At 71.9% G+C, this 227,748-nt stretch carries 205 protein-coding genes (1 of these 205 only partly in view); 108 read left to right on the top strand and 97 right to left on the bottom strand.

What is annotated here, in order from left to right; translation table 11 throughout:
* Positions 1–110 carry the beginning of an amylo-alpha-1,6-glucosidase gene (locus tag ACFYUV_RS27630; protein ID WP_387672653.1) on the bottom strand. It extends 1,165 nt beyond the left edge of the window, so only the first 110 of its 1,275 coding nucleotides appear in the window; it begins with the start codon at positions 108–110; its stop codon lies off the left edge, out of view.
* Positions 111–142: 32 nt separating this feature from the next.
* Positions 143–301 (bottom strand): hypothetical protein, encoded by a 159-nt coding sequence (locus tag ACFYUV_RS27625; protein WP_352318900.1) that lies wholly within the window; start codon positions 299–301, stop codon positions 143–145.
* 176 nt (positions 302–477) lie between these two features.
* On the opposite strand from ACFYUV_RS27625, the gene ACFYUV_RS27620 reads away from it, so the two are divergent.
* Genes ACFYUV_RS27620 through ACFYUV_RS27590 form a run of 7 tightly spaced genes read left to right on the top strand, consistent with a single transcriptional unit; the run spans position 478 to position 8,776 of the window.
* The gene (locus ACFYUV_RS27620) at positions 478–1,644 is read left to right on the top strand and encodes a hypothetical protein (RefSeq protein ID WP_387672650.1); all 1,167 of its coding nucleotides are present in this window, start codon (positions 478–480) and stop codon (positions 1,642–1,644) included.
* Complete coding sequence (locus ACFYUV_RS27615) at positions 1,641–3,836, top strand: tetratricopeptide repeat protein (RefSeq protein ID WP_387672647.1); 2,196 nt, start codon at positions 1,641–1,643, stop codon at positions 3,834–3,836. The genes ACFYUV_RS27620 and ACFYUV_RS27615 overlap by 4 nt, the downstream gene beginning before the upstream one ends.
* Complete coding sequence (locus ACFYUV_RS27610; RefSeq protein WP_387672644.1) at positions 3,833–4,666, top strand: PP2C family serine/threonine-protein phosphatase; 834 nt, start codon at positions 3,833–3,835, stop codon at positions 4,664–4,666. The genes ACFYUV_RS27615 and ACFYUV_RS27610 overlap by 4 nt, the downstream gene beginning before the upstream one ends.
* 9 nt (positions 4,667–4,675) lie before the next feature.
* Positions 4,676–5,962 (top strand): VWA domain-containing protein, encoded by a 1,287-nt coding sequence (locus ACFYUV_RS27605; protein WP_387672641.1) that lies wholly within the window; start codon positions 4,676–4,678, stop codon positions 5,960–5,962.
* Positions 5,962–6,597, top strand: coding sequence for an FHA domain-containing protein (locus ACFYUV_RS27600; RefSeq protein ID WP_387672638.1), 636 nt, complete (start codon positions 5,962–5,964; stop codon positions 6,595–6,597). The genes ACFYUV_RS27605 and ACFYUV_RS27600 overlap by 1 nt, the downstream gene beginning before the upstream one ends.
* The gene (locus ACFYUV_RS27595; protein WP_387672635.1) at positions 6,594–7,973 is read left to right on the top strand and encodes a hypothetical protein; all 1,380 of its coding nucleotides are present in this window, start codon (positions 6,594–6,596) and stop codon (positions 7,971–7,973) included. Before ACFYUV_RS27600 ends, ACFYUV_RS27595 begins: the two co-directional genes overlap by 4 nt.
* Complete coding sequence (locus ACFYUV_RS27590) at positions 7,970–8,776, top strand: transporter substrate-binding domain-containing protein (RefSeq protein WP_387672631.1); 807 nt, start codon at positions 7,970–7,972, stop codon at positions 8,774–8,776. The genes ACFYUV_RS27595 and ACFYUV_RS27590 overlap by 4 nt, the downstream gene beginning before the upstream one ends.
* 100 nt (positions 8,777–8,876) lie before the next feature.
* On the opposite strand, the gene rpoD is transcribed toward ACFYUV_RS27590, so the two are convergent.
* On the bottom strand, positions 8,877–9,980 hold the full coding sequence (gene rpoD, locus ACFYUV_RS27585; protein WP_241563834.1) for an RNA polymerase sigma factor RpoD: 1,104 nt from the start codon (positions 9,978–9,980) through the stop codon (positions 8,877–8,879).
* A gap of 355 nt (positions 9,981–10,335) precedes the next feature.
* Positions 10,336–12,177, bottom strand: coding sequence for a DNA primase (gene dnaG, locus ACFYUV_RS27580; protein ID WP_387672628.1), 1,842 nt, complete (start codon positions 12,175–12,177; stop codon positions 10,336–10,338).
* A gap of 209 nt (positions 12,178–12,386) precedes the next feature.
* Between dnaG and ACFYUV_RS27575 the strand changes: the two genes are divergently transcribed.
* The gene (locus ACFYUV_RS27575; protein WP_387672625.1) at positions 12,387–13,292 is read left to right on the top strand and encodes a M23 family metallopeptidase; all 906 of its coding nucleotides are present in this window, start codon (positions 12,387–12,389) and stop codon (positions 13,290–13,292) included.
* Here ACFYUV_RS27575 and ACFYUV_RS27570 read toward each other — a convergent pair.
* Both ACFYUV_RS27570 and ACFYUV_RS27565 read right to left on the bottom strand, forming a co-directional pair.
* Positions 13,255–14,418, bottom strand: a complete 1,164-nt coding sequence (locus tag ACFYUV_RS27570; RefSeq protein ID WP_387672622.1) for an NAD(P)/FAD-dependent oxidoreductase — start codon at positions 14,416–14,418, stop codon at positions 13,255–13,257. The genes ACFYUV_RS27575 and ACFYUV_RS27570 overlap by 38 nt on opposite strands.
* A 77-nt stretch (positions 14,419–14,495) precedes the next feature.
* The gene (locus ACFYUV_RS27565; protein WP_387672619.1) at positions 14,496–15,716 is read right to left on the bottom strand and encodes a deoxyguanosinetriphosphate triphosphohydrolase; all 1,221 of its coding nucleotides are present in this window, start codon (positions 15,714–15,716) and stop codon (positions 14,496–14,498) included.
* Between the two features lie 80 nt (positions 15,717–15,796).
* On the opposite strand from ACFYUV_RS27565, the gene ACFYUV_RS27560 reads away from it, so the two are divergent.
* Entirely contained in the window at positions 15,797–17,287 is a 1,491-nt protein-coding gene (locus tag ACFYUV_RS27560; protein WP_387672616.1) for a M48 family metalloprotease, read from the top strand.
* Here the strand turns inward: ACFYUV_RS27560 and ACFYUV_RS27555 are convergent.
* Complete coding sequence (locus ACFYUV_RS27555; RefSeq protein ID WP_387672613.1) at positions 17,284–17,754, bottom strand: GNAT family N-acetyltransferase; 471 nt, start codon at positions 17,752–17,754, stop codon at positions 17,284–17,286. The two genes, ACFYUV_RS27560 and ACFYUV_RS27555, sit on opposite strands and share 4 nt — an antisense overlap.
* Positions 17,755–18,040: 286 nt before the next feature.
* Positions 18,041–20,677: a pyruvate, phosphate dikinase gene (ppdK, locus tag ACFYUV_RS27550; RefSeq protein ID WP_387672611.1), complete on the bottom strand. Its 2,637-nt coding sequence runs from the start codon at positions 20,675–20,677 to the stop codon at positions 18,041–18,043.
* 420 nt (positions 20,678–21,097) lie between these two features.
* On the opposite strand from ppdK, the gene ACFYUV_RS27545 reads away from it, so the two are divergent.
* On the top strand, positions 21,098–21,541 hold the full coding sequence (locus tag ACFYUV_RS27545; protein ID WP_387672609.1) for a hypothetical protein: 444 nt from the start codon (positions 21,098–21,100) through the stop codon (positions 21,539–21,541).
* Between the two features lie 115 nt (positions 21,542–21,656).
* Here the strand turns inward: ACFYUV_RS27545 and ACFYUV_RS27540 are convergent, their stop codons facing one another.
* Both ACFYUV_RS27540 and ACFYUV_RS27535 read right to left on the bottom strand, forming a co-directional pair.
* The gene (locus ACFYUV_RS27540; protein ID WP_387672606.1) at positions 21,657–22,829 is read right to left on the bottom strand and encodes an ATP-binding protein; all 1,173 of its coding nucleotides are present in this window, start codon (positions 22,827–22,829) and stop codon (positions 21,657–21,659) included.
* Positions 22,826–23,488: a response regulator transcription factor gene (locus ACFYUV_RS27535; protein ID WP_352323395.1), complete on the bottom strand. Its 663-nt coding sequence runs from the start codon at positions 23,486–23,488 to the stop codon at positions 22,826–22,828. Before ACFYUV_RS27535 ends, ACFYUV_RS27540 begins: the two co-directional genes overlap by 4 nt.
* A 150-nt stretch (positions 23,489–23,638) precedes the next feature.
* On the opposite strand from ACFYUV_RS27535, the gene ACFYUV_RS27530 reads away from it, so the two are divergent.
* Entirely contained in the window at positions 23,639–24,550 is a 912-nt protein-coding gene (locus ACFYUV_RS27530; RefSeq protein WP_387672603.1) for a dienelactone hydrolase family protein, read from the top strand.
* Between the two features lie 90 nt (positions 24,551–24,640).
* Here ACFYUV_RS27530 and ACFYUV_RS27525 read toward each other — a convergent pair whose 3' ends face one another.
* Together ACFYUV_RS27525 and ACFYUV_RS27520 are read right to left on the bottom strand one after the other, a co-directional pair.
* A complete protein-coding gene (locus tag ACFYUV_RS27525; RefSeq protein ID WP_387672600.1) occupies positions 24,641–26,026 on the bottom strand; it encodes a glycine--tRNA ligase in 1,386 nt (461 codons plus the stop codon).
* A 94-nt stretch (positions 26,027–26,120) separates the two neighbouring features.
* Positions 26,121–26,408: an antibiotic biosynthesis monooxygenase gene (locus tag ACFYUV_RS27520; protein WP_352352524.1), complete on the bottom strand. Its 288-nt coding sequence runs from the start codon at positions 26,406–26,408 to the stop codon at positions 26,121–26,123.
* Positions 26,409–26,465: 57 nt separating this feature from the next.
* Between ACFYUV_RS27520 and ACFYUV_RS27515 the strand changes: the two genes are divergently transcribed.
* From ACFYUV_RS27515 to ACFYUV_RS27495, 5 genes are all read left to right on the top strand, one after another.
* Positions 26,466–26,810, top strand: coding sequence for a DUF6703 family protein (locus ACFYUV_RS27515; protein ID WP_387672597.1), 345 nt, complete (start codon positions 26,466–26,468; stop codon positions 26,808–26,810).
* Positions 26,811–26,903: 93 nt separating this feature from the next.
* On the top strand, positions 26,904–27,809 hold the full coding sequence (locus tag ACFYUV_RS27510) for a metal ABC transporter substrate-binding protein (RefSeq protein WP_387672594.1): 906 nt from the start codon (positions 26,904–26,906) through the stop codon (positions 27,807–27,809).
* Positions 27,806–28,585, top strand: coding sequence for a metal ABC transporter ATP-binding protein (locus ACFYUV_RS27505; protein WP_387672591.1), 780 nt, complete (start codon positions 27,806–27,808; stop codon positions 28,583–28,585). The genes ACFYUV_RS27510 and ACFYUV_RS27505 overlap by 4 nt, the downstream gene beginning before the upstream one ends.
* A complete protein-coding gene (locus ACFYUV_RS27500) occupies positions 28,582–29,454 on the top strand; it encodes a metal ABC transporter permease (RefSeq protein WP_352323402.1) in 873 nt (290 codons plus the stop codon). The genes ACFYUV_RS27505 and ACFYUV_RS27500 overlap by 4 nt, the downstream gene beginning before the upstream one ends.
* Positions 29,451–29,840, top strand: a complete 390-nt coding sequence (locus tag ACFYUV_RS27495) for a transcriptional repressor (RefSeq protein ID WP_352323403.1) — start codon at positions 29,451–29,453, stop codon at positions 29,838–29,840. Before ACFYUV_RS27500 ends, ACFYUV_RS27495 begins: the two co-directional genes overlap by 4 nt.
* On the opposite strand, the gene ACFYUV_RS27490 is transcribed toward ACFYUV_RS27495, so the two are convergent.
* The gene (locus ACFYUV_RS27490; protein WP_387672588.1) at positions 29,780–30,697 is read right to left on the bottom strand and encodes a DMT family transporter; all 918 of its coding nucleotides are present in this window, start codon (positions 30,695–30,697) and stop codon (positions 29,780–29,782) included. The genes ACFYUV_RS27495 and ACFYUV_RS27490 overlap by 61 nt on opposite strands.
* A 91-nt stretch (positions 30,698–30,788) precedes the next feature.
* On the opposite strand from ACFYUV_RS27490, the gene ACFYUV_RS27485 reads away from it, so the two are divergent.
* Positions 30,789–31,316: a CGNR zinc finger domain-containing protein gene (locus ACFYUV_RS27485; protein ID WP_352323427.1), complete on the top strand. Its 528-nt coding sequence runs from the start codon at positions 30,789–30,791 to the stop codon at positions 31,314–31,316.
* 258 nt (positions 31,317–31,574) lie between these two features.
* On the opposite strand, the gene ACFYUV_RS27480 is transcribed toward ACFYUV_RS27485, so the two are convergent.
* The 4 genes from ACFYUV_RS27480 to recO form a co-directional block, all read right to left on the bottom strand.
* Entirely contained in the window at positions 31,575–33,164 is a 1,590-nt protein-coding gene (locus ACFYUV_RS27480) for an ABC transporter permease (RefSeq protein WP_387672585.1), read from the bottom strand.
* On the bottom strand, positions 33,161–34,069 hold the full coding sequence (locus tag ACFYUV_RS27475) for an ATP-binding cassette domain-containing protein (protein WP_387672582.1): 909 nt from the start codon (positions 34,067–34,069) through the stop codon (positions 33,161–33,163). Before ACFYUV_RS27475 ends, ACFYUV_RS27480 begins: the two co-directional genes overlap by 4 nt.
* A 120-nt stretch (positions 34,070–34,189) precedes the next feature.
* Complete coding sequence (locus tag ACFYUV_RS27470) at positions 34,190–34,972, bottom strand: isoprenyl transferase (RefSeq protein WP_358292126.1); 783 nt, start codon at positions 34,970–34,972, stop codon at positions 34,190–34,192.
* A complete protein-coding gene (gene recO / locus ACFYUV_RS27465; protein WP_352352515.1) occupies positions 34,969–35,703 on the bottom strand; it encodes a DNA repair protein RecO in 735 nt (244 codons plus the stop codon). The genes ACFYUV_RS27470 and recO overlap by 4 nt, the downstream gene beginning before the upstream one ends.
* A gap of 140 nt (positions 35,704–35,843) precedes the next feature.
* On the opposite strand from recO, the gene ACFYUV_RS27460 reads away from it, so the two are divergent.
* The 5 genes from ACFYUV_RS27460 to ACFYUV_RS27440 all read left to right on the top strand — a co-directional run bounded on the left by ACFYUV_RS27460 (position 35,844) and on the right by ACFYUV_RS27440 (position 41,556).
* Positions 35,844–37,352 carry a CDP-alcohol phosphatidyltransferase family protein gene (locus tag ACFYUV_RS27460; protein ID WP_358292123.1) on the top strand — a complete coding sequence of 503 codons (1,509 nt, stop codon included), beginning with the start codon at positions 35,844–35,846 and terminating at the stop codon, positions 37,350–37,352.
* A complete protein-coding gene (locus ACFYUV_RS27455) occupies positions 37,349–38,068 on the top strand; it encodes a DUF5941 domain-containing protein (RefSeq protein WP_352323408.1) in 720 nt (239 codons plus the stop codon). The genes ACFYUV_RS27460 and ACFYUV_RS27455 overlap by 4 nt, the downstream gene beginning before the upstream one ends.
* Before the next feature lie 177 nt (positions 38,069–38,245).
* A complete protein-coding gene (locus tag ACFYUV_RS27450; protein ID WP_387672577.1) occupies positions 38,246–39,034 on the top strand; it encodes a hypothetical protein in 789 nt (262 codons plus the stop codon).
* A gap of 96 nt (positions 39,035–39,130) precedes the next feature.
* A complete protein-coding gene (locus ACFYUV_RS27445) occupies positions 39,131–40,528 on the top strand; it encodes a glycoside hydrolase family 16 protein (RefSeq protein WP_387672574.1) in 1,398 nt (465 codons plus the stop codon).
* Positions 40,529–40,608: 80 nt separating this feature from the next.
* Positions 40,609–41,556 (top strand): isopenicillin N synthase family dioxygenase, encoded by a 948-nt coding sequence (locus ACFYUV_RS27440; protein WP_387672571.1) that lies wholly within the window; start codon positions 40,609–40,611, stop codon positions 41,554–41,556.
* On the opposite strand, the gene ACFYUV_RS27435 is transcribed toward ACFYUV_RS27440, so the two are convergent.
* Entirely contained in the window at positions 41,553–43,901 is a 2,349-nt protein-coding gene (locus ACFYUV_RS27435; RefSeq protein ID WP_387672568.1) for a GH1 family beta-glucosidase, read from the bottom strand. The genes ACFYUV_RS27440 and ACFYUV_RS27435 overlap by 4 nt on opposite strands.
* A gap of 91 nt (positions 43,902–43,992) precedes the next feature.
* Between ACFYUV_RS27435 and ACFYUV_RS27430 the strand changes: the two genes are divergently transcribed.
* The 3 genes from ACFYUV_RS27430 to rocD all read left to right on the top strand — a co-directional run bounded on the left by ACFYUV_RS27430 (position 43,993) and on the right by rocD (position 46,610).
* Positions 43,993–44,481, top strand: a complete 489-nt coding sequence (locus tag ACFYUV_RS27430; protein WP_387672565.1) for an Lrp/AsnC family transcriptional regulator — start codon at positions 43,993–43,995, stop codon at positions 44,479–44,481.
* A gap of 124 nt (positions 44,482–44,605) precedes the next feature.
* Positions 44,606–45,403: a dimethylargininase gene (gene ddaH, locus ACFYUV_RS27425; RefSeq protein ID WP_352323414.1), complete on the top strand. Its 798-nt coding sequence runs from the start codon at positions 44,606–44,608 to the stop codon at positions 45,401–45,403.
* A 1-nt stretch (position 45,404) separates the two neighbouring features.
* Positions 45,405–46,610: an ornithine--oxo-acid transaminase gene (gene rocD / locus ACFYUV_RS27420; protein WP_387672562.1), complete on the top strand. Its 1,206-nt coding sequence runs from the start codon at positions 45,405–45,407 to the stop codon at positions 46,608–46,610.
* A gap of 124 nt (positions 46,611–46,734) precedes the next feature.
* Here the strand turns inward: rocD and ACFYUV_RS27415 are convergent, their stop codons facing one another.
* From ACFYUV_RS27415 to ACFYUV_RS27400, 4 genes are all read right to left on the bottom strand, one after another.
* Positions 46,735–47,928, bottom strand: coding sequence for a CU044_5270 family protein (locus ACFYUV_RS27415; RefSeq protein ID WP_387672559.1), 1,194 nt, complete (start codon positions 47,926–47,928; stop codon positions 46,735–46,737).
* Entirely contained in the window at positions 47,921–48,511 is a 591-nt protein-coding gene (locus ACFYUV_RS27410) for an RNA polymerase sigma factor (RefSeq protein WP_352352506.1), read from the bottom strand. Before ACFYUV_RS27410 ends, ACFYUV_RS27415 begins: the two co-directional genes overlap by 8 nt.
* Positions 48,512–48,584: 73 nt before the next feature.
* A complete protein-coding gene (locus ACFYUV_RS27405) occupies positions 48,585–49,310 on the bottom strand; it encodes a class I SAM-dependent methyltransferase (RefSeq protein WP_387672556.1) in 726 nt (241 codons plus the stop codon).
* Positions 49,311–49,319: 9 nt separating this feature from the next.
* Complete coding sequence (locus ACFYUV_RS27400; protein ID WP_387672554.1) at positions 49,320–50,849, bottom strand: alkaline phosphatase D family protein; 1,530 nt, start codon at positions 50,847–50,849, stop codon at positions 49,320–49,322.
* A gap of 240 nt (positions 50,850–51,089) precedes the next feature.
* Here ACFYUV_RS27400 and ACFYUV_RS27395 point away from each other — a divergent pair, with 240 nt between their 5' ends.
* The 3 genes from ACFYUV_RS27395 to ACFYUV_RS27385 all read left to right on the top strand — a co-directional run bounded on the left by ACFYUV_RS27395 (position 51,090) and on the right by ACFYUV_RS27385 (position 53,145).
* Positions 51,090–52,367, top strand: a complete 1,278-nt coding sequence (locus ACFYUV_RS27395) for a Glu/Leu/Phe/Val dehydrogenase (RefSeq protein ID WP_358292094.1) — start codon at positions 51,090–51,092, stop codon at positions 52,365–52,367.
* Between the two features lie 72 nt (positions 52,368–52,439).
* The gene (locus ACFYUV_RS27390; RefSeq protein ID WP_352323421.1) at positions 52,440–52,634 is read left to right on the top strand and encodes a hypothetical protein; all 195 of its coding nucleotides are present in this window, start codon (positions 52,440–52,442) and stop codon (positions 52,632–52,634) included.
* A gap of 28 nt (positions 52,635–52,662) precedes the next feature.
* On the top strand, positions 52,663–53,145 hold the full coding sequence (locus tag ACFYUV_RS27385; protein WP_358292092.1) for a cupin domain-containing protein: 483 nt from the start codon (positions 52,663–52,665) through the stop codon (positions 53,143–53,145).
* Here ACFYUV_RS27385 and ACFYUV_RS27380 read toward each other — a convergent pair.
* Positions 53,114–53,593, bottom strand: a complete 480-nt coding sequence (locus tag ACFYUV_RS27380; RefSeq protein WP_387672549.1) for a MarR family winged helix-turn-helix transcriptional regulator — start codon at positions 53,591–53,593, stop codon at positions 53,114–53,116. The genes ACFYUV_RS27385 and ACFYUV_RS27380 overlap by 32 nt on opposite strands.
* Positions 53,594–53,644: 51 nt before the next feature.
* On the opposite strand from ACFYUV_RS27380, the gene ACFYUV_RS27375 reads away from it, so the two are divergent.
* From ACFYUV_RS27375 to ACFYUV_RS27360, 4 genes are all read left to right on the top strand, one after another.
* Positions 53,645–54,724, top strand: coding sequence for a substrate-binding domain-containing protein (locus ACFYUV_RS27375; protein WP_387672546.1), 1,080 nt, complete (start codon positions 53,645–53,647; stop codon positions 54,722–54,724).
* A gap of 57 nt (positions 54,725–54,781) precedes the next feature.
* A complete protein-coding gene (locus tag ACFYUV_RS27370; RefSeq protein ID WP_387672543.1) occupies positions 54,782–56,152 on the top strand; it encodes an APC family permease in 1,371 nt (456 codons plus the stop codon).
* The gene (locus ACFYUV_RS27365) at positions 56,149–57,153 is read left to right on the top strand and encodes an acetamidase/formamidase family protein (protein WP_387672540.1); all 1,005 of its coding nucleotides are present in this window, start codon (positions 56,149–56,151) and stop codon (positions 57,151–57,153) included. Before ACFYUV_RS27370 ends, ACFYUV_RS27365 begins: the two co-directional genes overlap by 4 nt.
* 71 nt (positions 57,154–57,224) lie before the next feature.
* Positions 57,225–58,049 (top strand): hypothetical protein, encoded by an 825-nt coding sequence (locus tag ACFYUV_RS27360; protein WP_364339585.1) that lies wholly within the window; start codon positions 57,225–57,227, stop codon positions 58,047–58,049.
* Here ACFYUV_RS27360 and ACFYUV_RS27355 read toward each other — a convergent pair.
* From ACFYUV_RS27355 to ACFYUV_RS27345, 3 genes are read right to left on the bottom strand one after another with little or no spacing between them, the layout of a single operon-like run.
* Positions 58,033–58,917, bottom strand: coding sequence for a Gfo/Idh/MocA family oxidoreductase (locus ACFYUV_RS27355; protein WP_358292079.1), 885 nt, complete (start codon positions 58,915–58,917; stop codon positions 58,033–58,035). The two genes, ACFYUV_RS27360 and ACFYUV_RS27355, sit on opposite strands and share 17 nt — an antisense overlap.
* Complete coding sequence (locus ACFYUV_RS27350) at positions 58,914–59,825, bottom strand: NAD-dependent epimerase/dehydratase family protein (protein WP_387672536.1); 912 nt, start codon at positions 59,823–59,825, stop codon at positions 58,914–58,916. Before ACFYUV_RS27350 ends, ACFYUV_RS27355 begins: the two co-directional genes overlap by 4 nt.
* Positions 59,826–59,827: 2 nt before the next feature.
* A complete protein-coding gene (locus ACFYUV_RS27345; protein WP_352327992.1) occupies positions 59,828–60,181 on the bottom strand; it encodes a YrdB family protein in 354 nt (117 codons plus the stop codon).
* A gap of 119 nt (positions 60,182–60,300) precedes the next feature.
* On the opposite strand from ACFYUV_RS27345, the gene ACFYUV_RS27340 reads away from it, so the two are divergent.
* Positions 60,301–60,996, top strand: a complete 696-nt coding sequence (locus ACFYUV_RS27340; protein WP_358292074.1) for a TetR/AcrR family transcriptional regulator — start codon at positions 60,301–60,303, stop codon at positions 60,994–60,996.
* A 67-nt stretch (positions 60,997–61,063) separates the two neighbouring features.
* Here ACFYUV_RS27340 and leuA read toward each other — a convergent pair whose 3' ends face one another.
* Together leuA and ddaH (ACFYUV_RS27330) are read right to left on the bottom strand one after the other, a co-directional pair.
* On the bottom strand, positions 61,064–62,770 hold the full coding sequence (gene leuA, locus ACFYUV_RS27335; RefSeq protein ID WP_387672531.1) for a 2-isopropylmalate synthase: 1,707 nt from the start codon (positions 62,768–62,770) through the stop codon (positions 61,064–61,066).
* Positions 62,771–63,062: 292 nt separating this feature from the next.
* Positions 63,063–63,821: a dimethylargininase gene (gene ddaH / locus ACFYUV_RS27330; RefSeq protein ID WP_387672528.1), complete on the bottom strand. Its 759-nt coding sequence runs from the start codon at positions 63,819–63,821 to the stop codon at positions 63,063–63,065.
* Positions 63,822–63,859: 38 nt separating this feature from the next.
* Here ddaH (ACFYUV_RS27330) and ACFYUV_RS27325 point away from each other — a divergent pair, with 38 nt between their 5' ends.
* The 6 genes from ACFYUV_RS27325 (at position 63,860) to ACFYUV_RS27300 (ending at position 70,720) form a co-directional block, all read left to right on the top strand.
* Positions 63,860–64,105 carry a DUF2630 family protein gene (locus ACFYUV_RS27325; RefSeq protein WP_387672525.1) on the top strand — a complete coding sequence of 82 codons (246 nt, stop codon included), beginning with the start codon at positions 63,860–63,862 and terminating at the stop codon, positions 64,103–64,105.
* A 58-nt stretch (positions 64,106–64,163) separates the two neighbouring features.
* Positions 64,164–65,138: a GNAT family N-acetyltransferase gene (locus ACFYUV_RS27320; protein WP_387672519.1), complete on the top strand. Its 975-nt coding sequence runs from the start codon at positions 64,164–64,166 to the stop codon at positions 65,136–65,138.
* Between the two features lie 26 nt (positions 65,139–65,164).
* Positions 65,165–67,303 (top strand): glycoside hydrolase family 6 protein, encoded by a 2,139-nt coding sequence (locus tag ACFYUV_RS27315; RefSeq protein ID WP_387672516.1) that lies wholly within the window; start codon positions 65,165–65,167, stop codon positions 67,301–67,303.
* Positions 67,304–67,412: 109 nt separating this feature from the next.
* Positions 67,413–68,723, top strand: coding sequence for an MFS transporter (locus tag ACFYUV_RS27310; protein WP_387672514.1), 1,311 nt, complete (start codon positions 67,413–67,415; stop codon positions 68,721–68,723).
* Positions 68,724–68,732: 9 nt separating this feature from the next.
* Entirely contained in the window at positions 68,733–69,398 is a 666-nt protein-coding gene (locus ACFYUV_RS27305; protein ID WP_387672511.1) for a response regulator transcription factor, read from the top strand.
* Positions 69,395–70,720, top strand: a complete 1,326-nt coding sequence (locus ACFYUV_RS27300) for an ATP-binding protein (RefSeq protein ID WP_387672508.1) — start codon at positions 69,395–69,397, stop codon at positions 70,718–70,720. Before ACFYUV_RS27305 ends, ACFYUV_RS27300 begins: the two co-directional genes overlap by 4 nt.
* Here ACFYUV_RS27300 and ACFYUV_RS27295 read toward each other — a convergent pair.
* Entirely contained in the window at positions 70,711–71,610 is a 900-nt protein-coding gene (locus tag ACFYUV_RS27295) for a TAXI family TRAP transporter solute-binding subunit (protein WP_387672505.1), read from the bottom strand. The two genes, ACFYUV_RS27300 and ACFYUV_RS27295, sit on opposite strands and share 10 nt — an antisense overlap.
* A gap of 26 nt (positions 71,611–71,636) precedes the next feature.
* Here ACFYUV_RS27295 and ACFYUV_RS27290 point away from each other — a divergent pair, with 26 nt between their 5' ends.
* Complete coding sequence (locus tag ACFYUV_RS27290; protein ID WP_387672502.1) at positions 71,637–72,368, top strand: Mut7-C RNAse domain-containing protein; 732 nt, start codon at positions 71,637–71,639, stop codon at positions 72,366–72,368.
* 325 nt (positions 72,369–72,693) lie between these two features.
* Entirely contained in the window at positions 72,694–73,173 is a 480-nt protein-coding gene (locus ACFYUV_RS27285) for a hypothetical protein (protein ID WP_358292051.1), read from the top strand.
* 20 nt (positions 73,174–73,193) lie between these two features.
* On the opposite strand, the gene ACFYUV_RS27280 is transcribed toward ACFYUV_RS27285, so the two are convergent.
* Together ACFYUV_RS27280 and ACFYUV_RS27275 are read right to left on the bottom strand one after the other, a co-directional pair.
* On the bottom strand, positions 73,194–73,433 hold the full coding sequence (locus ACFYUV_RS27280; RefSeq protein WP_352352481.1) for a DUF397 domain-containing protein: 240 nt from the start codon (positions 73,431–73,433) through the stop codon (positions 73,194–73,196).
* A complete protein-coding gene (locus ACFYUV_RS27275; RefSeq protein WP_387672498.1) occupies positions 73,424–74,155 on the bottom strand; it encodes a helix-turn-helix domain-containing protein in 732 nt (243 codons plus the stop codon). The genes ACFYUV_RS27280 and ACFYUV_RS27275 overlap by 10 nt, the downstream gene beginning before the upstream one ends.
* Before the next feature lie 149 nt (positions 74,156–74,304).
* Here ACFYUV_RS27275 and ACFYUV_RS27270 point away from each other — a divergent pair, with 149 nt between their 5' ends.
* Positions 74,305–74,745, top strand: coding sequence for an ATP-binding protein (locus ACFYUV_RS27270; protein WP_387672495.1), 441 nt, complete (start codon positions 74,305–74,307; stop codon positions 74,743–74,745).
* Here ACFYUV_RS27270 and ACFYUV_RS27265 read toward each other — a convergent pair.
* The gene (locus ACFYUV_RS27265; protein WP_387672492.1) at positions 74,742–78,158 is read right to left on the bottom strand and encodes a protein kinase; all 3,417 of its coding nucleotides are present in this window, start codon (positions 78,156–78,158) and stop codon (positions 74,742–74,744) included. The two genes, ACFYUV_RS27270 and ACFYUV_RS27265, sit on opposite strands and share 4 nt — an antisense overlap.
* 79 nt (positions 78,159–78,237) lie before the next feature.
* On the opposite strand from ACFYUV_RS27265, the gene ACFYUV_RS27260 reads away from it, so the two are divergent.
* Both ACFYUV_RS27260 and ACFYUV_RS27255 read left to right on the top strand, forming a co-directional pair.
* Positions 78,238–80,805, top strand: coding sequence for a BTAD domain-containing putative transcriptional regulator (locus ACFYUV_RS27260; RefSeq protein ID WP_387672489.1), 2,568 nt, complete (start codon positions 78,238–78,240; stop codon positions 80,803–80,805).
* Positions 80,806–80,895: 90 nt separating this feature from the next.
* Complete coding sequence (locus ACFYUV_RS27255) at positions 80,896–81,369, top strand: hypothetical protein (protein WP_387672486.1); 474 nt, start codon at positions 80,896–80,898, stop codon at positions 81,367–81,369.
* 56 nt (positions 81,370–81,425) lie between these two features.
* Here ACFYUV_RS27255 and era read toward each other — a convergent pair whose 3' ends face one another.
* From era to ACFYUV_RS27215, 8 genes are all read right to left on the bottom strand, one after another.
* Positions 81,426–82,334: a GTPase Era gene (gene era, locus ACFYUV_RS27250; RefSeq protein ID WP_387672483.1), complete on the bottom strand. Its 909-nt coding sequence runs from the start codon at positions 82,332–82,334 to the stop codon at positions 81,426–81,428.
* A gap of 18 nt (positions 82,335–82,352) precedes the next feature.
* A complete protein-coding gene (locus ACFYUV_RS27245) occupies positions 82,353–82,823 on the bottom strand; it encodes an NUDIX domain-containing protein (protein WP_387673233.1) in 471 nt (156 codons plus the stop codon).
* Between the two features lie 7 nt (positions 82,824–82,830).
* Positions 82,831–83,148 (bottom strand): cytidine deaminase, encoded by a 318-nt coding sequence (locus ACFYUV_RS27240; RefSeq protein ID WP_387672480.1) that lies wholly within the window; start codon positions 83,146–83,148, stop codon positions 82,831–82,833.
* A 10-nt stretch (positions 83,149–83,158) separates the two neighbouring features.
* Positions 83,159–83,812, bottom strand: a complete 654-nt coding sequence (locus tag ACFYUV_RS27235; protein ID WP_387672478.1) for a hypothetical protein — start codon at positions 83,810–83,812, stop codon at positions 83,159–83,161.
* A gap of 307 nt (positions 83,813–84,119) precedes the next feature.
* Complete coding sequence (locus tag ACFYUV_RS27230) at positions 84,120–85,415, bottom strand: hemolysin family protein (RefSeq protein WP_387672476.1); 1,296 nt, start codon at positions 85,413–85,415, stop codon at positions 84,120–84,122.
* On the bottom strand, positions 85,412–85,888 hold the full coding sequence (gene ybeY / locus ACFYUV_RS27225; protein ID WP_352329052.1) for an rRNA maturation RNase YbeY: 477 nt from the start codon (positions 85,886–85,888) through the stop codon (positions 85,412–85,414). Before ybeY ends, ACFYUV_RS27230 begins: the two co-directional genes overlap by 4 nt.
* Positions 85,885–86,922 carry a PhoH family protein gene (locus tag ACFYUV_RS27220; protein WP_352352470.1) on the bottom strand — a complete coding sequence of 346 codons (1,038 nt, stop codon included), beginning with the start codon at positions 86,920–86,922 and terminating at the stop codon, positions 85,885–85,887. Before ACFYUV_RS27220 ends, ybeY begins: the two co-directional genes overlap by 4 nt.
* Before the next feature lie 90 nt (positions 86,923–87,012).
* Positions 87,013–87,357 (bottom strand): histidine triad nucleotide-binding protein, encoded by a 345-nt coding sequence (locus ACFYUV_RS27215; protein WP_358292033.1) that lies wholly within the window; start codon positions 87,355–87,357, stop codon positions 87,013–87,015.
* A gap of 279 nt (positions 87,358–87,636) precedes the next feature.
* Between ACFYUV_RS27215 and ACFYUV_RS27210 the strand changes: the two genes are divergently transcribed.
* A complete protein-coding gene (locus ACFYUV_RS27210; RefSeq protein WP_049573205.1) occupies positions 87,637–88,149 on the top strand; it encodes a SigE family RNA polymerase sigma factor in 513 nt (170 codons plus the stop codon).
* A complete protein-coding gene (locus ACFYUV_RS27205; protein WP_387672473.1) occupies positions 88,146–88,772 on the top strand; it encodes a hypothetical protein in 627 nt (208 codons plus the stop codon). Before ACFYUV_RS27210 ends, ACFYUV_RS27205 begins: the two co-directional genes overlap by 4 nt.
* Before the next feature lie 7 nt (positions 88,773–88,779).
* Here ACFYUV_RS27205 and ACFYUV_RS27200 read toward each other — a convergent pair whose 3' ends face one another.
* The 3 genes from ACFYUV_RS27200 to hrcA are packed head-to-tail and all read right to left on the bottom strand — an operon-like array spanning position 88,780 to position 91,682.
* A complete protein-coding gene (locus ACFYUV_RS27200) occupies positions 88,780–89,505 on the bottom strand; it encodes a 16S rRNA (uracil(1498)-N(3))-methyltransferase (RefSeq protein ID WP_387672470.1) in 726 nt (241 codons plus the stop codon).
* A 9-nt stretch (positions 89,506–89,514) separates the two neighbouring features.
* Positions 89,515–90,657: a molecular chaperone DnaJ gene (dnaJ, locus tag ACFYUV_RS27195; protein ID WP_352324081.1), complete on the bottom strand. Its 1,143-nt coding sequence runs from the start codon at positions 90,655–90,657 to the stop codon at positions 89,515–89,517.
* An 11-nt stretch (positions 90,658–90,668) separates the two neighbouring features.
* A complete protein-coding gene (gene hrcA / locus ACFYUV_RS27190) occupies positions 90,669–91,682 on the bottom strand; it encodes a heat-inducible transcriptional repressor HrcA (RefSeq protein ID WP_387672467.1) in 1,014 nt (337 codons plus the stop codon).
* A 156-nt stretch (positions 91,683–91,838) separates the two neighbouring features.
* Here hrcA and ACFYUV_RS27185 point away from each other — a divergent pair, with 156 nt between their 5' ends.
* The 3 genes from ACFYUV_RS27185 to ACFYUV_RS27175 are packed head-to-tail and all read left to right on the top strand — an operon-like array spanning position 91,839 to position 94,179.
* The gene (locus tag ACFYUV_RS27185) at positions 91,839–92,666 is read left to right on the top strand and encodes a hypothetical protein (protein WP_387672464.1); all 828 of its coding nucleotides are present in this window, start codon (positions 91,839–91,841) and stop codon (positions 92,664–92,666) included.
* Positions 92,667–92,683: 17 nt separating this feature from the next.
* Entirely contained in the window at positions 92,684–93,493 is an 810-nt protein-coding gene (locus tag ACFYUV_RS27180; protein ID WP_387672461.1) for a DUF3097 domain-containing protein, read from the top strand.
* Positions 93,490–94,179: a DUF4870 domain-containing protein gene (locus ACFYUV_RS27175; RefSeq protein ID WP_387672458.1), complete on the top strand. Its 690-nt coding sequence runs from the start codon at positions 93,490–93,492 to the stop codon at positions 94,177–94,179. Before ACFYUV_RS27180 ends, ACFYUV_RS27175 begins: the two co-directional genes overlap by 4 nt.
* On the opposite strand, the gene hemW is transcribed toward ACFYUV_RS27175, so the two are convergent.
* Positions 94,172–95,389 carry a radical SAM family heme chaperone HemW gene (gene hemW / locus ACFYUV_RS27170; protein ID WP_387672455.1) on the bottom strand — a complete coding sequence of 406 codons (1,218 nt, stop codon included), beginning with the start codon at positions 95,387–95,389 and terminating at the stop codon, positions 94,172–94,174. The genes ACFYUV_RS27175 and hemW overlap by 8 nt on opposite strands.
* A 55-nt stretch (positions 95,390–95,444) precedes the next feature.
* Between hemW and ACFYUV_RS27165 the strand changes: the two genes are divergently transcribed.
* Both ACFYUV_RS27165 and ACFYUV_RS27160 read left to right on the top strand, forming a co-directional pair.
* A complete protein-coding gene (locus ACFYUV_RS27165) occupies positions 95,445–96,650 on the top strand; it encodes a styrene monooxygenase/indole monooxygenase family protein (protein WP_387672452.1) in 1,206 nt (401 codons plus the stop codon).
* Positions 96,651–96,713: 63 nt separating this feature from the next.
* Complete coding sequence (locus ACFYUV_RS27160) at positions 96,714–97,958, top strand: glycoside hydrolase family 18 protein (RefSeq protein ID WP_387672449.1); 1,245 nt, start codon at positions 96,714–96,716, stop codon at positions 97,956–97,958.
* Positions 97,959–98,048: 90 nt separating this feature from the next.
* Here ACFYUV_RS27160 and ACFYUV_RS27155 read toward each other — a convergent pair whose 3' ends face one another.
* Together ACFYUV_RS27155 and ACFYUV_RS27150 are read right to left on the bottom strand one after the other, a co-directional pair.
* On the bottom strand, positions 98,049–98,681 hold the full coding sequence (locus ACFYUV_RS27155) for an MOSC domain-containing protein (protein ID WP_387672446.1): 633 nt from the start codon (positions 98,679–98,681) through the stop codon (positions 98,049–98,051).
* 111 nt (positions 98,682–98,792) lie between these two features.
* Entirely contained in the window at positions 98,793–99,077 is a 285-nt protein-coding gene (locus ACFYUV_RS27150; protein ID WP_387672443.1) for a hypothetical protein, read from the bottom strand.
* Positions 99,078–99,288: 211 nt separating this feature from the next.
* On the opposite strand from ACFYUV_RS27150, the gene ccmA reads away from it, so the two are divergent.
* Together ccmA and ACFYUV_RS27140 are read left to right on the top strand one after the other, a co-directional pair.
* A complete protein-coding gene (ccmA, locus tag ACFYUV_RS27145) occupies positions 99,289–99,912 on the top strand; it encodes a heme ABC exporter ATP-binding protein CcmA (RefSeq protein ID WP_387672440.1) in 624 nt (207 codons plus the stop codon).
* A 55-nt stretch (positions 99,913–99,967) separates the two neighbouring features.
* On the top strand, positions 99,968–101,467 hold the full coding sequence (locus ACFYUV_RS27140) for a DUF6297 family protein (protein WP_387672437.1): 1,500 nt from the start codon (positions 99,968–99,970) through the stop codon (positions 101,465–101,467).
* 27 nt (positions 101,468–101,494) lie between these two features.
* Here ACFYUV_RS27140 and ACFYUV_RS27135 read toward each other — a convergent pair whose 3' ends face one another.
* Complete coding sequence (locus tag ACFYUV_RS27135; protein WP_387672434.1) at positions 101,495–101,977, bottom strand: GNAT family N-acetyltransferase; 483 nt, start codon at positions 101,975–101,977, stop codon at positions 101,495–101,497.
* Positions 101,978–102,053: 76 nt separating this feature from the next.
* Here ACFYUV_RS27135 and ACFYUV_RS27130 point away from each other — a divergent pair, with 76 nt between their 5' ends.
* Both ACFYUV_RS27130 and ACFYUV_RS27125 read left to right on the top strand, forming a co-directional pair.
* Positions 102,054–102,347 carry a hypothetical protein gene (locus ACFYUV_RS27130; RefSeq protein WP_364343244.1) on the top strand — a complete coding sequence of 98 codons (294 nt, stop codon included), beginning with the start codon at positions 102,054–102,056 and terminating at the stop codon, positions 102,345–102,347.
* Positions 102,344–102,760 (top strand): acyl-CoA thioesterase, encoded by a 417-nt coding sequence (locus ACFYUV_RS27125; RefSeq protein WP_387672431.1) that lies wholly within the window; start codon positions 102,344–102,346, stop codon positions 102,758–102,760. The genes ACFYUV_RS27130 and ACFYUV_RS27125 overlap by 4 nt, the downstream gene beginning before the upstream one ends.
* 3 nt (positions 102,761–102,763) lie before the next feature.
* Here ACFYUV_RS27125 and lepA read toward each other — a convergent pair whose 3' ends face one another.
* Entirely contained in the window at positions 102,764–104,599 is a 1,836-nt protein-coding gene (gene lepA, locus ACFYUV_RS27120; RefSeq protein ID WP_387672428.1) for a translation elongation factor 4, read from the bottom strand.
* Between the two features lie 55 nt (positions 104,600–104,654).
* Between lepA and ACFYUV_RS27115 the strand changes: the two genes are divergently transcribed.
* From ACFYUV_RS27115 to ACFYUV_RS27090, 6 genes are all read left to right on the top strand, one after another.
* A complete protein-coding gene (locus ACFYUV_RS27115; protein ID WP_387672425.1) occupies positions 104,655–105,644 on the top strand; it encodes a hypothetical protein in 990 nt (329 codons plus the stop codon).
* 131 nt (positions 105,645–105,775) lie between these two features.
* Positions 105,776–106,045: a 30S ribosomal protein S20 gene (gene rpsT / locus ACFYUV_RS27110; protein WP_106235424.1), complete on the top strand. Its 270-nt coding sequence runs from the start codon at positions 105,776–105,778 to the stop codon at positions 106,043–106,045.
* A 207-nt stretch (positions 106,046–106,252) separates the two neighbouring features.
* Positions 106,253–109,312, top strand: a complete 3,060-nt coding sequence (locus ACFYUV_RS27105) for an ABC transporter permease (protein ID WP_387672422.1) — start codon at positions 106,253–106,255, stop codon at positions 109,310–109,312.
* The gene (locus ACFYUV_RS27100) at positions 109,309–111,900 is read left to right on the top strand and encodes an FtsX-like permease family protein (RefSeq protein ID WP_387672419.1); all 2,592 of its coding nucleotides are present in this window, start codon (positions 109,309–109,311) and stop codon (positions 111,898–111,900) included. Before ACFYUV_RS27105 ends, ACFYUV_RS27100 begins: the two co-directional genes overlap by 4 nt.
* The gene (locus ACFYUV_RS27095; protein WP_352352447.1) at positions 111,897–112,826 is read left to right on the top strand and encodes an ABC transporter ATP-binding protein; all 930 of its coding nucleotides are present in this window, start codon (positions 111,897–111,899) and stop codon (positions 112,824–112,826) included. Before ACFYUV_RS27100 ends, ACFYUV_RS27095 begins: the two co-directional genes overlap by 4 nt.
* A complete protein-coding gene (locus tag ACFYUV_RS27090) occupies positions 112,816–113,508 on the top strand; it encodes an ABC transporter ATP-binding protein (protein ID WP_358291996.1) in 693 nt (230 codons plus the stop codon). Before ACFYUV_RS27095 ends, ACFYUV_RS27090 begins: the two co-directional genes overlap by 11 nt.
* Here ACFYUV_RS27090 and ACFYUV_RS27085 read toward each other — a convergent pair.
* A complete protein-coding gene (locus ACFYUV_RS27085; protein ID WP_387672415.1) occupies positions 113,501–114,805 on the bottom strand; it encodes an MFS transporter in 1,305 nt (434 codons plus the stop codon). The genes ACFYUV_RS27090 and ACFYUV_RS27085 overlap by 8 nt on opposite strands.
* A gap of 68 nt (positions 114,806–114,873) precedes the next feature.
* On the opposite strand from ACFYUV_RS27085, the gene ACFYUV_RS27080 reads away from it, so the two are divergent.
* A complete protein-coding gene (locus ACFYUV_RS27080; protein ID WP_387672412.1) occupies positions 114,874–115,371 on the top strand; it encodes a MarR family winged helix-turn-helix transcriptional regulator in 498 nt (165 codons plus the stop codon).
* 59 nt (positions 115,372–115,430) lie between these two features.
* A complete protein-coding gene (locus ACFYUV_RS27075) occupies positions 115,431–116,570 on the top strand; it encodes an epoxide hydrolase family protein (protein WP_387672410.1) in 1,140 nt (379 codons plus the stop codon).
* Between the two features lie 27 nt (positions 116,571–116,597).
* Here ACFYUV_RS27075 and holA read toward each other — a convergent pair whose 3' ends face one another.
* A complete protein-coding gene (holA, locus tag ACFYUV_RS27070) occupies positions 116,598–117,569 on the bottom strand; it encodes a DNA polymerase III subunit delta (protein WP_387672407.1) in 972 nt (323 codons plus the stop codon).
* A gap of 552 nt (positions 117,570–118,121) precedes the next feature.
* Here holA and ACFYUV_RS27065 point away from each other — a divergent pair.
* Positions 118,122–119,027 (top strand): LLM class flavin-dependent oxidoreductase, encoded by a 906-nt coding sequence (locus ACFYUV_RS27065; RefSeq protein WP_387672404.1) that lies wholly within the window; start codon positions 118,122–118,124, stop codon positions 119,025–119,027.
* Between the two features lie 32 nt (positions 119,028–119,059).
* Here the strand turns inward: ACFYUV_RS27065 and ACFYUV_RS27060 are convergent, their stop codons facing one another.
* The 8 genes from ACFYUV_RS27060 to ACFYUV_RS27025 form a co-directional block, all read right to left on the bottom strand.
* Positions 119,060–119,218 (bottom strand): hypothetical protein, encoded by a 159-nt coding sequence (locus ACFYUV_RS27060; RefSeq protein ID WP_387672402.1) that lies wholly within the window; start codon positions 119,216–119,218, stop codon positions 119,060–119,062.
* A gap of 191 nt (positions 119,219–119,409) precedes the next feature.
* The gene (locus tag ACFYUV_RS27055; RefSeq protein WP_387672399.1) at positions 119,410–119,955 is read right to left on the bottom strand and encodes an isochorismatase family protein; all 546 of its coding nucleotides are present in this window, start codon (positions 119,953–119,955) and stop codon (positions 119,410–119,412) included.
* Between the two features lie 931 nt (positions 119,956–120,886).
* Complete coding sequence (locus ACFYUV_RS27050) at positions 120,887–123,814, bottom strand: ComEC/Rec2 family competence protein (protein WP_387672397.1); 2,928 nt, start codon at positions 123,812–123,814, stop codon at positions 120,887–120,889.
* A gap of 1 nt (position 123,815) precedes the next feature.
* Positions 123,816–124,457, bottom strand: coding sequence for a helix-hairpin-helix domain-containing protein (locus ACFYUV_RS27045; RefSeq protein ID WP_387672394.1), 642 nt, complete (start codon positions 124,455–124,457; stop codon positions 123,816–123,818).
* Between the two features lie 755 nt (positions 124,458–125,212).
* Positions 125,213–126,028 carry a DegV family protein gene (locus ACFYUV_RS27040; protein WP_387672391.1) on the bottom strand — a complete coding sequence of 272 codons (816 nt, stop codon included), beginning with the start codon at positions 126,026–126,028 and terminating at the stop codon, positions 125,213–125,215.
* A 35-nt stretch (positions 126,029–126,063) separates the two neighbouring features.
* The gene (gene hutI / locus ACFYUV_RS27035; protein WP_125633626.1) at positions 126,064–127,272 is read right to left on the bottom strand and encodes an imidazolonepropionase; all 1,209 of its coding nucleotides are present in this window, start codon (positions 127,270–127,272) and stop codon (positions 126,064–126,066) included.
* 427 nt (positions 127,273–127,699) lie between these two features.
* Positions 127,700–129,112 carry a GTPase HflX gene (gene hflX / locus ACFYUV_RS27030; protein WP_352352434.1) on the bottom strand — a complete coding sequence of 471 codons (1,413 nt, stop codon included), beginning with the start codon at positions 129,110–129,112 and terminating at the stop codon, positions 127,700–127,702.
* Positions 129,113–129,196: 84 nt separating this feature from the next.
* Positions 129,197–129,889 carry a DUF4097 family beta strand repeat-containing protein gene (locus ACFYUV_RS27025; RefSeq protein WP_387672388.1) on the bottom strand — a complete coding sequence of 231 codons (693 nt, stop codon included), beginning with the start codon at positions 129,887–129,889 and terminating at the stop codon, positions 129,197–129,199.
* 157 nt (positions 129,890–130,046) lie between these two features.
* On the opposite strand from ACFYUV_RS27025, the gene aceB reads away from it, so the two are divergent.
* From aceB to ACFYUV_RS26990, 7 genes are read left to right on the top strand one after another with little or no spacing between them, the layout of a single operon-like run.
* Positions 130,047–131,624, top strand: a complete 1,578-nt coding sequence (aceB, locus tag ACFYUV_RS27020; protein WP_387672385.1) for a malate synthase A — start codon at positions 130,047–130,049, stop codon at positions 131,622–131,624.
* A 19-nt stretch (positions 131,625–131,643) separates the two neighbouring features.
* Positions 131,644–133,083 carry an FAD-linked oxidase C-terminal domain-containing protein gene (locus ACFYUV_RS27015; RefSeq protein ID WP_387672382.1) on the top strand — a complete coding sequence of 480 codons (1,440 nt, stop codon included), beginning with the start codon at positions 131,644–131,646 and terminating at the stop codon, positions 133,081–133,083.
* Positions 133,083–134,276, top strand: coding sequence for an FAD-binding oxidoreductase (locus ACFYUV_RS27010; RefSeq protein WP_387672379.1), 1,194 nt, complete (start codon positions 133,083–133,085; stop codon positions 134,274–134,276). The genes ACFYUV_RS27015 and ACFYUV_RS27010 overlap by 1 nt, the downstream gene beginning before the upstream one ends.
* A gap of 2 nt (positions 134,277–134,278) precedes the next feature.
* Positions 134,279–135,481, top strand: coding sequence for a (Fe-S)-binding protein (locus ACFYUV_RS27005; RefSeq protein ID WP_387673229.1), 1,203 nt, complete (start codon positions 134,279–134,281; stop codon positions 135,479–135,481).
* 2 nt (positions 135,482–135,483) lie between these two features.
* Positions 135,484–136,227, top strand: coding sequence for an IclR family transcriptional regulator (locus tag ACFYUV_RS27000; RefSeq protein WP_387673226.1), 744 nt, complete (start codon positions 135,484–135,486; stop codon positions 136,225–136,227).
* Positions 136,228–136,265: 38 nt separating this feature from the next.
* Positions 136,266–137,006 carry an IclR family transcriptional regulator gene (locus tag ACFYUV_RS26995; RefSeq protein ID WP_358291960.1) on the top strand — a complete coding sequence of 247 codons (741 nt, stop codon included), beginning with the start codon at positions 136,266–136,268 and terminating at the stop codon, positions 137,004–137,006.
* Between the two features lie 4 nt (positions 137,007–137,010).
* Positions 137,011–137,223: a DUF2277 domain-containing protein gene (locus ACFYUV_RS26990; RefSeq protein ID WP_352322770.1), complete on the top strand. Its 213-nt coding sequence runs from the start codon at positions 137,011–137,013 to the stop codon at positions 137,221–137,223.
* Between the two features lie 24 nt (positions 137,224–137,247).
* Here the strand turns inward: ACFYUV_RS26990 and ACFYUV_RS26985 are convergent, their stop codons facing one another.
* Positions 137,248–137,658, bottom strand: a complete 411-nt coding sequence (locus ACFYUV_RS26985) for a hypothetical protein (protein ID WP_387672376.1) — start codon at positions 137,656–137,658, stop codon at positions 137,248–137,250.
* A 93-nt stretch (positions 137,659–137,751) separates the two neighbouring features.
* Between ACFYUV_RS26985 and ACFYUV_RS26980 the strand changes: the two genes are divergently transcribed.
* Both ACFYUV_RS26980 and ACFYUV_RS26975 read left to right on the top strand, forming a co-directional pair.
* A complete protein-coding gene (locus tag ACFYUV_RS26980) occupies positions 137,752–138,429 on the top strand; it encodes a response regulator transcription factor (protein ID WP_352322768.1) in 678 nt (225 codons plus the stop codon).
* Positions 138,426–139,685: a sensor histidine kinase gene (locus ACFYUV_RS26975; protein WP_387672373.1), complete on the top strand. Its 1,260-nt coding sequence runs from the start codon at positions 138,426–138,428 to the stop codon at positions 139,683–139,685. Before ACFYUV_RS26980 ends, ACFYUV_RS26975 begins: the two co-directional genes overlap by 4 nt.
* Here ACFYUV_RS26975 and ACFYUV_RS26970 read toward each other — a convergent pair.
* The 12 genes from ACFYUV_RS26970 to ACFYUV_RS26915 form a co-directional block, all read right to left on the bottom strand.
* Positions 139,672–140,340: an HNH endonuclease family protein gene (locus tag ACFYUV_RS26970; RefSeq protein ID WP_387672370.1), complete on the bottom strand. Its 669-nt coding sequence runs from the start codon at positions 140,338–140,340 to the stop codon at positions 139,672–139,674. The two genes, ACFYUV_RS26975 and ACFYUV_RS26970, sit on opposite strands and share 14 nt — an antisense overlap.
* Positions 140,341–140,400: 60 nt before the next feature.
* Positions 140,401–143,502, bottom strand: a complete 3,102-nt coding sequence (locus tag ACFYUV_RS26965; protein WP_387672367.1) for a 2Fe-2S iron-sulfur cluster-binding protein — start codon at positions 143,500–143,502, stop codon at positions 140,401–140,403.
* Positions 143,499–143,747: a sarcosine oxidase subunit delta gene (locus ACFYUV_RS26960; protein ID WP_358291951.1), complete on the bottom strand. Its 249-nt coding sequence runs from the start codon at positions 143,745–143,747 to the stop codon at positions 143,499–143,501. Before ACFYUV_RS26960 ends, ACFYUV_RS26965 begins: the two co-directional genes overlap by 4 nt.
* The gene (locus ACFYUV_RS26955) at positions 143,747–144,949 is read right to left on the bottom strand and encodes a sarcosine oxidase subunit beta family protein (RefSeq protein WP_364343325.1); all 1,203 of its coding nucleotides are present in this window, start codon (positions 144,947–144,949) and stop codon (positions 143,747–143,749) included. The genes ACFYUV_RS26960 and ACFYUV_RS26955 overlap by 1 nt, the downstream gene beginning before the upstream one ends.
* Positions 144,946–147,339, bottom strand: coding sequence for an FAD-dependent oxidoreductase (locus ACFYUV_RS26950; protein ID WP_387672363.1), 2,394 nt, complete (start codon positions 147,337–147,339; stop codon positions 144,946–144,948). The genes ACFYUV_RS26955 and ACFYUV_RS26950 overlap by 4 nt, the downstream gene beginning before the upstream one ends.
* 82 nt (positions 147,340–147,421) lie before the next feature.
* Positions 147,422–148,045 (bottom strand): GNAT family N-acetyltransferase, encoded by a 624-nt coding sequence (locus ACFYUV_RS26945; protein ID WP_387672360.1) that lies wholly within the window; start codon positions 148,043–148,045, stop codon positions 147,422–147,424.
* Between the two features lie 26 nt (positions 148,046–148,071).
* Positions 148,072–148,830, bottom strand: a complete 759-nt coding sequence (locus tag ACFYUV_RS26940) for an SDR family NAD(P)-dependent oxidoreductase (protein ID WP_387672357.1) — start codon at positions 148,828–148,830, stop codon at positions 148,072–148,074.
* 1 nt (position 148,831) lies between these two features.
* On the bottom strand, positions 148,832–151,111 hold the full coding sequence (locus ACFYUV_RS26935) for a tetratricopeptide repeat protein (protein WP_387672355.1): 2,280 nt from the start codon (positions 151,109–151,111) through the stop codon (positions 148,832–148,834).
* A gap of 19 nt (positions 151,112–151,130) precedes the next feature.
* Positions 151,131–151,886 carry a hypothetical protein gene (locus ACFYUV_RS26930; RefSeq protein ID WP_387672352.1) on the bottom strand — a complete coding sequence of 252 codons (756 nt, stop codon included), beginning with the start codon at positions 151,884–151,886 and terminating at the stop codon, positions 151,131–151,133.
* 52 nt (positions 151,887–151,938) lie between these two features.
* Positions 151,939–152,751 carry a diaminopimelate epimerase gene (gene dapF, locus ACFYUV_RS26925; protein ID WP_387672349.1) on the bottom strand — a complete coding sequence of 271 codons (813 nt, stop codon included), beginning with the start codon at positions 152,749–152,751 and terminating at the stop codon, positions 151,939–151,941.
* 9 nt (positions 152,752–152,760) lie between these two features.
* The gene (miaA, locus tag ACFYUV_RS26920) at positions 152,761–153,666 is read right to left on the bottom strand and encodes a tRNA (adenosine(37)-N6)-dimethylallyltransferase MiaA (protein ID WP_387672346.1); all 906 of its coding nucleotides are present in this window, start codon (positions 153,664–153,666) and stop codon (positions 152,761–152,763) included.
* A gap of 40 nt (positions 153,667–153,706) precedes the next feature.
* Complete coding sequence (locus ACFYUV_RS26915; protein ID WP_358291934.1) at positions 153,707–154,237, bottom strand: methylated-DNA--[protein]-cysteine S-methyltransferase; 531 nt, start codon at positions 154,235–154,237, stop codon at positions 153,707–153,709.
* Here ACFYUV_RS26915 and ACFYUV_RS26910 point away from each other — a divergent pair.
* A complete protein-coding gene (locus ACFYUV_RS26910; protein WP_387672343.1) occupies positions 154,236–155,138 on the top strand; it encodes a ribonuclease Z in 903 nt (300 codons plus the stop codon). The genes ACFYUV_RS26915 and ACFYUV_RS26910 overlap by 2 nt on opposite strands.
* Positions 155,139–155,160: 22 nt before the next feature.
* On the opposite strand, the gene ACFYUV_RS26905 is transcribed toward ACFYUV_RS26910, so the two are convergent.
* The 3 genes from ACFYUV_RS26905 to ACFYUV_RS26895 form a co-directional block, all read right to left on the bottom strand.
* Positions 155,161–155,832 carry a hypothetical protein gene (locus tag ACFYUV_RS26905; RefSeq protein WP_387672340.1) on the bottom strand — a complete coding sequence of 224 codons (672 nt, stop codon included), beginning with the start codon at positions 155,830–155,832 and terminating at the stop codon, positions 155,161–155,163.
* A gap of 38 nt (positions 155,833–155,870) precedes the next feature.
* Positions 155,871–156,617 carry an isocitrate lyase/phosphoenolpyruvate mutase family protein gene (locus ACFYUV_RS26900; protein WP_387672337.1) on the bottom strand — a complete coding sequence of 249 codons (747 nt, stop codon included), beginning with the start codon at positions 156,615–156,617 and terminating at the stop codon, positions 155,871–155,873.
* Between the two features lie 81 nt (positions 156,618–156,698).
* Positions 156,699–157,229, bottom strand: coding sequence for a hypothetical protein (locus ACFYUV_RS26895; protein WP_387672334.1), 531 nt, complete (start codon positions 157,227–157,229; stop codon positions 156,699–156,701).
* Positions 157,230–157,554: 325 nt separating this feature from the next.
* On the opposite strand from ACFYUV_RS26895, the gene ACFYUV_RS26890 reads away from it, so the two are divergent.
* Positions 157,555–158,001 (top strand): hypothetical protein, encoded by a 447-nt coding sequence (locus ACFYUV_RS26890; RefSeq protein ID WP_387672331.1) that lies wholly within the window; start codon positions 157,555–157,557, stop codon positions 157,999–158,001.
* Between the two features lie 57 nt (positions 158,002–158,058).
* Here ACFYUV_RS26890 and miaB read toward each other — a convergent pair whose 3' ends face one another.
* Complete coding sequence (miaB, locus tag ACFYUV_RS26885) at positions 158,059–159,552, bottom strand: tRNA (N6-isopentenyl adenosine(37)-C2)-methylthiotransferase MiaB (protein WP_387672328.1); 1,494 nt, start codon at positions 159,550–159,552, stop codon at positions 158,059–158,061.
* Positions 159,553–159,689: 137 nt separating this feature from the next.
* On the opposite strand from miaB, the gene ACFYUV_RS26880 reads away from it, so the two are divergent.
* From ACFYUV_RS26880 to ACFYUV_RS26830, 11 genes are all read left to right on the top strand, one after another.
* Positions 159,690–160,445, top strand: coding sequence for an amino acid ABC transporter ATP-binding protein (locus ACFYUV_RS26880; RefSeq protein ID WP_352327726.1), 756 nt, complete (start codon positions 159,690–159,692; stop codon positions 160,443–160,445).
* A gap of 25 nt (positions 160,446–160,470) precedes the next feature.
* Positions 160,471–161,322 (top strand): glutamate ABC transporter substrate-binding protein, encoded by an 852-nt coding sequence (locus ACFYUV_RS26875; protein WP_358291919.1) that lies wholly within the window; start codon positions 160,471–160,473, stop codon positions 161,320–161,322.
* A gap of 58 nt (positions 161,323–161,380) precedes the next feature.
* Positions 161,381–162,049, top strand: a complete 669-nt coding sequence (locus ACFYUV_RS26870) for an amino acid ABC transporter permease (RefSeq protein WP_387672324.1) — start codon at positions 161,381–161,383, stop codon at positions 162,047–162,049.
* The gene (locus ACFYUV_RS26865) at positions 162,046–162,963 is read left to right on the top strand and encodes an amino acid ABC transporter permease (protein WP_387672321.1); all 918 of its coding nucleotides are present in this window, start codon (positions 162,046–162,048) and stop codon (positions 162,961–162,963) included. The genes ACFYUV_RS26870 and ACFYUV_RS26865 overlap by 4 nt, the downstream gene beginning before the upstream one ends.
* Before the next feature lie 126 nt (positions 162,964–163,089).
* A complete protein-coding gene (locus ACFYUV_RS26860; RefSeq protein WP_387672318.1) occupies positions 163,090–163,947 on the top strand; it encodes a glutamate ABC transporter substrate-binding protein in 858 nt (285 codons plus the stop codon).
* A 40-nt stretch (positions 163,948–163,987) separates the two neighbouring features.
* Complete coding sequence (locus ACFYUV_RS26855; protein WP_387672315.1) at positions 163,988–165,793, top strand: S9 family peptidase; 1,806 nt, start codon at positions 163,988–163,990, stop codon at positions 165,791–165,793.
* A 203-nt stretch (positions 165,794–165,996) separates the two neighbouring features.
* Positions 165,997–167,823, top strand: coding sequence for an ABC transporter substrate-binding protein (locus tag ACFYUV_RS26850; RefSeq protein WP_387672312.1), 1,827 nt, complete (start codon positions 165,997–165,999; stop codon positions 167,821–167,823).
* Between the two features lie 61 nt (positions 167,824–167,884).
* Positions 167,885–168,922 carry an ABC transporter ATP-binding protein gene (locus tag ACFYUV_RS26845; RefSeq protein WP_352352400.1) on the top strand — a complete coding sequence of 346 codons (1,038 nt, stop codon included), beginning with the start codon at positions 167,885–167,887 and terminating at the stop codon, positions 168,920–168,922.
* Positions 168,922–169,920, top strand: a complete 999-nt coding sequence (locus ACFYUV_RS26840) for an ABC transporter ATP-binding protein (RefSeq protein WP_387672309.1) — start codon at positions 168,922–168,924, stop codon at positions 169,918–169,920. The genes ACFYUV_RS26845 and ACFYUV_RS26840 overlap by 1 nt, the downstream gene beginning before the upstream one ends.
* A complete protein-coding gene (locus ACFYUV_RS26835; RefSeq protein WP_387672306.1) occupies positions 169,917–170,960 on the top strand; it encodes an ABC transporter permease in 1,044 nt (347 codons plus the stop codon). The genes ACFYUV_RS26840 and ACFYUV_RS26835 overlap by 4 nt, the downstream gene beginning before the upstream one ends.
* Positions 170,961–171,002: 42 nt before the next feature.
* The gene (locus ACFYUV_RS26830; RefSeq protein ID WP_352327360.1) at positions 171,003–171,965 is read left to right on the top strand and encodes an ABC transporter permease; all 963 of its coding nucleotides are present in this window, start codon (positions 171,003–171,005) and stop codon (positions 171,963–171,965) included.
* A gap of 241 nt (positions 171,966–172,206) precedes the next feature.
* Here the strand turns inward: ACFYUV_RS26830 and rny are convergent, their stop codons facing one another.
* Entirely contained in the window at positions 172,207–173,823 is a 1,617-nt protein-coding gene (gene rny / locus ACFYUV_RS26825) for a ribonuclease Y (RefSeq protein ID WP_358291906.1), read from the bottom strand.
* Between the two features lie 529 nt (positions 173,824–174,352).
* Between rny and ACFYUV_RS26820 the strand changes: the two genes are divergently transcribed.
* Positions 174,353–174,754, top strand: coding sequence for an NUDIX domain-containing protein (locus ACFYUV_RS26820; RefSeq protein ID WP_387672302.1), 402 nt, complete (start codon positions 174,353–174,355; stop codon positions 174,752–174,754).
* Between the two features lie 221 nt (positions 174,755–174,975).
* Here ACFYUV_RS26820 and recX read toward each other — a convergent pair whose 3' ends face one another.
* Both recX and recA read right to left on the bottom strand, forming a co-directional pair.
* Positions 174,976–176,526: a recombination regulator RecX gene (gene recX / locus ACFYUV_RS26815; protein WP_387673223.1), complete on the bottom strand. Its 1,551-nt coding sequence runs from the start codon at positions 176,524–176,526 to the stop codon at positions 174,976–174,978.
* Between the two features lie 1,016 nt (positions 176,527–177,542).
* The gene (gene recA, locus ACFYUV_RS26810) at positions 177,543–178,637 is read right to left on the bottom strand and encodes a recombinase RecA (protein ID WP_352323144.1); all 1,095 of its coding nucleotides are present in this window, start codon (positions 178,635–178,637) and stop codon (positions 177,543–177,545) included.
* Between the two features lie 784 nt (positions 178,638–179,421).
* On the opposite strand from recA, the gene ACFYUV_RS26805 reads away from it, so the two are divergent.
* Complete coding sequence (locus ACFYUV_RS26805; protein ID WP_387672299.1) at positions 179,422–179,688, top strand: hypothetical protein; 267 nt, start codon at positions 179,422–179,424, stop codon at positions 179,686–179,688.
* Positions 179,689–179,717: 29 nt separating this feature from the next.
* On the opposite strand, the gene ACFYUV_RS26800 is transcribed toward ACFYUV_RS26805, so the two are convergent.
* Entirely contained in the window at positions 179,718–179,912 is a 195-nt protein-coding gene (locus ACFYUV_RS26800; RefSeq protein ID WP_352352391.1) for a DUF3046 domain-containing protein, read from the bottom strand.
* A gap of 252 nt (positions 179,913–180,164) precedes the next feature.
* Entirely contained in the window at positions 180,165–180,653 is a 489-nt protein-coding gene (locus tag ACFYUV_RS26795) for a VOC family protein (RefSeq protein WP_387672296.1), read from the bottom strand.
* Between the two features lie 83 nt (positions 180,654–180,736).
* Between ACFYUV_RS26795 and ACFYUV_RS26790 the strand changes: the two genes are divergently transcribed.
* The 4 genes from ACFYUV_RS26790 (at position 180,737) to ACFYUV_RS26775 (ending at position 189,018) form a co-directional block, all read left to right on the top strand.
* Positions 180,737–185,512: an ATP-dependent helicase gene (locus ACFYUV_RS26790; RefSeq protein WP_387672293.1), complete on the top strand. Its 4,776-nt coding sequence runs from the start codon at positions 180,737–180,739 to the stop codon at positions 185,510–185,512.
* A gap of 57 nt (positions 185,513–185,569) precedes the next feature.
* Positions 185,570–186,295 carry a GntR family transcriptional regulator gene (locus ACFYUV_RS26785; RefSeq protein ID WP_387672290.1) on the top strand — a complete coding sequence of 242 codons (726 nt, stop codon included), beginning with the start codon at positions 185,570–185,572 and terminating at the stop codon, positions 186,293–186,295.
* A 91-nt stretch (positions 186,296–186,386) separates the two neighbouring features.
* Positions 186,387–188,201 carry a gamma-glutamyltransferase gene (locus ACFYUV_RS26780; RefSeq protein WP_387673220.1) on the top strand — a complete coding sequence of 605 codons (1,815 nt, stop codon included), beginning with the start codon at positions 186,387–186,389 and terminating at the stop codon, positions 188,199–188,201.
* Positions 188,202–188,271: 70 nt separating this feature from the next.
* Entirely contained in the window at positions 188,272–189,018 is a 747-nt protein-coding gene (locus ACFYUV_RS26775; protein WP_387672288.1) for a sulfite exporter TauE/SafE family protein, read from the top strand.
* Between the two features lie 20 nt (positions 189,019–189,038).
* Here the strand turns inward: ACFYUV_RS26775 and ACFYUV_RS26770 are convergent, their stop codons facing one another.
* The 3 genes from ACFYUV_RS26770 to ACFYUV_RS26760 form a co-directional block, all read right to left on the bottom strand.
* On the bottom strand, positions 189,039–190,124 hold the full coding sequence (locus ACFYUV_RS26770) for a glutamate--cysteine ligase (protein WP_358291891.1): 1,086 nt from the start codon (positions 190,122–190,124) through the stop codon (positions 189,039–189,041).
* Between the two features lie 74 nt (positions 190,125–190,198).
* Positions 190,199–190,855, bottom strand: a complete 657-nt coding sequence (locus ACFYUV_RS26765) for a M15 family metallopeptidase (RefSeq protein WP_387672285.1) — start codon at positions 190,853–190,855, stop codon at positions 190,199–190,201.
* A gap of 12 nt (positions 190,856–190,867) precedes the next feature.
* The gene (locus ACFYUV_RS26760) at positions 190,868–192,016 is read right to left on the bottom strand and encodes an ROK family transcriptional regulator (RefSeq protein WP_358291887.1); all 1,149 of its coding nucleotides are present in this window, start codon (positions 192,014–192,016) and stop codon (positions 190,868–190,870) included.
* A 137-nt stretch (positions 192,017–192,153) separates the two neighbouring features.
* On the opposite strand from ACFYUV_RS26760, the gene ACFYUV_RS26755 reads away from it, so the two are divergent.
* The 4 genes from ACFYUV_RS26755 (at position 192,154) to ACFYUV_RS26740 (ending at position 196,852) form a co-directional block, all read left to right on the top strand.
* On the top strand, positions 192,154–193,473 hold the full coding sequence (locus tag ACFYUV_RS26755) for an extracellular solute-binding protein (protein ID WP_352323154.1): 1,320 nt from the start codon (positions 192,154–192,156) through the stop codon (positions 193,471–193,473).
* Between the two features lie 2 nt (positions 193,474–193,475).
* Positions 193,476–194,489 carry a sugar ABC transporter permease gene (locus tag ACFYUV_RS26750; protein WP_357985677.1) on the top strand — a complete coding sequence of 338 codons (1,014 nt, stop codon included), beginning with the start codon at positions 193,476–193,478 and terminating at the stop codon, positions 194,487–194,489.
* A complete protein-coding gene (locus ACFYUV_RS26745) occupies positions 194,486–195,337 on the top strand; it encodes a carbohydrate ABC transporter permease (protein ID WP_352352381.1) in 852 nt (283 codons plus the stop codon). The genes ACFYUV_RS26750 and ACFYUV_RS26745 overlap by 4 nt, the downstream gene beginning before the upstream one ends.
* A gap of 75 nt (positions 195,338–195,412) precedes the next feature.
* Positions 195,413–196,852, top strand: a complete 1,440-nt coding sequence (locus tag ACFYUV_RS26740) for a glycoside hydrolase family 3 protein (protein WP_387672281.1) — start codon at positions 195,413–195,415, stop codon at positions 196,850–196,852.
* A gap of 24 nt (positions 196,853–196,876) precedes the next feature.
* Here the strand turns inward: ACFYUV_RS26740 and ACFYUV_RS26735 are convergent, their stop codons facing one another.
* On the bottom strand, positions 196,877–198,058 hold the full coding sequence (locus ACFYUV_RS26735) for an ROK family protein (RefSeq protein ID WP_387673218.1): 1,182 nt from the start codon (positions 198,056–198,058) through the stop codon (positions 196,877–196,879).
* An 89-nt stretch (positions 198,059–198,147) separates the two neighbouring features.
* Between ACFYUV_RS26735 and ACFYUV_RS26730 the strand changes: the two genes are divergently transcribed.
* The 3 genes from ACFYUV_RS26730 to ACFYUV_RS26720 all read left to right on the top strand — a co-directional run bounded on the left by ACFYUV_RS26730 (position 198,148) and on the right by ACFYUV_RS26720 (position 201,345).
* Positions 198,148–200,022 (top strand): endonuclease/exonuclease/phosphatase family protein, encoded by a 1,875-nt coding sequence (locus ACFYUV_RS26730; RefSeq protein ID WP_387672278.1) that lies wholly within the window; start codon positions 198,148–198,150, stop codon positions 200,020–200,022.
* An 8-nt stretch (positions 200,023–200,030) separates the two neighbouring features.
* Positions 200,031–200,480 (top strand): Rrf2 family transcriptional regulator, encoded by a 450-nt coding sequence (locus ACFYUV_RS26725; RefSeq protein WP_352323159.1) that lies wholly within the window; start codon positions 200,031–200,033, stop codon positions 200,478–200,480.
* An 85-nt stretch (positions 200,481–200,565) separates the two neighbouring features.
* Positions 200,566–201,345, top strand: coding sequence for a DNA-formamidopyrimidine glycosylase family protein (locus tag ACFYUV_RS26720; protein ID WP_387672275.1), 780 nt, complete (start codon positions 200,566–200,568; stop codon positions 201,343–201,345).
* On the opposite strand, the gene ACFYUV_RS26715 is transcribed toward ACFYUV_RS26720, so the two are convergent.
* The 7 genes from ACFYUV_RS26715 to ACFYUV_RS26685 all read right to left on the bottom strand — a co-directional run bounded on the left by ACFYUV_RS26715 (position 201,342) and on the right by ACFYUV_RS26685 (position 208,818).
* Positions 201,342–201,698 (bottom strand): helix-turn-helix transcriptional regulator, encoded by a 357-nt coding sequence (locus tag ACFYUV_RS26715; RefSeq protein WP_352323171.1) that lies wholly within the window; start codon positions 201,696–201,698, stop codon positions 201,342–201,344. The genes ACFYUV_RS26720 and ACFYUV_RS26715 overlap by 4 nt on opposite strands.
* Positions 201,699–201,984: 286 nt before the next feature.
* Positions 201,985–202,476: a CinA family protein gene (locus ACFYUV_RS26710; RefSeq protein ID WP_387672272.1), complete on the bottom strand. Its 492-nt coding sequence runs from the start codon at positions 202,474–202,476 to the stop codon at positions 201,985–201,987.
* A gap of 8 nt (positions 202,477–202,484) precedes the next feature.
* Positions 202,485–203,057, bottom strand: a complete 573-nt coding sequence (pgsA, locus tag ACFYUV_RS26705) for a CDP-diacylglycerol--glycerol-3-phosphate 3-phosphatidyltransferase (RefSeq protein WP_357985696.1) — start codon at positions 203,055–203,057, stop codon at positions 202,485–202,487.
* Positions 203,054–204,463 (bottom strand): 30S ribosomal protein S12 methylthiotransferase RimO, encoded by a 1,410-nt coding sequence (gene rimO, locus ACFYUV_RS26700; protein WP_352323163.1) that lies wholly within the window; start codon positions 204,461–204,463, stop codon positions 203,054–203,056. The genes pgsA and rimO overlap by 4 nt, the downstream gene beginning before the upstream one ends.
* A gap of 58 nt (positions 204,464–204,521) precedes the next feature.
* Entirely contained in the window at positions 204,522–205,286 is a 765-nt protein-coding gene (locus tag ACFYUV_RS26695) for a helix-turn-helix domain-containing protein (protein WP_358291873.1), read from the bottom strand.
* 77 nt (positions 205,287–205,363) lie between these two features.
* Positions 205,364–207,874 (bottom strand): DNA translocase FtsK, encoded by a 2,511-nt coding sequence (locus tag ACFYUV_RS26690; RefSeq protein WP_387672268.1) that lies wholly within the window; start codon positions 207,872–207,874, stop codon positions 205,364–205,366.
* Positions 207,875–208,110: 236 nt separating this feature from the next.
* Complete coding sequence (locus ACFYUV_RS26685) at positions 208,111–208,818, bottom strand: GntR family transcriptional regulator (RefSeq protein ID WP_387672265.1); 708 nt, start codon at positions 208,816–208,818, stop codon at positions 208,111–208,113.
* Between the two features lie 238 nt (positions 208,819–209,056).
* Between ACFYUV_RS26685 and ACFYUV_RS26680 the strand changes: the two genes are divergently transcribed.
* The gene (locus tag ACFYUV_RS26680) at positions 209,057–211,519 is read left to right on the top strand and encodes a SpoIIE family protein phosphatase (RefSeq protein ID WP_387672262.1); all 2,463 of its coding nucleotides are present in this window, start codon (positions 209,057–209,059) and stop codon (positions 211,517–211,519) included.
* Here the strand turns inward: ACFYUV_RS26680 and ACFYUV_RS26675 are convergent.
* The 3 genes from ACFYUV_RS26675 to ACFYUV_RS26665 all read right to left on the bottom strand — a co-directional run bounded on the left by ACFYUV_RS26675 (position 211,509) and on the right by ACFYUV_RS26665 (position 214,280).
* Positions 211,509–212,444, bottom strand: a complete 936-nt coding sequence (locus tag ACFYUV_RS26675) for an aldose epimerase family protein (protein WP_387672259.1) — start codon at positions 212,442–212,444, stop codon at positions 211,509–211,511. The two genes, ACFYUV_RS26680 and ACFYUV_RS26675, sit on opposite strands and share 11 nt — an antisense overlap.
* Positions 212,441–213,403: a LacI family DNA-binding transcriptional regulator gene (locus ACFYUV_RS26670; protein WP_387672256.1), complete on the bottom strand. Its 963-nt coding sequence runs from the start codon at positions 213,401–213,403 to the stop codon at positions 212,441–212,443. The genes ACFYUV_RS26675 and ACFYUV_RS26670 overlap by 4 nt, the downstream gene beginning before the upstream one ends.
* Before the next feature lie 82 nt (positions 213,404–213,485).
* Positions 213,486–214,280, bottom strand: a complete 795-nt coding sequence (locus ACFYUV_RS26665; RefSeq protein ID WP_387672254.1) for an NAD-dependent epimerase/dehydratase family protein — start codon at positions 214,278–214,280, stop codon at positions 213,486–213,488.
* 135 nt (positions 214,281–214,415) lie between these two features.
* Here ACFYUV_RS26665 and ACFYUV_RS26660 point away from each other — a divergent pair, with 135 nt between their 5' ends.
* The 5 genes from ACFYUV_RS26660 to ACFYUV_RS26640 all read left to right on the top strand — a co-directional run bounded on the left by ACFYUV_RS26660 (position 214,416) and on the right by ACFYUV_RS26640 (position 219,265).
* Positions 214,416–215,723, top strand: coding sequence for an extracellular solute-binding protein (locus ACFYUV_RS26660; RefSeq protein ID WP_387672251.1), 1,308 nt, complete (start codon positions 214,416–214,418; stop codon positions 215,721–215,723).
* The gene (locus ACFYUV_RS26655; protein ID WP_387672248.1) at positions 215,720–216,646 is read left to right on the top strand and encodes a carbohydrate ABC transporter permease; all 927 of its coding nucleotides are present in this window, start codon (positions 215,720–215,722) and stop codon (positions 216,644–216,646) included. Before ACFYUV_RS26660 ends, ACFYUV_RS26655 begins: the two co-directional genes overlap by 4 nt.
* The gene (locus ACFYUV_RS26650; protein ID WP_387672245.1) at positions 216,643–217,503 is read left to right on the top strand and encodes a carbohydrate ABC transporter permease; all 861 of its coding nucleotides are present in this window, start codon (positions 216,643–216,645) and stop codon (positions 217,501–217,503) included. Before ACFYUV_RS26655 ends, ACFYUV_RS26650 begins: the two co-directional genes overlap by 4 nt.
* Before the next feature lie 66 nt (positions 217,504–217,569).
* Positions 217,570–218,331: an IclR family transcriptional regulator gene (locus tag ACFYUV_RS26645; RefSeq protein WP_387672242.1), complete on the top strand. Its 762-nt coding sequence runs from the start codon at positions 217,570–217,572 to the stop codon at positions 218,329–218,331.
* Positions 218,332–218,356: 25 nt separating this feature from the next.
* Positions 218,357–219,265, top strand: coding sequence for a 5-dehydro-4-deoxyglucarate dehydratase (locus tag ACFYUV_RS26640; RefSeq protein WP_387672239.1), 909 nt, complete (start codon positions 218,357–218,359; stop codon positions 219,263–219,265).
* A gap of 60 nt (positions 219,266–219,325) precedes the next feature.
* Here the strand turns inward: ACFYUV_RS26640 and ACFYUV_RS26635 are convergent, their stop codons facing one another.
* Positions 219,326–220,798 (bottom strand): aldehyde dehydrogenase (NADP(+)), encoded by a 1,473-nt coding sequence (locus tag ACFYUV_RS26635; RefSeq protein ID WP_387672236.1) that lies wholly within the window; start codon positions 220,796–220,798, stop codon positions 219,326–219,328.
* Positions 220,799–220,905: 107 nt separating this feature from the next.
* Here ACFYUV_RS26635 and ACFYUV_RS26630 point away from each other — a divergent pair, with 107 nt between their 5' ends.
* Entirely contained in the window at positions 220,906–222,162 is a 1,257-nt protein-coding gene (locus ACFYUV_RS26630; RefSeq protein ID WP_387672233.1) for a glucarate dehydratase family protein, read from the top strand.
* A 592-nt stretch (positions 222,163–222,754) separates the two neighbouring features.
* On the opposite strand, the gene ACFYUV_RS26625 is transcribed toward ACFYUV_RS26630, so the two are convergent.
* On the bottom strand, positions 222,755–223,279 hold the full coding sequence (locus ACFYUV_RS26625) for a hypothetical protein (protein ID WP_387672230.1): 525 nt from the start codon (positions 223,277–223,279) through the stop codon (positions 222,755–222,757).
* Between the two features lie 211 nt (positions 223,280–223,490).
* Between ACFYUV_RS26625 and ACFYUV_RS26620 the strand changes: the two genes are divergently transcribed.
* The gene (locus ACFYUV_RS26620) at positions 223,491–223,946 is read left to right on the top strand and encodes a hypothetical protein (protein ID WP_387672228.1); all 456 of its coding nucleotides are present in this window, start codon (positions 223,491–223,493) and stop codon (positions 223,944–223,946) included.
* A gap of 787 nt (positions 223,947–224,733) precedes the next feature.
* Here the strand turns inward: ACFYUV_RS26620 and ACFYUV_RS26615 are convergent.
* The gene (locus ACFYUV_RS26615; protein ID WP_387672225.1) at positions 224,734–225,231 is read right to left on the bottom strand and encodes a DUF402 domain-containing protein; all 498 of its coding nucleotides are present in this window, start codon (positions 225,229–225,231) and stop codon (positions 224,734–224,736) included.
* A gap of 2,209 nt (positions 225,232–227,440) precedes the next feature.
* Here ACFYUV_RS26615 and ACFYUV_RS26610 point away from each other — a divergent pair.
* Positions 227,441–227,748 (top strand): transposase (locus ACFYUV_RS26610; protein WP_387672223.1); only part of this gene is annotated, 308 nt, incomplete at its 3' end.

Raw genomic sequence — 227,748 nt, 5'->3', positions numbered from 1 at the left:
GGGTAGAGACCCGGCGCGGGCACGGTGCCGCTGCCCGTCCAGTTCGCCTCGAGCACGGCCAGGGCCTCGCGCCCGAGCGCGGCATCGTCAACCGCCGGCCGCGCCTCCATTCACTCACTATGCCTTGGGAAGCGGGCGGAAGCTACGGCCTCTTGGCCCACTTCGCGACGAACGTGACACCGAGGACGACGGCGCCGATGATGAGAGCCCACTTGAGAAGCGTGAAGACGAAACCCACGAGCGGGCCGACGAGAAGCAGTGCGACGATGATCGCGGCGATGATCAGAAGGATGCGTGCCATGTCTCCACCGTAGGAGATCCGTTAAGCCGTTTGCAGGTGACCGAGGGTTGAATCAGGGACAAGTCAGGGTCACCCCTACCCTTTGGAACCAACCGGTCAAGACTCCCGTTGAGCCGGTAGGACACGGGGCATCGGGGGCCCTCTTCACGGGGAGCGTGATGAGTCTGGGACCACCCATGAGCAGGGAAGGCGCCGAGTACGCGCTGCGCGCTCGGGCCGACGAACGTGACCGGATCTCCGGCGACCTGCTCGATCTCGAATCCCACACCACGTACCAGCTGCTCAAGGGCGCGACGCTGGACGGGGTGACGCGGCAGCGCTGGGCCGCCGTCCAGGCCGCGCTGACCCGGCTATGGCTGCTGAACGACGCCTACCGGGCCGTGCTGCGCGACGCCGAGCAGGTCAGGGCCGCGCGCGCGAAACTCGGGGCCGAGCAGCTCGACGAGCTGACCCGGCTGCTGTCGGGCACGTCCGTCGTGCTGCGGGCCGCGGCCAAGCCCGTCGAGCAGCGCTCGCTGCTGCCCGAGGCCGACGAGCGGCTGACCCTCGACGAGACCGTCGCCCGCATGGACGGCGCCTTCCGCGAGGTCACCTCGGCGCTCAATGACATCGACGCCGTGTGGAACGCCGTCCTGCCCCGGCTCGACGACGCCGACCGCGTCCTGCGCGAGATCCGCGACCTGGAGCGCGAGCTGGGCGAGAGCGCCGGCCTGGAGGCGCAGGAGGCGGAGCTGCGGCGGATGCGCGCGGCCCTGCTCGCCGACCCGCTCGGCGCGGGCGTCGGACCCGACCTCGGCGGGGTCGCCCGCGTGCTGGCCGAGGCCCGCGCGGAGATCGACCAGGCGATCGTGGTCAAACGCGAGTACGCCAGGCGCCGCGAGGACCTGGTGGCCGCCCTCGACCGGGTACGCGCGGCCGAGAGCGAGGCCAGGCTGGCCCACGGCGCGGTCGTGGTCAAGATCGCCCTGCCGCCGCAGGCCCGCCCGCGCAGCCGGGTCGAGGAGCTGACTGGCGAGCTGGCCGCGCTCGACGCCTCGGCCGACACCTGGCTGGTGCGGGCCAGGCGGCTGGCGAGCGTGGAGAGCGAGGCGGAGAAGGCCGCCGACCGGGCGCGGGCCACCGCCAAGGCCCTGTACGGCCTGGTCGGCAGGCGCGACGAGTTACGCGGCCGGCTCGGCGCCTGCCAGGCCATGGCGGTGCGCAAGGGCATGGCCGAGGACCCCGACGCCACCGCGTGCTTCGAGCGGGCACGATCCCTGCTGTGGAGCGCTCCCTGCGACCTGACCGAGGCGGCGGCCGCGGTCGACACCTACCAGCGCGCGATACACGGAGGTAAGCCATGACCCGCTGCGCGCAGCCGGGCTGCACCGGCACCATCGAGGACGGCTACTGCGACCTGTGCGGCAACGCGGCGGCCGCGTCGCCCCCGGCGGCGGTGTCCGTCCCCCGGCAGGCGTCGGCCCCGGCCTCGGGGACGCCTTCCGGGTCGCTCTCGGGGCCGCTCTCGGGCCCGCTCTCTGGGCCGGTGAACACCCAGCCGGTGAGCCGGTCGCTGACCTCGCCGGTGAGCAGCAGCGGCAGGTCGCGGGCCGGGGTGCTGGGCGGCATCGCCGACCTGCCGTCCGTGCCGTACCGGGATCCGGCGACGGCCGTGATGGCCGATCCGCGGGTGCCGGAGGAGAAGCGGTTCTGCGCCAACCCGGCCTGCGGAGAGCCGGTGGGCCGGTCCCGGCAGGGCCGTCCGGGACTGACGGAGGGGTTCTGCCCGCACTGCCGCACGCCGTACTCCTTCACCCCGAAGCTGGCCAAGGACGACATGGTGGCCGGGCAGTACCGGGTGCTCGGCTGCCTGGCGCACGGCGGCCTCGGCTGGATCTACCTGGCCGCCGACGAGGCCCTGGACGGTCGCTGGGTCGTGCTCAAGGGCCTGCTCAACACCAACGACGCCGAGGCGCTGGCGGCGGCCGAGGCCGAGCGCAAGTTCCTCACCACGGTCGACCACCCGAACATCGTCAAGATCCTCAACTTCCAGCTCTCCGGCGGCCTCGGCTACATCGTCATGGAGTACGTCGGCGGCCAGTCCCTGCACGAGCTGCGCCGCCAGGGCCCGCTGCCGCTGCGCGAGGCCCTGATCTACGGCCGCGAGATCCTGCACGCGTTCGGCTACCTGCACGAGAACGGCCTGGTCTACTGCGACCTCAAGCCGGCCAACGTGATCCGGGTCGGCCGGCGGCTCAAGCTGATCGACCTGGGCGCCGTCCAGCCGGTCGGCTCGCCGCCCGGCACGTCCTGGGCGACGGTCGGCTACCACGCGCCCGAGCTGGACACCCACCCCTCGTCCGTGGCCTCCGACCTCTACACGGTGGCCAGGACCCTGGCGGTGCTGACGATCCCGTCCTGGAGCCCGGCCAAGGGCGGCGTGGCCAGCGCGCTGCCGCAGGACTGCGGGCACGAGTCGTTCGCGCGGCTGCTGCGCAAGGCCACCGCGCCCAACCCCGCCGACCGCTTCCAGAGCGCGTGGGAGATGGAGGAGCAGCTCGTCGGGGTGCTGCGGGAGATCAGCGCGGCCGAGGAGGGCGTGCCGTTCCCGGCGCCCTCGACCCTGTTCGGGCCCGAGCGCTCCGCCGTGGGGACGGCACTGTCGGGATCGCGCCGCGAAGTGTTCGGGCCGCTCGACCCGCCCTTGGTCGCGGTCGAGCTGCCGGTGCCGCACGTCGATCCGCTCGACCCGGCGGCGGGCGCGCTGGCGGGCCTGCTCGGGTTCGACGGCAAGGAGCTGTTCGACCAGCTCTCGGCGATGCCGCCGACGCCCGAGACCCGGCTCATGCGCGCCAGGCTGCTGGCCGAGGCGGGTGCGGCCGAGACGCCGCACGCGCTGACGGAGCTGGACCGGTTGCTCCCCGGCGACTGGCGGACGACCTGGTACCGCGGGGTGTACGCGCTGGCCGCGCGCCAGCCGGACACCGCGGTGACGATGTTCGACGCGTGCGTGTCGGCGCTGCCCGGCGAGCTCGCGCCCAAGCTGGCGCTGGCGTTCGCGCTGGAGTGCGCCGGCAGGCAGGCGGCCCACTGGTACAACGCCGTATGGCGGACCGACCACTCCTACGTCAGCGCCGCGTTCGGGCTGGCCAGGACGGGCCGCGTCAACGTACTGGACGAGGTGCCGCCCACCTCCAGCTACCGGGTGGCGGCGCAGGTGGCGCTGGCCGCCTCGGTGTTCCGCCGGACCGACCTGAGCACGGTGTCCGCCGCCGATCTGGTCGGCGCGGCCGGACGGCTGGCCAACCTGGCCGACCTCGACCCGCGCCGCCGCGACCTGCTCACCGCCGAGCTGCTGCGCTGCGCGCTGGCCTGGCTGGACGACAACCCCGCGCCGCCCGGGACGAAGCTGGCCGAGGCCGACTTCACCGAACCGGGGCTGCGCAGGCGGCTGGAGTCGATCTACCGGAAGCTCGCGGTGGCGGCCGGCTCCCGCCATGAACGCCACGCGCTCATCGACGAGGCGAACGCCGTACGACCGAGGACGTGGCTGTGACCGAACCCACCCCCCAGAACTGCCCGATGTGCGCGTCCCCCGTCGTCCAGGGGGACGTCTACTGCGAGCGGTGCGGCCACGCGCTCGGCGCGCCGGTCTGCACCTCCTGCGGCGCGGCCGCGGTGGACGCGGAGGGCTACTGCGAACGGTGCGGCGCCCGCCAGCCCACCGGCCGCGACCACGCCGAGACCGTCCTGGACGGCGGGGCCGCCGCCGTGACCGACAAGGGCCTGCGGCGCGCCCGCAACGAGGACGCCATGGCCCTGCTGGCCACCGGCGACGCCGTGATCACGGTGGTGTGCGACGGCGTGGGCAGCTCGCCGCGGGCCGACCAGGCCTCGGCCGCGGCGGTGGAGACCGCGGGCGCCGCCCTGGCCAGGGGGGCCTCCGCGCAGGAGGCGTTCGAGCTGGCCGGAAAGGCGGTGACCGCCCTGGCGACCTCCGTGGACGACGCCCCCGCCTGCACCTACGTCGCCGCGGTCGTCGGCCCCGGCGGGATCACGCTGAGCTGGGCGGGCGACACGCGGGCGTACTGGCTGCCCGGCGAGGCCCCCGGGCAGGGCGTGCTGCTGACCGAGGACGACGTGGTCCCGACCGGCGAGATCACCGCGTGGCTCGGCGCGGATTCCGGCGAGGTGTCGCTGCATGTGCGCACGCTCGCCCCGGGGGCGCCCGGCCTGCTGCTGGTGTGCAGCGACGGGCTGTGGCGCTACCTGGACGGCTACCGGTTCCCGCAGACGGGAACCCCTCTCGACATGGCCCGCGAGATGCTGCGCCACGCACTGGCCTCCGGCGGCCAGGACAACGTGACGATCGTTCTCATCCCCTAGGAGAAACGCATGGGTGACCAGCCCACGTTCACGCTGAACATCGACCAGAACAAGTACCTGTCCACCGACGCCCGGGAGGTGCACGCGATCCTGACCGTGGCCTCCTCCGGCGGCGGCTTCGCCCAGGCCGCGCCCACCGAGGCGGCCGAGGTCATCATCGTCGACACCTCGGGCTCGATGAGCGGCGGCAAGATCCGCGAGGCCCGGCAGGCCGCGGCGGCGGCCGTGCACGCGCTGCGCGACGGCGTGCACTTCGCGGTGATCGCCGGGACCGAGCGGGCCAAGGTCGTCTACCCCGGCGGCAACGCCAACCTGGTCAGGGCCACGCCCGCCACCCGCGCCGAGGCCGAGCGGGCGATCAGCAGGCTGCTCGCGCACGGCGGCACTGCCATCGGCGAGTGGCTGAAGCTGGCCGGGCACCTGCTGAGCGGGTACCCGAACGCGATCAGGCACGCGCTGCTGATGACCGACGGGCAGAACAACGAGCGTCCCGAGGTGTTCGGGGCCGTGCTGCAGGGGTGGAGCGGCAAGTTCGTCTGCGACAGCCTGGGCGTGGGCGACGACTGGGTGCCCGCCGAGCTGCGGAAGGTCGCCGAGGCGATGCTCGGCTCGTTCGAGTTCGTACGGAACCAGAGCGATCTGGCCGAGTTCTTCCGCCGGGTGACGCAGACGTCGATGAGCAAGACCGTGGCGGACCTGTCGCTGCGGGTGTGGGTGCCGCAGACCGCCAAGCTGAAGTTCGTCAAGCAGGTCTCCCCCACGCTGCTCGACCTGACCGGCAAGCGCACCGACGTCAACCCGCTGACCGGCGACTACCCGACCGGCTCGTGGGGCCAGGAGGAACGCGAGTACCACCTGTGCGTCGAGGTGCCGCCGGGCCAGATCGGCCAGGAGATCAGGGCGGGCTGGGTGAAGCTGGTGCGCCCCGACACCCAGGACGTCGTGGCCAGCGGCAACGTGCTGGCCCAGTGGACCGACGACCTGGCGCAGTCCACCCAGATCAACCGGAAGGTCGCCCACTACACCGGCCAGGCCGAGCTGCACGAGCTCATCCAGGACGGCCTCAGCGCCCGCGCCGCCGGGGACGTGGAGGCCGCGACCGCACGTCTGGCCAAGGCCAGGGAGCTGGCCGCGGAGTCGGGCCGCGAGGACACCGCCCGGCTGCTGGAGAAGGTCGTGGAGATCGACCCCGCGACCGGCACCGCACGGTTGCGCAGGAACGTGGACAAGGCCGACGAGATCGAGCTGGACACCGGTTCCGTCCGCACCAGCCGGCTGCGTAAGGGCGAGGGCTGATGGCGACCTGTCCCCAGGGGCACGCCTCCGGCTCCGACGACTACTGCGACGTCTGCGGCGCGCAGATGGCCGGGACGCCCGCCGCGTCCCAGCCCCAGCCGGCGGCGGCCGCCGGCGGAGGTGACGACGCCTGCCCGGTCTGCCAGACGCCGCGCGCCGGGCAGTTCTGCGAGGTGTGCGGGCACGACTTCACCGGCGGCGGGGGCGGCGTCCCGCTCCCGGTGCGGGGGGCGCGGTGGGAGGCGGTCGCCGCCGCCGACCGCACCTACTACGAGAAGGTGGTCGCCGAGGGCGGTCCCGACGCGGCGCGCATGGCCTTCCCGCCGTACTGTCCCGAGCGCTCGTTCGGGCTGGTCGGCGAGCAGGTGCGCATCGGGCGGCGCAGCAAGGCCAGGAACCTGGCGCCGGAGATCGACCTGACCGGCCCGCCCGAGGACCCGGGCGTGTCGCACCTGCACGCCGTGCTGCTGGCCCAGCCCGACGGCACCTGGACGCTGGTGGACCCCGGCTCGGCCAACGGCACCCAGGTCAACGGCAGGACCGTGGAGATCAACACGCCCGTCCGGGTCGGTCCGGGCGACCGGATCCACCTGGGCGCCTGGACCGTCATCACCATCAGGGAGGGCACACCGTGACCCTGGTGCAGAACCCGGGCGCCGTCGTCCCGGCGGGCGCCCCCGCCCCCCTGCCGCGCCGCAGCGTGCCCGGCCGCATCCGCGTCATCTCCGGCGTCACCGTGGCGGCGCTCGCGCTGCTGTTCGCGGCGCTCGGGGTGGGCAGCCTGACCGCCGGCGACGGGCTGCAGGTCATCGGCCGCGACGCCGGACCGCAGGTCGTCGCCACCGCCGGGCTCTACCTGGCGCTCAGCGACATGGACGCCCAGGTCGCCAACGCGCTGGTCATGGGCGACCAGTACGGCCAGCAGCGCCGCGAGGCCGTCGACCGGTACGAGCGGCGGCGCACGGAGGCCGACCAGGCGCTGCTGAAGGCGTTCGAGCTGGCCGGCGACAACGCCGCCGAGCGGCGGACCGTGCAGTCGGTGCTCGACGGCCTCGGCCGCTACGAACGGCTCGCCGGGCAGGCGCTGCTGCTGAACGAGCAGTCCCGGCACGCGCCCGGCGCGCCGCCGGACACCGTCGTGGGCACCTACCGGCAGGCCACCGACCTGATGCGGCTGGTGCTGCTGCCGCAGGCCTACAACCTGACCCTGGAGAGCGGCACGATCGTCCGCCGCACCTACGACGACAAGAACGCCATGGTCCCGCTGCTGCGCTCCGCGGTGCTGCTGGCCGGGCTGCTCGCGCTGGGCTGCCTGATCTGGCTCCAGATCTTCCTGGCCCGGCGGTTCCGCCGGGTGTTCGGCCCGGCGCTGCTGGTCGCCACGCTGGCCACCGTGGTCTCGCTGATCCTCGGCGTGAACGTGCTCGGCCAGGACCAGACGGATCTGCGCACGGCCAAGACGCAGGGCTTCGACTCGGTCCTGACGCTGGCCAAGGCCCGCGCGATCAGCAACAGCATGCAGGGCGACCAGAGCCGGTACCTGCTCGACAAGGACCGCGCCGACACCTACGAGCACACGTTCCTGGACAAGTCGCAGACGGTCGTCTACTTCGAGTCGGGCAACCTCACCCAGTACCACGCGAAGGTGGCCTCCGACGCCGGGGCGGCCCGCGGCATGCTGGGGCCCGAGCTGACCGGTCCGGAGGGCACGCGGGTGCTGGACGCGTACCGGGCCTTCCAGCAGGCCGACACCTCCTTCCGGGCGCTGGCGCTGGACGGCAGGACCGCCGAGGCCGTGACCGCCAAGCTCGGGCCGGTCACCGCCGCGTTCGACGCCTACGACCGGGCCCTGGTGGCCCTGGCCGAACGGCACGAGCGCACCTTCGACCAGGCCATCGACGCCGGCGAGAACGCACTGGACAACCTGTGGCGGCTGCTGCCGTTCGCGATCGCCGGGATCGGGCTGCTGATGATCGCCGGGGTGTGGCCGAGACTCAAGGAGTACCGTTGAAGCGGGCACTGGTAGCGGCCCTGGCCCTGACCGCGATGGCCGCCGCGGCCTGCGGGACCGGCGGCCGGGAGTCGATCCTCGACAAGGACTCCATCGTCATCGCCGTCCGCCCCGACCTGCCGTCGGTGGGCTTCCGCAAGCCGGACGGCACCTTCGAGGGCTTCGACGTCGACGTCGCGCGGTACGTGGCCAAGCGGCTGGGCAAGGACTTCAAGCTGATCCCCGTGCTGGCAGGCGACCGGGACAAGGTGCTGGTCCAGGGGCGGGCCGACATGGTGGTGGCGACGTACACGATCAGCATGGACCGCAAGGCGAAGGTGCTGTTCGCGGGGCCGTACCACATCTCCTACCAGGACATCCTGACGCGGCCGGACGACAAGGTGGACAACGTCCGGCAGCTGAAGGGCCGCCGGATCTGCGCGGTGGAGGGCTCGAACGCCGCCGAGCGGGTCGTGGAGGAACGCAGCGTGGCGGCCAAGCTGGTGCCGTTCAAGGACTACGCGACGTGCCTGAGCGCGCTGAAGAACCGGCAGGTGGACGCGGTCACCACCAACGACGTGATCCTGGCCGGCCTGGCCAACCAGGACGGGTCGGGGCTGCGGCTGGCCAACGCCCAGTTCAACGAGCAGCGAAGCGGGGTGGGCCTGCACAAGAACGACGTGCCGGGCTGCGAGGCGGTGAACCGGGCGATCACCGACATGTACCAGGACGGGACCGCGGGCAAGCTGCTGCACAAGTGGTTCGGCAAGGCGGGCCTGAACCTGACCAACATCGCCGTGCCGCAGTTCGAGGGCTGCTCCTGAGCCCGCCGCCCGGCATGCGTTCGAGGGCTGCTCCTGAGCCCGCCGCCCGGCATGCGGACGGGCCCGGCACGCTCGCCGGGCCCGTCGCGGGGTCGAAGGGTCAGTCCAGGTAGTCCCTGAGCATCTGCGCGCGCGTCGGGTGGCGGAGCTTGGCCAGGGTCTTCGACTCGATCTGCCGGATGCGCTCGCGCGTCACGCCGAACTCCCTGCCCACCTCCTCCAGCGTGCGCGGATGCCCGTCGGCCAGGCCGAAGCGGAGCTGGATGATGCGCTGCTCGCGGTCGGACAGCGTGGCCAGGATGTCGTCGAGCTGGTCCTGCAGCATGATGAAGGCGGCGGCCTCCATGGGCACGACGGCGTCGGCGTCCTCGATGAAGTCACCGAGGTCGGAGTCCTCCTCGCCGATCGGCGACTGCAGGGACACCGGCTCCTGGGCGATGCGCTGGATCTCCACCACGCGGTCGACCGGGAGGTCCATCTCCTTGGCGATCTCCTCGGGGATGGGCTCGCGGCCGAGGTCCTGGTGGAGCTGACGCTGCACTCTGACGAGCTTGTTGATGGTCTCCACCATGTGCACCGGAATGCGGATGGTGCGCGCCTGGTCGGCGATCGCCCGGGTGATCGCCTGCCTGATCCACCAGGTGGCGTAGGTGGAGAACTTGTAGCCCTTCGTGTAGTCGAACTTCTCGACCGCCCGGATGAGCCCGAGGTTGCCTTCCTGGATCAGGTCGAGGAACAGCATGCCGCGGCCCACGTACCGCTTGGCGATCGACACCACGAGCCTGAGGTTGGCCTCGATCAGCCGCTGCTTGGCCCTGGTGCCCTGCCAGACGAGCTCCCTGAACTCCGGGAAGGCCAGACGCGAGACCCCGTTGGCCAGCTTGTCCTCGGCGAACAGGCCGGCTTCGATCGACTTGGCGAGCTCCACCTCCTCCTCGGCGGTCAGCAGGGGGACGCGGCCGATCTCCCGCAGATAGATACGGACGAGATCGCTGGTCGGCGCCCGCTTGCCTACGTCCTCCTCATCGGCGCGGGTGGACTCCTCGTCGCCCTGGGGCTCGAGGACCTCCACGCCGTTCTCTGCGAGCATCCGCACGACGCGTTCCAGCGCGTCGGACGGCAGCTCGGATCGGTCAAGCGCGGCGGCGACGTCATCGACGGTTACGCTTCCGCGCTCCCTTCCCTTCGCGACGAGGTCCGCCACCTGATCTACCGATGGCGGCCCGCTTGGCAGCACCGATGCACCCACGGGAGACAGTCTGCAGTATTGGTTCCATCAAATGGCAGACCCATTTTTGTTGCGGAAGGTAAGACGATCAGCATTACCGAATTGAGATCGAGTAAAGGTTTGGCCCGAGTTTGATCAGGAAAGAAAAGTCAATTACGCGGTCTGGAATCCCACGTCCGGCGACGTCCGCCGGCCGGACGTATCTCTTTCGCTGCCCGGAAGACGCCGGAGATGCCCCATTACGGCAGCGCGGACCGGCCGGGATTCCCCGCGAACCACCCGGTTCACCGCCCGTCCCCGCTGCCGAACTGTTATCAAAACGCCCCGGCGGTCAGCTTCCCGCGGCACGCTCGCGCAGCACCCGGCGCTGCTGCTCCAACGCCACCAGCTCGCCGAACAGCTTGTTGTACTCCTGCTGCTCCTCCACCGGGTTGAGGCGCTGCATGCGGGACTTGGCCTGGGCGATGGCCCGGTCGACCGCGATCGCCTCGATGGCCGCCAGCATGGCCCCCGCGTAACGCTCCTCGGCGTGCGCGTCGGCCTGGACGGGCTCCACCGCGAACCGCGTCACCAGCGCCCTGGTGCCCTCGTCGTGGGCGTGCTCCAGCAGCCGGTCGACCCACTCGCGGCCGCCGTGACCGGCCGAGCCGGCGCCTCCGGCGGCCTGGATGACCTTGTGCAGCGCGACGTGGTCGGGCGCGGTGAACGCCTGCGGGTCGAGGGCGTCGAAGCGCGGCCCGAGCAGCACCGGCCGCTGGACGGCCAGCTTGAGCAGCTCGCCCTCCACCCGCACGCTCGGATCGACGGGAGCCGCCTTGGGGGCGCGCTGGGGGCGGCCCTGCTGGGTGTTGGCCACCTCGCCGATGCGCTGCATGACGAAGCGCTCGTCCATGAACCCGAGCCAGCGGTCGAGGTCGATGGCGTAGCGCTTGCGCAGGCCGACGTCCTTGATCCCGGCCACGATGGGCGCCGCCGCGTCGAGGGCGGCGATCTTGCCCTCGTTGCTGCGCAGGTCGTAGCGGGAGATGGTGCTCCTGATGGCGAACTGGAACAGCGGCTCGCGGCTCGCGATGAGGTCGCGCACCGCCGCGTCGCCCTGCTTGATCCGCAGGTCGCACGGGTCGAGGCCGTCGCTCTGCACCGCGACGTAGGTCTGCGTGACGAACTTCTGCTCGTCGGCGAAGGCCCGCAGAGCCGCCTTCTGGCCGGCCGCGTCGCCGTCGAAGGTGAAGATGACCTCGCCGCGGAACTCGGCCTGGTCGAGCAGGAACCGGCGCAGGATCTTGATGTGCTCCTCGCCGAACGACGTGCCGCAGGTGGCCACCGCGGTCGGAACTCCGGCCAGATGGCAGGCCATCACGTCGGTGTATCCCTCGACGATCACCGCCTGGGCGCGCTTGCTGATCTCTCGTTTGGCGAGATCAATGCCATAAAGGACCTGGCTCTTCTTGTAAAGCGGCGAGTCAGGCGTATTCAGATATTTCGGACCATCGTCGGAATCGAGCAACTTGCGTGCGCCGAATCCGATCACGTCACCCGTGGCGTCCCTGATCGGCCAGATCAGCCGCCCCCTGAACCGGTCGATCGGCCCCCGCCTGCCCTCCTTGGCCAGGCCGCCCTTGACCAGCTCGTCGGCGGTGAAGCCGCGCCCCATCAGATGGCGCGCCAGCGCCTCCCACTCGGCCGGCGCGTAGCCGACGCCGAACGTCTCGGCGTCGGCGCGCTCGAACCCCCGCTCGGACAGGAACCGCCGCCCCGGGGCCGCGTCGGGCCCGAACAGCTTCTCGGCGTAGAACTCGGCGGCCACCCGGTGGGCCTCGATCAGCCGGGCCCGCTCGCCGTGGTCGCGCTTGGGGACGTAGCCGCCCTGCTCGTACTGGAGCTGGATGCCGGCCCGCTGGGCCAGCCGCTCGACCGCCTCACCGAACGGCAGATGCTCGATCTTCTCGACGAACGTGATCACATCGCCGCCTTCCGAGCAGCCGAAGCAGAAGTACATTCCGCGCTCGGGGGTGACGTTGAACGACGGGCTCTTCTCGTCGTGGAAGGGGCACAGGCCCTTGAGGTTGCCCCCTCCGGCGTTGCGCAACTGGATGTGCTCGCCGATCACGTCGGCGATGGGGGAACGCTCGCGTACGAGCGCGATGTCGACATCACGGATCCGGCCAGCCACGCCGGTGAGTCTATTCCGCCCGACCGACGGTTCCGCCCCGCGCGGGGTGTGCCGCGGCCGGTGAACGGCGTGGCACGGGCTGTCGACGGCCGGGGAAGACGCGCGTCACCTCTGGGTTGCTAAAGCGGGAAACTGGTGATGCGGAGTCCCGTGGTCGGCTACAAAGGTGAGGGTTGTCGGTGGAAACGGTGACACGGGTGAGGAAGACTATGCATTCCGGGCATATCGTGCGGTGGGCGGTTGTAGCCGGCGCCGTGCTGCTCACCGGCGCCTGCGCCCAGGCGACCGGGGTGGCGGGCGTCAGCGCCCAGTCGCCCTCCACGGCCCCGCCCACGGGCACGCCCACCGTCACCCCGGCGGTCACCGCCACCATCCCCTCGCCCGGCCCGTCCGGCCAGGACGGCGAGCAGCAGGCCGAGCAGCCGCCCAAGGGGGACGACCCGGTCAAGGTGCCGCCGCCCAAGCTGTCGAAGTTCACCTACACGTTCCCGGTCAAGGGCTGCGGCACGACCTACCAGCGCAGCCTGCTGGTGCTGCCCAAGACGACGATCTGGGCCCCGCAGGGCTGCTCGTTCGTCGCGCCGGTGGACGGCGTCGTGGACGAGGTCAACGTCAAGAACCGGTGGGCGCCCTCCACCGACAAGGGCGCCGACCGCGAGGGCCGGTTCGTCACGATCATCGGCGACGACGGCGTGCGCTACCTCGGCGGCCACCTCGACTCCGTCGCCGACGGCGTGCGGCCCGGCGTGCGGGTCAAGGCCGGGCAGCTGCTCGGCCGGGTGGGCAGGTCGGGCAACGCCCGCGACGCCGGCTCCAACCTGTACTTCGCGATCTCCTGGAAGACCGGCCCGGCCTACTGGTGGGTGCGCCGGGGCATGGTCGAGCCGTGGGACTACCTGGACGCCTGGCGCTCCGGCAACCGCACGCTCTCCCCCCGCAAGGAGACGCTGGCGCTGCGCGGCAAACTCGGCGAGACGCCGCGCTGCGCGGTCCAGTGCACGTCGAAGAAGGTGCCGCAGGCCACCAAGCAGCCCAGGAAGCCGCGCAGGACCGCCGAGCCCAAGGACGACAACCCGATCACGGCGGACCCGTCGTCAACTCCTTTCGGTCAATGACGACGCCCGACCTGATCAGCTCCTGGATCTCCGGCACGGCGTCCCGGGTGTTGACGCTCATGCCGGCGACCACCCGGCTCTCGCGCAGCCAGAAGGCGACGAACCGCAGGTCCTCCAGCGAGCCCCGGCAGACGATCTCGTCGTGGCCGCCGGTGTCGCCGGTGAACTCCATGCTCAGGTCGTACTGGTCGGTGTAGAGATAGGGGATGTCGTCGTGGACGACGTCCTGGCCGAGCATGGCGCGGGCGGCGGCCGGGCCGCCCTTGAGCGCGCCCGACCGGTGCTCGACGCGGACGTGCCGGCCGTACAGGGGGTGGAAGGGCTCGGCGGCGTCGCCGGCGGCGTAGACGTCGGGGTGCGAGGTGCGCAGGGAGGCGTCGGTGCGGATGCCGTGCCGCACCTCCAGGCCCGCGTCGCGGGCCAGCTCCACCTCGGGCGCGACGCCGATGCCGGCCACCACGAGGTCGGCCGTCAGCCGCTCCCCCGTGCTGAGCCGCACGCCGGTGCCGGTGACCTCGGCGACGGCGGTGCCGAAGCGCAGGTCCACGCCGTTGCGGGCGTGCAGGCGGGCGAACACCGCGCCCAGCTCGGGGCCGAGCGCCCGGTTGAGCGCGGTGGGCTCGGGCTCGACGACGGTGACCGGGCAGCCCGCCGCGCGGGCCGCCGCCGCGCTCTCCAGCCCGATCCAGGACGCCCCGACCACGATGACGCTGCCGCCCTCGGCGAAGCGCCGCCTGAGCGCCTCGCAGTCCTCGACGGTACGCAGGTAGTAGGCGGGGCCGGGCAGGCGTCTCGGCGTCGCCCCGGTCGCGATCAGCAGCTTGTCGTAGGCCCGCCGGGACCCGTTGGCGAACCTGACGACGTGGTTGCGGGGCTCGATGCGGGTGACGGGCAGGCCGAGCCGCAGCTCCACGTCGTTGTCGGCGTACCAGCCGGGGGCGTGGACGTAGATCTTCTCCCGCTCGCCGCCGCCCCGCAGGTACTCCTTGGACAGGGGCGGCCGTTCGTACGGGGGTTCGCTCTCCGCGCCGGCGAGCACGACCTCGCCGGCGAAGCCCTCCTCGCGCAACGTCTGCGCGGCCTTGGCTCCCGCAAGGCCCGCGCCGACGATGACATATGTAGCCATGCGCGCAGTATCCGCCGACGAGGCAGGTCCGCAAAGCCGCTCGTGGGGGCGGTTTCACCGGCCCCGGCGGCCTGCCGTCACTTCGACAGGCGCCGGTGCCAGGCCACGGCCGAGGTGTCGGTGAGCGAGGCGATCTGGTCGATCACGACGCGCACCCGGGCGGGGTCGTCGGGGGCGTCCAGGAAGGCGGGGCGGAAGGCGGGTTCGAGGGTGGCGGGGGCGCCGAGCGTGATCAGCGAGGCCAGCTCGGTGATCAGCTCGCGCTGCCTGGCCTGGTTGGCGTGGTGGCCCTCGGTGGTCATGACGTAGTGGGCGGTGACGCCCTTGAGCAGGGCGCACTCCAGCAGCGTGGCGCGCGGCACGACGAGGTCGGCGCGGTGGCGGGCGCCGTGGACCTCCTTGGTGGCGGTCTGGGCCGAGCGGCAGAACCGGCCGATCAGGCCGCTGGTGAGCGCCTTGAGGCCGGCCAGGTCGGCGAGCGTGGCCTCGAAGCGGCGCGGCCACAGCGGGTCGGCGATCAGTTTGGCGAAGACCTCCTCCAGCTCGTTGAGGTCGGCGCCGGGCGCGTACCAGGCGCGGGTGACGCGGGCCACCGCGCCGCGCTCCACGGGCGACTGGAGCGCCTCGGGGGTGACGTGGCCGGAGTGGAGCGCGTCCTCCAGGTCGTGGACGGAGTAGGCGACGTCGTCGGCCCAGTCCATGATCTGGGCCTCGAAGCTCACGCGGCCCTCCGGGGCGCCGTCCCTGATCCACTCGAAGACCGGCAGGTCGTCGTGGTAGACGCCGAACTTCGGGGACTTCTCGCACGTCCAGGGGTATTTGACGGCGGCGTCGAGTGCGGCCCTGGTGAGGTTGAGGCCGGCGCTGCGGCCGTCGTCGGTCAGGACCTTGGCCTCCAGCCTGGTGAGCAGGCGCAGGCTCTGGGCGTTGCCCTCGAAGCCGCCGCACGAGGTGGCCAGCGCGTTGAGCGCGACCTCGCCGTTGTGCCCGAACGGGGGATGGCCGAGGTCGTGGGCCAGGCAGGCGGTCTCGACCAGGTCGGGGTCGACGCCGAGCGTGGCGCCCATCTCCCTGCCGACCTGGGCGCATTCGAGGGAGTGGGTCAGCCGGGTGCGCGGGATGTGCTGGCCGCCGCCGAGGGTCTCGCCGGGGCCCACGACCTGGGTCTTGGCCGCCAGCCTGCGCAGCGCGGCGCTGTGCAGGACGCGGGCGCGGTCGCGTTCGAACGCACCGCGGCCGGGGTTGCCGGGTGGTTCCGGGACCCATCGTTCCTGGTCGTGCTCGTCGTAGTACGACATTGGTGCAGTGATTTTATCCAGTTTCCTGTCTCCGCTAGTGTCGAGCCTCGCGAGAACCCCTTCCCTGGGAGCCCTCCCCCATGACGACAGCGTTCCGAGCGGTGCTGGCCTTCAGTCTGCTCGCCGGCTTCTACGTGCTGGTCGGCGTCATCCTGGTGGCCGCCGTGTTCTTCGACGTCCTGCTGCTGGTGGACTTCCACGCCGCGGCGCTGAAGGTCGCGATCGTGCTCACGCTGGCGGCGGGCGCGCTGGTGCGGGCGCTGTTCATGGTGGGCAGGAACCAGGGGGGCGAGCTGCCGGGCGTGCCGGTGGGGCGCGAGCACGAGCCCGCGCTCTGGCAGGCGGTGGAGGACCTGGCCCGGCGGGTGCGCACCGCGCCGCCCGACGAGATCCGGCTCGTCCCCGAGGTGAACGCGGCGGTCTCGGAGGACACCCGGTTCCTGGGGCTGCGCGCGACGCGGCGGCGCATGTTCATCGGGCTGCCGCTGCTCCAGACGCTCACCGTCGACGAGCTGCGCGCCGTACTGGGGCACGAGCTGGGCCACTACAGCGGGGCGCACACGCGGCTCGGCGCGCCCGTCTACCGGGGGCGGGTCTCGCTGATCGCGACCGTGCAGGGGCTGGGCAACCATCCGATCATTCAACGGCTCTTCGCCGGGTACGCCAAGCTCTACCTGCGGGTGTCGCAGGCCGTGTCGCGCCGCCAGGAGCTGGAGGCCGACGAGTTCGCGGTGGCGATCGGCGGGCGCCAGGCCATGTCGGGCGCGCTCCGCAAGATCCACGACACCTCCCTGGCGTGGGACCTGTACGCCGGCGACTACCTGTCGCTGACCGGCGTGGGCGGCACCCGGCCCGCCTCGGTGTTCGGCGGCTTCCACGCGCTGATGAACGACCCCGGCCGGCGGGCCGAGATCGCCCGGCTGGGCGAGCGGCCCGAGGAGGTCTCGCCGTACGACTCCCATCCCAGCCTGGCCGACCGGCTGGCCGCCATCGCGGTGCTGCCCGAGCCCGAGCACGTCCCCGACCCGCGTCCGGCGCTGACCCTGCTGCGCGACCCCGACATCGCGGCCGAGGCGGTCGAGCGGTCGATGTGGACGCCGGAGGCGCTGGCCGGGCTGCGCCCGGTGCCGTGGGACGAGCTGGTGGCCCAGGGCATGTACGCCGCGCGCAACGCCGAGGCCCTGCACGACCTGGCGGTGGCGGGACAGCGGGTGATGGGGGCGACGCGGCCCTACCTCGACGCGGCCTTCGAGGCGATCGCCAGGGGCCGCCAGGCGGAGCTGGCCGAGCGGCTGCGCGAGCTGGGCTGGAAGCCGTCGGAGACGCTGCTCGCCGGGGTGCTGGGGCAGGCGCTGGAGGCGGTGCTGATCCAGCTCGGCGAGGCCAGGTGGACGCTGTCCTGGTCGGGCCCCGCCCGGCTGCTGTTCGAGGACGGCGAGGAGGTGGCCCTGGCCGAGTACGCGGCCAGGGTGGCGGGTGATCCGGAGGCCGTGGCCGGGCTGCGGCAGTGGCTGGGCGACCACGGGATGCGGCACGACTACGTGCCGGCCGAGGAGGCCCTGCCCCGTTAGCGGGCCGCGGGCTGCCCGGCCTCCGGCCGGCGGACCATGAGGACGTCGACCTGGTCCTCGCCCTCGACGGTGAAGCCGTTCCGCGCGTAGAGCCGCTGGGCGGCGCTGCCCCGCAGGACGACCAGGCGCACGGTCGCGCGCTCGGCGTCGGCGCGGTCCAGCAGCGCCCGCAGGACGGCCGAGCCGAGCCCGCGTCCCTGGACGGCGGGGGCGAGGTAGAAGTGCTCCAGCCAGTGCCCGTCCTCGGCGGGGCGCAGGGTGACGCAGCCGGCGAAGACGCCGCCGGCCAGGATGACGGAGGTGTGCCCGGGAGCGAAGGAGTCGCGGAAGCGCTGCCGTACCCGGTGCTCGTCGAAGCGGCCCAGCCGTTCCAGGTCGGGGCGCATCACCGTGGCCCGCAGCTCCGCGATGGCCTCCACCTCGTCCGGCCCGGCGGGCCGCAGCTCCCATTCCAGGAGATCTTTCATGGCGGAAAGTATCCCAAAAGCCGCTTTTCGCGCGATCTCCGGGGTTCATGGACAGGAAATCAACAGATCTTCAACCGGGCGCTCCTACGATCCGTCGCAAGGAGCGCTCCTCCAGGGGGCGCCGGCAGGGAGGGAACCCCCGTGAACTTAGGCGTCCCGGAGATCATCATCGGTTTCGTGCTCTTCTTCCTCCTGATCGGGATCGTGGTGTTCACCGCCGTGGCGCTGGCCAACCGGCGCCGCGGGTAGGGGCGGCCAGGGCCCGGGGCCCCGGCCGCCGCACTCGTCAGCGGGTGTCGGAGTCGGTGTCGGTCAGGGCGGCGCGGCCGGCCTCCAGCCGGGCCACCGGGATGCGGAACGGGGAGCAGGAGACGTAGTCGAGGCCGACCTCGTGGCAGAAGTGCACCGAGTCGGGGTCGCCGCCGTGCTCGCCGCAGATGCCGACGTGCAGGTCGGGGCGGGCCGCGCGGCCCTCCTCGACGGCGATCCTGACCAGCCGTCCGACGCCGTCGCGGTCCAGGGTCTCGAACGGGCTGACGCCGAAGATGCCGAGCTCCAGGTAGCGCGAGAAGAAGGCGGCCTCGACGTCGTCGCGGCTGAAGCCCCAGGTCATCTGGGTCAGGTCGTTCGTGCCGAAGGAGAAGAACTCGGCGGCCTCGGCGATCTGGCCCGCCGTCAGCGCCGCCCTCGGCACCTCGATCATGGTGCCGATCAGCGCCTCGACGCCGGTCTCCGCGAGGATCCTGGTCGCCTCCTCGCGTACGGACTCCAGCTCCTGGACCGACGCCACCAGCGGGATCATGATCTCCGGACGCGCGCCCGGGACCTCGGCCGCGGCCTGGGCGATCGCCCGCACCTGCATGGCGAACAGCCCGGGGATCACCAGGCCGAGCCGCACGCCGCGCAGGCCCAGCATCGGGTTCTGCTCGTGCAGCCTCTTGACGGCGGACAGCAGCCTGCGGTCCTTGTCGGTCACGTCGGGCGAGGTGGCGACCTTGACCGACAGGTCCACCAGGTCCGGCAGGAACTCGTGCAGGGGCGGGTCGATGAGCCGGATGGTGACCGGGTCGCCGCCCATGGCCTTGAAGATGCCGATGAAGTCGGCCTTCTGCAGGGGTTCGAGGGCGTCGAGCGCGGCCTGCCGCTCCTGGTCGCCGTCGGCCAGGACCAGGTCCTCGACGAGCTGGCGGCGCTCGCCGAGGAACATGTGCTCGGTGCGGCACAGGCCGATGCCCTGGGCGCCGAAGCGGCGGGCCCGCGCGGCGTCCTCGGGGGTGTCGGCGTTGGCGCGGACGCGGAGCCGGCGCACGGAGTCGGCGTGGCCCATGATCCGGTCCACGGCCCTGACCAGGTCGTCGTCCGGCTGCGCGCCCTCGAAGTACTCGACGACGGCCGAGTCCACGACCGGGACCTCGCCGAGGTAGACCTCGCCGGTGGTGCCGTCGATGGAGATCACGTCCCCTTCGGCGACGACCTCGCCGCCGGGGGCGGTGAACCTGCGCTCGCCGGTGGAGACCTCCAGCTCCTCGGCGCCGCACACGCACGTCTTGCCCATGCCGCGGGCGACCACGGCGGCGTGCGAGGTCTTGCCGCCGCGGCTGGTCAGGATGCCCTTGGCGGCGATCATGCCGGCCAGGTCGTCGGGGTTGGTCTCGCGGCGGACGAGGATGACGTCCTCGCCCTGCCCGGCCAACTCGACGGCGCGCTCGGAGGAGAAGACGACCTTGCCCACGGCGGCGCCCGGCGAGGCGTTCATGCCCTTGGCGATCTTCTTCTTCTCGGCGCCGCCGTCGAAGCGGGGGAACATGAGCTGGGCGAGCTGGTCGCCGGTGACGCGGGTGACGGCCTCGTCGAGGGTGATCAGGCCCTGGTCGACGAGCTGGGTGGCGATGCAGAAGGCGGCCGCGGCGGTGCGCTTGCCGACCCGCGTCTGGAGCATCCACAACTTGCCGCGCTCGATCGTGAACTCGATGTCGCACAGGTCCTTGTAGTGGTTCTCCAGCGTCTCCATGATCTGCAGCAGCTCGTCGTAGGAGCGCTTGTCGAGGCGTTCGAGTTCCTGGAGGGGGATGGTGTTGCGGATGCCGGCGACGACGTCCTCGCCCTGGGCGTTCTGCAGGTAGTCGCCGTAGATGCCCTGCTGGCCGGAGCCGGGGTCGCGGGTGAAGGCGACGCCGGTGCCGGAGTCGTTGCCGACGTTGCCGAAGACCATGGCCACGATGTTGACGGCGGTGCCGAGGTCGGCCGGGATGCGCTCCTGGCGGCGGTAGAGGACGGCGCGCGGGGCGTTCCACGAGTCGAAGACCGCCATGACGGCCAGCCGCATCTGCTCGCGGGGGTCGGCGGGGAAGTCCTTGCCGGTCTGCTCCCGGACGATGCCCTTGTAGGTCTCGACCAGACCCTGCAGCTCGCCCGCGTCGAGGTCGGTGTCCTGGCGGCGGCCCTTCAGCTCGTCGAGCGCGTGCTCGAACAGGTCGCCGTCGAGGCCCAGCACGGTCTTGCCGAACATCTGGATCAACCGGCGGTAGGAGTCCCAGGCGAAGCGGTCGTTGCCGCCCGCCTGCTTGGCCAGGCCGTGCACCGACTCGTCGTTGAGCCCGATGTTGAGGACCGTCTCCATCATGCCCGGCATGGAGAACTTCGCGCCCGACCGTACGCTGACCAGCAGCGGATCGTCGGCCTGACCGAGCCGGCGGCCCATCTGGGCCTCCAGGGCGTCCAGGTGCTCGGCGACCTCGCGCTCCAGGCCGTCGGGAAGAGCGCCTTCCGTCAGGTAGTGACGGCAGGCTTCAGTGGTGATCGTGAATCCGGGGGGGACGGGCAGCCCGAGATTCGTCATCTCGGCGAGATTCGCGCCCTTTCCACCGAGAAGATCCTTGAGATTCCTGTTGCCCTCGGTGAAGTCGTAAACGTACTTGGCCACCACAGCTCCAATCCAACGCTTCTGCCCGGGACTCTACCGGCGAAATTGATGATGAAACTGCACTCCTCGGTTAAGTCATCGTTTTTGCAGGTCAACCGCCCGTGACAGGTCTAATCCAATTATAGGACCGCTGCCCGATAAATTGGTTTATACCAATTGGTTTACACCAATTCTTGAGAAAGAGGAGCGAGAGGTGGGGAATCGGATCCGGTCCCGCCAGGAGACGCCCATGGCGGCTCGCGGCAAGCCAAAGCGTCGTGCAGGCTTCGTCGCGGGATCGGCCAAGCCCTCCGCGGACACGGTGATCTACCTGGACCTCCTGCCCCCGCGACCGGCCGGCGGACGTCGTGATCGCTCAACGTGACCCACCTCGGGTCGTTCCGCGATATGGACGTGATCGAGGCATGACACTCTGCTCGCATGCCCCGCACGACGCCCCGAGGTCTGATGGCCGCCTGCCTGGTCCTGGCGCTGTCCGCCTGCGGCTCGGGAACGCCCGAGCCCTCCGGGGGGTCGACGGTGCCGGGAGCGGAACAGCGGCACGCGACCCAGCTCCGGCCGGGCGACTGCCTCGTGTCCATCCCCGACGACCTGATCGCGACGCTCGTGCCGTGCGGCAACCCGCACGCGGCCGAGTTCGGCATGATCTACGTCGTGCCGGAGGGGGCGTGGCCGGGCGCCGAGCAGGCCAGGCGGCAGGCCACGGACTTCTGCGCGCCGCGGCTGCGGATCGCGCCGGGCAGGCGGAGCGAGGTCAAGGTGACCGCGTTACCGCCGCTGGAGGAGGAGTGGCCGCGCCACCGCACGGCGTACTGCGTGGCGGTGGCGCGGGACGGGCAGCTCGTCGGGCGCGTGGTGGAGTAGGACGCACAGGCCCGCGTCGGCGCGGGCCCCACGGCGCGGGCCCCACGACGCGGGCCCCGCGAGGCGGTTGGGAAGGGCGGGCGGTCAGTCAGGCGGGGGCGGTCCGGCGGGGCGGTCAGGTGGGGATGGGGTTGGTCTCGGGCGCCGGGCCCGGCGCGCCGTCGCGCGGCGGCAGCCACAACACGAACGTGGCCCCCTGCCCGAGCCTGGAGAACACCGCCACCCGTCCCCCGTGCGACTCCACGATCTGCCGGACGATGGCCAGGCCGAGCCCCGTGTGCCGGTCGCGCCGGCTGGCCTCGCCGCGCCAGAACCGGTCGAAGACCCGCTCCTGCTCGGCCACGCCGAGGCCGGGCCCGTCGTCCCTGACCGCGACCCACAACCAGCCGCCCGACCGGCCGGCCTCCACCCGGACGCCGCCGCCCGGCGGGGTCAGGCGCACCGCGTTGGACAGCAGGTTGGCCACGGCCCGGCGCAGCGCGTCCTGGTCGCCGGTCATCTCCAGGTTCCGGTCCAGCCCGCGGGTGATCGTCAGGCCGCGGGCGGCGGCCGGCGCCGCGTACTCCTCGCACGCCTCCCGCGCCACCCTGCTCAGGTCGAGGTCGGTGTCGGCGAACGCGGTCGCCTGCCGCCGGGCGCTGGCCAGCAGGTCCTCCACAAGCCTGGTCATGCGGGTGGTCGCCCGGTCCACGATCTGCACGGCCCTGGCCCGCTCCGCCTCGCTGGCGTCGGGCGAGGCGAGCACGGCGTCCACGTTGGCCCGGATGATCGTCAGGGGGCTGCGCAGCTCGTGCGAGGCGTCGTCGATCAGCCGGCGCTGGGCGCTGAACGCCTCCTCCAGCCGGTCGAGCATGGTGTCGATGGTGTCGGCCAGGTCCTTGAGCTCGTCGCGCGAGCCGCCCAGCCTGATCCGCCGCGTCAGGTCGGTCGCCTGGATCTCCTCCGTCGTCCGGGTGATCGACCGGACCGGACGCAGCACCCGTCCCGACAACACCCAGCCGATGCCCAGGGACGCCAGGTAGAGCCCGGCCAGGGTGGCCAGCGAGTAGTCGCGCAGCGTGGCCAGCGTCCTGATGTTGACCTCGTTCTCGACCTCCTCGATGAAGACGACCTCCTGCTTGCCCACGTACTGGTTGCCGCGGTACGCCTTGGCGTACTCGGTCGAGTACGGGCGTTCCTCGGTGGTCTTGGAGACCGCGACGTAGATGCCGCCCAGCACCAGCGCGGCCAGCACGAACAGCAGCCCCGAGTAGAGCACGGTGAGCCGGAATCGGATGGTGTGGATCACGCCGGCTCCCTGAGCCGGTAGCCGCGGCTGATCACCGTCTCGATGAGGCCGTCCTCCTGGAGCTTGCGGCGCAGGTTGCCGACGGTGACCCGGACGGTGTTGGTGAACGGGTCGGCGTGCTCGTCCCAGACGTGTTCGAGCAGCTCCTCGGTGGAGACCACGTGGCCGGGACGGGTCATCAGGTAGTGCAGCACGCCGTACTCCTTGGGGGTCAGGGCCAGGGAGCGGCCGTCGAGGGACACCTCCATGCGGGCGGTGTCGATGCGCAGCCCGCCCACCTGGAGGACGGCGGTGCCGCCGGTGTCCCTGCGCAGCAGCGCCCGCACCCTGGCCAGCAGCTCGGGGAAGGCGAACGGCTTGACCAGGTAGTCGTCGGCGCCCTCGTCGAGGCCGCGCACCCGGTCGTCGAGGCGGTCGCGGGCGGTGACCATGATGATCCGCACCCCGCGGCCGGCGGCCCGTACCGAACGGCAGAGCTCGAAGCCGTCGCCGCCGGGCAGGTTCAGGTCGAGCAGCACCAGGTCGTAGGTGTTGACCTCCAGCTTCTCGTGCGCCGACGGCGCGTCGTAGGCCACGTCCACCGCGTAGCCCGCCCGGACCAGACCCACCCGTAACGCGTCGACCAGGTCTTCCTCGTCCTCGACCACCAGCAGTCGCATGATCTTGACCATAGTTCCGGATGAGGAGTCACGCCATGGGGCCGGAGCGGCGTTCCCGGTTCCAGCGCCACCTCACCAAACGCCAGCGAAAAACCACATAACTATCGCCTTTACACGATTTTTCGGTGTTCACGGTTAGATCTTTCGACCATGACGCCCTTCCAGCGATATTTGGCAGAAGAAGTGGCACTCGACCACGTAGAGGGCCTGATCTCGCGGCGCGAGGCCCTGCGCCGCCTGGGCCTCCTCGGGCTCACCCTCCCCGCCGCCGCTGCTCTCCTCGCCGCCTGCGGCGCCACTCCCGACACCGACCCGGCGAGCACGCCTCCACCGCTCGCGGCCTCGCCGTCCGGCACGGCCATCCCCGCGGGCCCGGCCCCGCTGCCCACACAGGAGATCACGTTCCCCGGCCCGGACGGGACCACCCTGCGGGCCGCCTGGGCCCCCGCCGCCGTCCCCAAGGGCGCGGTGCTGGTCATGCACGAGAACCGCGGGCTGACCGACCACATCCGCTCGGTCGCCGGCCGCCTGGCCGCCGGCGGCTACTCGGCCCTGGCGCCCGACCTGCTCTCCCGGGACGGCGGCACGGCCGCGTTCGCCGACACCGCGCAGGTCACGGCCAAGCTGGGCGAGATCCCCCAGGAACGCTTCGTGGCCGACATGAAGGCGGCCGTCGACGAGTTGGAGAAGCGGGCCGAGGGCGCCGGGCTGGGCATGATCGGGTTCTGCTTCGGCGGCGGGATGACGTGGCTGCTGCTGTCGTCCGGGGAGACCCGGCTGGCCGCCGCGGCGCCCTTCTACGGCCCGCTGCCCGACGACGCGGACCTGACCGAGGCCAAGGCGTCCGTGCTGGCGATCTACGCCGAGCACGACGACCGCGTCAACGCCACCAGGGACGCGGCCGAGGCGGCGCTGACGAAGGCCGGGCTCACCCACGAGCTGGTGACCGTCCCCGGCGTCGGCCACGCCTTCTTCAACGACACGGGCCCCCGCTACGACGAACGGGCCGCCTCGCAGGCCTACGACTACGTGCTGACCTGGTTCGGCCGCCACCCGTCCTGACCGACCCGGCGTGTCCTGCGGTCTGGCTGGAAAATGCGAGCGCCGCCCGCGGCAGGAGAGCCGGGGCGGCGCTGACAGGTGAAGCCGGGGTCAGTCGTTGAGACGCTGGCGCAGGTAGGAGTCGACCTGGTCGATGGCGATGCGCTCCTGGGCCATGCTGTCGCGCTCGCGGATCGTCACCGCGTGGTCTTCGAGGGTGTCGAAGTCGACGGTGATGCAGAACGGGGTGCCGATCTCGTCCTGGCGGCGGTAGCGGCGGCCGATCGCGCCCGCGTCGTCGAACTCGACGTTCCACCGCCTGCGCAGCTGCGCGGCCAGGTCGCGGGCCTTCGGCGACAGGTCGGCGTTGCGCGACAGCGGCAGCACCGCGGCCTTGACCGGCGCGAGCCGGTGGTCGAGCCGCAGCACCGTGCGCTTCTCCAGGACGCCCTTGGCGTTGGGCGCCTCGTCCTCGGTGTAGGCGTCGAGCAGGAAGGTCAGCGTGGCCCGGTCGACGCCGGCGGCCGGCTCGATGACGTAGGGGACGTAACGCTCACCGGTGTCCTGCTCGAAGAAGCTCAGGTCGACGCCCGAGGCCTTGGAGTGGGCGGTGAGGTCGAAGTCGGTGCGGTTGGCGATGCCTTCGAGCTCGCCCCACTCCGAGCCCTGGAAGTTGAAGCGGTACTCGACGTCGACGGTGCGCTTGGCGTAGTGGGACAGCTTCTCCTGCGGGTGCTCGTAGAGGCGCAGGTTGTCCTTGTTGATGCCCAGGTCGGAGTACCAGCGGAACCGCTCGTCGATCCAGTACTGGTGCCACTCCTCGTCGGTGCCGGGCTTGACGAAGAACTCCATCTCCATCTGCTCGAACTCGCGGGTGCGGAAGATGAAGTTGCCCGGGGTGATCTCGTTGCGGAAGGACTTGCCGACCTGGCCGATGCCGAACGGGACCTTCTTGCGCGCCGACTGCTGCACGTTGAGGTAGTTGATGAAGATGCCCTGGGCGGTCTCCGGGCGCAGGTAGGCCAGGCCCGACTCGTCCTCCACCGGACCGAGGAAGGTCTTGAGCAGGCCGCTGAACTGCCGGGGCTCGGTGAAGGTGCCCTTGTTGCCGCAGTTGGGGCAGGTGATGTCGGCCAGGCCGTTCTCGGGCTCCTTGCCGTTCTTCTCCTCGTACGCCTCGACGAGGTGGTCGGCGCGGAAGCGCTTGTGGCACGACTGGCACTCGGTCAGCGGGTCGGTGAAGGTCTCGACGTGGCCGCTGGCCCGCCAGACCTCGGGGGCCAGGATGACGCAGGAGTCGAGGCCCACCACGTCGTCGCGCGACTGGACCATCGACAGCCACCACTGCCGCTTGACGTTGTTCTTCAGCTCGACACCCAGAGGACCGTAGTCCCACGACGCGCGAAGTCCGCCGTAGATCTCGCTCGACGGGTAAACGAGCCCGCGGCGCTTGGCGAGGCTGACGATGGTGTCCATGACGTCGGTGCGTCGTGCCATTTTGGTTGCGTCTCTTTCCGGCTGGAGGTCGGCGAGTGAATTCGGTGAGATCCCAGCTTAGGGGACGCTCACCCGGTCCCGCGCGCGAGTATCGCTACGCACCCTCTTGCGTGTACACGTCCTCGTACGCGCTGGGTTCGTTGACCATGAGGATCATCAACGGGTACATGACCATCCTGGAGGCCGACAGCGCCCTGCGGTAGAACCCGGCGCCCTCCCATTCGCTGACCAGCGCCCACAGGTTGGGCTCGTCGACCGAACGGGCCAGCCGCCCGCGGTGGAAACCCGGCTGGGCGGCGAAGGTGTCGAGGATGGCGTGGCCCTGCTTGAGGAAGTCCTGGGACTGGGACTCTGGCACGGTGTATCGGATCACGGCGAGCACCAGCCCAGCCTAGAGGTGCGCACCCTGCTGTCAGGCGAACTCCCATAGGCTCTCGACGTGGCCTCCAAAAACAAGCGCCCGCTGCCCCAGGGCGAGCAGTTCTTCACGCCGGGCGCGGGCGGCGCGCGCAAGGCCGTCGAGCGGCGCAGCGCGGTCCCGATGACGTTTCTGTTCACGCAGGTGCCCAGGTGGGCGGCCCCCACCGTGCTGGTGATCCTGCTGCTGGCCGCCTTCGCGCTGGCCAACTGGCTGGGCGGCGTGGCGGCGCTGGTGGTGCTGGCGTTCGTCGGGTGGCTGGCGTACCTGTCGTGGCCGTCGCTGGGCATCGGCGGGCGGCTGCTGCGGGTCGTGATGCTGGTCTTCCTGGCGCTCCTGGCGGCTGACCGGTTTGGGGCGTTCTAGTCCGGCCCGCCGTTCTAGTCCGGCCCGCCGGAGATTTTGACAATCATTTTCATTTTCCCCATACTTGAGGGCGTGATGTCCCGTACGCCCCCAATGCGCGCCGTAACCTTCCTCGCCGGAGCAGCCCTGCTGGCCACGTCCGCCTGTGGCGCCGGGGCCGCGGAGAGCACCGAGACCACCGCGGGCGGCAGGCCCGCGGTGATCGCCGCCTTCTACCCGCTCCAGTGGCTCACGGAGCAGGTGGCCGGGCCCGACGCCGACGTGACCGTCCTGACCGCGCCCGGCGTCGAGCCGCACGACCTGGAGCTGGGCATCCAGCAGATGACCAAGCTCCAGGACGCCGCCCTCACCGTCTACGTCAAGGGCGTGCAGCCGGCCGTCGACGACGCCGTCTCCGCCGACACCGCCTTCGACGCCGCCGCCGTCGTCACGACGATCCCGGCGGGCGGGCACGCCGATGAGGAGGGCCACGCGGAGGAGCACGGCGTCTCCTACGATCCGCACATCTGGCTCGACCCGTCCCGGCTGGCCACGGTCGCCGGAAAGCTGGGCGAGCGGCTGGCCGCCGCCGACCCCGCCCACGCGCAGGCGTACAAGGACCGCGCCGCCACGGCGGCGGGCGTGCTGGGCGGCCTCGACCAGGAGTTCGCCAAGGGCCTGGCCGGCTGCGCCGGCAAGACGCTGGTCACCGCGCACGAGGCGTTCGGCTACCTGGCCGACCGCTACAAGCTCAAGCAGGTCGGCATCACGCTCGACCCCGAGACCGAGCCGTCGCCCAAGCGCCTGTCGGAGGTGGCCGCGCTGGCCAGGGCCGAGGGCGCCACCACGATCTTCACCGAGTCCCTGGTGAGCCCGAAGGTGGCCGAGGTGCTGGCCGGCGAGGTCGGCGCTAAGACGGCCGTGCTCGACCCGCTGGAGAGCAAGCCCGCCGGCGACTACCTGACGGCCATGCGCGACAACCTCAAGACCCTCCGGACGGCTCTGGGGTGTGCGGCATGAGCGAGACGGCCTTCGCGATGACCGGCGGCCGGGTCAGCTTCGACGGCCGGCAGATCCTGCGCGGCGTCGACCTGACCGTCTGCCCCGGCGAGGTGGTGGCCCTCCTGGGGGCCAACGGCTCGGGCAAGTCCACCCTGGTCCGCGCGCTGCTCGGCCTCACCCCGCTGTCCGGCGGCCAGACTCTCCTGTACGGCTCCCCGCCCGCCCGGTTCCGCGACTGGTGGCGCATCGGCTACGTGCCGCAGCGCCTCCAGGTCGGCGGCGGCGTGCCCGCCACCGTCCGCGAGGTCGTGGCCTCGGGCCGCGTCGCCAGGCAGAGCCGGCTGCGCAGGACCAGCGCGGCCGACCGGGCGGCGGTCGCGCACGCCCTCGACGCGGTCGACCTGACCGGCCGGGCCGGCGACCCCGTGCAGTCGCTCTCCGGCGGCCAGCAGCAGCGCGTGCTCATCGCCCGCGCCCTGGCCGGGGAGCCCGACACGTACGTGATGGACGAGCCCACGGCGGGCGTCGACGCCGAGACGCAGCAACTGCTGGCCGACACGCTGGGCGGCCTGGTCCGCGACGGCAAGACGATCGTCCTGGTCGCCCACGAGCTGGGCCCGCTGGAGCCGCTGATCACCCGCGGCGTCGTGGTCCGCGAGGGCCGCGTCGCGCACGACGGCGAGCCGCCGCGGCCCGAGGGCGAGTGCGCCAGGCCGGGACACGAGCACCAGCATCCGCACGCCGAGGAGCCGCCAGCCGGCCCGCTGACCGGCTGGCAGGGAGAACCGCGATGATCGACCTTCTGCAGGAGAACCTCTTCCAGCTCGCGCTGATCGCCGCGCTGCTGGTGGGGCTGTGCGCGCCCGCGGTGGGCACGTTCATCGTGCAGCGCAGGCTGTCGCTGCTCGGCGACGGCATCGGGCACGTCGCGCTGACCGGCGTGGCGCTGGGCTTCCTGACCGGCACGGCGCCGGTGCTGACGGCCGTGGTCGTCTCGGTGCTGGGCGCGGTGGCGATCGAGCTGGTCAGGGCCCGGGGCCGGACCAGCGGCGACGTCGCGCTCGCCCTGCTGTTCTACGGCGGCATCGCGGGCGGCGTCATGCTCATGGGCATCGCCCCCGGCGGCAGCAACGCCAAGCTGAACTCCTACCTGTTCGGCGCCATCGCCAGCGTCACGCGGGAGGACATCTGGATCATCGGCGCGCTGGCCGTGGCGGTCATCGGCGTGGTCGTCGTCTTCGGCAGGGAGCTGTTCGTGCTCTGCCAGGACGAGGAGATGGCCAAGGCCAGCGGCCTGCCGGTGCGCTTCCTCAGCCTGCTGATCGCGGTCACCGCCGCGCTCACCGTGGTCATCGCCATGCGCGTGGTCGGCCTGCTGCTGGTCAGCGCCCTGATGGTGATCCCGGTGGCCACGAGCCAGCAGCTCACCAGGGGCTTCCGGGCCACGATGGGGCTGGCGATGCTGTTCGGCGTGCTGGCCTCGGTGGGCGGTCTGCTGGCCTCGACGATGTCGTCGCGGGTGCCTCCGGGCGCGGCGATCGTGCTTCTCGCCCTCGCCGGCTTCGTCCTGGCCCTGGCTGTCGGTAAATTCGTACGGCGAGGCCGTATCCAGGAGTCCCCAGTGAGCCGGCGACCACATGTCCGTGTCGAGGAGGTCGCATGACGACGAGGCGCGATGCCGTGCACGACACCCTTCGCCGCAGCGAGGGGTTCCGCAGCGCCCAGGACGTCTATGCAGAGATGCGCCTGCACGGCGCCAAGATCGGGTTGACCACCGTCTACCGGGCGCTGCAGGCGCTGGCCGACTGCGGCCAGGTCGACGTGCTGCGCACCGACGAGGGCGAGTCGGTCTACCGGGCGTGCGCCAGCGACGACCATCACCACCACCTGGTCTGCCGCCGTTGCGGGCACACGGTCGAGGTGGCCGGGCCGGCCGTCGAGCGCTGGGCGGAGGCCGTCGGCAGCGACCACGGCTTCACCGAGATCACTCACACGGTCGAGGTCTTCGGCACCTGCTCGTCCTGCTCGGCGCCGGCCCGCGTGGGCTGAGGGCCGCGGGAGCCGTACAGCACGCCGAGCACGACGGCGGCGCACCCGGCGAGCTGCAGCGCGGAGGGCCGCTCCCCCAGCGTGAGCGTGGAGATGGCGACCGTGGTCATCGGCTGCACGAGCAGCAGCAGCGCCGTGAGCGCCGCTGGCTGCCTGGGCAGCGAGTACGTGATCAGCAGCCATCCGGCCACCTGCGGCCCCAGCGCGAGCAGCAGCAGCCACCCGTGCGCCGGCCATTCCGGCGCCAGGTCGGCGCCGCCGAACAGCGGGCTGAGCGCGGCGATCAGCACGGTGGCCACGACGGTCGCGTGCGCCAGGGGCCCGGCCGTCCGGCCCGGCCCGGCCTTCATGAGCAGCAGGTAGGCCGCGTACACGACGGAGGTCGCCAGCCCGGTGACGGCGCCCATGACGGGGTCGAGCCCGTACGCCGCGCCGTCGAACACCCCGGAGATCAGCACGACCCCGCCGAAGACGATCGGCGTGCTCGCCATGAGCCGGTTGGACGGGCGCTCGCGGAACAGGCCCCAGGCGGCGAAGGCCACGATGAACACCTGCAGGTTGCCCAGCACGGTCGCCAGGCCCGCGCCGACCAGCTTGATCGACTGGTGCCAGAACAGCAGGTCGAGCGAGAACAGCACGCCCGCCGCCCAGGCCGGCAGCGCGTTCCGCCAGGGCAGGGGCCCCAGCTTCCGCCGTTCGAGCCAGGCGAGCAGCACCATGGGCGGCGCCGCGTACGCGCAGCGGAACAACGCCGACGTCGCGGGCGACGCCCCGGACAGCCGCACCAGGGGCGCGGAGGTGGAGATGATCAGTGCTCCGGCGATCGCGATCAGGACGATACGCCGATATGCACTCACGGAAACCCCCGGAGTCCCATGGGAGAGATACGCTGCGACCACGCTAGAACCGGCCCCGACAGGAGTCAACATGCCGTTTGGCCATGACATGGTGCATTCTTTGGCGACCGTTGTCGACCTGGTCAACACCTCGCCGTCCACCGGCGGCGACGACGGTCTGGCCAGCCTGGCCGAGTTGCAAGCCTTCGTGGAGTCCCGGCAGATCAGCGGCATCGGCGCGCTGACCGCCCGCGACCTCGGCCAGGTGCGCATGGTGCGCGAGGCGTTCCACCGGGTGTTCACGGCCTCCGACGTGGCGAGCGCCGTGCGCACGCTCAACGCGTTGCTCGCCGAGACGCGCATCACGCCCAGGCTGACCGAGCACGACGGCCACCCGTTGCACGTGCACTACTTCGCCACCGACGCCTCCCTGGCCGAGCACGTGGCCGCCGACTGCGGCGTGGCGCTGGCGCACCTGCTGGTGGAGGGCGAGATGGAGCGCCTGCGCACCTGCTCGGCCCCCGACTGCGACCGCGTGTTCGTCGACGAGTCCCGCAACCGCTCGCGGGTCTACTGCGACAGCCGCACCTGCGGCAACCGCATGCACGTCGCCGCCTACCGGGCCCGCCGCCGCGCCTGACCGTCCCGCACGCGAACCGCCCGTCCCCGCGGCGATCGGGGGACGGGCGGCAGGTGCGGGTGATTCAGGGTGCTTCGCTGGACGTCTGCCACCACGGCGGCTTGGCGGTGGCGAAGACGTCGGAACAGTTGCACGAGCCGCAACCTGGGATCATCGGCCCTCCTTCATCGTGGGGGAACGGGTTGTACCCGCCTTCACCGGCTCTCAGCCTGACCCTCGTGCCAGAATTCCGGATACCGCCGCGACGCCACGGTCTCCTCAGCCGGCGTCGCGCCGCCGCAGGGCGAGCAGCCCGCCGGCCGTGAGCGCGGCCGTCAGCGCGAGCAGCGTCAGCTCCGGCGCCGTGCCGAACGCCTGCCCCGCCATGATGTTCGGCAGGTAGTGGAACGGCTCGAACGGCGTGCCGCCCCACACCCCGTAGAAGGGCGCGACGACCTGTCCGAGCAGGGCGGTCAGGATCCAGGCCGCCCAGCACAGCGGCACGCTCGCCCGGGGCAGCAGCCCGTAGGCCGCCACGCAGACCGCGCCGACGCACCACGCCGCCGGGGCCTGGCTCAGGGCGGCGGCCAGGAAGCGCGGCGCGGTGCCGGCGAAGTCGCCGAGGAGCGCGGCGTACACGGCGCTGAAGACGAGGGCGGCGAGCGCGAGCAGCGCGACCGTGCCGAGCGCGGCCACCGCCAGGTGCCCGGCCGCCCAGCGGACCCGGGTCAGGGGCGTGGCCTGCACCTGGGCGGCGCGGCCCGAGGTCTCCTCCGTACGCAGCCGCACGACCATGAGCACCGGGTAGAGAGCGCTGCCGTAGGCGAGGATCAGCAGGTAGTACCACATGTAGCCGTCGAGGGCGTCCGCCGCGGGGACGCCGAGCAGGTTCGTGATGTTGGCGACCACGACGCTCGGGTGGGCCAGCACGTCCTTGGCCAGCGGGCCCATCGCGCCGCCCATCGCCGCGAACGCCGCCGTCCCCGCCGCCCACTTCAGCAGCAGGCCGCGATGCAGCCGCCGGGCCAGGGAGACCGGGCCGCGCAGCCGGGGGGCCTCCTGCTTGCCCGGCCGTTCCGGCAGCAGGCCCGAGCCCAGGTCCCGGCGGCCGAGCAGCGCGTACGCCAGCGCGCACAACCCCCCGGCGGCCAGGGTGGAGACGCCGAGCAGCCACCAGCGGTCGGCCCGGTAGGCGTCCACCAGGTGGCTCCAGCCGAGCGGCGACAGGGCCTTCAGCCACGGCCGGTCGCTCGCGTCGGCGGCGTAGCGCAGGACGTAGGCCAGGCCGAGGGCGTACAGGCCGATGACCGTGGCGGTGCGGGCGTCGCGCGCCAGTTGCGCGGCGACGGCGCCGACGCCCGCGAACACCCACCCCGCCACCACGACGGCGGCGCCGTAGGCGAGCGTGCCGACGGGTTGGAGGCCGGCGGCGAGCAGGGCGGCGGCGGTCAGCGCCCCGCCGGCCAGGCTGGTCGCCCCGGCCACCAGCAGGGCCGCGCCGAGCGGCGCCCGGCGGCTCACCACGCCCGCGCGGACCAGCTCGGTCCGGCCCGCGTCCTCCTCCCTGCGGGTGTGCCTGATCACGGTCGTCAGGGCGGCGAACGCGTTGATCACGTAGAGGAAGCCGCCGCTGCGCCAGGTCGCCAGCACCTCCAGGCGCGGCTCGACGACCCCGCCGCCGAGCGCACGGAAGAAGGCGTAGCGGCGGACGACCTCGGTGTAGGCCAGCTTCAGCTCGTAGGTGCCCATGTTGCGGTTGATGTAGCCGACCATGGCCAGGCTCAGGGCCACCAGCAGCAGGAGCCACCAGGGGGCGATGGCGCGCTCGCGGCGCAGCGCCAGGCGGACGAGCGTCCACGTGCCGCTCATCGCACGGCCTCCGCCGGCCGGCCGGCCGCGTAGTGGCGCAGGAACAGCTCCTCCAGCGTGGGCGGGCGGCTGTCCAGGGTGCGCACGCCCGCCGCGGTCAGGCTGCGCAGCGCCGGGCCGAGGGCGTCGGCGTCCACGTCGAAGCGCACCCGGCCGCCCTCCGCGCGCAGACCGTGCACGCCGGGGAGCCCGGCCAGCCCTTCGGCGGGCCGGTCGAGCTCGGCGTGCACGGTGGTGCGGGTCAGGTGGCGCAGCCCGGCCAGGGTGCCGCTCTCGACCGCGCGGCCGTCGCGGATGATCGTGACCCGGTCGCACAGCGCCTCGACCTCCGACAGGACGTGGCTGGACAGCAGCACGGTACGGTCGCCGCGCCGCCGCTCCTCCCTGACGACCTCCCGGAACGTCTCCTCCATGAGCGGGTCGAGCCCGGAGGTCGGCTCGTCGAGCAGCAGCAGCTCGGCGTCGGAGGCGAGCGCGGCGACCAGCGCGACCTTCTGCCTGTTGCCCTTGGAGTAGGCCCGGCCCTTCGTGCGCGGATCGAGGCCGAACCGGTCGAGCAGGTCCTTCCTGCGCCCGCGGTCGAGGCCGCCGCGCAGCCGGCCCAGCAGGTCGATCACCTCGCCGCCGGACAGGTCGGGCCACAGCGTGACGTCGCCCGGCACGTACGCCAGGCGGCGGTGGAGCTCGGCGGCCTCGCGCCAGGGGTCGCCGCCGAGCAGGCGGACGCTGCCCGCGTCGGCCCGCGCGAGGCCGAGCAGGATCCGGAAGGTCGTGCTCTTGCCCGCGCCGTTGGGGCCCAGGAAGCCGTGCACCTCGCCGGTGCGCACGCTCAGGTCGAGCCCGTCGAGGGCCCTGGTCCGGCCGTACGCCTTGACGAGTGCGGCCACCGAGATGGCGTCGCTCATGATGATCTGCCTCGTGACTGTTCGCTCGTACAGTTGACTACCCGAACGAGTAGCACGCTATATCGGCGTATAGTCACTGTCCAGCGCGGCAGCTCAGCAGGGGTGAACCCCGGGGTTTCGCTAGGCGCCGGTGACCTCGTTGGGGATCGCGCCGCCGTAGCGGCGGTCGCGCTTGGCGTAGATCTCGCACGCCGCCCACAGGTCGCGGCGGTCGAAGTCGGGCCAGAGCCGGTCGAGGAAGACCATCTCGGCGTAGGCCGACTGCCACAGCAGGAAGTTCGAGAAGCGCTGCTCGCCCGAGGAGCGCAGGAACAGGTCGACCGGCGGGATCTCCGGCTCGTCGAGGTAGCGCGCGAACACCTTCTCGCTCACCTTCGACGGCTTGACCCGCCCGGCCGCGATGTCGGCCGCCAGCTTGACCGCCGCGTCGACGATCTCGGCCTGGCCGCCGTAGTTGACGCAGAACTGCAACGTCAGCTTGCTGTTGCCGAGGGTCATCTCCTCGGCGCTCTGCAGCTCGGAGATCACGCTCTTCCACAGCCGCCCCGGCCGGCCCGCCCAGCGCACCCGCACGCCCATGGCGTTGAGCTCGTCGCGCCGCCGCCTGATGACGTCGCGGTTGAAGCCCATCAGGAAGCGCACCTCGTCGGGCGAGCGCTTCCAGTTCTCCGTGGAGAAGGCGTAGGCGCTCAGGTAGGGGACGCCCAGCTCAAGGGCCCCCTCGATGACGTCGAACAGCGAGGACTCGCCCGCCTTGTGCCCTTCGGTGCGCGGCAGGCCGCGTGCCTTGGCCCAGCGGCCGTTGCCGTCCATCACGATGGCGACGTGCCGGGGCACGAGGTCACGCGGGATCGGCGGCGGTGTGGCGCCTGACGGATGAGGGGTCGGAGGCCGGACGTTCACGCATGCTCCCTTTCGACGTGTCGCAGAGAGCGTATTCCGTGTTCCAGATGCCATTGCAGATATGCGGCCACCAGACCGCTGCACTCGCTGCGGTGGCGCGACTCCGAGGCGTCGGCGGTGGCCCAGTCGCCGCGCAGCAGCGCCGTCATGAGCCCGATCGTCTCCCCCGCCGGCACCGCCGAGCCCGCCGGACGGCACGCCCCGCACACCACGCCGCCCGCGACGATGGCGAAGGCCCTGACCGCCGGGGCCTGGCACTTGGCGCACGCCTCCAGCGCGGGCGCGTAACCGGCCACCGCCAGCGAGCGCAGGAAGTACGCGTCGAGGACCAGCCTGGCCTCGTGGGCGCGTTCGGACAGCGTGCGCAGGCCGCCGACCAGCAGCAGGAACTGCCGCAGCGCCGGCTCCTTCTCGCCGTGGGTCAGCCGGTCGGCCGTCTCCAGCATGGCGCTGCCGGCGGTGTAACGGGGGTAGTCGACGGCCAGCGCCTCGCCGTAGGGCCTGATGGTCTCCGCCTGGGTGATCACGTCGAGCGTGCGGCCGGTGTGGAGCTGGAGGTCGACGTGCGTGAACGGCTCCAGCCGCGCGCCGAAGCGTGACTTGGTGCGGCGCACGCCCCTGGCCACCGCCCGGATCTTGCCGGTGCGCTTGGCCAGAACGGTGACGATGCGATCGGCCTCACCGAGTTTCTGCGTCCGCAGGACGACGCCTTCGTCGCGGTAGAGACTCACTTGCCCATCTTACGGCCGCACGCGCGGCATGTTCCGGGCATGCTCTGGTGACGCGAGTTTGCCCTGCCGTCACTAGACTTTGACGTCTGTCCCCGCATCACCCGTTGTTCAACCCCCCGCTACTGCCTCGAAAGGGAGTCATGACCCGCGTGGTCCTGCTGGGCTCTTCGCCCGGCCCCGACACCTCTCCGACCGGCCTGAGGCTGGCCGCGCTGCCCGGCAATCCCACCGTGGCCGAGCGGCTGCGCAGCCAGCTCGTCTCCTATGACCCGCGGCCCGCCACGATCGAGACCGGCGACGTGGCCGCCGCCCTTCGCGCCCTGGCCGACGTCGCAGAATCGGCAACGGAGAGCCTCTTCATCATCCCCCAGAACTCGGTCGTCCACGACGAGCTGATCTACCAGATCACCAAGGCCAAGCGCGGCGCGCTGGCGCTCGTGGCCAAGGAACCGCGTCTGGAGGTGACCGAGGAGGCGCAGGAGGACACCGTACCGATCGACGAGGCCGACCCGGAGATCGGCTACGGCCGGCTCGAAGGGCTGCCGGTGCGCGCGCGCGTCGGCAAGTCGCGCGTCGTGTCGGTCGGCACCGCCAACCACGCGGTGACCAGGCCCAACGCGGTGCTGCTCGGCCCGCTGCACATCAGCGCCCGCAACGCCCCCGTGCTCGCGCAGACCTGCCGCGAGCTGGCCCTCATGGCCGACCGCTTCGGCGCGGACGACGACCTCGTCCAGCTCGTGGTGTTCGGCCTGGTGCGCAACGGCGTGTCGGTCGGCGTGCGCGGCCGCCGCGACCTGTTCTACCGCCGGGTGAGCACGCCGGAGGAGGTCAACGAGGCCGGTGCCGAGATGGCCGGCATGAACGAGGACCGCGCCCGGCTCAACAACGCGGTCAAGGGCGCCGACGGCTTCTTCACCACCTACTTCGTCTCCACCTACTCGCGCTTCATCGCCCGCTGGGCGGCGCGGCGCGGGCTCACGCCCAACCAGGTGACGCTGATCTCGATCCTGCTCGGCGTGGCCGCCGCCGCCTGCTTCGCCACCGGCGACCGGCCGTGGATGGTCGCCGGCGGCCTGCTGATCTACTTCGCCTTCGTCTTCGACTGCGTCGACGGGCAGGTGGCCCGGTACGCCCGCAAGTTCGGCGTGCTGGGGGCCTGGCTCGACGCCACCTTCGACCGCTTCAAGGAATACGTGGTCTTCGCCGGCCTGGCCGTCGGCTGGGTCGTCTCGGGCAACGGCGACGACATCTGGATCCTGGCGCTGGCCGCCATCGGGCTCCAGTCCGTACGCCACCTGCTCGACTTCTCCTTCGGCATCTCCAACCGGCGCAAGCCGCCCGGGCAGCTGCCCACCCTCCCGCTCGACGCCCCCGACGACCGCGACCTGCGCAGGGCGCTGGAGCGGCGCAAGGTCGAGCGCAGCCAGGGCCTGCGCGGCGTGCTCAAGATGTGGACCAGGGCGGGCAAGTTCCGCGCGGTCCACTGGGCGCGGAAGATGATCGTGTTCCCCATCGGCGAGCGGTTCGCGGCCATCGCGATCACCGCCGCCCTCTTCGACGCCCGGATCACTTTCCTCACCCTCGTGATCTGGGGCTCCGTCGCCGCCGCCTACACCCTCACCGGACGCCTCATGAGGTCGCTCGTATGATCACTCAACCGCAGGCCATGGCCACCCCCACGCCGGACCCCGACGAGGAACGCCGCCGCATCCAGACCGCCCGCCTGCTCGCCTACCGCGACGACGGCCCGCTCGTGCACGCCCTCGCGGGCAAGCTGGGCAAGGGCCTGCCGCCCGTGCCCGCCACGCTCGTGGCGCTGCTCGCCGTCGTCGCCGTCACCGTCGTCGGGCTGCCCGACAAGGGGCCGCTGCTGCTCGTGCCGGTGGCCATCACACTGCTGCTCGTGCTGCCGACCGCGCCGCGCGACCACCTCGGCCGCTTCGACTGGCTCACCCCGCCGCTGCTGCGCGGCACCGAGTTCCTCGCCATGATCGCGATCGGCCTGGCCGCCGGCGCGCCGAAGTGGCTGCTGTTCGTGCTGGTCTACGTCGTGGGCTACCACACCTACGACACCGTCTACCGCACCCGGCAGAGCATCTGGCCGCCCGCGTGGGTGTTCCACGCGGGGCTCGGCTGGGAGCTGCGCCTGCTGATCATCGGTGCCGGTGCGGCGCTGGGCTGGCTGACGCCGGTGCTCGCGGTGCTGACGGCGTACCTGTTCGTGCTGTTCGCGGTGGAGAGCGTGACGAGCTGGGTGCGCCTGGACAAGGCCTCTGCGCAGGCCGGCGCCGACGCCGAGCAGGACCTTGAGGCCTCGCCCGAGGACGCGCTCGAACAGGCCACCGGCGAGGCGGAGAAGGGCTGAGCGGCCACCTCCCCCTCCGGACACGACGGCGGTCACGGGCTCCCGATCAGGGCGCCGGTGGCCGCCGTTTCGCGTGCGGGCGCCGAATCGCCCCGCCAGAAAAGGACATGACGGACTAGTCTGAAATTCAGGGACATTCGAGCCGAGGTCCGGTCCGGCCGGAGCCAGGAGACGCGGATGGCGTTCTTGCCGCGGCCGTTCAGCCGAGGAAACCCGCCGGACGGGCGCGCCGACTTCCCCGGCCGGAGGGCGCCGATGACGAGCCTGTCCGGGCGGGTCGTGGTGGTGCTGGCGCTGGCCGCGGGCCCGGTGAGCGGGTGCGGCACGGATCCGGGCCCGGTGTGCGGCGCGGTCGTCGACTCGACGGGCTACGCCGACCCGGTGACCGCGGGGAACGACGTCGAATCCGAGCTGCCGGGGTTCGCCAAGGGCTGCGACTGGATCGGCTTCGCGGCGGTGACCGGCGACTCGGAGAGCAGCGCGTGCCGCGAGGACCCGGTGCCCATCGCCGCCACCCGCACCGAGAACCCCGGCGACGACCCCGTGGTCGAGGACCGGGTCAGGGCCCGCCGGATCACGCAGGTGCTCCCCCGGGCGGCCGAGCTGCTCGACTGCCCCAAGGAGGGCCGGGGCTCGGACGTCCTGGGCGCCCTGCGGTACGCGGTCAAGCAGCTCGGCGCGCTGCGGCAGCCGGACAGGGAGCACCGGCTCATCGTGTTCAGCGACCTGCTCAACGACCACGGCGACCTGGACGTCGGCGAGCTGGACCTGAGCGAGGCCGCCCGCGGCCGGAAGATCGAGGAACTGCGGGACGCGCGGCTGCTGCCCGACCTGTCCGGGTACGCGGTGGTGGTGCACGGATTCCTGCGGGCGAAGAAGTCCGACCCCGACCGGTTCCCGCTGCTGGAGCGCTTCTGGCGGGCGGCGTTCGAGGCCGCCGGGACGTCGTCCGTCGACCTGCTCTAGAGCGCTCTCCCATATTGACACGCGGTCAGCACCGTGTTTACGTCGCGTCAAGAGAGCGCTCTCTCACTCGACTCCACCACCCCCCATGGAGCAGGGATGACAACAGAGATCCGGCACAGGCGCCGCCTGGTGGCCGTGGCGGTGGTGCTCGTGGCACTCACCGGCCTGCTCGTCAAAGTGGCCGTCAGCGCCTCGGCGTCCGTGCCGTCCACGCCGTCCGGCTGGTCGCTGGTCTGGTCCGACGACTTCAACGGCTCGGCGGGCACGCCGCCCTCGTCCGCCGAGTGGATCATCGACACCGGGCACGGCTACCCCGGCGGGCCGGGCAACTGGGGCACCGGCGAGATCCAGAACTACACCTCCAGCACCTCCAACGTCAGCCTCGACGGCTCCGGCAACCTGCGCATCACGCCCCTGCGCAGCGGCTCGGGCGAGTGGACCTCGGCCCGCATCGAGACCAGGCGGGCCGACTTCAAGCCGGCCGCCGGGCGCGTCCTGCGGATCGAGGGCCGGATCCAGATGCCGGACGTGACCGGGCAGGCGGCGCTCGGCTACTGGCCGGCGTTCTGGGCGCTCGGGGCGCCGTACCGGGGGAACTACTGGAACTGGCCGGGCATCGGCGAGTTCGACATCATGGAGAACGTCAACGGCATCAACTCGGTGTGGGGCGTGCTCCACTGCGGCGTCAGCCCCGGCGGGCCCTGCAACGAGACGACCGGCCTGGGCGCGAGCCGGGCCTGCCCCGGATCGTCCTGCCAGTCGGCCTTCCACACCTACCGCTTCGAGTGGGACCGCGCCGCCAGCCCGAACCAGCTCCGCTGGTACGTCGACGGCCAGCAGTTCCACAGCGTGAGCCAGAACCAGCTCGACGCCACCACCTGGAGCAACATGACCGGGCACGGCGGCTACTTCCTGCTGCTCAACCTGGCCATGGGCGGCGCGTTCCCCAACGCCCTGGCCGGCACCGGCACGCCGACGGCGGCGACCGTCCCCGGCCACCCGCTGCTGGTGGACTACGTGGCCGTCTGGCAGAGCGGCACGGTCTCCACGCCGACGGCGACCCCGACCGTCCCGGGCGGCGTGGACGCGCGCTCCACCATCCAGGCCGAGCGCTACCAGGCCCAGTCGGGCACCATCGTCGAGACCACCACCGACACCGGCGGCGGCCAGAACGTCGGCGCCATCGCGGGCGGCGACTGGCTGCGCTACGACGGGGTGAACTTCGGCTCCGAGCCCGCCCGCCAGTTCAAGGCCAGGGTGGCGTCGGGAGCGGCGGCCGGCGTGAGCGGGCTGGTGCAGGTGCGGCTGGACAGCCCGTCCGCCCCGCCGATCGGCGACTTCGCGCTGGCCAATACGGGCGGCTGGCAGAGCTGGCGCACGGTCCCCGCCAACATCAGCGGCGTGACCGGGACGCACACCGTCTACCTGACCTTCAGCAGCGGCCAGCCCGCCGACTTCGTCAACGTCAACTGGTTCACCTTCTCGACGACCTGACCCCGCTCAGGGCCCTCCTCGGGGCGGCGGGCGTACCCAGGGCCCGGCCCGCCGTCCCCGGGCTGGGGGACAATGAGACGGTGCGCGAATTGCCGGTGATCGACATCTCCCCCTTGCTCGGCGACACCCCGGGCGGCGACAGGCAGGCCGTCGGCGCGGCGATCGGCGCCGCCTGCCGGGACAGCGGCTTCTTCTACGTCCGCGGGCACGGCGTGCCGCAGGAGCTCCTCGACCGGCTCGACGCCGCCGCCAGGCGCTTCTTCGCGCTGCCCGAGGAGGTCAAGGACGAGATCTCGATGGACCGCGGCGGCCCGGCCTGGCGCGGCTTCTTCCCGGTGGGCGGCGAGCTGACCTCGGGGCGTCCGGACCTGAAGGAGGGCGTCTACTTCGGCGCCGAGCAGCCGCCCGGCCCGCTCCCGCTGCACGGCCCCAACCAGTTCCCGATCCAGGTGCCCGAGCTGCGCGAGGCCGTGCTCGCCTACCTGGACACGATGACGGGGGTCGCGCAGGCGGTCATGTCGGGGATCGCGCTCAGCCTGGGCCTGGACGAGGGCTACTTCCGCACCGGCTACACCGCCGACCCGACCGTCCTGTTCCGCATCTTCCACTACCCGCCCGCGCCCCCGGACGACGACGAGACCTGGGGCGTGGGCGAGCACACCGACTACGGCCTGCTCACCCTGCTCCTCCAGGACGCCAACGGCGGCCTCCAGGTCCGGACGGCGGACGGCTGGATCGAGGCGCCGCCGCTGCCGGGCACGTTCGTCTGCAACATCGGCGACATGCTCGACAAGCTCACGGGCGGCCGCTACCGCTCGACCCCGCACCGCGTGCGCAACCGCAGCGGCAACGAGCGCCTGAGCTACCCGTTCTTCTTCGACCCCGGCTGGGACAGCGTGGTGCCGCCCCTCCCCTACGCCGCCGGCGAGCGCTGGGACGGCCAGGTCGACTTCACCGGCACCTACGGCGAGTACCTGCTGTCGAAGGTGTCCAAGGTCTTCCCGAGCCTGTTCGAGCGGCAGATCTAGGCCGACTCCCGCACGATCAGCCGGGTGGGCAGGACGACCGGCGTGGTGCTCCGGCCCTCCAGCCGCGACAGCAGCAGCCGCGCCAGCGCCAGCGCCTGCTCGGTCACGGGCACCCGGACGGTGGTGAGGGCCGGGGTGGTGGCCGAGGCGGCGTCGATGTCGTCGAAGCCCACGATCGCCAGGTCGTCGGGCACCCGCCGGCCCGCGGCGCGGGCGGCCGACAGGGCGCCGATCGCCATCTGGTCGTCGGCCGCGAAGATCGCGTCCAGGTCGGGGGCGTCGCCGAGGAGCTGGCCGGCCGCCGCCGTGCCGGAGGCCCGGGTCAGGTCGCCGATCGCCAGTCTGGGCCGCAGCCCGGCGCGGTCGAGGGCCGCGCGGTGACCGGCGAGCCGGTCTTGAGTGGCGACCAGGTCCATCGGGCCGCAGATCATGCCGATCCGGCGGCGGCCGGTGGCCAGCAGGTGCTCGGTGGCCGCCGCCGCGCCCGCGGCGTTGTCGGCGTCCACGTACGGCACCAGCGAGGCGACCGGCGGCCGGCCCAGCAGCACGAGCGGCACGCCGGTGCGCGTGAGCCCTTCGGCCAGGGTGTCGCCCCGCTCGGGCGGCAGCAGGACGACGCCGTCCACCAGGCGCGCCTCGGCGTGCCGGACGATGCGGCGCCGGCTCTCGGCGGTGTCGGCGAGCATGAGGGTGATCTGCTTGCCCGCGCCCTCCAGCAGGCTCGTCACGTACTGGACGACGGCCGCGACCATCGGGTCGGCGGCGCGCCTGGGGGCCGACAGCACGAGCGCGACGGTGTCGGTGCGCCGCGTCACCAGGCTGCGGGCGGCGGCGTTGGGCACGTAGCCGAGCTCCTTGACGGCCTGCAGGACCGTGGAGCGCACCTCGGGGCTGACCGACGCCTCGCCGTTGACGACGCGGGAGACCGTGGCCCGGGAGACGCGGGCGCGGGCGGCCACCGTCTCCAGCGTGGGACGCCTGGGCGGGGCCTCGGTCAGGCCGTTGCGCCTGATGACGTCGCGGTACCACAATGCGCTGTCCTTGGGCCGCCTGCGCTGGGTGTCGAAGTCGACGTGCACGAGGCCGAACTTGCGCCGGTACCCCTCGGCCCATTCGAGATTGTCGAGCAGCGTCCAGGCGAGATATCCGCGGACGTTGGCGCCCTCCTCGACGGCGGTCCGCAGGGCCCGCAGGTGTTCCTCGATGAAATGCACGCGATCGACGTCGTGAATGCCGTCGGGAGTGACCGTGTCGACGAAGTCCGCGCCATTCTCGGTGATCATCAGTTCGAGTTCCGGATATTCGCCGGTGAGCCGCCGCAGTAACAGCGACAGGGCGTTCGGGACGATCGGCCAGCCCATCGCGGTGACCGCCGTGGGAATGGTGCTGAAAAGCACGCCCGCGCTTCCCGGATAAGCCGGGTCGGCCGGTTCGCCGGGCTGCGCCTGGACGACGGCCGGCGCGTAGTAGTTGACGCCGAGCAGGTCGAGCGGCTGGGCGATGTCGGCCAGGTCGCCGTCGTGGACGTGCCCGAGCCCGGCGTGCTCCTCGATGACCGGCAGCAGGTCGGCGGGGTAGGCGCCGCGCAGCATCGGGTCGAGGAACTGCCGGTGGACGAGCGCGTCGATCCTGGCCACGGCCTCGGCGTCCTCCTCCGACAGCGGCCGGTCGAAGTCGCCGACCTGGGCCGGCGTCAGCACGGGCGAGAAGTTGAGCACGGCCCCCACCTCGGCGGCCCCGGCGGCGCGCAGGGCCTGGGCGCCCAGGCCGTGGGCGAGCAGCAGGTGGTGGGCGCTCCTGAACGCCTCGGCGGCCGACCGGCGGCCCGGCGCGTGCACGCCCGAGCCGTGGCCGACGAAGGCCGCCACCCACGGCTCGTTCACGGTGAACCAGGTGCCGACCCGGTCGCCGAGCCGCTCGGCCACGATCGCCGCGTAGTCCGCGAAACAGCGGGCGGTGTCGCGGGACGGCCATCCGCCGCGCTCCTCCAGCGCCTGCGGCAGATCCCAGTGATAAAGGGTGGCCAACGGCGTGATGCCCGCCTCCAGCAGCGCGTCGACCAGCCGCTGATAAAAGTCGAGACCGGCCGTGTTCACCTTTCCCGAGCCGTCCGGAAGAATGCGCGGCCAGCTCACCGAGAACCGGTACGCGGCCATTCCCAGCTCTTTCATCAGCGAGACGTCCTCGCGATATCGGTGGTAATGGTCGCAGGCATCGGCCGGGCCACCGGCGAAGGCGTCCCAAATGGACGGCCCGCGGCCGTCGGCGGTCGTGCCGCCCTCGATCTGGAAGGCCGACGTCGAGACCCCCCAGACGAAACCCTCGGGAAAACGTGCGATATTCATGTGGCGGCAATCCTCCGGCAGTGGACCGAACGCCCAGTCTCCCGCGCGGCGCTCGTCGCGCGCCAGCCTGGCCAGGCGGTATACAGAGCCCGTGGAACTGGACCGGCTCGATCGTGACATCATCGCGGCGCTCGTCGACGACGCCCGCGCGACCTACGCGGACATCGGCCAGCAGGTGGGGCTGAGCGCGTCGGCCGTCAAGCGGCGGGTCGACCGGCTGCAGAAGAGCGGGGCGATCACCGGCTTCAGCGCGCGGGTCGCGCCGCAGGCCCTCGGCTGGACCACCGAGGCGTACGTCGAGCTGTTCTGCCAGGGCAAGACCAAGCCGTCGGACATCGCCCTGGCCGTGGCCAGGTTCCCCGAGGTGGTGGCGGCGGCCACGATCACCGGCGAGGCCGACGCGCTGTTGCACATCAGGGCCACCGACGTGCGGCACGTCGAGCGGGTCATCGAGCGCATCGCGGCGGAGGCTTTCGTGGTGCGGACCAAGAGCTCGATCGTGCTGTCGCGGCTGGTGGACATCCCGCCGGGAGCCGCCCTGACGGACTCGCGCAACGGATCGCACGTCACCGGCCGATAGACGCAACAGACCTGCGCCAACGCGCAATGCGCACCGCTTGGCCTGCGCAAACGTCAATTCTTAGGCTGTCCCCGTCTCCCCCGACACGGGAACTTCCCCTGAACTGACGACGACGGAGCCCTGCATGCCCAAACACTTCCTCATGTGCCGCCCGGACTACTTCGCGGTCGAGTACGCCATCAACCCGTGGATGGACCCCGAGGCCGGCGCCGACCGTGAGGTGGCGATCCGGCAGTGGGAAGGGCTGAAGTCGGCGTACGAGGAGCTCGGGCACCAGGTCAGCCTCATCGACCCGATCGAGGGCCTGCCCGACATGGTGTTCGCCGCCAACGGCGCGCTGGTCGTCGGCGGCCGGGTCTACGGCGCCCGCTTCACCTTCCCCGAGCGCGGCCCCGAGGGCCCGGCCTACCTGCGCTGGTTCGTCGAGCGCGGCTACCCGACGCTGGAGCCCACGCACGTCAACGAGGGCGAGGGCGACTTCCTCACCCTCGACGACGTCATCCTGGCCGGCACCGGCTTCCGCACCGACGTGGTCGCCCACCAGGAGGCGCAGGAGTACCTGGGCCGCCCGGTCGTCTCGCTGAAGCTGGTCGACCCGCGCTTCTACCACCTGGACACCGCGCTGTTCCCGCTCGACGGCCGCAACGTCGCCTACTACCCCGGCGCCTTCTCCCAGGGCAGCCAGGAGGTGCTGCGCGCGATGTTCCCGGACGCGGTGATCGCGACCGCCGAGGACGCCGAGGTGCTCGGCCTCAACGCGGTCAGCGACGGCCGGAACGTGGTGATCAACTCCGAGGCGTCCGGGCTCCAGCTGGAGCTCAAGCGGCACGGCTACGAGGTGATCCCGGTCGAGCTGTCGGAGCTGCGCAAGGCGGGCGGCGGTCCCAAGTGCTGCACACTGGAGATCAGGGGGGAGAAGTAACATGAGCACCAGCGCAGAGCTGATCGAAGTAAGCGAGCGCCGCAGCGCGCACAACTACCATCCGCTGCCCGTGGTCATCCACGAGGCGCACGGCGCGTGGGTCACCGACGTCGAGGGCAAGCGCTATCTCGACTGCCTGTCGGGCTACTCGTCACTGAACTTCGGCCACGGCAACCCGAAGATCATCGAGGCCGCCCAGGAGCAGCTTAAGAACCTCACGCTGACCAGCCGGGCCTTCTACCACGACCAGTTCGCCCAGTTCTGCGCCGGGCTCGGCGACCTCACCGGCAAGGACATGATCCTGCCGATGAACACCGGCGCCGAGGCCGTCGAGACCGCGATCAAGGTGGCCCGCAAGTGGGGCTACGAGGTCAAGGGCGTCGCGCCGGAGCAGGCCAACATCATCGTGATGGAGGACAACTTCCACGGCCGCACCACCACGATCATCAGCTTCTCCACCGACCCCGACGCGCACGACGGGTTCGGGCCGTACACGCCCGGGTTCAAGATCGTCCGCTACGGCTCGGCCGAGGCGATCAGGGAGGCGATCGACGACAACACCGTGGCCGTGCTCGTCGAGCCGATCCAGGGCGAGGCGGGCGTGCTGGTGCCGCCGGACGGCTACCTGACCGAGGTCCGGCGCATCTGCACCGAGAACAACGTGCTGATGATCGCCGACGAGATCCAGTCGGGTCTTGGGCGCACCGGCCGCACGTTCGCCTGCGACCACGAGAACGTCGTCCCCGACGTCTACATCCTGGGCAAGGCGCTCGGCGGCGGCGTGGTGCCGGTCTCGGCCATCGCCGCGGACGAGGACGTCCTCGGGGTGATCAAGCCGGGCCAGCACGGGTCCACGTTCGGCGGCAACCCGCTGGCCTGCGCGGTCGGCATCGCCGTCATCGACATCCTGAACACCGGCGAGTTCCAGGCCAGGGCCGCCCGGCTCGGCGAGGTGCTGCACGCGCGGCTGCGCGAGCTGGCCGGCAAGGGCGTGGTGGCGGTGCGCGGGCGCGGGCTGTGGGCGGGCGTGGACATCGACCCGGCCCTCGGCACCGGGCGCGAGGTCTCCAAGGCGCTGATGGCGCGCGGCGTGCTCGCCAAGGACACCCACGGGTCCACGATCCGGCTCGCGCCGCCGATCGTGATCTCCGAGGAGGACCTGGTCTGGGCGGTCGACCAGCTCGCCGCCGTCCTCGAAGAGCTCTAGGTCTCCCACGGCTTCGCCTGGTCAGGCCGCCCGCCGTACCACGGCCGGCGGCCCTCCAGGAAACGGCCGCCGACCCTGCGCGGGCGCGCCGCCGTGACGGCGCGCCCTGTGGGCCTGCTGGGGGTCACGAACCGGCGGGGGCGCTCTCCATCGGGGTAAGGGTGACGGTACGCGTCACCGTCGGCTTCGGCTCGGCGGTCGGCTCGACCGCGGGCACGCTGGTCGGCTCCGGGGTGAACGTGATCGTCGCCTCGGCCGTCGGCAGCTTCTCCGTCGTCGAGCCGGACTCCGACGGAATGGGCGTGGGGGCCTGGGTCTCCGGCATGCAGCTCGCGTCGGCGGCGGCGTCGGGGGCCTCCGGCAGCGCGTCCACCACGGAGACGTCGAGCTGGGCCGTCAGCGCCACGACACTGTCCTTGGGCGCGCCCGCCTTGGCGTCGACCACGACCTGCCGCTCGCCCAGGAACGTGTGCCCGGCCGGATCGAAGATCAGCTCCTCGCGCACGCCCCAGTCGGCGACCCGGCCCAGCGCCACGCCCACGCGTCCCGAGGAGTCGGCGACGCCCTCGGCCGCCTCGACGCCGGGGATCGCCTTCACCGCCTCGAACAGGGCCTCCCGCTGCGCCTTGGGCAGGTAGTTCTCCCTGACGAGGTCGCCGGCGCGGGTGAAGGCGACGGCGTCGGGATCGACGTCCTTGTCGCCCTTGGGCGCCGACTGGTAGAGGCGGTCGCGCATGGCCGTGGCGTCGGCCGGGAGCGTGCTCAGGTAGGCGTAGTCGTCGCGGTAGGGGCCGCGCAGGTCGGGGCAGGAGGCCAGCCGGTTCCACTCGCTGCCCCGCCGGCTCGTGGCTTCCGCCGGCAGCGGCTCGCCCGGCCAGGGGCGCGGCTCGCGGCCCTCGATCTGCAGCAGGCCGTCCTTGCTGCCGTCCACGGACTTCCAGATCCTGCGGTGCTGGCGGTAGAGGTAGCGGCTCTGCCCGCCGGAGCTGTCGATCGACTGCGAGCCGTACATGGTGTCGGACTCGATCAGGATGAACTGGTCCGGCCGGGGGTTCAGCTCGCCGGCCGACAGCATCACGGAGGTGGCCGGGCGGGCGTCCGTCCCGCCCTGGCCGGACAGCGCCACCGCCACGCCGCCGACCAGGACCACCGTGGCGCCGAAGGCCGCGGCCGTCTGCCAGCCCAGCCTGGGCAGCCGCAGGCGCCGCCCGCCGCGCGCCTCGGCCAGCAGTCGTTCCCTGGCCCGCGCGCGGGCCTGCGGCTCGTACGGCGGCGCCGGCGGCCTGCCGTCGGCGAACGTCCGGATCTCGTCATCCATGCTGGGGCTCCTCTGCGAAGGGATCGATGCCGCCGAGCGCCCTGCGTACCTTGACGCGGAGCCGGTGCAGCCTGGACCGGACGGTGCCGACGGGAACCCCGAGGGCGCGCGCGGCGTCCTCGTAGGTCAGGTCGGCCCACGCCACGAGCAGCAGCAGGTCGCGCTCGCTCGCGCTGAGCCTGGTCAGCGCCCTGGCCAGGCGGGGCTGGAGCTGCTCGGCGGTGACCCGGTCGGCGCTGCGCTCGTCGAACGTGCCAGGACGCTCGGCGCCGACCCTGGCCATGGCCGCGGTGCGCCGCCGTTCGGCCCTGCGGTGCTGGGACACGACCTTGGTGGCGATGCCGTACAGCCAGGGACGGGCGTCGGGCAGGGTGCGGTCGTAGCGGCCGCGGCCGCGGAAGGCGACGAGGAACACCTCCCCCGTCACGTCGTCGGCCAGCTCGGCGCCCAGGCGGCGGGCGGCGTACCTGTGGATCTCGTCGGCGTGCCGGTCGAACAGCGCGGCGAAACGCTCAGGATCGCTCAGCGAATGCCCGATCAGGGTCGAGTCATCCAGCGTTGCGGTTGTGTCCTCGACACTCACCACATCCGGTCCTCTCTCATGCGGTCACCCTGTTGTTGGCCGCACCCGGAAGCCCGGTTCCACCTTTTTCGGGCTATGCCGCCTTTCGCTGCTTTCGCCAGGCGGACAGGCCGTCGGGGGCCTCGTCCCCGACGAACCCGGCCGCCGTCAGCTCGGCGGCGAGCCGGTCGCCGCCGGGCCGGTGGGCCTCGCTGGTCACCTCGTCCTCGCTGATCACCACACCGCGCTGCCTGATGCGGTAGAGGAAACGGGAGCGCACGGTCTCGCCGGTGACGTCGAGCACCTGGCCCCAGACCTCGTAGGCGTGCCGCCCGACCTGGTAGGACCCCATGAGCTCCAGCTCACCCGGCGTGGGCGCGGGCCGCTCGCGCCAGTTGAACAGCAGCAGCCCGCCCGGTTCGAGCTGCCTGGCCAGCACCCGCCACAACTCCTCCCGCCGCCCGGCCGGGAACGCCTGCAGCACCGAGATCATCACGACGGCCTCGACCGGCTCGTCCACATCGACGTCGAGCGCCCCGCAGGCCAGCACGGTGACCCGGCGCCGGGCCTGCTCGTCGGCGGCCAGCCGCGACAGCAGCACCGACCGCATGGCCGGCGCCGGCTCGACGGCGTACACCTCGCCCTCCGTCGCGCGCACGATCACCTCGGTGATCAGGCCGGTGCCCGCGCCGATCTCCATGACGCCGCCCCGCACCCCCTTCAGCAGGGGCGGGAGCGACTCGCGGATCTCGGGGACGTGCCCGTCCTCGTGCCACAGGTCGTAGAACGGCACGGCCCTGGAGTACTGGTCATCAGTCATGGGTCATTTCTACGCCAGCCGGGCCGAGTCGATCGGCCTGACACCGTCGCCCGCCGACTCGTACCAGGTGATCGTGTCGGGGAAGGTCAGCGTGGCCAGCGCGTTCTGGAACAGCGGGCCCTTGGTCACCCGCCAGCGGAACGGCGGGCGCGGGATGCCGGCCAGCCGCGCCAGCAGGCCGCCCACCAGCGTCGCCAGCCCGAACTGGGTGAGCACGTTGGCCCAGCGCAGCAGCCGGCTGAGCGGGTTGCGGATCGGCGAGCAGACGACCTGGTAGATCTGCCCGGCCGAGGCCTTGGCCAGGTAGGAGTAGTGGACGTCGCCGGACAGGATCACCGCCGGCTTGCCGAGCCGGACCAGCAGCCTGCCCAGGTCCTCGAACGAGCGCCGGAAGGCCGCCCAGTGCTCCAGGTCGACGGCCTGGCGCAGCTGCTCCGACCACCGCTGCACCGTACGGCCCCACTTGCCGTCGCACAGCGCCTCGTTCCAGTTCTGGACGCCGTGCACGCCCTCGGGCAGCAGGAAGGGGATCGAGGAGCCGATGACCAGCCGCTCGGCCGGCGCGGCGGCCTGCTCCTGGAGCCAGGCCCACTCCTCGGGGTCGAGCATGCGCCGGTCGCCGGGGGTGAGCTGCCTGGCGCACCGGGTGTCGATCATGATGAGCCGGGTGTGCCCGAGGTCGCGGGTGTAGCTCCAGCGGTTGCTGCTCGGCTCGGCGTCGGCCTTGGCGGCGAAGGCGTCGAGGGCCGGGCCGCCGTCGCCGTCGCCCTCGGTGAGCTCGCGCACCAGCGGGTCGGCCGCGCGCTCGGCCGGCGTCAGGTTGCCGAGGTGCTGGTAGACGAAGTAGGCGCCGAGCCCGGCGACCACGCGGCGCGGCCACCAGCTCGTCAGGGCCATCTTCTCCCGCCAGGGCTGGGAGGTGTTCCAGTCGTCGCGCAGGTCGTGGTCGTCGAAGATCATGGCGGTGGGCACGGTGGACAGCAGCCAGCGGATCTCCGGGTCGGTCCACGCCTGGCGGTAGAGCTCGGCGTACTCCTCGTAGTCGGCGATCTCGCCCTGCGGCTCGGTGGTCCGGCGCGCGTGGATGTAGTCGAGCATCTGGGGCGAGGGGCTGTCGGCGTAGACCTGGTCGCCGAGGAGCAGCAGCAGGTCGGGCCACTCCTCCTCGTCGGCGCGCATGAGGCTCACGCCGTAGGCGCGCAGCACGTCGTCGCCGTGGGTGCGGACGTGGGCCGAGTCGTGCGGCACGCTCGTGCGGCACGACCCGAACGCCAGCCTGCGGGGCCCTTCGGCGGGCAGCAGCCGCACCCGGCTGGCCGGGCGACCCGCCAGCGGCCAGACCTGGTCCCCGTCGAGGCTGACGGAATAGGAGGCGATATCCTGGGACAGGTCAACGAGATCCACGATCGCGTAGTGGTGACCGTGCACGGTGAAGGTGGGCGACCGATAAGCCCCGCCTGCCGTCTCGACGGTGACCGTGCAGGGCTCGCTGGTCTCCACCCAGATCGAGGCACTGACCGAGTCGACGTGACGCAACATCGGCCCAACCACGAGTGCGGGCATCCAACCCTCCGGTTTTCGACGATTCGGCACACTCTCGCTCGATAGCCTGCCAGAGTGGCACGTTCCCAGCACGTTGATCAACGGCTTGGATATCCCTTCATAACCTAGGCAAGGTCAAACTGCCCGGCCTAGGATGATCGAGACAACACGCTCAAGAGGGAAGGCAACGGCGCCTTCTCCCACAAAATGGGCGCGCATACAGGAGGAAACTCGACCATGAGCATCATGGTGCCGTCAAAGACGCCGGCGCTGATCACACCTGGTCAACAGGCGCTCGACTCCGCTCTTCACCAACTCAACCAGGCCGCCGCCCACCTCGGGCTCGACGACGGCCTCCGCACGATGCTGGCCACGCCCCGCCGCTCGCTGACCGTCTCGGTCCCGGTGCGCCGCGAGGACGGACGCATGGACGTCGTCCAGGGCTACCGCGTCCAGCACAACGTCTCGCGCGGCCCCGCCAAGGGCGGCATCCGCTTTCATCCCAGCACCGACATCCACGAGGTCACCGCCCTGGCGATGTGGATGACGTGGAAGTGCGCGCTGGTCGGCATCCCGTACGGCGGCGCCAAGGGCGGCGTGGCCGTGGACCCGGGCGCGCTGACCACGATCGAGCTCGAACGGCTCACCCGCCGCTACGTCAACGAGATCCTGCCGCTGATCGGCCCGGAGAAGGACATCCCGGCCCCCGACGTCGGCACCGACGAGCAGACCATGGCCTGGATCATGGACACCTACAGCGTCAACGCCGGCTACTCGGTGCCCGGCGTGGTCACCGGCAAGCCGATGACGCTCGGCGGCTCGCTCGGCCGCACCGGCTCGACCTCGCGCGGCGTGCAGATCGCGGCCCTGGCCGCGCTCGGGCGCTCGCCGGAGGGCGTCACGGTCGCCGTGCAGGGCTTCGGCAAGGTGGGCGCGCTGGCCGCGCAGTACCTGTCCGACGAGGGCTGCAAGGTCGTCGCCGTCTCCGACGTCACCGGCGCGCTCTACGCGCCCGGCGGCCTCGACGTCGCCCGCGTGCGCGCCTGGGTGGCCGAGACCGGCGGCGTGGCCGGCTACCCGCACGCCGACGCCATGGCCCACGACGACCTGTTCGAGCTGGACGTGGACGTGCTCGTCCCGGCCGCGCTCGAAGGCGTGATCACCGAGGCGAACGCGCCCCGCGTGCGCGCCCGGCTGATCGTGGAGGGCGCCAACGGCCCCACCACGCCGGAGGCCGACGAGATCCTGGCCGCGAACGGCACCACCGTCGTGCCGGACATCCTGGCCAACGCGGGCGGGGTGATCGTGTCCTACCTGGAGTGGGTGCAGAACATGCAGGCCTTCTCCTGGAGCTCCCGTGAGGTCGAGGTGAAGCTGCGCGACCTGATGGAGGGCGCCTTCGCCGAGGTCAAGTCGATGTCCGCCGAGCGCGGGCTGACGCTGCGGGAGGCGGCGCACGTGATCGGCGTGGGCCGGGTCGCCGAGGCCCACAGCATGCGGGGCCTCTACCCCTGACCTACTTTGGTCGCACGTGACCCGCCCAAGGTCGGATGCCGGGGCGGGTCCCGTTCTGCGACGGTCGTGGTCATGAGGGGTTTCATCGGGGTCATGGCCATCATCCAGGGGCTCGGCGGGTTCGCCGGGCGCGTCTGGTTCGACACGGAGTGGGGGTTCGTGGGGCGGTTCGTGGAGCTGCCGCTGGCGGCCTACCTGGGGCTCGCGGTCGCGGGCCTGGCGTTGCTGCTGTGGTCCGGCCACGACGGGAAGAACCGCGAGAGCTGATCGCGGACGGGTCGGGCAGGATGGCCTCATGACCTATCCGGAACCACGCTATTCGGGCGACAAAGGCGAGCTGTCCGCCACGTACCGCCCCTACGAGCACGCCCCCGAGCTGACCTACCCGACCGGCAACACCGCCCACTACCTGGCCACCGGGGCCACCACCAACGGCCAGTTCGGGCTCTACCGCTGGGTGATGGGGCCCGAGCCGTCCGGCCCGAGCCCCCACTTCCACAAGTCGATCTCCGAGTCGTTCTACATCCTCGACGGATCGGTGCGGATCTACGACGGCAGCCGCTGGATCGACACCCGCCCCGGCGACTGGGTGCACGTGCCCGAGGGCGGCGTGCACGCCTTCCGCAACGAGTCGGGCGAGCCCGCGACCATGCTGCTGCACTTCGCCCCCGGCGCCCCTCGCGAGGGCTACTTCGAGGGGCTGCTCGACCTGGCCGGCAAGAGCGAGGAGGAGAAGGCCGAGTTCTTCATCCGCCACGACACGTACTGGCTGGACTGACGGGGGCCGGCGCCGGGGCCCGGTCGAGGGCCGCGGCCAGCTCTTCCAGCTCGCGCATCAGCCGCTCGGTGCGCTCCTGGCCGAACGCGGCGGCGACGGCCCGGTGGTGGTCGGCCACCGCGCCGTCCACCCGGGCCAGCAGGTCGCGCCCCCGGTCGGCCAGGAACACCGCCACCCGCCGCCGGTCGCCCGCCGACGCGCCCCGGTGGACCAGCGCCCGGTCGATGAGCCGGTCGACCGCCTTGGTGAGCGTCGGGTGCGGCATGAGCACCGCCTCGGCCAGCTCCCCCATCGAGTGGCCGCGGCCGTCGGCCAGCGCGCGCAGGATGCGCCACTGCTCGACGGTGACGTCCTCGCCGGCCAGGGTCGCCGCCAGGCCGCGCGTGACCTCGCGTTCGGCGCGGCTGAGCACGTACGCGAGTGAGGACCCCAGCCCGGATTTAGCCATGAGAGATCAGGTCCTTTCACCGGAGAGCTAGTTCGGAGGATACTCGTCGGCGTGGCGGCGATCGTCGATCCTTTCGAGGCCCGGCTCATCCCCTCGGACGCGGTCCGGATCGGCCTGGTCGTGCCCGTGTCGGGGGTGCTCGGGCTGGTGGGGCCGTGCGCGATCAACTGCGCGGTGCTGGCCGCCGAGGAGGTCGACGCCCGGGGCGGCGTGCTCGGCAGGCAGATCGAGCTGGTGCTGGTCGACGGCGGGCGGCCGGGGCGCGAGGTGGCGGCCGAGGTGGCCGGCCTGGTCGCGTCCGGCACGGTCGAGGCGGTGGTGGGCACGCACGCCAGCGACGTGCGGATCGACGTGGTCGCGGCGATCGGCGGGCGGGTCCCGTTCGTGTACGCGCCGCCGTACGAGGGCGGGGGGCACGCGCCGGGCGTCTACTTCCTCGGCGAGACCCCCGGCAGGCAGCTCGAACCGGGCATCGAATGGCTGGTCAGCGTCCACCGGGCACGCCGCTGGTTCCTGCTGGGCAACGACTACGTCTGGCCCCGCCTGGTGCACGCGGGCGCCCGCCGCCGGTTGCGGGCGCGCGGCGCGACCGTGGTCGGCGAGGCGTTCGTCCGGTACGGCGAGGCGGCCTCCTGGCTCGGCCGGATCGCCGACGCCCGCCCCGACGCGATCCTGCTCACGCTGATCGGCAGCGACCTGGTCGCCTTCAACCGGGCCTACGCGGCCGCCGGCCTCGGCGCGGCCCGGCTGTGCGGGGCGCTGGAGGAGCACGGGCTGCTCGGCATCGGCGGCGACGGCACCGGCGAGCTCTACGCGTCGATGGGCTACTTCCGCGACCTGCCGACCGAGGCCAGCCTGCACTTCGCCGAGCGGTACGCCAAACGCTTCGGCCCGCACGCCCCCATGCTCAACGCCCACGGCCATGGCTGCTACGAGGCCGTCGCGATGCTCGCCGCCCTGTCCGCGCGGGCGGGCAGCCTGGCCGTCCCCGCCCTCGACGCGGTGGCCGACGGCACCACGATCGTCAGCGCGCGCGGCCCGCTCACGCTGCTGAACCGGCAGGTGCGGCGCACGGTGCACCTCGGCAGGGCGGACGGCCTGGATTTCTTGCTTGAGAAACCTTTTCACTAGAAAGCTTTGGCTCTAAGGTGCGAAACGCCCCCCAACCTCAACAAGGAGCCGCGCAACATGAGCACCGTTGAGCAGTTCGGCTACCGCCAAGAGCTCAAACGCTCTCTGGGCTTCGCCGACCTGATGATCTATGGCCTGATCTTCATGGTGCCGATCGCACCGTTCGGCATCTTCGGCGGCGTGTTCCAGTCGTCCGGCGGCATGGTCGCGCTGGCCTACATCATCGGCCTGGTCGCCATGGCGTTCACGGCGCTGTCGTACTCGCAGATGGCCCAGGCGTTCCCCATGGCGGGCTCCGTCTACACCTACGCCGGGCGCGGCATCTCGGCGCCGGTCGGGTTCATCGCCGGATGGGCGATCCTGCTCGACTACATCCTGGTGCCGTCGCTGCTCTACCTCATCGCCAGCCTGGCCATGAACTCGTTCGTGCCCGGCATCCCGGTCTGGGGCTGGCTGGTCATCTTCGTGCTGCTCAACACGGCCGTCAACTACATGGGCATCCAGATGACCGCGCGCATCACGCGGGTGATGCTGGTCGCCGAGCTGGCCGTGCTGGCGATCTTCCTGGTGGTCGGCGGCATCGCCCTGGCGCAGGGCAAGGCCCAGGCGGGCGCGTTCACGCCGATCTTCGAGCCCTCGACGTTCACCTGGACGCTGGTGTTCGGCGCGGCGGCCACGGCGGTGCTGTCCTTCCTCGGCTTCGACGGCATCTCGACGCTGGCCGAGGAGAACAAGGAGGACGGCAGGCGGCTCGGCCGTTCGATGGTGGCGGCGCTCGGACTGGCCGCGGTGCTGTTCGTGGCGCAGACGTGGGTCGCGGCGCTGCTCATGCCGGACCGCGCGCAGCTGATCGCCAAGGGCGACGAGAACGGTGACGCCTTCTACCGCATGGCGGAGTTCGCCGGCGGCCACTGGCTGAGCGTGCTGACCGCCGTCGCCACCGCGATCGCCTGGGGCTTCGCCAACTCGCTGGTCGCCCAGGCGGCCACCTCGCGGCTGCTGTTCGCGATGGCCCGCGACCGCATGCTCCCCTCGTTCCTGGCCAAGGTCCACCCCAAGCACAAGGTGCCGGTGAACGCCACGCTGGCCGTCGCCGTGCTGTCGCTGGGCATCGGCCTCTACATGAGCAGCCTGGAGAACTACGGCATCCCGCTGCTCAGCCAGCTCGTGAACTTCGGCGCGATGACCGCCTTCCTGATCCTGCACGTGGCCGTCGTCGTCCACCACTGGTTCCGCAGGCGCAGCGGGAACGTGTGGGCGCACGTGGTCGCGCCGGCGATCGGCTTCCTCGTCCTGGCCGCCGTGGTGTACAACACCAAGCTGGTGACCCAGACGGTCGGCCTGATCTGGCTGGCGGTCGGGCTGGTCATCCTGGGTGTCAGCTATCTCGTCGGCCGCAGGCCCGTTCTTCCCTCGGAGGTCAAGTGAACGTCGTCTCCTACCACCCCACGCCGGAGGAGCTCAGTTACACCTTCGGCGGCCGTGCCGCCCTGGGCAGGGTGCGGCCCGGCACGGTGCTGGAGCTGTACACCGAGGACTGCTTCGGCGGCCGGGTGCGGACCGTGGAGGACCTGCCGTCGCGGGTCTGCGAGTTCCCGTACCTGAACCCCGTCACCGGTCCCTTCCACGTGGAGGGGGCCGAGCCGGGCGACACGCTGGCGCTGCACTTCGTCAAGATCACCCCGGCCCGTGACTGGGCGGTCTCCACCACGTTCCCGCACTTCGGCGCGCTGACCGGCACCCACACCACGGCGACGCTCCAGCCGCCGCTGGAGGAGCGGGTCTGGCGCTACGACATCGACGTGGACAAGGGCGTGGCCGTCTACCACGCGCGCAACAGCGACTTCAGCGTCGCGCTGCCGCTCGACCCGATGCACGGCACGGTGGGCGTGGCCCCGGGCGCGAACGAGGCCCGCATGACCATCACCCCCGACGCGCACGGCGGCAACATGGACACCCCGGAGCTGCGCGCCGGCGTCACCGTCTACCTGGGCGTCAACGTCGAGGGCGGCATGTTCTCGATCGGCGACGGCCACGGCCTGCAGGGGCACGGCGAGGTCTGCGGCACGGCCGTGGAGTCGGCCATGAACACGGTGGTCGCGGTCGAGCTGATCAAGGGCGTGGCCACGCCGTGGCCCCGGCTGGAGGACGACCTGCACCTGATGTCCACCGGCTCGGCCAGGCCCCTGGAGGACGCCTACCGCATCAGCCAGCACGACCTGGTGACCTGGACCTCGGAGCTGACCGGGCTCGACACGCTGGACGCGTACCAGCTCGTCAGCCAGGCCGGCCAGGCGCCGGTCGGGAACGTGTGCGACACCAACTACACCATGGTCGCCAAGCTGCCCAAGACCTACCTGGGCGCCCCCTCGGTGTACGAGGACGCCCACGCCCGCCTGCGCGCCCTGGGCGCCCAGTACGACGCATGACAATCCCCCACTTAGGTAAACCTTGGTGTCGCAGGTCAGGGCATTGATCATCTTCCCCGTAGAGTGGGAAAGTGCTCAGGTTGGTACTGTCTCTGGTCCTGCTCGATCCGGCTGGCGTCACCGATGTCGCGCAGCGCAGCGTCCCCGTCCCCCAGGTGCTGACCCCGGACGGCGACCGCCTGGGCTATGCGCCGGTCCCGCGCCCCTACACGGGGGCGCGGCGGCTGACCGGGGTGCTGCTCGGCCATGACCCCGTCACCCGCACCGACGTGTGGTGCGGCGGCGCGATCATCGGCTCACGCAGCCGCAGCCTGGTGCTGACGGCCGCGCACTGCCTCTACCACGACGGACGGCCGCTCAAGCGGCTGGTCTTCATGCCCGGGTTCGACAGGGGCAACCCGCGGCACGGCGTCTGGTCCGCGGTGCGCACGTGGGCGCCGGACCGCTGGCGGGCGAACCCCGACTCCCCCGACGTGCTGCCGTACGACGTCGGCCTGGTCGGGGTCGTCAAGGGCAAACGCCCGCTGGAGGACGTGGTCGGCCAGGGCCTGCCGCCCCTGCGCACGAGCCGCGGCGCCGGGCTGCGCGGGCTCGAACTGCTCGGCTACCCGGCGGGCAAGCGCTACCCGGGCACGCAGATGTACCGCTGCCTGGGCGACGCGGTCGAGGGCTCGACGGTGGGCCCCGGGCTGATGGTCACCCGCAACTGCCATGCCGCCGCCGGAGGGAGCGGCGGCCCGGTGCTGTACGGCGACTCGGTGGCGGGCGTGGTCTCCTCCTCCAGCCCGCTGAGCGACACCGACGGCTACACGGTGCTCGCCCGGCTGGGCGGGACGACGTTCGACCGCATGTTCGCCAGGGCCGACGAGTCGATGCGGGTCAGGAAGCCAGGCTGACGGCCTCTTCGCAGATGGCATGGGTGATCAGGGCGTCCTCGGCGCTGATCACCCGGCCCTCGCGGACCGCGAGCAGGAACTCCTGGCAGATCTGCTCGATGCCGCGCTGCCGGGCGACCGGCACCCAGTCGGGCCGCCTGGTGAGCGTCTCGCCGCCCTCGTAGTCGAGGACGTCGCCGAGGTTGACCACCCGCCGCTTGATGCCGTCGCCCATGACCTCGCAGGTCTCCTCGGCCGCGCCGCTGACCCGGTTCATGACGCCGATCGCGGTGAACCCGGCGCCCGACAGCTCAAGGACGATGTGTTCGAGCAGGTCGCGGCGGACGCGGGTGCGGATCCTGGTCTCGGTGACCGGGCCGGGGGCGAGGAACCTGAGCGTGTCCACGACGTGGATGAAGTCCTCGAAGATGGCTCGCCGGGGCGCGTCGGGGTAGTTGTCGCGGTTCTTCTCCAGCAGCACGAGATGACGGGGAAGGGCCATGAGCCCCGCGTAGCCGGGGGCGTGGCGGCGGTTGAAGCCGACCATCAGCGACCTGCCCTCGGATTCGGCCAGGCGCACCAGGCGCTCGGACTCGGCCAGGCTGTAGGCGATCGGCTTGTCGACGTAGACGTGGATCCCGGCGCTGAGCAGCGGCTCGACGATCTCCGGGTGCGCCTCGGTCGCGGCGTGCACGAACGCGGCGTCGACCCCCGCCTTGATCACCTCGTCGACACTGGTGGACCGGTCGGCGACGCGGTAGGCGTCACCGAGCCGGTCGAGCCGCGCGGTGTTGCGGGTGCACAGGTGGAGGTCGAGGGACTGGGCGGCGAGCACGGGCAGGTACGCCTTCTCCGCGATGTCGCCCAGGCCGATCATGGCTATCTTCATCCGTCGAGCGTAGCCTTCAGCGCGGCCTCCACCGGCGTAGGCGCGACGCCGAAGACCTGCTGAAACGCCGAGGAGTCGAGCACGTAGGGCGCGGTGAACTGGTAGCGCACGTGCCGCAGCTCGCCGATCATGGGCGAGAACAGCCCGGACACCCGCAGCAGCGGCCACGGCAGCGTGGTCATCGTGGGCGCCGGCAGGTCCAGCAGGGCGGCCATCCGGGCGCCGACCTCGCGGAAGGTCATCGGGTCGTTGGTGGGCACGTGCCAGGGGCGGCCCCACGCCCGCTCGTCGGCGCCGGCGACGATCAGGGCGTCGGCCACGTCCGGCAGGTAGGTCCAGCTGTGCGGGACGTCGGCGGGGAAGACGAGCCGGATCGTCCGGCCGGCCCTGAGCGGGGGGATGAAGCGGGTGCCCAGGTGGGACTGGTCGGTGGCGCCGGGGCCGAAGAAGTCCGAGCCGCGCACCTCGGTCACCCTGATCCGCCCTGCGCGGTGGGCGGCCAGCGCGTCGTGCCAGATCTTGGCCCGCACCCGGGCCTTGGGGGTGGTGGAGGCCAGCGGCAGGTCCTCGGTCATCGGGCCGGAGACGGGCCCGTACGGGTAGAGGTTGCCCAGGATGGCCAGGACGGCGCCGCTCGACTCCGCGGCGGCCAGGAACGAGGCGGCCATCGGCGGCCAGTCGGTCAGCCACCGGTGGTAGGCCGGGTTGACGCAGTTGTACAGGACGTCGGCCCCCTTGGCCAGCTCGGACAGCCGGGCCTGGTCGGCCACGTCGGCGGCCACCCTGACCGTGCCCTCCGGCCCGCGGCCCGACCGGGTCACGACGACGACCTCGTGCCCCTGCGCGGCGAGCTTGGCGGCCAGGTGCGTGCCGACCTGGCCGGACCCCACGACGACGTGCTTACCCATGATCAGACCTGCTTCCAGATGACGCGCAGCAGCGCGTTGACGACGAAGACGGCGGCGAAGACGATCGCCGGGGTGACCCGGCCGGCGGCGTAGAGCGCGAGCGCGCCGCCGCCGAACCAGACGATCTCCAGCGCGACGCGGGCCAGCCCGGTGAGCGGGATCGTGGCGTTCGCGCCGCCTCCCGCGCCGAACAGCGCCCACACGGCGATGAACAGCGCCGGGCCGCCCAGCCCCGCCAGGAGCTTGATCACCCAGTTGGGGCTGAGCGTGAAGCCCCAGTAGGCCACCGCGCCCAGCACGCCGAGCTCCAGGAAGAACATCAGGGCGGCGTTGGCGTTCTTGGCGAGGGCGAGCATGGGGATCTCCTGAGGGGGTGTGCGCTGTTCGCTTACGAGAGCAATGCTCTCTCAAAAGAGCGGCACTCGTCAAGAGCGGTGCTCTCGTTTTTTGCCAGTGCTCTGATAACCTGCTGTGCATGACAGCCAGCCGTACCGCGCGAGAGCGCGTGAGAGCCGAGCTCACCAGGGAGATCACCGACATCGCCCGCCGCCAACTGGCCACCGACGGCGCGGGCGGCCTGTCGCTGCGGGCCGTCGCGCGGGAGATGGGCATGGTCTCCTCGGCCATCTACCGCTACTTCCCGAGCCGCGACGACCTGCTGACCGCCCTGATCATCGACGGCTACAACGCGCTGGGCCAGGCCGTCGAGCAGGCCGAGGCCGCCTGCCCGCGCACGGCCCACCTCGGCCGCTGGCTGGCCGCCGGCCATGCCGTCCGCGACTGGGCGGTGGCGCACCCCCACGAGTACGCCCTGCTCTACGGCTCGCCCGTGCCCGGCTACCAGGCGCCGCAGGACACCGTCGCGGCCCGGCTGCGCGACGTCACCGTGCTCGGCGCGATCGTCACCGACGCCTGGAACGCGGGCGGGCTGCACCCGCCGGCCGCCCCCGAGCCGCCCGCCGAGGTGGCCGCGGACGCCGAGAACATCCGCGCCCTGATGCCCGGCGTGCCGGACGACGTGGTGTGGCGGGCGATGGCGTCCTGGTCGACGCTCTACGGCTGGGTCAACTTCGAGGTGTTCGGCCAGTTCAACAACACGATCGACAGCCGGCGGGCGGCCTTCGACCACGCACTGCGGCTGGCCGCCGCGGCGCTCGGCCTCGCCGCGTGACCGGAACGTCCCCGCACGGCGAAAGGGGCAGGAGTGAACGTGCACTCCTGCCCCTTGCGCGAGAACGTCAGCGCGTGGCGCGGTTGACCGCCGAGATGATGGCCTTGAGCGAGGCCGTGGTGGTGTTGGCGTCGATGCCCACGCCCCACAGCACCTGCCCGTCGACCTCGCACTCCAGGTAGGAGGCGGCCTTGGCGTCGGTGCCGGCGCTCATCGCGTGCTCGACGTAGTCGAGGACCCGCACCTTGATGCCGACGCCGGCGATGGCGTCGATGAAGGCCGAGATCGGGCCGTTGCCCACGCCCGCGATCTCCCGGATCTCACCGTCGAGACGCACGTCGGCGCCGATGCGGTCTTTGTCGTCGACGGTCGACTCGTGGCGGTGGGCCATGAGGCTCAGCCGGCCCCAGCGGTTGGCGGGGTTGGGCAGGTATTCGTCGCGGAAGATCTCGTACATGGCGGTGGGGCTGATCTCGCCGCCGCCTTCGTCGGTGCGGGCCTGCACGACCTTGGAGAACTCGATCTGCAGCCGGCGCGGCAGGTCGAGCTGGTGGTCGGCCTTCATGATGTAGGCCACGCCGCCCTTGCCCGACTGGCTGTTGACCCGGATGACGGCCTCGTAGGTGCGGCCGATGTCCTTGGGGTCGATCGGCAGGTAGGGCACCGCCCAGGTGAACTCGGCCACCGGCGTGCCGGCCGCCGCGGCGTCGCGCTCCAGGTGCTCGAAGCCCTTCTTGATGGCGTCCTGGTGGGAGCCGGAGAAGGCGGTGTAGACCAGCTCGCCGCCCCACGGGTGGCGCGGGTGCACGGGCAGCTGGTTGCAGTACTCGGTGACGCGGCGGATCTCGTCGATGTCACTGAAGTCGATCTCGGGGTCGACGCCCTGCGAGAACAGGTTCATGCCCAGGGTGACCAGGCACACGTTGCCGGTGCGCTCGCCGTTGCCGAACAGGCAGCCCTCGATGCGGTCGGCGCCGGCCATGTAGCCCAGCTCGGCGGCGGCCACGGCGCTGCCCCGGTCGTTGTGCGGGTGCAGCGACAGCACGATCGAGTCGCGGTGCCGCAGGTTGCGGTGCATCCACTCGATCTGGTCGGCGTAGACGTTGGGCGTGGCCATCTCGACCGTGGCGGGCAGGTTGATGATGACCTTGCGGTCGGGGGTGGGCTGCCACACCTCGTTGACGGCGTCGCACACCTCGACGGCGTACTCCAGCTCGGTGCCGGTGAACGACTCGGGCGAGTACTGGTAGAAGACGTCTACGTCGGTGGCCTCGGCCAGCTTCCTGACCAGCTTGGCGCCCTCGACGGCGATGGCGGTGATGCCCTCCTTGTCCTGGCCGAACACGACGCGGCGCTGGAGGGTGGAGGTCGAGTTGTACAGGTGGACGATGGCCTGCTTGGCGCCCTCGATCGCCTCGAAGGTGCGCTCGATCAGCTCGGGCCTGGCCTGGGTCAGCACCTGGATGACGACGTCGTCGGGGATGCGGCCCTCGTCGATGATCTGCCGGACGAAGTCGAAGTCGGTCTGGGAGGCGGCCGGGAAGCCCACCTCGATCTCTTTGTAGCCCATGCGTACCAGCAGCTCGAACATCTGGAGCTTGCGGTGGGAGTCCATCGGGTCGATCAGGGCCTGGTTGCCGTCGCGCAGGTCGACCGCGCACCACCGGGGCGCCTTGGTGATGACCTGGTCGGGCCAGGTGCGATCGGTCAGCCGGATCGGTTCGAACGGCTGATAACGATGGGCCGGCATGGGACTGGGCTGCTGGGCGTTCATGTCTGCTGCTCCTCGTCGGTCGAGTCGAAAGCGGCCGACGCGCATGACTGGCTCCGCGACGAGGGAGCCGGCCTTACAGGCCCTCGCCGCGGCAGCTAAGAAGCAGCCCGCGCAGCATGCCAAGCACGCTACCAGACGTCTCGGGATTCGCTGCCCTTGATCTCACATCATGAGAGCCGATCGGTCCACCGATGGTGAAACACCAGGTCAGGGCCGCGAAATTCCGGCGCGCGCCACTGTTGGTCCGGGAAGAGCACGCTCAGGCGAGTGACCTGGTCCGGGATGAGTACGCTCAGGCGAGTGACTGGTCCGGGATGAGCACGCTCAGGCAGGTGACGCAGCCCTCCAGCCGCTCGAACTCCGAGATGTCCACCCTCGTCACGACGAGCCCGCGCCGCTCCAGCATCGCCGCGGTCCTCGGGGCGGAGGCGGCCAGCAGCACCCGGTCGCCGCCCAGCGGCACCACGTGCGCGCCCGGCTCCTCCGGCGGTTCGAGCAGGCCGGGCAGCTCGACGCGACCGGGATCGCCGATGAGCGTCCCGTCGGGCAGGGCGGTCACCGCCGACTTCAGGTGCAGCACGCCGCGCAGGCCCACGGGCACGACCCGCCGCTCGGGCAGCAGGGCGGCGAGCTGGCTGACGCCCTCGTCGTCGGTGCGGGCCGACCTGCCGACGTACACGGTGGGGCCGACCTGGAGCACGTCGCCGCCGTCCAGGGTGCCGGGGCGGGCGATCCGGACCGCCTTCAGGCCGAGCTCCCGTACGGCCCGCTCCACGGACTCCACCTCCGGACGCCGCTCCGGCGCGCCCGGCCGGGTGAGCACGGCCAGCCGCCCCGACACCACCACCGCGTCCTCCACGAAGGGCGCGTCGGGCAGGTGGTCGGCGTCCTCGGCGTAGACCGGCCGCCATCCGGCCGCGGCCAGCGCCGCTACGTAGGCGTCGTGCTGGTGACGTGCGCGTTCGTGGTCCACGGGCTCGCGCTCGATGTGCGTGACGATGCCCTCGGCGATCCGGGGTCCGGGCTTCCTTACCAGCGCGATACCAGACATAGGGCGTGTTCTATCACGCAGTCGTTAGAGTCTTGGGCATGCGGGACGACGAGATTCTCACCAGGATCAGCGCTCTGGTCGCCGAGGAGCACGAGCTGCGCGGCAAACTGTCGGCGGGCGAGGTCACCTCCGACGAGGAGCACGCGCGGGTCAAGCAGCTGGAGGTGGCGCTCGACCAGTGCTGGGACCTGCTCCGGCAGCGCCGGGCCAGGCGCGGCGCGGGCGAGGACCCCGACGGCGCGGCCGTCCGCCCGGCCGGCGAGGTGGAGAACTACCGGCAGTAGGGCCCACCGGCGGTAAAACGGCTGGCCGGAGGCGGCGCCGATGCGATTGGCTGGACGGATGCACATCCAGCCAATCGACTCCGACCGGCCGGGCGAGCTGATGACGGGCCTGCACGACGCCTACCTGGCCGCCCACGCGCACGAGCCCGGCCCCAAGTTGTCGCTCACCCGCCTGTCCGTCATCGCCCTCCTGGGCCCGCCCGGTGACCGGGTCGAGTCCTGGGTCCTGACCGACGGCGGCAAGGTCGCCGGCGGCTACAGCCTGGCGCTGCCCCAGTCCGACAACCGGCACATGGGCTGGCTGTTCCCGCTCGTGGTCCGGCCCGAGCTGCGCGGCCGCGGCCTCGGGAGCGAGCTGTTCGAGCACGCCCTCGGCCGGATGCGCGCCCACGGCCGCACCCTGCTGCTCACCGAGACGCCCACCACCGGCGTCGGCGCCCGCTTCGCCCGCGCCCACGGGATGACGGTCGCGCTCCGGGAGGCCCGCCGCACGCTCGACCTGCGCACGGCCGACTGGGCCGCGCTGCGCGGCATGCTGCCCGAGGTGCCCGGCTACCGCGTCGAGCGGTTCGCCGGCCCGGCCGGCCCTGAGCTGCTGGCCGACCTCGCCACGCTGATGAGCGGCATGAACGACGCCCCGCGCGACGCCGACGTCGAGGACATGACCTTCAACCTCGACCGCCTGCGCCTGCGCGAGGAGCGCGTCACGCTCGGCGGCGAGACCTGTTACACGATGATCGCCAGGCGCGAGTCCGACGGCGCGCCCGCCGGCTACACGCGGATCTACCTCACCGCCGACCGCTCCGACGGCTGGGGCCACCAGGCCGACACCACCGTCCTGCGCGAGCACCGCGGCCATCGGCTGGGCCTGCTGCTGAAACTGTCCAACCTGCTGTGGCTGCGCGACCGCGAGCCCCACCTGGAGCGGATCATCACCTGGAACGCCACGTCCAACGCCCACATGCTGGCCATCAACGAGGCCATGGGGTTCGAGCTGCTCGACGAGTGGGACGAGTGGCGGCTGACGGTCTGACCTTTCCCCGGCTAACCTGACACGTCATGACGTTGGAGGCGTTGAGGGACGCGGATCCGCGGCAGGTGGGGCGCTACGCCCTCCTGGGCCGGCTGGGCGAGGGCGGCATGGGCGTCGTCTATCTGGGCGAGGAGCCCGGCGGCACCCGGGTGGCCGTCAAGCTCATCCACGCCAGGATGGACGCCGACCCCGACTTCCGGCGCAGGTTCGCCCGCGAGGTGGCCGCGGCCCGGCGGGTCGCCCGCTTCTGCACCGCCCCGGTGCTCGACGCCGACGTGCACGCGGACGTGGCCTACCTGGTCACCGAGTACGTCGAGGGGCCCAGCCTGGACGACGCGGTGCGCGACTCCGGGCCGCTGAAGGGCTCCGCGCTCGACGGGCTGGCCGCGGCCATGGCGATGGCGTTGCGGGCCATCCACGGGGCCGGGATCGTGCACCGTGACCTCAAGCCGTCGAACGTGCTGCTGTCCCAGGTGGGGCCCAAGGTCATCGACTTCGGCATCGCGCGGCTGGCGGAGTCGGAGATGAGCAGCGCGATCGTGGGGACGCCGTCGTACATGTCGCCCGAGCAGGTGGCGGGGTCGCAGGTCGGGCCGGCCTCGGACATCTTCTCGTGGGGCTGCACGGTCGCCTTCGCCGCCGGGGGGCTGCCGCCGTTCGGGTCGGGGTCGGTGCCGACGGTCCTGTTACGCATCGTCAACGAGGCTCCCGAGCTGCGGGGGTTGTCGGGGCCGCTGCTCGACCTGGTGACCGCGTCGCTGGCCAAGAGCCCGGCCGCCCGCCCCACGGCCCAGGATCTGATGGACGCCCTCAGCACCGCCACCCCCTCCGCCGCCCTCCCCACCCCACCCCCCTCCCCCACCACCGGGACGCCGCCCACCGTCCCCCCTTCACCTCCCGCCGCCGGGACGCCGGCCACCCTCCCCCCTTCACCTCCCGCCGCCGGGACGCCGCCCACCGTCCCCCCTTCTCCTCTCGAAGGGACGGACGCGACGACGGCGGGGAAGCGGCGGACGAGGCTGCTGGCCGCGGCCGCGGCGGTCGTGGTGGCGGCCGCCGGCGTCACCACGGCCCTGCTGTGGCCCCACGACGACACCCCCGCGAGCACCCGCCCGGCCACCGGCACAGAACCGGCCGCCACCGCCACCCCCCGCAACCCGCTGCGCGAGAACGGCGTCACCTTCTGGTCCGAGAAGGAGAAGGCCGCCGCCCGCCAGGCCGCCGTGTGGCGCGAGGACCGTCCGGCCGACGCCGCGCTCATGGACCGGCTGGCCGCCGTCCCGCACGCCATCCGCCTGAACCAGCCCGAGGTCAGGGCCACGGTCGAGAGCGCCGTGACCGCCGCGCAGGAGGCGGGCGGCGTGCCCGTCTTCCTGGTCAACTACATGCCGGGCGGCGGCGACTGCGCCGCCGTCGGCGCGGGCGAGATGCAGGTCTACCAGCAGTGGGTCAAGGGCGTCGCCCGGCAGATCGGCGACCGCAAGGCGGTGATCATCCTGGAGCCGTCCAGCCTGGTCAACCTGCCCGGCACCAAGGACTGCACACTGGCCGGCACGGCCGAGCAGCGCTACCGGGACCTGCGCGAGGCCGTGCAATCGCTCAAGACCGGGCACCCCGGCACGGCCGTCTACCTCGACGGCAGCCAGGACCTCTACCCCGGCACCGAGGTCATGGCCCAGCGCCTGATCGGCGCCGGGATCGACCGGGCCGACGGGTTCTTCGTCAACACCGCCTCCTTCCAGCCCACCCCCAAGGCCGTCGAGTACGGCAAGTCGCTGTCGGCCTGCATCGCCGTCATGCGCAGGACGGGCGGCGCCACCTGCCCGAAGGACGCCGACCCCGGCGGCGACCTGCCGCACTTCGTGGTGGACACGGCCAGGAACGGCCAGGGCTCGTGGTCGCCGACGAAGAAGTACAAAGACCCGCAGACCTGGTGCAACCCACCGGGCCGGGGCGTCGGCGAGCGGCCCACGACCGACACGGGCGAGGAGCTGGCGGACGCCTACCTGTGGATCACCCGGGCCGGCAGCTCCGGCGGACGGTGCCGGCGCGGCACGAACGGCGACAAGGACCCCGAACGCGGCGTGGTGGCGCCGGCGAGCGGCGAGTGGTGGGCCGATCTGGCGCTCGAACGCGCGAAGAACGCCCGGCCCCCGTTGCGCTGAGGAAAACCCGATGTTAAGCGCACGTTAGATCTGAGCCGCCGCACCTTGTCCGAACAACCTTCTGGGGAGAGGCTCTGGCCTGCATCCACTCCCCCCCAGGAGGTCCTACATGAACAAAGCGCGCGTGCCGTGGAAGGCAGTGATCGGCGGCTCCGTCGGCAATCTGGTCGAGTGGTACGACTGGTTCGTCTACAGCAGCTTCGCCGTGTACTTCGCCGCTTCGTTCTTCCCTGACGGGGACGACACGGCCAAGCTGCTCAACACCGCGGCCATCTTCGCCGTCGGCTTCTTCATGCGCCCGCTCGGCGGCTGGCTGCTCGGCCGCTACGCCGACCGCCGGGGCCGCAAGGCGGCGCTCACGCTGACCGTCACGCTGATGTCGGCCAGCGCGCTGCTGATCGCCATCGCCCCGACGTACGAGTCGGTCGGTTACGCCGGCGCGCTGGTCCTGGTGGTCGCGCGGCTGCTCCAGGGCCTGTCGGTGGGCGGCGAGTACGCCGCCAGCGCCACGTACCTGACCGAGGCCACCCCGCGCGGCCGGCGCGGCTTCGCCTCCAGCTTCCAGTACGTCTCCATGACCGCCGGCCAGCTCGTCGGCCTCGGCCTGCAGATCGTCCTGCAGAACACGATGTCGAAGGAGGCCCTGAACTCCTACGGCTGGCGGGTGCCGTTCGTGGTCGGGGCCGTGGCCGCCGCCGTCGTGTTCTACCTGCGCCGCAGCCTGCTGGAGACCGAGGCGTACGGCGAGGAGGAAGAGGAGCGCCGGGACAAGGGCACCATCCGGCAGCTTCTGGCGCACAAGAAGGAGGCGCTGCTGGTCATCGCCCTGACCATGGGCGGCACGGTCGCGTACTACACCTACACGACGTACCTCACCAAGTACCTGTCGAACACCGCGGGCCTGCCGAAGGAGACGGCCACGCTGGTCAGCTTCTGCGCGCTGTTCATCTTCATGTGCCTGCAGCCGCTGGCCGGGGCGCTGTCGGACCGCATCGGGCGCCGGCCGCTGCTGATCACGTTCGGGATCGGGTCGATGCTGGGAACGGTGCCGCTGATGACCGCGCTGGGCGGGGCGAGCGGCTTCGGGGGCGCGCTCGTCCTGTCGCTCGCCGGCCTGGTGATCGTGACCGGCTACACCTCGATCAACGCGGTGGTGAAGGCCGAGCTGTTCCCGACGCACGTGCGCGCGCTGGGGGTGGCGCTGCCGTACGCGATCGCGAACGCGCTGTTCGGCGGCACCGCCGAGTACGTCGCCCTGTGGTTCAAGGACAAGGGCATCGAGTCCGGCTTCTACTGGTACGTCTCCGCCTGCGCCGCCGTCTCCCTGGTCGTCTACCTGACCATGCGCGAGACCCGCGACGCGGCGCTGTCCCGCAGCGAGGGCGCCGAGCCGTCGGATCCGGTCACCGCCCGCGTCTAACCTGGCATCATGCGGGTTCTCCTGGTCGAGGACGACGATCGTCTCGCCTCCGCGCTCACCACCGCGCTGGCCCGGCACGGCCATTCGGTCACCCGCGCCGGCCTGGCCGTCGACGCCCTCCGCCTGGCGGGGGGCGTCGACTTCGTCCTGCTCGACCTGGGCCTGCCCGACATGGACGGGCTCGACGTGCTGCGCCGGCTGCGCCGCGTCTCGGCGGTGCCGCTCATCGTGGTCACCGCGCGCACGCAGGAGCGCGAGGTGCTGCGCGGCCTGCGCTCGGGGGCCGACGACTACCTGGTCAAGCCGTTCCGCACGGTCGAGCTGATGGCCCGCATGGAGGCGGTGCTGCGGCGCGGCACGCGTCCGATGCCGGCGCGCGACCACGTGGTGTGCGTCGGCGACGTGCGCATCGACCTGGAGTGCAGGCAGGTCACGGTGGCGGGGAAGCCGGTGGCGCTGACCAGGCGCGAGTTCGACGTGCTGGCGCTGCTGGCCCGCGAGCCGGGCGTGGTGCGCAGCCGGGAGGAGATCCTCGACGAGGTCTGGGGCGATCCGCTGCTGTCGGCGTCCCGGTCGCTCGACGTGCACGTGGCGGGGCTGCGGTCCAAGACCGGGCGTCCCGGGCTGGTGGAGACGTTGCGCGGCACCGGCTACCGGCTGGGCCCGGCGGGATGAACGCGCGGCTGGTGGTCACGTTCACCACGCTGATCGTCTTCCTGATCGCGGCGCTGGCGGTGCCGCTCGGCCTGGCCTACGCCTCCCACCGGACCAACCGCCTGCTGCTCGACCGGCGTGCCGACGCCACCCGCTTCGCCGAGCTGGCCGACGCCGCGGCCCGCGACGACGACCGCACGGGCCTGATCACCGAGGTGTCCCGCTACGCCGACCTGTACGGCGCGGCCGTCCGGGTGCGCGACCGCGACGGCTCGATCCTGGTCTCGGCCGGCCGGTTCGAGGCCGACGACCGGGAGGCGACCCGGCTCGCGCTGTCCGGCCGCACGACCGAGGACCTGCCCACGGTCAGCCCGTTCGGCCCGGCCACGGTGCTGCTGGCCGAGCCCGCCGGGCGTGACGCGCAGGTGTCCGGCGTGGTGCTGCTGGAGGCCCCGACCGGGCAGGCCCGGCTGGACGTGTCGCTGGTCTGGGGCGCGCTGGCGGCGGGGGCGCTGGTCGCGCTGGCCTGGTCGGCGCTGGCGGCCCGGCGGCTGGCCCGCTGGATCCTGCGGCCGGTGACCGAGCTCGACCGCACCACGCGGGCCATCGCGCAGGGCCGGCTCGACGCGCGGGCGCATCCCGGGGCGGGCCCGTCGGAGCTGCGGCGGCTGGAGGAGCGCTTCAACGCGATGGCCGACGCGGTCTCGGCGGCCATGGAACGGCAGCGGGCCTTCGTGGCCGACGCCTCGCACGAGCTGCGCACCCCGCTCACCGTGCTCGGGCTGCGGCTGGAGAACCTGGAGCCGCACCTGCGCGAGGAGGGCACGGCCGAGTACGCCGAGGCGATGTCCGAGCTCGACCGGCTGGCGTTGCTGGTGGAGGACCTGCTGGTGCTGGCCAAGGTCGAGGCGGGCGCGGGCCTGGCGGGCAAGGAGGCCGGGCTCGGCGAGCGGCTGGCGGTGTGGCGCGAGGTCTACGCGGCCAAGGGCGTGTGCCTGGTGGCCGACGTCCCGGCGGGCGCGGTGGTGCCGGAGGCGGCGGCCAGGATCGCCGACATCGCCCTGGACAACGCCCAGAAGTTCGTCCCCGAGGGCGGCACGGTGACGGTCACGCTCGACGGCGGGGTGCTGCGCGTCGCCGACGACGGGCCGGGGCTGGGCGCGGCGGAGCGGGCCGAGGCGCTGGGGCGGTTCTGGCGGTCGGGGGCGCACGCGAACGTCCCGGGCAGCGGGCTCGGCCTGGCCATCGCGGCCGAGCTGGCCAAGGCGTGCGGGGCCACCCTGCGGCTGCTGCCCGCCGTGCCGCACGGGCTGGTGGTCGAGCTGGCCCTGGCTCAGCCGTAGACCGAGCGGTAGTAGCGGGCCGCGCCCGGGTGCAGGGGCACGACGCCGGTGCCGATGGCGTAACGCCTGTCGAGGCGGCCGCCGGGAGCGGAGGGGGCCTGGAGGCGGTCGCGGGCGCGGAAGAGCGTCTCGGTGACGGTGAAGGCCAGGTCGTCGGGGAGCGTCGTACGGCACATCAGGTAGCTCGGCGTGCCCACGGTCGGCACCTGCCTGGCCAGCCCGTACGCGCCGGCCGGCACGGCGGCGTGCTCGTAGACCGGACCGTAGCGGCGGCGCAGCACCGGCACCAGCGACTCCAGCGGCACCAGCGCGATGTCGTCGAGCGCGGCGAGCGCGGGCGTCGGCACGCCGCCCGACCAGAAGAACGCCTCGATGCGGCCGCCGCGCAGCTCGGTGACGGAGGCGTCGAGGCCGAGCCTGGTGATCTGCGGCGGCGTGCGCAGCCCGGCGGCCGACAACACGCGCGTCGCGGTCACCGCCGTGCCCGACCCCTCGACCCCGATCGACACCGGACGCCCCGCCAGGTCGCCGACGCCGGTGATGCGCGCGCCCTCGCGGACGACCAGATGCACGTAGTTCATGTACATCCGGGCCAGCGCGGAGACCGGCTGGTGGCGCACCCTGACCGCGTCGTCGGCGCTGTCGGCCAGCGCGAACCCGACGTCGGCCCGGCCGCCGGCCATCATGGTGAGGTTCTGGACGCTGGCCGCGGTCTCCACCACTCGCACGGTCAGCCCGTCGTGCCGCAGCTCGCCCGCCAGCCGCTGCCCGAGCGCGCCGTACGGGCCGCCCGCCAGCCCGGTGACCAGCCGCAGCTCGGCGGGGCCGGCCGTGGAGCAGCCGGCCGCGAGCGCGGCGAGCCCGAGGAAGGCTCGGCGGGACATGGGCATGATGTCACGGTATCCGGTCGCGCAGAATGGACAGTGTGACCGAACGGGACGCACGCCTGCGCATCGCCGCCGAGCTGAGGATGTTCGTGCCCGTGAGCCGCCGGGGGGAGTGGCAGCGGGTGACCACCGACGGCACCTCGACGCTCGGCCATCACGTGGAGTCGCTCGGCATCCCGCTGACCGAGGCGGGCCCGATGCTGTCGGACGGCCGCGGCGTGGCCCCGTCCCACCTGCTCGCGCCGGGCGAGACGGTCGAGGTGCACCCGGTGCCCCGGCCGCAGCCGCTGCCCGCCGGGCCGCGGTTCCTGCTCGACGTGCACCTCGGCACGCTGTCCCGGCGGTTGCGCCTGCTCGGCGTGGACACGGCGTACCACAACGACATGGACGACCCGGCGCTGGTGGTCCAGGCCAACGAGGAGCGGCGGGTGCTGCTCACCCAGGACCGCGGCCTGCTGCGCCGCCGCGCGCTGTGGCTGGGCGCCTACGTCCGCGGCTCGCGCCCCGCCGACCAGCTCCGCGACGTGCTCGAACGCTTCGAGCCGCCGCTGGCCCCGTGGACGCGCTGCACGGCCTGCAACGGCGTGCTCGTGCCGGTCACGAAGGAGGAGGTCGGGCCGCTGCTGGAGGCCGGCACCCGGCGCGGCTACGACGCCTACGGCCGGTGCGGCGACTGCGGACAGGTCTACTGGCAGGGCGCGCACAGCGACAACCTTGAGGAGATCGTGCAATCGGCGCGCATTTGGGCCAATAGCCGCTGATTCGCGCTTTGAGAACGACCGTCAAGTTGATCTCAAAAACACCCTCGGCCGGGGGTTACGCGGACGATCAAGGGTATGAGCAGGGGAAACGGCATCACCCGAAATCGGGTGCATACTGACACCCTTCCACCCCGTTGAGCAAAAGACTCCAATTCGACGTTTATCCGGAAAAATTCGGATACGTCGCGTTTCCGCGTATCCATCTCGCGGCGCACGATCGGGGGAAATACCGCAAATGGCCAAGAATCGAAAGCTCGGCCATGGCGCCGGGCCCGCTCCACGCGTATGGAGCGTCAGAAGGAAGTGGGCCACCGCCATTGTCGGCATGGCCACGACGCTGGTGGGCCTGCCCGGCGTCGTGGTGAAGTACAGCCAGGCGCAGAGCGAGCGGGAGACGCCCCGGCTCGTCATCACCGCGCCCGTCACCGGCCCCGGGGCCACCGCCTCGCCCTGCCCGCTGGTGAGAGGCACCGCCACGCTGCCCGAGGGCACGACCCTGCTGATCGGCGTACGCCGGACGACCGGCACGCCGCGCACCAGACACACCCGCTTCTACCGCGTCGACCCCGTGCGGGCCTCCGGCCAGTGGGACGTGCCCGTCTCGCTCGAAGGCGGCGACCCCGCGATGGCCGGGGAGTGGTACGCGATCACCGCGCTCACCGTGCCGACCGAGTGGGCCGACTTCCTGGAGAAGGTCGGCGGCACCCCGGGCGATCCGCTGATGTCCGCGTCCGCGATGCCGCCGCACGTGGGCGAGACGCCCTCCATAGAGGTCCAGCGGGACGCCGGCCCCGCCACCTGCTGAACCCCACCGTGACCTCGCCGTCAGGCGCGGTCGAACTCGCTCGCCTTCACGCCCGCCACGAACGCGTCCCACTCGGCGGGCGTGAAGAACAGCTTGGGCCCGTCGGGGTCCTTGGAGTCACGCACGACGACCAGCTCAGCCTGCCCGCCCTTGTGCGCAGGGCCGCCAGGAACGTTCTTGAGCTCGGCGATCTCGACGCAGTTGCCGCCGTTGTCGCCGGAAAAACTGGACTTCTGCCACTGGACACAGCTCAGGTCCATCGTTCCACCATGGCTTTCTTTATCGTTTCAAGGGACATGCTCAAGGGCAACGCCTCGGTACGGATGGCCTCGAACCGCTCCACGGCCGCCGAGACGTCCTCATGATCGCTCGTCGTGATGCCGCGCACCGCGGTTTCCGCGTACAACACCTCGGAGCCTCCGTCCAGGGTCGCGATCACGAAGCCACCCGTCAAGCCGGAGTGCAGCCCGTGCGGAAGGACCTGGATGCTGAGCCGCGGGGTGACCGCGTCGAGCAGCCGCCGCAGTTGACCCTTCATCAGCTCCGGCCCGCCGATGGGCCGGAACAGCACCGCCTCGTCGATGACGCAGCGCAGCGACGGAGGGTCGTCGCGGGCAAGGATCGCCTGCCTCTCCATGCGCGCGGCCACCGCGGCCTCGTTGCCGCGCAGCAGGGCGCGGGCGTACTGCTCGGTCTGCAGGAGGCCGGGCACCAGGAGCGGCTCGTAGGTGCGCAGGGTGAGCGCCGCCTGCTCCTTCTCGTGCCACTTGCCGAACCAGGAGGGGAAGATCTGACCCTTGCGCCAGTCGAGCAGGCGGCGCAGGGCTCCGCCGGTGCCGAGGGCCTTGTCACAGGCCTCGGCGAACTCGGGGCTGGCCGGGAGCTGACCGGTCTCGACGCCGCTGATCAGGCCCTCGCTGAAATGGATGCGCTCGGCGAGCTGCCCCTGTGTCAGGCCCGCCGCCTTCCGGTAGTGCCGCAACTCTCTGCCCCATATCGCCTGAGGCGCGTAGAAGTCGGCCACCCTGCCCTCCCCTCGCCCGGGTTCAACGCCAACGGCACGGACTTCAAAGTCCACTCCTTGCAATCAGATCACTACCGACCGTAGTCATGTGGCGTCACGCTGGCCACATGAAATCCGAAAGTCCCGCCGTGACGCTCGCCGACCGGCGGCCCCTGCCGGACACGGTCCTCGGCGAACGGCGGATGCCCCGGCACCCCGGCTGCGTCTCCTCCGTGCGGCGGTTCGTCCGCGACGTCGCCAAGGATCACGAAGCGGCGGAGGCCGCCGTCGAGATCGCCCAGCTCCTCGTCTCGGAGCTGGTCACCAACGCGCTCACCCACGCCCGTTCGGCGGACCCCGTCCGGGTCGTGGTGGTCCGGGAGGGCCGGCTGCTGACCGTGGAGGTCCGCGACTCGTGCGCCACCCTTCCCCGGATGGGCCGGGCCGACCCGCTGGCCTGCCGGGGGCGGGGGTTGGCCATCGTGCACAGCCTGTCCCACGACTGGGGCTGGAACCCCGTGCCGCCCGGCAAGGCGGTCTGGTTCCAGGTCGTCGCCTGGGCGTCCTAGCGGCACACGTCGAACGGCTCGACCCCCGGCAGGTACGTCCGCCACTCCGCCGCCGTGAGCGCGCGGCCGGCGCGGGCGCACACGGTCGCGGCCACATGCCGCCGGTCGAGGTCGTGCGTACGGAAGGCGCCGTCGTCGTCCAGGGTGTACAGCTTGGTGCCGTCGGCCGAGAAGCCGAGCCAGACGTTGTCGCCGGTCGACTCGGCCATCGCGTCGAACACGACCCCGACGTACCGCCGCGAGGCCACGTCCCACAGGCGGATCCGCGGGCCCTTCTCGTACGTGGCGATCAGCCGTCCGTCGGGCGACCAGACCGGCAGCGCGAACTGCTCCGCGCCCGGCACGCTGGGGAAGGCGCCGAGCATGGTCCGCAGATCCCGGTCCCACAGCGTGATCCGGTCAGGATGCGAGAAGGCCACCTGGCCGCCGTCCGGGCTGTAGGCGAAGGCGCCGCCGACCCGCCGCGCCTCGGCCCCCAACGGCAGCGCGGTCCCGCCCGCCGGATCGTAGAGCCGCACCTCAGGGCCTCCCATGAGCAGCCGCGAACCGTCCGGCGCGAAGCTCATCGGCCCGGCGCCCGTCACGTTCGTGGTCCGCGCCCGCGAACTCGTGAGGTCGTGCAGCTCCAGCGGCAGCGGCCCCTCGAACCTGGACGGCAGCACGGCCAGGGTCCGGCCGCCGGGGTCGAAGGCGAGCGCGTCGGCCTTCTCCGCCCCCTTCCCGGCCAGCCCGAACGCCTGCGTCTCCCGCCCGCTCGCGACGTCGAGCACGCGGACGCGGGCGCCGTCGCCGTAGGCCAGCCGCGTGCCGTCCGCGCTGAAGGCCATCGCCGAGCCGTCGCCCTTCCAGGCGATCGGGCCGGCCAGACGGCGGCGGGTCGCCGGGTCGAGCAGTTCGAGCCGGTCGTCCCGCTTGACGGCCAGGATTCGGCCGTCCGGGCTCATCCGCAGGTCGGGCAGCTCATCGCCGAGCCGGGGATCGAACAGCGTGGAGACATCGACGGTGGAGACGCCGCCCGCCTCGTTCAGCAGGCGCACGGCCTTGCCCGCCAGGTCGAAGCGGACCTGCGTGACGCCGTCCGGCACCGGGAGCAGCAGAGCGGTCACCAGGCTGTCGCGCGGCCGCAGGACGAGCAGGTCCGCCGGACCCCACGTGGCCACGTACCGGCCGTCGAAGACCAGGTCCGCGGCCTGGCCGTTCGCGCCTTCGAGCTCGTACTCCGTGGTGCCGGAGGGCAGCTCGTACAGGCGGACCTTGGGTTTGTCGTGGCGGGCCACGTCCTCGACGACCACGAGGGCGCGGCCGTCGTCGCTGAACCTGGCCTCGACGGTGGTGCCGGTGCCGGGCAGCGTCGGCAGGTGCAGCCGCCGGCGGCGCCTCAGGTCCCACACCTCGGACCGGTCCTCGCTGTCGGCGACGAAGCCGTAGCGGCCGTCGGGGCTGACGCCGTTGAGTATCGCGCCGCCGGGGGCGGTGAGGGGCTTACGGGTGGCGACGTCCCACCACTGCTCGCCGTCGGAGCCGTACGGCACCGCGAGCCGGCGGCCGGTGCGGTCGAACTCCAGCGCCCCGAACCCGCTCGCCCTGCTCGCGAACCGGCCGCCGAGGCGGCTGCCGGTGACGGCGTCCCACAGCCGCACGCCCTTGTCGTCCAGGGCGGCGAGCAGGCGGCCGTCGAGGCTCACGGCGACGCTCCGCACGCCCGCGCCGAGTCCGGCCAGCTCGTGCAGCTTCCGGCCGGTCGGGACGTCCCAGACGCGGGCGGTGCCGTCCGTCACGGAGGCCAGGACGTGACCGTCAGTGCTGAGCCCCTGCACGCTCCCCGCGTCCACGTACGGCGCCACAAAGACGTCGGTGACGTGCTGGGAGCCCGCGTCGTACAGCGCGCCCGCCGTCTCGACCAGCGCCGGGGCCAGCCGCCAGGCCGCCACGGAGAGCAGGCCGGCCAGCGCGGGCTCCAGCTCGCGCAGCCCGGCGGCGCGCAGCGCCAGCTCCCTGGCCAGCGCCTCGTCCCGTTGCCGGGCCGACTCCCTGCGCAGGTACTCCGCCGCGCCGAGCCCGCCCAGCGCCACCACCAGCAGCACCGCCAGCACGGCCGCGAGCAGGCCGCGCCGCCGGGTGCGCCTGCGGGCCTGCCCGGCGGCGGCGTCCAGGAAGTCGCGCTCGCGTCCGGCCAGGGTGAGGTCCTTGCGTTCGGTGGCGGCCCACTGCAGCGTGCGGTCCAGGTTGGTGCCCTGGAGCAGGTCGGCGGGCTTGCGGCCGTGGGCGTCCCATTCGGCGGCGGCCTCGGCCAGGCGGCGGTGCACGGGCAGCCCCTCGCGGTTGCCCGCCAGCCAGTCGCGCAGCCGCGGCCACGCCTGCACCAGGCCGGGGGCGACCAGCTCGTACGCGCCACCACCCGGCGCCAGGATGCCCGCCGAGACGAACACGGCGAGCATCGAGTCGACCGCCTTGGCCTCGGGCAGCTCCTCGCGCTCCACGGGACGCAGGCCGTCGTCGTCGAGCAGCCGCAGGAAGACCTCGGGCACGGCCGTCCGCTCGTCCTCGCTCAGCTCGCCGTACAGCTCCTCGGCGATCGCCCCCAGGTCGGGCCCGGCCTGCCCCCTCAGCTCCCCCGCCACGATCCCGCCACGGGCCAGGGGGTCCCCGGCGTCCCGGCGGGCGCCCTCGCCCAGCAGGCGGAGCAGCAGGTCCCCGGCGGCGGGACGGGCGGCGGGATCACGGGCGGTGGCGGCCGACACCAGCGGGGCCAGCTCCTCCGGCAGCCCGGCGACGTCCGCCTCGAACTCCAGCACCCGGCCCACGACCGCCATCGGCTCGCCGGCCTCGACCGCGTCGCGCCCCCGCGCCGCGAACAGCACCACCATCCCCCACGCCCACACGTCGGCCGCCTCGGTGGCGGCGCGCCCGGTGAGCACCTCGGGCGCCATGTAGCCCGGCGTGCCCATGATCGGCCCGGTCGTGGTCGGCCCCACCTCCCTGGCCACGCCGAAGTCGATCACGCGCGGGCCGTCCGGGCCCAGGATGATGTTGTCCGGCTTGAGGTCGCGGTGGACGATCCCGGCCCGGTGGATGGCCGTCAGCGCGGTCGCGACGCCGATCGCCAGGCGGCGCAGCGCGTCCCCCTCGTACGCCCCCGCCTCCGCGGCCACCTCCCGCAGGCTCGGCCCCGGGACGTACTCGCTGACGATGTACAGCGGCGCGTCGTCCACCTGCGCCTCGATCACCCTGGCCGTGCAGAACGAGGCCACCCGCTGGGCCGCCGCCGCCTCCTTGGCCAGCCTGAACCGCGACTCCGCGCTGTCGGACCTGGGCACCTTGACCGCGACGCGCTCCCCGGCCTCGCCGTACGCCTCGTAGACCACGCCCTGGCCGCCCGCGCCCAGCCGTGCGGCCAGCCAGTAACGGCCCAAGCGGTGAGGGTCGGACGAAATCAGGGGAGCCATCAGATGTGCCATTCTGATCGACATCTCCTCCGAAAAGGAAGGCCGCGTGGAATTCCGCATCATGGGGCCGCTCGACGTCCGCGACGGCGGCCGGGATCGCACCCCCACGACCCCGAAGCACCGGGACCTGCTGGCCATGTTCCTGCTGAACGCGGGCCGCCCGCTGACCGTGGAACGGCTGCGCCGGCTGCTGTGGCCACGCGAGGGCGGCGACCGCTCCGACTCCCTCGTCCGCGGGTACGTGGGCCAGCTCCGCCAGCTCCTGGGCAAGGACGTGATCACCACCGTGTCCGGCTCGTACGTGCTGGCGATCGGAGCCCACCAGCTGGACGTCGACCGGTTCCGGCTACTGGTCGACCGCGGCTCGTACGAGGAGGCGCTGTCGCTGTGGCGCGGCCCCGCCCTGGAGGACCTCGACCCCGACGGCGAGCGCTGGGAGGAGACCCGGCGCCTGCGCGAGGAGCTGGAGGAGCTGCGGCTGCTCGCCCTGGAGCGCCGCGTCCAGGCCGACCTCGACGCCGGCCGCCACCGCGAGCTGCTGGCCGAGCTGAAACGGCTGACCAAGCAGCACCCGCTGTGGCAGCGCTTCCGCGGCCAGTACATGCTGGCCCTCTACCGCAGCGGCCGCCGGGTCGACGCGCTGGCCGCGTACGCGGTGCTGCGCGACCAGCTCGACGGCGGCCACGCGATCGAGCCCGACCCCGAGCTGCAGCTGCTCTACCACCGCATGCTCCACGACGACGTGTCGCTGCACGTCTCGGCGGGCCCCCCGGTGCTGCTGCCGCCGGACATCGCGAACTTCACCGGCCGCGCCGACCTGCTCGACCGGGTGGTCGGCGGCCACGTCGTCGTGCACGGCCAGGCCGGCGCGGGCAAGTCGGCCCTGGCCGTGCACGCCGCCTGGCGGGCCCGCGAGTCCTTCCCCGACGGCATCCTGTACGCCGACCTGCGCGAGACCACGGCTCCCTCGGCCGTCCTGGAGGACTTCCTGCGCTGGCTCGGCTGCCCGGCCCAGGCCATCCCGGCCGGGCTGGAGCAGCGCGAGCGCCTGTTCCGCACCTACACGGCCAACCGCCGCCTGCTGGTCCTGCTGGACAACGCCGCCGGCGAGGCCCAGGTGCGCCCGCTGCTGACGTCCTGCCCGACGGTCGTGACCAGCCGCTCGTCGCTGGGCGGCCTGACCGGCGCGACCCGGCTGTCGGTCGGCGTGCTCGGTCAGCAGGACGCCCTGGCCCTGCTCGTGGCCGGCTCCGGACGGCCCGCGGACGAGGCGCTGCACCGGCTGGCCCGCTTCTGCGGCGGCCTGCCGATCGCGCTGCGCATCGCCGCGTCCAGGCTGGCGGCCCGCCCGAACTGGACGGTGGACTACCTGGTGGGCCTCCTTGAGGACGAGCACAAGCGGCTCGACCGGCTGCACGCGGGCGACCAGACGGTCCGCAGCGTGTTCGCCATCGGCTACGACGGGCTGCCCGAACCGGCCAGGCGGACGTTACGCGGCCTCGGCGCCCTGTCGGCCCCCGACTTCGCCGACTGGCTCACCGACCGGCTCGGCGGCGGCGCCGAGGCCCTGGTGGACGCCGGCCTGCTGGAGACGCACGGCGTGGACGCGGCCGGCCAGATCCGCTACCGCATGCACGACCTGACCCGGCTGTTCGCGCGCGAGCAGCCGCTGCCGGGCGTGCTGGCCGAGGTGTCGGAGCTCGTTCTGGCCCGGGTGCGGGCCTCGCGCTTCTCGCTGGTGTCGGGCGACCCCGCCACGGCCGTGGCGACGAGGGACATCAGGGAGTCGGTCGAGTGGCTGGACGCCGAGCGGCCGTTCCTGGTGAGCCTGGTGGCCGACCTGCACGCCGCCGGGCTCGACGACCCCTGCTGGCGGCTGGCGCACCTGCTGGGGCCGTACCTGGAGCGGCACCGGTTCCTCGACGACTGGCGGGCGGTCTCGGAGCGGGCGCTGGAGTCCGCGCGGCGGGCCGGCGACGACCGGGGCGAGGCGCTCGTCCTGCTCGGCCAGGGCGACCTGCACCTGGCCGAGCGCGAGTGGGACCTGGCCCACGAGAAGCTGCGGCTGGCGCTCGGCATGTTCCTGCGGCAGGGCCGCACCCGCGACGTCAACCACACCCGCCGCCGCCTGGGCCGGGTGCACCTGGAGCGGGACCGGCTTGAGGAGGCCGAGCGGGCGCTGCTGGCTTGCCTGGAGGCGGCCGACCACCAGCGGGACGCCGCCGACGCCGAGCGCGTGCTCGGCGCGGTGCTGCGCCGCGCGGGCCGGCTGGAGGAGGCCGCCGTCCACCTCCTGGCGGCCGTCGGTCACCTGACGGAGCTGGGCGACCGTCATCGGCAGGCCGACACCCTGCTCGACCTGGCCGCCGTACGGCTGGCGCAGGGCGCCAAGGCCGACGCCAGGTCGGCCGCCGAACGTGCCAGGGGCATCGCCGTACGGCTCGGCGACCGCCTGCTGGACGCGTACGCGCTGCTGGCCCTGGCCGGGGTCAACCGGGCCGAGGGGGCCGCCGGGCGCGCCCGCGAGCTGGCCGCGGCCGCCCTGGAGGTCTTCGACGAGACCGGCGACCGCCGTGCCGCCGCCAACGCCCGCGCCTTCCTCTCCACACCCTGACCCCGTCCCCCGCCGCCCCCGCTGCTCGGCTTGGTGACGAGTCCGTCGCGTCGGGTGGTGGGGGCCGGGGGCGCGGCTTACAGTGATCGTGTGGCCGATGACCTCAAGCCCGCCCGGACGACGTCCGCCCGCCGCGGCGCCGCGCTGGCCGTCGCCGTCGCGGCCGCCCTCCTGGTGCTCACCGCGATCATGCCCTGGGCCGGCGTCGAGGCCCGCAGCGACCTGATCGGCGCCGGCGTCTCCGACGACGTGCGCGGCGTCGACGTCAGCACGGGCCTCTACACGCTGCTCGCCGGGCTGGCCGCGCTGGCGCTCGGCGTCACGGGCCTGCTGGGCGGCCGGCCGCGCGTGGCGGCGCTGGCGGTGGTGCCGGGCGCGGTGGCCACGCTGCTGCTGGTGATGTTCGTCGCCGACCCGCAGCGCGTCGGCGACCGGCTCTCCATCGACCTGGGCGGGCTGCTGTCGGTCGAGCCGGTCATCAGGTTCGGCTGGTTCGCCGCGCTGGCCTGCTCGGTCGCGATCGTGGTGCTGTCCGTGCTGGCCCTGGTGCGCCGCGCACGCTGACCGCCCGGCCCCGCGGGATCACCGGCGGCGTCACCGAAGCGGCGTCACCGGCGGGGTCAGTCGAAGAAGCCGAGGCGGCGCAGTTGCTTGGGGTCGCGCTGCCAGTCCTTGGCCACGCTGATCCGCAGGTCGAGGTAGACCCGCGTGCCGAGCAGCGCCTCGATCTGCTTGCGGGCCTTGGTGCCCACGTCGCGCAGCCGCTCGCCCTTGTGCCCGATGACGATGGCCTTCTGGGAGGGCCGCTCGACGAACATGTGGGCGTAGATGTCGAGCAGGTCGTCGCGGCCCTCGCGGGGCATCATCTCGTCGACGACCACGGCGATCGAGTGCGGCAGCTCGTCGCGGACGCCCTCCAGGGCCGCCTCCCTGATCAGCTCGCCCACCATCACCTGCTCGGGCTCGTCGGTGAGCTGCCCGCCCTCGTACAGCGGCGGCGACTCGGGCAGGTGCTCGATCAGCACGTCGCCCAGCACGTCGAGCTGCTCGCCCGACTGCGCCGACACCGGCACGACCGCCGCGAACTCGGCCACCTGCGACACCGCGAGCAGCTGCTGGGCGACCTGCTCCCGGCTCGCCAGGTCGCACTTGGTCACCACGGCGACCACCGGCGTCTTCTTCACCGCCGCCAGCTTGTCGGCGATGAAGCGGTCGCCCTTGCCGATCGGCTCGTTGGCCGGCACGCAGAAGCCGATCACGTCGACCTCGGTGAGCGTGGACAGCACCAGGCTGTCCAGCCGCTCGCCGAGGAGGGTGCGCGGCCGGTGCAGGCCCGGCGTGTCCACGATGACGATCTGGGCGTCGGGGCGGTGCACGATGCCCCTGATGACCCGCCTGGTCGTCTGCGGCTTGGACGAGGTGATCGCCACCTTGGCGCCGACCAGGGCGTTCATCAATGTGGACTTGCCGACGTTCGGCCTTCCCACGAAGCAGGCGAATCCGGCGCGATGATTGTCTGGCGAAGTCACATTGTGCATTGTCGCTTATCAGCTGCCATGTTCACGCCACCAGGCGAACGCGTCGGGCAGCGCCAGGGGTGTCCAGGCCGGCGTCGTCAGGCCGCCGGCCTCGTGCTCGGTCACCCACCGGTAGTCGTTGATCTCCTCGCCGTCGGGGGTCGGCGTGCCGGAGGCGAGGGTGCAGGCGTACATGGCGATGACGTACGCCACCTCGTGGCCGTTGGGGTAGACCGTGCGGTACTCGGGGCCGCCGTAGACGCCGACCAGCCCGCGCACCTCGACCTCGATGGCCAGCTCTTCGCGCAGCTCCCTGACCACCGCGTCCTGCGGGCGCTCGCCGGGGTCGACGCCGCCGCCGGGGGTGGCCCACAGGCCGTCGTCGCCGTGCCGGGCCATCAGCACCCGCCCGGCGCGGTCGAAGACGCACCCGTTGACCGACGGCAGCATGAGCAGGTCGTTGCCGATCTTGGCGCGCAGCCGGGCCAGGAACGGCGACATGGCCACGTCAGGACCTCAGCGTGCCGTCGGGACCGGCCACGAGCAGGGCCTTGACGCCCAGCTCGGCCGCGACCGCCTCGTCGGCCGGGTCCGGCTCGCCCGCCGTCACCAGCGCGACCGCCTCCAGCGAGCGCGCGCCGCCGGAGACCGCCATGGCCACCGCGACCTGCACGGCCGACAGCCTCAGCGACGACAACGCGACGCCGGTCGCCGAGTACGTGCGGCCGGTCTCGTCGCGCACGGCGGCGCCCTCGGCGGCCTCGTTGCGCGCCCTGACCGCCCGCGCCAGGGTGATGATCTTGCTGTCTTCAGGATCGAGAGTCACGGGAACCAGGTTAGGCCGTGGACATCGACAGCAGGGCGGCGACCAGCTTCCTCGTCCGGTCCCGGTCGACGTCGCTCATGCCCGCGTGCACGACCGACACCAGCGTGTCGCCGTCCCGCGACAGCACGACGTCGAGGGCGTACGGGTAGCCGTTCAGCCGTCCGCGCAGCCGTGCCGCGGCGGCCTCGTCCCCGGAGCGGGCGGCGTCGCCGACGTCCAGCCTGCGGGCCCGCAGGGCGGTGCCGCCCGACGTCCGGATCTCCCTGCACGACTCCAGGGCGTCGCTGAGGTCGTCGAAGCGCGCCTCGGCCTCGTCGCCGGCGTACCTGGCCAGGCCGACGGCCGCCCGCTCGCCCAGGCCGTCCCCCTGGTAGCTGACCGCCGCCTGGCCGGTGAGCCCCTCCTCGGGCGCGTGCCCGGCCGCCACGTCGAGCGCGGCCCGGCACGCCTGGTCCACCCGGCCGAACGGCACCCGCCAGGCCTGCTCGGGCCGTTGCGCGAAGCCGTCCGGCAGGCTCGGCCGCCTGGTGAGCACCTCACGGAGCTGGGCCATGGCCTGGGCGTCGACGACGGCCGCCACCTTCCCGTCCGCCCCGCCGCCGCTGCCCGCGCAGCCCGCCAGGGTCGCGGCCAGCAGCCCGTACACGATGATCCGCGCTTTCATGATTCCCCCTGGACCGCAGCCTCCCCCGGCGACGAATGCGGCAATCTCCGCAGAGGTTCCACCAAACGCAAAAAGGGTGCCCTCGCCCGGTTTCCAGACGAGAACACCCTTTACGCCGATCGACGTCCTGGCCGGCTAGCTGGCCGGAACGCCGTCGTCCCCCCAGGAGCGCCCTCCGGCCGCGAACCCCACCCGGCGTTCGGACGCTTCCTCGTGACACCCACCGCACCGGGTGTCAGGTATGAGACTGCCGGACCCCGCTTGCAGACGACTTGTAGAACGCTTGCGACATCTCCCCGCAAAGTGGTCAGTCACGGTCGGCGGCGGCCTGGACGTCGTCCTCCGTGGACGGCGCGACCCGGCGGACGACGACCGTGCTGATGCGGTTGCGCCGCCCGGCCAGGCTCTCGGCCGTCAGCTCCAGCCCGGCCACCTCCGCCTGCGACCCGGCGATCGGCACCCGGCCGAGCGCGTGGGCCAGCAGGCCGCCGACGGTCTCGACGTCGTCGACCTCGATCTCGGTGTCGAACAGCTCGCCCAGCTCGTCGACCGGCATGCGGGCGGTCACCCGCAGCGCGCCCTCGGACATGGTCTCCACGCGCGGGGCCTCCTGGTCGTACTCGTCGGTGATCTCGCCGACGATCTCCTCCAGGACGTCTTCGATGGTGACCAGGCCGGCGGTGCCGCCGTACTCGTCGATGACGATCGCGATGTGGATCTGCCGGGCCTGCATCTCGCGCATGAGCTGGTCGATGGGCTTGCTCTCCGGCACGTACGCGGCCCGCCGCATGATCGACTCGACCGTCTCCTTGCCGCCGCCCTCGCCCGACTCGTGGATCTTGCGGGCGATGTCCTTGAGGTAGGCGATGCCGATGACGTCGTCCTCGTTCTCGCCCACGACCGGGATGCGGGAGAAGCCGCTGCGCAGCGCGAGCGACAGCGCCTGGCTGATCGTCTTGCCGCGCTCGATGTAGACCATGTCGGTGCGGGGCACCATGACCTCGCGGACCAGCGTGTCGCCCAGCTCGAAGACCGAGTGGATCATCTCGCGCTCGTCCGGCTCGATCACCCGGCGCTCCTCGGCCAGGTCGACCAGGTCGCGCAGCTCGGCCTCGGAGGTGAAGGGGCCGTCGCGGAAGCCCTTGCCGGGGGTCAGGGCGTTGCCGAGCAGGATGAGCAGCTTGGGCAGCGGGCCGAAGATGCGGGTCAGGCCGTAGACGATCGGCGCCCCGGCCAGCGCGACCGGCTCGGCGTGCTGGCGCCCCAGCGTCCGCGGCATGACCCCGACGACGACGTAGCTGACCACGATCATGACGGCCGCGGCGGCCACGTAGGCCCAGCCCTGGTCGTGCATGAGGTCGATGAACAGCAGCGTGGCGATGACCGTCGCCACCAGCTCGCAGCTCAGGCGCAGCAGCAGGAGCAGGTTGAGGTAGCGGGGCGGGTCGGTGACGATGGCCTGGAGCCGATCGGCCCCGCGCCGGCCCTCGCGCACGAACTCCTCCGCGCGCACCCGGGAGATGCGCGTCAGTGCCGTTTCCGCACTGGCGATCAGGCCACCGATGATCACAAGGGCGATGGCCCACAGCAACCAGGCGTTCACCGCGAGTCGCGCACCTCCTGCCAGGACTCGAGCATCTGGGCCTGCAGCCCGAACATCTCCTTGTGCTCCTCGGGCTCGGCGTGGTCGTAGCCGAGCAGGTGCAGGATGCCGTGGGTGCACAGCAGCTCCAGCTCGGCCTGGGCGCTGTGCCCGGCCTCCTTGGCCTGCCTGGCCGCGACCTGCGGGCAGAGCACGACGTCGCCGAGCAGCGCCGGGTCGGCCGGGCTCTCGCCGTCGCCGCGCGCGCCGCCGCCGGGACGCAGCTCGTCCATCGGGAAGGCCAGCACGTCGGTCGGGCCGGGCTCGCCCATCCACTTCTCGTGCAGCTCGGACATGGCGTCTTCGTCGACCACCACGATGGACAGCTCGGCGAGCGGGTTGATGCCCATCTCGCCGAGCACGTGGGTGGCCAGCGCGACGAGGTTCTCCTCGTCGACGCCGACGCCGGACTCGTTGTTGATCTCGATGCTCACGGGCGTCGTTTCCCCCGGTGGATGGCCTTCGGCTCCTGGGCGGCCTGGGTGGCGTCGTAGCGCCCGTAGGCGTCGACGATGTCGCTCACCAGCTTGTGGCGCACCACGTCGGCGCTGGACAGGCGGGCGAAGTGGATGTCGGGGATGCCCTCCAGGATGTCCTGGACGACCCGCAGCCCGCTCACCGTGCCCGAGGGCAGGTCGACCTGGGTCACGTCGCCGGTCACCACGATCTTGGAGTTGAACCCCAGCCGGGTCAGGAACATCTTCATCTGCTCGGCCGAGGAGTTCTGGGCCTCGTCGAGGATGATGAAGGCGTCGTTGAGGGTACGGCCGCGCATGTACGCCAGCGGCGCGACCTCGATCGTGCCCGCGGCCATCAGCTTCGGGATCGAGTCGGGGTCGACCATGTCGTGCAGCGCGTCGTAGAGCGGCCGCAGATAGGGGTCGATCTTCTCGTAGAGGGTGCCGGGCAGGAAGCCGAGCCGCTCGCCCGCCTCGACCGCCGGCCTGGTCAGGATGATGCGGTTGACCCGCTTCTCCTGCAGCGCGCGCACGGCCTTGGCCATCGCCAGGTACGTCTTGCCGGTGCCCGCGGGCCCGATGCCGAACACGATCGTGTGCTGGTCGATCGCGTCGACGTACCGCTTCTGGTTGACGGTCTTCGGCCTGATCGTGCGGCCGCGGGAGGACAGGATGTCGAGCGAGAGCACCTCGGCCGGACGGTCGGAGGTCATGCGCAGCATGGCGATGCTCCGCTCGACCGCGTCGGGCGTGAGCTCGCCCCCGCTGCGCAGCACCTCGACCAGCTCCTCGAACAGGCGCACGACCGCGCCGCTCTCGTCGGGGCTGCCGGTGACGGTGATCTCGTTGCCCCGCACGTGGATGTCGGCCCTGAAGGCGCCCTCGATGACGCGAAGCAGCTCGTCACGGGAGCCGAGGAGGCTGACCATCGGGTATTCGTCCGGAATCAGCACCTTGGCTTGAGTGCGCGAGGGAGGTGCCGTGCGTCGGGATTCATGTAGTTCGGACATGGGCAGGCCAGCGGCCTGATGCCTCCCGGTCTGTTCGGTGTTCTTCTCCGCCCATCGTATCCGGCACCAGGCTGATTGCTCGCGTCAATATCAGCCGGGCGGCCACGTGAGGTCACGCCCTCCGAGAACATGGGCGTGCACGTGGAAGACGGTCTGGCCGGCGCCGGGCCCGGTGTTGAAGACGATCCGGTAGCCCCCCTCGGCCACGCCGTCCTGGACGGCGACGGCGTGCGCGGCCTTGAGCACGTCGTCGGCGAGCCCGTCGTCGGCGGCGGCCATGGAGGCCGCGTCGGGGTGGTGCGCGCGCGGGATGACCAGCACGTGCGTCGGGGCCTGCGGATTGATGTCGCGGAACGCCAGCGCCCTGGCGTTCTCGTAGACGACGTCGGCCGGAATTTCCTTGGCCACGATTTTGCAGAAGAGGCAGTCGCTCACGGCAGTACCCTATCGAGAGCGACCGTTCGGCAGTCCGTTGCGAATCGGTAATCCGTGGTGTCGTGCGCCCGAAGATCCGCGCGGTTAGGGTGAGTGTGCGACACTTCAGAGCAAAAAAGTTGATTCAGGGTCGGGCGAGCGCCACCTGGCGAGGAACACGACTGGGTAATGCACCCTAAGGAACCGGGGAAACCTTCAGAACCGGAAGAGAGTAAACCCTCTGGGAAGGCCGCGCGTCCCACTGATGTGACCACCGAAACCCTTCTGGCCGACAGGTCGATGGGGGCGGTGCCGGTCGGGTGGGATGCCGACATGGCCGTGACCGCGCTCTACAGCGCGCACTTCCGGTCATTGGTGCGTCTCGCGGTGTTGCTGGTGCGTGACATGGCAACCGCCGAGGAAGTCGTGCAGGACGCGTTCGTCGCCATTCACGGCGCCTGGCGCAGACTGCGCGATCCCGACAAAGCACTCGCTTACCTGCGTCAGTCTGTCGTCAACCGGTCCCGTTCCGTGCTGCGTCACCGCGCGGTCGTCGAGAAGTACGCCCCCAAGGGCCTGCCGGACGCCCCGAGCGCCGAGAACGGCGCGATCGGCGAGCTGGAACGCTCCGCCGTCATCGAGGCGTTACGCGCCCTGCCGACCCGACAGAGAGAAGCACTGGTTCTGCGTTATTACGGAGATCTGTCCGAAGCTGAGATCGCCCACGCCATGGGCATCAGCAAGGGCGCGGTCAAGAGCCACACCGCCCGTGGAATGGCCGCGTTGCGGTCCGTCCTGGAGAAGATGTCATGACCCAGCCCCCCGACGAGTACGGCGACGTCCTGCGCCGTGCGCTCCGCGCGGAGGCGGACGCGGTCGTGCCCTCGCCGGAAGGACTGCAGATCATCCGCGCCCGCATCGAGCGGCGCGGCGTCCGTAACCTGTTCTGGTGGCGTGCGGGCGCGGCGGCGGTCAGCGCCGTGCTGGTGGCGGGGACGATCGTGATGGTCGTTCCCGGGCTGCGCTCCCAGATCTTCGAGACGCCCGTCAAGGTGGTGGACAACTCGACCACCACCCCCGGCAACTCCTCCACCAGGCTGTCCACGCCGCCCAGGCGCGACAGTCACAGCGCCGAGCCGCCGCCCGCGGTGGTCGTGCCGCCGAGCCACAGCGAGACCCACCGGCCCTCGGAGACGGCCAGGTCGACCAGGCAGCCCACGCCGTCGCCGACGCCGTCCTCGACGCCCTGCCCGAGCGGCGAGCCCGTCGGCGACCAGGAGTGCCCCGAGATCACGCCGACCCCCACGCCGACCCCGCCGGAGACGACCGACTCGCCGACGTCGTGCCCCTCCGACGAGTGCCCGCCGGACGACCTGCCCACCGGCCCGAGCGACCTGAGCAGCCCGCTGGTGGACGTGCCGCACACGACACCCTGAGCTGGGATCACCAGCGCCCGGTACGCGCGAGCAGCACGGCCGCCGCCGCCACCCCCGCCGTGGAGGTGCGCAGCACGGTGGGCCCGAGCAGCACGGGCACCGCCTTGGCCGCGGCGAACCTGCGCAGCTCCTCCTCCGAGACCCCGCCCTCCGGCCCCACGACGACGACGATGTCGCCGCCGGGCGGCAGCGCCACCTTAGACAGCGGCTCGGCGGCCTCCTCGTGCAGCACGAGCCCCAGCGCCGCGTCGGCCAGCAGCCCCTCGACCTGGGCGGTGGAGGCGAGCTCGGCCACCTGCGGCAGGTGGAACCGGCGCGCCTGCTTGCCGGCCTCGCGGGCCGTGGCACGCCACCGGCCCAGCGCCTTGGCGATCTTGTCGCCCTTCCACTGCGTGATGCTGCGCGAGGCGGCCCAGGGCACGATCACGTCGACCCCCACCTCGGTCATCATCTCGACGGCCAGCTCGCCCCTGTCGCCCTTGGGCAGCCCCTGGACGACCACCAGCCGCCGCGCGGGCGGCTCGACGGTGTAGCGGGCGAGCACGTCGAGCGCGAGCGCGTCCTTGAACACCTCGCGCACCACGCACTCGGCGACGTCGCCCGCGCCGTTGGTCAGGTCGACCCGCTCGCCGGCGCGCAGGCGCCGCACGGAGGCCGCGTGCCGCCCCTCAGGGCCGTCGAGCGTGAGCTCGGCGCCGTTGAGGTCCTCGGCGAGGAACACGGGGACGGTCACGGGTGATCGTCACCTGCCGTTGAAGGCGTCACGCAGGCGGGAGAAAAAACCCTGCTGCCCCGGGGCGAACTTTCCCGGCGGCCGCTCCTCGCCGCGCAGCCTGGACAGCTCGCGCAGCAGGTCCTCCTGCGTCTGGTCGAGCCGCATCGGGGTCTCGACGTTGACGTGGATGAGCAGGTCGCCCCTGCCGGACTCGTTGAGCCGCTGCACGCCGCGCCCGTACATGGTGATGACCTGGCCGGACTGGGTGCCGGGGCGCACGTCGATCTCTTCGGAGCCGTCGAGCGTCTCGACCGCGAGGATGGTGCCGAGCGCGGCGGCCGTCATCGGGATCTGGACCGTGCAGTGGAGGTCGTCGCCGCGCCGCTCGAAGATCTCGTGCGCGCGTTCGACGATCTCCAGGAACAGGTCTCCGGGCGGGCCGCCGCCGGGGCCGACCTCGCCCTCGCCGGCGAGCTGGATGTGGGTGCCGTCCTCGACGCCCGCGGGGATGCGGACCTTGATCGTACGGCGGGTGCGCACCCGGCCGTCGCCCGAGCACTCCTGGCAGGGGTGGCGGATGATGCTGCCGAAGCCGCCGCACTGGGGGCACGGCCGCGAGGTCATGACCTGGCCCAGGAACGAGCGGGTGACCTGGGAGATCTCGCCGCGCCCGTTGCACATGTCACAGGTGTCGGGATGGGTGCCGGGGGCCGCGCCGGCGCCGTGGCACACCTCGCACAGCACGGCGGTGTCCACGACCAGCTCGCGGGTGGTGCCGAACGCCGTCTCGCGCAGGTCGAGCTCGACCCGGATGGTGGCGTTGCGGCCCCTCCTGGCGCGCGAGCGCGGCCCGCGGGTGCCGCCCGCGGTGCCGAAGAAGGCGTCCATGATGTCGCTGAAGGGGAAGCCCGCGCCGAAGCCGCCGGCGCCCGCGCCCGCACCCGCGCCGCCACCGAAGGGGTCGCCGCCCAGGTCGTACATCTGGCGCTTGTTCGGGTCGGACAGCACCTCGTAGGCCTGCGTGATCTCCTTGAACCGCTCCTGGGTCTCAGGATCGGGGTTCACGTCGGGGTGCAGCTCGCGGGCGAGGCGGCGGTAGGCCTTCTTGATCTCGTCCTGACTGGCGTCACGGCGCACCCCGAGGGTGGCGTAGTAGTCGCTGTTTGCCACTTATCGACCTCTTAAGATGCAGCCAGGATCTGGCTGACGTAGCGTGCCACCGCGCGTACGGCGCCCATCGTCACGGGGTAGTCCATCCTCGTGGGACCCAGCACGCCGAGCCGGGCCAGTTGGTTGTCGCCAGAACCGTATCCGGTTGCGACGATGGACGTGCCGCGAAGGTAGGGGTTTTCCGAGCCGATGCGCACGGTGAGCGCGGACGGGGTGTCTGTGGATGTCTCGCCGAGCAACCGCATGAGCACGACCTGCTCCTCCAGCGCCTCCAGCACGTCGCGCAGGCCGGTGGAGAAGTCGGCGCCCGCGAGATTGGCCGCGCCGGCGAACACGATCTTCTCGTCATGGCGTTCGACGAGGGTTTCGAGCAGCACCGACAGGATCGTGGCCACGGCGGGCCGGTCCTCGGCGGGCAGCCGCTCGGGAAGGTCGGCGACCAGCTCGGGGACGTTGCTCAGCCCGCAGCCGTCGAGGCAGGAGTTGAGCACCGCGCGCAGATGGGCGATGCGGTCGTCCTCCACCACCTCGGGCAGCTCGATCACGCGCTGCTCGACGCGCCCGGTGTTGGTGATCAGCACGAGCATGACCCGCCGCTCGTTGAGCGGGACCAGCTCGACGTGCCTGACCGTGGAACGGGTCAGCGTCGGGTACTGCACGACCGCGACCTGCCTGGTGAGCTGCGCGAGCAGCCGCACGGTGCGGAAGACCACGTCGTCGAGGTCGACCGCGCCGGCGAGGAAGGTCTCGATCGCCCGCCGCTCGGCCCCCGACAGGGGCTTGACCTGCGAGAGCCGGTCGACGAACAGGCGGTAGCCCTTGTCCGTCGGCACGCGGCCCGCGCTGGTGTGCGGCTGGGTGATGTACCCGTCCTCCTCCAGAGCGGCCATGTCGTTCCTGACCGTTGCCGGGGAGACCTTGAGGTTGTGGCGCTCCGCCAGCGCCTTGGAGCCCACCGGTTCGTTGGTGGACACGTAGTCTTCGACAATGGCGCGGAGCACCGCCAGCTTCCGTTCGTCGAGCACGTGCTCACCTCCTGCCTCTGCCTAACAGGGAAACGACAGGTCTAGCACTCCGTGTTCCCGAGTGCCAAGTGTACGGCTCTCGCCCACAAGGTGCGATAACACCAGGTCCCATCCTGTTGCTAGCGACTTACAAGCGACAGGCCTCACACTTGCCGCATGACCGACAATTCCCAGCCCCCGCAGTACGGACCGCCCCAGGGGCAGGGTCCCTACTACGGTCAGCCGAACCAGTACGCCCAGCCTCCGTACCAGCCCCAGCAGCACGGCCAGCCGCCCTACCAGCAGCAACAGCCGCCCGCCCAGTACGGCCCCCCGCCCCAGTACGACCAGCAGAACCAGTACGGCCAGCAGAACCAGTACGCCCACCCCGACCAGTACGGCCCCCACAACCAGTACGGCGGCCAGCCGCAGTTCCCGGCCAGGATCGACGGCAAGGCGATCAAGCCGCGCCTGTGGTGGATCGCCGTCGTGTGGGCCGTGGCCGTCGTGCTCGGCGTCGTGGGCGTGGTCGTGTTCGCCGGCGGCGTGCTGAGCAGCGTCTCGGACATGGCCCCCACGAGCACGTTCGCGTCGGGCGAAAGCGTGAAGGTCGCGATCGACCCCGCCAAGCGCCCGGCCGTCTACATCGCCACCGACACGCGGGTCAACTACCAGTGCGAGATCTCCGGCGGCCCGGCCCAGGCCAGGCTGGTCAAGGTCTCCGGCACCCAGACGCTCAGCGCCGGCGGCACCACCTGGCAGGAGATCCTCGCGGTCAACGCCCCCGCCAAGGGCGACTACCAGCTGACCTGCGCCACGCAGGAGGAGTCGTCGGCCCGCTTCGGCGTGGGCCGTGACGTGCTGTCCGCGGCGGGCGGCCTGTTCGGCGGGGTGGCGGCGCTGTTCCTGTTCCCCGGCGCCGGGCTGCTCATCGGCATCATCGGAACCGTCGTCGTCCTCGTACGGCGCAGCGGCGCGCGTAAGCGCCTTGCGGTCAGCGGGTGATTTGCTACGGTCCCCGTGTGTACGAGGGCGATGTGCTGGCGGGCAATTGGCGGCGGCCGGGCAAGGGCAAGATCCCGAAGGTGCCCGCCGAACTCGACCTGGTCGTGGAGGACGCCGACAGCGGCTTCTGCGGCGCCGTGGTGGCCTGCGACAAGGAGGCCGTCACGCTGGAGGACCGGTTCGGCAGACGCCGCCTGTTCCCGCTGGCGCCGGCCGCGTTCCTGCTGGAGGGCAGGCCCGTGACGCTGGTGCGCCCGGCGGCCGCGGCCCCGGCGGGGCCCAGGCGCAGCGCGTCCGGGTCCATCGCCGTGGAGGGGCTGCGGGCCCGGGTCGCCAAGGAGAGCCGGATCTACGTCGAGGGCGTGCACGACGCCGCGCTCGTGGAGAAGATCTGGGGCCACGACCTGCGGGTCGAGGGGGTCGTGGTCGAGTACCTGGAGGGCGTCGACGACCTGCCCGCCATCGTGGCCGAGTTCGCCCCCGAGCCGGGCCGCAGGCTGGGCGTGCTGGTCGACCATCTGGTGCCGGGGTCGAAGGAGAGCCGGATCGCGGCCCGGATCACCTCGCCGCACGTGCTCGTCGTGGGTCATCCGTACATCGACATCTGGCAGGCGGTCAAACCGTCCGTGCTGCGCATCCCGGGCTGGCCCGACGTGCCGCGCGGGGTGCCGTGGAAGGAGGGCGTGCTCGCCGCACTGGGCTGGCGCATGGAGCCCGCGGACGCCTGGCGGCGCATTCTGGGCGCCGTCTCGTCCTATGCCGACCTGGAGCCGGAGCTGCTCGGCCGGGTCGAGGAACTGATCGACTTCGTTACGGAGGCATCATGAGCCAGGCCCCGCCACCCCCCGACGACTCCACCCCGGACGTCCCGCCCTCTGACGTCCCGCCTTACGACGTGCCGCCTTCTGACGTGCCGCCTTCTGACGTGCCGCCGTCTGACGTGCCCCGCGACCAGGGCTCGGGCCCTCAGCTCGGCTACGGGCAGCAGCCGGGCTCCCAGCCCGACTACGGGCGGCAGCCGCCGAGCCGGCCCGGTCCGCAGCCCGGCCCCATCCCCACGCCGCCCCCCTACGTGCCCCCGCCGCCCGGCTACGGCCAGCCCCCCGGCCACGGCCAGGCTCCGGGCTACGGGCAGCAGCCGGGTTACGGCTACCCCGCCGGGCCGTACGTGCCCGGCCGGTTCGGCCCGCGCCGCGGCAGCGACGACACCACGATGGCCATGCTCGCCCACCTGCTCGGCCTGCTGGTCTCGTGGATCGGCCCGCTGGTCATCTACCTGATGAAGAAGGACGAGTCCCCCTATGTCAGGGACCAGGCGGCCGAGGCGCTGAACTTCCAGATCACGATGTTCATCGGCTACGCGGTGGCGATGGTGCTGTCGATCGTGCTGGTCGGCCTGCTGCTGTTCCCGATCATCTGGATCGTGTCGCTGATCTTCCACGTCCAGGCGGCCATCGCCACCAACCGGGGCGAGAACTACCGCTACCCGTTCGCCATCCGCCTGGTCACATGAGCTCGGTGATCAGGGCGTCGGCCAGCAGCCGCCCCTTGAGGGTGAGCACCATCCGGCCCGCCCTGAACGGCTCGGGCTCCAGCAGCCCGCGCGCCAGCGCGCTCGCCACGGACGTGCGGGCGCCGGGGGCGACCTCGGCGAGCGGGTAGCCGGAGACCAGCCGCAGCTCCAGCATCAGCCGCTCGGCGGCCCGGTCGTCGCCGGTGAGCACCTCGCGCGCGTGCGCGGGCGAGGTGCCCGCCGCCAGGCGCTGGGCGTAGGCGGCCGGGTGCTTGACGTTCCACCAGCGGGTGCCGCCGACGTGGCTGTGGGCGCCGGGGCCGGCGGCCCACCAGTCGCCGCCGGTCCAGTAGAGCAGGTTGTGCCGGCAGCGGGCCTGCTCGGAGGTGGCCCAGTTGGACACCTCGTACCAGGAGAAACCGGCTTCGGCCAGCATCTCCTCGGCGATCAGGTAGCGGTCGGCGGCGACGTCGTCGTCGGGCATCGGCAGCTCGCCGCGCCGGATCCGGGCCGCGAGCCTGGTGCCGTCCTCCACGATCAGCGAGTACGCCGACACGTGGTCCGGCCCGGCCTCGATCGCGGCGGCCAGCGAGGCCCGCCAGTCGTCGTCGGACTCCCCCGGCGTGCTGTAGATCAGGTCGAGGTTGACGTGCTCGAACCCGGCCGCCCGCGCCTCCTGGACGGCCCGCGCCGGACGGCCCGGCGTGTGCCTGCGGTCGAGCACCTGGAGCACGTGCTCACGCGCGCTCTGCATGCCGAAGCTGACCCGGTTGAAGCCGCCCTGACGGAGTTTGTCGAGGTAGGCGGGGTCGACGGACTCGGGGTTGGCCTCGGTGGTGACCTCCGCCCCCGGCCGCAGCCCGAACTCGGCGTCGATCGCGGCCAGGACGCGCGCCAGGTCCTCGGGCGGCAGCAGCGTGGGCGTGCCGCCGCCGAAGAACACCGTCTCCACGGGCAGGTCGGCGTCGCCGAGCACGCGCCGGGCCAGGCGCACCTCCGCCACGACCGTGTCGGCGTAGTCGCGGTGGGAGGCGCCGGGCCCTAGCTCGGCGGCGGTGTAGGTGTTGAAATCGCAGTAGCCGCAGCGGGTGACGCAGAAGGGCACGTGCACGTAGAAGCCGAACGGGCGCTCGCCGAGCCCGCGCAGCGCGCTGTCGGGCAGCTCGCCGGAGGCGGGCGCCGGATCGCCGTCGGGCAGGGTGGATGGCACGTCATCCAGTGTGCCTGCTCACGGGTGTGCTCCGAGCCATCGAAGGAGGCGGCACATGACCGGCGTGGGAATCGTGGGCGCGGGGATCTCCGGCCTGACGCTGGCCCTGCGACTCCAGCAGCTCGGCGTCGCGACCACGCTCTACAGCGAGGGCGACGCGGCCGACCTGGGCCGCGGGCGGCTGCCGAACACGGTCGGCAGGATGGGCCGCGCGCAGGACCGCGAGCGTGAGCTGGGCAGCCTGCACTTCCTCGACCCCGGCTGCCTGCTGGTCAGCGGCAGGCTCTCGATCAAGGGCGATCCGCCGCTGGAGTTCACCGGCCGCGTGACCGAGCCGTTCCACGGGGTCGACTTCCGGGTGCTGCTGCCGGCGCTCATGGACGACTACACGAGCAGAGGCGGCCGGCTGGTCGTCGATCCCCTCCCGCCGGACGCGGGCCAGGTCGCCCACTGGTCGCGCGACCACGAGCTGATGGTGGTGGCCACCGGGCGGCGCTCGGTGCGCGGGCTGTTCCCGCGGGTTCCGGCCTGGTCTCCGTACGGGGCGCCGCAGCGGATCCTGGCCGCCGGGCTGTTCCACGGATTCGATCCCGGGCCGGCCTTCGGCTTCAACATCTCGCCCGGCTGCGGCGAGATCCTGTGCATGGCGATGATGACGCGGTCGGGCGTGCATGGCGGCGTCCTGGTCGAGGCGATCCCCGGTGGGCCGCTCGACGTGCTGGCCCGGGTGCCCGCCGACGAGTTCTGCAAGACCTTGCTCGCCCTGCTGCCCGAGCACGCGCCGCGCCTGGCCGAGCTGATCGATGCGGCCGCGTTCGAGCTGCTCGGGCCGGAGGACCTGCTGCAGGGCGCGATCACGCCGGTCGTGCGCGAGGCGGTGGCCGAGCTGCCCGGCGGCGGCGTGGCGCTGGCGATCGGCGACGCCTGGGTCACCAACGACCCGATCACCGGGCAGGGCGCGAACCTGGGCTCGGCCTGCGCCTGGATCGCGGCCGAGGCCATCGCGGCGGGCGGCCCTTACGACGCGGCGTTCGCGCGGGAGACGGCCCGGCGCATGTGGGTGGCGGCCGAGCCGGTCGTCGCGTGGACGAACGCCTTCCTGCGGCCGCCGGCCGAGCACGTCCTCACCCTGCTCGCCGCCGCCGCGACCAGGCAGGAGGTGGCCGATCTGGTGCTGTCGCTGTTCGGCGACCCGGCGCGGGCGTGGCGGCTGTTCTCCAGCGCCGAGGAGGTGTCGCGCGTCGTTGACGGCACGGGGTGACGGTTCTACGATCGCGTCAACTTATAGGAAAGTTTCTTATAAGTTCACCCCCCAGGAGCGCCCGTGAAGAAGATCCTCCTCGCACTCTCGCTCTTACTCGGGCTCACGGCGGTGTCCGCGCCCGCCGAGGCCCATCCCGGATTCAAGCGGGTCGCCTACTTCATCCAGTGGGGCGTGTACGGGCGCAACTACCACGTCAAGGACGTGGACGCCAGCGGCGCCGCCGCCAAGCTCACCCACCTCAACTACGCCTTCGGCTTCGTCAACGCCGAAGGCTCCTGCTACTCGGCCGACCCCTGGGCCGACTGGCAGCGCCCGGTGCCGGCCGAGCAGAGCGTGGACGGCGTCGCCGACCAGCCGGGCCAGGCGCTCAACGGCAACCTCAACCAGCTGCGCAAGCTCAAGGCCAAGCACCCCGGCCTCAAGGTGCTGATCTCGCTCGGCGGCTGGACCGGGTCCAAGTACTTCTCCGACGCCGTGCTCACCGCCGAGTCGCGGTCCGCGCTGGCCCGGTCGTGCGTCGACCTGTGGCTGCGCGGCAACCTGCCGGGCCTGGAGCCCGGCGCGGGCGCCGGCGTGTTCGACGGCGTCGACCTGGACTGGGAATGGCCGGGCTCGGCGGGCAACGACGGGAACGTGATCAGGCCCGAGGACCGGCGCAACTTCACCCTCTTCGTCGAGGAACTGCGCGCCCAGCTCCGGGCCTTCTCGGCGAGCTCCCAGCTCACCGCCTTCCTCCCGGCCGCCGCCGCGAAGATCGACGCCGGGTTCGAGGTGCGCCGGGTGTTCCGGTCGCTCGACTTCGCCACCGTCCAGGGGTACGACCTGCACGGCACCTGGGAGTCGCGGACCGGGCACAACGGGAACCTGTTCAACGACCGGCGCGACCCCAACCCCGTCAGGTACAGCGTGGACCAGACCGTCCGCGACTACCTGTCGCGGGGCGCGCCCGGCCGCAAGATCGTCGTGGGCGTGCCCGCGTACGGGCAGGGCTGGACCGGCGTGACCGGCGGCGGCGACGGCCTCTGGCAGCCCGCGACCGGTCCGGCCGCCGGCAAGTGGGGGCCGGGCAGCGAGGACTACAAGGACCTGGCCGCCAAGCCCGGCAAGCGCTACCGGGACGTGCGCACCGGCGCGATGTGGCTCTACGACGGCAACGAGTTCTGGTCCTACGACGACCCGGCGTCGCTGCTGGAGAAGGCGGCCTACATCCGGCTCAAGGGCCTGGGCGGCTCGATGATGTGGTCGATCGACCAGGACGACGCCCGCGCCTCCCTCACCTCGGCCCTGTACACCGTCCTGCGCTAGACGGACGCCCGGCCGGGTGGGCGGTTCTCCAGACGGACGCCCGGCCGGGTGAGCGCTCTCTGGACGGACGCCCGGCCGGGTGGGCGGTCCCTACTCGCTCGCCTGGCCCGCACGGGCGGCCAGCTCGTCCCATTCCGGGGCGTGGCCGGGGACCGCGAGCACCCGGGCCAGCGCGTCGGCGTCGCCGTGGCGGGCGCGGAAGGCGTCCGCCACGGTCATCCCGGTCTCCGGGCGCGAGACGATCTCCACCTCGTCGCCCGCGCCCAGCTCGCCCAGTTCGACCACGGCCAGGTAGGCGCCCGGCCGCGCGGCGCGCGTGAAGCGCTTGAGCCAGCCCGGCTCGTCCATCCAGTTGCGGAACACCACGCAGGGGATGCGCGGGCCGGTGACCTCCAGCAGGGCGCTGCCGACGCGCCACCGCTCGCCCACGAGGGCGCCGTTGACGTCGAGGCCGGCGGTGGTCAGGTTCTCCCCGAAGCGGCCGTCGCGCAGGTCGCGGCCGAGCTCGCCCTGCCACCAGTCGTAGTCCTCGCGGGCGTAGGCGTAGACGGCGTGGGTAGGGGCGCCGTGGTTGGGCGTGTCGGCCCGCTCGTCGCCGGCCAGGCCGTTGCGCAGCACCTCCACCCGGTGGGGCACGGCCCGCTTGTCGATCGCCGTACGGCCGAGCTTGCCGGCCCATTCCGCGTCGGACGACAGCCCGACGTTGACGGAGAGGATGCGCATGCCGCGACGGTAGCGGACGAACGGGCCCGCGACGCACCGATTTTTCCGCCTTTCCCGCCCTACCAACAGAGAAGTACGGACATGTGCCCATTCGGCCTGTTCGCCGAGCCGTCACCCGTGCCTGTCGCCGGGCTCCGGCGCCACCCGGGCGAGCTGGGACTCGGCGTCGAACTCGGCCAGCTGTAACAGGGTCTCCAGGGCCGCCTGCCTGGTCTCCTCGACCGAGCCGCCGCGTTCGCCGAAACATTCGGCCGCGACGTCGAGCAGCGCCGCCACCACCACCGCGTCGGGATAGGGCACGTCGACCACCACCCTGCCGTCGCCGCCCACCTCGGCGGGTCTCAGGTGAAGCCGCAGCAGCCGCCTGGTCTCCTCCGCCACGGCCACTCCCAGCACAGCGGCACGCTCGAATCGCTCAGAAGCAATCACGTCACCCTCCAGTAGCACTGGTGTTCGGGAACAGCAAAGGTAGCGACCGGCACCGACAGAATCGGCTCTCCCGCCCCGGAAAGCCCCCGGGAAGGCTCGGGGAGGGCTCCGGGAAGGCGGGGGCAAGGCCCTGGAGACCGGTCGCGCGGGCGGCCGGCGGGGTGGCTACGCTCGAACGGTGAGCGGTTTGATCATCGAAGTCGCGGACCTGTCCGTCGAGCTCGGGGGCAATCCCGTGCTCCGGAGCCTCGACCTGGCCGTCGAGCCGGGTGAGATCGTGGCGGTCGTCGGGCCCAACGGATCGGGCAAGTCCACGTTGCTGCGCTGCCTGGCCGGCCTCCAGCCCGCCACCTCCGGCGAGGTCCGCGTGTTCGGCGCCGAGCCCGCCGACGACGCGCCCTTCTGGCGCCGGGTGGCGCTGCTCGGCGACGAGCCCGCCTGGTACCCGGGGCTGACGGCGCGCGAGCACCTGGAGCTCATGGGCGCCGTGTACGCCGAGGCGCGCATGACGGTGGACTCGGCGCTGGAGGAGTTCGCGCTGACCGAGCGGGCCGACGCGCCGCCGCTCAACCTGTCCACCGGCCAGCGCCAGCGCCTGTGCCTGGCCGCCACGCTGCTCAGGCCGAGCACGCTGCTGCTGCTCGACGAGCCAGAACGCGGCCTCGACGCGGCCTTCCGCGTCCGGCTCGGGGAGCTGCTGGAGGAGTACGCAGGCGAGGGCGGCACCGTGGTGATGGCCACCCACGACCAGGCCCTGGCCGACGCCGCCCGCCGGGTCTCCCCCGCCGGGGTGCCCGCATGAGCGGCCACGACGCCGTCGTCCGGGAGACCGGCCTGACGGGGAAGGCGGGCGGGCGGTGAGCGCGGGCGAGGTGAGCGTGCGGTCGGTGCGGGCGTTCGTCCGGGCGCGCGGGCGCGCCCCGGCCGGGCTGATCGATCGTTACGTCAGCCTGTTCGGCCTGTGCATGCTGCTCGCCGTCGTCGGGCAGCCGCTGTCCTCGGTGGTCTCCGGCCTGGGCGGGACGGCCGAGCCGGGGCGGATGGGCGCCGGGGTCGCCCTGGTGCTGCTGGGGTTCGCGGGCTGCCTGGCGCTGGCGCGGGCGGCCGGGCCGGTGATGGTGCCGGCGGCGGAGGCGTCCTGGTTGCTGACCTCGCCGCTGGACCGGCGGCGGCTGCTCGGGCGTTCCGGGCGGGTGCTCATGGCCGTCGCGCTGGTGGCGGGGCTGCTGCTCGGGATCGGGCTGCTGGCGGCGCTCGGCGCGCCCGGCGCGCTGGTGTGGCGGCTGCTGGCCGCCCTGGCGGTGGCGACGGCGGCGAGCGTGGCGGGCATGGCGCTGGCGATGCTCGCCCAGTCCTCCCCTACCTGGAACCTGTGGCTGACGGGCGTGCTGGTCGCGCTCCTGGTGCTGGCCGTGGTCGCCGTCAGCGGGCAGGCCCGTACGGCGCTCGCGGCCGCCGCGAACGCGCCCCTGCCCGCGCTGGCCGCAACGGCGTCGGCCATGGCCGCGCTCGCCGCCGTCCTGGCCCGCCGGGCGTGGGGGTCGCTGGCCGCCATCCCCACCCGGCTGCTGCTGACCGCCTCCACCCGGGCCGGGCACGTCACCAGTGCCGCCGTCACCCTCGATCCCGGCGCGCTGACCTGGATCGCCGAGGACAACCACTGGCGGGCCAGGAAGCTCGCCTCGCGGCCGTGGCCGGGGCTGCCGGCGCCGCTCGCGCTGGCCTGGCAGGACTGGGTGCGGCTCGGCCGCCGGCCCTGGCGGCTGGCGGCCACGGCGGCGAGCGCGGCGTTGCCCGCCGTGTTCGCCCAGGCGGGCGCCGCTCCGGCGGCTCTCGGGCTGGTCGTGCTGGGCGGGGCGCTGGCGGTGGCGGCGTCCGGCACGTCCGGGACGCGCCGGGACGCCGACAACCCCGCCCTGGCCCGGCTGACCGGCGTGGGCCGGCGTCCGGCGCTGGCGGCGCGGGCGCTGCTGCCCGGCCTGCTGGGCGGCGTGTGGGCGGCCCTGGCCCTGGCCGGTGTCGCGGCGGCGGGCGGCCTTCCGTCCGGCACGTGGGTGTTCGGGCTGCTCACTGCGCCCGCGCTCGCGGCCGGCGCGTTGCGGATGGCCAGGAGGGGGCCGGTCGACCATTCGATGCCGGTCATCGACACTCCGGGCGGCGCGGTCCCGACCGGCCCGGTGTTGTGGGCGGCGACGGGCGCCGACCTGGCGCTGCTCGGCTGCCTGCCCGCGGTGGTCGCGCTGGCCACCGGGCCGGCCGCGCCGGGCGGGTTCCTGGCGGCCCAGGCGGTGGCCGGCCTGGTGGCGCTGGCGGGCGTCCTGGTGCGGCCCCGTCCTGGCGGGCGTGCCCGCCTCTGAGCGGTCAGGCGACCGCTCTCGGGCGGGTCAGGCGACGTAGAGGTCGCTCGGCACGCCGCCGTACGGGATCGTGCGCTCCCTGTGCAGGCCCGCCTTCTCCGCCACCCGGCGGGACGGCTCGTTGCCGTCCCCGATCAGGGCCACCACGGTGCCCAGGTCGCGCCCGACGCGCAGGGCCGCCCTGGCGAGCTCGACCGCGTACCCGTGGCCCCAGGCGGTGGGGCGGAAACGGTAGTACAGGTGGAGCACGTCCTCACCGTCCAGGGCCGCGTGCCGCAGGCCGCCGACGCCCAGCACCTGCGAGCCCTCGGCCAGCCGGGCGGCCCAGTAGCCGATCCCCCGGTCCGCCCAGTCGGCCAGCCACAGGTCGAGCATGACCCGGCTGGCCTCCAGGTCGACGGTGGGCCCGGCGGAGCTGTAGACGTTCGTGCGCGGGTCGGAGTGGATCTCGTGCACGGCTTCGAGGTCCTCCGGGCGGATCCGGGAGAGGACCATTCGTTCCGTACGCACCACTTCCACCCTTTCAGGGTATCCGCTGCCATCGCTAAGCTATCGGTAGCAATCGAACAGCGATGAGGGAGCGCCGATGGACATCGCCCGCGTGCAGGCCTCGCTGCGTCTGATGGCACGCGGCCTGGAGGAGCTGGCCGCCGCCCTGGGCGACGAGGAACTGGGCGAGGCCGAGCGCACGGCCCGGGTCATCGCGGAGTGGGGCCGCCGCGGTCTCACCCAGAAGGAGGCGTCGGCGCTGTTCCAGCGGCACGGCTTCGCCCCCCAGACCACGGGCGGCTGGGCCCGCGGCGACTGGGTGGAGCTCGGCGACGACGGCCTGCGCTACCTCACCGCCAAATCGCACGCCTGGCTGGAGGAACGATCATGACCTTCTCGGTACGCATCGCCGTACGCGGCTACGAGCTCGACACCCAGGGCCACCTCAACAACGTGGTCTACCACCAGTACGGCGACCACGCCCGCTGGGAGTGCCTGCGCGCGGCCGGCATCTCGACCGACGACCTGCGGGAGGCCGGCGTCGGTCCGGTGACGCTGGAGAACACCATCCGCTTCCACCGCGAGCTGCGCGCCGGCGACGAGGTTGAGGTGACCTGCGCGTTCGAGTGGGGCGAAGGGAAGACGTTCCGGATCAGGCAGGAGTTCAGGGGCGCGGACGGCGAGCTGGCCGCCGAGCTGACCGGCGTCGGCGGCCTGATGGACCTGCGGGCCCGCCGCCTGCTCCCCGACCCGGGCACGCACTGGCGGGCGCTCGCGCGAACGCCCGCCGTGCTGGGCCTGTAGCGGCTACTTCTTGCTCTTGTCGGCGGCGGCGCTGGAGTCGGTGGACAGCGCGGCGACGAAGGCCTCCTGGGGCACCTCGACGCGGCCGACCATCTTCATCCGCTTCTTGCCTTCCTTCTGCTTCTCCAGCAGCTTGCGCTTACGGGAGATGTCACCGCCGTAACACTTGGCCAGGACGTCCTTGCGGATGGCCCTGATGTTCTCGCGGGCGATGACCCGGGCGCCGATGGCGGCCTGGATCGGCACCTCGAACTGCTGCCGCGGGATCAGCTCGCGCAGCTTCTTGGCCATGTCGACGCCGTAGGAGTAGGCCTTGTCCTTGTGGACGATCGCGCTGAAGGCGTCGACGGCCTCACCCTGCAGCAGGATGTCGACCTTGACCAGCTCGGCCTCCTGCTCGCCGGCGGGCTCGTAGTCGAGCGAGGCGTAGCCGCGGGTGCGCGACTTGAGCTGGTCGAAGAAGTCGAAGATGATCTCGCCGAGCGGCAGCGTGTAGCGGATCTCGACGCGGTCCTCGGACAGGTAGTCCATGCCGAGGAGCTGGCCGCGCCGCCCCTGGCAGATCTCCATGATGGCGCCGATGAACTCGGCCGGCGCCAGGATCGTGGACTTGGTGACCGGCTCGAAGACCTGCGCGATCTTGCCGCCCGTCGGGAACTCGGACGGGTTGGTGACCGTGAGCTCCTTGCCGTCCTCCATGACCACGCGGTAGACCACGTTGGGCGCGGTGGAGATCAGCGACAGGCCGAACTCGCGCTCCAGCCGCTCGCGCACGATCTCCATGTGCAGCAGGCCGAGGAAGCCGACGCGGAAGCCGAAGCCGAGCGCGGCCGAGGTCTCCGGCTCGTAGATCAGCGCGGCGTCGTTGAGCTGGAGCTTGTCGAGCGCCTCGCGCAGCTCGGGGTACTCGTCGCCGTCGATCGGGTAGAGCCCGGAGAACACCATCGGCTTGGGGTGCTCGTAGCCGGCCAGCATCTCCTTGGCGGGCTTGACCGAGGAGGTGACGGTGTCACCCACGCGCGACTGGCGCACGTCCTTCACGCCGGTGATCAGGTAGCCCACCTCGCCGACGCCGAGGCCGCGCTCGGCGGGCTTGGGCTCGGGCGAGATGACGCCGATCTCCAGCGTCTCGTGCGTGGCGTTGGTGGACATCATGAGGATGCGCTCGCGCTTGCTCAGATGGCCGTCGATGACCCTGACGTACGTCACGACGCCGCGGTAGGTGTCGTAGACGGAGTCGAAGATCAGCGCCCGCGCGGCGGCGTCGGCCTGGCCCACGGGCGCCGGGACGGTCGCCACCACGTGGTCGAGCAGCTCGCGCACGCCCACGCCGGTCTTGCCCGACACCTTGAGCACGTCGGAGGGGTCGCAGCCGATCAGGCCGGCCAGCTCCTCGGCGAACTTCTCCGGCTGGGCCGCGGGCAGGTCGATCTTGTTGAGCACCGGGATGATGTGCAGGTCGGCGTTCATGGCCAGGTAGAGGTTGGCCAGGGTCTGCGCCTCGATGCCCTGCGCGGCGTCGACCAGCAGGATCGCGCCCTCGCACGCCTGCAGCGACCGGGACACCTCGTAGGTGAAGTCGACGTGCCCGGGGGTGTCGATCATGTTGAGGACGTGGCCGTCCCAGGGCAGCCGCACGGCCTGCGACTTGATCGTGATGCCGCGTTCGCGCTCGATGTCCATCCGGTCGAGGTACTGGGCGCGCATGGAGCGGTCGTCGACCACGCCGGTGATCTGCAGCATCCGGTCGGCAAGGGTCGATTTGCCATGGTCGATGTGCGCGATGATGCAGAAGTTGCGGATCAACGCGGGGTCGGTCTGGCCAGGCTGAGTGCGCACCGAAGTCCGTTTCGACAGGGTTGAGGTCAAGCGTCTTTCATGGTGACATGCCCAGATGATTATCCGGACCGTCGTCCGCCGCGGCCTGCGCCTGGTCGCGCTGGCCTTGGCCGTCGTGGTGGCGCTGGCCGGCCTGCTCGCCGTCGCGCTCCGTCTCCAGTTTACCGGTGCCCCGGCGGCCTGGGCGAAGAGCACCGGCAACGACGCCCTCTGGCTCGGCCACGCCTGGGTCGACGGCCGCCGTACGGAGCGGGACATGGAACAACTCGCCGTCCGTCTGCGCACCACCGGAATCAAGGACGTGTACGTCCATTCCGGCCCGTTCGAGTGGGACGGCCGCCTTGATCCCGCCAAGTACCCCAAAGCCGCAGATTTCGTGACCTGGATGCATCGGCACCTGCCCGGCGTCCGCGTCTCCGCCTGGCTGGGCCAGTCCGTCAAGAACGGCCTCGACCTCGACGACGCCCGGTCCCGGGCGAACGTCCTGGCCGGCGTGGCCGCCGTCATGAAGGCGGGCTACGACGGCGTCCACTACAACTTCGAGCCGATCGGCGACGGCGACAAGGAGTTCCTCGACCTGCTGGACCGGACGAGGACGCACACGAAGCTGCTGTCCACCTCGACCCCGCAGATCGAGCCCTATCCCCTCATGCGCCCGGCGGGCAGGCTCGTCCTGGGCCACGACAAATACTGGTCGCAGGGCTACTTCCGGGAGGTCGTGAACCGGGTGGACCAGGTCGCGATCATGACGTACGACTCGGGGGCGCCCGCCCAGTCCCTCTACGGCGGCTACGTGGCCAGGCAGGCCACGCTCGCCCTCGACCTCGTCCCGGAGGGCAAGTCCCTGTTCGTCGGCGCCCCCGCCTACCACGACCACGGCCTGCCCTGGCTGGACGCCGCCGAGAGCGTGGCGATGGCCGCCGAGGGCGCCCGGCTGGCCCTGTCCGATCATGGCCGCCGCGAACGCTTCGGCCTGGCCCTGTACGTCGACTTCGCCGCCACCGAAGAGGACTGGACGGAGTACATGACCCGCTGGCTGGCCTAAACTGAGAACACCCGGGGCGTTGATTTGAGCAGCCACCTGGGTTATTGGTACCCTGTTCACTTGCGTGTGGCGCGCCCTCTCATCGAGCCCGCGCGCCCCATCCATCCTTAGACTTTCACCGAGGCTTCTTCGTGGCGAACATCAAGTCCCAGATCAAGCGCAACAAGCAGAACGAGAAGGCGCGTCTGCGCAACAAGGCGGTCAAGTCCTCTCTGAAGACGGCCGTCCGCAAGTTCCGCGAGGCCGCCGAGCAGGGCGACGTCGAGCAGGCCGCGGCGCTGCAGCGCGTCGCCGCCCGCCAGCTCGACAAGGCCGTCAGCAAGGGCGTCATCCACAAGAACCAGGCCGCCAACCGCAAGTCGGCGATCGCCAAGCAGGCTGCCGCGCTGGCTGCCAAGTAAGCTCCTGCCGCCCGGACACCCGGGCGAGCGCTGACGCCGCACTCCTTCTCGGGGTGCGGCGTTCTTGGTTTTGTGCACTTTCTGTCACAGTTTCGATATCACATCGGCATCGCCGCGGGGTATCGGCTGAGCATCCCTTAACAAGATCACCTTGCCTCCCGTCCGCCCTCTCCGTGAGGGTTCACCTAAACGGACGAAGGGGGACACATGCGGGGGCCGTTGGTCGTCAAACGGGCGTTCAGCGAGCCTTTGCTCCTCCTGGCCGCGTTCGGCTCGATCCTGCTCGCCACCACCACGCTGGTGGCGCTCACCATGTACGCCTCCTCCATCGCCGACGCCGGCGTGCGCAGGACGATGGAGACCGCCTCCCTGCGCCAGACGTCCGCGACGATCAGCGCGCCGGTCACGGACAAGACGTTCCCCGTCTACGACCGGGCGGTGCGCGCCGAGCTGGCCAAGGCGTACACCAAGGCGCCGGCGCTCACCACGAGCTTCCGCTCCGACTCCTACGCCATGCCCGGCCAGGAGCAGCAGGAGCGGCCCGAGCTGCTCAGGTTCGGCAGCTACGACGGCCTCGACCAGCACGCCAAGCTCGTCTCCGGCGCCTGGCCCAAGGCCGCCGACGGCCGGGTGGAGGCGGCGGTCTCGCTGTCGGCGGCCTCGGCGGCCGGGTTCAAGGTCGGCCAGGAGCTGACCACCGTGGGGCGGTTGTCGCCGGAGCCCGTCCAGGTGCGCATCACCGGCGTGTTCCAGCTCGACGACCCCTTCGGCGAGCGCTGGACCGGGGAGACACTGCTCAGCAGGGGCGTCGAACGCGGCGACTTCACCACGTACGGGCCGCTGATGGTCTCGCGCGAGACGTTCATCGGCCGCTTCGCCACCAACGTGAACGCCACCTGGACCGCCGAGCCCGACCTGCGCTCGCTGACGCCGGCCCAGCTGCGCCCGCTGGCCGCGGCGGTCGGCGAGGTGGGCGCGCACCTGAAGGCCGGCGACTGCCCGAGCTGCGTGACCACCAGCCGCCTGCCCGAGATGCTCACCCAGCTCGACACCGCCTCCCTGGTCGCCCGCTCGACCATGCTCATCCCGGTGCTGCAACTGCTGCTGCTGGCGGCGTACGCGCTGATGCTCACCGCGCGGCTGCTGGCCGACCACCGGCGCATGGAGGTGGCGTTGCTGCGCTCGCGCGGCGCGGGCACGCTGCGGCTGGCCGCGCTGGCCGGGGGCGAGGCGATGCTGGTCGCGCTCCCGTGCGCGATCGTCGCGCCGTTGCTCGGGCCGCCGCTGCTCGGGCTGGTGAGCCGGCTGCCCTGGATCAAGGCGTCGGGCGTGCGGCTCGACCCCTCGGTCGGCCTGGGCACGTTCCTGGTGTCGGTGGCCGTGGCCGTGGCCTCCGCGGTGCTGCTGGTGCTGCCCGCGCTGGCGGGCGCGCGGCGCACGTACGTGGAGGAGCAGTCGGCGCGCGGGCGCGGCGGCGGGCGCGGGCTGATCCAGCGCGCGGGCGCCGACGTCGCGCTGCTGGTCGTGGCCGGCCTCGCGATCTGGCAGCTCCAGCACTACGGCGCGCCGGTCACCACGACCGCGGGCGGCGGGCTCGGCATCGACCCGCTGATCATCTCCGGTCCCGCGCTGGCCCTGCTCACCGGCGGCATGCTCGGCCTGCGGCTGGTCCCGCGCATCTCCGCGGTGGCCGAGCGGATCACCTCCAGGCGCCCGTCCCTCGCCCCGGCGCTCGGCGCGTGGCAGGTCAGCAGGCGCCCGCTCAAGTACGCCGGCCCCGCGCTGCTGCTCACCATGGCCATCGCCATCGGCATCGTGTCCATGGCCACCGCCGCCACCTGGCGTGGTTCCCAGCTCGACCAGGCCCGCCACCAGGCCGGCGCCGACCTGCGCCTGTCCGGCCCGCCGGACGCCCCGGAGCTCGGCCCGCTGGGCCGCGGCACGGCGTTCACCGCCCTGCCCGGCGTGACCGCCGCCTCGCCCGTCTTCCGCGGCCAGACCGAGGTCAGCAGCGAGAACGCCATCCTCATCGGGATCGACGCGGCCAAGCTCGGCACGCTGTTCCAGCTCCGTCCCGACCTGGCCGACCGGCCCATCGCGGAGATCTCCCGGGCGCTGACCGGGCCGCAGGCGGGCAAACTGGACCTGCCGGGACAGCCGGCCGCGCTCACCCTGCGCGCCACGGCCGACGACGACCTGCCGGTTCGGCTGGTCCTGTCCGACGCGCTCGGGGTGTGGCGCGACGTGTCGCTGGGCGTGCTGAAGAAGGGCGAGAACACCCTCGACGTGGACCTCGCGGCGCTGGCGGGACGGAGCGGGAAGATCACGTACCCGCTGTCGTTGCGCGGGCTGGTCGTGAGCGCGCCGGCCTCCGGCAGCGGGAGTCTGACGGTGACCGGGATCAGCGCCGACGGGCGGCCGGTGACCGCGCCCGCCGTGTCGGTGAAGGCGGCCGGGCGGCAGCCCGCGACGGCCGTCTTCGGGTCGCCGCCGGTTCAGGGGCCGCTGCCCGTGGTGCTCACCGCCGGCCTGTCCGAGTCGCTCAAGCTGGGCGTCGGCCAGGTGGGACGGGCCAGCATCGACCGCAGGGTCATGGACGTCAAGGTCGTGGCCGTCGTGGAGACGATGCCGACGACGACCGCCGGGCAACACGCCGTACTGGCCGACTGGGGGACGATGCAGGCACAGGATCTGGCGGCGGCGCAACTGCCCAGGCCCGCCACCGAGTGGTGGCTCGCCACCCCGGACGGCCGGGCGGCGGCGGCGCTCACCAGCCGCCCCGCATGGGACGTCACCGCGATCGACCAGCGCGCCCTGGCCGCCAAGATGCAGGACGACCCGCTGGCCAGCGGCCTCCAGGGCGCGCTGATGCTGGGCTTCCTCGCGGCGCTGGTGTTCGCGGCGCTCGGCTTCCTGGTCAACGCGGCGGTCGCGGCCCGCGAGCGGATGAACGAGTTCGCGATCCTGCGGGCGCTCGGCGTGAACTCCCGGCAGATGTTCGGGATGCTGGCGATCGAGCAGACGTTCGTGATCGCGCTGTCACTGGCGGCCGGGACCGGGCTGGCCGTGGTCGTGGGCATGCTCGTGGTGCCGCACATCGTGCTGACCGGGCAGGCGTCGGCGGTCACCCCCGGCGTGGTGCTCGACATTCCGTGGGGCGCCACGGGCGCCATGCTCGCCGGAGTGGCCGCTGTGCTGCTCGCCATCGTCGCCGGACTGGCGCGCAACCTGCGCAGGCAGGGTCTCGGCATTCGGGAGGAACAGTGAGGATCCCTCTGCTGGCCCGCACGCACCTGGGCGCGGTGGCCGTGCTCTTCGTGCTGACGCTGAGCGCCTGCCTGCTCGTCGCGGGGCTGCCCAGGGCGATGCAGTCGTCGTTCGACCAGGCGCTGCGCGAGGCGCTCAGGACCGCGCCCGCCGAGCAGGCCGACCTGACCGTGACCGTCGGGTCGATGTCGAAGGAAGAGGACCTGCACGAGCGCGAGCAGTTCGAGTCCAGGGACCGGCGCTGGCGTCAGCTCCTGCCCCCGGCGCTGCGGCCGCTGGTGGTGCCCGCCGGCACGGGCGACAGCCACATGAGCGCCAAGACCGAGGTCACCCCGATCCACGGCTCGGGCGGCACCATGTTCATGAACCTCGGCTGGCTGTCCGACGCCGACCGGCGGGTGGACTGGGTCCAGGGCCAGGCGCCGGGCAAGCCCTCGACCATGCGCTTCGAGGGCGAGACGATCCCGCTCATCGAGGTGGGCCTGGTCGAGTCCGCGCTGACCGCGATGGACCTGAAGATCGGCCAGGTCAAGGTGCTCGGCGAGAGCCACTACGTGGCGGTGAAGCTGGTCGGCGCGTTCAGGGCCAAGAAGGCCGACGACCGCTACTGGAGCCACAACAGCGACATCCTGACCGTCACCAGGATGTTGCCGCCGGGCAAGCTGGAGTTCGAGAAGCACATCACGACGATCATGTCCGACGACGGGCTGACCGCGCTCAGCGGCGACGGGCGCAACCTGTCCTACTACTGGGTGCTCCCCATCGCCCCGGACAAGGCCGACGCGCTGGCCGCGACCGACGTCCAGGCGGCACTCAGCGAGTTCGAGCGGGTGATCGGGTTGCAGGCGTCGGGCTCGTACAGCCCGTACCGGGTGCTGACCGCGCTGGCCAAGCTGCTGACGGACTTCCTGGCCGCCCAGTCCACCGCGCAGACCGTGATGTACCTGGTGCTCGGCGGGCTGCTGCTGGTCGCGGTCGGCGTGATCGTGCTGGCGGTGCAGCTGCTCTCCGGCCGGCTCGACCAGACGCTGGCGCTGACGCGGGCGCGTGGCGGGTCGCTCGTGCAGGTGGCGGGCACCGGCGCGGCGCTGACCGCGCTCGCCGTCGTGCCCTCCGGGCTCGCCGGGTACGCGCTGTCCTGGTTCGTCCCCGGGCCCGTGCTGCCGATCGTGCACGTCGGGCCGCTGCTGGTGGTGCTGGCCGCCGTCGGGTTCACCGCCGCCGGGCTGGCGGTCACCCACCGGGTGCCGCTGCACGAGCAGCGCGCGGACGTCAGCACCGCCCGCCCGTCCGCGCGCCGGCTCACGCTGGAGGTGCTGGTCGTGGTGCTCGCGCTGGCCGGGGCGTACCTGCTGCGCACCCGCGGGCTGGCCGCCTCGGCCGGGTTCGACCCGTTCCTGCTGGTGGTGCCGATCGCGCTGACGCTCGCCGCTGCGGTGATCATCCTGCGCTGCTACCCGTACCCGTTGCGGCTGCTCGTCCGGCTGACCGCGCGGCGGCCCGGTGCCGTGCCGTTCCTGGGGTTGACCAGGGCGGCCAGGGCGCGCTCCGCGTCGGTGCTGCCGGTGCTGATCCTGCTGCCCGCGCTCGGCGTGTCGGTCTTCGCCGCGGTGATCTCCGACGGCCTGGTGAGCACGCAGCGGCTGGCGTCCTGGCAGCAGGTGGGCGCGCCGGTCAGGATCACGTCCCGGGTCGAGATCCCGGCCGACGTGATCGAGCGGGTGCGCAAGGTCGCCGGCGTCGAGCAGGTCGTGCTCGCGCAGACCGGCCGGGTCCAGGTCGGGTACGGCGCCGAACGCGCCGAGGCCATCGCCGTGGACCTGCCCGAGTGGCGGCGGCTGCTGGCGGGGGCGCCGATCGGCGTGCCCGCCGGGAGCGGCGCCTTCGTCTCGCCCGACCTCAAGGGGCGGGGCACGTACGAGATCGGCTGGCAGTCGCGGCTCAAGGTCCCCGAGGGCGGTGTGATCACCTCCGTGCCCGGCTTCTACAACCAGGGCAAGTTCATGATCCTGCCGATGGACTCGCTCGTGCGGCCCGCCGTGAACACCCTGCTCATCCGCGGCAACCCCGCGCTCGACCAGCTGCGCCCGCTGGTCCCGCTCAGCACCGTGGAGTCCCAGTCGCTGGCCCTGGCCGCCATCCAGGACGACCCGCTGACCAGCACCGTGCGCACCACGCTGGTCGTGGTCACGGTGTCGCTGGCCGCGTACGCGCTGGTCGCCGTCATCCTCTCGCTGGTGATCGGCGCGGCCGACCGGGCCAGGGCGCTGTCGTTCCTGCGCACGCTGGGTCTGTCGGACCGGCAGGCGCAGCGGCTCACCGTCCTGGAGATCATGCCGATGATCCTGCTGACCGCCCTGGCCGGCCTGCTGCTCGGCCTCGGGCTGCCCGCGGCGCTCGGGCCCGGCGTCGACCTGTCCTCCTACGCCGGCGACCTGCCCGTCGGCGACTACTCCCTAGACCTGATCACGCCGACCGCGCTGGCGGCCGGGCTGGCCGTCGTGGCCGTGCTCGGCGCGTACACGCACACCGCCATCAGCCGCCGTCGCAGCCTCGGCGCCGTCCTTCGAGTGGGGGACCTCACATGAACCCGACCCTGTCAGAGCTGGAAGCCAAGGCCACGCGGGAGAAGACCGCGTTCGGCGCCGACGCGCACATCGTCTGCGACAACCTGGTGCGCATCTACAAGACCGAGGGCGTCGAGGTCGTCGCCCTGCAGGGCCTCGACCTGGTGATCGACAAGGGCGAGCTGGTGGCCATCGTCGGCGCGTCCGGGTCGGGCAAGTCCACGCTGCTCAACGTGCTGTCGGGGCTCGACGTGCCGACCGCGGGGGTGGCCAGGGTCGCGGGCACCGACCTGCTGGCGATGACCGCCAAGGACCGGCTGCGCTATCGGCGGTCCGTGGTGGGCTTCATCTGGCAGCAGACCGCGCGCAACCTGCTGCCGTACCTGACCGCCAGGGAGAACGTCGAGCTGCCCATGAAGCTGGCCGGCGGCGGCCGGGCGCGCCGCGCCCGCGCCGGCGAGCTGCTGGAGCTCCTCGGCGTCGGCTACTGCGCCGACCGCCGCACGCCCGAGATGTCGGGCGGCGAGCAGCAGCGGGTCGCCATCGCCGTCGCCCTGGCCAACGAGCCGCAGCTCATCCTGGCCGACGAGCCCACCGGCGAGCTGGACAGCGAGACGTCCGAGCAGGTCTTCGACTCCCTGCGCAAGGCGAACCGGGAGCTCGGCGTGACCGTGGTCATCGTGACCCACGACCCGCTGGTGTCGGAGCAGGTGGACCGCACCGTGGGCATCCGCGACGGACGTACCAGCAGCGAGACGCTGCGGCGCGAGGGCGCCGAGGGGCAGATCGTCGCCGAGGAGTACGCCGTGCTGGACCGGGTGGGCCGCCTGCAGCTCCCCCGCGACTTCATGAACGCCCTGGACATGGAACGCCGGGTGCGCCTCGAACTCGAATCCGACCACATCGGCGTCTGGCCCGCCCGAGAGGAGCCCTCCCATGAGCAATGAGCCCCTGGTCGTGGTGGAGGGGGTCCGCAAGGTCTACCGGAGCGGCCCCAAGGAGGTCGTCGCGCTGCGCGAGGTGTCCTTCGAGGTGTTCCCCGGCGAGCTGGTGGCGGTCCGCGGACGTTCGGGGTCGGGCAAGACCACGCTGCTCAACCAGATCGGCGGCCTGGACCGTCCGGACGCCGGACGGGTCGTCGTCGCCGGGCACGAGGTCACGTCCATGTCCGAGGACGCCCTGCTGGCGCTGCGCCGGGACGTGGTGGGCTTCGTGTTCCAGTCGTTCGGGCTGATCCCCGTGCTGTCGGCGGCCGAGAACGTGGGGGTGCCGATGCGGCTGGCCCGCGTGCCGTCCGCCGAGCGGGAGGAGCGGGTCCGGCTGCTGCTGGCGCTGGTGGGGCTGGACAAGCACATGAACCAGCGGCCGTACGAGCTGTCGGGCGGGCAGCGGCAGCGGGTGGCGATCGCCCGCTCCCTGGGCAACCGGCCCAAGCTGCTGGTGGCCGACGAGCCGACGGGGCAGCTCGACTCGCAGACCGGGCGGCAGATCATGGAGCTGTTGCGCGCGCTGGTGCGCAGCGAGGGGGTGACGGCGCTGGTCGCCACGCACGACCCCAACCTGATCACGCTGGCGGACCGGGTGCTGGAGATCAGCGACGGCGTCGTCCGGGAACCCTCCCTCACCTGACCCGCCCCTCCTCTGCCCGCTCCGCCCGCTCACCGGCGGGCGGAGCGGGCGCGGGCCTGGGCGAGCGCGCCACGGCGGCGAGGTTGGCGACGGCGACCACCACCCCGCCGGTGACCATCAGCACCCCCATCCCGGTCACGCCCGCCAGCGGCGCCGCGACGGCCAGCCCCACCGGCCGCGCCGCGAACGAGATGAACTGGTCGAACGAACGCACCCGGCCCAACGCCCCCTCCGGGATCTCCTCGGCCACCACCGTCTCCCACAACGGGCTGAGCACCCCGAGCCCCACCATGGCCACGAAGTACGCCACCGCGACCACCACGGCCGACAGCCCGAACCCCACCGCCACCGGCAACGCCACCATCGGCAGCAGATAGAGCGCGGCCCCCACCTGAACGGCGACCAGCGGCCTGCGCACCGGCAACCGCGGCGCGACCAGCACCCCCGCCAGCAGCCCGACCGTGCCGCTCTGCACGATGATCATCCAACCGGTCTCGCCTCCCAGCCGCTGCACGGCCGCCACCGGCCCCAGGGTGAGGAACAACCCGGCCATGAAGTGCCACACGCCGTGCGACAGCACACAGGCCAGGAACCACGGCCGCCTCCTGACCTCCCCGAACCCCTCGGCCAGCTCCCGCCCGAACCCGACCCCCCACCGCCGACCGGCCTCCCCGCCGGGGACCGCCTTCGGCTCTTCCGCGACCTTCTCGCGCCCTGCGCCCCCGGCAGCCGTACGGACCCCGCCGAGGGTCAGCGCCGAGCACGCGAACAACGTCGCCGTGACCCCCGCGGCCCACCCGGGCCCGGCGGCCAGCGTGAGCGTCCCCGCGAGCGCCGGGCCCAGGACGGCCGACACGCTGGTCACCACCCCGATCCTGGCGTTCACCCGCAACCGGTCCGGCCCCGGCACCACCGCCACCACCAGCCGCGGCACGGCCGGACTCCCGAACGCGATCGCCGCCCCCGAGACCGCCGACAACACGGCGAGGTCGGGAATCCGGGCCACCCCGGCCAGCAGCTCGACCGCCATGAGCCCCTGGGCCAGGCATCGTGTGAGGTCGGCGAGCAGCACGACCCGTCCGGGCCGGACGCGGTCGGCCAGCACGCCGCCGACCGGCAGCAACAACAACAACGGCACCATCTCGCAGGCCAGCACCAGCCCCAGCGCCTCCCCCGACCCCGTGGCGCGCAGCACGGCCAGGGTCAGCGTGGTGGGGATCATGGCTGTGGCCAGCGCGGACATGCAGCGTCCGGCCAGCAGCCGGTTCCTGGGCCCGGCGAACAACGAAGACGACATGACCAGGAAGGTATTTCGTCAGCGAATGATTCGTCAACAAATTACTTGTTGGCGTATGATTCTGTGCCGTGGAGGACTCCGTCGATCGTCATCTGGCCCGCTGGCGCGGCAAGGCGCCCTTCGACGAGCGGGTGGAGGGCATCGTGACCCGCATGCAGTCGCTGGTGAAACACCTCGGCCACGCCAAGGCGGCCGCGCTGGCCCAGACCGGCGTCCAGGACTTCGAGTTCCAGACGCTCCACCGGCTCGCCGCCCACAACGGCACCGCCACCCCGACCGAGCTGGCCGCCGAGCTGCTGCTCTCCCCCGCCGGCATGACGGGCCGCCTCGACACGCTGGAGAAGGCAGGTCTGGTACGCCGCGTCCGCAGCACCGAGGACCGCCGTCGCGTGGACATCGAGCTCACACCCAAGGGGCACGACCTCTGGATGGAGGCCATGGCCGTCCTGGCCGTGCTGGAGACGGCCATGGTGAACGCCCTCTCCCCCGACGACCAGGACACCCTGGACAACCTGCTCAAACAGCTCCTGCTCTACGTGGAGACGAACCCCCATCAATTGCATTGAGGCGGGCGGGCGTCCGGTGATACCCATGCTGGGATGACACTTCCGACCTCGGAGCCCACATGGCCGTGACGCCGTTCCGCATAGAGGTTCCCGACGACGTACTCGACGACCTGCGCACCCGTCTCCGCAACGCCAGATTCACCCGCTCGCTGGACCACCGCCCCTGGGAAGGCGGAACCGACCCCGCCTACCTGCGGGAACTGGTGACATACTGGGCCGACGGCTTCGACTTCCGCGCCCAGGAAGCCCGCCTCAACGAGCTGGACCACTGCAAAGCCCCCGTCCGGGGACGAGACCTCCACTTCGTCCGCCTCCCCGGCACCGGCCGCGCGCCGCTGCCCATCCTGCTCTGCCACGGCTGGCCGAGCAGCTTCATGGAGATGCTTCCCCTGGCGGCCCGCCTGGCCGACCCCGCCCGGTACGGCGGCGACCCCGGCGACTCCTTCGACGTCGTGATCCCGTCGATGCCCGGCTTCCTCTACTCCGACCTGCCGGACGAGCCCCTCACCCGGCCCGCGATGGCCCGCATGCTGCACCTGCTGATGACCGAGGTCCTGGGCCACGAACGCTACGGGGCCTTCGGCGGCGACATCGGCGGCGCGGCCGTCGGCTGGCTCGGCGCCCTCTATCCGGACCAAGTGACCGGAATCCACCTCATCCACCCGCCCGCCCCCGCGTCCCTGGACGTCCCGCCGCTGACCCCCGACGAACAGGCGTTCCTGGACGCCGAGGCGGCCTACGACGAGCGCGACGGCGGCTACAGCGAGATCATGCTGACCCGTCCGGACACGATCGCCGCCGCCCTGCTCGACTCACCGGCCGGACTGGCCGCGTGGATCGTGGACAAGCTGCGCGCCTGGAGCGACTGCGACGGTGACCTGGAGTCCCGGTTCGACCGCGACACCCTGCTCACCATGCTGACCCTCTACTGGGCCACCGGCTCGATCGGCACCTCGTTCAAGTCGTACTACGACTGGCCGAGCAACCCGCCCCGGCCGCCGATCACCGTGCCGTCCGCCGTGACCCTCAGCCACGAGCCCTCCGTGGCGAGCCTTCCCCGCAGCTTCGCCGAACGCGCCCTGACCGACCTGCGCCACTGGAACACCCCGGCCCGGGGCGGCCACTTCATGGCCCTGGAGGAACCGGCCCAGCTGGCGACCGACATCACCACGTTCTTCCGCGCCCTACGCCTCGCCTGAGGAACGCCGCCGCCGCGCGGGTGTTCGCTACCGGCCCGTACGGCTGGCGACGATCACCTGCACGGCATGCTCCAGGGCGTAGGCCGTGTCCGCGCCGCCGCCCTTGACCTGCTCGTCCGCGGTGGCCACCGCCTGGATCGCCCGGGACAGCCCCTCCGGCCCCCAGCCGTTCAGCTGGCGCTTGACCCGGTCGACCTTCCAGGGCGGCATCCCCACATGGGCGGCGAGCTGCCCCCCGCGCAGGTTGCGCGGGGCACTCCCCACCTTGGCCAGCGACCTCAGCCCGCCGGCCAGCGCACTCACCAGCAGCACCGGGGCGACGCCGGTGCTCAGAGCCCAGCGCAACTGCTCCAGAGCCTCGGCCAGGCGGCCCTCGATCGCCGAGTCGGCCACGTTGAAGCCGGTGACCTCGGCCCGGCCCTTGTGATAGCGCGCCACGGCCGCCGCGCTGATCGTCTTGTCCTCGGTGTCGAACGCGAGCTGGCTGCACGCCGCCGCCAGCTCCCGCAGGTCGTTGCCCACCGCGTCGAGCAACGCCTGGGCCGCGTCACCCGCGATGTTCCGCCCGGCCCGCTTGACCTCTCCCTTGATGAACTCCAGCCGCTCGCCGGGCTTGGTGACCTTGTTGATCGTCACCACCTGGGCCCCGGCCTTCTTCACCCCGTCGACCAGCGCCTTCCCCTTCACCCCACCCGGGTGCGCCAGCACGAGAACCGTGTCGTCGGAGGGCTGCTTCGTGTACGACACCACCTCGGTGATGACGTCCTTCGGCAGGTCTTGCGCCGAGCGGATGACGACCACCGAGCGGTCACCGAAGAGCGAGGGCGAGGTCAGCTGGGTCAGCTCGCCGGTGGCGACCTTTCCGCCGACGAGATCATGCACCTCGGCCCCGGGATCGCCGGCCCGCGCCGCCGCGACGACGGCGCCCACCGCCCGCTCGGCAAGCAGCTCCTCGTCGCCGAGGACCAGGGTGACTAGTGCTGGATCGGTTCCCGCCATGTCAGGCAGCATGCCATGCGGCACCGACAACCTGGTACTCGACCGTTGCAGTTCGTGTCACGAACGACTATAGTTCGGGGCGCGAACTACATTTGGTCGGAGTCATGGTGAGTCGTACGGTTGTGATGATCGTGGGGGGCGCGGCGGCCCGGCGGTCCCACGGAGGTCGGCCGCCGAGATCGCGATGCGCGAGGGCCCGTCCGGCAATCGCTTCGCCGAGCAGTCGGTCTGTCGGTGCCCCGGTTGGCTCTGGGCACGATGATTTTCGGGGCGGAGACGTCCGAATCGGACAGTCACGCGATCATGGATCCGCACACGAGCATGGCATCGACTCCTTCGACACCGCCGACGTCTATGCCGACGGCCGCACCGGGCAGATCATCGGCCGCCGGTTCACCCAAGGGGACGGCAGGCGCGACAGTGCCGCAAGCACCCCCGACCAGGCTGGACGAGTTGTTCCGCCGCCTGGCCCCACGGCTCCAAACCCCCACCAGAAGCGTAAGCCTGGTGACCTCCTCTTTTTTCTCCGTGTGACGTATGAAAGGCAATACTGTGTCTGCATCTGATGTGATGTTCGGCTTCGGCGCGCATTCCGGTTTCGAGGACCTGCCCGAGCTGTTGCGCATGGTTCAGCAGGCCGACCGGGACGGGCTCGATCTCTTCTCGCTGTCCGACCATCCCTATCTCGGCGAGCGCCTGGACGCCTACGCCACGATCGGCTTCCTGCTGGGCGGCACGCGGCACATCGCCGGTCTGGCCAATGTCACCAACCTGCCGACCAGGCCCGCCCCCATGCTGGCCAGGACGGTGACGTCGCTGTCGGCGCTGTCGAACGGCCGCGTCGTGCTCGGCATGGGCGCGGGCGGGCTGTGGGACCGCATCGCCGACATGGGCGTGCCCCGGCAGACCCCAGGCGACGCCGTGGACGCCTTCGAGGAGGCGATCGTGCTGATCCGGAAGCTGTCGGGCGGCGGCGCGCCGGTCACCCACGAGGGGCGCCACTACCGGGTGCGCGGGATCGAGCCCGCCCCCGTGGCCGCGCCCCCGGTATGGACCGGCTCGAACGGGCCCAAATCCCTGGCCGCCACGGGCAGGGTGGCCGACGGCTGGATCCCCGGCCACGCGGCCGACTGGCGCAGCGAGCGGTATCGCGCCTCGCGGCCCATCATCGACGAGGCGGCCGCCGCGGTGGGCCGCGACCCACGCGAGATCCGTACGATCTACAACTTCCCGGGCCGCATCACCGACCGCCCGCTGCCCGCCACCCGCGACCACGACGGACGCTGGATCGGCGGCTCGGTCGGGCAGTGGGTCGAGGAGCTGACCGAAGCGGTGCTGGAGCACGACGCCTCGGGTTTCGTCCTCTTCTCCGCCGGCCACGGCGCCACCGACCTCACCACGCTGGCCCGCTGGGCCCAGGAGATCGTGCCGTCCGTCCGCGAGGCGATCGCGAAGTAGCACGACGTGCCGTCCGCCTGCACGCGGCCGCTCTAATCCACGGACTTGCCGAGGGAACGGAGCTCGCGCTGCAGATCCCGCCAGTGGCCAGGCAGTCTCGCGTCGATCAGGGTGATGCCCTCGCCGGTGTCGACGAGATAGCAGGCCACGACGTCATTGCCGAGGCGGTGCAGATGAGGCGCCAGTTTCATGGAACTTCTTCCGGGAGGACTGGGCTGAGGACGGAGACTGACGGCGCGGCCCTCGGCCCGCGGCCTGACGGTGAAGGCCGCACTCGGCGGGCGAGGCCGCAGCCTGACGGCGAGAACCGCGGCCCGACTGCGGGGGCCGCAGTCGGAGGGTGAGGGGCGCGGACTGAGGGCGAGGGGCGCGGCCGTGATTGCTAGCCCGCCAGGCCGTGCAGTGCGGTGATGACGCCGCGGCCGACGGGGGTGGTGAAGTCACGCACCATGCTGGTGACGAAGCTCGCCACGGACGTCACCGTGCCCCCTGCCGCTTCGATCTGGCGGAAGGCCGCGCTCTCCGTGCGCTCCGACATGCCGCCGCTCGCGTCAACCAGCACGATCACGTCGTAGCCGTCAGCCAGGGCGTCGAGCGCGGTGTGCAGGACGACGATCTCCGAGGTCACACCGCAGACGGCCAGCGTCTTGCGGCCCTCGGCGGCGATCGCCTCGCGCCATGCCTGGTCGTCCCAGCAGCACGGTCCGCCGCGCACGAAGGGGGACGCCTCGGGAAGTTCGGCGATGACACCGGGCCCACCGGGCCTGGGGGCGACCGACACGGTGAAGGGGATGTCCAGCGCCTGCGCGACCCCGGCGAGCACGCCAGCCGACCGCCTGATGACGTCGGGGCTGTTCGTCCTGCTCAAGGCGACGATGCTGTCCTGGAGGTCTGCGAAGACGATCTGCACGGTACGGGAATCGATCACTATTCTCTCCTAAAATCGTTCACAAGCTGAATGATAAAAGAACAGTAGCATGCCGCGCATGAACGATGCCAAGTGAATCTGCCCCCGTTTTCGGCTCAGCGGGCCGACTCGCGACGCCCTGCCCGCACACCTCGACCCATCCGGGCACCCTCGAACGGCTCCACGCCCCGACCGGCCGTGGGCCGCCGCGCCGCAAGGCCCGCCCGTGCCACCGCCGCCGACCCCGCCCCTCAGTGGCCATGGCCTCCCGAAAGCCAGGCCCTGGGCGGACGCCGGCGGCCCTGGCCTCCCAAAAAGCGGCCGCCGCAGAGGACCGCGTTTTTCACGGTGGCTGATGGTCACACCTGCCCCTGACCTCTGCAAGCAGCGCAAACACTGCCGAGAGGGTGGGGAGCGGACCGCCGGCGACTATCCACGCCGGCGGCAAGCCGATCTCTCGGCAGGAACGCTGCATCAACCGCACAGAGGATCTGCGGGGCCGGCCTTCTGATGCGACAGAACACCCAGCAGCCGTTCGAGCGGCCCACGTCGGCGGGGAGCCCTTACTGCCCCGGGCTCCTCCGACCGGCACAGAGCCCCTCACTGGGCATGAAGAGACACCGTCCCTCGCCCCACTGACATCCCCGTCGGAAGACCGGCTCGCCACCAGGCGCGAACGGTCACCCGCCCCAAGAACCGCTGACATCCCCGTCCAGGGGATCAGCTCCCCCATCGGACGTGAAGGGGCACCGGCCCGAGCCCCACCGTCACCCCCGTCCGGAAGACCGGCTTGCCACCAGGTGTGAGACGTCACCAGCCCATGACCCGCTCATACCTCGACCACGGCTCCGGTGGCCAGTTCCTGATCCGTTCGTGCGACCCCACTAGTGCCAGTCGTCTGCTCCCCTCCGCTTCGGTGGGCCTGGGTCGCGCTCGTTCGGTGTCGGATCACTCATGGCCCACGGGGGACTACGGCCAGGCTGCCCTCGTGTTCGACGACTGCCAGGTCACCCGATCGATCGGTGCGGTAGATGGCGGCGCCGAGGCGGTGGAGGAGGGCGAGGGTCGATGTGGCCGGGTGGCCGTAGTCGTTGCCGGCGCCCACGCTGATGAGGGCGGCCCGTGCACCCAGCGAGCCGAGGAAGGCCGGGGACTGGCGATTCGAGCCGTGGTGCGGGGTCTTGAGGATGTCGGCACGCAGGGCGAGGTGGCGTGCGAGATCGTCCTGGGCCTCGGTCTCCAGGTCTCCGGCGAGCAGGGCGGAACCGGCGCGCCAGCGTACGTGGATGACGACGCTGGAGTTGTTGATCACGCTGCCTTCGCCTTGGCCGTTGCTCCCGCCTGACGTCGGGTCAGGGGCGACGACGGTGAGCTCGGACGGGCCGAACCGCCATCGCGTGCCAGGTTCCGCGTTCCCTTCGGGAATCCGGTGTCGAGCCAGTACGGCCGAGATCCGCGCGCTGGACTGCACCGCCGTCGGCCGAGGGCTGACGATCACGGCCCCCACGCGTCGACTCCTGAGCACGCCTGGCAGGCCGTCCACGTGGTCGGCGTGCGGGTGGGTCAGGACGAGCAGGGGAACGTCCTCGACGCCGAGCCTGCGCAGGCATCGATCCATGACGACCGGGTCCGGGCCGGTGTCCACGACCACACCTCGTCCAGGTCCGGCCGCCACCACCAGCCCGTCGCCCTGCCCCACGTCGCACATCACCATCAACCAGCCCTTGGGCGGCCAAGCTCCCGCCAGCGGACGGATCACCAGCACGGCGATCAGAGCGGCCCCTGCCGTCAGCAGCGCCATCGTCCGCCAGCGGCGGTGCCTGAGTACCGGGATCGCGACGGCCACGGCGAGGGCGAGGAGCCCCAGACCGGGGAGGCCGCCCGGCCAGGGCAGGGTGGCGAGAGGGACGTTCACGGCCCAGCGAGCCACGGTGACGATCCAGCCCACCGCGTAACCGGCCGGGATGACCAGCATGCCGGCGGCGTCCGGCCAGATCGGGGCCACCAGGGCGGCGGCGAAACCGAGCAGGGTCGCGGGAGCCACGGCGGGAGCCACGAGCAGGTTGGCGGGCACCGCCACCAGCGTCAACTGACCCGACATGAGCACCAGGACGGGCGTCACGGCCGCTTGCGCGGCAGCCGACACGGCCAGCGCCTCCGCCAGCCATCTCGGCAAGCGGCGCATCCTTGCGACGGCACGTCGTCGTCCGGTGGGCGCGTCTTCGAAGGGAGAGGTCGCGCGGCAGTCGCCGGCCTCTTTAGATGCACTTGCCGCACGCCCCTGTACGTTGCCGCGTTCCCTTCCCTTCTCCGGTTTCCGGTCTGTCGTCGTGGTCGCTTCGGTGGCGTCGCGGTCGCCGGTCTCCGTCGGTGGTGGAGTGGAGAGTTTGTCGCGCCAGCGTGGTGCGAGGAGGAGGATGCCGGCGGTGGCCGCGACCGAGAGGGCGAAGCCGTACGAACGTGCCAGTTCCGGCGCGAACAGAACCAGCAAGAGGACGGTTGCCGAGAGGGCGGCGAGGCCGTCCTTCGCCCGCCCGGTACCCATGGCGAGGGCGGCGGCCAGACCCATCAGCAGGGCACGCAGAACGCTCGGGGACGGCCTGGCCACCACGGTGAACGCGAGCATCGCGACAGCCGCGAAGACGGCTCTCAGCGGCAGGGAGAGGCCGACCAGGCGGGAGAGTGCCAGGGCGGCGCCTGCGACGACGGCGAGGTTCGCGCCGCTTACGGCGTTCAGGTGGCTCAGGCCCGCCTCTTTGAGGTCGGCGGCCACCTGAGGGTCGATGCGGGAGACGTCTCCGACGACCAGGCCGGGCAGGAGGCCGCGCTGGTCGGGCGGGAGAGGATCGGCGGCTGTCCGGAGGCCGGTTCTGAGGGTGCCTGCCATGGTCTGCATGGACGAAGGCGGTGTCAGGATGCGGGGCTCGCCTCGTACCAGGAGGATGGCTGCCACCAGGTCGCCGGGCGTTGGTTGCGCCAGGCGACCGGTGACCTGGAGGCGTTGGCTCGGCAGCAGGCTGCTCCAGACGTTGCCGCCGGCGAACACCGTGATGGGGACGTCGACGGCCTGGCGTTCCGGTGGCGGAGATGCCTGCGCCACACCTCCGTCACTGCCTCCAGGGACGTCGGGACGGTTCCCCTCAGGGCCATCAGTAGTGGATCTGCCTCTCTGCCGCGCAGCCGACTCGATGATCTTGAGGGTGGCCGGGATCACGTAGCTGTCCTGGTTGAAGTGGCCGCTTCTGCGTGGCCTGCGCTTCGGGTCGTCGGACAGGACGATCTGAGCGGTCACGTTCGCGTTCCTGGCGGCGAGTTCAGCCACTGGGCCGGTGGTCAACGCCTGGACGCGGAAGGCGACAGACGCGGAGGCCGCCGCCGCGCAGATGAGGGTCGCGAGCACCACGTTCCGCCAAGCCCCCAAGAAGGGCGAAGGCCGACCGGGAGGGATCCGTCCTGAGGGAGGGGGCGACGAACGGTGGGGCCTGAACGGCAGGAGCAGTGGGAGGGCGGACAGAACGGATCCGAACGACGCAGGCAGGAACCTGCCGATCAGCGAACCGACGAGGGGCCAGCGGGTGAACGGTGAGCGGGTGCGCCAGATCAGGACGCCTGCGGCCAGGGCGGTGATGGCGGCCGTCGTCATACCCACAATGGGCGATTGGCCGAGCATGATCAGGGCGCTCGCCCAAGCGGACAGCGCCGGGAGGACCAGTGTCCAGGAGCGCTTGTGCTCGCCGCCGTCTGCGGTGGCCAGGCGCAGAGGGTCGGTGGCGGCAGGGCGCGGAGGATCGGTGGCGGCGATACTCAGAGGGGCGGTGGCAACGGGGCGCATGGGGCTGGCAGAAGGGCCAGGGGCCGAGGGGTCGTTGAAGGACGGCATGTCAGACGCGGACCTTCGGCTTGATTTCCTCATACTTTCTCGGGCCGATGCCACTCACCTCGCGGAGCTGGTCCACGCTGGTGAAGCCGCCGTGGGCGGTACGGAACTCGGCGATCCTGGCGGCCAGCACCTCTCCCACTCCCGGGAGTTCTTCCAGTTGGTCGGGGGTGGCGGCGTTGAGGTCGAGGATGGCTGTGGCGGGGTCCGCGCCGGGATATCCGGGAGGTACGGCGGCGGCGACCGCAGAGGGAGCACCCACGATGATCTGCTCTCCGTCGATCAGGCGTCGGGCCAGGTTGAGGGGGCCCGTGGAGGCGCCGTGTTTGAGCCCGCCCGCCGCCGTCACCGCGTCCGTCACACGGGAGCCCTGCGGGAGCAGGTAGACGCCGGGGTTGCGGACCTTGCCCGCCACCTGGACGGTCACCTTGGCAGCGGTCGGGGACGGGGATGGAGGGGTTGTCGCAGGTGGCGGCGGGAGGGGCTCCGGAGTGGGCTGGGAACGCCAGACGAAGAAGACGGCGACCGCGACGGCCAGGGCGCCGACGGCGACGAGCACGCGCAGGCCGGGCTTGCTGAGGTCGATGGTGCTGGACGGCTGGGCCGAGGTGATGGCGTCGCGGAACGCTTGGAAGGTCGGGGGCATGGGAGCGGGGCTGCCTGTGACCCGCCGAGGGATGTGCGGGGGCGCCCCTGCGGCGGCCTGGGGCTCGATCCCCGGCCCGCTCCGACGCCCAGCCCGACGCTCGGCTCCGGGGACGCTCTCCCCCGGCTCTGCCTGCTGCTCGGACTGCTGCTCGGACTGCCGCCCGGGCTGCGACATCGCCTGAGGCCCCGCCGAACGCCCGCCCCACGATTCAGGCCGAGGCTCACTCCACAGTTCGGACGAAGGCTCACCCCCGCCCTCACTCCCCGGCTCGCGGGAAGGCGCAACCCCACGGTCGCCCCACAGCTCGGAAGCTGACTCAACCCCACGCCCATCCCACCGCTCGGAGGAGGGCTCAACCCCGCGCCCATCCCACCGCCCGGGAGACGCGAACGCGGGAGCACCGAGCACAGGAGAAGCACTCACAGAAGCGGACGCGGAAGAAGTAGGCGCAGAGGGTGGTGGGGATGCGCTGAGTCGGGAGGTCGGAAGGTTCTGAGCCTCGTCGCCGTATGGATGTCGGTTGCGTCGTCCCGGACGCGGCCGCCGGGCAGGACTCGTGATCGACCGGAGCCTGGATTCGGCTATGGTCCGCTCTGCCGTCGGGTCCTGAGATCGCACGCCGACGAACCTAGGGATGTCACCCCCACCCCCGAGCTACCGAACCGAATTCTGGGGACGACGGAGCCAGGAAACGAGATGACTGTGGAAAACACTGCACCCACCAGAGGGAAGGCCCTCCAAAAGAAGCCGGTCTACCCCTCGTACGCCGTAACAGTCACCCCCAGCATCCCGGGCCCCACATGAGCCCCGATCACCGCCCCCACCTCCACCACCCGCACCTCACAACCCCCCGCCACCCGCTTCGACAACCGCTCCCCCAACGCCTCGGCCCGCCCCGGAGCCCCCATGTGCTGCACCGCCACCCCGGCCCCGCCCAGCTCCACGGCCGCCTCCACCGCCAGGTCCTCCAGCCGCGCGATCGCCCGTCCCGACGTCCGCACCTTCTCCAGCAGGGAGATGCGCCCGTCAACGATGTGCAGCAGCGGTTTGATCATGAGGGCCGACCCGAACAACGACGTGGCGGCGCCGATGCGGCCGCTCCGTCTCAGGTACTCCAGGGTGTCCACGTAGAAGAAGGTCCGGGTGACGGCGGCGGTGCGGCGGGCGGCGTCGGCCACGTCGCCCAAGGAGGCTCCTGCGGCGGCCGAGCGCGCCGCCGCCAGCACGGGATAGCCCAGGCCCATCGCGATGGACCGGCTGTCGATCACCTCCACCGGCACCGGCGCGTCCTTGGCCGCCGCGAGGGCGGACTCGACGGTGCCGGACAGTTCGCCGGACAGGTGGATCGACACCACGCCCGTGGCGCCGGCGGCGGCCAGCTCGTCGTAGCAGGCCGCGAAGCGCGCGGGCGACGGACGTGAGGTGGTGGCGGTGGCCAGGTCGCCGGTGAAGGTGTCCTCGTCGCGTGGGATGCCGCGGGCGACCACTTGTACCGGCACCACCGTCACACCGGGCACAGCGGGCAGGTAAGCGGTGGAATCGGTGACAACGGCGACAGAGGGCGGCATATCCCGAGATTAGCCACCCGCTCCCGAGTCCGGGATTACTGGACCGGCGTGCCGCCCCGCCAGACCCGGCGCGGCTTGAGCCCGAAGGACCAGGCGAAGGCGCCTTCGTGGTCGGCGTCCCACTGGACGATGTCGGCCAGCCGCCCGGGAGCCAGCACCCCGCGGTCGGGCGCCCCGAGGACGGTCGCGCCGCCCAGCGTGGCCGCGCGCAGCGCGTCGTTGACGCTCATGCCGAACGCCGACACCGCCATGGCGATGACCAGCGACATCGAGGTGATGCCGCAGTAGCCGGGGTTGTGGTCGCTGCCGAGGGCGATCTGCACGCCGTGCTTGATCATCTGACGGACCGGCGGCACGTGGCCGCGCTGCAGCGCCGTGGCCGGGCAGACCACCGCGGGCACGCCGTAGCGGGACATGATCGCGATGTCCTCGTCGGACATGTGGTGCAGACCGTCGGCGGAGGCGCAGCCGAGCTCGGCGGCCAGCTGCACGGCGCCGCGACGGCTGAACAGGCCGGCGTGGATGCGCGGGAGCAGCCCCACGTTGCGGCCCGAGGCGAGGACCCAGCGGGACTCCTCGGTGGTGAAGTGGCCCTCGTCGCAGTAGACGTCGACGCTGTCGGCGCCGGCCGCCGCCGCGTCGGCGCACCAGGCGCCCACGGCCTCGACGTACTCGCGCTGACGGCCGAAGTACTCGGGAGGCACGACGTGCGCCGCGAGGAAGGTGACGTGCACCCGCGGCATCATCGGCTCCTTCTCCAGCTCGCGCAGGAGCCGCACGTCGGCCAGCTCGCCGTCGCGGGTGAGGTGGTAGCCGGTCTTGGCCTCGACGGTGGTCGTGCCGCTGAGCAGCCAGCTCCGCAGCCGCTCGCGCACGCCGTTGCACAACGTCCAGGGGTCGGTGCCGCGCGTCACGGTGACGGTGGAGCCGACGCCGCCGCCCGCCGCGGTGATCGAGGCCGCGCTGGAGCCGCCGGTGCGGATGGCCAGCTCGGCGTAGCGGTTGCCGGCGTAGACCGGATGCGTGTGGGCGTCGATGAGGCCGGGCGTGACGAGCGCGCCGCCGAGGTTCTCCACGTGGTCGACGTCGACGATGTCGTCGACGACGCCGGGCACGCTCTGCGGGAGGTCGGGCGCCCGCCCGACCCAGGCGATGCGGTCGTTGTGCACGAGGATGGCCGCGTTGCTGAGGACCTCGTTACCCGTCCACAGGCGGCCGATGTTGGTCAAGAGCCGAACGGTCATCGCACCACCGCCCCCTGCAGGCGCAACACCCAGCGCACGGCCTGTGCCGCGCCCACTGAGTCCGCTCCGGGTCCGGACGACATGGGGGGTCTCCTGCTCTCATCCGCGTGATGTTGTGCGGTGACCGTATCGCCGGAGACATGACCCGGCGATTTCAGTTCAGTTACGTTATTTCACAGCCGGGCTTGGTGTACAGGGTTATTCGGAAGAAAGACCACTCATCCCATCCGTCACCCAGCCACGCCTTGCCCCCCTGGCCCCCGCTGACGACTGCCGCACTCAACGTCATCATCCGAAACCCAGAACCGAAACCAAAAAACCAGACCAACGTTAGGTCTGGCCATCCTAGCAACCCCAGGGTTCCGGGACCACTGCACTATTTGGGCAGCTCTGCGCTACTTTGAGCGAGAGCTGCCCAGCCGTCCCGCTAAGAGACGCGTTCGACCGGCTTGCCCACCCGCTCCAGCTCCTGGAACAGGCTCGGCAGCACGCGGGCGTGCAGGACGGTGCCGTCCTGGACGTGTTCCACGGAGAGCACCTCGCCCTCCTTGTGGGCCCGCGAGACCAGGTCGCCCCGGTCGTAGGGCACCAGCAGGTGGACCTCGTGGTCGAGGCGCGGCAGCCGCTCCTCGATGAGCCGCATGAGCTCGGGGATGCCCTTGCCGGTGCGGGCGGAGACCACGATGCTGTCGCGCTCGCGCCTGGCGATGCGGTCGAGCACCTCCTGGTCGGCCGCGTCGGCCTTGTTGATCACCACGACCTCGGGCACCTCGGAGGCGCCCTCGATGTCGGCGAACACCTCGCGGACGGCCGCGAGCTGCCCCTCGGGGTCGGGGTGCGAGCCGTCGACGACGTGCAGGATCAGGTCGGCGTCGGCGACCTCCTCCAGCGTGGACCGGAACGCCTCGACGAGCTGGTGGGGCAGGTGGCGCACGAAGCCGACGGTGTCGGCGATCGTGAACAGCCGGCCCTCCGGCGTGCGAGCGCGGCGCACGGTCGGGTCGAGCGTGGCGAACAGCGCGTCCTCGACCAGCACGCCCGCACCGGTGATGCGGTTGAGCAGCGAGGACTTGCCAGCGTTGGTGTAGCCCGCGATGGCCACGGCCGGGACCTCGCGCCGCTGGCGCCGGTGGCGCATGGTCTCACGCGAGGTGGACATGCCGCTGATCTGGCGGCGCAGCTTGGACATGCGGTCGCGGATGCGGCGCCGGTCGAGCTCGATCTTGGTCTCACCGGGGCCGCGGCCGCCGATGCCCACGCCGCCCGCGGCGCGACCGCCGACCTGACGGGACAGGTTGCCGCCCCAGCCTCGCAGGCGCGGCAGCAGGTACTGCAGCTGCGCCAGCTCGACCTGGGCCTTGCCCTCACGGCTCTTGGCGTGCTGGGCGAAGATGTCGAGGATCAGCGCCGTACGGTCGATGACCTTGACCTTGACCGTCTCCTCCAGCTGGCGGAGCTGGCCGGGGGTCAGCTCGCCGTCGCAGATCACGGTGTCGGCGCCGGTCGACTCGACCACGTCGCGCAGCTCCAGGGCCTTGCCCGAGCCGATGTAGGTGGCCGGGTCGGGCTTCTGGCGCCGCTGGATGAGCCCTTCGAGCACCTCGGACCCGGCGGTCTCGGCCAGGAGCTTGAGCTCCAGCAGGGAGTTCTCGGCGTCTTCGGCGGTTCCGGAGGTCCAGACACCGACGAGGACGACCCGCTCGAGCCGCAGCTGCCGGTACTCGACCTCGGAGACATCCTGGAGTTCGGTGGAAAGGCCCGCCACGCGGCGCAGCGCCTGGCGCTCCTCGAGGTCCATGTCGCCGGTCTCGAACTCGTCGAGCGCGGTGTATTCGTGCATTCGTGTCATCTCTATGAGGGAACGTCTGGACACCTCGGTGTCTTCCCACGATGGTGGCACGACATCCCCGGCGTCATCACCTGGTTATCCCGCCGAGAGCGTCACGTTGCCGGAACTGGCGGTCAGCGAGATCTTGTGGGGGGAGCTCGGGTCGGACTTGACCGAGACGGTGGCGTCGCCGGAGTCCACGTCGGTCTTCACGTCGTAGGACCCCGTGGGCACCCTCAGGACGACGTCGCCCGAGTCGGCCCGCAGCTCCGCGCTGTCCGGCGCGGTGGCGTACTTGAGCTCGACGTTGCCCGAGTCGGCCTGGACGTACACCTTCTTGCCGGTCATGCCGGAGCCTTCGAGGTCGCCGGAGTCGAGCTTCGCGTCGAGCTGACCGCTCAGCGCCCGCAAGGTGATGTCACCCGAGTCGCTGTCGAGGTCGACGGCCAGCCCCCTGGGGATCTCGATCTTGTAGTCGACGCTGCAGCTCCCCCAGTTGGACGGGCAGTCGTACGTCACGAAAAGCGCCTGGCCCTCGACCTTGTGCTGCGGCTTGGGCTTGTCGTCGCCCCGCCAGCGCAACGTCTCGACGACCCGGACGGCGGTGCCGTCGGTCTCGGTGATCACCGTGTCGCCGGCGTCGCTCTTCACCTGCAGCTTGGAAACCTTGTCCGTCACCTGGTAGGACACGGTGTCCTGGTTCGTGGAGCCGCCGAAGCTCTCGATCCGGCAACCCGTCAGCACCAGCGCGGCGGCCAGCAGTCCGCCCGCCACAGCAATCGTCTTCATGCCCCCGATCCTTTCGCGGGCATGACCCCCTCCGCATCGGGGATGCCCCCGAAGACGCCCCAGGGGTACCCCAGCCTTTGACCCGGGAACCCTGAGCGGAGTAGCTTCACTTCCACAATCCAGAATCAGTTTTCCACTCTACGGAAAAGAGGGGGACATGGAGATCACCGGCCCGATGCTCGAACGGTTCGACGAGATCCTCACGCCGGAGGCGCTCGGCTTCGTGGCGGCTCTCCAGCGGGAGTTCGGCGCCAGGCGGCTGGAGCTGCTCGAAGCCCGCCAGACGCGTCAGGCGGAGCTGTCGGCCGGCGGGACGCTCGACTTCCTGCCGGAGACCAAGGAGGTCAGGGAGGGCGAGTGGCAGGTCGCGCCGCCGGCCCCGGGCCTGGAGGACCGCCGTGTCGAGATCACCGGGCCGGTCGACAGGAAGATGACCATCAACGCGCTCAACTCCGGCGCCAAGGTGTGGCTGGCCGACTTCGAGGACGCCAACTCCCCCCTGTGGGAGAACTGCGTGTCCGGGCAGCTCAACCTGCGCGAGGCGCTCGACCGGGCGATCGACTTCGAGACCGGCGGCAAGACGTACGCGCTGCGGCCCGACGACGAGCTGGCCACGATCGTGGTGCGCCCGCGCGGCTGGCACCTGGACGAGAAGCACGCCCAGGTGGACGGGCGCCCGGTGTCGGCGTCGCTGTTCGACTTCGGGCTCTACTTCTTCCACTGCGCGCAGCGTCAGCTGGACAAGGGCAAGGGGCCGTACTTCTACCTGCCGAAGATGGAGTCGCACCTGGAGGCGCGGCTCTGGAACGACGTGTTCACCCGGGCCCAGGAGCTCCTGGGCATCCCGTACGGGACCATCAGGGCGACCGTGCTCATCGAGACCTATCCGGCGGCGTTCGAGATGGAGGAGATCCTCTACGAGCTGCGCGACCACTCGGCCGGGCTGAACGCGGGCCGCTGGGACTACCTGTTCAGCGTGATCAAGAAGTTCCGCACGCGGGGGCGGGAGTTCCTGCTGCCCGAGCGGAACGCGGTGACGATGACCGCGCCGTTCATGCGGGCCTACACCGAGCTGCTGGTGCGCACGTGTCACAAGCGCGGCGCGCACGCCATCGGCGGGATGGCGGCGTTCATCCCCTCCCGGCGCGACCCCGAGGTCAACGCGGTGGCGCTGGAGAAGGTGCGGGCGGACAAGACGCGCGAGTCGGGCGACGGGTTCGACGGCTCCTGGGTGGCGCACCCCGACCTCGTGCCGGTGTGCCGCGAGGTGTTCGACGGCGTCCTGGGGGCGCGGCCCAACCAGCTCGACCGGCTGCGCGAGGACGTCCGCGTCTCGGCCGCCGACCTGCTGTCGGTCTCCGAGACGCCCGGCGAGATCACCGAGACGGGCCTGCGCAACAACGTCGACGTGGCCCTGCGCTACCTGGCCGCCTGGATGGGCGGCCTGGGCGCGGTCGCGATCCACAACCTCATGGAGGACGCCGCGACGGCCGAGATCTCCCGTTCGCAGATCTGGCAGTGGATCCACAACGACATCACGCTGGCCGACACCGGTGAGCAGGTGACCAAGGAGCTGGTCGAGCGGATCATCGCCGAGGAGCTGGCCCGGATCTCGACGGAGCCGGGCTACGACGAGCGGCTGTTCGGGCAGGCGACGGCGCTGTTCAAGGAGGTCGCGCTGGACGACGACTTCGCCGAGTTCCTGACGCTGCCGGCGTACGCCCAGATGCCGTAGACGTGCTGGAGAGTGACTGGTGCTCGACACGCTGACGGCGGCGCTGCGCTCGCTGCTGCCTCCCGACTCGGTGATCACCGATCCGGTACGCCTGCGCACCTACGAGTGCGACGGCCTGACCAGCCACCGGGCGACGCCGGGCGTGGTCGTGCTGCCCGCGACGGCCGAGCAGGTCGCCGGGGTCGTCCGGATGTGCAACGACTTCGGGGTGCCGTTCGTGGCCAGGGGGTCGGGCACCGGCCTGTCCGGCGGCGCGCTCCCCCGCGAGGACGGCGTGCTCATCGTCACCTCGAAGATGCGCCGGATCCTGGAGATCGACCTGCCCAACCGCAGGGCCGTGGTCGAGCCGGGCGTGACGAACCTGGCCATCACCGAGGCCGTGCGCGACGCGGGCTACTACTACGCCCCCGACCCCTCCAGCCAGCAGGTCTGCTCGATCGGCGGCAACGTGGCGGAGAACTCCGGCGGCGCCCACTGCCTCAAGTACGGCTTCACCGTCAACCACGTCGAGGCGTGCGAGATCGTCACCCCCGACGGCGACCTGGTCGTCCTCGACCGCATGGACCCGGGCTACGACCTGCTCGGCGCGTTCGTCGGCTCGGAGGGCACGCTGGGCATCGCCACCAGGATCACCGTGCGGCTGAGCCGGGCGCCGGAGGCGGTGACCACGGTGCTGGCCGCGTTCGAGGACATCGAGCAGGGGGGCCGGGCGGTGTCGGCGATCATCGGGGCGGGCATCGTGCCGGCCGCGATCGAGATGATGGACGCGCTGGCCATCGCGGCCGCCGAGGCGGCGGTCGCCTGCTCCTACCCGCGGGGGGCGGGCGCGGTGCTGATCGTGGAGCTGGACGGGCCGCGGGAGTCGGTCGAGCGGGAGTTCGCGCGGCTGACGGAGATCTGCTCGGACGCCTTCGAGCTGCGTGTGGCGGCCGGTCCCGAGGAGCGCGCGGCCATCTGGAAGGGGCGCAAGTCGGCCTTCGCGGCGGTCGGCCGGATCAGCCCGGCCTACATCGTCCAGGACGGCGTCGTGCCGCGCACGTCGCTGCCGGGCGTGCTGGCGGCCATCGACCGGCTCTCGCGCGAGCACGGCATCAGGGTGGCCAACGTCTTCCACGCCGGCGACGGCAACCTGCACCCGCTGGTGCTGTTCGACGACGCCGAGCCGGGGGCGGGCGAGCGGGCCGAGGCGGTCTCGGGCGCGATCCTCGACCTGTGCGTCGAGCACGGCGGCTCGATCACCGGCGAGCACGGCGTCGGGGTGGACAAGGCCCGCTACATGCCGAAGATGTTCACCGGCGCCGATCTGGACACCATGCAGCTCGTCCGGTGCGCGTTCGACCCGGGCGGCCTGTCCAACCCGGGCAAGGTGTTCCCCACGCCGCGGCTGTGCGGGGAGGTGCCGGGCGTGCGCAAGGGCGCGCACCCGCTGGTCGAGTCGGGCAGGGCGGAGCAGTTCTGATGGCGGATCCGTTCTCGGGCGCCGGCGTGCCGGTCAGGGCGGCCGGGCCCGAAGACCCGGCGCACCGGTGGGGCGCCCGGTGGGTGGCGCTGCCGGAGACCGTCGAGGAGGTCGCCGCCGTGCTGCGCGCGTGCGCCGCGGCCGGCCTGGCGGCGGTGCCCGCGGGGGGCGGCACGAAGCTGCACTGGGGTCCGCCGCCGGAGCGGTGCGACGTGCTGCTCGGCCTGTCCCGCCTGGACGCGGTCCTGGAGCACGCGGCGGGCGACCTGGTGGTGCGCGCGCAGGCCGGCGTGCGGACGGCGGCGCTGGCGGCGGCGCTCGCGGCGCGCGGGCAGGAGCTGGCGCTCGACGTGCCGTTCGCCGGGCAGGCGACCGTCGGCGGCACCCTCGCCGCCGCCCTGCCGGGCCCTCGCGCCTTCCGCTACGGCACCGCCCGGGACCTGCTCATCGGCGTCACGGTGGTGCTGGCCGACGGCACGGTCGCCCGGTCGGGCGGCAAGGTGGTCAAGAACGTCGCGGGCTACGACCTCGGCAAGCTGTTCACCGGCTCGTACGGCACCCTCGGGGTGATCGCGGAGGCCACGTTCCGGCTGCATCCGCTGCCCGGCGAGCGGTGCTGGGTGGTCGCCGGGATGCCCGCGGACGACGTGCCGGGCGTCGCGGCGGCGCTGGCGGCCGCGCAGGCCGAGCCGAGCGCGGTCGAGGTGGACCGTCCGGAGCCGGGCGGCCCGGTGACGCTGGCGGTGCTGGTGGAGGGCACGGCCGCGCGGGCGCGCGCCGAGACGCTGCGCGACCTGACCGGCGGCGGGGCGGTGACCGGCGAGCCGCCGTCCTGGTGGGGGGTCGTCCCACGAGGTGAGGTGCTGGTCGAGGTGCGTTTCCCGCCCGCGGCGGCCGGCGCCGTGCTGCGGGCGGCGCAAGGGTGCGGCCTGTCGCTGCGCGGGTCGGTGGTCGCCGGCCGGGTGCTGCTGGAGCCGGGCGCGCCCGTCGCCGAGGACGCGCTGCCTGGCCTGGTGAGCGGGCTGCGGGAGCGGGTCGAGGCCGCGGGCGGCCGGGTGAACGTGCTGGCCGCGCCGTATGCCGGGGTCGACAGGTGGGGGCGGGTGAGCGCGCTGCCGTTGATGCGGCGGGTCAAGGAACGGTTCGACCCCGGGCGCATGATGTCGCCCGGACGGCTGGCGGGAGGCCTGTGACCATGGACCCGGAGCTGATCGGCGACTGCGTGCACTGCGGGTTCTGCCTGCCGACGTGCCCGACGTACGCGTTGTGGGGCGAGGAGATGGACTCGCCGCGCGGGCGCATCCACCTGATGAAGCAGCACGTCGAGGGCGTTCCGGTCACCCCGGAGATGGCCGGGCACTTCGACGCCTGCCTGGGCTGCATGGCGTGCGTCACGGCGTGCCCGTCGGGCGTGCGCTACGACCGGCTGATCGAGCAGACCCGCGCCGAGGTCGAGCGCACGCACGTGCGCGAGCCGCGGGATCGGGCGGTGCGGGAGATCGTGTTCAGCCTGTTCCCCTACCCGCGCAGGCTGCGGCTGCTGCGGCCGACGATGTGGCTGGCCGGGCGGATGGCGTCGTTCCTGACGCGGGTCCATCCGAGCCTGGGCGCCATGGCCGCGCTCGCGCCGCGTGTGGAGCACCGGCAGCGCCTGCCGCGCCTGGTCGGGGCCAGGGGCAGGCGCAGGGCCGTGGTCGGGATGCTCACCGGGTGCGTGCAGGGCGAGTTCTTCCCGCAGGTGAACGCGGCCACCGCGCGGGTGCTCGCGCTGGAGGGCTGCGACGTGCTCGTTCCGGCCGGGCAGGGCTGCTGCGGGGCGCTCAGCGTGCACGCCGGGCGCGCCGATCAGGCCCGGCGGCTGGCCCGCCGGACGGCCAGGGCGTTCCGGCGGGCGGGGGTCGAGACGGTCGTGGTGAACGCGGCCGGCTGCGGCTCCGTCATGAAGGAGTACGGCGAGCTGTTCGGCGCCGATCCCGGGTTCCGGGTGCGGGACCTGTCGGAGTTCCTGGCCGAGCTGGGCCCGGCGGCCAGGCGGCATCCGCTGCCGCTCACCGTCGCGTACCACGACGCCTGTCACCTGGCCCACGCCCAGGGCGTCCGGGCGCAGCCGCGCGAGCTGCTGCGCGGCATCCCCGGGCTGGAGCTGCGGGAGGTCCCCGAGTCGGCGATCTGCTGCGGGTCGGCGGGGACGTACAACATCCTGCAACCGGAGGCGGCCCGCGACCTCGGCGACCGGAAGGCCGGGGCGGTCGCCTCGACCGGGGCCGAGCTGCTGGTCTCGGCCAATCCGGGATGCACGATGCAGATCGCCACGGCGATGCGCCGGGCCGGGAAGGAGATCAGGGTGGCCCACACCGCCGAAGTGCTGGACGCCTCCCTGCGCGGGGTGTCGCTGTGAGCGTGCAGTCGGTCGAGCGGGCGCTCGACGTGCTGGAGGCGCTGGCCGAGCACGGCGGCGAGGCGGGGCTGTCGGAGATAGCGGCGCGGACGGGCCTGCCGTACGGGACCATCCACCGGCTGCTGCAGACGCTGCTCGCCCGCGGTTACGTGCGCCAGGAGTCCGACCGCCGGTACGCGCTGGGCGGCGGGCTGGTCCGCCTGGGCGGCATCGCGGAGAGCATGGTGGGCGGGTGGGCGCAGCCGTACCTGACGCGGATGGTGGAGCTGTCCGGCGAGACGGCGAACCTGGCGGTGCTCGAAGGCGACTTCGTCGTCTACGTGGCGCAGGTGCCCTCGCCGCGCAGGCTGCGCATGTTCGCCGAGGTCGGCAGGCGGGTGCTGCCGCACAGCACGGCCGTGGGCAAGGCGCTGCTGGCCGGGCGGGCGGCCGCGGAGGCGATGGCGGTGTTCGAGCGTACGGGCATGCCGCGGCGCACCCCGAACACGATCACCGACGCGGCCGGCATGCTGGCCGAGCTCGCCCGGGTCAAGGAGTGCGGCTACGCGACGGACCTGGGCGAGGAGGAGCTGGGCGTCCACTGCCTGGCGGTGCCCGTCCGCGACGGCGAGCGGGTGGTGGCCGCGATGTCGGTGTCGGGGCCGGCCGAGCGCATCGACGCCCTCGACCGCGACGAGCTGGCCGAGGGCATGCGGAGGATCGCCGCCGACTTCGGCCGCGAGCTCGCCCCGGCCTCGTCGAAGTAGCGCCTGCCGAACGGCTCCGGCGGCTATTCTGTTGCGCTGTGAGCAACAGCACGACGGTTCAGTCCGTCGACCGGGCCATCGCGATCCTGGAGATCCTGGCCCGCGAGGGCGCCACCCGGGTGACGGACCTCGCGGTCGAGCTCGACGTGCACAAGTCCACCGCGTTCCGGCTGCTGGCCGCCCTGGAGCAGGGCGGGCTGGTGGAGCAGAGCGGCGACCGGGGGCGCTACCGGCTGGGGTTCGGCGTCGTACGGCTGGCCGGCGCGGCCACGGCCCAGCTCGACCTGTCCAGGGAGGGCCGCGAGGTCTGCCTGCGGCTGGCCGAGGCGGTCGGCGAGACCGTCAACATCGCGGTCCCCCAGGACGGCGACACGGTCAACATCAGCCAGGTGCGCGGCCCGGCGGCGATCAGCGGCCACAACTGGGTCGGCCAGCGCACCCCGTCGCACGCCACCTCCAGCGGCAAGGTGCTGCTCGCCTTCGGCGCCCTGCGCCTGGCCGGCGAGCTGGAGCGCTACACCCCCCGCACCGTCACCTCCCCGGACGGCCTGGGCCTGGAGGAGATCAGGCGGCGCGGCTGGGCGGCCACGGTGGAGGAGCTGGAGGTCGGGCTGAACGCGGTGGCGGCGCCGATCAGGGGGGCCGACGGCTCGGTGGTGGCCGCGGTCAGCGCGTCCGGGCCGTCGTACCGGCTCACGCCCGAGCGGCTGCCCGAGGTCGGTGAGTTGCTGGCCGCGGGCGCGAGGGAGATAAGCCAGCGCATCGGCTATTACCGTTGAGAGCATGTGCAGAAGCATCAAGACCCTGCGGCCGCCGTACGCCGAGAGCGTGACCGAGGACGACGTGCGGGCCGCCGCGCTCCAGTACGTCCGGAAGATCTCCGGATTCCGCGCCCCTGCCGCCCACAACGCCGAGGCGTTCGACCGGGCCGTGGAGGCGATCACCAGGGCGTCCGAGGAGCTGCTGGGGGCGCTGGAAGTCCGCGGAGGTCGGTGACGCGTCCGCGCCCCGGCGGGCCGGTCAGCGGGTGGCGGGGCCGTCGGGGGTGCAGAAGATCTTGAGTTCGACCTCCTCGCCGTCCTCCGGCTCGAACTCGACCTTCGCCTCGCGGGCCGGGCCGGGCTGGACGCCGTCCACCGAGTAGCCCTGGGCCGGGCTCCAGGAGCGCAGCGTGACCAGGCCGCCGGAGCAGGAGGCGATGACCGTGCCGGCCTCGGTGCGCATGAGCCGGTCCTGGGCGCGGGCGGACGTCCGCGGCACGGGCGTGGCGGCGCGCGCGGTGGCGGTGGAGAGCGCGGCGCGCACCTCCGGCCCGCTGAGCACGCGGCTGGACGTGCCGGTCACCCCGGTTCCGAGCAGGCCGAGCACGGCCACGGCCGCCCCGGTCGCGGCGGCCGCGGTGACGGCCCAGGCCAGCACGAGACGCTTCACGCTCCCACCCTTCCCCACGTACGGCTAAGCGCAGGTTAAGGCGACGCTAACGGTGCTCGGTGCATCACCACGGACCGTCTACGGTTTGGGTATATGGCTGACATCCTGCTCATCGAGGACGACGTGACCATCCGGACGTCGTTGAGCCGGGGCCTGCGCGATCTCGGCCACGCGGTCTCCTCCTCCCCGACCGCGCTGGAGGGGTTGCGGCTGGCCGTGCAGGACCGTCCCGACCTGATCGTGCTCGACCTGGGCCTGCCCGACCTCGACGGCGTCGAGCTGCTGCGCATGTTGCGGGCGGTGAGCCGGGTGCCGGTGATCGTGGCGACCGCCCGCGACGGCGACGCCGAGATGGTGCCCGTCCTGGACGCGGGTGCCGACGACTACGTGGTCAAGCCGTACAGCGCCCGGCAGCTCGACGCCCGGGTGCGGGCGGTGCTGCGGCGCGCGGGCGAGGCCGCGCCGGAGCCGCTGGCCGTGGGCGGGCTGCGGGTCGATCCCCGGGCGCGCACGGCCACGCTCGACGGCGTGTCACTCGACCTCACGCCGCGCGAGTTCGACGTGCTGCACTTCCTCGCGGCCCGGCCGGGCGAGGTGGTCACCAAGCGCGAGCTGCTGACGGAGGTGTGGCGGCTGCCGTACGGCGGCGCCGACAAGACCGTGGACGTGCACCTGTCGTGGCTGCGCAGGAAGCTCGGCGAGACCGCGGCCGAGCCCCGCTACCTGCACACCGTCAGAGGCGTCGGGGTCAAGCTGGTCGGGCCGTCGTGAGGCGCTGGCTGGCGCTGCTGGTGGCGGCGACGACGTCGCTCGTGCTGATCGCCCTGCTGGTGCCGATGGCGCTGCTGATCGGCACGGTGGCCGAGAACGGCGCGATGAGCCGGGCCACCGCCGCCGCCGAGTCCGTCGCGGTCGCGGTCGGCACGCCCGACCTGCCGCTGGCCGTGGAGCAGGTGCCGCGGCGGGTGACGGTGTTCCTGCCCGGCGGGGGCACGATGGGCGCGCCCGCCGCCCGCTCCGACGCCGTGCGGCTGGCCGCGACGGGCCGCAGCGTGACCGCCGTCGCCCCCGGCGGCCGGGAGGTGCTGGTCTCGGCGCAGTCCCCCGACGGCACGGCCGTGATCAGGGTGTTCGTGCCGGACGACGAGCTGACGCACGGCGTGCGGGCGGCCTGGCTGGCGCTGCTCGTGCTCGGACTGGGGCTCATGGTGCTCGGCATCGTGCTGGCCGACCGGCTGGCGCTGGCCGTGACCAGGCCCGTGGTCGGGCTGGCCCGCGTGTCGCACCGGCTGGCCGGCGGCGATCTGAGCGCGCGAGCCGAGCCGGGCGGGCCGCCGGAGGTGCGGTCGGTGGCGCTGGCGCTCAACCATCTGGCCGGGCGCATCGGCGACCTGCTGGCCGCCGAGCGCGAGTCGGTCGCCGACCTGTCCCACCGGCTGCGCACGCCGCTGACCGGCCTGCGGCTGGAGGCCGAGTCGCTGCGCGACCCGGAGGAGGCCGCCCGGGTCCAGAACCGGGTGGACGCGCTGGAGCGGGCGGTCAGCGCGGTCATCACCGAGGCGCGGCGGCGCTCGGCGGGGCGCGGCTCGTGCGACGCGGCCGAGGTGGTGCGCGAGCGGGTGCGGTTCTGGTCGGTGCTGGCCGAGGACCAGGGGCGGCCGGTGTCGGTGTCGCTGCCCGACGCGCCCGCGCCGGTCGCCGTCGGCGGCGAGGAACTGGCCGCGTGCGTGGACGCGCTGCTCGGCAACGTGTTCGCGCACACCCCGGAGGGGACCGCCATGGCCGTGCGGCTGTCGTCCCGGCCGGGCGGGACGCTGCTGGTCGTCGAGGACTCGGGGCCGGGGTTCGACCCGGGGGCGCTGGAGCGGGGGATCAGCGGGGGCGGCTCGACCGGCCTGGGGCTGGACATCGCGCGGCGCACCGCCGAGTCGTGCGGCGGCACGCTCGCCGTCTCGGCGCCCGAGGGCGGCGGGGCCCGCGTGGAGCTGACGCTGACCGCCCCCGGCGGGGCTCTCAGCAGTCCTTGAGTATGCCTTCCATCGCGCTCTTCTCGCCGTCGGTGATCCAGACGTCGTACTTGCTCTTCACGTCGATCTGGCGGGCGATGTAGGCGCACCGGTACGCCTTGCGCGGCGGCAGCCAGGTGGCCGCGTCGGAGTCGCTCTTCTGGTTGTTCAGCGGGCCGTCCACCGCCAGCAGGTTCAGCGGGTCGTTGGCGAACTCCTTGCGCTTGGCGGGCGACCACTGCTGCGCGCCCTTCTGCCAGGCGTCCGACAGCGGCACCAGGTGGTCGATCTGGACGGCCGTGCTGGTGTCCTGGCCGCGCTTGAACGTGATGGTCTTGCCGCTGTAGGGGTCGTCCAGGGTGCCGGTGAGGACGATGCAGTCGTGGGTGCCCGACTTGAACGTCTCGTCCTTCAGGTCGCGCTTGAGGATGTCGTTGCGGGTGTCGCAGCCGTTGTGGTCGACGTCGGCCCAGGCGGGGCCGAACTCGTCGCGGTCGAAGCCGGTGCGCGGGGCTCGTCCCTTGACCTTGAGCTTGTCCAGCTTCTTGCGGGCGTCCGAGACCGACGCGGAGTCCGGTTCGGCCGGGTCCGGGCCGCCCGACTGCGCCTCCAGGCCGCCGCAGCCGGCCAGCATCGTCACCATGGCCAGACCGGCCGTGAACGCCCGTGTGCGCACGTGATCCCCCAGACTTCGGTTTTCGTAAAGTCTAGGTATAGCAAGTACCCCTAAATGGTCTTATAACGCTAAAAGGGCGTCCAAGAGCCACTCTGCCAGGTACGCGGTGAACGACGACCTGACGTGGATCCGGTACTCCCCGGCCGCCCGCCGTTCCAGGATCACCGAGGCCCGGCCCAGCAGCGTCTGCGCGTGCCCGGGGAACACGTCGGGATGCAGGTCCACGGGACAGCCGGTGATCAGGACGTCGTCCGCCATCGGCCCGGACAGCTCCAGGATCGTCCGCTGCCCCGAGGCGTCCACCCAGCCGGGCCCCGGCGCGGCGTCCCCGGTCACCAGCCACCACGACGGGCCGAGCCGCAGCCCCACGCCGGGATCGGCGCCCCTGACCTCCCACATCGGCTCGAACGGCAGCTCGCGCAGCCGCACCGACGGCCCGCTCGCCGCCGCGAACCGGTCGGCGAACGCCGCCGCCGGGCTCTCCCGCGCCGGAACGCCCCCGAGTGCCGCGGGCGCGTCCTCCTCCAGGGGGTCGCCGTCGCGGCGGGTGTTGCCCGGGTCGTACAGGACCGGCTCGACGACCGTCACGCCGGTGGCCGCCGCCCCCGACACCGCCGTGAGCCGGTCCCCGGGCACGACGTCCCTGACCATGGCCAGCCCGAACGTCCGGCCGAGCGCCGCACTGGCGTAGCCGGAGGTGACGTGCCCCAGCATGGGCGCGCCCGGCCCGCCCCTGACGAGCTGGGCGCCCTCCTCGATCGGCGTCGCGGGATCGTCGGCGAGCAGGCCGACCAGGCGTTTGCGGCCCTCGCGGGCGGTGTCGGGGCGGGCGTGCGAGCGTTTGCCCACGAAGTCGGGCTTGCGCGCGGAGACGATCCACGACATGCCGAGGTCGTGCGGCGTGACCGTGCCGTCGGTCTCCTGGCCGACGATGGCGAACCCCTTCTCGGCCCGCAGCACGTGCATCGCCTCGGTCCCGTACGGCACCGCGCCCAGCTCCAGCACGGCCTCCCACAACGCCCTGCCGTACGGCCAGGGCACGTTGACCTCGTAGGCCAGCTCGCCGGAGAAACTGATCCGGAACACCCGGCCGGGCACGCCGAGCACGTCCGTCCCGGCGTACCGCATGAAGGGCAGGCCGAGCGCGCCGGGCGCGACGGCGGCGATCACCCGCCGCGCCTTGGGGCCGGCCACGGCGACCGTCGCCCAGTGATCGGTGACCGAGGTGAAGGAGACGTCGAGCTCGGGCCACTCGGTCTGCCGCCACTCCTCCAGCCAGTCGAGCACCGCGGCGGCGTTGCCGGTGGTCGTGGTCATCAGGTAGTGGTCGGCGGCGAGCCTGGTCGTGGTGCCGTCGTCGAACACCATGCCGTCGGCCCGGCACATGAGCCCGTAACGGCAGGCGCCGACGGCGAGCGTGGAGTACAGGTTGGTGTAGATCCGGTCCAGGAACGCGCCCGCGTCCGCGCCCCGGATGTCGATCTTGCCCAGGGTGGAGGCGTCCATGGCGGCGACGGAGGTGCGGGCGGCCCGGCACTCGCGCGCCACGGCGGCCTCCATGGTCTCGCCGTCCAGCGGGAAGTAGCGAGGGCGCTTCCACTGGCCGACGTCCTCGAACACCGCGCCCGCCGCGACGTGCGCGGCGTGCATGGCGGTGGTCCTGACCGGGTCGGAGAGCGCGCCGCGGTCGCGCCCGGCCCACGTCGCGAACGACACCGGCGTGTACGGCGGCCGGAACGTGGTCGTGCCCACCTGCCCCGGCGCGGTCCCGAGCAGCGCCGACATCACGCCCACGACGACCGTCCCCGACGTCTTGCCCTGGTCGGCGCCGGTGCCCGCGGTGGTGTAGCGCTTGACGTGCTCGACCGAGCGCATCCCGGCGCCGGTCGCCCTGGCCAGGTCGGCCACGGTCACGTCGCGGTGCAGGTCGGCGAAGGCGGGCTCGTCGCCGTCCCCCTCGACCAGCCACAACGCGGCGGGTGGCCGCGGGGGGCGCTCGTCGCAGTCGGGCACGCGGAGTTCGCGGGCGGCGGATCCGGCGGCCTCCCGGCCGGCGGCGTGGCCGTCGGCGATGGCCTCGCGGGTGCCGTACCGGCCGCGGCAGGCGCCTGCGGAGCGTTCGGCCTGCGCCGAGACGTCCGGGACGAACGCCTGCACCCCCTCGTCGAAGCGCACCCGTCCCTGCGACTGGCTGAACAGGTGCACGGCGGGGTTCCAGCCGCCCGCCACGGCCAGCAGGTCGGCCTCGATGTGCCGCTCCCCCACCCGCACGCCGGTCAGCACGCCGTCCGCGCCGGCCGTGGTGCCGGTGATCACCTGCCCGGCCAGGGTGTCGGGGGTGAGTCCTGCGGGGCGCGGATCGACGATCGCGGCGATCTCCACGCCGGCCGCGCGCAGGTCCGCGGCGGCCTCGTAGCCGGAGTCGGCGCAGGCCAGGACGACCGCGCGGCGGCCGGGGAGCACGCCGTACCGGTTGGCGTAGGCGCGGGCGGCCGAGGCCAGCATGACGCCGGGCCGGTCGTTGCCGGGGAAGGCGAGCGAACGCTCGTGGGCGCCGGTCGCCAGGATGACCCGGCGGGCCCTGATGTGCCACAGCCGCTCGCCGCGCGCCCGCCGCTCGACGGCCACCACGTAGTTGTGGTCGTGGTAGCCGACGGCCGTGGTCCTGGTGAGCACCCGCACGCCGGACAGGTCGAGCGAGTCCACCCAGTCGAGCGCGGGCGCGCCGTCGAGCAGCACCCGGCTGTTCAGCAGGTCGCCGCCGAGGCGGGGCTGGTCGTCGAGCAGGATCACCCGGGCCGCGCGGGCCGCGGCGGCCGCCGCCAGCCCGGCCGGGCCGCCGCCGACCACCAGCACGTCGCAGTGCAGGTAGCCCTTGTCGCAGCGCCGGTCGTCGGCCGCGTCGAGGTCCACCCGGCCCTTGCCGCGCAGGCTCCACGCCTCCAGCCCGTCGTACAGCTCCACGGTCGTGGCCGCCAGCATCGGGTCGGCGCCCACGCGGACCAGGGCGTTCGGCTCCTCGGGACCGGCCGAGAAGACGCCGCGCGGGCGGCCGGACTCCACGCCCCGGCCCACCACCCGCACCCCGTTGCGCAGCAGTGCGGCGGCCAGCGTGTCGCCCGGCTCCCCCTGGAGGGGACGGCCGTCGAAGGTGAACCTCATGGCGCCTTCCTGATCTCGTGCGTGACCGTGTGCCGTTCGACGGTGAACCAGGTCCGGCAGCCGTGCGTGTGGAACCAGCGTTCGCGGAACCAGCCCTTGGGGTTGTCGCGCAGGAAGACGTAGGCGGCCCACTCCTGGTCGGACAGCTCGCCGGGGGCCTGCGGGTAGGGGATCCCGGCCTGGCCGCCGTAGTGGAACTCGGTCTCGTCGCGGGGGCCGCAGTGGGGGCAGTCGAGCAGCAGCATCAGTGGGCCACCGCCGCCGCGCCGTGCTCGTCCACGAGCGCGCCCGTGGTGAACCGCTCCAGCGCGAACGGCTCGGCCAGCGGGTGCGGCCGGCCGTTGGCGATCGTGTCGGCGTACACCCAGCCGGAGCCGGGGGTCGCCTTGAAGCCGCCGGTGCCCCACCCGGCGTTGACGTAGAGGCCGTCCACGGGGGTGGCGCCGATGATCGGGGAGGCGTCCGGCGAGACGTCCACGATCCCGGCCCACGTCCGCAGCACGCGGACCCGGCTGAACAGCGGGAACAGCTCCAGGGCCGCCGCCATCTGCGCCTCGATCACGTGGCACCCGCCGCGCTGCCCGTAGGAGTTGTACGCGTCGATGCCCGCCCCCATGACCAGCTCGCCCTTGTGCGCCTGGCTGACGTACACGTGGACGGCGTTGGACATGACGACGCAGTCGAGCACCGGCTCCAGCAGCTCCGACACCAGCGCCTGGAGCGGGTGCGACTGCAGCGGCAGCCGGATCCCGGCCCGTTCGGCCAGGACCGAGGTGTGCCCGGCCGAGGCGAGCGCCACCGTGCCCGCCGCGATGGGCCCGCGCGAGGTGCGCACGCCGGTCACCCGGTTGCCGGTGATCTCGAACCCGGTCACCTCGCAGCCCTGGATCAGGTCCACGCCGTACGCGTCGGCCTGACGGGCCAGCGCCCAGGCGACGTGGTCGTGCTTGGCGATGCCGCCGCGCCGCTGCAAGGTGGCCCCCAGGACGGGGTAGCGGGCCCGGCCGGAGACGTTGACGATCGGGCAGAACTTCCTGACCTCGTCGGCGTCCAGCCATTCGGCGTCCACGCCGTTGAGCCGGTTGGCGTTGACCCGCCGCCTGCCCTCGCGCACGTCGTGCAGGTTGTGCGCCAGGTTGAGCACGCCGCGCTGGCTGAACTGCAGGTCGTAGTCCAGTTCCGCGCTCAGGCCCTCCCACAGCTTCAGCGAGTGCTCGTAGAGGGCGGCGCTCTCGTCCCACAGGTAGTTGGAGCGGATGATGGTGGTGTTGCGGGCCATGTTGCCGCCGGCCAGCCAGCCCTTCTCCAGGACGGCGACGTTCGTCAGGCCGTGGTTCCTGGCCAGGTAGTAGGCGGTGGCCAGGCCGTGCCCGCCGCCGCCCACGACGACCACGTCGTAGGAGGGCCGCGGATCGGGGTTGCGCCAGAGGAAGCCGGGGTGGGTCAACGTCTGATCTTCTCCATCCGGGGGTCGAACAGCGGCTCGGCGGCGACCTCCGCGGGCACGCGGCGGCCGAAGTACGAGATGTCCACCCGCGTCCCCGGTCCGGCCAGCTCGGCCGGCAGCCAGGCGTAGGCGATCGGACGGCCGATGGTGTGCCCGTACGCGGCGCTGGTGACGTACCCGGCGACGCGACCGGCGTGCCAGACGGGTTCCTTGCCCATGACCACCTCGGCGCTGAGCAGCGGCACGAGCCTGCGCGACGGCTCGGCGCGCAGCGCGTCGCGGCCGTGGAAGTCCTTGTCCTCCTTGACCGCGAAGCCCAGCCCGGCCTCGTACGGGTCGTGCTCGGTGGTCATGTCCACGCCCCAGAGCCGGTACCCCTTCTCCAGCCGGAGGCTGTTGAACGCGGCCCGCCCGCCCGCGACCGGCGTCCCGGCGGACCGCAGCGTGTCCCACAGCTTGAGCCCCATGTCGGCGCCGGTGTAGAGCTCCCAGCCCAGCTCGCCCACGTACGAGACGCGCATCGCGAGCACCGGCACCTGCCCGACGTACCCGGACCGGCAGGTGAAGTAGCGGAAGCCCTCGTTGGACAGGTCCATGTCCGTGAGCCCCTGCACCAGCTCCCTGGCCTGCGGCCCCCACACGCCGACGCAGCAGGTGCCGGGCGTGATGTCCCTGATGTGCACCCCGCGGGGGGCGTGCCGGGTCAGCCAGTCGAGGTCGAGGTTGCCGTTCGCGCCGAGCTGGAACCTGTCCTCGGCCAGCCGCGCCGCCGTGAGGTCGGAGCGGATGCCGCCGCCGGCGTCCAGCAGCAGGGTGTAGGTGACCGTGCCGGGCTTCTTGTCCACGTTGTTGGTGGTCATGTGCTGGAGGAAGGCCGCCGCGCCCGGACCGCTGACCTCGATGCGCTTGAGCGAGGTCATGTCGTAGAGCGCGACCCGCTCGCGGGTGGCCCACGCCTCGGCGGCCGCGATGGGCGACCAGTGACGGGCGGCCCACGCGTCCCGCCGGTCGGCGCCGATCCGCGGCTCTTCGAGGCCGGCGAGCAGCGGCTCGTTCGCCTCGAACCAGTGCGGCCGCTCCCATCCGGCCGACTCCAGGAAGTACGCGCCCAGCTCCACCTGACGCGGATGGAACGGGCTGGTCCGCATCGGCCGCGGCGACTCCATGGGCTGCAACGGGTGGATGACGTCGTAGACCTCGACGAAGTTCTGCCTGCCGCGCTCCTCGACGTAGGCGGGCGACAGCTGCGCCTGCTCGAACCTGGCCGGTTCGCACTCGTGCAGGTCCACCTGCGACCGGCCGGTCACCAGCAGCTCGGCGACCGCCCTGGCCACCCCCGCCGAGTGCGTCACCCAGACGGCCTCGGCCAGCCAGAACCCGTCCAGCTGCGGCGCCTCGCCGATCAGCGGGAAGCCGTCGGCGGTGAAGGAGAAGACGCCGTTGATGCCGTCCTCGTACTTGGCGCCGGCCAGGGCGGGCAGCAGCTCGGCGGCGTCGCGCCAGGCGGGTTCGAAGTCCTCCTCGGTGAACGACTGGACCGAGGGCATGGTGGTGCCCTTGGGGCCGATCTCGTGCTGGGCGACCGGCATGGGGCGGTGGGCGTAGGAGCCGATGCCGATGCGGTCGCCGTGCTGCCGGGCGTACAGGTCGCGGTCCTGGTGGCGCAGGATGGGGCCCTCGGGCTGCGGAGGCAGGGGGCCGGACTTCGCGTACTGGTGGGCCAGCGGCAGCAGCGGCACGGTCAGCCCGGCCATCTCCCCGATCGACGGGCCCCAGAATCCGGCCGCGCACACGACCACGTCGGCCGGGATCGTCCGGTACTCCCCCGCGGCCAGGCAGGAGACGCCGGTGACCCGGCCGCCCTGCTGCTCGACGCCGGTCACGGTGTGCCCGCCGAGGAAGCGCGCCCCGCGTTCGGTGGCCCGCGCCGCCTGCGCCTCGCCGCAGGCCACGGCGGCGGCCAGGCCGTCGCCCGGCACGTGGAAGCCGCCCAGCACCCGGTCGCGGTCCAGCATCGGCCACAGCTCGGCGCACTGCGCGGCGTCCAGCAGGCGGCCCTCGACGCCCCACGACTGCGCCCAGCCGAGCTTGCGGTGCAGGTCGGTCCAGCGCTCGGGGGTGGTGGCCACCTCCAGGCCGCCGACCTGCCGGAAGCAGTGCGCGCCGAGCGCGGTGTACTTGCGCACGGTGTAGGCGGCGAACTCGGTCATGGTCTTGGACGGGTTCGTCTGGAAGACCAGGCCGGGGGCGTGCGAGCTGGAGCCGCCCGCGGCGAAGAGCGGGCCCTGCTCCACCACGGTGACCTCGCTCCAGCCGCGTTCGGTGAGCTCGTCGGCCACCGCGCACCCCACGATCCCGGCTCCGATGATCACCACGCGCGGCCGACCCATCACGCCTCCGGTTGTTCCTTAATACGCAACATGCACCGGACTACGCAACGAACATAAGGCCCTGGCTCCCTGCGGACAAGAGCTAGCCGAGCGGCGAGGTGTCCCGTCCCAGGTACGTCACCGGCCCGGCGTCGGCCACCGCCAGCTCCACGAAGCCGAGGCGGTCGTAGAAGGCCCGCGCGGGCGCGTTCGTGCTGACCATCCCCAGATGCAGCCGCGGCACCCCGGCGGCGCGCAGGCCGTCGACGAAGGCGCTCATGAGCCGGCGTCCCCAGCCCTTGCCCTGCCAGTCGGGCAGCAGGTCGATGTGCAGGTGGGCGGGGTGGCCGGCCAGCTCGGGCACCAGCATGCGCTCGGGCCGGTGGTGCAGGGCGAGCATCACGTCGTCCGCCGTGACCGGCGGGTCGGCGGGAAGGGGGCAGCGGGCCGCGGACGCCGGGATCCACTCCTCGCGGTAGCGGCGGACGAACGCCGCCGTGTCCGCGGTGCCCACGACGTAGCCGACGGCCTGGCCGGTGCCGTCGTCCACGACGTGGGCGTGCTCGGGCTCCAGGGTGACGTAGGGGGCGGCGAAGATGTCGCCCATGAGCAGGTCGGAGGCGTACTGGCCGCGGGCGTCGCCACCGGCGTCGGCCGTGCGCACGCAGATGTCGTAGACGGCGGCCAGATCGGCCGGACGGTAGGAACGTACGAAGGGGGCGGTCATTCCCGACAACGTACTAGAAGGACCGTCTAGGTGATCAGGATGCCGCCGTCCACCGGCAGCGTGACACCGGTGACGTACGACGAGGCGTCGGAGGCCAGGAAGACCGCCGCCGCCACCAGCTCGGCCGGGTCGCCGGGCCGTTTCATCGGCACCCGCAGCTCCAGCATGCGTTCCAGGTAGCCGGGCGGGTACTGCTCGGTCATCTCCGAGGCGAAGAACCCCGGCTCCAGGCAGTTGACCCGGATGCCGCGCCGGGCCGTCCACTGCTGGGCCAGGTCGCGGGTGAGCCCGGCCACGGCCGCCTTCGACGCGCTGTAGGCGGCCTGCGGCAGCCCGGCGGTGGTCGCGCCGAGGATGCTGCCGATGTTCACGATCGACGAGCCCGGCCGCATCACCCGCGCGCACGCCTGCGCCATCCAGTACGTGCCGTGCAGGTTGATCTCCACCACCCGGCGGAACTCCTCGGGCCGCTCGCGCAGCGCGGGCACGGCGGTGCCGACCCCCGCGTTGTTGATCAGCACGTCGACCGCCCCGAACTCGGCCACGGCCGCGGCGACCAGCGCGTCGCACTCCTCCGGCGCCGCCACGTCGGTCGGGACCGGGAGGCAGCGGCGCCCGGCCTCCTCGACCAGGCGCCCGGTCTCCGCCAGCCGGTCCGCGCGCCGGGCGCCGATCACGACGTCGGCGCCGGCCTCGGCCAGCCCGCGGGCGAAGGCCACGCCCAGCCCCGACGACGCGCCCGTGACGATGGCGACCTTGCCGTCGAGGCTGAAGCGCTCCAGCACGTCAGAGCCCGTATTCCTTGACGATGCGCTCGTGCCGCTCGACCTCGACGTCGATCTCGCGGGCCAGGTCGAGCCAGGCCAGCGGGTGCACCCAGCGCTCGGTGGCGTCGTCGAGCAGGGCGTCGACCTCGGCGGCCGACACGTCCGGCGGCACCGCGACCCAGCCGAACACGCCCGGCAGCGACTCGCCGCTGGTCGGGTGGGTGACGGTGTAGTTCTCGTCGCTGTAGACCCACATCGGCCAGCCGCGCTCGGCCATGACCTCGGTGAACTCCGCCCAGTCCTCCTCGCTCGGCGCGGCGCCGTCGAAGAAGTAGCTGGTGTAACCGCCGGGACGCAGGATGCGCACGGCCGCGAACGGCGGCACGAAGTTCTGCTGCTCCTGCGGGTCTTCCGGGACGGGCTCCAGCAGCTGCGGGTCGAACACGACCAGGTCGCCGGCGTTGTAGTCCATGCCGCGCGGCTGCGGCAGCGCCAGCCGGGCGGTGGCCGGGCCGGTGCGGATGGACAACACCTGGCGCTGGCCGCCGTCGGGCGCCGGGAGGATGAGCCGGATCAGGCCCATCTCCTCCTCGATCGGGCCCTGCTTGGACTTGATCGGCATGCCGATCTTGGCCGCGCCCTTGCGCACGGTGTCCCAGTCCTCCGCCGAGGTGGCCATGACGACCATGCGCCAGACGTCCTCGTCGGTCAGCTCGTCGAGCACCTCGGCCAGGACGCCGGCGGCCCTGTCGTTGTGGTCGAGCTGCTGGGCGGCGCCGGACAGCAGGCGCCTGGCCTCGATGCCGGCCCCGGCCGCGACCGCGTGCTCGGCGGCGTCGAGCGTCTCCGGCCAGCGCTCCCGGGCGCTGTGGAGCCGGGCCAGCGCGAGGTACTGGGCGGCGTGCGGCAGCAGCGCGGCCATCTGCTCCAGGCGCTCGTCCTGGCGGGCCTCGATGAGCAGGGTGGTCAGGTAGGCGATGTCGTCGGGGTCGGCCGAGGCGATGTCGCCGGAGTCGACCAGCAGCTTCCAGTAGATGTCGGCGCCCGCCGCGGGGAAGCCGAGGAAGCCGAGCGTGGTGGTGTGGCGGCGGGTGGCCTCCAGGTCCTGCCCGGACAGCGGCGCGAGCCAGCCCACCCACTTCTCGGGGTCGGCGTTGAAGCCGTCGGCGGCGTCGAACAGGCCGACCCGCTCGGTCAGGGGCCCGGGGGCCGCGGGCTCGGAGGTGGCGTCGGCGGCGGCCCGCAGCGCGGCGACGCGCTCGGTCAGGTCGCCGGTCTCGCCGCGCAGCTCCGCCGCGCCGGACTCGGCCAGGTCGGCCAGCAGGCGGGCCTGCCACACGCCGTTCCTGGCCAGGGCCAGCTCGCCCGCGACCAGCGCGAGCTCGACGCGGGCGCGGTAGCCGCCCATCATGCCGAAGTAGTCGATCCACTGGCGCAGCACGCGGCCGAGCTGCCAGGTGTTGGTGATCTGGGAGGATCCGGCCAGCTTGGCGACGGCGCGCGACCACTCGACGAAGACCCGCGGGTGCTCGCCGACCACGTCGAGGTCGGGCAGCGCGTCGACGGCCTCGGCCGTGCGGCCGAGCTCGGCCAGGATGAGCGCGCGGCGCACGCCCTCGCGGTGGGCCTTGGCGGGCGGGTCGTCGGGGGCGAAGTCGGCGGCGGCCTGCAGGGCGGCCAGCGCGTCGTCGGCCCGGCCGGCGGCCAGCAGGGCGCGGGCGCCCTCGGCGCCGAGCTCCCAGCTCGCCTCGCGGCCGGCCGTGCGCAGCCGCTCGACCGCGGACTCGGCGTAGGCGACGGCCTCGCCGGCCTTACCCGCGTCGACGAGCGCCGCGACGTACTGGGTGACCAGGCCGCTGAAGGCGGGCCGCTCCGGGCTCATGCCCTCCAGGAAGGCGCCCACCGTCTCCAGGCGGTCACCGGCGTAGCCGGGGCCGTCGGTGTTGGCCCACACGACGGCCATCGCCTCGACGGCGGCCGGGGTGGCCGGGCAGTCGCGCACGTCTTCGCGCTGGGCGAACGTGAGCAGCTGCCGCGCGTCGTCGATGGCCACCGCGCCCTGGGCCCGGTCGCCGATGCGGCCCATGAGGTGCCAGTAGCGGGCGTAGAACTCCAGCCAGGGCAGCTCCAGCGTCTCGGCCTGCTGGGCGATGGCCGGGGCCATCACGTCGAGCTGCGGATACCGGCCCTCGTAGGCCTGTGCGGGAAGGTCTCCCAGCGCCATGGCGAGGCCAACGTTGCCCGCCTCGGAAAGCTGCTGCTGGGTTTCGCCGACCCAGGCCCAGATGTCCACGTCCATGGGCAGTCAGTCTGCCAGGTCAACGAGCGTGCCCAAAACGCAGAAGCTCGATCAGCTCGTCCGATTCGCTGTCGCGCAGGACCGAGAAGACCGGGGCCATCAGGTCGTCGGTGGTCTCCTCGACCTGGGCCCGCCGCGCCACGACGTCGGGGCCGGGGGTGGCGTACGGCTCGGGCCAGGTGAAGAACCTGGCGATCGTCACGCCGTCGGCGTAGCCGAAGGGGGTGGTGTCGTGGACGGCGGCGAGCGTGGCCTCCAGGGGGTGCAGGCCGGCCGCGAGCACGGCGTTGGCGTGCAGGCCCCCGCGCAGCTCGCGCAGGACGTGCATGAGCTGGACGGCGCGCGCGGGCGGGTCGTCCGGCAGCGGCACCGCCCGCCAGCCGGCGAACAGCGGCGCGCCCACCGGCGAGGCCTGCGCGACGACCGGTTCGAGCAGCTCGGCGATCCGGGCGCAGCCGTCGTGACCGCCGAGCTTGCGCCGGCCCCACTGCCTGCACGCCTCGGTGTAGAGCTCGACGGCCTGCTCGACGGGCATCTTCCTGCCGCCGTTCCAGCTCTCCTCGACGTGGGCGGCGGGGAAGAAGACCGCCACCGAGGTGACGACGTCGGCGTGGCACTCACCGAGCACCCCGCAGCGCCCGCGGAAGTACAGCTCGCGCGGGCCGAGCCCGTGCTGCTCGCAGACGGCCTTGGCCTCGCGGGAGACCATGAAGCCGCCGCCGTACTGGCCGATCGGCGCCTTGACCTGGACCGCCGTGGTACGCGGGTCCGCCATCCTCAACCCCTCCTCGGTTCGGAAAGTGGACCCAGCATCCCTCAGGAGAACATCATTCTGCAAGCATCAGCTCGCCGCTCGCCAGGATCACCGCCGGGCCGGACAGGTAGCTCGTGTCCTCGTCGAGGATGACGGTCAGCGAGCCGCCGGTGACCTCGACGGTCCAGGTGCCGGTGGTGTCGCCGGACATGTGCGCGGCGGCCACGGCGGTCGCCACGGCGCCGGTGCCGCAGGAGCGCGTCTCGCCCGAGCCGCGCTCGTAGACCCGCATCACCACGCGGCTGACGCCGACCGGGTTGAACAGCTCGATGTTGACGCCCGCCGGGAACACCCCGGTGTCGAAGCCGGGCTGGTGGCTGAGGTCGAGCTGGACGACCGGGTCGCCGATCGCGCAGGCCAGGTGGGGGTTGCCCATGTCGACGTGGAGACCGGGGTACTCGTGCCCGCCGACGCCCGCCACGCTCTCGCCCAGCACGGCCGGCTTGCCCATGTCGACCGTGATGTCGCCGTTGGGCTCGACCCGGACCCGGCGCGGGCCGCCCCTGGTGGCCAGGGAGAACTCCGTCCCCTCCACCAGCCCGGCGTCCACCAGGTAGCGGGCGAAGACGCGTACGCCGTTGCCGCACATCTCCGCGACGCTGCCGTCGGCGTTGCGATAGTCCATGAACCAGTCGGCCACCGCGGCCTGCTCGGCCACCTCGGCGTGCTGCTTGGTCCTGGCGACCCGGAGCACGCCGTCGGCGCCGATCCCGGCCCGCCGGTCACAGATCTTGGCCACGAGCGCGGCCGTCACTTCCACGCCGTCGTCGGGATCGGGCAGGATGACGAAATCGTTCTCGGTGCCGTGCCCCTTGAGAAACCGCATTGCCTGAGTTTATGCCGCACCCGGGTCGGCGATGTGCGCCAGGGATCGTTCAAGCAGGTCGGGGGCGTCGTACGGGAGCCAGCGCACCCGCGGGTCGCGGCGGAACCACGACTCCTGGCGGCGGGCGAAGCGCCTGGTCGCCCTGACCGTCTCGGCGAACGCCTGCTCCTCGGTCCACTCGCCCTCCAGGAACCGGATGACCTGGGCGTAGCCGAGCGCGCGGCCCGCCGTGCGCCCCTCGGCCAGGCCCTGCCCGAGCAGCGCGCGGACCTCCTCGACCAGGCCGGCCGCCCACATGCGCTCGACCCGCAGCTCGATGCGCTCGTCGAGCACGGGCCGCGGCACCTCCAGGCCGAGCTGCACGCTGGGATAGACGGCGTCGTAGGACGGCATGGTGGCCGAGAACGGCCGGCCGGAGTGCTCGATCACCTCCAGCGCGCGCACGATGCGGCGGCCGTTGCTCGGCAGGATCGCCTCGGCGGCGGGCGGGTCGAGCTCGCGCAGCCGCGCGTACAGGGGGGCCGGGCCGCGCTCGGCCAGCTCCGCCTCCAGCCGGGCCCTGATCACCGGGTCGGTGCCGGGGAACTCCAGGTCGTCGAGGGCCGCCCGGACGTAGAGGCCGCTGCCGCCCACCAGCACCGGGACGTCGATCTTCGCGAACAGCTCCCTGGCCAGCCGCTGGTACTCGGCGACGCTGGCCGTGACCGTGACGTCCCAGATGTCCAGCAGATGGTGGGGGACGCCGCGCTGCTCGGCGGGGGTGAGCTTGGCCGTGCCGATGTCCATGCCGCGGTAGAGCTGCATGGAGTCGGCGTTGACGCACTCGCCCCCGAGCCGGAGCGCGAGGTCGACGGCGAGATCGGACTTCCCGGCCGCCGTGGGGCCCACGACGGCGATGACTGGCTGCTGGCGCACACCGACCAGTGTGTCAACTGTCCGGGTGTGGACGGACCACCTACAGGTCGAGGAGCGTCGGCTGGAGGTATCCCTCGTGGGTCAGCAGCCAGCGCTTGGTCTCCACCCCCACGCCGCCGCTGAACCCGCCCAGCCCGTTGCCCGCGACCACCCGGTGGCAGGGCACGATGATGGGGATCGGGTTGGAGCCCATGATCGAGCCGATGCCGCGGGCGGGCACGCTCGACCCGGCGCGCCGGGCCAGCTCGCCGTAGGTGACGGCGGTGCCGTACGGGACGCGGTGCAGGGCCTGGAGCACCTGCAGCCGGGAGCCGGTCATCAGCCGCCAGTCCACGGGGGTGCTGAACGTGCGCAGCTCCCCGGCGAAATATGCGTTCAGCTCGGCGACCGCGCAGGCCGTACGATCCGCATCATGAACCTCAGCCAGGCCGAGGCGGCCGGCCAGTCCGGCGGGCGACCCCCATCCCGAGGCGACCAGCCCCCGCTCGGTGACGGCCAGGACGAACGGGCCGACCGGCGTCGGCACCTCGGCGAACGCGACCGTGGACAGCGTGGACTGCGTGGTCATCATGTCCTCACGTGAACTCGTGGTGCTGGGCACCTCCAGCGCGGTGCCCACCCGACACCGTAACCACAACGGGTACCTTCTGCGCTGGGACGGGCAAGGCTACCTTTTCGACCCGGGCGAGGGCACGCAGCGGCAGATGCTGCACGCCGGGCTGAGCGCGAACGACGTCCACTGGCTGTGCGTGACCCACTTCCACGGCGACCACTGCCTGGGCGTGCCCGGGGTCGTGCAGCGCATCGCCCGCGACCGGGTGCGCCATCCGGTGCGCGCGGTCTTCCCCGCCGCCGGCGAGACGTACTGGCGCCGGCTGCGGCACGCGGCCGCGTTCGCCGACACGAAGGTGATCGAGGAGCATCCGGTCTCCGGCGCGCTGGCCGGGGTGGGGCCGCTGATCGCCCGCCGCCTGTCCCACCCCGTCGAGTCGTACGGCTACCGCGTCCAGGAGCCGCCCGGCCGCCGCATGCTTCCCGACCGGCTGGCCCGCCACGGCATCCGCGGCCCGGAGGTCGGCGAGCTCCAGCGCACCGGCTCGGTCCGGGGCGTCACGCTCGCCGAGTGCAGCGAGCCCAGGCCGGGGCAGAGCGCCGCGTTCGTCATGGACACCCGCCTGTGCGACGCCGTGTTCGAGCTGGCCTTCGGGGCCGACCTGCTGGTGATCGAGTCGACGTTCCTGTCCGCCGAGAGCGCGCTGGCCAAGGAGTACGGGCACCTGACGGCGTTCGAGGCGGGCGTGGTGGCGGCCGACGCGGGGGTGCGCAGGCTGGTGCTCACGCACTTCTCCGAGCGGTACGGGTTCGCCGAGGAGCCGGCGTTCGTGGCGGAGGTACGCCGCAGCTACGACGGCGAAGTGATCACCGCCCGCGACCTGATGCGCATCCCCGTCCCCCGCCGCCCCCACGCCTGACGCGCCTCCCGGCGCCGCCTCGTCAGCGCCACACGCCGGTGAAGTAGCCGACGCCGTAGGGCGAGGACCGCATGAGCAGCGTGCCGGTCAGCGGCGTCCCCTCGGCGGCGCCGGCCAGCACCTGGAGGGCCGCGCGGCCGGTCACCCACAGCCGGTCGGCCTCGACGGGGTCGAGCGCGGCCAGCGCCGCCGCGTCGGCGCTGCCGACCGCCTCGGCGATCAGGTCGTCGTACGGCCCCGCCGCCTCGTCGTACCGGCCCGGGGCCCGCTGGGTCAGGCAGGCCGAGCCGTCGGCCATGACCAGCAGCGCGACCCGCCCGAGGGCGGCCAGCCCGGCGCCGATCGCCCGGCACTCGGCCGGATCGGCGTCAAAGGCGACCGCCTGCCCGGGAACCCCGTCGGCGTCGGTGGCGGGGGGCTGTTCGGGGTCGTTCAGGAGGCGGCGGCCGACGGTCAGGGACAGCGGCAGCACGGGCCGGCCCTCGCCCACCGTGATGTCGAAGCCCCAGGGCCGCAGGGTGCCCGCCGCGGCGCCGTCGTAGGAGCGGGTCGTCTCCGCGCCGCCCACCACGACCAGCACGTCGGGACGGGCGGCCCGGAACGCGGCGACCGCGGTACGGCAGGCCGCGCGCAGCTCGGGCAGCCCGGTCACGATCAGCGGGGTTTGCGGGCAGACGGCCGCGGCGACAAGCACGAGCGCAAGCGTACGCGCCACCCGCACCGACCCGGCGGTCAGGTCGTGTAGGGGTCGTGGCCTTGTGCGATGGCGGCGAGCAGGCCCTGGGTGCAGGCGTGGGCCGCCTGGTGGAGGCCGCCGCCGAAGCTGATCCTGGCCACCCCCAGCTCCGCCAGCCGCGCGTACGACGGCGCCTTCGGCCGGAACAGGATGTTGACCGGCCCGCCCACCTCGGCGACGAGGGCCGCGATCTCGCCCTCGTCCGCCAGCGTGATCGGGTACACGCAGTCGGCCCCGGCCTCCAGGTAGCGCCGCCCGCGCGACACCGCCGCCGCCCGGTCGCGCAGGCCCCGCACGTAGGTGTCGACCCGGGCGTTGATCACCAGGGCGTCGCCCGCGGCCGCCCGCAGGCCGGCCAGGAAGTCCGCCTGCGCCCCGGCGTCGACCAGCTCATCGGTACGCGGGTCGGAGTCCTCCACGTTGCAGCCCACCGCCCCCGCCTCGGCCAGCCGCTCGGCCAGCTCACCCGGCGCGAGCCCGTAACCGCGTTCGACGTCGGCGGTCACGGGCACGTCCACGGCCCTGGCGATGCGGGCGATGGCGGCCATCATCTCGCGGACCGGCGTGCTCTCGCCGTCGGCGTACCCCAGCACGCGGGAGACGGCCGCGCTGCCGGTGGCCACCACCGGGAACCCGGCCTCCTGGACCGCGCGCGCCGAGGCGGCGTCCCAGACGTTGGGCAGGATCAGCGGGCTGCCGGGCACGTGCAGCCGTCGCAACGTGGCCGCTCTGTCAGTCGTCATGCCCGGCACCCTACGAGGACGGCCGGCTCTCCAGCAGATCCATTACCGGCCGGAAAGGGCGAGCCACTTGGGGGCGGTGTCTCAGCAGCCGCTCTTGGCGCACTGGCCGCTGAGCACGCCCGCGGGGCCGTCGGCGGGATTGTCGCCGTCCGGCTGCGGGGCCTTGGCGGACGGCGTGCCGGGCTTCTTGCCGGTGCCCGTCCGCGTCGTGCCGCCGGTGCCGTCGGAACCGGTCGATCCCTTGTCGGCGGGGTCGGAGCCGCCGCCCGTGTCCGTGACGGCGTCGCCCATGGCGGAGTCGTCGGAACCGTCGGTGGGCAGGCCGTCGTCGGGGGCGTCGGTGGTGGCGTCGCCCATGGTGGCGTCCTCGTCGGCCTCGAACACCTCGTCGCCGGCGCTCGTGGCCGGGGACGGGCGGCCGGAGCCCTGCTCCTGCTGGGTGCTCTGGCCGGGCTTGGCCGCCAGCAGGTAGCCGGCGCCGCCCGCGGCGAGCACGCCCACGAGGGCGAACGCGGCGATGACGGCGGCCTTCCTGCTCTTGCCGGGGGGTCTCGGGGACGAGCCCGGCCCGGAGAGGATCTCCTGACGATCCGTCTCGGTCGGATCATGCATGGTGGTGCAGCTCCCTGCGGTCGTATCGGGGAAAGCTCGCCGGCTTCCGCGGGTGATGGACCACACTAGCCGCATCAGCGGAATGCTCGCACACCAATCACAAAGGAATCACGACTTGTCCCCCCAAAGATCTGTTTGCCCAGGTGGCCGTCCCCGGCTGGGCGCCGCGGCCGGGGCGGCCGGGGTACTCGTCACGGCCGGGCTCGGGATTTTCCTCGCATTCACCAGTTCTCCGGAATCGCGCCCGCAAATCCGCCGTGAATTCGATCAGGAAACACCGCTTATCCCAAGATCGTATTTTCCTTCGCGGATCGCGGGCTCGCCGGTGGCCGAGCCGTCCCCGGCGCCGCCCACCCCGTCGGCGGGCCCCTGGTCGCCCGGCCCCTGGTCGCCGGGGTGGATGGAGGCCGTGCCGGCGCCCGACCGGCCCACGACGGCGGAGCCGGAGCCGGGCGAGCCCTCGAACTCTCCGGGAAAGGGCAGGCCGGTGAAGGGCGAGCTGTCCTCGCCGCTCGCGCCCAGGGCGCTTCCCACGCGTCCGCCGCTGGTCGCGCCGCCGCGTCCGTCCCGGCGGGCCGCCGTACGCCGTCCGGCCCCGCACGCGTCCCCGCAGGCGCCGCCCAGGGAACGGGTCGTCCCCGAGCCGGACCGTCAGGCGCCTCCCCCGCCGCCGCCTCCCTCCGTACGGGCCGGCGGGCCCGATCCGTGCGCCACGTTCGACGACTTCCGTCGGCAGCCGTGCTACAGCTTCCTCGACCGTCTCAGGCGCTGACCCACGCGCGACACCCCGCCGTCCCGAAGGAGCGGCGGGGTGTCGGAACGCGGTGGCTCAGTGGGCCGAGCAGGCTCCGGCGGCCGGGGCGGGAGCCGCCGGGCGGCCGACGGACGGCATGCCGAGCAGCACGCCGGCCCCCTTCGCCGGGGCGCCCTGGCGCGCCTCCCAGGCGTCGCCGGCCCGCGTGCGCCGCACCGCCCGGACCGCGCCGTCGGCGACCAGGTGGTGGGGGGCGGCGTAGGTGACCTCGACGGTGACCATGTCACCGGGCCTCGGGGTCTCCTCGCCCACCGCGAAGTGCACGAGCCGGTTGTCGGCGGCGCGGCCGGACAGGCGGCGCGTGGCGTCGTCCTTGCGGCCCTCGCCCTCGGCGACCAGCACCTCCAGCGTGCGGCCGACCTGCTTCTTGTTCTCCTCCCAGGAGATCTCCTCCTGCAGGGCCACCAGGCGCTCGTAACGCTCCTGGACGACCTCCTTCGGGATCTGGTCCTCCATGGTGGCCGCCGGGGTGCCCGGACGGATGGAGTACTGGAAGGTGAAGGCGTTGGCGAAGCGGCTCTGCCGGACGACGTCGAGGGTGGCCTGGAAGTCGTCCTCGGTCTCGCCGGGGAAGCCGACGATGATGTCGGTCGAGATGGCCGCGTCGGGCATGGCGGCCCGCACCCGCTCGATGATGCCGAGGTAGCGCTCGGCCCGGTAGGAGCGGCGCATGGCCTTCAGCACCCGGTCGGAGCCCGACTGCAACGGCATGTGCAGCTGGTGCATGACGTTGGGCGTCTCGGCCATGGCGGCGATGACGTCGTCGGTGAAGGCGGCCGGGTGGGGCGAGGTGAAGCGCACCCGCTCCAGGCCCTCGACGTCGCCGCAGGCCCGCAGCAGCTTGCCGAAGGCCAGCCGGTCGCCGAACTCGACGCCGTAGGTGTTGACGTTCTGGCCGAGCAGCGTCACCTCCAGGACGCCCTGGCCGACGAGCGTGCGCACCTCGGACAGGACGTCGCCGGGACGGCGGTCCTTCTCCTTGCCGCGCAGCGACGGCACGATGCAGAACGTGCAGGTGTTGTTGCAGCCGACCGAGATCGCGACCCACGCCGCGTAGGCCGACTCGCGCTTGGTGGGCAGCGTGGAGGGGAAGACCTCCAGCGACTCCTTCAGCTCGACCTGCGCCTCGCCGGCCACCCGGGCCCGCTCCAGCAGCACCGGCAGGGATCCGATGTTGTGGGTGCCGAAGACGACGTCGACCCAGGGCGCCTTGCGGACGATCTCGCCCTGGTCCTTCTGGGCCAGGCAGCCGCCCACCGCGATCTGCATGCGCGGGTTGTCCATCTTGGCCGGCCGCAGGTGGCCGAGGTTTCCGTAAAGGCGGTTGTCGGCGTTCTCCCGCACGGCGCACGTGTTGAACACGACGACGTCGGCCGTCCGGCCGTCGGGGGCCGGCACGTAGCCGGCGTCTTCCAGCAGGCCGGAAAGGCGCTCGGAGTCGTGCACGTTCATCTGGCACCCGTATGTGCGCACTTCGTACGTGCGGGCGCTCTCCTGGGTCACAGTCATGGCAGGTTCAAGGGTAGTCGTTGTCCGGCTCGCGGCAGCCGCCCCCGTCTAAAACACCAGCTTGACGGCTCGATGTGACCGGATCGGTACCACCTGGTTAGTGACCAGCGCCTTAATGACCTCTACCGTTTTGGTCCATGACGGAGAACGGCGACGCCACTCCACTCGTTCAGTTGGAGGGCGTCAACAAGCGCTTCGGGGCGTTGCACGTCCTGAAGGACATCAACTTGACCGTCTCTCGTGGCGAGGTTCTGGTGGTCATCGGGCCTTCGGGCGGTGGAAAGTCCACGCTGTGCCGGACGATCAACCGCCTGGAGACGATCGACGACGGCAGGATCGTGTTCGACGGCCAGGTGCTGCCCGAGGAGGGCAGGGGGCTGGCCAGGCTGCGGTCCGAGGTCGGCATGGTGTTCCAGTCCTTCAACCTGTTCGCGCACAAGACCATCCGCGAGAACGTCACGCTCGGCCCGATCAAGGTGCGCCGCAAGGACCGCCGGGCGGCCGACGCGCGGGCCATGGAGCTGCTGGAACGGGTGGGCATCGCCGCGCAGGCGGACAAGTACCCGGCCCAGCTCTCCGGCGGCCAGCAGCAGCGGGTCGCGATCGCACGTGCGCTGGCCATGGACCCGAAGATGATCCTCTTCGACGAGCCCACCTCGGCCCTGGACCCGGAGATGGTCCAGGAGGTGCTCGACGTGATGATCGGGCTGGCACGTGACGGCATGACGATGATGGTCGTCACGCACGAGATGGGATTCGCCCGCCGGGCCGCCAACCGGGTGGTCTTCATGGCGGACGGGCAGATCGTGGAGGAGAACACCCCCGACGAGTTCTTCACCAACGCGCAGACCGACCGCGCGCGTGATTTCCTTTCGAAGATCCTCACGCACTGAGATTTTGAGGCAGGTATACATGCACATGCGTCGTTTGGGAGCGGTGGTCACGGGAGTGGGCATGCTCGCCGCCCTGGCCGCCTGCGGCGGTGACAAGACCTACGCCAGCGTCCTGGAGAAGGTTCAGGACGGCGGCAAGGTCGTGGTCGGCACCAAGTGGGACCAGCCGAGCCTGGGCTTGAAGAAGGGGTCGGAGCCGGAGGGCTTCGACGTCGACGTCGCCAAGGCCGTGCTGAAGGAGATGAACGGCGGCAAGGACGCCCAGATCGAGTGGAAGGAGTCGGCCTCCTCCAACCGCGAGCCCTTCCTCCAGAACGGCACCGTCGACATCGTCTTCGCCACGTACTCCATCACCGAGGAGCGCAAGGCCAAGGTGTCCTTCGGCGGCCCGTACGTGATCGCGCACCAGGACATCATGGTCCGCAAGGACGACGCCGCGATCAACGCCCCGCAGGACCTCAAGGGCAAGAAGATCTGCAAGGCGGCCGGCTCCAACTCCTACAAGCGCGTCACCGACCCGCCCCCGGACGGCAAGCTCGACATCGACGCCACGACCGTCGACGCGGCCAACTACTCCGAGTGCGTGCAGAAGCTGTCGGGCAGCAACCTCGACGCCGTCACCACCGACGACCTGATCCTGGCGGGCTTCGCCAAGCAGGCCGGCGGCAACTTCAAGGTGCTCGGCCAGGGCTTCACCGACGAGAAGTACGGCATCGGCCTGAAGAAGGGCGACACCAAGACGTGTGAGGCCGTCAACACCGCGGTGAAGAAGATCTGGGACAACGGCACCATGAAGCAGCTGCTGGAGAAGTGGTTCGGCGGCATCGAGGGCCTGAAGCTGTCGGAGACCGCGCCCCCGGCCGAGGGCTGCAGCTAGTCACGCCAGAGGCGGCGGCCGGGATCCCGGCCGCCGCCGCTCTATGCGGTGGAGCACGATGGATGAACTAATCAAGTACCTGCCCGACCTCGCGATGGGCTTCTGGGGGAACATCAGGATCGCGCTCGTGGCCGCGGTCGTCTCGCTCGTCCTCGGGACGGTCCTGGCCGGGATGCGCGTCTCCCCGACGCCCGTGCTGCGCGCGGTGGGCACGGTCTATGTGAACGTGGTGCGCAACACCCCCCTCACCCTGGTGCTGGCGTTCTCGGCGCTGGGCCTGAGCGACAAGCTCGGCCTCGTCTTCTCCGGCGAGCCGCGGACGAACTCCTTCTGGATCGTCTCGATGGGCCTGTCGATCTACACGTCGGCGTTCGTGTGCGAGGCGGTGCGCTCGGGCATCAACACGGTCCCGATGGGACAGGCGGAGGCGGCCCGCGCGATCGGGCTGAGCTTCATGCAGACGCTGCGGCTGATCATCCTGCCGCAGGCGTTCCGATCGGTCATCGCGCCGCTGGCCAGCGTGATGATCGCGATGATCAAGAACACGACGGTGGCGGTGGCCGGCGGGTACGCCGCCGACGTGGCCGCGGAGATGAAGCTCACGTTCGACACCACGGGGGCCTCGATCCCGATCTTCCTCGGGGTGGTCGTGGCCTTCATGCTCGTGACCATGCCGATCGGCTTCTTCTCCGGCTGGCTGGCCCGGCGTCTGGCGGTGGCACGATGAGCGCGTCCGTCCTGTTCGACGCCCCCGGCCCCCGGGCCCGGCTGCGCAACCACCTGCTGACGGCGATCAGTGTCCTGGCGGTCCTGGCCGTCGTGTACTTCGTCTACCGGGGCTTCGACGCCAAGGGCCAGTGGGACGGCAAGATCTGGCAGCCGTTCCTGACGGCCGAGGTGTGGCAGGAGTTCATCCTGCCGGGCCTGCTCGGCACGCTGGAGGCGGCGGCCGCCGCGGCGGTGCTCGCGCTGGTCTTCGGCGCGGTCTTCGGCCTGGCCAGGCTCTCCGACCACGCCTGGATCAGGGTGCCGGCGGCCGCGGTGGTGGAGATCTTCAGGTCCATCCCGCTGCTGCTGCTGATCTTCTTCATCTTCTACCTGGCCCCGGCCATCGCCGGTGGCGGCGACTACGCCTTCATCGCGGTGGTGCTGGGCCTGATGTTCTACAACGGCTCGGTGCTGGCGGAGATCGTGCGCGCGGGCGTGCACGCCATCCCCAAGGGGCAGGCCGAGGCCGCCTACGCGGTGGGCATGCGCAAGAACCAGGTGCTGCGCCTGGTGCTGCTGCCGCAGGCGGTCACGACGATGATGCCGGCGATCGTCAGCCAGCTCGTGGTGCTGCTGAAGGACACCGCGCTCGGCTACATCATCGCCTACGTCGACCTGCTCAACACCGGGTTCAAGATCCTGCCGGCCGCGTACTTCGGCTCGCTGATCCCGGCGGCGATCGTCATCGGCGTCATCTACGTGGCGCTCAACATGACGCTGAGCTACCTGGCCACCCTGCTGGAGCGGCGCAGCCGGCGCAGCAGGAAGACCTCGGCGCGGCCGATCGCCACCCCCGGCGCGGCCTCCGTCGGCGTCGCCACCGGCCAGGGCACCGAGGGCGGCGGCATGGCGCCCGACATCCCCGTGGAGTGACCTGCGGGCCCGGCGGCGGGCCGGGGTGCCCGTCCCGCCGCCGTCTCGTAAAGAAAGCCTCAGATCTTCGTCCACCCGGCACGCGGACCGGCCCTCCGGGGCCGCCGAGCCCACAGACTCCTGTGCGTGCGGATACGTGGAGTCGTGGTGGCGCTGGCCGGCACGGCCGCGTTCGCCGTACCGGTGGCGTGCGGCGGCGGCGGCGCCTACTCCGACGTCGTGGGCAAGATCAGGGGCACCGGCCAGGTCATCGTGGGGACCAAGTGGGACCAGCCGAGCCTGGGCCTGAAGGCCGGTCCCGGCGATCCCGTGGGCTTCGACGTGGACGTCGCCCGGTACGTCGTCGCCAAGCTGGCCCGCGGCCGTCCCGTGCGCATCACCTGGCGGGAGGCGCCGGCGGCGGGCCGCGAGGCGCTGCTCCAGAACGGCACCGTGGACATGGTGTTCGCCACCTACTCCATCACCGAGGCCCGCCGGCCCAAGGTGACCTTCGCCGGCCCGTACGTGCTCGTGCACCAGGACACGATGGTCCGGGCCGAGGACGCGTCCATCCGCGACGTGAACGACCTGCGGGGCAAGCGCGTGTGCCAGGTGCCGGGCTCCAACTCCTTCAAGCGCGTCGCCGACCCGCCTCCTGACGGCAAGCTCGATCTGCCCGTCGTGGCCGTGCCCGCGGCCAACTACTCCGACTGCGTGCGCAAGCTCAGCGACGACGAGCTGGACGCCGTCTCCACCGAGGACCTGACCCTGGCCGGCTTCGCCCAGCAGGCCCCCGGCCTGTTCCGGCTGCTGAACGACCCCTTCACCGACGAGCGGTACGCCATCGGCCTGAAGAAGGGCGACATCGTCACCTGCGAGGCCGCCGAGCAGGCCGTGGTCGAGATGTGGCGGGACGGGACGGCCACGCGCCTGCTGCGCAAGTGGTTCGGCGACACTGGGCTCAACCTGCCCACCTCGATGCCGCCGCAGGAGAGATGTTCTTGATCGTGCCCCATGGCCCCGGATCTTCCGGCAGGATGCGGGTATGCCTTTCTGGCCGTCCCCCATCTCCGCCCGCGACGTCGCCGCCGCCGGTCTGCGGCCCGGCTGGCCCGTCGCGCAGGGCGGCCGGGTGTGGTGGACCGAAGACCGTCCGGGCGAGGGCGGCCGCACCGCGATCGTCCGCCGCGAGGCCGACGGCACCTGCCATGACCTGCTGCCCGCCCCCTGGAGCGCGCGCACGAGGGTCCACGAGTACGGCGGGCGTCCCTATGCCGTGACGCCCGGCGGCGACGTGGTCTTCGCCGGCCTGGCCGACCAGCGCCTGTACCTTCTCGGGCAAAACGGCCAGCCGAAACCCCTCACCGCCGAAGGTTCCCGCTACGCCGACCTGAGCGTCCACGACGGCGAGGTCTGGGCGGTGCGCGAGCGCCACGACGAGCACGGCAAGATCACCCGGTCCGTCGTGTCGATCCCGCTGGAGGGCGGCGAGCCCCGGGAGCGGGCCTGCGGCCACGACTTCTACGCCTCCCCCGTCCCGTCCCCCGACGGCGCCCACCTGGCCTACGTCTGCTGGAACCACCCCCGCATGCCCTGGGACGGCACCGAGCTGCGCGTCGTCCGGCTGCGCGACGGGCAGGCCCGCACGGTGCTGGGCGGCGAGGCGGAGTCCGTCCTGTCGCCCGCCTGGAAGGACGACGCCACCCTCTACCTGGTCTCCGACCGCTCCGGCTGGTGGAACCTCTACGAGTGCGGCCTCGACGGCGCCGCGCCGCGGGCGTTGTGCCCGGCCGAGGAGGAGTTCACGCAGCCGCCGTGGCAGCTCGGCGGCGCGCCCTACGCCGTGCTGGGCGACGGGCGGCTCGCCGTCCTGCACGGGCGCGGCGACCTGCGACTGGGCGTGCTCGACCCGGCCACGGGAGCGCTCCACGACCTCGACCTGCCCTACACCGGCTGGCAGGCCGCGCTCGCGGCCGACGGCATGTCCGTGACGGGCGTCGGCCACGCGGCCCGGCTGCCGCGCTCGGTCGTGCGGGTCGACGTCGCCGCCGGGCGGGCCGAGCCCCTGGCGCGGGCCGGCGAGCGCCTGCCCGACCTGTCCGGGGTGCCCGATCCGCGGCCGGTGGTCGTGCCGGGCGAGCGGCCCGTCCACGCCTTCCTGCACCAGGTCGCCGAGGAGCCGACGCCGTTCGTGGTGTTCGTGCACGGCGGCCCGACCGCCCACGCCGACACGGCGCTCGACCTGGAGAAGGCGTTCCTGACCTCGCGCGGCATCGGCGTGCTCGACGTCAACTACGGCGGCTCCACCGGCTACGGCCGCGCCTACCGGGAGCGGCTGCGCGGCCAGTGGGGGCTGGTCGACGTCGCCGACACCGTCGCCGCCGCCCAGTGGCTGGCCGACTCCGGGCTGGCCGATCCGGCCCGGATCGCGGTGCGCGGCGGCAGCGCGGGCGGCTGGACCGTGATGGCCGCCTGCTGCCGTTCCGGCGTGTTCGCGGGCGGGGTGTCCTACTACGGCGTCAGCGCGCTCGCGCCGCTCGCCGCGCACACCCACGACTTCGAGTCCCGTTACGTCGAGTGGCTGGTCGGCGACGACCCGGCCGTCTACGCCTCCAGGGAGCCGCTCGGCCTGGTCGACGGGGTGTCCTGCCCGATGCTGCTGCTGCAGGGGCTCGACGACCCGGTGGTGCCGCCCGAGCAGTCGACGGCCTTCGCCGACGCATTGTCCGAGCGCGGCGTCCCGTGCACTTATCTCGCTTTCGACGGCGAATCCCATGGATTTCGCCGATTGGAGACGCGGGTCGCGGCCCTGGCCGCCGAGCTGGCTTTCTACCAGCAGCTATTCAGTTAATGTCGCGATCTCCAGACAATTCCCGTACTGAATCAGCATTACCGACCAGTCGCTAGTCGCAAACAGTTACGTAACCGACCTCGACAGTCTTCCTCCGGCATGGGTTGCTCGTCTCAGTAAACGTGGGGCGCGCGTCGCGGCCACGACGCGCGCCCCAGCTGTGCCAGCCAACAACACCCCCATCTCGGCACGAGGGAGGCCAGATGGCCAGCTTGCGCCATCTCAGCATCATCACGGTGGCGGCGGCAACTCTGCTCGCCACCTCCTGCGCGACGCAGAACGGAACCAGCAAATCCGCTCCGCCCCCCGCAGCGAGCCAGAGCTCCGGAAGCCCCGTCACGGGCGGCACGCTCAGGCTCGTGGGCTCGGGCGACGTCGACCATCTCGACCCGACCAGCATCTACTACGTCGTCACCATCGGGATCATGCGCGGCTACTCGCGCCAGCTGTACGCCCTCCAGGGCGTCGCGGCGGGAGCCGACACCACCAAGGGCTACGAGGTGCTGCCCGACATAGCGACCGAACTGCCCACCGAGGCGAACGGCGGCCTGAGCGCCGACAAGCTCACGTACACGATCAAGTTGCGCGACGGCGTGCAGTGGGACACCCAGCCGCCGCGGCCGGTGACGGCGGGCGACTTCGTCCGCGGGTTCAAGCGCATCTGCAACCCGGTGGCGGGCTCCGGCGCGCCCGGCTACTACACCAGCACGATCAAGGGCATGGCCGAGTACTGCGACGCCTACATCAAGGCGTTCGAGAAGGCCAAGCCCACCGCCAAGGCCCTGGCCGACTTCCAGAACGGCCACGACATCGCCGGCGTGCAGGCCAAGGACGACAAGACGGTCGTCTTCACCCTGACCCAGCCGGCCGGTGACTTCCTCAACATCCTGGCCCTGAACTTCGCCTCGGCGGCGCCGCAGGAGTACGACCAGTACGTCCCCGACGACGCCACCTTCCGCCAGCACGTGATCTCCAACGGCCCGTACAAGATCACCTCGTACGTGGCCACCAAGTCGATCCGGTTGGAGAAGAACCCGGCCTGGAAGCAGGAGTCCGACCCGATCAGGCACCAGTACGTCAACGCCATCGACGTCAAGATGGGCGTCGGCGAGCCCGACGCGGTCCAGCAGCAGATCGAGGCCGGCAGCGCCGACCTGTCGTGGGACCTGCCGGTGCCGACCTCCCAGATCCCGCAGCTCAAGAGCAACGACCCCAACTTCACGATCTTCCCCGGCGCGGTGACGAACCCGTACGTGGTGTTCAACCTGCAGAGCAAGAACGCCGGCGGGGCGATGGGCAAGCTCAAGGTCCGCCAGGCCATCGAGTACGCGATCAACAAGACCGCCATCGCCAAGATCTACGGCGGCGCGGACGTCGCGACCGCGCTGCACACGGTCATCCCGCCCGGCAACATCGGCTACCAGGAGTACAACCCGTACCCGACGCCTGGTGACCAGGGCGACCCCGCCAAGTGCAAGCAACTGCTGAGCGAGGCCGGCTACCCCAACGGGCTGACCCTCATCGGCGCCTTCCGCAACGCGGGCAACCACCCGGCCAACTACCAGTCGTACGCGGCCGACCTGAAGAAGTGCGGCATCACCGTCAAGGGCCTGCCGCTGCGCCAGGGCGACTACTACACCTACCTGCAGACGCCCTCGCACGCCAAGAACAGCGAATGGGACCTGTCGGCCCCCGGCTGGATCCCCGACTGGTACGGCAACAACGGCCGCGCGGTCATGCAGCCGCTGTTCCAGACCAACTGCAACGCCGGCACCAGCAACTACGGCTGCTACAGCAACCCCAAGGTGGACGACCTGATCAAGCGGGCGCTCGCCGAGACCGACCAGGCCAAGGCCGCGGCGCTGTGGCACGAGGCCGACCAGACGGTGCTGGCCGACGCGGTGATCGTGCCGCTGAACAACCAGAACACGCCGCTCTACAAGAACAAGCGGGTGCAGAACGCCCTGTACCTGCCCTCGTACCAGGTCTTCGACGTCACCAACCTCTGGCTGAACCCCAACACGCCTTGACGACCGGCCTCCCGCGGGCGCGCCGGCAGGCGGGCCCGCGGGACGGCCGCGAGGGAGACATATGAGCCTGCTTGAGGTAACCGACCTCCAGGTGTCCTTCCCCACCTCCGACGGCGTGGTCCAGGCGGTGCGGGGGCTGTCGTTCACCGTCGACCGCGGCCAGACGCTGGCGATCGTCGGCGAGTCCGGCAGCGGCAAGACCGTGAGCACCCAGGCGATACTCGGGCTGACCCCCGACGCCGACATCACGGGCACGGCCCTGTTCGAGGGCGTCGACCTGCTCGGACTCGACAACGAACAGCTTCGCCGCATCCGCGGCGCGGAGATCAGCGTGGTCTTCCAGGACCCGCTGACCAGCCTCCACCCGCTCTACAAGGTCGGCTGGCAGATCGAGGAGCTGATCCGCGTCCACAATCCCGGCACCCGCCGCGCCGAGGCCAGGAAACGGGCCGTCGAGCTGCTGGGCCTGGTGGGCATCCCCCGTCCCGACCGCAGGGTGGACGACTACCCCCACCAGTTCTCCGGCGGCATGCGGCAACGGGCGATGATCGCCATGTCGCTCGCGCTCAACCCCAAGCTCATCGTCGCCGACGAGCCCACCACCGCGCTGGACGCGACCGTCCAGGCGCAGATCCTGGAGCTGATCGGGCGGGTGCAGGCCGAGTTCGACATCGCGCTCGTCCTCATCACGCACGACCTCGGCGTCGTGGCCGGCATGGCCGATGAAGTGCTCGTCATGTACGCCGGGCTCGTCGTCGAGCGGGCCGACCGGCGCACGCTCTACTACCAACCGCACCACCCGTACACCAAGGGCCTGCTGGAGTCGATCCCGGGCAGCACCGGCGACCGCGGCGGACGGCTGCGGCCCATCCCCGGCTCGCCGCCGAGCCTGATCGCGATCCCGTCCGGGTGCGCCTTCCATCCGCGCTGCCCGTACGTGATGCCGGTCTGTCCCGCCGAACGGCCGCCGCTGGCCTCCATCACGGGCGCGCGCGGGCACGCCTCGGCGTGCTGGCTGCCGCACGAGGCGATCGGGCTCGGCGCGGAGGCCGAGGCGCTGCGCAAGCGGGCGGTGCTCGGCACGGCGGAGGAGGCCTGATGCTGCTCGAAGTCGAGAACCTGGTCAAACACTTCCCCATCACCAGCGGCATGCTGATCAAGCAGACGATCGGCCAGGTCAGAGCCGTCGACGGCGTCAGCCTGTCGCTGTCGCCCGGCGAGACGCTCGGCCTGGTCGGCGAGACCGGCTGCGGCAAGTCCACGCTGGCCCGGTGCATCGCGGGCCTGCATCCCATCACCTCCGGCAGCGTGCGCTTCGACGGCGCCGACATCACGAACCTGCCGCGGCGCCGGATGCGGCCCTACCGGCGCGACATCCAGGTGATCTTCCAGGACCCGTACGGCTCGCTGAACCCGCGCCGGAGGGTCGGCTCGATCATCGCCGACCCGCTCGTCATCCACCGGGTGCAGAGCGGCCAGGAGCTGCGGCGGACCGTCCAGGAGCTGATGGAACGGGTCGGGCTCAACCCCGAGCACTACAACCGGTTCCCCGCCGAGTTCTCCGGCGGGCAGCGGCAGCGCATCGGGGTCGCGCGGGCGCTCGCGCTGCGTCCCCGGCTGATCATCTGCGACGAGCCGGTGTCGGCGCTCGACGTGTCCATCCAGGCCCAGATCCTCAACCTGCTCAAGGACCTCCAGGACGACTTCGGGCTGACGTACCTGTTCATCGCCCACGACCTGTCGGTGGTGCGGCACGTCAGCGACCGGATCGCGGTCATGTACCTGGGCAAGGTGGCCGAACTGGCCACCGCTGAGGAGCTGCACGCGGCGCCCCGCCATCCGTACACGAACGCGCTGCTGTCGGCGACCGCCGTGGCCGACCCCGACGAGGCCGAACGGCGGCACCGCATCATCCTCACCGGCGACGTGCCCTCGCCGATCGACCCGCCCGCCGGCTGCCGGTTCCACCCGCGGTGCCCGAAGGCGCGTGAACGCTGCTCGGCCGAGGAACCGCTGCTGGTGCCCCAGGAGCACCTGGTGGCCTGTCACTACCCCGTCGAGGCGGGCGAGGACCTGACCGCCGGGAGGACCGCATGACTCTCACGGAGATCCGTCCGGACGTCGTCACCGACCGCACGATCGCCGGACGCAGCCCCTGGCAGCTCGCCTGGGCGCGGATCAGGTCCGACCGGGTGGCCCTGATCTCGGGCATCGTCGTCGTGCTGCTGTGCCTGCTCGCCCTGGCCGCGCCGCTCATCTCGGCGTGGAACGGCCACGACCCCGACGAGCAGTTCCGCGACACCGGCATCACCGACCAGGGCCTGCCCGTCGGGCCCAACGGCGAGTTCTGGTTCGGCACCGACCGCCTCGGCCGCGACCTGTTCATCAGGGTCCTGTACGGCGCGCGCGTCTCGCTGCTCGTCGGCGTGGTCGCGACCGGCGTGGCGGCGCTGATCGGAGTCGTCATCGGGCTGCTGGCCGGGTACTACGGCGGCGTCATCGACACCATCCTGTCCCGGCTCATGGACGTGGTCCTGTCGTTCCCATACCTGATCTTCGCGATCGCGGTGGTGTCCATCGCCGGGCCCTCGCTGACCGCGACGATCGGGGTGATCTCGTTCTACTCCTGGGCGGCGATCGCCCGCGTCGTGCGCGGCCAGACCTTGTCGCTCAAGGAACGCGAGTACGTGGAGGCGGCCCGGTCCATGGGTGCCGGCGACGCGCGGATCATGTTCGTGGACATCCTGCCGAACCTGCTGGCCCCCGTCATCGTGCTCACCACGCTGCTGGTGCCGGCCGCGATCGTGTTCGAGTCCACCTTGTCCTATCTGGGGCTCGGGATCGTTCCCCCCACCCCGTCGTGGGGGAACCTGCTGAGCGAGGCCCAAGGGTTCTACCGGGTGGCGTACTGGTATCTGGGCTTCCCTGCGGCCTCGCTGCTGATCACGACACTGGCGTTCAACCTGGTGGGCGACGGGATCAGGGACGCCATCGATCCCCGGATGGAACGGCTGTTCAGCCGCCGGCGACGGCGGAACCGGCGCGCGGCCTCCGCTCCGGCGTCCGCTCCGGCCTCCGCGCCCGCCGTCGGCGGGTCCGATGCCGCTGCTGGGGGGTCCGATGCCGCTGCTTCGTGACCGGGGTGGGATGCCGGGATTGTTTCAGGAGGTGGAGGGCTGATGTTGCGACGGTTCCTGCTGCGGCGGACGCTGCTCGGGGTGCTGGTGTTGTGGCTGGTCTCTCTGGGCACGTTCTTCCTGTTCTTCGTCGCCCCCGGCGACCCCGCCCGTACGCTGGCCGGCCGCCAGGCCACCCCCGAGCAGGTCGACCTGATCCGGCACAACCTCGGCCTCGACCGTCCCACCATCGTCCAGTACTTCGACTACCTGGGCCGGCTCCTGCACGGCGACCTCGGCCAGTCGTACTTCTCGGGCGAATCGGTGGGCAAGCTGCTGGCCCAGGACTTCCCGCCGACGTTCTCGCTGGTGCTCGGCGGCGCCGTCCTGTGGCTCTGCGTCGGCGTCGGCGCCGGCGTGCTCAGCGCCACCCGCGTACGCTCGTTCCTCGACCGCGCCCTGACCACGCTGGCCCTGGCCGGGGTCTCGATGCCGACGTTCGTCGTCGGCCTGCTGCTGCTGTATTTCTTCTTCTTCCAGCTCACCATGGCGGGCGCCCCGATCCTGCCGCCCGACTCCTACGTGCCCTTCTCCGAGAACCCCGGCGAATGGGCCCGGCACCTGATCCTGCCGTGGATCACGTTGGCCATGGTCCAGGCGGCCTCGTACGCCCGGCTCACCCGGGGCTCCATGCTGGACGTCCTGGGCGAGGACTACATCCGTACGGCCCGCGCCAAGGGCGTGCCCGAGGGTCGCGTCATCTACCGGCACGGCCTGCGGGCCGCGCTGACCCCCGTGGTGACCCAGCTCGGCGTGGACATCGGCACGCTGATCGGCGGTCTGGTGGTGACGGAGTCGGTCTTCGGGCTCGGCGGCATCGGGCAGGCGGTGGTGCAGGCGTTCATCAGCGGGGACCTGCCGGTGATCATGGGCGTCGTCATCCTGGCCACCACCGCCGTGGTGGTGGCGAACCTGATCGTGGACATCGCCTACGGGCTCCTGGACCCCCGGATCCGTCTGGCCTGACAATGCGAGCGACGCCTCCCGGCGGGCGCACCACGCGCGCCCGCCGACGCGCCACCCTCTCGCCCGTCAGGAGGCTTCGACCCGGCCCTGATCCGCCCCCTGGACGGTCCCCCTACCCCGCGCTCCCCGGAATGAGCGCTCTGCTGGAACCAGCGGGCGCCTGGAACCAGCGAGCTCTGGAATGGGCGGGATCCTCGGAACGAGCGGGGCTGCCTGGGACCGGCGGGTGGTCTCCTCGGGGTCAGCGGGCGAACTCGGTGGCGCGGGACTCGCGCACCACCGTGATCCGGATCTGCCCCGGGTACGTCAGCTCCTCCTCGACCTGCTTGGCCACGTCCCGGGCGATCACCTGCGCCTGGATGTCGTCGATCGCGTCCGGCTTGACCATGACCCGGATCTCCCGCCCGGCCTGCATGGCGAACACCTTCTCCACGCCCTCGTACGACTGCGCGATCTCCTCCAGCCGCTCCAGCCGCTTGACGTACGCCTCCAACGACTCCCTGCGCGCCCCCGGACGGCTGCCGCTGATGGCGTCGGCCGCCTGCGTGAGCACCGCCTCGACCGTACGCACCTCGACCTCGTTGTGGTGCGCCTCGATGGCGTGCACCACGTCCTCCTGCTCGCCGTACCGGCGGGCGATCTCGGCGCCGATCAGCGCGTGACTGCCCTCGACCTCGTGCGTGAGGGCCTTGCCGATGTCGTGCAGCAGCGCGCACCGCTTCATGAGCTGCTGGTTCATCTTCAGCTCGGCCGCCATGATCCCGGCGATGTGCGCGGACTCGATGAGGTGCTTCAGCACGTTCTGACCGTAGGAGGTGCGGTATCGAAGCTGTCCGAGCAGCAGTGTCAGCTCGGGATGCATGTCCGTGATGCCCAGCTCGACCAGCGCGTCCTCGCCGGCCCGCGCGCAGAGGTCCTGGACCTCCTGGCGGCTGCGGTCGTGCGCCTCCTCGATGCGCTGCGGATGGATGCGCCCGTCCAGCACCAGCTTCTCCAGCGTGAGCCGCGCCGTCTCCCTGCGCACCGGGTCGAAACATGACAACAACACCGCCTCCGGCGTGTCGTCGATGATCAGGTTCACGCCGGTGGTCGACTCGAACGCCCGGATGTTGCGTCCCTCGCGCCCGATGATCCGGCCCTTCATCTCGTCGCCGGGCAGGTGCAGCACGCTGACGACCGACTCCGCCGTCTGCTCGGCCGCCACCCGCTGGACCGCCAGCGTCACGATCTTGGTGGCCCGCTTCTCGCCCTCCTTGCGGGCCTCGCCCTCGATCTCCCTGATGATCAGCGCCGCCTCGCGCTTGGCCTGGTTCTCGATCTCCTTGACCAGCTCGGACTTGGCCTGCTCGCCCGTCAGCCCGGCGACCCGTTCCAGGATCACCCGGCGCTCGTCCTCGACCTGGAGCAGTTCCTCGCGCCGGTCGGCCAGCTCGACCTCGGTCTCGGCCAGCTTCCTGTCCCGCTCGGACTGCCGCCTGGCCTCCTCGTCGAGCCGCTGCTCGCGCTCGGCCAGCCTGGCCTCCCTGCGTTCGAGATCGGTCCGGAGCTCCTTGAGCTCGGACTTCAGGATCCGGCTCTCCTCCTCGACCTCCCGCCGCATCTGCGCGGCGCTCTCGACGGCGCTCTCCGACCTGCGCAGGAGCTCCTCGGCGTCGCTCTCCGCCTTGGCGCGGATCTCCCTGGCCCGCTCCCGCGCCTCCTCAAGCTCCGTGTGTACGGCCTCCACCTGCTCAGGGCTCGGCTCGGACTTCCGGGGCAAACCGCTAGAGGTACGGCGTATGACGACGAGCAGCGCCACGATCATCCCGAACGCGAGCACGAGCACCGCCACCATCAGCACCACGACAAGCGGCTGCATGCGCGCCCCGCCCTCCTCGCGTCGTCAACACCTCATAACGCGGACCCAAAACGGGAGGGGTCACGTGCGCGCCGCGGAAAGCCCGGTCGGCGTCGTCTCCAGGACCGATGTCAGGCCAAGGCGGACCGGGCATCGGCCCCCATAGCCGACACCTCGCCTGCCTCGATCAACCGAGCTCGTTCGTCCGTCGTTCACCGGTATGGCAATCCGCGCTGCGCGGAGTAACTCCTCACTGCCGTCGAGGTTATGCGTCGAACAGGTCACGAGCAAGCAAACGCGTCCTCAAGCGTGTCTTACGGGCCCGCATCTCCCCAATCAACCACATAACCCACGATCACCCCCATTTGTCCCCCACCCGCACCTCTCCAACCCCCATTGCCCAGACAAAGCCCACAACCCGCACCCAGCGACCACCGGCCGGGAAACCGTAGGCCTCCGACGGGCACCCCAAGCCCTACGTCCCCCGTCGCCCGCGAGAAACTCTTCGAACGCCCGACGCCCGGCTCGCCCACCCCAACAGGAGCACACGGTGAACAACCTCATCGACAAGATCGCCTGGATCCACCTGGACAACAACAAGATCCTCAGCACCCGCTCACGAGGCAAGAACGCCTACTACCTCCCGGGCGGCAAACGCGAGCCCGGCGAAACCGACCTCGACACGCTGATCCGCGAGATCGACGAGGAACTCTCCATCACCATCATCCCGGCCACCGCCACCCACCTGGGCACCTTCCACGCCCAGGCACACGGCCACCCCGACGGCGTCACCGTACGGATGACCTGCTACACCGCCGAGCACCACGGAGTCCCGACACCCGGCAACGAGATCGAAGAAATCACCTGGCTCACCTACGCCGACCGCAACCGCGTATCCCCGGTCGACCAATTCATCTTCGACCACCTCCACCGAACCAACCAACTCCCCTAACCCACCCGGGTCTCCTCAAGCTCTGAACTCGGTGGCAGACCGACGGCCCCCTTCGGCTTCCCTGAAGTCCGAACCGGCGACAGACCTCCAGGCCGCCTCCCAAGCCCCGAGCGGGAGCGGGGTCCAGCCCCGGAGGCAGACCCCCAGCCCCCCTCCTCTCTGAGCCCTGAGCGTGACAGGCTTTGGACCTGGTGGCGGGTCAGGTGGAGGACCCTGGTGAATCAGGAGAAGTCGTCCTCCAGGTCGATGCCCTCCTGTTCGAGAGCCTCCCGGATCACCCGGTACGCCAGCCCCGACGAGTACCCCTTGCGGGCGAGCATGCCGGCCAGACGCCGCGTACGGGTCTGCGAGTCGAGAGATCGGGTGGAGGCGAGCTTACGGTCCACCAGCCGGCGGGCCGTCTCGGCCTCCTGGTCGGAGTCCAGGCGCTCCACGGCTTCCTTCACGGTCTCGGTGTCCACACCCCGATGGCGCAACTCGGCCGCGAGCGCACGCTTGGCGAGGCCCCGACCGTGGTGCCGGGAATCGACCCATGCCTCCGCGAACGCCTCGTCATTGATCAGCCCGAGCTCGACAAACCGATCAAGCACCTTTCCGGCAGCCTCATCCGGTACGTCCCGCTTACGAAGGGCCTCGGCGAGCTGCGCCCGCGTCTTGGGAGCCATGGTGAGCAGCCGAAGACAGATGGCCCGCGCAACGGACTCCGGGTCCGCCGCGGGCGCCGCCGCAGCGGAACTGCCGACGTCCGGCCCATCAGGCAACGGTCCGCCATGCAACGGCCCGCCATGCGATGACCCGTCGTGCAGCGGCCCGTCGTGCAGCGGCCCGTCGTGCAGCGGCCCGTCGCGCATTGGCCCGTCAGACGGCGTCCCGTCGGACGGCGGGCCGCCACGGCCGCTCGCGCCTCTCCCGAAGCGTCCGCTCCCCCTGCCGCTCCCTCGTCCAGCGCCCCGGCCGCCTGTCCGGCGCCCCTTGCCTGAACGCTTCCTCCCACCCGCGTCCTGCTCATCGCCGAACCAGCTGCTTCCGGCCAGCACCTCAGAATGCCACTCATCGGCGCCGCGCTTCACCTCGGAGGAAGCCTCGCCCTCCGGGCTTCCGCCAACGCCGCCGGGCTCGTACGGATCTTCCCGTTCCCGCAGGCGCTCCTCAGTGACACTGTCGTCATCCTGACCACTCAGCCCAGCCGGCCGCGCCCCGGAGCTTTCCTCACTCTCCTGATCTCCGTGCCCGCTCGTACGCCGCGGAGCAAGGCCGGCAGCATCCTCGCCATCATGGCCACTCAGCTCATCCGAAGGGCTTCCAGAGAAACCCTCGCCGTCCCGAGCCCTCCGCCTGCTCGTGCGCCGCCCAGCACCCCCGGCAGCGCCCTCGCCGTCATGATCGCCCAGCTCGTCCAGGGAGCTTCCGGCGGATCCCTCGTCGATCTGGGCCTTCTTCTTACGCCTTCCGGAACTGCCCTTACGGGCCGGTTCGGTACGGCCGTCTTCGGCAGGCAAGTCCGGGACACCGCTGCGGTCGGCAGGAGTCTTACGCTCGCCCGGCCAGACGAAGATCGGCGCGTCGGCGCCCTCGTCCGAGCGCCCTCGGGATCCCCGTCCCCGGGCCCGGCCGCCGGTCCGGCCACTGCCTCGCCCACCAGCTCGGCCGCGATCAGGCGGGCTGCCGTCGGGGGCGGCTTCGTCGTCCTGGGCGCTGGGGGCGGCCGAGTGGAGCCGGCCGGGAGAGGGCCGGCCAGCCGGATCTCCATGCTCAGCGCCCGGCCACGTCATGAACACCTCACTACGCGGCCTGAACCCGAAACCCGCTTCACCGCTCAGCGCAACATCGGCCTCACTGCCCGGAGTGACGCCAGCTCCTTCGCCCAGCCCAACATCGGCGTCGCCTTCCGGCACAACGCCCGCCCTTCTGCGCGGCCCAACGTCAGCCTCATCGCTCGGGACGACGGGCGCCCCTTCGCTGAGCCCGACCGCAGCCTTATTGCTCAGGCTCCCGTCGGCTTCGCGAGTCGAGCCCGTATCTCTCTCGTCGGCCTGGGAGCGGGGTTCGCCCGGCCAGTGGAAGGTCGGCGCGGCCATCTCCCGGCCGGGGCCCCACGCCGGGGGCACGACAACGGCCTGCCCGCCCGCACCCCAGCCCGACACGCCCTCGTCGTCCACCTGCGCAGAGACGACCACGTCGTTCATGTCCGCAGAGACGACCACGTCGTCCATGTGCGTAGGGACGATCACGTCGTCCGTATCGTCGCGAACCACCACGTCGTCCGCTTCGTGGTGAACGACCGCAGCGTCCGCCTGGGCGTGGACGGCCATGCCCTCCATGCCGGCGGCCCCGGCGGGATCGGCGGCGTCGGCCAGCCCGTCGTGGGGAGCCGGGTCATCTGCCCTGGTGTGGGTGGTCGGCGAGTGGTCGTCGTCAGAGGTGGTCGACTCGGAGGCGGCGGCTCGGAGGCGGGCGCGTTGTTCGTGCCATTCGTCTACCGACGGCCAGCCGTCCGCGGCCGACCGGGCCAGGTCGGCGCCACGTGAGCCCCTGCCCGAGGCCGGACGGCCGGTAGTCCGCCGGGTCACCGGCTCGGGGGTGGCGGCCCCGGACACCGACTCGGCCGGGGTGGCCCAGGTCGGCGGTTCGGGGGTGGTGGACGTGGACGTCGGGTCGGAGGGGGTGGCCCGGGAGCCGCGGGGTCCGCGCTTTCTGCGCTCCCCCGAGGCGGGGAGGTCGGGCCATGCGCCCCAGTCCTGGGAACGGGGCGCCTGCGACGGATCCCTGTCACTCATGCGCCGACCGATCAGACGTCACCCGGCTTGGGGGTGGACTTCGAGCCACGACCCGAAGGCGCGGCGGCGGGAGCCGGGACGGCGGCGGCGGGCTCGGCGGGCGTGTCGAGCTTCGGACCGACTCCGAGCTTGTCCTTGATCTTCTTCTCGATCTCGTTGGCCATGTCGGGGTGGTTCTTCAGGAAGTTACGCGCGTTCTCCTTGCCCTGGCCCAGCTGGTCGCCCTCGTACGTGTACCAGGCGCCCGACTTGCGGACGAAGCCGTGCTCGACGCCCATGTCGATGAGGCCGCCCTCGCGGGAGATGCCCACGCCGTAGAGGATGTCGAAGTCGGCGACGCGGAAGGGCGGGGCCATCTTGTTCTTGACGACCTTGACCCGGGTGCGGTTGCCGACCGCCTCCGTGCCGTCCTTCAGGGTCTCGATGCGGCGGATGTCCATGCGGACGGAGGCGTAGAACTTGAGCGCCTTACCACCGGTCGTGGTCTCGGGGCTGCCGAACATGACGCCGATCTTCTCGCGGAGCTGGTTGATGAAGATCGCGGTGGTGCCGGTGCTGTTGAGCGCGCCGGCGACCTTGCGCAGGGCCTGGGACATGAGGCGGGCCTGGAGGCCGACGTGGCTGTCGCCCATCTCGCCCTCGATCTCGGCCTTGGGCACCAGGGCGGCCACCGAGTCGATGACGATGATGTCCACCGCGCCGGACCTGATCAGCATGTCGGCGATCTCGAGCGCCTGCTCACCGGTGTCGGGCTGGGAGACCAGCAGGGCGTCGGTGTCGACGCCCAGCTTCTTGGCGTATTCGGGGTCAAGGGCGTGTTCGGCGTCGATGAACGCCGCGATGCCGCCGGCCCGCTGGGCGTTGGCCACCGCGTGCAGGGCGACCGTGGTCTTGCCCGAGGACTCGGGGCCGTAGATCTCGACGATGCGCCCACGCGGGAGGCCGCCGATGCCGAGGGCCACGTCAAGGGAGATCGACCCGGTGGGGATCACCTCGATGGGGGCTCGGGCGTCGTCGCCCAGTCGCATGACGGAGCCCTTGCCGAACTGCCGCTCGATCTGAGCGAGCGCGGTCTCGAGGGCCTTCTCGCGGTCGTTGATAGCCATGGGAGCTCCCTCTGGAGGGTCGTGGTCCGATCAGTCGAGTGAAAGCTACGGCCTGCCACCGACATTTTCTGAGACGGTCGGGGAAGGCGTGGCCGGGTTCGGCAGGTTCATCGTAGCCGAACGGCTGTTCGATCACATCACGAACACGCTGCTGGGATGCATGCGCGCGTGTTCAGAGGAGGGCGAGGCCGATGCTCGGACGTCGCTCGCGTTCATGGTGGTTGCCGGCCGATTGGCCGTGGGGTCTGCCCGGGGGGTCGCGGCCGTGGGATCGGGCGCGGCGGGCGGAGGTGATGGGGTGCCCTCGCATGGGCGGCTGCCTGGGTCCGGGTCCGACGAACGCCTGTCCCTCGCGGACGAGCGGCATCTGACCCGCCCGGGAAAACGCGGCTCCGGCCCGTCCCGAAGAACCCGGCTCCGGCTCGTCCCGGAGAACACGAATCCAGCCCGTCCCGAAGAACCCGGCTCCGGCTCGTCCCGGAGAACACGAATCCAGCCCGTCCCAAAGACCGCAGCTCCGGCCCGTCCCGGAGAACACGAATCCGGCTCGTCCCGGAGAGCGCGGACCTGAGCCGTCCTGAAGGATGCGGATCGCCGCGTGGGGAGATGTCCACGGACGCTCTCCCCACCGGCGCGGGGAGCGCGGGCACCGGGGCCAGGGAGGCACCGGGGACACGTGAGGCGAGGGCGTTCGTGATCTCCCGCGCGGGTTGCCGCCGACGTGTTGTCATACGCCGTGAGCTGGGGAGACTCCCATGCAGGGGATTGGCTGGGAGGCGGCGAAGTGGCGAGTGGCTACACCGGGGAACGACGCACCCTTCTGGAGGCGCTCGCCGAGTTGCTGCCCCATCGGGGGCTGGTCAGCCGCATGGTCGGCGGTGACGATCCGGTGCTGTGGGTGTGGCATCCGCGCACGCGCCGCCAGACGATCATCTTCGCCACCCCCTCCAGCGGGGGCTGGACGTTGTTGTGGTCGCCGGGCGGCCAGGGCAGCGCGGACGACCTGGAGGCCACGGCGGACGCGCTCCGCCGGACGCTGGGCTCGACGTAGCCCGGAGGGAACGTCCCCGACCTGGGGGTTCAGCGTAGCCCGGGCGAGACGTCCTCCACCTGGCACACGGCCCGCCACACGGTCTTGGCGCTCTCGCCGTCGGCCAGCGCCTGGATGACGGTACGGCCGCCCAGCGGGGCGATCACGTAGTCGCGGGCCCACGACTCGGCATAGGTCTCGCCGAAATGGACGTTCATCCGTCTCCAGAACTCGGTCAGGCGCATGGACCAAGTATGGAATCGCGTCAGGTGTGGGTAAGACATCCGCATGCCAAAGACCCCCAAGTCTTCACCCCCGAAGACCGCCAGGACCAAGGCCAACAGAGTGCGGCGCCGCCGGCTGTTACTCGCGATGCGGCAGGCCGTCCAGAAGGAGAAGGGACAGCGATCGGAGCGGCACGCGGGAATCAGGCAGGAGCCGCGTGCGGGCATGCCGCGTACGCGCAGGGCGTCACGGCGCTGAGCCGGGACGAACCGTCACAGAACTCGCGCACCGTACATCTCACCGAGATGGTCGGCGAGCAGCTCCAGGCGGGCGCCGTCGGGGTCCTTGAAGTAGATGGAGGCGCCGCTCTCGATCTGGTGCGGCACGCCGGCCATCTCCAGCTTGCCGCGCAGCCGCTCCCAGGTGGCGGGGTCGACGGAGATCGCCACGTGGTGCAACCCGCCGAGCACCTCCTGGTACGGGCCGAGGTCGAGCCCCGGGAAGTCGAAGAACGCGAGCAGGTTGCCGTTGCCGATGTCGAAGAAGAAGTGGCTCGAACCCTTGTAGTCGCGGTTCTCGATGATCTCCGTCAGCGGGAACTCCAGCAGTTCCTGGTAGAACTTGATGGTCCGTTCCACATCGGACGACAACATGGCCACGTGGTGCAGGCCACGGGCGCTGCTCGACGGCCGGTGCGGTAAGGCGTACTGGCTTCTCAACTGTGCGCGTCGGGTCTCGACGGCGGCATAATCAATGGTCACGGTCGCTGTATGTCCGCCTTGACCCCCACTCAATCACCCGGCGCCGCTCGAATGCGTTTTCTGTCGGTGGCGCGAGGCAGTATGTGCTGGTGAGCTCGCTAGACCACTTCACCCAGGTGACCAGGCAATGGTTCGCCGGCGCCTTCCAGGCGCCCACGGCGGCCCAGGAGGGCGCGTGGGAGTCGATCGCGCGCGGCGACAACACGCTGGTCGTCGCCCCCACGGGGTCGGGCAAGACGCTGGCGGCGTTCCTGTGGTCGCTCGACCGGCTCGCGGCGCGGGCGGCCGATCAGGCACCGGGCGAAGGTGCCGCGAAGGGGCGCAAGCCGGGCACCCGCGTGCTCTACGTGTCGCCGCTCAAGGCGCTGGCCGTCGACGTCGAGCGCAACCTGCGCGCGCCGCTGGCCGGGCTCAGGCAGACGGCGCGCCGGCTCGGGCTGCCCGTCCCGGAGATCTCGGTGGCGATCCGCTCCGGCGACACCCCGGCCGAGGAGCGCAGGCGGTTCGCCGCCAAGCCGTCCGACATCCTGATCACCACTCCCGAGTCGCTGTTCCTGCTGCTCACCAGCCAGGCGCGCGACGCGCTGCGCGACGTCGAGACGGTGATCGTCGACGAGGTGCACGCGGTCGCGGCCACCAAGCGCGGCGCCCATCTGGCGCTCAGCCTGGAGCGGCTCGACGCGCTGCTGGAGCGTCCGGCCCAGCGGGTGGGGCTGTCGGCGACCGTGCGGCCGGTGAGCGAGGTGGCGGCCTTCCTCGGCGGCACGCGTCCGGCGACGGTGGTGCAGCCGCCGTCCGACAAGCGCATCGAGATCGAGGTCGTCGTCCCGGTCGAGGACATGACGGAGATGGCGGGGGCGCCCGATCCCGAGCAGGTCGAGCCGTCGTCCAGCCGGTCGATCTGGCCTCATGTGGAAGACCGCCTGTTCGACCTGATCGAGTCCCACAGCTCGACGATCGTGTTCGCCAACTCCAGGCGGCTGGCCGAGCGCCTGTGTACCCGGCTCAACGAGCTGGCCTACACGCGGCGGCAGGGGCCGGAGGCGATCGACCTGTCGATCTGGGAGACGCCGCCGCAGGACGACCAGGAGCCCCCGCCGTCCAGGCGCATGCCCGCCGAGACGATGGCGCAGGCGGGGGCGAGCAAGGGCGTGGTGAGCGAGATCGTCCGGGCCCACCACGGCTCGGTGTCGAAGGAGGAGCGGGCCCAGATCGAGGAGGCGCTCAAGTCGGGGCGGCTGCCCGCCGTGGTCGCCACCTCCAGCCTGGAGCTGGGCATCGACATGGGCGCGGTCGACCTGGTGGCGTGCGTGGAGGCCCCGCCGAGCGTGGCCAGCGGGCTGCAGCGCATCGGCCGGGCCGGCCACCAGGTGGGCGCTGTCTCCCGAGGGGTGATCTTCCCCAAGTACCGGGGCGACCTCGTCCAGACGGCCGTGGTGGCCGAGCGCATGCGCGGCGGGCAGATCGAGGAGTTGCGCTACCCGCGTAACCCGCTCGACGTGCTGGCCCAGCAGATCGTGGCCATGACCGCGCTCGACGAGTGGACCGTCGACGAGCTGGAGACCGTGGTCAAGCGGGCCGCCCCCTACGCCACCCTGCCGCGCAGCGCGCTGGAGGCGACGCTCGACATGCTGGCCGGCCGCTACCCGAGCGAGGAGTTCGCCGAGCTGCGGCCGCGCATCGTCTGGGACCGCGTCACCGGCGCCCTGCAGGGGCGGCCCGGTGCGCAGCGGCTGGCCGTGACCAACGGCGGCACGATCCCCGACCGCGGCCTGTTCGGCGTGTTCCTCGTGGGTGAGAAGGCGTCCCGGGTGGGCGAGCTCGACGAGGAGATGGTCTACGAGTCGCGGGTGGGCGACGTGTTCGTGCTGGGCGCGACGTCGTGGCGGATCGAGGACATCACGGCCGACCGGGTGCTGGTCTCGCCCGCTCCCGGCCAGCCGGGGAAGCTGCCGTTCTGGCACGGCGACACGGCCGGGCGGCCGGCCGAGCTGGGCCGGGCGATCGGGCAGTTCCTGCGGGAGCAGGCCAAGCAGGGTTCCACCGACCGCATCAGGGAGGCGGGGCTCGACGAGTTCGCCGCGAGCAACCTGCTGGCCTACCTCGACGAGCAGCGCGAGGCCACGGGCTACGTGCCCGACGACCGTACTCTGCTGGTCGAGCGCTTCCACGACGAGCTGGGCGACTGGCGGGTGGTGATCCACTCCCCCTACGGCGCGCGGGTGCACGCGCCCTGGGCGCTGGCGATCAACCGGCGGCTGCGCGAGCGTTACGGCATCGACGTGCAGGCCGTGCACTCCGACGACGGCATCGTGCTGCGCATCCCCGACACGCTGGCCGAGCCGCCCACCGACGTGGCGGCGTTCGACGCCGAGGAGATCGAGCAGATCGTCACCGAGGAGCTGGGCGGGTCGGCGATGTTCGCCTCCCGGTTCAGGGAGTGCGCGGGGCGGGCGCTGCTGCTGCCGCGCCGCGTGCCTGGCCGGCGCAGCCCGCTGTGGCAGCAGCGCCAGCGGGCCGCCCATCTGCTGGGCGTGGCCTCCCAGTACGCCTCGTTCCCGATCGTGCTGGAGACGATGCGCGAGTGCCTCCAGGACGTGTTCGACGTGCCGGGGCTGGTCCAGCTCATGCGCGACATCGCGGCCCGGCGGATCCGGGTGGTGGAGGTCGAGACGTCGCAGGCCTCGCCGTTCGCCGCGTCGCTGCTGTTCCACTACGTCGGCGCGTTCATGTACGAGGGCGACGCGCCGCTGGCCGAACGCCGCGCGCAGGCCCTGGCCCTGGACACCACCCTGCTGGCCGAGCTGCTCGGCCAGGCCGACCTGCGCGAGCTGCTCGACCCCGACGTGATCGTGAGCAGCGAGCGCGAGCTGGCCCGGCTCGACCGGCCGCTGCGCGACGCCGAAGACCTGGCCGACCTGCTGCGTTCGCACGGGCCGCTGCTGACGCCCGACGTGAGCGTGCGCGGCGGCGACCCGTCCTGGCTGGAGGAGCTCGAACGCGCGCGCCGGGCCATCCGCGTGCGCATCGCGGGCGAGGAGCAGTGGGCGGCCGTGGAGGACGCCGCCCGGCTGCGCGACGCGCTCGGCGTGCCGCTGCCCGTGGGGGTGCCGCACGTGTTCCTGGAGCCGGTGCCCGACCCGCTGGCCGACCTGGTGGCCCGGCACGCCCGCACCCGCGGGCCCTTCCACGCCGGCACCGCCGCCGCCAGGTTCGGGCTCGGCGCGGCCGTGGTGACCGACGCGCTGCGGCGGCTGGCCGCCTCGGGGCGCGTGGTGAACGGCGAGTTCCGGCCGGGCGGCCGTGGCGAGGAGTGGTGCGACGCCGGGGTGCTGCGGATGTTGCGCCGCAGGTCGCTGGCCCGGCTGCGCAAAGAGGTCGAGCCGGTCGCGCCCGAGACGCTGGCCCGCTTCCTGCCCGCCTGGCACGGCATCACCGGTTCTGGCACGTCGTCCGACGGTTCGCGGGCCGGGGCGGCCCGGGCGATGGACGCGCTGGTGCGATCCGTCGAGCAGCTCCAGGGGGCCGCGGTGCCGGCGTCCGCACTGGAGACGCTGGTGCTGCCCTCGCGGGTGCCCGGCTACCATCCGGCGCTGCTCGACGAGCTGACCTCGTCGGGCGAGGTGATGTGGGTGGGGCAGGGGTCGTTGCCCGGCGGCGACGGATGGGTGTCGCTCTACTTCGCCGACACCGCGCCGCTGCTGCTGCCCGACCCGGCCGAGATCACGATGACCCCGCTGCACGAGCGCGTGCTCGACCTGCTGGGCGGCGGGGGCGCGCTGTTCTTCCGGGGCATCTCCGACCAGCTCGGGGCCCAGGGCGGGGCGCTCGACGACGCGACGCTGGTCTCGGCGTTGTGGGATCTGGTGTGGTCGGGCCGGGTCTCCGGCGACACGCTCGCGCCGCTGCGGGCCACGCTGGGCACCGGGCGTCCCGCGCACCGGCCCGCCACGACGCGGCGGCGCCGGGCCGTGCTGCCGTCGAGGAGCGGGCCGCCGACCGTGGCCGGGCGGTGGTGGCTGCTGCCCGGTCCGGCCGACGACGCGACGCAGCGGGCGCACGCGCAGGCCGAGGTGCTGCTCGAACGGCACGGCGTGGTGACGCGCGGGGCGGTGACCTCCGAACGGCTGCCCGGCGGGTTCACGCCTGTCTACCAGGTGCTTCGCGCCTATGAGGAGAGCGGGCGGTGCCGCCGGGGGTACTTCGTCGAGGGGCTGGGAGGCGCGCAGTTCGCGCTGGCGGGCGCGGTCGACCGGATGCGCGCCATGACCCCGAGCGTCGCACCGACCGGCGGTGGGCCGGGCGAGGGCTTCGGTTCGCCGCCCGAGGCCCCCGCCTGGGAGACCGGCCGGCCCGGCGGCGGGGGGTTCGGTCTCTCGGGCGGGGGGTTCGGCGGCGGAGAGGGCGGCCGGAGCTCGCGGTCCGGTGGCGGCGGCTTCGACCGGGGCGGGGAGGCCGGGATGCCCGGTCAAGGCGGCCGGGGCGGGTCCGGGCGGCGGGCCGTGGTGCTGGCCGCCGCCGACCCGGCCAGTCCGTACGGGGCCGCGCTGCCCTGGCCGCAACGTCCCGGCGACGTCGGGCACAAGCCAGGCAGGAAGGCGGGCGCGCTGGTCGTGCTCGTGGACGGCTACCTCGTCCTGTACGTGGAGCGGGGCGGCAAGACGTTGCTGTCGTTCGCCGACGACGAGCGGCTGCAACCGGCGGTCGACGCGCTGGCGCTGGCCGTACGCGACGGGGCGCTCGGCAAGCTGACGGTGGAGCGGGCCGACGGCACGTCCATCGTGGAATCGCCGCTGGCGGCCGCTCTGGAGGCGGCCGGGTTCCATCCGACCCCCCGGGGGCTGCGCCTACGCGCCTGACAGTCGGCGGTGGCGGGCGCTCGGCCGTCCACGGATTTGTATACGATGGGCGGCCATATGGCTGATGTGATGCGGGGCGCGGGGCGTACGACGCTGCTGGGCGAGGTCACCGAGGAGCTGCGTCGTCGCATCCTGTCCGGTGAGCTGGCGCAGGGAGAGCGGCTGGTCGAGGATCGGCTGGCCGCGCTGCTCGGCGTGTCGCGCAACCCCGTGCGCGAGTCCATCCGGGTGCTGGCGGCCGAAGGGTTCGTCGAGGTCGTCCCCCGGGTCGGCGCGACGGTCGCGCGGCTGACGGCCGAGGAGGGCGAGGAGCTCTTCGACGTGCGCATGGCGGTCGAGGGCCTGGCCGCCCGGCTGGCGGCACGCAAACGCAGCCCCGAGGCCGTCGCGCGGCTGCGCCGGATCCTCGACGCGGCCGGGGAGGCCGTGGCGGCCGGGCGACCGGCGGCGGTGGCCGAGCTCAACACCGCCTTCCACCTGGCCGTGGGCGAGGCGGCGGGCAACTCCTACCTCAACCTGATGATGAAGCCGATGGTGCTGCGGGCGCAGTGGGTCTTCAGCCAGACCGCCGCCGCCCGGGGGCCGCACTCCTGGACCGAACACCTGAGCCTGTGCGAGGCCATCGCGGCGGGCGACGAGGACGAGGCCCAGGCCAGGGCGATCGCGCACGTCGCCGCCGCCCGCCGGTCGTTCCTCGCGGCTGTGCCCCGTACGGCCAACCACCCGAACAACACGGACAACAAGGACGCGCAGGCGGCAACCGGTACCCCGCAGCACGGGTGAGGCGCGGGGATTGTATACATTCTCCTGAACCGTCCCCCCGGAGGAGAGACCGTTGTTCACCACCAGACCCGAGCTGACGGGCGACTTCGGCATGGTCGCCAGCACCCACTGGCTGGCCTCGGCGGCCGGGATGGGCGTGCTGGAGCGCGGCGGCAACGCCTTCGACGCGGCGGTGACGGCCGGGTTCGTGCTCCAGGTCGCCGAACCGCATCTGAACGGCCCCGGCGGCGAGGTGCCGATCCTGCTGTGGAGCGAGGAGGAGCAGAAGGTCTCGGCGGTGTGCGGCCAGGGCGTGGCCCCCGCCGCCGCGACCGTCGAGCGCTTCGCCGCGATGGGGCTGGACGTCGTCCCCGGCACGGGTCTGCTGGCGGCGACGGTGCCCGGCGCGTTCGGCGGCTGGATGTTGCTGCTGGAGCGCTGGGGCACCTGGTCGCCGGCCGAGGTGCTGGCCCCGGCGATCCACTACGCCGAGCGCGGCGTGCCGGTGCTCGACCGGATCGCCGCCACGATCGGCACGGTCGAGGAGCTGTTCAGGCACGACTGGCCCACGTCGGCGGCCACCTGGCTGCCGGACGGCCGGGTGCCCGCGCCCGGTTCGAGGCTGGCCAACCCGGTGCTAGCGGCGACCTACCGCAGGCTGGTCACCGAGGCCGAGGCCGCCTCGGGCACCCGCGAAGGTCAGCTCGCCGCCGCCCGGCATGCCTGGTACGAGGGTTTCGTCGCCGAGGCCGTCGCCGATTTCAGCACCGGCACCGCCTGGCGGGACAGCTCGGGCGAGGTCCACGGCGGCCTGCTCACCGGGGACGACCTGGCCCGCTGGTCCGCCATGGTCGAGGAGCCGGTGAGCTTCGACTACCGCGGGCACACCGTGTACAAGACGGGACCTTGGGGGCAGGGGCCGGTCTTCCTGCAGCAGCTCGCCCTGCTGTCCGGGTTCGACCTCGACGCCGCCGGCTTCCTGGACGCCGACTACGTGCACGTGGTGACCGAGGCGGCCAAGCTCGCCTTCGCCGACCGCGAAGCCTGGTACGGCGACGCGGACGTCCCCATGGCCGACCTGCTGAGCGCGGCGTACAACGAAGAGCGGCGGCGGCTGATCGGGACCGAGGCCAGCCTGGAGCTGCGGCCGGGCGCGCCCGGCGGCCGGGAGCCGCGGCTGCCGGTCCTCCCGCCCGGCGCGGCGGCCCTCTCCCCCGCGATTCCGGCGCCCGTTCGTCCGGGCATCGGGGAGCCGACGGTCGCCCGCCACGACGCACCGCCGACCGGCCGCCCGCGCCCCCTGACCGGCGCCGGTGAGCAGACGGTGACGCCGGACGGCGCGGTGCGGGGCGACACCTGTCACGTGGACGTCGTGGACCGGTTCGGCAACATGGTCTCGGCCACGCCCAGCGGCGGCTGGTTGCAGAGCTCCCCCACGATCCCCGAGCTCGGCTTCTGCCTGGGCACCAGGGCGCAGATGTTCTGGCTGCAGGAGGGGCTGCCCGCCTCGCTGCGGCCCGGCGCGCGCCCGCGCACCACGCTGTCGCCGTCGTTCGCCACCCGGGACGGCAGGCCGTGGCTGGCTTTCGGCACGCCGGGCGGCGACCAGCAGGACCAGTGGAGTGTCAACTTCTTCCTGGCCGTCGTGCACGGGCGGCTGAACCTCCAGGAGGCGATCGAGGCGCCCATGTTCCATTCCGCGCACTTCCCCAGCTCGTTCTTCCCGCGTGGCTCGCGTCCCGGGGTGCTGCACGTCGAGGAGCGGCTCGACCCGGGGGTGGTGGCCGAGCTGCGGCGGCGCGGGCACGAGGTCGAGGCCGAGGGCCCGTGGTCGCTCGGCAGGCTGAGCGCGGTGGCCCGCGACGGCGCCTTCCTGCGGGCCGCCGCCAACCCCCGCGGCGCCCAGGGCTACGCGGCGGGCCGATGACCGGCAACCGCACGTCCCGCCTGAACGCGAGAACCACCGCCGGCCGCGCGTCGAGGCTGGGGGTGGGGTGGTGACGGCTGGGGAGCTGGTCTTTCTGGTGGGGGCCGGGTTGCTGGCGGGGGCGGTCAACGCTCTGGCCGGGGGCGGCACGCTGATCTCCTTCCCGGCGCTGGTGGCGTTCGGCTACCCGGGCGTCACCGCGTCGGTGACCAACGCGGTGGCCCTGTGGCCCGGCTACCTGGGCGGCGTCGTCGGCTACCGTGCCGAGCTGCGCGGGCAGCGGCGCAGGGTGACGGCGCTGTCGGCCGCCACCGTGGCGGGCTCCGTGGCGGGCTGTTCGCTGCTGCTGCTCACGCCGGGCCGGCTGTTCGACTCGCTGGTGCCGTGGCTGGTGACCTTCGCCAGCCTCGCGCTGCTGGCCCAGCCGTGGCTCAAGGACCGCTTCGGCGGCGCGGCCGGGCAGCCTCCCAGCAGGCTGGTGTACGCCGGGGTGTTCCTGGGCGGCTGCTACGGCGCATACTTCAACGGCGGGATGGGCGTGCTGCTGCTGGCCGTGCTCGGCATGTTCCTGCACGACGACCTGCACCGGGTCAACGCCGTACGGGCCGCGTTGTCGCTGGTCGTCAGTACGGTGTCGGTGGTGGCGTTCGCGCTGTTCGGCCCGGTGGAGTGGCAGGCCGTGGCGGTGGTGGCGCCGGCCAGCCTGGCGGGTGGCTTCCTCGGCACCCGCGTGGCCCGGCTCATGCCGCCGAACGTGCTGCGCGGCGTCGTCGTGACCTTCGGCCTCGGCGTGGCGGCGGTGCTCGCGCTGCGGTGAAGCAGCGTCGAACGGGCGGTTCAGGCGACGGTGGCCTCGATCAGGTCATCGACCACGTCGGTCAGGTCGTTGCCCCGGGCGTGCACACGCCGCTGGCGCACCGCCCCGGAGCCCTTGCTCAGCAGCCGTTCCAGGCCCTCTTCGATGAAGGTCAGGTCGCCGGCCTCGGCCAGCGCGGCGCTCACGTGGCCGAACAGACGGCGGGCCATCACCGTGGCGGGCACGAGCGTTCCGTGCCGCACGTCGAGGCTGTCGCCGACCAGGCCGTCCCGGGCGGCCCGCCAGTAGGCGGCCCGCAGCACCTCCGACGGGATCGGCAGCCCGCGGTCGCCGCGCGCCACCTCTCGCAACGCGGTCACGACCAGGGCCCGGATCAGGCCGATGATCGTCAGGCTGTCGCTCACGTCGAGCGGAACGTCGGCCACCCTGATCTCGACCGTCGGCAGCCTCGGCGACGGACGGGTGTCCCAGAAGACCGTCTTGGGGTCCATCAGCGCGCCCGACTCCGACAGCGCACGCAGCGCCAGTTCGTAGTCGCCGAACGTCGGGAAGTACGGCGGCGCCCCGGACACCGGCCACCGCCCCCAGCTGATCACCCGCCAGGACGCGTAGCCGGTGTCGCGGCCCACGAAGAACGGCGAGTTGGCGGCCAGCGCGATCAGCGTCGGCAGCCAGGGTCTGAGATGGTTGCCGACGTAGACGGCGATCTCCTCGTCCGGTACGTCGACGTGCACGTGCAGCGCGCAGATGCTGATCTCGTCCTGCAACGCCCGATAGAGCTCCTTGCCCTGCTGATAGCGGTGGTCGTCGGTGAGCGGCGGCGGCATGACGTTGCCGAGCACCGGGATTCCGCTGGCCACGACCGCCAGGCCGCAGGACCGGGCCGCCTCGGACACCTCCTTCCGTGCTGCCCGGAGCTGGGAGCCCAGCTCACTGAGGTCGGCGGAGGGCGGCGTACGGGCCTCCACCTGGAAACGGGTGATCTCGTGGGCCACGTCGAGCATGTCCGTCGCGGCGGCCAGGACCTCGGCCGCCCGGGGGGACACGTGGCGGGTGCGGGGATCGACGACGAGGTATTCCTCTTCGATCCCGATCAACGGAACCATGCACACCTCGCTGGGGGAGTCCGAAGAGCCTCCGCCACAGGTTGTGCCCGTGCCGCTGCCGGGGGAAAACCTGGCTAGAAGGGGGCAGGACCGTACAGGGCAGCGGGGGCGCCGGTGGACATGGCCCAGTAGCGGTCGCCGTACGACCAGTGCCACCACTCGGTCGGGTAGTTGACCAGGCCCACGGGCTCCAGGGCGGCGGCCAGGATCTTGCGGTGGGCGCGGGCCTGCGCCGGGATGCCGGCGGCGGCCGTGTAGCAGGCGCCGCCGCTCTCCTCGGGGTTGTCGTTGACCTGGGTGCCCATGTCGTACTCGGTGCCGTCGGGGGCGCACAGGGTCAGGTCGACGGCGGCGCCGGCGGTGTGGGGGGCGACCTCGACGGGGGACACATAACGACTCGCCGCGATATAGGACTCGTCAGGCGTCATGTCGGGATAAGTGGTGAGGAGCTCCTCGCGGTACCCCTCGAAGATGCGCCGCTGCGTGGCGATGGGCCGGTATCCCTCGACGATCAGCAGGTGGAAGCCGTCGGGCAACGAGCTCTCGGCCCGCTCCAGCCGGTCGAGCAGCCCCGCCCGCAGGTGCGCGTACGCGCCGTCGGCGTCGGCCAGCCGCGTGTCGATCCGCAGCCGCCCGCGCACGTCGGCCAGCGGCTCACCGCACTCGCGGACGGGGACCGCCGAGACGCGCGGGTCGGAGATGAGGACTACGTCGGTGTCGAGCTGCCACATGGGCAGAAATTCTCACACAGTGTCGGAGAAAACCTGCTCCCGGGCCTGTTCCAGGGCCGCGACCATGGCCCCGCGCAGCACCGCGTTGCCGGTCACCCTGGTGGTCACCACGGTCGGCTGGCTCGGGCACACGCGGGCCACGGCCTCCTCGACCTTGGCGGCCAGCCGCTCGCCGCCGGCCCGGCCGACGTCGCCGCTGAGCACGATCAGCCCGGGGTCGAGCACGACGGCCACGGCCGCCGCGCCCACGGCCAGGCGGCCCGCCACCTCGTCCAGGTAGTCCTCGTCGCCGTTGCGGACCAGGTCGGGCACGGTGTAGCCGATCACGCCGTGCTCGCCGGCCAGGCCGCGCAGGGCGTCGTGGCCCACCAGGCGCTGGAACGAGCCCGACTGCGGCTGCGAGACGTCGGACGGCAGCGGCTCGCCCGGCACCGGCAGCCAGCCGATCTCGCCCGCGCCGCCGGTGATCCCCCGGTGCAGCCGGCCGCCGAGCATGACGCCCAGACCTTGGCCGACGCCGGCCCAGATGACCACGAAGTCGTCGTGGCCGACGGCGGCGCCGTAGCGGCTCTCGGCCAGGGCGACCAGGTTGACGTCGTTCTCTATCGTCACCGAGCCGCCGAGGGTCTGGCGCAGGCTGGCCAGCACGCCGACGTGCCAGTCGGGCAGGTCGTAGGACCAGCGCACGTCACCGCTGCGGGGATCGACGACGCCGCGGGTGCCGATGACGAACGAGCGGAGCTGGGAGAGCTCGACGCTGGCCGTGGCACAGGCCCGCTGGACGGCCGAGTGGACCGCCTTCACCGGATCGCGGGCGTCGGACGGGTTGACCGTCACCTCGACAACGATTTTACCTGTGATGTCCGCCACACCCACAGTGAGACTGTCGGGCAGCACCTCCAGCCCGGCGACGTACGCGCTCGACGGAACCACCGCGTACAGGGCGGCGTGCGGTCCCCGGCCGCCGGCGCGCTCGCCCGCGACCTCCACCAGGCCCCGTTCTTCGAGTCGAGCGAGCAGCTGACCTGCGGTTACCTTGGATAGCCCCGTTCGCTCCCCCAGTTCGGCGCGGGTCAGCGGACCGTCCGCGAGGAGGAGTTCAAGTGCCGAGCGGTCGTTCAACCTGCGCAGCAGCCGGGGGATCCCCGGGCTTCGACTCATTACCGCACCCCTCTCGTCACGAATGGCTAACGAGCGTTTCTTTTAAGAAAGTTTCTTGTTAGTTTAACAGCGTCGTTCGGCATTTGACGATCAGCCTGGTGCGGACCGTAGGCCAGCACCCGGGAAGGGAGAACCCTGTGAGGATCGCGAAGATCACAGCCACTACGGTCACCACGGCCGCCCTGGCCCTGGGCCTGGCCGCCTGTGGGTCAAGCGAGGAGCCGAAGCCGTCGTCCAGCGCGGCCGCCCCCGCTTCCAGTGGCCCGAAGTTCGCGGGCAAGACGCTCAGCGTGTGGCGTCTGGGCGACAGCAACCCCGCCGCCGCCAAGTACATGGAAGAGCTCAACGCCGAGTTCAAGAAGCAGACCGGCGCCGAGGTCAAGCTTGAGTGGATCCCGTGGCCGCAGGTGGCGGACAAGTTCGCCGCCGCCGCGACCGGCACCGGCCCGGACGTGACCGAGATCGGCAACGACCAGGTCCCGATGTGGCAGAGCCAGGACGCGCTCACCCCCATCACCGACATCGCGCGTGAGGGCGACCGGGCCCAGATCCCCGAGAACCTCTACGGCTACGAGACGGTCGACGGCGAGATCTACGGCATCCCGTGGGGCGCCGGCGCCCGCGCGGTGCTCTACCGCAAGGACTGGTTCGCCGACCTGAAGATCGAGGTTCCCAAGACCTGGGACGAGCTCGTCGCCGCGGCCAAGAAGATCCAGAAGGAGAAGGGCGCCGGCGTCGACGGCTTCGCCTTCAACGGCGGCTCCGACGCCAACCACCTGCTGGCCGCGTTCGCCTGGTCCGAGGGCGGCGAGTTCGCCGTCAAGGAGGGCGACAAGTGGGTCGGCAAGCTGACCGACCCCGGCTTCCAGAAGGGCTTCGAGACCTACACCGGTCTGGTCACCGGCGGCCTGTCCAGCAAGGCGAACCTGACGCTGAACACCGTCGACATCCGCAAGCGCTTCGCCAACAACAAGGTGGCGATGTACCTCACCGCCGGCTGGGACCTGCCCGGCATCGAGGAGGACTCGAAGGGCAAGCTGAAGGGCGACAAGCTCGGCTTCTTCCCGCTGCCCGCCAAGACCGGCGGCCTGGCCCCGTCCTTCTTCGGCGGCAACGACATCGCGCTGTGGGGCGGCACCAAGGAGGCCGACCTCGGCAAGGAGTACATCAAGCTCGCCACCAGCAAGACCTGGGCCGACCGCTACGCCAAGGAGGGCGGCCTGCTGCCGGTCTACCCCGACACCCTGGCGGCGCTGAACGAGGACCCGGCGCAGGGCCCGTTCGCCCAGGCCTTCGCCAAGGCCAAGGCGTTCCCGGCCGACCCGAACTGGGCCGAGGCCGACGCCACCAAGGCCGTGCTGCAGAACGCGGCGCGCGCCGTCATCGAGGGCAAGAAGGACACCACCACGGCTCTCGCTGACGCCAACAAGGAACTCGAAGAGATCCTGAACCAGTAACGATGGCGAACACGACTACGGTCACCCGGGGCAGGGGCTCGTCCCCCGCCCCGGGGCGCCGCCGTAAGAAGGGCGGCGGGCCCGTCAAGGCCACCGGGATGCCCACGTGGAGCATCCCGTACGTGCTGCTCATCCCCGGTCTGCTGGTCATCGCGGGACTGCTGCTGTACCCGATGTTCCAGCTCGGCGTGATGGCCTTCCAGAAGGTCGGGCTCGCGCAGATCAGGGGGAGCAAGCCGGCCGAATGGGTGGGCCTGGACAACTTCAACAAGGTCCTCTCCAACGACATCTTCTGGTCGGCTCTGCGCAACACCGTGGTGTTCGCCTTCGTCGCCGTCAGCCTCACGTTGATCGTGGGCACCGCGGTCGGCGTGCTGCTGAACAAGCTCGGCAAGAAGATGTCCCTGTTCGTGGTCATCGGGTGCATGTTCGCCTGGGCCGTGCCGCCGGTCGCGCAGGGCGTCATCTGGCGCTCGCTCTTCGACGCCGAGTCCGGCATCGTGAACTGGCTGCTCAACCTGCTGCCCGACTGGCTGGCCGCGCCACCCGCCGGCCAGCAGGACTGGACGGGCACCCCCTGGCTCAACGACACCTTCCCGCTCTACGTCGCGCTGATCGTGTGCGTGGTGTGGGCCGGGTTCCCGTTCATCGCGGTCTCGGTGCTGGCCGGGCTCAAGGGCATCCCGTCCGAGCTGTACGAGGCGGCCAAGGTCGACGGCTCGGGGGCGTGGCGGACGTTCAGGAAGATCACCCTGCCGCTGCTCAAGCCGGTCTTCGCCGTCCTGACGATCCTGTCGATCATCTGGGACTTCAAGGTCTTCAGCCAGCTCTACGTGCTGATGAACGGCCCGACCAACCGCGACGGTTTCAACCTGTCGATGTACGCGGTCGCGGAGGCGTTCAAGCCCCCGCAGAAGCTGGGCACGGGCGCGGCGATCTCCATCGTGCTGACGATCATCCTGCTCATCATCACCGTCGCGTACGTCCGGCAGATCGTGAAGCAGGAGGAGATGTGAACGCGCTGGCCCGCAAGAAGCTCGGGAAGATCCTCCTGAACACGGCCGGTGTGCTGGTCTTCCTCTACGCGGTCTTCCCCGTCTACTGGATGGTCTCCACCGGCTTCAAGGAGAACGACCAGATCTTCACGACGGAGTTCATCCCGTTCCCGACGCACTTCACCTTCGACCACTTCGCGCGGGTGCTGACCGAGGGCGTGGCGAACAACTCCATCTGGCTCTACATGCGCAACAGCGCGATCGTGGCGCTCGGCACCGTGCTCATCGGCTCGGTCTTCGCGCTGCTGTCGGCCACGGCCATCGCCCGCTTCCGCTTCAAGGGGCGTGGCACGTTCCTGGTCATCCTGCTGATCGTGCAGATGTTGCCGGCCGAGGGCCTGCTCATCCCGCTGTACATGATGGTCAAGCGGGTCGGCCTCGGTGACCAGCTCATCGGGCTGATCATCACCCAGGTCGCGCTGACGCTGCCGTTCGGCATCTGGATGTTGCGCACGTTCGTGGCCGCGGTGCCGCGGACGCTGGAGGAGGCGGCCTGGATCGACGGCGCGAGCCGCCTGACCACGTTCTGGAAGGTGCTGTTCCCGCTGGTCGCGCCGGGGTTGGTGGCCACGAGCATCTTCTCGTTCATCACCGCCTGGAACGATCTGGTGTTCGCCCTCTACCTGATGTCGGGTTCCGAGGGCTACACGATGCCGGTCGCCCTGCAGTACTTCTTCGGCCAGAAGGGCGTCGACTGGGGCGCGATCATGGCCGGTTCCACCCTGATGACCCTTCCGGTGGTCGTCTTCTTCCTGCTGGTACAACGCCGCATGGTCGCCGGTCTCACCGCCGGGGCCGTGAAGGGGTAACAGGCACTGATCCTCGTACGGCTCGGCTGGTCCGGGCCGTACCCGATCGTGCCTTCATTCAAGTGATGAGGAGCCATGAGTCAGAGTGATCGGGGGCTGCGTCGCCTCGCGGCCGGCACGCTGCTCGTCGCCTTCCAGGGCACCACGGCGCCCGACTGGGTGCTGCGTGAGCTGGACAACGGCCTGGGCGGCGTGACGCTCTTCGGGTTCAACGTCGCCGGTCCCGACCAGGTCAGGTCGCTCACCACGACGTTGCGCGCCTCGGCCGAGCCCGTCATCTCGCTCGACGAGGAGGGCGGGGACGTCACCAGGCTGGCCTACCACGTCGGCAGCCCGTATCCGGGGAACGCGGCGCTGGGGGCGGTCGACGACGTGGACCTGACCTGCCGGGTCTACGCGGCGATCGGGTCCGAGCTGGCCGCGTGCGGCATCAACCTGGACCTCGCGCCGAGCGCGGACGTCAACACCGAGGCCGACAACCCGGTGATCGGGACCAGGTCCTTCGGCGCCGACCCGGCGCTGGTGGCCAGGCACACGGTCGCGGCGGTCAACGGCCTGCAGTCGGTGAACGTGGCCGCCTGCGTCAAGCACTTCCCCGGCCACGGCGCCACCCGGGTGGACTCCCACCTGGCCGTGCCCGTCGTGGACGTCGGCCTGGACGTGCTGCGCGCCCGCGAGCTCGCGCCGTTCCGGGCGGCCATCGAGTCCGGCGCCAAGACCGTGATGACCGCCCACGTGGCGGTTCCGGTGGTGACCGGGGACACTCCGGCCACCCTGTCACCCGCCGCTCTGACCGGGCTCCTCAGGGGCGAGCTCGGCTACGACGGCGTGGTGATCACGGACGCGCTGGACATGCACGCGATCACCAAGAGCGTCGGCCTGGCCAACGGCGCCGTGCTCACGCTCGCGGCCGGGGCGGACCTGATCTGCCTCGGCCCGATCCCCGGCGAGGACGACGTCCAGCGGGTCATCGGGGAGATCGTGGCCGCGGTGACCGAGGGCCGCCTGCCGGCCGCCCGGCTGGAGGAGGCGGCCGACCGCGTGGGAGCGCTGCGGGCCTGGTTCGGCACGCCCGAGGTGATCGCGGCCGAGCAGAACGGGGTCGGCCTGCACGCCGCCCGCCGCGCCGTGCGGCTGACCGGCGAGACGGAACCCCTGGTGGAACCCCTGGTGATCGAGGTGGACACCCCGCCCACGATCGCCGTGGGGAACGTGCCATGGGGTGTGGGGCCGTGGCTGCCGGACGCCGAGATCGTCCGCGTCGAGCCCGCGGCCGCCGACGTCCCCGCCCTGCTGGCCAAGGCCGCGAACCGGTCGCTGGTCATCGTGGTGAAGGACGCCCACCGCTACCAGGCGAGCCAGGAACTGGTCTCCGCTCTGGTGGCGGCCCGCCAGGACGCGACGGTGATCGAGATGGGCCTGCCCGTCTGGCGGCCCGACAGCGCCGCCTACATCGCCACGTACGGGGCGGCCAGGGCCAACGCCCAGGCCGCCGTGGAACTGATCACCGCCTGAGGCGAACAGCCCAGGCCCGCCGGATCAGGGCGTGAGGAGCTCTTCGCGCGCCTGGTCCAGGGCGGCCAGCACCGCGCCGCGCAGCACCGGGTTGGCGTGGGCGACCGCCGTGGTGACCACCTGCGGCCGCACCGGGCAGATCCGCGCCACGGCCTCCTCCACCCTGGAGGTCAGCGCGGATCCCCCGGCGTGGCCCACCTCCCCGGCCAGCACGACCAGCCCCGGGTCGAGGATCACGCAGACCGCCGCCACGCCCAGCGCCAGCCGGTGGGCGATCTCGTCGAGCATCGGCTCACCGCGGGACCCGGCCGCCACCGCGACCTCGACGCACTCGCCGGCGCTGTCGGCCGTGAAACCGTAGCCGCGGGCCAGCTCGGCCACCGCCTCGGCGCTCACCAGCGACTGCAGGCCGCCCGCCAGCGACGGCAGCCGGCCCGGCTTGGTGCGGATGTCCTCCGGCAGCGGCACGCCGGGCACCGGCAGGTAGCCGATCTCCCCCGCGCTGCCCGAACGCCCCCGGTGGAGCTTGCCGCCCAGCATGACGGCCATGCCGAGGCCCCGGCTCGCCCACACCAGCACGAAGTCGTCGACGCCCTTGGCCGCGCCGTCGGCGTACTCGGCGATGGCGGCCAGGTTCACGTCGTTCTCGATCGTCACCTCGCGCCGCAGGTCGCCGGCGAGCGCCTCGTGGATGCCCTCGTGCCAGCCCGGCAGGTCGAAGGAGAAACGAACGTCGCCGCTGCGCGGATCGACCACGCCCGGGGTGCCGATCACCACGCCGCGCAGCTTGGCCAGGCTGACCTTCGCGCTGCGGCACGCCTTGACGATCGCGCCGTGCACGGCGGCCACCGGGTCGTCGTGGCCGCCGGGATCGACGGTGACCTCGGCGATGGTGCGGCCGTGGATGTCGGCGACGGCGGTGGAGATGAGCTCGGGCCCGACCTCCAGACCGGCCACGTACGCGCTGGAGGGGATGACCGAGTAGAGCGCCGCGTTCGGCCCCCTGCCGCCCGCCTGCGCGCCCACCACCTCGACCAGGCCGCGCTCCTCCAGCCGCGCGAGCGTCTGGGAGGCGGTGACCTTGGACAGACCGGTCAGGTCGCCGATCTGCCCCCTCGTCATGGGGCCGGTGGCCAGCAACAGCTCCAGTGCGGCCCGATCGTTGATCTCCCGGAGAAGTCTGGGCACACCAGGACGACGCTCCACGCTGATTCCCACCGTCAATTCGAAAAGGTTGTTGGAAGTTTAGCGTCCCAGCTCTTGCATATCATCGGAGCCGAACACGAGGATGCCTCATGACAATCCCCCGCGGCCCGGCGATCATGCTCGCGCTGGGCCTCGTGCTGCTGCTGGACGTGTTGAGAGTCTTCCTCCCGTCGTTGATCACCCTGTTCGGCCGGGCGGGCGAGACGCCGCCGGAGCTGATGGGCCTCTACGCCGCCGCCTGGTTCATCCTGCCTTTCCTGGCGCTGTTAGCCAAGCCGCGCCACGCTCTGCTCGGCGGCGCCGCGGCGCTGGTCCTCACCAGGATCCTGCTGCAGGCGGGCGTGAGCCAGCTCCACGTCGCCTCCGCCGGCGTCACCGCGGGCCTGGTGTTCCTGTACGGCTGCGCCCACACCGTCCCGCGCCGGGCGGTCCCCGTCGGCGTCATGGGCGGACTGAGCCTGTCACTGATCGTCCACCTGCTGCTGGACGGCGTGGACCTGGTCTGGCGCGACGGCCTGGTCCCGTGGCTGGCGGCGCTCTGCGTCTGCGCCGCCTTCCTGAGCCTCCTCCGCCCGCCGGCCGCCGAGGTGGACCGCGCGCCCGCGCTGACGTGGTTCCTGCTCGGCCCGGCGATGCTGCTGACCGGCGTCGCCGCCACGGGCTGGGCCAAGCCCGAGGACGGGCCGCCCGCTCTGTGGCAGGTCATCATGGGCACCGGCCTGATCGTCCTCGTTCTGGTGGCCGCCGGGGTGCGGGCCGTCAGGCCGCCGTCCTCCCCCGTCTTGGACCTCGGCGCCGGGGTCCTCCTGGTGCTCTGCGCGGTGACCTTCCTGTTCGAGTCGTTCACCTCGGCCGGCGCGCTGCTCATCCTCTGGCTCGGCTTCCTGCTCGCCGGGACCGTCCGGCCGGAACGTCCCGGTGGGCGGCGTCCCGGGGTGGCCGTGCTCGGGGGCGGGCTGGTCTTCTTCGTCGGGCTGTTCGTCTACTACGCGGCCTACGACATGAGCCTCGGCTTCCCCAACGGCCTGATCCTCATCGTGGTGGCCGTGCTGGTGGCGGCCCTCACCGTCGTCAAGGCGCTCGCCGTGGACTCGTCCGCCGTCCAGGAGCGCGCCCCGGGGGGATGGCTGCCGCCGGCGGTCGCCGTGCTGCTGGTGGGGCTCGTCACGCTCGGGACGCCGTCCGCGCCGCCCGTACGGGCCAAGCAGGGCGACACCTTCACCCTGATCGCCTACAACATCCGCATGGGCTACGGCCTGGACGGCCGCCTGTCGCTCGACAAGATCGGGGCGTGGGCCGCCGCCCAGAAGCCCGACGTCGTGCTGCTCAGCGAGGTGGACCGCGGCTGGCTGCTCAACGGCGGCCACGACGACCTGGCCAGGATCGCCCGCCGCCTCGGCATGCGCTACCACTTCGCGCCCGCCGCCGACCAGGTGTGGGGCGACGCGCTGCTCACCAACCTCCCGGTCAAGCAGGTGCACTCCCACCCGCTGGGCGCCCACGACTACCCGACGGGGGCGCAGGCCCAGACGGTCGTCCTGGAGGTCGGCGGCAGGGAGGTGGGCATCGTCAACACCCATCTGCAGGCTCCCGAGGGCCAGGCGCCCGAGGTCGCCGCGATCGCCCGCGCCCTGGCCGCCGGCCGGGACGCCGACGAGGCCGGGCGCGGCGCGGCCGGAGCCGGGGAGCAGGTGAGGCGACCGGTGATCCTGGCGGGCGACCTCAACACCCGGCCCACCGATCCGGCCATGGAGGTGCTGAAGGCGGCCGGTCTGAGCGACCCGCTGACCGCGTTCGGGGACCCGCCGACCTCGCCCGCCGACGCCCCCAAGGAGCGCATCGACCACGTGCTGCTCACCAAGGGATTGACCGCGATTTCGGCGCAGGCGCCGCGGTTGCCGTATTCGGATCACCTGCCCGTTCTGACGACCTTGCGCCTAACCAGTGTTGACCAGGAGGGATAATCGAGAACATGCGCCTTTCCGCTCGTGTCGACTACGCCCTCCGTGCCGCCGCTGAACTCGCCGCAGCCGGCGCGGGTCCGACTACCGTGGGTGAGCTCGCCAAGGAACAGGACATGCCTCCCAAATACCTGGAGAACATCCTGCTCCAGATGCGCCGCGCCGGCCTGGTGCGCGGCCAGCGGGGTCCCGAGGGCGGCTACGTGCTGGCCCGGCCCGCCGCGAACATCTCGCTCGCCGACGTGATCAGGGCCGTCGACGGGCCGCTGGCCAACGTGCGCGGCGAGCGTCCCGAACACGTCGGCTACCGGGGTCCGGCCGAGTCGTTGCAGCAGGTGTGGATCGCGTTGCGCGCCACCGAGCGGGCCATCCTGGAGGAGGTCACGCTCGAACAGGTCGCCACGGGCAGCCTTCCCGAGCGCGTCCGCCAGCTCGCCGCCGACCCCGCCGCCTGGGACTGACGACCACCGGCCGGGCCCGGCGGCGGGCGCCCTCGGGCCCCACGGCCGCCGTCCCGGCCGGGAGGCGGGTACCTAGACTGGAGGGATGCCCGAGGGAGACGCCGTCTACCGCACCGCGGCGCGCCTGCGCGGCGCGCTCGACGGCCGCGTGCTGACCAGGTCGGACTTCCGCGTCCCGCGGCACGCCACCGCGGACCTGAGAGGCCGTGCGGTGCTCACCACCGTCTCCAGGGGCAAACATCTGCTGACCCGGGTCGAGGGCGGCCTGACCGTGCACACCCACCTGCGCATGGACGGAAGCTGGCGGGTCATGCCCGCGGGCCGGCGCACGGCCGGCGGCGACCAGGTGCGGCTGATCCTGGCCAACGAGGAGTGGCAGGCGGTGGGGATCAAGCTCGGCATGGTCGACCTGGTCACGACCGCCGACGAGGAGCGCCTGGTGGGGCACCTGGGGCCGGACCTGCTGGGCGCCGACTGGGATCCGGGCGAGGCCGTGCGAAGACTACGAGCGGCACCGGACAGGACGATCGGCGAAGCGCTGCTCGATCAGCGCAACCTGGCGGGGATCGGCACGATCTATCGCGCCGAGACCCTGTTCCTGCGCGGGATCTGGCCGTGGCGGAAGGTCGGGGAGATCGAGGATCTCGAAGGGCTCGTCACGCTGGCCCACCGGCTGCTGGAGGCCAACAAGGGGCATGGCGGCACGGTGACGACAGGTGATCGCCGCCCGGCGAACCAGACCTGGGTCTACGGCAGGGCAGGGAGACCCTGTCGCCGATGCGGCACGCGCATCAGCCGCGGGGAGATGGGGGCACAGCCACAGGAAAGGCTGATCCTGTGGTGTGGTGGCTGCCAGCCGCGTTAGGCCGCCACCATGTCCTTGACCTCGGGGAACACGGTGTCGCCGATCGAACCGGGAACCGTCTCGGCAAGGGGCAGGCGCTCGTGCTCGGGCATGTCGGCCAGCACAGGCGCGGCCTGGAGCTCCGCCAGCGCGAACTGGTCGGAAACCTCACGCAACACCTGCGAGAGCGGCACACCGAGGGCACCGCAAATGGACGCGAGCAGCTCGGACGAGGCTTCCTTCTGGCCACGCTCGACCTCGGAAAGATAACCGAGCGAGACACGCGCCAGCGTGGACACCTCGCGTAGCGTGCGCCCCTGACGCACCCGCAACCGCCTCAGCACGTCACCGAGCAGCTGACGCAGCAGAATCATCTGTCGCTCCCTCCCCGGCGTGGATGTCTTCACCACGCCCCGCGCGATCGGATCGTGCCGCACATTGGTCTTCTTGGCTTCGTACATACTCCTCGCCGTCATCATGGGGCGTCGCCTCCCCGGGTCTGCCGCTCGTGCCTGGTCGCGCGACTCATCAGGCCCGCCTGCCGGGCGCTCGGTGCTTGCAGTTGGCTCACGGACCTCACTCACAGCTCCACCGTACCCGTATCCACCGACACCGCGTCAGACCGTGCTTCGCATGTTCGCTCGGGACGTAACACGGTAATCATCCGGAATGTTCCCCTTTGTTGGCCTTCAGCACACCTGCGAGGAGATCGACTGCCTCGTGCACCGTCCTTACCCGGATACGTTCGCGCGACCCCTCAAGGCTCAACGCACGCACCAGGTTCTCCCCGCCCGGGCCGTGGACCGCGGCGTACACCAGGCCCACGGGCTTTCCGTCCTGGGGTTCCGGGCCGGCCACACCCGTCACGGCCAGCCCGTATGCCGCCCCGCACACCCGGGCCACCCCTTCGGCCATCGCCGCGGCCACCTCGGGATGCACGGCCCCCTCGCGGCTCAGCAGCTCGCCGGGCACGCCCAGCAGATCACGCTTGAGATCGGTGGCGTAGGAGATCACCCCGCCCCGGAACGCCTTGGACGCCCCCGAGACCGACGTGAACGCGGCCCCGATGAGCCCGCCGGTCAACGACTCGGCCACCGCCACGGTGGCGTCCTGCCGCACCAGCAGGGCCAGAACCTCGGCCACGTCCGCCATCGCTCAGATCACTCCCCACGCGCCCGTCTGGCCACCTGGCGCAGCTTGACCGCCCGTACGAGATAGTCGACGCCCGTCGCGACGGTCACGACAAGGGCCGCGCCCATCACCACCCATCGCAGCGGGTCGGGCACCCCCGGCAGGATGTAGAGCACGATGGCGGCGATCTGCAGCACGGTCTTGACCTTGCCGCCGTAGCTGGCCGGGATGACCGCGTGCCGCAGCAGGACCAGCCGGAGCAGGGTGATGCCCAGCTCGCGGCCCAGGATCACGATCGTGACCCACCACGGCAGCTCGTCGAGGATCGACAGGCACACCAGCGCCGCCCCGGTGAGCGCCTTGTCGGCGATCGGGTCGGCGATCTTGCCGAAATCGGTGATCAGCCCGTAGCGGCGGGCCAGCTCGCCGTCGAGATGGTCGGTGATCGAGGCGACCCCGAACACCCCCAGGGCGGCCAGCCGCCAGCCGGTGCCGGGCAGGAACAGGCATGCGACGAAGAAGGGGACGAGCGCCAACCGGAGGACCGTGAGGACGTTGGCGATGTTCCACGGGCTCACCACGCGGCGCTCGTCCCTGGTCATGGACTGGCCTTGATGCGCGCGATCAGGTCAACCCCCTCGGCGTCGACCACGACCGCGCGCACGATCTGTCCCTTGACCAGGCCGATGCCCTGGACCGTCACCGAGCCGTCGACCTCCGGGCCCTGGTGGGCGGCCCGGCCCTCGTAGCCGCCGTCTCCCAGGTCGTCGTCGATGAGCACGTCGACCTCCGTGCCGATGCGCTCCTCCGCGCGCTGGGCGGTCAGTTCCTCCGCCAGCTCGGTGAGCACGCGCACGCGCTCGTCGATGACCTCCTGGTCGAGCTTGCCCGGCAGGTTGGCCGCCTCCGTGCCGTCTTCGTCGGAGTAGCCGAACACGCCGATCACGTCGAGCCTGGCCTGCTCCAGGAAGCCGACCAGCTCGCCGAACTCCTCCTCGGTCTCGCCCGGGAAGCCGACGATGAAGTTGGAGCGCACGCCCGCCTCGGGAGCGCCCTTGCGCACGCTCTCCAGGAGGCCGAGGAACCGCTCGGGGTCGCCGAAGCGGCGCATCCGGCGCAGGACGCCGCCGCTGGCGTGCTGGAAGGACAGGTCGAAGTAGTCGGCCACGCCCTCGGTGGCGGTGATGACGTCGATCAGCCCCGGCCGCAGCTCGGCGGGCTGCAGGTAGCTGACCCGCACCCGGTCGATGCCCGGCACGGCGGCGAGCTGCGGCAGCAGCTTCTCCAGCGCCCGCAGGTCGCCCAGGTCCTTGCCGTAGGAGGTGGAGTTCTCCGAGACCAGGACGAGCTCGCGCACGCCGCGATGAGCCAGCCAGTCGGCCTCGGCGAGCAGCTCGTCGGGGTTGCGCGAGACGTAGGCCCCGCGGAAGGCCGGGATGGCGCAGAACGTGCAGCGCCGGTCGCAGCCGGAGGCCAGCTTGAGCGAGGCGACCGGGCTCTCGTCGAGGCGTTTGCGCAGCACGCGCGGGCCGCTGGCGGGCGCGAGCCCGTCGGGGAGCTCGCCGTGGCCCGGGATGCCGGTCTTGGGCGCGCTGCCGCGCTCGACCGGCGAGATGGGCAGCAGCGTGCGGCGGTCGCGCGGCGTGTGCGGCTTGAGCGGACGCCCGGCCAGCACGTCGTCGAGCCGGCCGCCGATCTCGGTGTAGTCGTCGAAGGAGATGACGGCGCTCGCCTCGGGCAGTGCCTCGGCCAGCTCGTTGCCGTAGCGCTCGGCCATGCAACCCGCGGCCACCACCTTCGCCCCGGAGTCGGCGGCGGCGAGCAGCGTGTCGATGGAGTCTTTCTTGGCCGAGTCAATGAAGCCACACGTGTTGACGACGACGACGTCGGGGTCGTCGTCGCCCAGCTGCCAGCCGGCAGCCTCTAGTCGCGCGGCCAGCTCCTCGGAGTCGACCTCGTTGCGCGCGCAGCCCAGGGTGATCAGCGATGCGGTTCGGCGGGATGACATGGTGAACACTACGGTATCGGGAGTTGGCCACCACCTGATGCACGGCCTCCCCGCCGGACTACCGCGGAGGCGACGCGTCGAGGCCGAACGAGCGGGTCACCATCTCGCCCCGGCCCCCGAGTTTGTCCACCTTCTTGCCGTTGACCTGCAAGGACACCGCTCCGGCGTCACCGAGGAGCAGGCTGACCTTCTCGGCGGCCCGCCAGGTCGAGCTGTCTCCGGCCTTCAACATCCCGGCGAAGAGCATGCGGCCCTGACCGTCGCGCACGTTCACGTACGACGTACGCCTGGCCTCGATCTTCAGGGTGACCATGCCTTTGCCCGCTTTGCCCTTGCCCGCCGCGGCCCTGGGCCCCTCGGTGATGGGCGTGTTCGGCGGCACGCTGGGCTTGGGCGTGATGGCGTGCACGTCGGCGGTGCGCACCTGGTCGCTCGCGCCGCCGAGCACGCGCACCGTGCCGAACACCACCACGACGGCCAGCGCCACGCCGAGCGCCATCGTCCAGTTGGGCCCCCGGCGTTCGCGCAGGGCGAGCGTGCGGTCGGCCTGGAACACGGCGGCGGCGCGGACGGGCTGCGGCGCCCCGCCGTGTTGCTGGTCGAACAGGTGGACCGTGGCCTCGGGATCGAGCCCGACGACCTTGGCTATGGCCTTGACGTGACCGCGGGCGTAGAACCCGCCCCCGCACTGTTCGTAGTCTTCCTGCTCGATCCGATTGATGATCGTTTCTCGGATCCGGGTCGCCGCGCTGACCTGCGCGACCGTCAATCCCGCCGCCTGCCTGGCCGCTGCCAGCATGGCCCCGATGCTCTGTTCCTGCACAGCGAACGCCTCCCCACCACGACAGTGCGTAGTGGTTCATATTCAATCAGTTATCGCCGTGGAACCGTGCATTGGGGTCATTCGCCACGCAGGTCGGCCAGCAGGCCGGGCAGATCGTCCGGTTTCACCAGCACTTCCCGGGCCTTGGAGCCTTCGCTGGGGCCCACCACGTTGCGGCTCTCCAGCAGGTCCATCAGCCGTCCGGCCTTGGCGAAGCCGACCCGCAGCTTGCGCTGCAACATCGAGGTCGAGCCGAACTGGGTGGTCACGATCAGCTCGGCGGCCTGGATCAGCAGGTCGAGGTCGTCGCCGATCTCCTCGTCGATCTCCCGCTTGACCGGCGCGGCGGCCACGTCGTCGCGGTACTCGACCTGCATCTGCTCCTTGCAGTGCGTGACGATCTCGGCGATCTCCTTCTCCGAGACGAACGCGTTCTGGATCCGGATGGGCTTGCTCGCGCCCATCGGCAGGAACAGCGCGTCACCCTGGCCGACCAGCTTGTCGGCGCCCGGCTGGTCGAGGATGACCCGCGAGTCGGTCAGCGACGACACCGCGAAGGCCAGCCTGGACGGCACGTTGGCCTTGATCAGGCCGGTGACGACGTCGACCGAGGGCCGCTGGGTGGCGATCACCAGGTGGATGCCGGCCGCGCGGGCGAGCTGCGTGATGCGCACGATCGAGTCCTCGACGTCGCGCGGGGCCACCATCATGAGGTCGGCCAGCTCGTCCACGATCACCAGCAGGTACGGGTAGGGCTGGTAGACCCGCTCGCTGCCCGGCGGCGGCACGAGCTTGCCCGCGCGCACGGCCTTGTTGAACTCGTCGACGTGCCGGAACCCGCTGGCGGCCAGGTCGTCGTAGCGGCGGTCCATCTCGCCCACGACCCATTCCAGGGCCTCCGCGGCCTTCTTCGGGTTGGTGATGATGGGCGTGATGAGGTGCGGGATGCCCTCGTAGACGCTGAGCTCGACGCGCTTGGGGTCGACCAGCACCATGCGCACCTCGTCGGGGGTGGAGCGCATGAGGATGCTGGTGATGAGGCCGTTGACGCAGACCGACTTGCCGGCGCCGGTCGCGCCCGCGATGAGCAGGTGGGGCATCTTGGCGAGGTTGGCGACGATGGTCCGTCCCTCGACGTCCTTGCCCAGGCCCACGATCATCGGGTGGTGGTCGGCCTGGGCCACCTGGGAGCGCAGCACGTCGCCGAGCGCGACCAGGTCCTTGTCGGCGTTGGGGATCTCGACGCCGATCGCCGACTTGCCGGGGATGGGAGACAGGATCCGGACGTCGGCCGACTTGACGGCGTAGGCGATGTTCTTGGTGAGGGCGGTGACCTTCTCCACCTTGACCGCCGGGCCCAGCTCGATCTCGTAGCGGGTGACCGTCGGGCCGCGGGTGAAGCCGATCACCTGCGCGTCGATGGAGAACTGCTCCAGCACGCTGGTCAGCGCGTTGACCACGGTCGTGTTGGCCTTGGTCTGCGGCTTGGGCGCGGTGCCTGGCTTGAGGAACTGCAGGTCGGGCAGGCTGTACGGCCCCGCCTGCGGCGACAGCACGAGCTGCTCGACCTTGCGCGGCGCGGGCGTGGGCTCCGGCGGCTCCGGCCTGCGCTCGGGCACGGACGGCTCCTCGTCCGCGGGCCCGTCGACGAGCCCCGGCACGATCTCCGGCGAGTGGTCGGCCAGCTTGTCCTTCTCGGCGATGACCGGCGTGTCGTACGGTTTGACCGTCTCGGCGCCCTCGGCCTCCGCCTTCTTGGCCCGCGGCCGGCGCTTGGCGGGCTCGCGCGGGGCGAGCGGCTCGGCGTGCCGCTCGAACAACATGTGCCGCAGCTCCGACAGCCGCTCGGGGATGCGGTGGACGGGCGTGGCGGTGATCACCAGCACGCCGAACCCGGACAGGAGCAGCAGCAGCGGGATCGTGATCCAGGACGGCAGGATGCTCATCGGCGGCGCCGACACGATGAACCCGATCATGCCGCCGGCGGCCGACACCTTGTCCATGCCCTGCCCCTGGCCCGCCGGGTAGGGGGTGTCGTTGGCCACGTGGATGACGCCGAGCACGCCGACCATGAGCGCGCTCCACCCGATGACCATGCGGCCGGTGTCGGCGTTCTGGTCGGGGTGGCGCAGGTAGCGCCAGGCCAGCAGGCCGAGCAGCAGCGGCAGCGCCCAGGCCAGCGAGCCGAACACGGCGTGCACGACGGTGTTCACGACGCCGGAGACCGTGCCCTCGGGGTTGCGCCAGGTCATCGAGGCCAGCACGATCGCGCCGGCCAGCACCGACAGGCCCACGCCGTCGCGCCGGTGTGCGGGGTCGAGCTCGCGGGCGTTCTTGCCGAGCGCGCGGGCGGTGCTGCCGATGCCGTTGGCGAGCAGCATCCACAGCCCGACGATCAGCTTGCCGATCATCGTGAAGACCCAGCTGATCGGGTCGGGATGGGTCACGGAGGACTTGCGGCCGGAGCTCGCGGCCTTCGCCCTCGGTCGCCCCGCCGCCGTGGCCGGCCGCTTCGCGGGGGTCGATCGAGGCGAGGTCGACCGCTTCGCCGGCCCCTTCGATGCGCTTTTCGGCGTACGGGTGGCCATGATGCCAAAGGTACGTCGGAGACGGCGTCGCACGCGCGGAGACGCGCCGTGCGCCCGAAATGTCCTACTGTCTTCATATAGATGACTGATCACGTTCGGTGGCGTCGTGCATCGTCCGCCGTCATGACGTACACGCTGATCCACCTCACCGACGTCCATGTCGTGCCCGAGGTGCCGCTGCACGGCTCGGCGGACCGGCGGTCGGGGAGGCTACGAGCTGGACACCGAGGTCCTGCTCAGTCATATCGGGTGACGAATGAGATCATGTCGCCGCGGCAGCGCCGCTCGACGTGACACAGGGGCTGCCCGTCGTGCGTGAGCAGCCCCTCCCGCACCAGCACCGCCTCGCCCGCCTGCATCTCCAGCATGCTCTGGTCGTGCAGATCGGCGGGCTCGGCCGAGATGGCGTGCCAGGCGTAGCGGTAGGCGTGCCCGGCGGCCTCCAGTGCGGCGAGCACGCCCGCCCTGGCGTCGAGGCGCAGCCCGGCCAGCTCGGGGGCCAGGCGGTAGCGGCTGAGCACGCAGGGCCGCTCGGCGTTGCGGAGCAGGGTGGTGATCTCGTGCACGACGCCGCCGGGTAGCCGCAGGTGACCGGCCGCCACCGGATGCGCCGTCTCCGCGCGCTCCACGACCCGCTCGCCGCCGCCGAACACGCCCGCCATGCCCGCGATGTCCGAAGGGCGGTGCCGACGCGTCTCGGGGTCGACGGAGACCTCGATCCGGCGCGGCGCCCGCCTGACGAAGCTCCCGAGCCCCTGCCGGGTCTCGACCAGGCCGGCCTTGCGCAGCTCCACCATCGCCTGGCGGGCGGTCAGCCGGTGGACGCCGTAGCGCTCGGCCAGCGCGTCCTCGGTCGGCAGGCGCTCGCCCGGCGCCAGCTCGCCCGACTCGATGGACCTGCCGAGGACTCGGGCGATCTCCCGGTAGCGGGCTTGTCGTGGCACGTGAACACCTTAAAGGCGCCGCAGGGTTCATCACCCGGCCACATGCGGGCAGCCTTTCCGCCGCTGCCGTCCGGCCTGCCGGCCTGACTCGGCCGGGCGCCGCGGCGCCGTCGGCCGCCTTCCGCGGGGCGTGCGTCAGCCGGGAGCACCTTCTTCACAACCGGAGGTATCAACGGCAGCCATCTGACACTCTGACTGTGACCGAACTGCCACAACGAGTGATGTTCTAGGACGCACAGTGGACACGACCAGAGTGTCGAGCACAGCCTTCGACGGCACTCCGCACGCCCCGGCGCACGCGCGCCGCTTCATCCGCCAGGTGCTCGGCGAGTGGCGCCTCAACCACCTGACGGAGGACGCGGTGCTGCTGACCAGCGAGCTCGTCACCAACGCCGTGCTGCACGCGGGCACCGGCATCGAGCTGACCTGCCGCCTCGACGTCGCGGCGAGCCCGGCCAGGCTGGAGATCGAGGTCGACGACCACCGGCCCGGCAGGACGGTCCCGACCCCCGAGGCCATGTCCACCGACCCCGCGCGCACGTCCGGGCGCGGGCTGGCGCTGGCCGCCATGCTGGCCGACGCCTGGGGCGTCACCTACACCAGGACCGCCAAACGGGTGTGGGTCCGCATGGAGCTGACCGACGGGCCCGACCACCAGGAGGTCATGGTCGGCACGCCGGGCCTGGCGCCCGCCACCGTGGCCGCGCCCATCGAGGGGCTGCACGTCGGGGTGCTGCTCGCCGACGCCGACGGGACCGTGCAGTCGTGGAACTCCGAGGCCGAGCACCTGCTGGGCTGGACGTCCGAGCAGGCCGTCGGCAGGCCGCTGGCCGACCTGGTGGCCTGGCGCGGCCACGGCCCGTACGCGATGTCCCTGGCCGGCACCCTGTCCCTGGGCCGCTGGCGGGGCGAGGCGCGCATGCGCCACCTCGACGGCCGGCTGATCCCCGTCTACGTCTCCCACGTGCGCAGCCGCGGCGGGCCGCAGGACCGGCGGTCGATCTGGATGATGGTGGCCGGCGACCACCGCTACGTGCTGACGCCGCCGGCCGCGCCGCTGCGCCGGGAGGCCGGGCGGCGGATCAAGGACCTGCTCGACCGGGACATGCCGTTCGCGGAGCTGCTGGACACCATCGCGCGGATCGTCCAGACCAGCAGCGGCGGCGACGCGGCGTACGTGCTGCTGGCCGCCGAGGGCGGCGACCGGTTCGGCGTGGCCGCGGGCGCGGGCGCGACGGCGGGGCTGGTCGGCGTGCTGGCCGCGGGCGTGTTCGGCCCCGACGGCAGGACGCCGTCGATGATCGACGACCTGCTGGCCGGCGACGTCGAGCTGGCCCAGCAGCTGCGGGCCAGGTCGCTGGCGTGCGCGCCGATGAGCGTGGGCGGCGAGGTGACCGGCTACATCGTGGTGACCGCGGCCCAGCCGGGCCGCTTCGACCAGGAGCTCACGGTCAGCCTGCAGCACATCGCCGACCAGGTGGCCGTGCCGGTGCAGCGCGAGCGGCTGGCCGAGCGCGAGCGCGCCCACCGGGGCCGGCTGTCGTTCCTGGCCGAGGCGGGCGAGCTGCTGGCCGGGGTGCACGACGAGGAACTGATCGCCGCGCTGACCGCGCAGCTCGTCGTGCCCAAGATCGCGACGTGGGCCGCGGTCTACCTGACCGATCTGGCGGGCATGACCAGGCTGGCGCACGTCTGGCACAGCGAGGAGCGCTACAACGCCAACCTGCGCAGGTCGCTGCCGGCGATCCCGCGCACCGCGCTCAACGAGGTGAGCTGGCCGGTCGGCCCCGAGACGGTGCTGTCGTTCCCGCTGCTCACGCAGGGCAGGTCGCACGGCGCGCTGGTGATCGGCCGCTCCGAGCCGACCCTGCCGCTGGAGCTGGCCGACCTGCTGGCCGACCTGTGCCGGCTGGTCGCGCTCAACCTGCACACCGCCATGCTGTACGCCCGCCAGGCGACCACCTCCCGGGTGTTGCAGCGCAGCCTGCTGCCCATGCGCGTGGCCCCCATGCCGGGCCTGGAGTCGGCGGTCGTCTACGAGCCGGCCGAGGAGGGCGCCGACGTGGGCGGCGACTTCTACGACCTGTTCACCGTCTCCGACCACTGGTGCTTCGCCCTCGGCGACGTGTGCGGCAGCGGCCCCGAGGCGGCCGCGGTGACCGGCCTGGCCCGGCACGCCGTCCGGCTGCTGGCCAAGGAGCACTACACGGTGGCCGACATCCTCGACCGGCTCAACCAGGCCCTGCTGGAGGAGGGCGACGACGGCCGTTTCCTGAGCCTGCTGTGCGGGGAGCTGATCCCGCTGCCCCAGGGCGGCGCGCTGTGCACGATCGCGTCCGCCGGGCACCCGCCGCCGCTGCTGCTGCGCGCCGACGGCGCGGTCGACACGGTGGCCGCGCCGCAACTGCTGCTCGGCGTCGAGGCCGGCGCCAGGTTCTACGTCGAGACGTTCGAGCTGGCGCCGGAGGAGGTGCTGCTGTGCGTCACCGACGGCGTGACCGAGCGGCGCGACGGCGACCGGCTGCTCGACGACGACGACGGCCTGTCGGCGCTGCTGTCCACCTGCCGCGGGCTGAGCGCCCACGCGGTGGCCGAACGCGTGCGGCACGCGGTCGAGACGTTCGCCCAGGAGCCGTCGCAGGACGACGTGGCGCTGCTGGTCATCAAGGCCGCGACGGAGCTGCGCGGGGTCAGGCCGTGAAGCGGTAGGTGGTCGAGGAGGCGTGGCGCTCGCCGGGCCGCAGCACGGTCGAGGGGAAGTGCGGCTGGTTCGGCGAGTCGGGGAAGTGCTGGGTCTCCAGGCACAACCCGGCGAAGGGCCCGTACGGCGTGGCCACCCCGTCGAGCATGCCGCCCGTGTAGAACTGCACGCCCGGCTCGGTGGTGGTCACCCGCATGGTCAGGCCGCCCGCGCTGACCTCGATGTCGCCGTCGAGCACGTAGCAGTGGTCGTAGGCGCCGCCCATCCGCTCGCGCACCGCGTGCGGCTCGGTGAAGTCGAAGGGGGTGCCCTTGACCGGCGCGAGCTCCCCGGTGGGGATCTTGCCGTCGTCCACCGGGAGGTAGTGGGCGGCGTCCAGCCTGATCAGGTGGCCGAGCACGTCGCCGCCGCCGGTCAGGTTGAAGTAGGAGTGGTTGGTGAGGTTGAGCACGGTGGGCGCGTCGGTCTCGGCGGCGTAGTCGAGGCGGAGGGCGTCGTCCTCCAGGGTGTAGGTGACCGCGGCGGTGAGCGTGCCGGGGTAGCCCTGGTCGCCGTCGGGGCTGGTCAGTTCCAGGGTGACGGAGGCGGGGGTGCGGGCGGTGATCGTCCAGACCTTGCCGTCGAAGCCCTCGGTGCCGCCGTGCAGGCTGTTGGGGGCGTTGTTGACCGGCAGGCGGTGCTCGCGGCCGTCGAGGGTGAAGCGGCCGCCGGCGATGCGGTTGCCGTAGCGGCCGACCACGGCGCCGAAGTAGCGGCTGCGGGTGCGGTAGTCCTCCAGCGTGTCCAGGCCGAGCACGACGTCGAGGCCGGAGACCGCCAGCGAGCGCAGGACGGCGCCGTAGGTCAGCACCTCGGCGCGCAGCCGTCCGGACGCCAGCTCCACGCGCTCGACGGTCTCCCCCGACGGCAGCGTTCCGAAGATCATGATTGGGCCCTTCCCGTGGACTCGCGGACGATGAGGTCGGTGTCCAGGTTGATCACCGCGCCCTCGCCCTCTGACTGCAGCAGCAGGTCGACCGCCATCCGCCCGGCCACCGCGGCGGGCATCGCCACCGTGGTGAGCTTGGGCCGGCCGAGCCGCCCGGGCAGGATGTCGTCGAACCCGATCACGCTGATCCGGCCCGGCACCTCGACGTCGATCGCGGTGAGCCCTTCGATGAGGCCGAGCGCGACGAGATCGTTGTAGGCCAGCACGCCGGTCGCCCCGCAGGCGGCCACCTCCGGCGCCACCGCCAGGCCGCCGGACTCGGTGGGCTGGTTGGGGCCGAAGAAGAGCAGGTCGAGGCCCGGCATCTCGGCCGCGGCGGCCTGCATCTCGTTGCTGGTCCACGAGCCGGGCGGGCCGGACAGCAGGGCGATCCTGCGGTGGCCGAGCCCGGCCAGGTGCTCCAGGGCGAGCCTGGCGCCCTTGCCGACGTCCATCAGCACCGCGGGCATGCCCTTGATCCGCCGGTTGACCAGCACGAACGGCACGTCCTCCGCCAGGCGTTCGATCATCCGGTTGGACAGCCGGGGGCTGCACAGCAGCACGCCGTCCACCTGCTTGGCGAACGTGCGGATCAGCTCCTCCTCGACCCGCGGATCCTCGTCGGTGTCGGCCACGAAGACGTGGTAGTCGCGCCCCCGCGCCTGCGCCTGCGCGGCCTTGATGAGCGGTGGGAAGAAGGGGTTGGCGATGTCGGCGACGATGAGGCCGAGGTTGAACGTGCGGCCGGTCGTCAGCGCCCTGGCCGCCCTGTTGGGCCGGTAGCCGAGGTCGTCGGCGGCGGCCAGCACCCGGTTCCGCGTGGCAGGATTGACCAGGTGCGGCGCCGAGAACGTGCGCGAGACGGTCGACACGTGCACGCCGCAGGCGCGGGCGACGTCTTTGATCGTCACCGTCATGGCCGTCCTCCTTGCAAACGGTTGCCAGAGCCAAGCCTTGACCTTCGGCGGTCCCGGCGTCAAGGTTTCTGCAACCGTTTGCCTACCAGGAGCCGCCGAGTTCGTTGAGCGTGAACATCCCGCCGGCGCGGTCGTGCACCGGGTCCGACAGGTCGGGCTCGCCCTGTTCTGCGACGAGGGCGGCGGCCTGGGGCTCGGAGTCGTCGCGGGGCTCGTAGCCGAGGCGGCGGGCCTCCTCCAGCGACCACCACCGGCGGGCGTTGCCCGAGACGCCCCAGACGACGTGGTAGCCGGGCGCGACCAGCGCGGCCTCCACCAGACGGGCGAGGTCGCCGGGCGAGATCCAGGTGGCCAGGCCGCGGGTGTCGGCCGAGCCCTCGTTGCAGGTGCCGAGCCTGATCACGGTCACGTTCATGCCGAACCGGTCGTGGTACAGGCTGCCCAGGGCCTCCATGACGACCTTGCTGACGCCGTAGAAGGTGTCGGGCCGCGGGAAGGCGTAGTCGGGCAGGTCGGAGCCGTCCCGTGGCCTGGTGTGGAAGCCGGCCGCGTGGTGGCTGCCCATGAGCACCAGGTGCCGGACGCCCTCGTTCCTGGCGGCCTCCATGAGGACCTGGGTGCCGTTGACGTTGGCGTGCACGATGTCCTCCCACGGGTGCTCGCGGCTCTGGCCGCCCAGGTGGAGGACGGCGTCCACGCCCTTCATGACCTCGGCCACGGCCGCGCGGTCGGCCAGGTCGGCGCCCGCCCATTCCTCGTCCGGGCCCGGCTCGACCGGCCGGAGGTCGGAGAGCCGCAGCGTACGGCCTGGACGGGCGAGCCGCGGACGGAGCAGCGTGCCGACTTTTCCCGCGGCGCCGGTCATCAGAATGCGCATGCCCACCGTTGTACACAATCCTGATTCAAATTCACATACTTGAATATTGACCGCCGTGTCGCGCGATAGTTACCGTCACAGGAACAAGTTCATGCACACGACACGTGTCCACGTATGTGAACGGGAGGCGGTCTGATGTCACGCCGTTTGCTGGCGGCCGCGCTCGTCGCGGCCCTGGCCGCAACGCTGACGGGCTGCGGTTCCGGGGGATCGAGCAGGAACGACACGCTGGAGATCTGGATCAGGCAACCGCCCGACTCCGATTCCGCGAAGACGGCGGTGAAACTCGCCGACGCCTTCACCAAGGCCACCGGGGTCAGGACCAAAGTCGTCGCGCTCTTCGACGACTTCGAGACGAAACTCAACCAGCAGGCCGCCCAGAAGGCGCTTCCCGACATCGTCATCAACGACACCGCCCAACTCGGCAACATGCATTCGCAGGGCTGGCTGCAGGAGGTCGACAAGGGCCGGCTGGCCGGCGGTGACCAGCTCTCGGACCTGGCCTGGAAGGCGGCCACCGGCTCCGACGGCAAGTTCTACGGCGCGCCCTTCTCCGCACAGGCCTTCGCCCTCATCGTGCGCAAGGACTGGCGGGAGAAGGTCGGCATGCGTCCGCCGGCGACCTGGGCCGACCTGGCCGCGCTCGCGCGTGCCTTCACCGAGAAGGACCCGGACGGCGACGGGCGGCAGGACACCGCGGGCTTCGTGATCCCGGCCGGCACCAAGCGCGGCTACGCCTCCTGGTACGCCTCCTCCCTCGTCTACGCCAACGGCGGCGACTTCGTGAAGCCCACCGGACCCGGCAAGTTCGCCGCGATGACGGACGACCCCAGGACCGTCGAGGCCGTCCAGTTCCTCCAGGACCAGTTCTGCAAGAGCAAGACGGTCAATCCGGGCGCGGTGAGCAACGACACCACCGTCACGCACGAGGTGTTCGAGAAGGGGCAGGGCGGCATCTACCTGGTCGGGCCGTACGTGCTGGCCCGCTTCGTCAAGAGCGTCGGGACCGACAGGATCGAGGTGCTGCCGGTGCCCAAGGGCCCGTCCGGCGGCCCCGGCACCCTCGGCGAGGGCGAGAACGTCTACCTCATGGTCGGCTCGGACCTGGCCGACGCCCAGAAGAAGTTCGCCGAGTTCGCGATCTCCCCCGAAGGCCAGCGGATCGGTATGAACAAGGACGCCAACGGCGCCATCGTCCGCCTGCCCGTGAACAAGGGCGTCGACCTGGCCGCCGAGCGGCAGGACCCGCGCTGGAAGGTGTTCCAGGAGTCCTACGAGCACGCCGTCTACGCGCCGCCGGTGCCCAACTGGGCGCCCATCCGGCAGGACTCGGCCGACGTCATCAACACCGTGTGGGCCGACTGCGGCGCCAACGTCAAGGCCAAGATGGCCGAGCTGACCGCCAGGCTCAACCAGGAACTGCGGAGCCAGAAAGCGTCATGACCGCGACCGTCACGGGGACGCCGGCCACGACGGCCGCCCCGCGCCACCGCGCCGGGCGGGCGCGGCGGCGCGGAACGCTGGTCGCCTGGCTGTTCCTCGCGCCCGCCCTGCTGCTGTTCCTCTACTTCAAGTTCATCCCGATGGCCCTCGGCCTGTGGAAGAGCTTCAACAAGGTCCAGTACGCCTCCGACGAATGGGTCGGCCTCGGCAACTACCGCACGATCATCGCCGACGACGCGTTCGTCTCGGCCGCCTGGCACAGTCTCGTGCTGGCGCTCGGCACCACGGTCGGCTCGCTCCTGCTCGGGCTCGTGCTCGCGCTGCTCATCGAGGGGCCCGCCCGCTACCTGTGGTTCGTCAGGACCGCGGCCTTCCTCCCGGTCGTCACCACGATGGCGGCGGTCGCCGAGGTGTGGCGGATCATGTTCCATCCGGGCGACACCGGCCTGCTCAACGTCGTCATCGGCTGGATGGGCGTCGATCCGCAGCCGTGGCTGGGCAGCGAGGACTCCTCGCTCTGGTCGATCATGATGATGAGCGTCTGGCGCGGGACGCCGTACGACATGATGATCTTCCTGGCCGGTCTGGTCGGCGTGGACCGCAGCCTGTACGAGGCCGCCGCCGTCGACGGCGCCGCCACCCGGCACCGGCTGCGGCACATCACGTTGCCGGCGTTGCGGCCGGTGTTCTGGATCCTGTTCACGCTGGCCGCCATCCGCGGGCTGCGGGTGTTCGTCGAGGTCTACGTCCTGACCAACGGCGGCCCCAACGGCTCGTCGGAGGTGCTGATGACGCTGATCTACAAGCTCGGCTTCCAGAAGAACGAGCTGGGGGTGGCCGCCGCGGGCGGGATCGTGCTCTTCCTGGCCACGCTGGCGCTCACCCTGGTCGTGCAGGCGCTGCGCAGGAGGCAGGCGACATGAGGTTCGACAGCGCCCTGGGCCTGGAGGCGCGCAAGGGGCCGGCGGCCACCCTCGGGAAGGTCGTGCTCTACTCGGCGATGGTCCTGGTGTTCACCGGGCCGCTGGTGGGGCTGCTGGTCAGCGCGTTCAGCAGGACGCTCGACCCGACGTCCTTCTCGTTGTGGCCGGACGACCTCACGCTGGAGAACTTCGTCCAGGCCGGGGAGAAGAACGTCTACCTGTACCTGGTCAACTCCTTCGTCGTCGTGGGATTCGGGCTGCTGCTGCAACTGCTGGTGAGCGTGTTCGCGGCGTACTCGCTGGCGCGCAAGCGGTTCCGCGGCATGACCGTCGTGATGCTGCTCATGCTGGCCACGATGATGCTGCCCGAGGAGATCATCGCGATCCCGCTGTCGCTCGTCCTCGCCGACCTGCCCGTCCTGCACCTCAACCTGATCGGCACGTACGCCGGGATGATCCTGCCCGTCGGCGCCTGGGGCTTCTCGATCCTGGTCATGACGGAGTTCATGAAGGAGGTGCCGGTCGAGCTGGAGGAGGCCGCCCGCATCGACGGCGCGGGCGAGCTGCGCGTCTTCGCGACGATCATCGTGCCGCTGTGCCGTCCGGCGCTCGGCGTGATCGGCGTCTTCGGCTTCACCATGATCTGGGACCAGTACCTGCTGCCGCTGATCGTCTCGACGGACTCCAGCACCTGGACCCTGCCCATCGCCCTGCGCTCGCTCCGCTCCGACGAGGAGGTCGGCATCGGCGTGCTGCTCGCGGCCTCGCTGCTGGCGCTGCTGCCGTCGATCATCGCGTTCCTGGCGTTCCAGCGGCAGTTCATGCGGGGTCTGACAAGTGGCGCGATCAAGGGTTGATGTCCATGTATCTGGACGGGATCCCATATCCTGACACCCTGCAGCCGCCGCCGAGATGGGACGAGCATGGAGCCACAGCTGGTCAAGTCCGCCGAGCGGACCGTACGCATCCTGGAGACCCTGGCGGAGTCCGCCGCCCCCATGACGCTGTCGGAGCTCCAGCGGCGCACCGGCTTCCCGCGCAGCAGCCTCCATGCCCTCATGCGCACCCTCGTCGAACTCAACTGGGTCGAGACCGACACGACCAGGTCGGCGTTCGGGATCGGGCCGCACGCCCTGCTGACCGGCACCGCCTACCTCGACAAGGACCCGGCCCTGCGCTTCGCCCAGGAGACCCTGGAGGACCTGCGCGACGAGATCGGCCAGACCGTGCACTTCGCCCGCAGGGACGAGGCCCACGTCCTCTACCTGGCCACCCGCGAGTCGCGCGAGGCCGGTCACGTGATCCCCAGGGTGGGCCGGCGGCTGCCCGCCCACGTCACCGCGCTCGGCCAGGTGCTGCTCGCCCAGCTCACCGACGACGAGGTCGTGGCCCTGCTGCCCGACCCGCTGCCGGCGCTGACCGAGCACACCATCACCGACCTGACCAAGCTGACCGGCGAGCTCGACCAGGTCCGCACCCGCGGCTGGGCCCTCGAACGCGAGCAGGGCACCCCCGGCGTGGCCTGCGTGGCCGTGGCGGTCGACTACCGCATCCCGGCCACCGACGCGATCAGCTGCTCGATGCCGGCCGGGTCGCCGCCCGCCGAGATCGAGCGCGTCACCGAAGCGGTGATCAAGCACACCCGCAAGCTGGCTGCCACTCTGCGCAGGGAGGGCATCCGCTAGACCCCCTCGTTGGAAGGACTGCCGAATGCGGCTGGATGGTGTTCTCTTCTTTCCCGTGACCCCCTTCGACGGCGACGGCGCCGTCTCGGCGCCGGTGCTGGCCGAGCACGTCTCCGCCGGGGTCGCGGCCGGGGCGGGAGCAGTGTTCGCCGCCTGCGGCACCGGTGAGTACAACGCCCTCGACCTCGCCGACTACGCCGAGGTCATGGCCACGTCGGTGGCGGCGGCGGGCGGGCGCGTGCCGGTGTTCGGCGGGGCGGGCGGGCCGCTGCCCACCGCCAGGGCCACCGCGCGGGCCGCCGCCGACAGCGGCGCCGACGGGTTGCTGCTGCTGCCGCCCTACCTGGTCAGCGCGCCGCCCGCGGGGCTCGTGCGGTACGTGCGGGAGGTGGCGGCGGCCACCGACCTGCCGGTCGTCATCTACCAGCGGGGGAACGCGCGCTTCTCCCCCGCCGCCGTGGCCGAGCTCGCCGCCCTGCCGAACGTGATCGGCTTCAAGGACGGGCTGGGCGACCTCGACCTGCTCCAGCGCATCATCCTGACCGTCCGCGCGGCCGCGCCCGCCGGGGAGTTCACGTTCTTCAACGGACTGCCCACCGCCGAGCTGACCGTGCCCGCCTACCGGGGGCTCGGAGTGAGCCTGTACTCCAGCGCCGTGTTCGCCTTCGCGCCCGAGATCGCGCTCGCCTTCCACCAGGCGGTGACCCGCGGGGACGACCTGCTCGTGCGGCGGCTGCTCACCGGGTTCTACCTGCCGCTGGTGGAGCTGCGGGACCTGGTGCCGGGGTACGCGGTCTCGCTGGTCAAGGCAGGCGTGCGGATGCGGGGGCTGGACGTCGGCGGCGTCCGCGCCCCCCTGACGGACCCGGCCCCCGACCACCTGGCCACCCTGCGGCGCCTCATCGCGAGGGGCCTCGAACTGGCCACGCCCTGACCCGCTCCTGGCGTCGAGAAGCGCCTGGCGGGCCCGCGTTCCAAGGCCGTGGGCGGCCTGTCACGCCGTCCGCGGGCGGCCGTCCACCCGGCGCGGGATCCCGAGGGGGTTGGCGTCCTTGAGCTCGTCCGGGAGCAGCGCCTCCGGCCAGTCCTGGTACGCGACCGGCGCCACCCACCGCCCGACCGCCGTCGCCCCCACCGATGTGTACGCCGACGTCGACGCGGGCCACGGCCCACCATGGTGCATCGCCCAGCAGACCGCCACCCCGGTCGGCCATCCGTTCCAGATCAGCCGCCCCGCCTTCCGGCCGAGCACCTCGACGATCGCCTCGGCCTCGTCCGGATCACCGCCGTGAACGGTCGCCGTGAGCGACCCCTCCAGCCGCTCCAGCACCCTCCTCAGCTCGGAAACCTCCCGATAAGTCACTACAACAGCCGCCGGTCCGAAGCACTCCTCCGCGATCCCCGGCAGCCGCTCGCCGAACGACTCCAGATCGGTCGTGAACACCTTGGGCGCCACCGCCCAGGCCCCCTCCCCCGGCTCCCCCTCCGCCAGCAGGGTCAGCTCGCCGAGCCGGCCGAGCCCGCCCAGATATCCGTCCCTGATCCGCTCGGCCAGCATGGGGCCGCCGCTCGTGCCCTCCACCGCCGCGACCAGCGCCTTGCGCAACTCGTCGTCCTCGGGCACGAACACGAGCCCCGGGTTCGTGCAGAACTGCCCGGCCCCCAGCGTCAGCGACGCCGCGAACCCGCTCGCCACCTCCTGCGCCGGCGCCGACGGCAGCACGACCACGGGGTTGACGCTGCCCAGCTCGCCGTAGAAGGGGATGGGCGTCTCCCGCTCGTCGATCAGCTTCTGGATCGCCTTGCCGCCCGCCACCGACCCGGTGAACCCGGCCGCGACCACCCGCGGGTGGCGTACCAGGTCGGCGCCCGCCTGCATCCCCCGCACCAGCCCGAGCAGGTCCGGATAGGGCAGGGCGTTCCGTACGATCTTCGCCACCCGCTCGGACGTGTGCGGATGCCCCGGATGCGCCTTGACCACCACGGCACACCCCGCGGCCAGCGCCGAGGCGGTGTCCCCGCCGGCCACCGAGAACGCGAACGGGAAGTTGCTCGCCGCGAACACCGCGACGACCCCGGGCAGCGGATGGTTCATCCGCCGCACGTCCGGCCGCGGCGGCGTGAGCGCCGGATCCGCGTGGTCGATGACGGCCTCCAGGTAGCCGCCGTCCCTGACGACCTGGGCGAACAGCCGGAACTGCCCGGCCGTACGCGCCACCTCGCCCCGCAGCCGTGCCTCTCCGAGCGCGGTCTCCCGGTCGGCGAGTTGCCACAGTTCGTCCACGTGCGCGGTGAGCGCCTCGGCGACGGCCTCCAGCGCCGCCGCCCGCTCGTCGGCCGGGGTGGCGCGCCACGCGGCGCCGGCCGCCGTCGCCGCGGAGACGATCAAGTCGACCCCGGCGCCGTCGGTCTCGGGCAGGCCGCCGCCCACGGTCTCACCGGTCCTGGGGTCGTATCCGTAGATCATCGAGTGGCCCTTCGGAGTCTTGACACTTTCTCGGCTCGATTCTTACAGTTGCGGCAACCTGTCCACAAATCTGGCTATCGTTCACATATATGGACGGCGGTTCTGAAATGATTATCCGGCAGATCCACGTCACCCCCGTCGCCTTCCGGGACCCGCCCCTCCTCAACGCCGCCGGCGTGCACGAGCCGTGGGCCCTGCGGACCATCGTCGAGATCGTCACGGACGAGGGCATCTCCGGACTGGGCGAGACCTACGGCGACCTCGGCCACCTCACCAAGGTCCGCGAGTGCGCGCAGGTCCTGCTCGGGCTCGACGTCCACGCGACCAACGAGATGTACGCGCGCATCGCGGCCACCGTCGGCGACGTCGTCACCGACCTGCACGGACTGACCGGCGTCGCCACCAAGGAGAAGAGCGTCGACCGGGTCTTCTCCCCCTTCGAGGTGGCCTGCCTGGACATCCGCGGCAAAGCGGCCGGCGTGCCCGTCGTGGACCTGCTCGGCGGGCGCGTCCGCGACGCCGTCCCCTACAGCGCGTACCTGTTCTACAAGTGGGCGGGCCACCCCGGCGCGGACCCCGACCGCTTCGGCCCGGCCCTCGACGAGGCGGCCCTGGTGGCGCAGGCCAGCCTCCTGATCAAGGAGCACGGCTTCTCCTCGATCAAGCTGAAGGGCGGCGTCCTGCCGCCCGACCAGGAGATCGCCGGCATCCGCGCCCTGCACGAGGCGTTCCCCGGCGTCCCCCTCCGCCTGGACCCCAACGCCGCCTGGACCGTCGAGACGTCCATCCGCGTCGGCCGCGAACTCGACGGCGCCCTCCAGTACCTGGAGGACCCCACGCCGGGCATCGCGGGCATGGCCGAGGTGGCCAGGGCCGTCCCGATGCCGCTCGCCACGAACATGTGCGTCGTCACCCCCGCACACCTGCCGCCCGCCGTCGCCGCCGGCGCGATCGGCGTGCTCTTGCTGGACCACCACTACTGGGGCGGCCTCGTACGATCCGCGCACATCGCCACCCTCTGCGGCACCTTCGGCCTGGACCTGTCGATGCACTCCAACTCCCACCTCGGCATCAGCCTGGCCGCGATGACCCACCTGGCCGCCGCCACCCCGAACCTGACCTTCGCCTGCGACACCCACACCCCCTGGCAGGACGGCCAGGACGTGGTGCTCCCCGGCAGCCTGCGCTTCGTCGACGGCGCCGTACCGGTGCCCACCGACCCGGGCCTGGGCGTCGAACTGGACCGCGACGCGCTGGCGGTCATGCACGAGCAGTACGAGACCTGCGGCCTCCGCGCCCGCGACGACACGACCTACATGCGGCGCATCGAACCTTCCTTCTCCGCGAAGGTCCCTCGCTGGTGAACGTCGCCTACGTCTACCCCTGGGACGTCGTCGGCGACCCGGCCGCCCCCGCCCGCCTGGCCGAGTTGGGCGTGGACACGATCGCCCTGGCCGCCGGCTACCACTCCACCCGCGCCGCCACGCCGTACCACCCGGCACACCGCGTCCTGGACGTACCCCATCCCGCCTTCTACCTGCCGATCCGCCCCCATGCCTGGTCCCGCCTGGTCCCCGCCGCCCCCACCTGGACCCCGCCGGACGCCTACCTCCAGGCCCAGACGGCCCTGCGGCAGGCCGGCCTGAAGGTCCACGCCTGGGTCGTCCTCACGCACAACTCCTACCTCGGAAGCCGGTTCCCCGAGGTGGTCGTGCGCAACGCCTTCGGCGACCCGTACCCGTACGCGCTCTGCCCCGCCCATGAGGACGTCCTGGCGTACTGCGAGACCCTCGTCACGGAGATCCTCACCCTCGCCGAACCGGACGGCCTGATCCTGGAGGCGTGCGGGCCGATGGGGTTCGGGCATCAGGGCGTGCACGAGAAGACGTCCGGCGCCGACTGGACCCCCACCGACGCCGCCCTCCTCTCGTTGTGCTTCTGCACCGCCTGCGCCCCTCAATACCCCCCGGAAACCGCCGCACAAGTCCGCACCACCATCGACACCGGCAGGCCGTCCTCCACCACCGTCCCCCTGCCCACCAACCCCCCACCCGCCTCAACCAACCCCGCCGTTGCCTCCGAAACCCCAACCACCGCCCCTTCGGCTGCCGACACCTCAACCAGCTCCACCGCGACCTCTTTGTCCCCAACCGCCTCCACCGCGACCTCTTTGTCCCAAGCCGCCTCCACCGCGGCCACACGCACGACAGGCGCGCCGCCCGCAGCTCCAAGCAGCGCACAGGCCGTCTCCCGAACCCCCCACCCCCCGAAATCCCCCTCCACAGGCCCCGGCACCCCGCTCCTGGGCACCCCACCCCCGTGGCCCTCGGCCGCGGAGACCCCAACTCCAGGGCCCCCAGCCTCGAAGACGTCAGCCTCGGAGACACCAGCTTCCGGTCGGCCAACCTCAGAAACCCCGCCCTCAGAGGCCCCCACTTCAGAAACCCAAGCCTCAGAGACCCCAGCCTCACGACTCCTCACCTCAGAGACCCCACCCTCACGGACCCTCCCTTCGGAGAACCGAGCCCCAGAAGCCCGAGGCTCGGCGCCCCGAGCGTCAGGGGACCCAACGCCAGGCACCCGGGGTGTAGCGGCCGAAAGCGCTGCTCGGTCATTTCCAAACACCACAGTCCGCACCCCCACCGCCTCGGACACCACCGGCCATCCCACCCCCCACCACCCCATCGACACGATGGACCTCGCCCTCGGCCCCCTCGCCGACGAGGTAAGAGCAAGCCGGGTGAGACTGTCAGCCTCCCTCCGCCACCGCCTCATCTCAGCCGCCCGGCGAACAGCGCCGAACATCCCCATCACGCTGCACGCCGACCCGAACCCATGGGCTACCGGCGCCTTCGCCGCCCTCCCCTCGGGCGACCCGAACCTGAACGTCCTCGTAGGCAATTGCTGGGGCGACACCCGCACCGACGCCGCCCGCCTCACAGCCCTGGCGAACCTCTGCACGCCCGGCCAACGAGTAGGCGCCTACGTCCTGACGCTCCCACCCCGCCCCGCCGACGCAGCCGCCCTGGCCGAACAACTGAAGATGTACGCCGATGCCGGCGCCACAGAATTCCACCTCTACCACGCAGGCCTGGCGTCCCCCCATCGCCTCTCCGCCATCGCAACCGCGCTCCGCCTCTTTGAGTAGCCGCACTCCAACGGCCTGTACCAGCCCCCGAAGCCCGGCCACGAACCAGTGACCGATCACCGTTCCGAACCGAGCCAACAGCGGGCCCGGAGCTCCAAGAGACCATCAACGGTGCAGCCCACAGCGAGCCCCACGCCTCACCACCAACAGGACAGCCGCCGACAACTCACCGCAACACGGAACCGCCTGATCAGTAGCGCCGCCCTGCGACCCGGCACCTCACACCCTCAGACGAACAGACACCAACCCAGCGGTGCCTCACTCCTCACCCGCCGATGCCTCTGTCGCGAAACGAGCCACCGTCGCAGAGAACAGCGATGCACCAGGCACGCGTCGATCTCCAAGCCTCGGATTCACACCGGAGAGCCCGCACGAGGTCGCTGATGGCTCGCCCTGCGAGCCGAAGCCCCACGCGACGATCGACCCCAGCGTGATCGACCACCTGGCGAAGGCCGCAGACCGCCCTGCCACGATCATCGATTGCCCGCCTTGGCGCAGCAAAGGCGGGCGAACACTCACCTACCAGCGCGAGCGAAGGAAGCCACAACCAGCCGCTCTCCAACAACAAGCCATGACACAGGAACCCGCGGCACCTCAACGGACGCAAGCTTCACACCACGTTTAGGTGCTCCCCAACCACCCATCACCATCACCGTCCGGAAGCCAAGGTCACCCACCTGAGCAGCTCCAGCCACCCACCCGACACTCCAACGCACCCTGCCATGTCGGCCGCCGGCGCAAGCCCTAGCCTGCCGCCCACTCCACCCACCATCCGGACCGACGGCACTCATTCCATCATCGCAAGCCACTTCACGTGCGCTCCCCCGAACGGCCCTCTACGAGCCCCGACCGCATCCATCAGCCACCGCGCGCTCGCCTCCGCCCCGGCGATCAACTCCGGCGGATACCCCAGCGCCACCTGATGCTCGGCGAACTCGTCCTCATCGTCGAGAATGAGCCGCCCATCCCGCTTCCTGATCACGTCGAGATCGAGATCGAACATGGTGACCTCGCCATCTCGCCACTCGGGAACCGTGGTGACATCCACATAGACCTCGGTGCGATGCGGTGCCGCATTGAACGATGCCGTCCACCAGGCATCCCGCGGGAACAGCATGATCGCGTGGTTGTCCCAGGTGATCGCCGGCCCATCCCCCTTGCGGGCAACCGTCCCTCCGGGCACGGCCACCCAAACCCCGTATTGATCATCCCCGAGCACCGTGCCCGGATGGTTCCAGTGCAACGCCCCGCCGTACTTCCGAAACACCACCCGTACATCACTCATAGAACAAATCTACTTTTCGTCGCCCCCCACCACGAGAACCGAGAGGTCACCTCTCTCCTCCCCTCCTCAGCCCACCCTCTCCCAGCCCCTGAAGCCGCCCCCTCGCCACAGGCTCGGTCCCGCACAGCACATGCCTCAAGCCACTCAACACTCCCCAGAATCGACGGACTTTCCCCTTAACCAACTCCTAGAAGACGAGCCAGCCATCAGCGGCCACTCCCAACTACCCTCTGAGACCCCTGAGGGACTTGCACTGGAAGCAGAAATACAGCTCGTCCATAACTCCAAGTGCACGCCGAGCGCATTCAGACTTCTGACCTGCGGACCACAACGACGAGCGCCCCGTACTCCCAACCGGTCCAGCGCCAGCCCACTCGCGCTACACCAAGGCCAGCACGCTCTACCTCCGCCGGAAAGTCACCCATTCTAAGCAGTCACGCCCTCATCAGAACAAAGCTCATCATGCATCACCAGAACCGCATCATCCTCAGCCAGCGCACTCCGCCCTTTACCCACCCTCACTTCAAGCAAGCCACGAGGAACTTCTACAACCGCACATCAGATACCACACAGTGGCAATATCATCTCATCAGGCCCCCAACAACATCAGCTTGATAAGCTGCGACCTATCGCCCAAAGACCCAGGCATTTTCGCCGTTCCTACCCCGCTCACACACTTTCAGCCGAAGAACGCTCCAAGGAGCCCCTTACCACTTCCCTCGGATCCCACTTAAATAGTGAGCCGTGGTAACACGTAGCGAGTTGACCGACAAAACATGGGATCAGACCGCCCCCTACTCCCGTCCGCAGCAGGCCCTGGCCGCCCCTGGCGTGGGCACCGGCAGGCAGTGAAGGGAATCCTTTGGCGCTTTGAGACCGGATCGACCTAGCGAGAAATCCCAAAATGCTACGCCCCCTGGCACACCTGCTACGAACGCCACAAACGCGGGACCGAGGACGGAACATAGGCACGGGTCCTAGCGGAGTCACAAGTCGAAGAAGACCCCCTCCCCCAGAGCATCACCCAGCCACCAACCCGCACAACTCGAAACTCTCAAAAGACTCAAATCCCACTAGACAACCCCTCAAATCCGCGACAATTACACCTAAGGCCACAAAAAGCACCTGGCCCCACTCGCCCTGAACCGTCTACCTTCGCCGTTCCGTCAGCATCAAGATAAGAATTCGCTACCACAACTAGGCCACCGGCTAGTAATCTTCACCCTGAGCAAGCCGAAACAGCGAACAGCTCCACACCCACCTGTTCAAGTAGGACAGATCGATCCGATACCGGATCCCATAGACACCCGCGCGGGCACTTAGAATCCCCCTCCATTTTGCCCGCGCGGGCACCTACCAGTTCCCCCATTCCGGCCCGCGCGAGCACCAACCCCTACACCTGTGCCCGCGCGGGCCGCCCCTTTGGGGTCGTGCAATACCGCACAAACCCACCATCGATGTTCACACCCAAGCCCCCACGAGCGCGTAAGCCCTGCCCCCCGCAGTCGATGGGACAGCAGGCGGGCACCAAGCCCCTCCCCCGAAGGGACAACCGCCTCCATCACGACCAAACAGACCCTGTAACCCACCCCAGCATGTCCATCCTCAGTACGCCCCCATGCCGCTTGCGCCGCCCCCTGCCTGCTGCTCCATCAAGCCATCGGCGAACGACTCCAGCCGCACCTCTCCAAAACTAGGCACGCATGCAAACGCCGCAGCACCGACATCACGCGGCTCCAGCGAAAACCCTCCCGCTGCCCCGGCTCCCCTACACCGGAACACTTTCCCCGTGGCGCCCGTCGATGCCGACACAGTCGACGAACACACCTCCTGGTCGACCCCACTGCTCATAACTCGGTTGACGCGAATCGCCCCAGTACCACCCCCCTGAAGCCGAGAACCAAGAGCACCCTCAGCGGCGGAGACGCCGCCCGCGTCTCGGCTTCGCCATGATCGACCCTGATCAGTGCCTACGCCCCGCCTTCGCCTCGCAGAAGGCCCGAACCAGCCGAGAATCGATCAAGGACGATTGCCACGCATCCGGCAGACGATGGTTCCCACGGCACCCTGAACCCGCAGCCGAAACTCAGCCGACTGCCCGGAAGCCCAAATCACGAACGGTGCGGCTCCGCTGGAGTGAGCGGTTCCACGAGCGTGGGCGGGACTGTAAGAACAACGGTGTAACTCCTGATCATGGAGGGCACCCCTGATGAGTACTGTGATCCAGGCATCGACGGAGATCGACCTGGAGGACGCCGCGGTGGCGCGCAAGAAGCCGGACAACTCGACGGACCGGGAGCTGGTGGCCAGGCTGGTCGACCAGGCGCGAGCCGAAGGAGTGGAGCTGGTGGGTGAGAACGGGCTGCTTGGCCGGCTGACCAAGCTGGTGCTGGAGTCCGCGCTGGAGGGCGAGATCACCGATCATCTCGGGCACGACAAGCACGAACGCTCCGGCAATGAGACGGGTAACACCCGCAACGGCAGCCGGTCCAAGACCGTGCTCACCGACGTCGGGCC

Source organism: Nonomuraea sp. NPDC003560 (genome assembly GCF_042878785.1).
GTDB lineage: Bacteria > Actinomycetota > Actinomycetes > Streptosporangiales > Streptosporangiaceae > Nonomuraea.
The sequence above is the reverse complement of the archived record's forward strand: the minus strand, read 5'-3'. Positions and strand labels throughout refer to the sequence as shown.

Bases quoted from the DNA above. Each gene is read 5' to 3' on its own strand.
- ACFYUV_RS26750 (WP_357985677.1), top strand. From the start codon at position 193,476: ATGGCGAACACGACTACGGTCACCCGGGGCAGGGGCTCGTCCCCCGCC.
- ACFYUV_RS26830 (WP_352327360.1), top strand. From the start codon at position 171,003: ATGTTGCGACGGTTCCTGCTGCGGCGGACGCTGCTCGGGGTGCTGGTG.
- ACFYUV_RS26785 (WP_387672290.1), top strand. From the start codon at position 185,570: ATGGCTGATGTGATGCGGGGCGCGGGGCGTACGACGCTGCTGGGCGAG.
- ddaH (WP_352323414.1), top strand. From the start codon at position 44,606: ATGCCCAAACACTTCCTCATGTGCCGCCCGGACTACTTCGCGGTCGAG.
- ACFYUV_RS27185 (WP_387672464.1), top strand. From the start codon at position 91,839: ATGACCGACAATTCCCAGCCCCCGCAGTACGGACCGCCCCAGGGGCAG.
- ACFYUV_RS27460 (WP_358292123.1), top strand. From the start codon at position 35,844: ATGACCCGCGTGGTCCTGCTGGGCTCTTCGCCCGGCCCCGACACCTCT.
- ACFYUV_RS27355 (WP_358292079.1), bottom strand. From the start codon at position 58,917: ATGAAGATAGCCATGATCGGCCTGGGCGACATCGCGGAGAAGGCGTAC.
- ACFYUV_RS26980 (WP_352322768.1), top strand. From the start codon at position 137,752: ATGGCTGACATCCTGCTCATCGAGGACGACGTGACCATCCGGACGTCG.
- ACFYUV_RS26990 (WP_352322770.1), top strand. From the start codon at position 137,011: ATGTGCAGAAGCATCAAGACCCTGCGGCCGCCGTACGCCGAGAGCGTG.
- ACFYUV_RS27245 (WP_387673233.1), bottom strand. From the start codon at position 82,823: ATGTCGCCGTTCCTGGCCCGGCTGCGCGCCAAGATCGGCAACGACCTG.
- ACFYUV_RS27105 (WP_387672422.1), top strand. From the start codon at position 106,253: ATGCGGGGGCCGTTGGTCGTCAAACGGGCGTTCAGCGAGCCTTTGCTC.
- ACFYUV_RS27325 (WP_387672525.1), top strand. From the start codon at position 63,860: ATGCGGGACGACGAGATTCTCACCAGGATCAGCGCTCTGGTCGCCGAG.
- ACFYUV_RS26910 (WP_387672343.1), top strand. From the start codon at position 154,236: ATGTCCTCACGTGAACTCGTGGTGCTGGGCACCTCCAGCGCGGTGCCC.
- ACFYUV_RS27270 (WP_387672495.1), top strand. From the start codon at position 74,305: ATGAAATCCGAAAGTCCCGCCGTGACGCTCGCCGACCGGCGGCCCCTG.
- ACFYUV_RS26620 (WP_387672228.1), top strand. From the start codon at position 223,491: ATGGACCTCGCCCTCGGCCCCCTCGCCGACGAGGTAAGAGCAAGCCGG.
- dapF (WP_387672349.1), bottom strand. From the start codon at position 152,751: ATGCGGTTTCTCAAGGGGCACGGCACCGAGAACGATTTCGTCATCCTG.
- recX (WP_387673223.1), bottom strand. From the start codon at position 176,526: ATGACGTGGCCGGGCGCTGAGCATGGAGATCCGGCTGGCCGGCCCTCT.
- ACFYUV_RS26780 (WP_387673220.1), top strand. From the start codon at position 186,387: ATGGTCGCCAGCACCCACTGGCTGGCCTCGGCGGCCGGGATGGGCGTG.
- ACFYUV_RS27010 (WP_387672379.1), top strand. From the start codon at position 133,083: ATGGCGGATCCGTTCTCGGGCGCCGGCGTGCCGGTCAGGGCGGCCGGG.
- ACFYUV_RS27385 (WP_358292092.1), top strand. From the start codon at position 52,663: ATGACCTATCCGGAACCACGCTATTCGGGCGACAAAGGCGAGCTGTCC.
- ACFYUV_RS26675 (WP_387672259.1), bottom strand. From the start codon at position 212,444: ATGATCTTCGGAACGCTGCCGTCGGGGGAGACCGTCGAGCGCGTGGAG.
- ACFYUV_RS26630 (WP_387672233.1), top strand. From the start codon at position 220,906: ATGATTATCCGGCAGATCCACGTCACCCCCGTCGCCTTCCGGGACCCG.
- ACFYUV_RS27575 (WP_387672625.1), top strand. From the start codon at position 12,387: ATGCATTCCGGGCATATCGTGCGGTGGGCGGTTGTAGCCGGCGCCGTG.
- ACFYUV_RS27480 (WP_387672585.1), bottom strand. From the start codon at position 33,164: ATGAGCGGCACGTGGACGCTCGTCCGCCTGGCGCTGCGCCGCGAGCGC.
- ACFYUV_RS27040 (WP_387672391.1), bottom strand. From the start codon at position 126,028: ATGCCGCCCTCTGTCGCCGTTGTCACCGATTCCACCGCTTACCTGCCC.
- ACFYUV_RS27060 (WP_387672402.1), bottom strand. From the start codon at position 119,218: ATGAAACTGGCGCCTCATCTGCACCGCCTCGGCAATGACGTCGTGGCC.
- ACFYUV_RS26725 (WP_352323159.1), top strand. From the start codon at position 200,031: ATGCGCCTTTCCGCTCGTGTCGACTACGCCCTCCGTGCCGCCGCTGAA.
- rocD (WP_387672562.1), top strand. From the start codon at position 45,405: ATGAGCACCAGCGCAGAGCTGATCGAAGTAAGCGAGCGCCGCAGCGCG.
- ACFYUV_RS27510 (WP_387672594.1), top strand. From the start codon at position 26,904: ATGCGCGCCGTAACCTTCCTCGCCGGAGCAGCCCTGCTGGCCACGTCC.
- ACFYUV_RS27095 (WP_352352447.1), top strand. From the start codon at position 111,897: ATGAACCCGACCCTGTCAGAGCTGGAAGCCAAGGCCACGCGGGAGAAG.
- ACFYUV_RS26895 (WP_387672334.1), bottom strand. From the start codon at position 157,229: ATGCATGATCCGACCGAGACGGATCGTCAGGAGATCCTCTCCGGGCCG.
- ACFYUV_RS27500 (WP_352323402.1), top strand. From the start codon at position 28,582: ATGATCGACCTTCTGCAGGAGAACCTCTTCCAGCTCGCGCTGATCGCC.
- ACFYUV_RS26840 (WP_387672309.1), top strand. From the start codon at position 168,922: ATGCTGCTCGAAGTCGAGAACCTGGTCAAACACTTCCCCATCACCAGC.
- ACFYUV_RS27315 (WP_387672516.1), top strand. From the start codon at position 65,165: ATGACGTTGGAGGCGTTGAGGGACGCGGATCCGCGGCAGGTGGGGCGC.
- ACFYUV_RS27155 (WP_387672446.1), bottom strand. From the start codon at position 98,681: ATGCGCATCCTCTCCGTCAACGTCGGGCTGTCGTCCGACGCGGAATGG.
- ACFYUV_RS27390 (WP_352323421.1), top strand. From the start codon at position 52,440: ATGAGGGGTTTCATCGGGGTCATGGCCATCATCCAGGGGCTCGGCGGG.
- ACFYUV_RS26800 (WP_352352391.1), bottom strand. From the start codon at position 179,912: ATGCGCCTGACCGAGTTCTGGAGACGGATGAACGTCCATTTCGGCGAG.
- ACFYUV_RS27005 (WP_387673229.1), top strand. From the start codon at position 134,279: ATGGACCCGGAGCTGATCGGCGACTGCGTGCACTGCGGGTTCTGCCTG.
- ACFYUV_RS27570 (WP_387672622.1), bottom strand. From the start codon at position 14,418: ATGGCTACATATGTCATCGTCGGCGCGGGCCTTGCGGGAGCCAAGGCC.
- ACFYUV_RS27605 (WP_387672641.1), top strand. From the start codon at position 4,676: ATGGGTGACCAGCCCACGTTCACGCTGAACATCGACCAGAACAAGTAC.
- ACFYUV_RS27600 (WP_387672638.1), top strand. From the start codon at position 5,962: ATGGCGACCTGTCCCCAGGGGCACGCCTCCGGCTCCGACGACTACTGC.
- ACFYUV_RS27125 (WP_387672431.1), top strand. From the start codon at position 102,344: ATGACCTTCTCGGTACGCATCGCCGTACGCGGCTACGAGCTCGACACC.
- ACFYUV_RS26915 (WP_358291934.1), bottom strand. From the start codon at position 154,237: ATGATGACCACGCAGTCCACGCTGTCCACGGTCGCGTTCGCCGAGGTG.
- ACFYUV_RS27370 (WP_387672543.1), top strand. From the start codon at position 54,782: ATGAGCACCGTTGAGCAGTTCGGCTACCGCCAAGAGCTCAAACGCTCT.
- ddaH (WP_387672528.1), bottom strand. From the start codon at position 63,821: ATGTCTGGTATCGCGCTGGTAAGGAAGCCCGGACCCCGGATCGCCGAG.
- ACFYUV_RS26880 (WP_352327726.1), top strand. From the start codon at position 159,690: ATGACGGAGAACGGCGACGCCACTCCACTCGTTCAGTTGGAGGGCGTC.
- ACFYUV_RS27345 (WP_352327992.1), bottom strand. From the start codon at position 60,181: ATGCTCGCCCTCGCCAAGAACGCCAACGCCGCCCTGATGTTCTTCCTG.
- hutI (WP_125633626.1), bottom strand. From the start codon at position 127,272: ATGACCGTTCGGCTCTTGACCAACATCGGCCGCCTGTGGACGGGTAAC.
- ACFYUV_RS27545 (WP_387672609.1), top strand. From the start codon at position 21,098: ATGCCCCGCACGACGCCCCGAGGTCTGATGGCCGCCTGCCTGGTCCTG.
- ACFYUV_RS27615 (WP_387672647.1), top strand. From the start codon at position 1,641: ATGACCCGCTGCGCGCAGCCGGGCTGCACCGGCACCATCGAGGACGGC.
- ACFYUV_RS26845 (WP_352352400.1), top strand. From the start codon at position 167,885: ATGAGCCTGCTTGAGGTAACCGACCTCCAGGTGTCCTTCCCCACCTCC.
- ACFYUV_RS27455 (WP_352323408.1), top strand. From the start codon at position 37,349: ATGATCACTCAACCGCAGGCCATGGCCACCCCCACGCCGGACCCCGAC.
- holA (WP_387672407.1), bottom strand. From the start codon at position 117,569: ATGGCGGGAACCGATCCAGCACTAGTCACCCTGGTCCTCGGCGACGAG.
- ACFYUV_RS26900 (WP_387672337.1), bottom strand. From the start codon at position 156,617: ATGACGACTGACAGAGCGGCCACGTTGCGACGGCTGCACGTGCCCGGC.
- ACFYUV_RS27205 (WP_387672473.1), top strand. From the start codon at position 88,146: ATGACCCAGCCCCCCGACGAGTACGGCGACGTCCTGCGCCGTGCGCTC.
- ACFYUV_RS27445 (WP_387672574.1), top strand. From the start codon at position 39,131: ATGACAACAGAGATCCGGCACAGGCGCCGCCTGGTGGCCGTGGCGGTG.
- ACFYUV_RS27625 (WP_352318900.1), bottom strand. From the start codon at position 301: ATGGCACGCATCCTTCTGATCATCGCCGCGATCATCGTCGCACTGCTT.
- ACFYUV_RS27280 (WP_352352481.1), bottom strand. From the start codon at position 73,433: ATGGACCTGAGCTGTGTCCAGTGGCAGAAGTCCAGTTTTTCCGGCGAC.
- ACFYUV_RS27525 (WP_387672600.1), bottom strand. From the start codon at position 26,026: ATGGCACGACGCACCGACGTCATGGACACCATCGTCAGCCTCGCCAAG.
- ACFYUV_RS26850 (WP_387672312.1), top strand. From the start codon at position 165,997: ATGGCCAGCTTGCGCCATCTCAGCATCATCACGGTGGCGGCGGCAACT.
- ACFYUV_RS26855 (WP_387672315.1), top strand. From the start codon at position 163,988: ATGCCTTTCTGGCCGTCCCCCATCTCCGCCCGCGACGTCGCCGCCGCC.
- ACFYUV_RS26710 (WP_387672272.1), bottom strand. From the start codon at position 202,476: ATGGCGGACGTGGCCGAGGTTCTGGCCCTGCTGGTGCGGCAGGACGCC.
- ACFYUV_RS27395 (WP_358292094.1), top strand. From the start codon at position 51,090: ATGAGCATCATGGTGCCGTCAAAGACGCCGGCGCTGATCACACCTGGT.
- ACFYUV_RS26645 (WP_387672242.1), top strand. From the start codon at position 217,570: ATGGAGCCACAGCTGGTCAAGTCCGCCGAGCGGACCGTACGCATCCTG.
- ACFYUV_RS26950 (WP_387672363.1), bottom strand. From the start codon at position 147,339: ATGGGTCGGCCGCGCGTGGTGATCATCGGAGCCGGGATCGTGGGGTGC.
- ACFYUV_RS27075 (WP_387672410.1), top strand. From the start codon at position 115,431: ATGGCCGTGACGCCGTTCCGCATAGAGGTTCCCGACGACGTACTCGAC.
- ACFYUV_RS26715 (WP_352323171.1), bottom strand. From the start codon at position 201,698: ATGATTCTGCTGCGTCAGCTGCTCGGTGACGTGCTGAGGCGGTTGCGG.
- ACFYUV_RS27535 (WP_352323395.1), bottom strand. From the start codon at position 23,488: ATGCGACTGCTGGTGGTCGAGGACGAGGAAGACCTGGTCGACGCGTTA.
- ACFYUV_RS27235 (WP_387672478.1), bottom strand. From the start codon at position 83,812: ATGAAAGCGCGGATCATCGTGTACGGGCTGCTGGCCGCGACCCTGGCG.
- ACFYUV_RS27405 (WP_387672556.1), bottom strand. From the start codon at position 49,310: ATGACTGATGACCAGTACTCCAGGGCCGTGCCGTTCTACGACCTGTGG.
- aceB (WP_387672385.1), top strand. From the start codon at position 130,047: ATGGAGATCACCGGCCCGATGCTCGAACGGTTCGACGAGATCCTCACG.
- ACFYUV_RS27050 (WP_387672397.1), bottom strand. From the start codon at position 123,814: ATGCCGTCCTTCAACGACCCCTCGGCCCCTGGCCCTTCTGCCAGCCCC.
- ACFYUV_RS27320 (WP_387672519.1), top strand. From the start codon at position 64,164: ATGCACATCCAGCCAATCGACTCCGACCGGCCGGGCGAGCTGATGACG.
- ACFYUV_RS27085 (WP_387672415.1), bottom strand. From the start codon at position 114,805: ATGTCGTCTTCGTTGTTCGCCGGGCCCAGGAACCGGCTGCTGGCCGGA.
- ACFYUV_RS27400 (WP_387672554.1), bottom strand. From the start codon at position 50,849: ATGTTGCGTCACGTCGACTCGGTCAGTGCCTCGATCTGGGTGGAGACC.
- ACFYUV_RS27415 (WP_387672559.1), bottom strand. From the start codon at position 47,928: ATGGATGACGAGATCCGGACGTTCGCCGACGGCAGGCCGCCGGCGCCG.
- ACFYUV_RS26760 (WP_358291887.1), bottom strand. From the start codon at position 192,016: ATGAGTCGAAGCCCGGGGATCCCCCGGCTGCTGCGCAGGTTGAACGAC.
- rimO (WP_352323163.1), bottom strand. From the start codon at position 204,463: ATGTCATCCCGCCGAACCGCATCGCTGATCACCCTGGGCTGCGCGCGC.
- ACFYUV_RS26965 (WP_387672367.1), bottom strand. From the start codon at position 143,502: ATGAGGTTCACCTTCGACGGCCGTCCCCTCCAGGGGGAGCCGGGCGAC.
- ACFYUV_RS26730 (WP_387672278.1), top strand. From the start codon at position 198,148: ATGACAATCCCCCGCGGCCCGGCGATCATGCTCGCGCTGGGCCTCGTG.
- ACFYUV_RS27285 (WP_358292051.1), top strand. From the start codon at position 72,694: ATGGCCACGACGCTGGTGGGCCTGCCCGGCGTCGTGGTGAAGTACAGC.
- hflX (WP_352352434.1), bottom strand. From the start codon at position 129,112: ATGCACGAATACACCGCGCTCGACGAGTTCGAGACCGGCGACATGGAC.
- rny (WP_358291906.1), bottom strand. From the start codon at position 173,823: ATGCAGCCGCTTGTCGTGGTGCTGATGGTGGCGGTGCTCGTGCTCGCG.
- ACFYUV_RS27300 (WP_387672508.1), top strand. From the start codon at position 69,395: ATGAACGCGCGGCTGGTGGTCACGTTCACCACGCTGATCGTCTTCCTG.
- ACFYUV_RS27130 (WP_364343244.1), top strand. From the start codon at position 102,054: ATGGACATCGCCCGCGTGCAGGCCTCGCTGCGTCTGATGGCACGCGGC.
- ACFYUV_RS26670 (WP_387672256.1), bottom strand. From the start codon at position 213,403: ATGACGGTGACGATCAAAGACGTCGCCCGCGCCTGCGGCGTGCACGTG.
- ACFYUV_RS26960 (WP_358291951.1), bottom strand. From the start codon at position 143,747: ATGCTGCTGCTCGACTGCCCCCACTGCGGCCCCCGCGACGAGACCGAG.
- miaB (WP_387672328.1), bottom strand. From the start codon at position 159,552: ATGACTGTGACCCAGGAGAGCGCCCGCACGTACGAAGTGCGCACATAC.
- ACFYUV_RS26640 (WP_387672239.1), top strand. From the start codon at position 218,357: ATGCGGCTGGATGGTGTTCTCTTCTTTCCCGTGACCCCCTTCGACGGC.
- ACFYUV_RS26740 (WP_387672281.1), top strand. From the start codon at position 195,413: ATGAGTCAGAGTGATCGGGGGCTGCGTCGCCTCGCGGCCGGCACGCTG.
- ACFYUV_RS27475 (WP_387672582.1), bottom strand. From the start codon at position 34,069: ATGAGCGACGCCATCTCGGTGGCCGCACTCGTCAAGGCGTACGGCCGG.
- ACFYUV_RS27560 (WP_387672616.1), top strand. From the start codon at position 15,797: ATGACGACAGCGTTCCGAGCGGTGCTGGCCTTCAGTCTGCTCGCCGGC.
- ACFYUV_RS26665 (WP_387672254.1), bottom strand. From the start codon at position 214,280: ATGCGCATTCTGATGACCGGCGCCGCGGGAAAAGTCGGCACGCTGCTC.
- ACFYUV_RS26875 (WP_358291919.1), top strand. From the start codon at position 160,471: ATGCGTCGTTTGGGAGCGGTGGTCACGGGAGTGGGCATGCTCGCCGCC.
- recA (WP_352323144.1), bottom strand. From the start codon at position 178,637: ATGGCTATCAACGACCGCGAGAAGGCCCTCGAGACCGCGCTCGCTCAG.
- ACFYUV_RS26930 (WP_387672352.1), bottom strand. From the start codon at position 151,886: ATGGCGGACCCGCGTACCACGGCGGTCCAGGTCAAGGCGCCGATCGGC.
- ACFYUV_RS27340 (WP_358292074.1), top strand. From the start codon at position 60,301: ATGACAGCCAGCCGTACCGCGCGAGAGCGCGTGAGAGCCGAGCTCACC.
- ACFYUV_RS26660 (WP_387672251.1), top strand. From the start codon at position 214,416: ATGTCACGCCGTTTGCTGGCGGCCGCGCTCGTCGCGGCCCTGGCCGCA.
- ACFYUV_RS26765 (WP_387672285.1), bottom strand. From the start codon at position 190,855: ATGTGGCAGCTCGACACCGACGTAGTCCTCATCTCCGACCCGCGCGTC.
- ACFYUV_RS27295 (WP_387672505.1), bottom strand. From the start codon at position 71,610: ATGCCCATGTCCCGCCGAGCCTTCCTCGGGCTCGCCGCGCTCGCGGCC.
- ACFYUV_RS26650 (WP_387672245.1), top strand. From the start codon at position 216,643: ATGAGGTTCGACAGCGCCCTGGGCCTGGAGGCGCGCAAGGGGCCGGCG.
- ACFYUV_RS27210 (WP_049573205.1), top strand. From the start codon at position 87,637: ATGGGGGCGGTGCCGGTCGGGTGGGATGCCGACATGGCCGTGACCGCG.
- ACFYUV_RS26615 (WP_387672225.1), bottom strand. From the start codon at position 225,231: ATGAGTGATGTACGGGTGGTGTTTCGGAAGTACGGCGGGGCGTTGCAC.
- ACFYUV_RS27555 (WP_387672613.1), bottom strand. From the start codon at position 17,754: ATGAAAGATCTCCTGGAATGGGAGCTGCGGCCCGCCGGGCCGGACGAG.
- ACFYUV_RS27090 (WP_358291996.1), top strand. From the start codon at position 112,816: ATGAGCAATGAGCCCCTGGTCGTGGTGGAGGGGGTCCGCAAGGTCTAC.
- ACFYUV_RS26865 (WP_387672321.1), top strand. From the start codon at position 162,046: ATGAGCGCGTCCGTCCTGTTCGACGCCCCCGGCCCCCGGGCCCGGCTG.
- ACFYUV_RS27530 (WP_387672603.1), top strand. From the start codon at position 23,639: ATGACGCCCTTCCAGCGATATTTGGCAGAAGAAGTGGCACTCGACCAC.
- ACFYUV_RS26655 (WP_387672248.1), top strand. From the start codon at position 215,720: ATGACCGCGACCGTCACGGGGACGCCGGCCACGACGGCCGCCCCGCGC.
- ACFYUV_RS27450 (WP_387672577.1), top strand. From the start codon at position 38,246: ATGGCGTTCTTGCCGCGGCCGTTCAGCCGAGGAAACCCGCCGGACGGG.
- leuA (WP_387672531.1), bottom strand. From the start codon at position 62,770: ATGAACGCCCAGCAGCCCAGTCCCATGCCGGCCCATCGTTATCAGCCG.
- ACFYUV_RS27620 (WP_387672650.1), top strand. From the start codon at position 478: ATGAGCAGGGAAGGCGCCGAGTACGCGCTGCGCGCTCGGGCCGACGAA.
- ACFYUV_RS27115 (WP_387672425.1), top strand. From the start codon at position 104,655: ATGATTATCCGGACCGTCGTCCGCCGCGGCCTGCGCCTGGTCGCGCTG.
- ACFYUV_RS26935 (WP_387672355.1), bottom strand. From the start codon at position 151,111: ATGGACGTGGACATCTGGGCCTGGGTCGGCGAAACCCAGCAGCAGCTT.
- ACFYUV_RS27165 (WP_387672452.1), top strand. From the start codon at position 95,445: ATGACCGGCGTGGGAATCGTGGGCGCGGGGATCTCCGGCCTGACGCTG.
- ACFYUV_RS26945 (WP_387672360.1), bottom strand. From the start codon at position 148,045: ATGACCGCCCCCTTCGTACGTTCCTACCGTCCGGCCGATCTGGCCGCC.
- ACFYUV_RS26720 (WP_387672275.1), top strand. From the start codon at position 200,566: ATGCCCGAGGGAGACGCCGTCTACCGCACCGCGGCGCGCCTGCGCGGC.
- ACFYUV_RS27495 (WP_352323403.1), top strand. From the start codon at position 29,451: ATGACGACGAGGCGCGATGCCGTGCACGACACCCTTCGCCGCAGCGAG.
- ACFYUV_RS27310 (WP_387672514.1), top strand. From the start codon at position 67,413: ATGAACAAAGCGCGCGTGCCGTGGAAGGCAGTGATCGGCGGCTCCGTC.
- ACFYUV_RS27305 (WP_387672511.1), top strand. From the start codon at position 68,733: ATGCGGGTTCTCCTGGTCGAGGACGACGATCGTCTCGCCTCCGCGCTC.
- ACFYUV_RS27220 (WP_352352470.1), bottom strand. From the start codon at position 86,922: ATGTCCGAACTACATGAATCCCGACGCACGGCACCTCCCTCGCGCACT.
- ACFYUV_RS26870 (WP_387672324.1), top strand. From the start codon at position 161,381: ATGGATGAACTAATCAAGTACCTGCCCGACCTCGCGATGGGCTTCTGG.
- ACFYUV_RS27175 (WP_387672458.1), top strand. From the start codon at position 93,490: ATGAGCCAGGCCCCGCCACCCCCCGACGACTCCACCCCGGACGTCCCG.
- ACFYUV_RS27435 (WP_387672568.1), bottom strand. From the start codon at position 43,901: ATGAATATCGCACGTTTTCCCGAGGGTTTCGTCTGGGGGGTCTCGACG.
- ACFYUV_RS27350 (WP_387672536.1), bottom strand. From the start codon at position 59,825: ATGGGTAAGCACGTCGTCGTGGGGTCCGGCCAGGTCGGCACGCACCTG.
- ACFYUV_RS27380 (WP_387672549.1), bottom strand. From the start codon at position 53,593: ATGGCTAAATCCGGGCTGGGGTCCTCACTCGCGTACGTGCTCAGCCGC.
- ACFYUV_RS27565 (WP_387672619.1), bottom strand. From the start codon at position 15,716: ATGTCGTACTACGACGAGCACGACCAGGAACGATGGGTCCCGGAACCA.
- ACFYUV_RS27045 (WP_387672394.1), bottom strand. From the start codon at position 124,457: ATGCCCCCGACCTTCCAAGCGTTCCGCGACGCCATCACCTCGGCCCAG.
- ACFYUV_RS27290 (WP_387672502.1), top strand. From the start codon at position 71,637: ATGGACAGTGTGACCGAACGGGACGCACGCCTGCGCATCGCCGCCGAG.
- ACFYUV_RS26770 (WP_358291891.1), bottom strand. From the start codon at position 190,124: ATGGTTCCGTTGATCGGGATCGAAGAGGAATACCTCGTCGTCGATCCC.
- ACFYUV_RS26690 (WP_387672268.1), bottom strand. From the start codon at position 207,874: ATGGCCACCCGTACGCCGAAAAGCGCATCGAAGGGGCCGGCGAAGCGG.
- ACFYUV_RS26835 (WP_387672306.1), top strand. From the start codon at position 169,917: ATGACTCTCACGGAGATCCGTCCGGACGTCGTCACCGACCGCACGATC.
- ACFYUV_RS27025 (WP_387672388.1), bottom strand. From the start codon at position 129,889: ATGAAGACGATTGCTGTGGCGGGCGGACTGCTGGCCGCCGCGCTGGTG.
- pgsA (WP_357985696.1), bottom strand. From the start codon at position 203,057: ATGACCAGGGACGAGCGCCGCGTGGTGAGCCCGTGGAACATCGCCAAC.
- ACFYUV_RS27505 (WP_387672591.1), top strand. From the start codon at position 27,806: ATGAGCGAGACGGCCTTCGCGATGACCGGCGGCCGGGTCAGCTTCGAC.
- ACFYUV_RS26635 (WP_387672236.1), bottom strand. From the start codon at position 220,798: ATGATCTACGGATACGACCCCAGGACCGGTGAGACCGTGGGCGGCGGC.